The following is a 185,000-nucleotide window of genomic DNA, read 5'->3' on the forward strand; positions in this document are numbered from 1 at the left end:
GTAACGAAAAGATCTGTGAGAATCAGATCCGCCGAAAGCCTAAGGGTTCCTGAGGAAGGTTCGTCCGCTCAGGGTAAGTCGGGACCTAAGGCGAGGCCGATAGGCGTAGTCGAAGGACAACAGGTCGAAATTCCTGTACCACCGTAATCCGTTATGAGCGATGGGGTGACGCAGTAGGGTAGTGACGCGGACGGATGGATGTCCGTCTAAGCAGTGAGGCTGATGTGTAGGCAAATCCGCACATCGTAAGGCTGGGCTGTGATGGGGAGCGAAAATTATAGTAGCGAAGGTCATGATCTCAGACTGCCAAGAAAAGCCTCTAGCCAGGAGAAGGTGCCCGTACCGCAAACCGACACAGGTAGGCGAGAAGAGAATTCTAAGGCGCGCGGAAGAACTCTCGTTAAGGAACTCGGCAAAATGACCCCGTAACTTCGGGAGAAGGGGTGCCTCGGTAGGGTGAATAGCCCGAGGGGGCCGCAGTGAAAAGGCCCAAGCGACTGTTTAGCAAAAACACAGGTCTGTGCGAAGCCGCAAGGCGAAGTATACGGGCTGACGCCTGCCCGGTGCTGGAAGGTTAAGGGGAGTGGTAAGCCTTCGGGCGAAGCTATGAACCGAAGCCCCAGTAAACGGCGGCCGTAACTATAACGGTCCTAAGGTAGCGAAATTCCTTGTCAGGTAAATTCTGACCCGCACGAATGGCGTAACGACTTGGGCGCTGTCTCAACGAGAGATCCGGTGAAATTTTAATACCTGTGAAGATGCAGGTTACCCGCGACAAGACGGAAAGACCCCATGGAGCTTTACTGCAGCTTGATATTGAATTTGGGTACGATCTGTACAGGATAGGTGGGAGCCGTAGAACTTTGAGCGCCAGCTTGAAGGGAGGCATCCTTGGGATACCACCCTGATCGTATCTAGGTTCTAACTTGGTACCGTGAACCGGTGCGAGGACAGTGTCAGGTGGGCAGTTTGACTGGGGCGGTCGCCTCCTAAAGAGTAACGGAGGCGCCCCAAGGTTCCCTCAGAATGGTTGGAAATCATTCGAAGAGTGCAAAGGCAGAAGGGAGCTTGACTGCGAGACCTACAAGTCGAGCAGGGACGAAAGTCGGGCTTAGTGATCCGGTGGTACCGCATGGAAGGGCCATCGCTCAACGGATAAAAGCTACCCTGGGGATAACAGGCTTATCTCCCCCAAGAGTCCACATCGACGGGGAGGTTTGGCACCTCGATGTCGGCTCATCGCATCCTGGGGCTGAAGTAGGTCCCAAGGGTTGGGCTGTTCGCCCATTAAAGCGGTACGCGAGCTGGGTTCAGAACGTCGTGAGACAGTTCGGTCCCTATCTGTCGTGGGCGTAGGAAATTTGAGAGGAGCTGTCCTTAGTACGAGAGGACCGGGATGGACGTACCGCTGGTGTACCAGTTGTTCCGCCAGGAGCACCGCTGGGTAGCTATGTACGGAAGGGATAAGCGCTGAAAGCATCTAAGCGTGAAGCCCCCCTCAAGATGAGATTTCCCAGTATGTAAGACCCCTTGAAGACGACGAGGTAGATAGGTTGGGGGTGGAAGTGCAGTAATGCATGGAGCTGACCAATACTAATCGGTCGAGGGCTTATCCTAAGATAAGACGCAATAAGTTTCGGATCCAGTTTTCAGGGTGTAACCTTGAACGTATGTATAAGTGACATACAACAAGTGCATGGCTATTCATTCACACGATATGTGGTGAACCGAATAACCGTACGGAAGAATTTGCGTAGCAAATTCATGTTTGGTGGCGATAGCGGAGGGGTTCCACACGTACCCATCCCGAACACGACCGTTAAGCCCTCCAGCGCCGATGGTACTTGGACCGCAGGGTCCTGGGAGAGTAGGACGTCGCCAAGCACGATAAAAAAGAGCACAGCCTTAATGGGCTGTGCTCTTTTTGTATACCATAAGGCTTTCGCGTTTTGAAAAATATACAAGAAAACAATACATATAATCCATTCCACTAAATTAATAAGATTGGGGGATAACTATAATAAAGCTGTTTACAACACTCTGGATATCGACCGATAGTGAAGTCAAACTTAATGAATTTATAAGGCAGCAAGTCTCCAACAACAGGGACCTTACTGCTTGCCGTTACTGTTTTTTGAGAGGGTGAAAGATTAAAAGTAAGGCTATAAATTTCTAGAGAACAGGTACTTTTGAAACGAGATAGAAACGTTTTTATTAGAGTTTGAAAAGAAAATTCATAGATTTGGGAGAGAAAAACTTAATCCAAACTGGATTTTTTAGACGAAGAGTCAGAAAAAAATATGCAAAAAATGGTCCTTTAGGACTATGGAATAACAATATTTATTACAAAAATAAAGAGTTATTAATTTTGGCTTATGTGAGCTTGATACAAATCCAATCCAATATTTAGGTGATTGAAGAGAGCTGCGGTAAAAGTCGGAATTTGTCGGATGATATCAGGTTGAATTTGTTACATTTATGTTAATGGCATGTAAAGATAAAATTGTTGTAGGATAAGGGGTTGGGACCTCAATGTAAATCAAAATGAGTTTAGTTTTACAAAATTCGTGAAAACCTGAAATCTTGTTTTAAACTAAATTAACAGATCATGATTGACAGATAACTCATACAAAAAGTGAAATTGTTGCTTTTGAAGTTTGGAAACAAATAACATAATATGGATTTTATTTTATTTTTATGAGCTTCGTCAATTTAGCCCTTTTGTCCCATGCCAAGCGGTTTTAAAGTTTGTATATTTAAAAACAGTTAGAAAGTGTTGGAAGAAAAAAAGAGATATAAGGATTTACTGTAAAATTATGAACTGCATAGAGGATGGAGGAATTCTTATGACAACTCGATCACAATCTTGGTTCGCGAAAACAGAGGTCCAACCGACTACGAAGCTCCAACTATTTTGCTTTCCCTACGCCGGTGGTGGTGCTTATATATTTAACTCTTGGAAGTCCAGGTTTGCGCCTGACATTACCGTGTTGCCTATACAACTTCCAGGACGTGAAAGCCGCTCAACAGAAGCTCCAATGGATACTCTTCAAAACATCGTTCAATCGTTGGTTCCAGCTATGGCTCCATACATACATAAGCCGTTCGCTTTTTTTGGACACAGTATGGGAGCACTGATTGCATTTGAAACAGCACGGCAATTGTACAGCAAAACTGGAAAGCTACCTGTGCATATCATCATATCCGGTAAATCCGCACCACATATTCCATATTCCAAAAAACGACTCCATGATTTAGCAGACGATTCTTTCACCGAAGAGCTTCGTTTGATGCAGGGAACACCTGAAGAGGTGCTGCAAAATGCAGAATTGATGCAAATTATTATGCCTCGTCTGCGTGCAGATTTTAAGGTATGTGAAACTTATGTTTATCAGCCGGGAAATCCATTGATATGTCCGATGACTGTTTTAGGCGGAATGAAGGATTTTGAGGTTAGCACAGATTCACTCCATGCCTGGCAACAGCATACGACATCACCTATGGATGTTCAAATGTTCGAAGGTAATCACTTTTTCATCCATGAACAAGAACAAGAGGTTATGAGCGCAGTCGAGAACATTCTTTCTACATCCTCGCCGATGGCCCACGCGGCGGGAGCTCATACAGCTTACAACACAAGCACCCTACAACCACGATTCAGACAGAGTTAAATGTCCCACACATCACGATACACTTCGTTATTACCATCTCAGCAACAATCAACAACCAACCCACACCAAGATGCAAATTCCAGCATAGTTCAAAATCGCATTTTATTCTGCACGGATACTCATGCATCCAAACCCAGAGTTTATCTCAACGACGTCCACAGCCAATATAAAAAGTTCACACTGAAAAAGTGTGGGCAGCGAAAAGAGGGATGCCCTTGTTTCGATTTAATTCTGCTTTTCGGAGACTCGCACGTTATGTAAGGCCGTATAATCTATGGGTTTTCATAACGGTGATCACCTCCTTGTGTTTGGCAGCTATTGACATTATTTTGGGTAAGGCCATTGAGCAAATGGCACAGGGGACATTCTCCTCTACCCAGAACATGATCTATCTGGTTGTTGGTATGACGCTAATTGGAATGCCCTGTAAGTTTGTGATGAGGTACGCTTCAGCGCGATTTAGTGTTAGTGCTCTGCGCGACTTGAGAGGCGATCTCGTACATAAGTTTTGCGATTTACCGGTTTCCAGCGTGGAAAGGAAATTTACCGGAGATTTGGTATCCCGTCTAACCAATAATACGGCAGTATTACAGAACTTTTTTATCCAGCAGTTTGCCAATCTGTTCTATTTACCGCTTGTGTTTACGGCATCACTCATATTGCTTTTACTGACAAGCTGGAAACTGATATTGGCAAGTCTTGCGCTCATGCCAATAGGAATGATCATAACATCACTAATGAGCAAGCCAATTGAAAAATACTCCGCGGATCTTCAGGAGAAAATTGCTCATTTGAACGCTATGGGGCAAGATGCAATCGGAGGAATCCCTATCGTCAAGGCATTCAATATGCAAGCTGTGCTGTTGAAGAAGTATATGGTGATTATGGAGGAGGTCGTCAAGCGCGGCTTACGGCTAGAAAAGCGCTATGCAGCCATTACTCCGGTAGGTGTGATGATGCTAGCAACACCGATTATTTTGGTCATTGTATACGGAGGATACCTGATACAACATGGAGAGTTGAATGCTGGAGGCATTGTACTTTTTTTATACCTGATTTCGTTCATATTGCAGCCGATTGCCATGCTGCCGACGATCATTTCGCAAATGAAGGAAGCGGGTGGAGCCGCAAAGCATTTGTTTGAGGTGCTGGATTGGCAGAATGAACGTCAGGACGGCGAAATGACCTTGGTAGATCAGAAGCGAGAGAATAGGGCGCCTCATTTGAAAGACGATGCAGATGGGGAAGCCAACCGAATGAGTGAAGGCGGAGCAGAAAGTGATGATGACGTTGATAGTGTTGCTGTAGTCAGCTTTGAGCATTTGACCTTTGGCTACGATGAAGGGAACACAGTGCTGAAGGATATCAGCTTCCAGGCAGGGCAAGGGGATATGGTCGCGATTGTCGGTGCCAGCGGTGGGGGTAAAAGCACGATTTTCAAGCTGCTTTGCGGATTTAATGAACCTGGAGAGCATGCTGGAACCATTCAACTATTTGGAAAGAGTTTGACAGATTGGAATTTAACAAGCCTACGCAGTCATATTTCGATGGTATCTCAGGAGCCGTCGCTTTTTCCGGCCACCGTTGCAGAAAATATCGGATATGGATGTCTGGAGGCGACTCGGGAAGAAATTGTCGAGGCGGCGAAAGCGGCACATGCGCATGATTTTATTGTTCAACTTCCAGAGGGCTATGAAACCCTGTTGAGCGAGCGGGGAGGCGGATTGTCTGGCGGTCAAAAACAGCGTATTTCCATAGCAAGAGCATTACTTAAAAATACTCCGCTGCTTTTATTGGACGAGCCGACTTCAGCACTCGATAGTCAGTCGGAGGCTCAGGTGCAGAATGCGATGAATGCGGTAATGCAAAACCGGACGGTACTGGTCATTGCTCATCGACTGTCAACCGTACGTCAGGCGAATCGCATTATTGTACTCGACCAAGGGAGTATTGTGGAATCGGGTTCTCATGAGGAATTATTAGGTCGTGATGGTGTGTACCGAAAGCTGTATATGAAAAATTTTGAAGAAGAACAGCATACGGCGGAAAACGGTAATTCATTGCCTGAGGAAAGAGGTGAGCGTCGTGACCTTCAAGCAGGGGTTTTATGAATTTAAGCAGTTGATGTCCCTGATGAAGCCGCACCAAAAATGGTATTTTACTGGGCTGGTTGGCAATAGTCTGACCAATGCCAGCATCACGATTTTACTTTCTTTTGTGGTGCATTATTTGTTGAATTTCGCGGTTAATGGCGATGTACAGGAGCTATACCGTGCGGTCTATTTGGTCAGTGGTACATTTTTGGCATTAAGTCTTATTTCCCCCCTGTGCAGCTATATGTATAAACGGTGTGTAAAGCTGGCGATTGCCGATGTACGAATGAAACTATTTGGCCACATTGTCAAGCTATCGTACGAAAAAGCCGAAAAACACCATTCGGGTGATCTTGTATCCCGTATGACGAACGATGTACAGGCGCTAGAGCAGGCTTACACCGTTCATATCCGCTCGATTATACTGGAAATTTCGCTTTTCTTGGGCTCGTTGGTCATTTTGATGGCTCTGGATTGGCGATTTGGGATTATGGCGGTTTTACTTGGGCTGGCTTCAGCCTGGATAAATGCTCATTTCGCGAAGAAAATGCGAAAGACGAGTGAAGAGTTACAGGGACGGATGAGCAGGTTCACGGAACGATTGAGTGATTTGCTTTCCGGTTTGCAGACGGTGAAGTTGTTTGGGTTGAGGACAAAGGTAGGTGGACTATGTAACGATGCAAGCGAGGACATCAATCGCATCAGCATCCGGCAGGGACGTCATATGGGCTTGCAGGATATGTGCAATTTTGTCATAGAGTTCATTACGCTGGGCGGTGTGCTTGTCGCCGGATTGATTCTGGTATCGCAGAAGCAAATGGAACTGGGAGTATTGGGACAGATTGTACAACTGCAAACCGGTATTTCAACGGTATTTTTGGAGCTAGGGGCGGCTGTAACACTGTTACAAAACTCCTTGGCAGGCTTGGCGCGTATCCGCGAAATTCTGGATGAGTCGAAGGAAGAGGAACAGTTCCCCGCGGCTAAAAAGAAGGGACCGCTGACTAGGCTTAGCGATCCCGAGACGGCAGCTTTATCAGCCCGTGAATCTGGGGAATTCTATGGCGATGTTGAAACCTTACGTTCAGACCACGCCATTGAACAGACTCCGGCTGCGCTGGAGCTGCACGACATCACCTTTGGCTATCAGCCTGACCACCCAACGCTGCAAAGGTTAAACTTGGTCGTGCCGGAAGGGCAGGTCACTGCACTTGTCGGTCCGAGTGGTGGTGGCAAAAGCACAGTCATGAAGTTGTTGCTGGGATTTTACCCACCGGATGAAGGTGTGCTGCGGGTTCGTGGTCGCTTGGCAGAAGAATTTCCGTTGGATGAGGTCAGGGATTTGATGGCCTATGTACCACAGGAGGCTACGCTGTTCCACGGTACAGTAGCGGATAATATCCGTTTTGGCTCACCGACTGCCACGGATGAGGAAGTGGAGGCTGCAGCCAAAACAGCCTATGCCAGCGGCTTCATAGCCGAGTTGCCAGAGGGGTACGACACGATTGTCGGTGAACGCGGAGCCAATTTGTCCGGCGGTCAAAGACAGCGGATCGCAATTGCCCGTGCTTTGCTCAAAAATGCACCGATTTTGCTATTAGATGAAGCGACCTCGGCTTTGGATGCAGAATCGGAATATGAAGTCCAGCAGGGCTTAAATGAGTTGATGAAGGATCGTACGACATTAGTTATTGCCCATCGATTGTCTACGATTGAACGGGCGGATACGATCTGTGTCCTTGCCGATGGCGAACTGAAAGAGCAAGGTACCCATGATCAGCTCCTTGCCGAGGGCGGTCATTATGCAGAGCTATATGAGCTTCAATTTCGAAAGCATCCCGAGGAACAAACCGCATAAATATGCGAATTTCCTTTTTACCAATATCTATTTTGCGAGGAGAGAGACGGATGACACAGCAAGATGTTCAATTGTTTTCGCTAAGCCAGCCACAGCAACGGATTTGGTATACGGAGCTTCTGTATCCTAATAGGAACACATCGACAATTATTGCAACTGTAAAAATCAGGGGAACTGTTCGCATAGATGCCTTGCAGCAAGCAATGAATCGGGTAATTGCCCAAAATGATTCTTTTCGTATCAAAATTACTGCTCAGGATGGGATTCCATATCAATATGTAGAGCCGTTTACGGCAGAAAGTATAGAAACGATCCAAGTTACCCCGGAAGAAGCGAATGTATGGTTAAAGCGTCATAATCCACAGCCGTTCTCATTGTTGGATTCGCAGCTGTACCGATTTGTTATCTTGCAGCTCGGAACAGAAGAAACATGGTTTAATTTTAAAATGCATCATATTATTTCAGACGGCGTGTCCATGAATCAGGCCATTAATGAAATCACAGGACATTATATGGATATTGTGCATGGTACAGGCCAAGATGCGCCGACCAAAGGCAATCCCTATCTGGATTTTATCCAGGTAGAGCAAAGTTATGAGCAATCAGACCGTTATCAAAAGGACAAAACGTACTGGACGGAAAAGTTTGCCGATTTGCCAGAGACTACAGGTTTGAAATCATATAACCCGCTGACACTAAGCACAGCTGCACGCCGGGAGAGCTTTATACTGGAACATGAGTTGTATCGTGGTGTTACGGCTTTTTGCGAGGAACATAAAATTAGTATTTTTACGTTCTTCCTGGCGGCTCTGTATATTTATTTGCATAAAGTGACGGGAGAGCAGGACTTAACCGTGGGGACACTCTATGCCAACCGTACGTCTAAGAAGGAAAAGGATACCATCGGTATGTTCGTCAGCACTGTGGCTACGCGCTTGTTGGTCGAACCAGAATCCGAACTGCTGACCTTCCTGCATGGTGTAGGGAAGGAGCAGGCGTCTATTTTGCGGCATCAGCGTTACCCGTACAACAAAATTATTCAGGATTTGCGTGAACAGCAAAGCAGTCTGGACATTCAGCGTCTGTTTGGTGCTTCCATTCAGTACCGTACCTTGAGTTTCTCCCGGTTTGATGAAGCGATTCAGCAGGTTGATAACGATTTCTGCGGAGATACGGTGAACGACTTCGATATTCACATGGTTGAAATGCTGGATGATGATAGACTCGTGCTGTATCTGGATTATCGTACCGAGCTGTTTAGTGAACAGGAAATTGCTCGAATTATTCGGCAATTTTTGAGTGTGGCGGAGCATATGGTGCAGGGCCCACACAAGCGGATACAGGAATTGTCGCTGATCAGTGAGGAAGAACGGGCGCAAATCGTCGACGTATTCAATGCTACAGCGGTGGAATATCCACACGAAGCAGGCATTCATGAGTTGTTTGAGGAACAGGCTGAACATACACCGAATCAGACAGCAGTTGTGTTTGGAAATGCCCGTTTAACTTATGGCGAACTGAATGTAAAAGCAAATCAACTGGCTCACACGTTGCGCGGACACGGTGTTACCGCCGAGCAAACTGTAGGTATCGTTGCTGAGCGTTCCACGGATATGATCGTCGGCATGTTGGCGATTCTCAAAGCGGGCGGTGCATATGTACCCATTGACCCTGATTATCCGGCTGAACGTGTACGTTACCTGTTGGAAGATTCGGGAGCGAAGTTGTTGCTGGTGCAGCGTGCAGAACAGCAACCGGAGGAATACACCGGAATCGTGCTGGATCTAAGCGATGCTAAGGTGTACGCGGCAGAGGATGACCAAGGCTTGAATACCGTACATGGGGAGCAAAACGAGGCTTATCATGTGGATTATACCGATTATACAAATCTGAAAAATGAGATTTTGAATAAATCATCCTCGTCTGTCGTAGACAGCACTGGTGGAGAACAAGAACGTAAATTTGGAAACCGACTAGCTTATTTGATGTACACTTCGGGCACGACGGGACAGCCCAAAGGAGTTATGGTAGAACATCGCAATGTCGTGCGTTTGGTAAAACATACAAACTATGCGCAACTGGGTGCTGACACGCGCATTTTGCAAACTGGCGCCGTTGTCTTTGACGCGTCCACCTTCGAAATTTGGGGTGCGCTATTGAATGGTGGACAGCTCGTGCTGGTAAGTCAGGATGTCATTTTGGACGCTCCAAAGCTCAAGGAAGCCGTGCGCAACCATGGTATCACGACAATGTGGCTGACTGCCCCCCTCTTTAACCAGCTATCTCAGCAGGACTTGGAGCTGTTCGAGGGGGTACAAGAACTGCTGGTCGGTGGTGATGTGCTGTCCGTACCGCATATTAACCGGGTACTGGAGGCTCATCCGTCCCTGCGGATTATTAACGGTTATGGCCCGACAGAAAATACGACTTTTTCTACAACTCATACGATTGCCAGCGTGCAATTGGAAGCGGTGCCGATTGGGCGTCCGATCCACAACTCCACAGCGTATGTCGTAGACCGTTCCATGCAGCTTCAGCCTGTTGGAGCATGGGGTGAGCTGATCGTCGGCGGTGATGGGGTGGCACGTGGCTACCGGAACCGTCCTGATTTAACGGCTGAAAAGTTCGTAGATAGTCCGTTCCGTAGCGGAGAGCGCTGCTACCGTACAGGCGATTTGGTTCGCTGGAATGAGGATGGAACGCTGGAATACAAAGGACGGATCGACGCACAGGTGAAAATCCGGGGCTATCGGATTGAGCTGGGCGAGGTGGAAGCGCAGCTCTTGAAGCTAGATGCGGTACAAGAAGCTGTCGTCATTGCACGTGAGGATGAGCAGGGACAGAAACAACTCTGCGCATATGTAGTCACCCTTGTGGATATCGCGGCTAGTGAGTTGCGAAGCACCTTGAGCCAAGAATTGCCGGGTTATATGGTGCCGTCGTATTTTGTGCAGATGGAGCAATTGCCGTTAACACCAAATGGCAAAGTGGATCGTCGGGCGTTGCCGCAACCGGAGGGAAGCGTGGATTCCGGCGAGGATTATGTAGCAGCCCGTAATGAGGTAGAGCGGACATTGGTATCGGTATGGCAATCTGTACTGGGAATCGAACAGATTGGTGTTCTGGATAACTTTTTCCATTTGGGCGGCGACTCGATCAAGGCCATCCAAGTGTCTTCAAGGCTGCTGCAAAATGGTTACAAGCTGGAAATGAGGGAGTTGTTCCAGTATCCGACGATTGCTGAGCTGAATGGACGGGTGCAGCGGGTGACCCGCGTTTCCGATCAAGGAGAAGTTAGTGGAACCGTGACATTGACACCGATTCAACACTGGTTCATTGAACAGCAGCCATCCAATCCTGAGCACTATAACCAGGCTCTGATGCTGCATCGTGAGGATCGACTGGACGAAACGGCGCTTCGTCAGGCATTGCAAAGCATTGTTGAGCATCATGACGCTTTGCGCATCGTATTCCGCCCAAATGCGGACGGTGGGTATGAAGCATGGAACCGTGGCGTACAAGAAGGAGAACTGTACAGCCTTGAAGTGGTTGATTTTACAAATGAGTCTGACTTTGCTCATTTGTTGGAGAACAAAGCCAACGAAATCCAAAGCAGCATCCGTCTAGATGAAGGACCGCTGGTAAAGCTGGGTCTGTTTCGTTGCAACGATGGAGACCATTTGTTGGTAGCAATCCACCATTTGGTGGTTGATGGTGTGTCTTGGCGTATTTTGTTGGAGGATTTGGCAACAGGCTATGAACAGGCTTTACGGGGCGAGTCTGTCCGGTTGCCGAATAAGACGGATTCCTTCCGTCTGTGGGCAGACCAGCTATCCGCTTATGTGAGCAGTGCAGCGTTGGAGAAGGAGCGTGCGTATTGGGAGCAAATTGAGCAAGCAGGGAAAAGCCAGGCATCCTTGCCTAAGGATTACAATCGTAAATCTCAGGCCAAGCCACAGCTTCGCGATGATCGGACGCTTACAGTAGCGTGGACGGTAGAAGAAACGGAAAAATTCCTGAAACAAGCTCATCGGGCCTACAATACAGAAGCAAACGACCTGCTGCTGACAGCTCTGGGCACTGCGATTTATGAGTGGGCAGGCATCCGTCAGGTGCTTGTAAATCTGGAGGGTCACGGACGGGAAGCCATTTTGCCGGATATGGATATTACGCGCACGGTCGGTTGGTTTACCAGCCAATTCCCAGTTGTACTTGATATGGGCGAGGATCGGAATGTGGGACGACGTGTCAAGAGCGTCAAGGAAGGGCTGCGTCGTGTGCCGCATAAAGGGATTGGATACGGGATTTTAAGATATCTTGCTGGCTGGGAAGGAGAAGCAGCTTTAGTTGCCGAGCCGGAAATCAGTTTTAACTATCTCGGACAATTCGATCAGGATTTAAAGAATAATGCCTTTCGCATGTCTCCTTATTCCATCGGAGCTTCCATGAGTGACACGTTGACCAAGCGGTATGCTCTGGATATCAACGGCATGATCACGGACGGTGCACTGGAACTGACGATCAGCTACAGCAACAAAATGTTTATGAAAAAATCAATCAAAAAGCTGGCTGATCTGCTTCAGGAGAGCTTGCGTGAGGTATTGGCTCACTGTGTGGAAAAAGAGTTGCCGGAGCTGACACCAAGCGACTTGTCTTTCCAAGGACTGACGGCTGGAGAGCTGAATCATATTGTAGAGCAGACGGCTGCTGTGGGAGAACTGGAAAACATTTATTCGTTAACACCCATGCAAAAAGGCATTCTGTTCCACGGCTTAATGGAGCCGCAATCCGGGGCGTACTTTGAGCAGGCGACATTTGATCTGCAAGGCAGCTTTCAAGTGGAGGCTTTTGCCGAAAGCCTAAATCAGCTGGTGGATCGCCATCAAATATTCAGAACGAATTTTTATAGCGGCTGGAATGAGCAGCCTTTACAGGTAGTGTACCGTCACAAGCACGCCGGGTTCCGTTTTGAAGATGTACGTTCGATGGAACAAGGTGAGCAGGACGCATACATTGCTGATTTTGCTGAGCGCGACAAAGCCGAAGGCTTTCATTTCAGCTCAGGCGAGCTGATGCGGGTGTCTGTTTTGCGTACAGGCGAGGAGTCGTATCGTTTTGTGTGGAGCTTCCATCATATTTTGATGGACGGCTGGTGCTTGTTCCTTGTTGTAGGGGAAGCATTTAATACGTACTTTGCCATACTCGAAGACCGCAAACCGGAGCTCGCCCCGGTAACACCATACAGCGAATACATTGAATGGCTGGATCGGCAGGACAACGTGGAGGCTGAACGGTTCTGGCGTGATTATTTTGCTGGCTTTGAGCAGCAGACCGTATTGCCGCAGGTAAAACAGCTGGACAGTCACGCTAAAGAATATGAAGCGGACAAGCTTTCGTTTACACTGGGCCACGAAGTGACGGAACGGATGAACAAGCTGGTTAAGCAGAAGCAAGTAACGGTCAATACACTGCTGCAAGCGGCTTGGGGCGTTGTGCTGCAACGGTATAACAACAGTCGGGATGTTGTATTTGGCAGTGTCGTATCCGGCAGATCAGCGGATATTCCGGGCATCGATAAAATGATTGGTTTGTTCATTAATACGGTTCCTGTACGAGTTCACAGTGAGAAAGATATTACGTTTGCTGCGTTAATGAAGCAGTTACAGGAGCAGGCACTGGCTTCCCGTGCCTATGAAACCTATCCGTTGTATGAAATTCAGGCCCTAACAGAGCAGAAACAGGACCTGGTGAACCATATTATGGTGTTTGAAAACTACCCGGTGGAACAGCGCATGGAGCAAATGGGCAGTCGTGGCACGAATGGCTTTACGATTGCAAATGCTTCCGTGTCGGAGCAAACGAACTATGATTTCAACATTACGGTTGTGCCAGGTGATGAAATTCATGTCCATTTGGAGTACAACGCGCGAGTATTGGAACGCACGGCTGTAGAGCAAATCCGCGAGCATTTGTTGCATATGATTGAAGAAGCGATTAACAGACCAGATGCGCTGGTAGATGAGCTTGAGCTGGTGACTGCTGCGGAAAAAGCAAAAATCATCGATGGTTTTGGATCCGTGGGCGTATCCGCATGGAGTGATGAAAAGCAATCAGAAGGGTTGTTTCACGCCTATGTGGAAGAACAAGCGCAGCTTGTGCCGAATCATGTGGCAGTTGTATACGAGGAGCGGCAGCTTACGTACCGCGAGCTGAACGAGCGTGGGAATCAACTTGCTCGTAGGTTGCGGAATGAAGGTATTGGGCGCGAGTCCATTGTTGGTATTTTGAGCGAGCGCTCGGTGGACATGCTGGTCGGCGTATTAGCAGTATGGAAAGCCGGAGGTGCATATGTACCGTTAGATGCGGATTATCCGCCCGAACGAATTCGCTTTATGCTGGAGGACAGTGGTGCGACGGTGCTGCTAACGCAGATCGGTTTGCAGGAGCGTGCACAGGGTTGGTTGGAGGCAAGTCGGCAGGCCTTGGTCGGAGGGCAGACTGAGGGTGAATTGGAAACAGCGGCTGGCGCTGAAACGATGAAAAGAGACAGCCTGAGTGAAGGCGTAAGTTTGAAATTAGATTCGAATTCTGACAACGAAGAAGCATCCGAACCGGCAACAGGGCTGCGTCTGCGTACTGTATTGGCATTGGACGACGAGTCGCTGTACACCGGGGATGCCACGGATGTTGAACCTATCAATGAACCGCAGGATCTGGCGTATGTGATCTACACCTCCGGGACAACGGGACGTCCGAAGGGCGTCATGATCGAGCATCACAGTTTGGTAAACACAGCTGCGGCATACCACCGGGATTACCGTCTGAACCAGTTCCCAGTACGCCTGTTACAACTGGCAAGTTTCTCCTTCGACGTGTTCGTCGGCGATATCGCACGGGCGCTCTATAACGGTGGCACGATGGTCATCTGCCCGAAAGACGACCGGATTGATCCAAGCCGTCTGTATGGCTGGATTCACGATTATCAGATTACGGTGTTCGAATCCACACCGGCTTTAATCGTACCGTTTATGCAGCATGTGCATGAACAGGGCCTTGACATGAGCAGTCTGGAATTGCTGATCACCAGCTCGGACAGTTGTAGCGTGACGGATTATCGGGTGCTGCAAGAACGGTTTGGTGCGGATATCCGCATTATGAACAGCTATGGCGTCACGGAAGCGGCGATTGACTCCAGCTTCTACGACGAAGAACTGTCAAAGCTGCCAAGTAGCGGCAGTGTGCCGATTGGTCAGGCATGGCTGAACGCACGCTTCTACATCGTGGACAGCCAGCTGAATCCGGTGCCGATCGGTGTACTGGGTGAGCTGTGTATTGGCGGAGCCGGGGTAGCACGTGGGTACTTGAACCGTGCGGACCTGACGGCGGAAAAATTCGTAGCGAACCCATACGTACCGGGTGAACGACTGTATCGCACCGGCGATTTGGCGCGGTGGATGCCAGACGGCAATGTGGACTTTATCGGCCGGATGGATTATCAAGTGAAAATTCGGGGCTACCGGATCGAGCTGGGCGAGATTGAAACGGCAATCCAGCGGGTGCCGGGTGTGCGTCAAGCGGTAGTCATCGACCGGACGGATGAGCGTGGACACAAATACTTGTGCGGGTACATCACGGGAGAAGCCGAGCTGCGGATCGAGGAGGTACAGGCCGAGCTGGAAGCAGGGCTACCCGCGCACATGGTGCCAGCACGCTTGATGCGACTGGAGACGATTCCGCTGACCAGCAACGGCAAAATCGATCGCAAGGCCTTGCCGGAACCGGAGGGAAGCATCCATACGGGTGCAGCCTATGTGGCACCACGTACTACGGCAGAGCAAGTACTGGCTGCAGTGTGGGCCGGAGTACTCGGCGTGGAAGCGGTAGGCACGCAGGATAACTTCTTTGAACTGGGCGGCGATTCGATCAAAGCACTGCAAGTATCGTCCCGCTTGCTGCAAGCAGGCTATCGATTGAACATGAAGGATCTCTTCAGCAATCCGACGGTAGCGGCGCTCAGTCCTTTGCTTCGTACAGATGGCAAGATTGCCAGTCATGAAGAAGCAGTAGGCAAGGTAGATCTGACACCCATTCAGCGATGGTTCTTCGAGCAGCAGCCGGCTGACCTGCACCACAGCAACCAGGCGATGATGCTGTATCGAGCTGGGCGCTTTGACGTCGACGCGCTGCGCCGTACGATGGAACGTATGGTCCAGCATCATGACGCATTGCGCACGGTATTCCGTGAGACGGAGCAGGGCTATGCCGCTTGGAACCGCAGTGTGGAGGAAGGCGAGCTATACACGCTGGACATTGTAGATTTTAGTGGAGTTGAAGACGAATCCACCGCTGTAGAAGCTAAGGCGAGTGAAATTCAAGCCAGCATTCATTTGAGCGAGGGGCCGCTGGTGAAGCTCGGTCTGTTCCATTGCGCTGAGGGCGACCATTTATTAATGGTCATTCATCATTTGGTTGTGGACGGCGTATCGTGGCGTATTTTGCTGGAGGATTTGGCATCCGGTTATGAGCAGGCTATTGCAGGCAAAACAGGCACAGCTATCCGACTACCGCATAAAACAGATTCGTTCCAGACTTGGGCCGAGCAGCTGTCGGCCTATGCGAATAGCGCGACGATGGAGCGGGAGCTTGCTTACTGGCAGCATATCGAACAAGCAGAAGCCAGCCTGGCGAAGCCTTTGCCGAAGGATTTTGCGAATGACAATGCACTGCTTGGGGACAGTGAGGTTGTGACTGTCCGCTGGACGAAGCAGGAAACCGAGCAGTTGCTCAAACAAGCTCATCGCGCATACAACACGGAAATGAATGACCTGCTGCTGGCTGCGCTCGGAAAAGCCGTGTATGACTGGTCTGGTTCCGAACGAGTGCTGGTCAACCTGGAGGGCCATGGACGGGAAGCCATTGTACCGGATGTGGATATTACGCGGACGGTCGGCTGGTTTACGAGCCAGTTCCCGGTTGTACTGGATGGAAGTCTGGGACAGGGCGGAAATACCGCTCGTCTGATCAAACGGATCAAGGAAGGGCTGCGTCATATTCCGCAAAAGGGCATCGGCTATGGTATTTTACGCTACCTGTCGGATCTAAATGTGCTGGAGAAAGCAGGCGTGCAGTTACAGGCTCAGCCTGAGATCAGTTTTAACTATTTGGGCCAATTCGATCAGGATTATAAAGGCAACGATCTGGAGCCTTCCTCCTATTCCATTGGTGTGCCTGTCAGCACGAACGCGGCTATGGATTTTGCGCTGGATATCAATGGAGTAATCGAGGATGGCGAGTTGATGTTCACGATTCGCTACGGTACTACGCAATTCCACCAAGAAACGATTGCACGGCTGGGAGAGCTGCTGGCGTCCAGCTTGCGTGAAGTGATTAGCCATTGTGTTGCCCAAGAAAGAACGGTGTTGACCCCAAGTGATGTCCTGTTAAATCATGTAACGCTGGATGAGCTGGAGCAATTGGTGAAAGATACACAAGATATGGGCGAACTAGAAAATGTGTATGCCTTAACGCCGATGCAAAAGGGGATGCTCTTCTTCAGCCTGATGGATGAGAATTCGGCGGCTTATTTTGAGCAGGCATCCTTTGAATTGAACGGACGGTTTGATGTGGTTGCTTTCGGTAAAAGCTTTGACCTGCTCGTACAGCGTCATGAGGCCCTGCGGACGAACTTTATCAGTTCATGGAAGGATGAGCCTGTACAGGTCGTCTTCCGCAACCGTAGCGGAGAATTATATTATGAAGACTTGCGCGGACTGGAAAAAGAAGAACGTAAAGCTCGTGTTGAAGCTTTTACCCTTGCAGATAAAGCGAAAGGATTCCGTCTGGCGGAGGACGCACTCCTTCGTATCTCGATCCTACAAACCGGGGATGAAACGTATCACTTTATTTGGAGCTTCCATCACATTTTGATGGATGGCTGGTGTTTGGCCTTTATGACACAGGAGGTATTTGGTAGCTATCTGGCACTGCGCGCGGGTCATGAGCCAGCACTAGAGCCTGTCACGCCGTTCAGTCGATTTATTGAATGGCTGGAACGTCAAGACCGTGAGGCAGCCTTGCAATACTGGCGTGGGTATCTGGCGGACTATGAGCAGCAAATTACGCTTCCCCAGCAAAAAGCACAGCCGAAATCGATGCACACCGAGGAATATGTCGCTGAAGATCTGGATTGCGAATTCCAGCCAGAGTTGGTTGCGCAGATCGAACGGATGGCAAAACAAAATCAGGTAACGATCAATACGCTGATTCAAACCGTATGGGGCGTTCTGTTGCAAAAATATAACAACAGTACGGATGTCGTGTTCGGCAGCGTTGTGTCCGGTCGCCCGGGAGATATTCCAGGCGTGGAGCACATGATCGGGCTATTTATCAATACAATTCCAGTGCGTGTGCAGTCTGAACAAGGTGAAACCTTTGTCGAGCTGATGAAACGAACACAGCGGCAGGCGCTGGCTTCCAATGCCTACGATGCGTTCCCGCTGTATGAAATTCAAGCACTGACCGAGCAGAAGCAGGATTTAATCAATCATATTATGATTTTTGAAAATTATCCGGTGGAGCAGCAGGTAGAAAAGTTAGGCAGCAATGGGCAGGATAAATTTACGATTTCGAACGTGGTGTCTACAGAGGAAACCAACTACGATCTGAACGTCGTCGTGATGCCGGGAGAAGGCATCAAGATTCGTTTTATGTATAACACGCTCAGCTTTGATCAAGCAGGTATTGAGCGTCTGTATGGACATTTTGCACGTTTGCTGGAGCAAATTTCGCTCAACCCGCATGTTCGGGTGGAAGAGCTGGAACTACTCACAGCAGCAGAAAAACAACAGATTACAGCGGCCTTTAATGATACCGCTTGTGCATTCCCATGCAAACAGACGATCCATCAGCTGTTTGAGGAGCAGGTGGAGTGTACGCCGGATCAGGTGGCATTGGCGTTTGGACATCAGCGTCTGACGTATCGGGAGCTGAATGAACGGGCGAATTCATTGGCACGAATGCTTCGAGCCCAGGGAGTAGGACCAGACAAGCTGGTCGGTCTGATGGTACAGCGCTCCGTGGAAATGATCGTAGGTTTGCTGGCCGTGCTGAAAGCAGGCGGTGCTTATGTGCCGATTGATCCCGAATTTCCGTCCTCTCGTATTGCATACATGCTGGAAGACAGCGAGGCCGCAGTGCTTCTGACCCGTCGTGAGCTGGCAGAAGAGCACCATTGCCAAGCCAATACCCTGTTTCTTGAGGATGCCGCATTGTATCAGGGAGAAAGTAGCAACCTGGAGAAGATTGCCCACCCAGAGCATTTGGCTTACGTCATCTATACCTCGGGTTCGACTGGAAATCCGAAAGGAGTTATGCTCCAGCATCGCTCGGTCCTCAACTTTATTACAGGGATGCGCGAAGCCATTGATTTTGAAGCGAGCCAAACCATGTTGTCACTCACGACCATTTCATTCGATATTTTCGTATTGGAAACCATCCTGCCTCTGTTGGGTGGAATGACGGTTGTGCTTGGTGACAGCCAGCATCAGGTGAATCCTCAGGCGCTGGGTGAGTTGATTACTCAACATTCGATTGAGATGTTGCAAATGACCCCATCCCGGCTACAAATGCTGCTGGGTCATGAAGCAGGCTCGCGCGCGCTGCAAGGCGTGAAGGCAATAATGGTCGGGGGCGAAGCCCTTCCGTCCAAGCTGCTCGCGGCACTGCAAGCAATAAACGGTCCCCGTATTTATAACATGTACGGACCTACAGAAACGACGGTGTGGTCGGCCGTGCAGGAACTGACCCATGCTCGGCATATTAATATTGGACGTCCTATCGCGAATACACAAATATATATCACGAATGCGAATGGGGAATTGCAGCCCGTCGGCGTGCCGGGCGAGTTATGTATTGCCGGGGAAGGATTGGCCCGTGGGTATTGGAAACGTGAAGAACTGACGGCTGAGAAATTTGTGATTAATCCGTTTGCTGGGGGTAAGGCAGGCCATGAGCGGATGTACCATACAGGCGATTTGGCGAGATGGATGCCAGACGGCAACATTGAATATTTGGGGCGGATGGACCATCAGGTGAAAATCCGGGGCTACCGAATCGAACTGGGCGAGATCGAATCGCAGCTGTTGCAGGTGGAGTCGGTACAAGAAGCGGTCATCATGGCTCGTGGGGACGAAGCGGGTCAAACACAGCTCGTGGCGTACTATGTGGCGAGTCAAGAACTGGGAGCCGGTGAGCTGAGACATGAGCTGGGACAAGAACTGCCAAGCTATATGATGCCGTCGTATTTCATTCAGTTGGAGCAGATGCCGCTGACACCGAACGGTAAAATCGACCGCAAGTCCCTGCCAGCACCGGAAGGCAGTCTGCACAGCGGAGTGGATTATGTAGCGCCACGCACTGCACCGGAACGAGCGCTTGTAGCGGTCTGGCAGTCCGTCCTGGGCGTGCCAACCGTCGGTATGTTGGACAATTTTTTTGACCTGGGCGGCGATTCAATTAAGGCAATTCAGATTGTGTCCCGTGCGTTCCAGGCAGGCTACAAGCTGGACATGAAGGCTTTGTTCCGCTATCCCATCGTCGCAACGCTGGCACCGCATATGCATGAGGTCAGTTGTATGGTAGATCAGGGAGAAGTAAGCGGAGAAACGGCGTTGCTTCCGATCCAGCACGAGTTCTTTGCACAGGAGCAAGTGGATGCGTATCATTTTAATCAGGCGGTTATGCTGCACCGGGAGCAGGGGTTTGACGAGTCGGCTCTGCGTCAGGCGCTTGGCAAACTAACAGAGCATCATGATGCTCTGCGGATGGTGTTCAGCAAGACCGAGCAAGGCTATCAAGCATGGAATCGCGGAATACAGGAAGGTGAGCTGTATCATCTGGATGTGGTGGACTTTACGAACTTGACGGATAAAGCCACGCTCAGCGCAGCCATTGAGGCGAAAGCCAGTGAAATTCAAAGGAGTATCCAGCTTCAAGAAGGACCGCTGTTGAAGGCTGGTTTGTTCCACTGTGCAGATGGAGATCATTTGCTGATGGCGATTCACCATTTGGTGGTGGACGGGGTATCCTGGCGTATTTTGTTTGAGGATTTGACTACTGCCTATGAACAGGCCATCCATGAAGAGGTGCTTCAGTTACCGGACAAAACGGATTCCTTCCGTTCCTGGTCACAAAAACTTTCCGAGTATGCGAATAGCGCAGCCATGGACAGTGAATACGCCTACTGGGAACAATTGAATGGATCCGCTTTGTCTGACCAAGTATGTTTGCCTGAGGATCAAGCGCAGGCTGAGCCATTTACCCTAGCTGACACGGATTCAGTGGCCTTCCAGCTTACGGAAGAAGAGACAGAAAGATTATTGAAGCAAGCACACCGCGCATATAACACGGAAGTGAACGATCTGCTTCTGACGGCACTGGGCATGATGCTGTACACATGGACCGGCCATGAACGCAGTCTGATTAATTTAGAGGGACACGGGCGTGAGAACATTTTGCCGGATACGGACATTTCTCGTACGGTAGGTTGGTTTATGAGTCCATATCCGATATGGCTGGACATGGGCAGTGATCCTACTTTATCGGGACGCATCAAACAGGTCAAAGAGAGTCTGCGCCATATTCCGAATAAAGGAATGGGCTACGGAATTTGGAGATATTTGAGTGAATCTGGCCAAGCCATGGGTCAGCAAGCAGATGCACTGAATCTTGCTCAACATCAAGCTTTTGCTGAGCCGCAAGTGAGCTTTAACTATCTCGGACAGTTTGATCAGGACTTGCAAAACAACGATCTGCGTAGGTCTCCTTATTCGACTGGATCGGTCGTTAGTGACCGGACGAAAATGAAATTTGCTCTCGATGTGAGCGGAATCGTAACGAACGGCATCCTGGAACTGGATATTCGGTATAACAGCAAAGCCTACCGCAAGGACACCGTCCAAATGCTGGCTAATCTGTTGAAATCCAATCTGCTTGAAATGATTGAGCATTGTGTCACACGGGAGCGGACCGAATTGACTCCAAGTGATGTGCTGTTTAAAGGCCTGACAATGGAGCAATTAAATACGATTAAGGAGCAGACCCAGACGGTTGGGGAATTGGAAAATGTATATCCGTTAACCCCCATGCAAAAGGGTATGCTGTTCCATAGTCTGATGAATGCAGAAACAGGCGTGTATTTTGAGCAGGCGACCTTTGATCTGGAGGGCAACTTTGCGCCATCTATATTCGAGGAAAGCTTGAAGCTGCTGGTTAGCCGACATGCTATATTACGGACGAATTTCTATAGCGGCTGGCATGGTCAACCGTTGCAGATTGTCTATCGTCATAAAAATCCAAGCTTCCGCTATGAGGATGTCAGAGGGCGTGAACACGCTGTAGCTGAGTTTGTGGCCCAGGATAAAGCTCAAAACTTTGATTTAAGCAAGGATGCGCTCATGCGCGTAACCGTCTTCCGCACGGATGATAGCTCATACCGTTTTGTATGGAGCTTCCATCATATCGTAATGGACGGCTGGTGCCTGTCCCTGATGACGGACGAAGTATTTGGTGCATATGTTGCCTTGCTGGAGAACAAGCAGCCAGAGCTCGCACCTGTCAAGCCGTATAGTGACTATATCGAATGGTTGGAACATCAGGATGCACAGGAAGCGACCCATTATTGGAGTGACTATTTGGCAGGCTTTGAGCAGCAAACCTTGTTGCCTGGTGAGAACGCACAAGCTTCTGTAGTAGAACGCGATGAAGAACCAGACGGAAGCGGCGCGGGTTCCCATTCCGGCTATGTTTTAGAAAAGTTGCCATTTATGTTGGGTAAAGAACGAAGTGCCGCATTAAACCAAATGGCCAAGCAACAACATGTCACGATTAACACCTTGCTGCAAAGCGTGTGGGGCGTTATTTTACAGCAATACAATAACAATCAGGATGTTGTATTTGGTGGTGTGGTATCCGGTCGTCCGGCAGACATTCCAGGCGTGGAGAACATGATTGGATTGTTTATCAATACGATTCCGGTACGCATATGCAGTGCACCGGATGCTACATTTGCTGAAATATTGCAGCGCACACAGGAACAGGCTCTGACCTCCAGTGTCTATGACACGTTCCCGCTCTACGACATTCAGGCACGGACTGAACAAAAACAAGACCTGATCAATCACATCATGGTCTTTGAAAACTACCCCATCGGGCAGCAGATGAAGCAGATGGGCGGTTCCGGCGAGACCAAGGCACAAACTGGCTTCTCTATTGCCAATGTGGCACTTGCCGAGCAAACCAACTACGATTTTAACCTGATTGTCGTGCCTGATGAAGATATCTCTATCCTGCTTGAATACAATGCTCTGGTGTATAACCGGTCTGCTATGGAGCGTATCCAGGGTCATATCGACCACGTCATCGGACAAATCGTAGACAACCCAAATATCCGTGTGAATGAGCTGGAATTGGTGACCCCGCAAGAACAGGCACAGATCGTTCAGGTCTGGGGAGATACGGCGGCAGCCTATCCGCAGGATCAAACGCTAAGTACGCTGTTCGAGCGGCAGGCAGCGAACACGCCGGAGCAAGTGGCGGTGTTGTGTGGATCGGAATCGTTGACCTACCGTGAGCTGAATGAGCGAGCCAACCGTCTCGCACGCACCTTGCGTGCGGAAGGAGTTGAGCCGGATCAGCCCGTGGGCATTTTGGTTCGCCGTTCGCTGGACATGATTGTAGGCATTTATGCGATCCTCAAGGCAGGCGGAGCTTATGTACCCATCGATCCGGAATATCCGGCAGACCGCATCCGCTTTATGCTGGAGGACTCGGGCGCGAAGCTGGTGCTGACGCAATCGCATCTGGCGGAGCAAGCATCGCTGAGTTTCAACGGCCAGGTGCTGGTACTGGATCGTCAGGAGCAGGATGGCCAGGACATTTACCACGAAGACGGTTCGAATCTGGAGCCACTGGCTGGCCCGCACCATGTAGCCTATGTCATCTATACCTCCGGCTCCACCGGGAAACCGAAGGGCGTGATGGTGGAGCACCATTCCGTGCTGAACCGGATTTTGTGGATGCATGATCGCTACGGCTTGAGTGCGGAAGATACGATCTTGCAAAAGACCGCCTTCACGTTCGATGTGTCGGTGTGGGAGTTGTTCTGGTGGTCGCTGGTCGGCTCGAAGGTAAGCCTGCTGTCAGTGGGCGGGGAAAAGAACCCGGAAGAGATCGTCGACACGATTGCCCGCGATGGCGTAACCACGATGCACTTTGTGCCAGCTATGCTGCATGCGTTCCTAGAGTATGTGGAACAGCAGCCACGGGAAGTGATGCAAGCGAAACTGGCAACGCTGCGCCATGTCTTTGCCAGTGGTGAAGCATTGCCGCCACAGCATGTGGCCCGGTTCCAGTGGCTCGTGTCAAGCTTGGCTGGAGCGAAGCTGGTCAACCTGTATGGACCAACCGAAGCGACGGTGGACGTATCGTACTTCGATTGCGAGCCGAATGAAGCCTATGCGGTCATTCCCATCGGGAAACCGATTCAGAATATTCGTCTATACATTGTGAAGGAAGGCACGGAGCAAATGCAGCCGATTGGGGTTGCGGGTGAGCTGTGTATCGGCGGTGTCGGGGTAGCCCGAGGTTATCTGAACCGTCCAGAGCTGACGGCCGAGAAATTTGTGAAAGACCCGTTTGCCGGCGGGGAAGCCGGGTATGAACGGATGTACCGCACAGGAGATTTGGCGAGATGGATGCCGGACGGCAACATCGAATATCTGGGCCGGATCGACCATCAGGTGAAAATCCGGGGCTACCGAATTGAACTGGGCGAGGTCGAAACGCAGCTACTCCAAGTGGAATCGGTACGAGAAGCGGTGGTCATGGCTCGTACGGATGAAACGGGTCAAAAACAAATGGTCGCCTACTATGTCGCGGGGCAAGAGCTAGGAGCCAGCGAGCTGAGAAGTGAGCTGGGCCGGGAGCTGCCAAGCTATATGGTGCCATCGTACTTTGTACAGCTGGAGCAAATGCCGCTGAGTCCCAACGGCAAAATCGACCGCAAGGCCTTGCCGGCACCGGAAGGCAGCCTGCAAACTGGAGCCGATTATGCAGAGCCGCGTACGGCGCAAGAACGCGCTCTTGTAGCAGTCTGGCAGTCGGTACTGGGACTACAGACGGTCGGTATTTTGGACAATTTCTTTGATCTGGGTGGCGATTCCATCAAGGCCATCCAAATCGCATCTCGTGCGTTCCAGGCCGGTTATAAGCTGGACATGAAGGATTTGTTCCAATATCCGACGGTCGAAACGCTGGCACCGCATATGCACGAGGTCCGTCGTTTGGCAGACCAAGAAGAAGTGAGCGGGGAAACGGCGCTACTTCCGATCCAGCATTGGTTCTTTGCGCAGGAGCGCGAGCGTCCGCAGCACTTTAATCAAGCGGTCATGCTCTATCGCGCTGAGGGCTTTAACGAGGCAGTGGTTCGGCAAGTCATGGATCACCTTGTGAAGCATCATGATGCGCTTCGTACGGTTTTCCATCAGGCTCCCGCAGGTTATACGGCTTGGACACGCCCTGTAGAGGAAGGCACGCTGTATACGCTGGAAACGGTGGATTACCGTGAACAGGAAACCTATGCAGAAGCGCTGGAAGCGAAGGTAACGGAAATTCAAAGCAGCATGGACCTGTCCGAAGGACCGCTGGTGAAGCTGGGATGGTGCCGCACAGCCGAAGGCGACCATCTGCTAATCGCCATTCACCACTTGGTGGTGGACGGAGTGTCGTGGCGGATTCTGTTCGAAGATTTCTCGACAGGCTACGAGCAGGCGAGCAAGGGTGAGCCTGTACGATTGCCCTATAAAACAGATTCCTTCCAATCATGGGCACGGGAGCTGTTCTCTTACGCCAACCGTCCTGAGGCTGCCTCGGATGAAGTTTATTGGAAGCAGCTGGAACAGGCCAAAGCGGAAGCCGCGCCGCTGCCTAAGGATTTTGCCTACGAGGGCTCCTTAAACGCAGACAGCGAAGTGCTGACGGTAGAGTGGACCGAAGCTGAAACGCAGCAGCTGTTAAAGCAGGTCCATCGCGCCTATAACACCGAGGTCAATGATTTGCTGCTGACCGCGCTGGGACTGGCGGTGCACAATTGGACAGGCGCAGGCCAGGTACTGGTGAACCTGGAGGGCCATGGCCGGGAAGCGATCCTGCAAGAGGTGGATATTACACGTACCGTAGGTTGGTTTACGAGCTTGTATCCAGTGCTGCTGGAGACCGGCAAGGAAATGACACTGGCTCAGCGAATTAAAGAAACCAAGGAAGGCTTGCGCCGGATTCCGCATAAAGGGCTGACCTATGGAACTTGGCGCTACTTGTCCCCTACGTTCGGATCAGGTGAAGCGTGTGCGATTGCAGAACCGGAAATCAGCTTTAACTACTTGGGGCAGGTGGATCAGGATGTGAAAAACAGCGGAATCACATTGTCATCCTATAGTGCAGGGGAGACAGAGGATGCCCATTCACCGCTGCAATATACGCTGGATTTGAACGCAATGATCTCGGAAGGCACGCTGCGTTTGACAATTGCTTACAGCCGTAAGCAGTATCGTAAGGAGACGCTGGAACGTGTGGCGAGCCTGCTGCAATCCGCATTGCAAGAGGTGATTGCGCATTGCGCGGCTCAGGAGCAGCCGGAGTTGACCCCAAGTGATGTGTCCTTTAAAGGTCTGACGACTGGAGAACTGGAACAGATTGCGGAACAGGCCGCACGTATCGGTGAGCTGGAAAATGTATATGCGCTGACGCCGATGCAAAAGGGGATGCTCTTTTACAATCTGATGGATTCGCAATCGGGAGCATATTTTGAACAGGCCTCCTTTGATCTGCGAGGACATTTTAATATCGCTGCATTTGCGGCCAGTTTGAATGTATTGGTGCAGCGGCATACGGTACTGCGCACGAACTTCTACAGCGGCTGGAAGGATGAACCGCTACAGGTCGTGTACCGCAATAAGCATAGTGAACTGTATGTTGAAGACCTGCGGGACATGAAGGACGAGCAGCAAAACGAATACATGCTCGAATTTACGCGTAAAGACAAGCAAAGAGGCTTTGACCTAGCACAAGACGCCTTGATGCGTGTCGCTGTGTTGCGCACAGGTGAGGAGACGTACCGTTTTGTATGGAGCTTCCATCATATCGTCATGGACGGCTGGTGCTTGTCGCTGGTGACAAACGAAGTGTTTGCGAGTTATTTTGCGATACTGGCCCATAAGCAGCCTGAACTGGCACCTGTAACGCCGTACAGTCAATATATCGAATGGCTGGAACAGCAGGATCGTCAGGCCGCATCCGGTTACTGGAGCAAGGTTCTGGAAGGATACGAGGAACAGTCCCGCCTGCCACAGGCTAAAATTCAGGGTAAAACGGGGTATCAGTCGGAGCATTTAGATTTTGATTTGGGCGCGGATCTCACAGCTGGTATTCAGCGCATAGCCAAGCGTTACCAGGTGACGATCAATACGTTGATGCAGACCGTTTGGGGTATTTTGCTGCAAAAATATAATGGCACCGATGATGTCGTGTTTGGCAGCGTGGTATCTGGACGTCCGGCAGACATTCCGAATGTGGAGCATATCATTGGTCTGTTTATCAATACCATTCCTGTACGTATCCGCAGTCAAATGGGTAGTGTGTTCTCCGACGTGATGAGGCAAACCCAGGAGCAATCGATTGCTTCCCATGCCTATGATACGTACCCGTTGTATGAAATTCAGGGGCTGTCGGAGCTTAAGCAGGATTTGATCAATCATATTCTTATTTTTGAGAACTATCCGGTAGAGGAGCAATTGGAGCAATTAGGCAGCGGTGATGAGTCCAGCTTCACGATCACCGGAGCCGAGTCTGTCGAGCAGACCAACTATGACTTTAACCTGGTAGTGCTGCCAGGGAACACCATTCACATGAGCTTTGGGTATAATGCCTTGGCCTTTGAACGGGAAAGTGTAGAGCAAATCCGAGGTCATCTGGTACAGCTGCTGGAGCAGGTGACAGCGAATCCGGACATCCGTGTACATGAGCTGGATATGGTTACCATGCAGGAGCGTGAGCAAATCGTCGAGGCTTGGGGGAATACAGCGGCAGCATATCCAAGCGAGCAAACGATCCACGGCTTGTTCGAGGCGCAAACCGCGCAGACGCCGGAGCAGACAGCCTTGTTCTTTGAAGGAGAAACGCTGACTTATCGCGAGCTGAATGCACGCGCCAATCAATTAGCTCGTACCTTGCGCAGTCAAGGCGTGACGAAAGATCGTTTGGTGGGTCTGATGACCGAGCGGTCGGTGGATATGATCGTGGGCATCTTCGGGATTTTAAAAGCCGGAGGCGCATATGTCCCCATCGATCCAACCTATCCGGAGGAACGTATCCGCTATATGCTGGACGACTCGGGTGCGAAGCTGCTGTTGACACAAAGTCATCTGGTGGACAAAGCAGTTATCGATGGCCAAGTGCTGGTGCTGGATGGAGCACAAACGGTGTATCACGAGGATGGTTCCAACCTGGAGCCGTGGTCCGGTCCAAATGATTTGGCGTATGTGATTTATACGTCAGGTACAACCGGGCAGCCAAAGGGCGTTATGCTGGAGCATCACGGGCTGTGCAATCTGAAAACGTATTTTGATCAGACGCTTCGGATGAGCACATCGGATCATGCGCTGCTGTTTGCCAGCTATTCGTTTGACGCGGCTTGCTGGGAAATCTTCCAAGCGCTGTTCTGCGGCGCCACATTATACATGCCAACGACAGAGACGATTTTGAACTACGAGCGGTTTGAGCAATATATGGCGGATCACCAAATCACCGTGGCCGCTTTGCCGCCGACCTATGCGGTGTATCTGGGGCCAGAGCGGATGCCTAACCTGCGTATTCTGTTCACTGCGGGTTCAGCATCTTCCACCGAACTGGTATACAAGTGGAAGGATCAAGTGGCGTACTACAACGGCTACGGTCCAACTGAAAACTCAGTTGCAACGTCCATCTGGCCGGTGTCCGAGGATGCAAGGGCAGGACAACTCATTTCCATTGGACGTCCTGTGCCGAATCATCGGGTATACATGGTGGATGGGCATGGACATTTGGCTCCGGTCGGCGTAGCGGGTGAGCTGTGCGTGTCTGGTCCAGGTCTGGCCCGTGGTTATCTGGATCGTCCAGAGCTGACGGCGGAGAAATTTGTAGCGAACCCGTTTGCGGCTGGTGAAGCAGGCTATGAACGAATGTACCGTACGGGTGACTTGGCGAGATGGATGCCAGATGGCAACATCGAATATTTGGGCCGGATCGACCATCAGGTGAAAATCCGGGGTTACCGGATCGAACTGGGCGAGGTCGAGGCACAAATTTTGAAAGTGGAAGACGTGCAAGAGGTCATCGTACTGGCCCAGGTGGACGAGCAGGGACAAAACCAACTGGTGGCGTACTATGTCGCTGAAAGAGACGTAAGCGCTGGGGAGCTGCGCAGCTTACTGGGTGAGGAGCTGCCCAACTACATGATGCCTTCGTACTTCATCCAGCTGGAGCAGATGCCGCTGACACCCAACGGTAAAATCGACCGCAAGGCCCTGCCGGCACCGGAGGGCAGCCTGCAAAGCGGAGCGGATTATGTAGAACCACGTACAGCGCTGGAGCAGACGTTAGTGTCCATTTGGCAGGCTGTATTAGGAGCGAAGAAAGTCGGGATTTTGGATAATTTCTTTGATCTGGGTGGCGATTCGATCAAGGCAATCCAAGTATCGTCCCGCTTGCTGCAAGCGGGCTACAAGCTGGAGATGAAGGATTTGTTCCAATATCCGTCCATTTCGCTGCTGAGCAGTCATGTACACAAAGTTAGCCGAACAGCCGATCAGCGGGTGGTCTCGGGAGCAGTTAAATTGAGCCCAATACAGCAATGGTTCTTTGGACAATCCTCAGCAGAGCCACATTATTTCAACCAATCGGTGATGCTGTATAGAGCACAAGGATTCGATGAAGCCGCATTGCATCAAACGGTGGCCAAGGTAACTGAGCATCATGATGCGCTGCGTATGATCTTCCGTCAGACCGAACAGGGCTATGAAGCGTGGAATCGCGGTTTGAACGAAGGAGAGCTGTATAGTCTGGATGTTGTAGATCTGATGGGCGTCGAAGACGCGGCAGATGTTGCAGCAGCAATTGAAATGAAAGCCAATGCCATCCAAAGCTCCATTCGTCTGGACGAAGGACCGCTGGTGAAGCTGGGACTTTTCCGCTGCATGGATGGAGATCATTTACTGATTGCCATTCACCATTTGGTCGTAGACGGGATTTCATGGCGGATTGTGTTTGAGGATTTTGCGACTGGATATGAGCAGGCCGTGCGGGGAGAAGCGATTCGCTTACCATATAAAACGGATTCGTTCTCCGCTTGGGCAGAGCGTTTGTCTCGATATGCGAATAGTCCGGCTATCGAAAATGAACGCGAGTATTGGCAGCATCTTGCCCAAACGGAAGTTGCATCGCTACCTAAGGATCAAGAAAGAGCGGCAGGACAGCATTTTGTGGTCAGAGACAGTGAGACGGTGAGCGTGGTTTGGAGCGAACAGGAAACCCGGCTACTGCTGCAGGAATCGCATCGTGCGTACAACACCGAGGTCAATGATCTGCTGTTAACTGCACTCGGCACCGCATTGTACAACTGGAGTGGGCAGAAGCGTGTGCTGGTCAATCTGGAGGGGCATGGACGGGAAGCCATTGTTCCCGATATCGACATCACACGTACCGTGGGTTGGTTTACGAGTCAGTATCCAGTACTTCTGGACGTGGATGGAAAGGCGGAAGTAGGGCAGCGCATCAAGCGGGTAAAAGAGGACCTGCGTCATGTGCCGCATAAGGGCATTGGCTACGGCATTTTGAAATATATGTCTCAGCATGATGTCCACCCTTCCTTAACCTTGCAGCCTGAGATCAGCTTTAACTATTTGGGACAATTTGATCAGGACTTGGAAAATGGGGATATCACGCTGTCTTCACATCCAGGTGGAGAGCCGATGAGTGACCGCACCGTACTGGAGCAGCCGCTGAATGTGAACGGCATGATTACAGCAGGCGGGCTGACACTGGACATTCGCTATGACAGTAAGGTATATCAACAGCAAAATGTAGAGAAGTTTGCCCGGCTGCTGCAGGAAAGCTTGCAGGAAGTGATCGCGCATTGTGCCTCCCAAGAGCGGAGCGAACTAACCCCAAGCGATGTCTTGTTCAAAGGCTTGTCGTTGGAACAACTGGAGCAATTGACGGAGCAAACGGCTTCTGTGGGCGAACTGGAAAATGTGTATGCTCTTTCGCCAATGCAGAAGGGGATGCTGTTCCATAGCTTGATGGAGCCAGACTCAGCTGCATACTTCCAGCAAGCATCGTTTGATCAAAAAGGCAGCTTTGATGTTGTTATTTTCCGTAAGAGCCTGGATCTGCTGACACAGCGTCATGAAGCACTGCGGACGAATTTCCATCGGTTTGAGACAGGGCACAGTCAGGAGCCATTGCAGATCGTGTTCCGTCACAAAGATAGCGACCTTTCCTTCCAGGATGTACGCGGCATGCAGGAAGCGGAGCAACAGGCGTATATCCAGACGTTTAAGCAGGAGGACCAAGCTAGGGGCTTTAATCTGGGTACCGATGCACTTATGCGTGTACAGGTATTGCAGACCGATGAAGAAACGTATCACCTGGTCTGGAGCTTCCATCACATTATCATGGACGGCTGGTGCTTATCGCTCGTTACGGGTGAGGTGTTTGGTACGTACTTTGCGCTGCTGGAGCAGAAGCAGCCGGAGCTTGCTCCGATCACGCCGTATGGCCAATATATCGAATGGCTAGAGCGTCAGGATGAACGTGCGGCAAAAGAGTATTGGAGCAGCTATTTGGCGGGCTTTGAACAGCAGACGTTATTACCTGGACCGGATACTTCATCGAAAGACCACGTGGCGGACAGCAGGGATCATACGGTGTCCATTACAGCAAGTGAAACCAGCGAGTATGTTTCTGAAAAAATAACAGTAGATCTGGACCCAACGTGGAGCGAAGCCATACACCGAATTGCGAAGCAGCAGCAGGTCACGATTAATACGCTGATGCAGAGCGTGTGGGGCCTTATTTTGCAGAAATATAACAACAATGAGGATGTTGTATTCGGCAGTGTCGTATCTGGACGTCCGACGGATATTGCGGGTGTAGAGCATATGATCGGTCTGTTCATTAATACGATCCCGGTGCGGATTCAAAGCGAACAGAATGCCACGTTTGTGGACATCATGCGCAAAACGCAGGAGCAGGCACTGGCCTCAGGAGCCTATGACAGCTTCCCGCTGTATGAAATTCAGGCGCTGACCGAGCAGAAGCAAAATCTGATTAACCACATTATGGTATTTGAGAACTATCCGGTTGAGGAGCAAGTCGAGCAGTTGGGTGAAGTTCGTCCATCCGCTTTTGAAATTACGAATGTAGAGGTTGTTGAGCAAACGAATTATGATCTGGACTTGATTGTGATGCCAGATGAGCTTTTCCGCATCATGTTCAGATATAACGCCAATGTATACGATCGGTCTACGATCGAGCGGATGCAGGGACATGTACTGCATGTCATCGAGCAAATAATTGACAATCCGCATATCCGTGTGAATGAGCTGGAATTGGTGACACCGGAAGAGCGGGCACAGATCGTTCAGGTCTGGGGGGATACGGCGGCAGCCTATCCGCAGGATCAAACGCTAAGCGCACTGTTCGAGCAGCAGGCAGCGAATACACCGGATCAGGTGGCGGTGCTGTGTGGAGCGGAATCGTTGACCTATGCTGAGCTGAACAAGCGAGCCAACCGTTTGGCCCGGACGTTGCGTGCGGAAGGAGTTGAGCCGGATCAGCCTGTAGGCATACTGGCTCACCGTTCTCTGGACATGATCGTAGGTATTTATGCGATCCTCAAAGCAGGCGGAGCCTACGTGCCAATTGATCCAGAATATCCGGCCGACCGCATCCGCTTCATGCTGGAGGACTCGGGCGCGAAGCTGGTGCTGACGCAAGCGCATCTGGCGGAGCAAGCATCGCTGAGTTTCAACGGCCAGGTGCTGGTGTTGGATCGTCATGAGCAGGATGGCCAAGACATTTACCACGAAGACGGCTCGAATCTGGAGCCACTGGCCGGGCCGCATCATGTAGCCTATGTCATCTATACGTCCGGCTCCACGGGAAAACCGAAGGGCGTTATGGTTGAGCACCATTCCGTTCTGAACCGGATTTTGTGGATGCATGATCGGTACGGCTTGAGTGCGGAAGATACGATCCTGCAAAAGACGGCCTTCACCTTCGACGTGTCGGTGTGGGAGCTGTTCTGGTGGTCGATGGTCGGTTCAAAGGTAAGCCTGCTGTCGGTGGGCGGGGAAAAGAACCCGGAAGACATCGTCGACGCCATTGCCCGCGATGGCGTGAGCACGATGCACTTTGTACCTGCCATGCTGCATGCGTTCCTGGAGTATGTGGAGCAGCAGCCACGGGAAGTGATGCAAGTGAAACTGGCAACGCTGCGTCATGTCTTTGCCAGTGGTGAAGCGTTGCCGCCACAGCATGTGGCCCGGTTCCAGCGGCTCGTGTCGAGCCTGGCTGGAGCGAAGCTGGTCAACCTGTATGGACCAACCGAAGCGACGGTGGACGTATCGTACTTTGATTGCGAGCCGTCAGAGGAATATGCAGTGATTCCAATCGGAAAACCGATTCAAAACATTCGTCTGTACATCGTGAAGGAAGGCACGGAGCAATTACAGCCGATTGGGGTTGCAGGGGAGTTGTGCATCGGTGGTGTCGGTGTGGCACGTGGGTATCTGAACCGTCCGGAGCTGACGGCCGAGAAATTCGTATCCGATCCGTTTGCCGGCGGGGAAGCCGGGTATAAGCGGATGTACCGCACCGGCGATTTGGCGAGATGGATGCCGGACGGAAACATTGAATATCTGGGCCGGATCGACCATCAGGTGAAAATCCGGGGTTACCGGATTGAGCTGGGCGAGGTCGAATCGCAGCTGCTCCAAGTGGAATCGGTAAGAGAAGCGGTGGTCACGGCGCGTGCAGATGAAACGGGCCAAAAACAAATGGTGGCGTACTATGTCGCCGGACAAGAGATCGGTGCCAGTGAGCTGAGAAGTGAGTTGGGCCGGGAGCTGCCAAGCTACATGGTGCCATCGTACTTTGTACAGCTGGAGCAGATGCCGCTGAGTCCAAATGGCAAAATTGACCGTAAGGCCCTGCCAGCACCGGAAGGCAGCCTGCAAAGCGGAGCCGATTATGTCGCACCGCGGACGTGGGTGGAAGTGAAGCTGGCGCACATTTGGCAGGATGTGCTGGGCCTCACGCAGGTCGGCGTAAAGGAAAACTTCTTTGAGATTGGTGGACACTCGCTGCGGGCGACGACACTGGCCTCGAAGATTCACAAGGAGTTGAACAAGCCGCTTCCCCTTCGCAGCATTTTTGAAGCACCCACGATTGAACAACTGGCAGCCGTTCTGGAAGGTCTGGATCAAGTGGTGTACGCGTCCATTCCGGTAACAGAAGAACGCAGCTTCTACCCGTTATCTTCAGCACAAAAACGACTGTATGTACTGCATCAGTTTGATCCAAGTGATGTGAACTACAACATGCCGTCAGTGCTGCAAGTGAGCGGTCCGCTGGATGTGAAACGAGTAGAAGACGTGTTCCGTCAACTAATCGATCGTCATGCAACCTTGCGTACCCGCTTTGAGCTGGTAGACAATGAGCCGATGCAATGGATTGAGGATACCGTGCCATTCGAGGTGGAATATACGAAGGTACAGGTAGAGAGTGCGATTACGGATACGGATCAGGACACAGCTACAGGATTGGATACAACTACAGCTACGTACACGAGGATTAGCCAGGAAGCACAAGAACGGGTACGGCAGTTTATCCGTCCGTTTGATCTAAAAGCTGCACCGCTGCTACGGGTAGGCTTGGTGGATCTGGGTGTCCAAGGAGTAGAGCAAGAATCCCAGCATTTACTCATGCTCGACATGCACCATATCGTTTCCGATGGCGTGTCGATGGAGGTACTGACCGATGAGTTTGTCCGCTTGTATGGCGGTGAAGAACTGTCGCCATTGCGGATTCAGTACAAAGACTATGCCGTATGGCAGCAAAGCGAAACCCATCAGGAGTGGATGCAGCGTCAGGAAGCATACTGGCTGGGCACCTTCCGGGGCGGAGTGCCTGTACTGGATCTGTCAACCGACTTTGCCCGTCCGGCGGTGCAGAGTACGGCAGGGGATACGATCGAGTTTGCACTGGGGCGTGAGGTTAGTGAACGCCTGAAAGAACTGGCTTCGCAAACAGGCTCTACCCTGTATATGGTGCTGCTGGCGGCGTACACCACACTCTTGCACAAATATACAGGCCAAGAGGACATTGTCGTCGGCACGCCGATTGCAGGACGACCGCATGCGGAGCTCAGTAATCTGGTGGGTGTCTTCATCAACACACTGGCGATTCGCAATTATCCGTCCAGTGACAAAACGTTCCTGGATTATCTGCAAGAGGTGAAGGAGCATGCGCTCAGTGCTTATGAGCATCAGGACTATCCTTTTGAAGAACTGGTTGAAAAGCTGAATTTGACGCGGGATACGAGCCGAAATGCGCTGTTTGACACGATGTTTGAGTTGAAAACATTGGAGCAACAGGAGTTACTGCTGGAAGGTCTGACCTTGAGCTCCTATCCACTGGAAAATCATACGGCCAAGTTTGATCTGAGCTTGGAGGCAATAGAGCAGCCAGAAGGCATTCTGTGCAGTCTGGAATACAGCACGGCGCTGTATAAGGCTGAGACCATTGCGCGATTGGCACAGCATTTTGCGGAAATCGTTCGAGCTATTGCATATCATCCGCAGCAGCCCCTGGCAACTTTGAATATGGTAACCGTCAAGGAAAAAGAGCAACTCATCTACGGTTTTGGAGAAGTGGGAGTAACGGATGGTGCCGCAGTTGAAGCAGGAGCCCTGTTCCATACCTTTGTGGAAGAACAGGCTCAGCTTGTACCAGATCACGTGGCGGTGGTGTACGAGGAGCAACAGCTGACGTACCGGAAACTGAACGAGCGTGCGAACCAATTGGCGCGTAAATTGCGAAATGAAGGCATTGGACGCGAATCGATTGTCGGCATTTTGAGTGAACGTTCAGTAGACATGCTGGTCGGCGTATTGGCGGTGTGGAAAGCGGGAGGCGCCTATGTGCCGCTGGATGCAGACTATCCGTCCGAACGCATTCGTTTCATGCTGGAGGACAGTGGTGCGACGGTATTGTTGACCCAAATCGGCTTACAGGAGCAAGCACAGGCATGGCTTGGGGAAAGCCGACAGGCCTTGGCCGGAGGGCAGACTGAGGGTGAATTGGAGACAGCGGCTGGTGCTGAAACGATGGAAAGAGACAACCTGAATGAAGGATTAAGCTTGAAATCAAACTCGGTGTCTGACAGCGAAGCAGCATCTGAATCGGAAACAAAACTGTGTCTGCATACCGTACTGGCATTGGACGATGAGTCACTGTACACCGGGGATACGACAGACGTCGATCACATCAACGAACCGCACGATTTGGCGTATGTGATCTACACGTCTGGGACAACCGGACGTCCGAAAGGTGTCATGATCGAACATCGCAGTTTAGTCAATACGGCTGCGGCGTATCGCCGGGATTATCGTCTGAGCGAGTTCCCAGTCCGACTGCTGCAGCTGGCGAGCTTCTCGTTCGACGTGTTCGTCGGGGATATTGCACGGACGCTCTATAACGGCGGCACGATGGTCATTTGTCCGAAAGACGACCGGATTGATTTTAGCCGTTTGTATGGCTGGATTCGCGATGTCCAGATTACCGTGTTCGAATCGACTCCAGCCCTGATCGTACCGTTTATGCAGCATGTGCATGAACAGGGGCTGGACATGAGCAGCTTGGAACTACTAATCACGAGCTCGGATAGTTGCAGCGTGACGGACTACCGAGTGCTGCAAGAACGGTTTGGCGCAGATATCCGCATTATGAACAGCTATGGTGTCACCGAAGCGGCGATTGACTCCAGCTTCTATGACGAAGAGCTGTCGAAGCTGCCAAGCAGCGGCCATGTGCCGATTGGTCAGGCGTGGCTGAACGCACGCTTCTACATTGTGGACAGCCAGCTGAATCCGGTGCCGATCGGCGTACTGGGTGAGCTGTGCATTGGTGGAGCCGGGGTGGCACGGGGATATCTGAATCGTGCAGACCTGACGGCCGAAAAATTCGTAGCGAATCCATATGTAGCGGGTGAACGATTGTACCGTACAGGCGATTTGGCGCGGTGGATGCCGGATGGCAATGTGGACTTTATCGGCCGTATGGATGATCAGGTTAAAATCCGGGGCTTCCGGATTGAACTGGGCGAGGTGGAATCACAGCTGCTGACCGTAGATGGCATTGAGAAAGCCATCGTCACCGCCTGGGAAAACGAAGATGGAGACAAGGATTTATGTGCGTATGTCGTAGCCTCTGATGCGCTGAATTTGCCGGATCTGCGCAGCACACTCCAGCCCAAACTGCCGAGCTATATGATCCCGACGTATGTCGTACAACTGGATCATTTCCCGCTGACACCAAACGGGAAAATTGACCGCAAAGCGTTGCCTGCGCCGGAAGTGCGCCTCGAAGGAGGCACAGCGTACGTGGCACCGCGGACACCGCTGGAAGAGCAACTGGTACGTATTTGGCAAAGCGTTTTGAATCATCATCAAATAGGCATCCAGGATAACTTCTTTGAAGTGGGAGGACATTCTCTGCGCGCGACAACACTGATGGCGAAAATCCATCAGGAGCTGAATTACAAGCTGGCTCTGCGAGATATTTTCCAATATCCGACGATTGGGCAACTGGTGCAGGTGATGGGTGAAGATCAGACCCAGCAAACGTATGTATCTATTCCTGTGGCGGAGGAGTGCGAATATTATCCTGTTTCCTCGGCGCAAAAACGGATGTACGTGCTGAGTCACCTGGAAGGTGGAGAGGTTAGCTACAACATGCCAGGAGCGTTGATTATCGAAGGTTCCTTGGATAAAAAACGACTGGAACAAGCCTTCCGCCAGCTGATTGCCCGTCATGAAGCCCTGCGAACCCGATTCGAGATGGTGGATGGTGAGGTGATTCAACGGATTGAATCGGGCGTCGCATTCAGCGTGGAGCATGTGCAGGCAAGCGAAGAAGAGACCCAGCAGTATGCACTAGACTTTGTACGCGCATTTGATCTCGCACAAGCACCGTTGCTGCGGGTTCAGTTGGTAGAAAATGGACCGGGGCGTCACGTTATGCTCTATGACATGCACCATATTATTTCGGATGGCGTCACGGAAGGAATTATCGTGCAGGAGTTTTCTCAATTGTATGAAGGCAAGGAACTGCCGCCACTCCATATTCAGTACAAGGACTACGCCGTTTGGCAGCATGCAGATATGCAAAGTGAGCGTCTTCGTGAGCAGGAAAGCTACTGGCTGAACACGATGGCTGGTGACATTCCGGTGCTGGATATGCCTACGGATTTTGCAAGACCAGCCGTACAGCGTCTGGAAGGAGCGCGATTGGAATTTGCGATCAGCCTGGAGGACAGCGAACAGTTGAAACAGCTGGCCGCGCAAACCGGCTCCACCTTGTACATGGTATTGCTGGCCGCGTATAGCACGCTTTTGCATAAATATTCGGGACAGGAAGACATTATCGTCGGCACGCCGATTGCCGGAAGACCGCATGCGGAACTGGAGGGCTTGGTAGGCGTATTCCTCAACACGCTGGCGATCCGCAATTATCCGGCTGGCGACAAAACGTTCCTGGATTACTTGCAAGAGGTCAAAGAGCATGCGCTCAGTGCTTACGAACATCAGGAATATCCTTTTGAAGAACTGGTTGAAAAACTGAATTTAACGCGGGATACGAGCCGGAATGCGCTGTTTGACACGATGTTTGAGTTGAAAACATTTGAGCAGCAGGAGTTCGAGCTGGAAGGTCTGACCTTTAAAACGTATCCGACAGACAATCATACGGCCAAATTTGATCTGACCTTGGATGCCGTGGAGCAGCCAGAAGGCATTCTGTGCAGTCTGGAATACAGCACGGCGCTGTACAAGCCTGAGACCATTGGGCGCTTGGCACAGCATTTTACCGAACTTGTACGTGCGATTACTCTTCATCCGCAGCAATCACTGGCAGCTTTGGATATGGTAACTGTCGAGGAAAAAGCACAAATCATCTACGGTTTTGGAGATGTGGGAGTATCGGATGTTGCTGCTGTTGAAGTAGGAGCCTTGTTCCATACCTATGTGGAAGAACAAGCGCAGCTTGTACCAGATCACGTGGCGGTGGTGTACGAGGAGCAGCAGCTTACGTACCGTAAACTGAACGAGCGTGCGAACCAATTGGCGCGTAGATTGCGAAATGAAGGCATTGGCCGTGAATCGATTGTTGGCATCTTGAGTGAACGCTCGGTAGACATGCTGGTCGGCGTATTGGCGGTATGGAAAGCCGGAGGTGCATATGTACCGCTGGATGCAGACTATCCGTCTGAACGCATCCGCTTCATGCTGGAGGACAGTGGTGCTACGGTACTGTTGACCCAAACGGGCTTACAGGAGCGCGCGCAGGTCTGGCTGGATGAAAGCGAAGCAGTATCCGAACCCGCAACGGGACTGTGTCTGCATACTGTACTGGCGCTGGACGATGAGTCGCTGTACACCGGAGATACCACAGACGTCAATCACATCAACGAACCGCAGGATCTGGCGTATGTGATCTACACCTCCGGGACAACAGGACGTCCGAAGGGCGTCATGATCGAGCATCGCAGCTTGGTGAATACCGCCGCGGCGTATCGTCGGGATTATCGCCTGAACCAGTTCCCGGTACGACTGCTGCAACTGGCGAGCTTCTCCTTCGACGTGTTCGTCGGTGATATCGCGCGGACGCTTTATAACGGCGGCACGATGGTTATCTGTCCGAAAGACGACCGTATTGATCCGAGCCGTCTGTATGGCTGGATTCGCGACTATCAGATTACGGTGTTCGAATCCACACCGGCCTTGATCGTACCGTTTATGCAGCATGTATATGAGCAGGGACTGGACATGAGCAGTCTGGAATTGCTGATTACCAGCTCGGATAGCTGCAGCGTGACGGACTACCGGGTGCTGCAAGAACGTTTTGGCGCAGATATCCGCATTATGAACAGCTACGGCGTCACGGAAGCGGCGATCGACTCCAGCTTCTACGACGAAGGACGGTTGAAGCTGCCGGACAGTGGCAGTGTACCGATTGGACAGGCATGGCTGAACGCACGCTTCTACATCGTGGACAGCCAGCTGAATCCGGTGCCGATCGGCGTACTGGGCGAGTTGTGCATCGGTGGAATTGGGGTAGCACGGGGATACCTGAACCGTGCGGACCTGACGGCCGAGAAATTCGTAGCCAATCCGTTCGTGCCAGGTGAACGATTATACCGCACAGGTGACTTGGCGCGATGGATGCCGGACGGCAATGTGGACTTTATCGGCCGGATGGACTATCAAGTGAAAATCCGGGGCTATCGGATCGAGCTGGGCGAGATCGAAACGGCGATCCAGCGGGTGCCGGGTGTACGTCAAGCGGTAGTCATCGACCGGACGGATGAGCGTGGACACAAGTACTTGTGCGGATACATCACAGGAGAAGCTGAGCTGCGGATCGAGGAGGTACAGGCCGAACTGGAAGCCGGACTGCCAGCGCACATGGTGCCTGCACGTTTGATGCGACTGGAGACGATCCCCCTGACCATCAACGGCAAAATCGACCGCAAGGCCTTGCCGGAACCGGAAGGAAGCATCCATACGGGTGCAGCCTATGTGGCACCGCGTACCACGGTGGAGCAAGTACTGGCTGCGGTATGGGCCGGGGTGCTCGGCGTGGAAGCGGTAGGCACGCAGGATAACTTCTTCGAGCTGGGTGGCGATTCGATTAAGGCCTTGCAAGTATCCTCCCGATTGCTGCAAGCAGGTTATCGACTGGAGATGAAAGACCTGTTCAGTCATCCAACCGTGTCTGCCTTGGCACTGAAAGTCCAATCGGTGACCCGATTGGCGGATCAGAGCGAAGTGGTGGGCGCTGTGAAACTGACACCCGTTCAACACTGGTTCTTTAAGCAGAACCTGACGGATGCTCATCATCATAACCAGTCCATCATGCTGCATAGCAAGGATGGTTTTGATGAACCGGCCCTGCGCACGGCGATGAATCAAATCGTTAGCCATCACGACGCACTGCGTATCATTTTCCGTCCTACGGAGCACGGATATGAAGCTTGGAACCGTGCGGTTGGTGAGGGCGAGCTGTATACGCTGGATCGGGCCGACTTCAGAAATGGGTCTGAGGTGTCTGCGGCGATCGAGGCTAAAGTGAATGAAATTCAAGCGGGTATTCAGTTAAGCGAAGGACCGCTAGTGAAGCTGGGGCTGTTCCATTGCCCAGATGGAGATCATTTGCTGATTGCGATTCATCACTTAGTGGTGGATACCGTATCTTGGCGCATTTTGTTTGAGGATATTACGACCGCCTATGAGCAGGCATTGAACGGACAAACGGCTCGCCTTCCGCACAAAACGGATTCGTTCCGCACCTGGGCGGATGGGCAGTCTCAATATGCGAATAGTCCGGCCATGGCAGCAGAACTCGCATTCTGGCAGGAAATGGAACAGGGCGTATATCAGCCGCTTCCAAAAGACGAATCCCCTTCTCATTCCTTAAATAGGGACAGCGAGAACATTACAGTTACGTGGACAGCTCAGGAAACGGAGCAGCTGTTAAAACAGGCGCATCGTGCCTACAACACGGAGATGAATGATTTGCTGCTTACCGCCTTAGGACTGACTATTCATCGCTGGGCGGGCTTGGAACGAGTGCTCGTGAGCCTGGAAGGCCATGGACGGGAGTCCATTTTGCCAGAACTGGATATTACGCGCACCGTGGGCTGGTTTACGACCCAATTCCCGGTGGTGCTGGATATGAGCGTGGGGCAAGACCTTTCACAGCGCATCAAACAGGTGAAAGAAGGACTCCGCCGCATTCCGCAAAAGGGCATTGGCTACGGGATGTTGAGATACCTGTCCGCAGCACGTGAGCCAGAGCGTTTTGTGACCGAACCTGAAATCAGCTTTAACTATTTGGGACAATTTGATCAAGATATGCAAAGTCAGTCCATGGATGTATCTCCTTACTCTTCTTACTCTAGCGGTGCAGAGCTTAGCGCCCATGCAGCCAGATCGCACACGCTGGATATGAACGGACTGATTTCGGAAGGCAAGCTGCAATTGACAATCAGCTACAGCAAGCAGGAATATCGCCATGAAACGATGAAGCAGTTAGCTGAACAGTTCAGAACCAGCTTGCAGGAAATCATTACGCATTGCGTAGGCCGCAAACAGCAAGAACTGACGCCAAGCGATGTCATGCTTAAAAATGTAACGATGGCCGAGCTGGATCAATTGGTAGAACGGACTCGTGACATCGGGGAACTGGAAAATGTATATGCGTTGACGCCGATGCAAAAAGGCATGTTGTTCCATAGTCTGATGGATGCAGCGTCAGGAGCTTATTTTGAACAAACGACCTTTGATTTGCACGGACGCTTCCAAGCGGATATTTTCCAGGATAGCTTGAATCATTTGGCGCAGCGGCATGAGATCTTTAGAGCCAATTTCATCAGCGGTTGGCAGGATGAGCCTGTGCAGGTGATTTTCCGCCGCAAGGAGGTTGGTTTCAGATGCGAAGATTTGCGTCATCTGAATGAGCAGGAGCGTGACGCGTATGTGCAGGAATTTATTCGCAAGGACAAGGCAGCCGGATTCGATTTGTCCCGGGATGCGTTGATGCGCGTGGCGATTTTACGAACAGGTGCTGAGGATTATTATTTTGTGTGGAGCTCTCATCACATCTTGATGGATGGCTGGTGTGTGGCGTTAGTCACGGATGAGGTGTTTGAGGCTTATTTTGCAGCCGTGGAGCATAGACAGCCGAAGCTTGCCCCCGTGACTCCATACAGTCAGTATATTGAGTGGCTTGAAGCACAGGATGAAGAAGCAGCAGCTTCCTACTGGAAGGATTATTTGCTCGGCTATGATCAGCAAACTTCGATTCCGACCGGAAAAGTAGGCGTGAAAGCGGACGGTGCACAATTTGAGCATATCCTGTGTGATCTGGGCAAGGACTTGACCGGACGTATGGAAATGGTGGCCAAGCAGTACCACGTGACCCCGAATACATTGCTGCAAACAGCCTGGGGCTTACTGCTTCAAAAGTACAACGGTAGTGACGACGCTGTTTTTGGCGGTGTAGTGTCTGGTCGTCCAGCGGATATTTCGGGGATTGAAAATATGGTGGGCTTGTTCATTAACACCATTCCAATACGTATCCGCAGTGGGGCTGAGGACACCTTTGCCGACCTGATCAGAACGAATCAGAAGCAGGCGCTGACTTCTCAAGATTATGAAACGTATCCGCTGTATGAAATTCAAGCCTTGACCGAGCAAAAGCAAGACCTGATCAACCACATTATCGTGTTTGAAAACTATCCGGTGGAGGAGCAGGTCGAGCAACTTGGCGAAGGTGCAGCGTCGGATTTTGAAATTCGCAATGCCGGCATGATTGAACAAACCAACTATGATTTCAATCTGGTCGTTATGCCGCAGGAAGCGATGAAAATCCGATTTGAATACAATGCGAAGTTATATGATCGTGAATCTGTGAAGCGGACTCAGGGCCATCTGATACAGCTATTGGAGCAGGTGGTAGCGAAGCCCGACACTCGGGTGCAGGAGCTGGATATGGTAAGTGAGCAGGAGCGCGAGCAAATTCTCCGCGTATGGGGCAATACAGCCGCCGAGTATCCGAGCGAGCAAACGATCCATGGCCTGTTCGAGACACAAACGGCGCACACACCGGAACAGCCAGCATTGTTCTTTGAAGGAGAGCAGCTGACCTATCGCGAGCTGAATGAACGTGCGAATCGTCTGGCGCGCACCTTGCGTAGTCAAGGCGTGACGAAGGATCGTTTGGTGGGACTGATGACCGAGCGTTCGGTGGACATGATCGTGGGCATCTTCGGGATTTTAAAAGCCGGGGGCGCATATGTCCCCATCGATCCGACCTATCCAGAGGAGCGTATCCGCTACATGCTGGACGACTCGGGTGCGAAGCTGTTGTTAACGCAAAACCATCTGGTGGATAAAGTGGCTTTCGATGGTCACGTGCTGGTGCTGAATGGGACACAGGGTGTGTATCACGAGGATGGTTCCAATCTGGAGCCGTTGTCTGGTCCGAACGATCTGGCCTATGTCATTTATACGTCAGGTACGACGGGGCAGCCGAAGGGTGTTATGTTGGAGCATCGCGGTCTATGCAATCTGAAAACGTATTTTGATCAGACGCTCAAGATCCGCACGTCGGATCATACGTTGCTGTTTGCTAGCTATTCGTTTGATGCGGCTTGCTGGGAAATCTTCCAGGCGCTGTTCTGCGGAGCCACGTTGTATGTACCAACGTCAGAGACGATTTTGGACTATGAGCGATTCGAACATTATATGACAGAACATCAGATTACGGTGGCGACGTTGCCACCGACCTATGCGGTGTATCTGGAGCCGGGATGGATGCCAAACCTGCGTATTCTGTTTACGGCGGGTTCAGCATCCTCAACAGAATTGGTATACAAGTGGAAGGATCAGGTGGCGTATTACAACGGCTACGGTCCAACCGAAAACTCGGTGGCGACGTCGATCTGGCCGGTATCCGAGGATGAGAGAGCCGGACAACTGATTTCCATCGGACGCCCTATACCGAATCATCGGGTGTACATGGTGGATGTGCATGGACATTTGGCTCCGGTAGGTGTCGCGGGTGAACTGTGCGTGTCCGGTCCGGGTCTGGCCCGTGGTTATCTGGATCGCCCGGAGCTGACGGCTGAGAAATTTATACCAAATCCGTTTGCGGCTGGTGAAGCCGACTACGAACGAATGTACCGTACGGGTGACTTGGCCAGATGGATGCCAGACGGCAACATTGAATATTTGGGCCGGATCGACCATCAGGTGAAAATCCGGGGCTATCGGATCGAGCTGGGCGAAGTCGAGGCACAAATTTTGAAAGTGGAGGATGTACAAGAGGTCATCGTACTGGCCCAGGCGGACGAACAGGGGCAAAACCAACTGGTGGCGTACTATGTTGCTGAAAGGGAAGTGAGCGCTGGTGAGTTGCGCAGCTTACTGGGCGAGGAGCTTCCAAACTACATGGTGCCTTCGTATTTGGTACAGCTGGAGCAGATGCCGTTGACACCGAACGGTAAAATCGACCGCAAGGCACTGCCAACACCGGAAGGCAGCCTGCAAAGCGGAGCCGACTATGTCGCACCGCGGACATGGGTGGAAGTGAAGCTGGCGCAAATTTGGCAGGATGTGCTGGGTCTGGCGCAGGTCGGTGTGAAGGAAAACTTCTTTGAGATTGGCGGACACTCGCTGCGGGCGACGACGCTGGCCTCGAAAATTCACAAGGAGCTGAACAAGCCGCTTCCACTGCGCAGTATTTTTGAAGCGCCAACGATTGAACAACTGGCAGCGGTCATGGAAGGTCTGGATCAAGTGGCGTATGCGTCCATTCCGGTGACGGAAGAACGCAGCTTCTACCCGCTTTCCTCGGCGCAAAAACGATTGTATGTACTGCATCAGTTCGACCCGAATGATGTGAACTACAACATGCCGTCAGTGCTGCAAGTGAGTGGTCCGTTGGACGTGAAGCGAGTGGAGGACGTGTTCCGTCAACTGATTGCCCGTCATGCGACCTTGCGCACTCGCTTTGAGCTGGTGGACGGTGAGCCGATGCAGTGGATCGAGGATACTGTACCATTTGTGGTGGAATATACGAAGGTACAGGCCGAAGATAGGACTGCGCATACAGACATGGCCGCAGATATGGTAGTCAGCCCAGAAACGCAGGCATTGGTACGCCGCTTTGTCCGTCCGTTCGATCTGCAAGCTGCTCCGCTGCTGCGGGTAGGCTTGGTAGATTTGGGTGTACAAGGAACCGAGCAGGAATCGCAGCATTTACTCATGCTCGATATGCACCATATCGTCTCGGATGGTGTGTCCATGGGGGTACTGACCGATGAATTTGTCCGCTTATACGACGGTGAAGAGCTGCCGCCACTGCGGATACAGTACAAAGATTATGCGGTATGGCAGCAAAGCGAAGCCCATCAAGAGTGGATGCAACGTCAGGAAGCGTACTGGCTCGACACCTTCCGGGGTGAACTGCCTGTGCTGGATGTACCTACAGATTTTGCCCGTCCGTCGGTACGAAGTACGGCGGGCGATACGGTGGTGTTCGGGCTGGAACACGAAGCAAGCGAACGTCTGAAGGAACTGGCGGCGCACACAGGCTCCACGCTGTATATGGTGCTGCTGGCGGCGTACACCGCGCTCTTGTATCAATACAGCGGACAAGAAGACATCGTAGTCGGCACACCGATTGCCGGACGACCGCATGCGGATCTGGAGCCGATGATCGGGATGTTCGTCGGTACGTTGGCATTGCGGAACTATCCGACAGCGGAACATACCTTCCGCAGCTACGTGGAAGAAGTGAAAGTTTGTGCTCTGCAAGCCTATGAACATCAGGACTACCCATTTGAGGAACTGGTGGAAAAGCTAAATGTGAAGCGGGATATGAGCCGCCATCCGCTGTTCGATACGATGTTTACCCTGCAAACCACTGAGGAAGGCGAACTGCAACTGGCAGATCTGAGCTTCCGTCCATACGGCTTGGAACAAACGCCAGCGAAGTTTGATTTGACGCTGGAAGCCAGAGAGGACGAGGCAGGTATCCAGCTCGGATTGCAGTATGCAACTGCGTTGTACGAGCGCGAAACGGTAGAACGGATGACGCGTCACTTTGTTCGCTTGGTCGAAGCTGTGGCGGTGAATCCGGATGCGAAGCTGGGTGAGCTGGAGTTGATTACGGTAGAAGAAATCGAGCAGATTCTGAAGGTGTTCAATGATCCGAATGCGCACAGCCTGCTTGGAGCATTACAAGGCCGTACGCTCAGCGAACGCTTTGAAGAGCAAGCGAAGCGCAACCCTGAGCGGATAGCCGTTGTGTCTGGGGCCACCGCGCTGACCTACACTGAGCTGAATGAGCGTGCGAACCAATTGGCTCGTGTGTTACGAGCGGAAGGGGTCGAAGCAGATCAACCGGTTGGCGTATTGCTGGAACGTTCTGCGGATATTCTGGTGAGCATTCTGGGGGTACTTAAGGCCGGAGGTGCGTATGTGCCGATGGATACGATGTATCCACAGGAGCGCATCGACTACATGCTCCAAGACAGTGGGGCCAAGGTCGTGATTACAAGTAGAGTTGCCAATCTGTCGCTCGGCTTGCCATCCACAGTTCGAGCTGTAGTCTTGGATGACGAGGACGTTCAAGCTCAACTGGGAGCACAGGATGCGAGCAATCTAATCCCTGTCGCCCGCCCGCATAACCTGGCCTATATGATTTATACGTCAGGTACCACCGGTCAGCCGAAAGGGGTCATGATCGAGCAGGGCAGTGTTAGCAATCTGGTAGATGCTTTACGGGAGCGAGTATACAGCCGTTACGAACAGCCGCTTCATGTCGCATGGCTGTCAGCATTTGTATTTGACGCTTCGGTGAAGCAAATCTTTGCCAGCTTGCTGTTAGGCCACACTCTGCATGTGGTGTCCCGTGACGTCAGTCTGAGCGGAGAGCATTTGATCGCCTACTACCGCACGCACCGGATTGATCTGTCGGACGGCACACCTGCGCATCTGCATATTTTGAACGAAAGCGTCAGTGTGACGGAAGCGCCGGAAGTGAAGCATTACCTGATTGGTGGCGAAGCATTATCCGTGCAGCTGGTACAAGTGTTCCTGCACAAGTGGTCCGGGTATCGTCCGGTGATTACGAACGTGTACGGTCCGACCGAAACGACGGTAGATGCGACCGCTTATACGATTGAAGATGTGGAGTCCCTGAACGCACTGCTGGAAAAAGGGGAGCATACGGTATCTATCGGAACGCCGATCGCGAACCAGTCTGTGTACATCCTGAACAGCCAGCAACAGCTGGTACCGATCGGTATCGCAGGTGAACTCTATATCGGGGGTGCAGGTGTCGGACGAGGATACCTGAACCTGCCGGAGCTGACGGCAGAGAAGTTCATCCCGAATCCGTTCGCTGATGCAGCCGATCAAGCGGACAGCACTTACGCACACCGAATGTACCGAACGGGCGACCTGGCACGGTGGTTGCCAGACGGCAGCATTGAGTATTTGGGCCGGATTGACCACCAAGTGAAAATCCGGGGGTACCGGATCGAGCTGGGTGAGGTGGAAGCGCAGCTGCTGACCGTGGACGGCATTCAGAAAGCCGTGGTCACAGCATGGGAAAACGAAGACGGACACAAGGATCTGTGTGCCTACATCATAGCTTCAGCGTCCCTGAGTTTGCCGGAGCTACGGCATGCGCTGCAGCCGAAGCTGCCGGATTACATGATCCCGACGTATGTGGTACAACTGGATCGTTTCCCGCTGACCCCGAACGGGAAAATCGACCGCAAGGCGTTGCCTGCACCGGAAGCACGCCTCGAAGGAGGCCTGGAGTACGTTGCACCGCGGACGCCGCTGGAAGCCAAGCTAGCCCAAATCTGGCAGGATGTCTTGAAGTTGTCCAGCGTAGGAGTCACCGACTCATTCTTTGACGTGGGTGGACACTCCCTGCGGGCAACGACGCTGGTGGCCAAAATCCATCAGGAACTGGACAGTCGGATTACGCTGCGTGAGGTGTTCCAACACTTTACGATTGAGCAGCAAGCCCAGCTCATAGCTACGCACGGCACAGACACCTATACGGTGATCCCTGCGGCGGCGCAACAGGCGTACTACCCGGTTTCCTCGGCTCAAAAACGACTGTACATTTTGAGCCATCTGGAAGGTGGGGATCTCAGCTACAATATGCCGGGTGTATTAACCGTGGAGGGACCGCTTCAGGCCGATCGGCTGGAGGATGCGTTCCGTCAGTTAATAGCTCGCCATGAAACGCTGCGGACTTCCTTTGAAATGGTGAAAGGTGAGGTCGTTCAGCGGGTGTATGATCAAGTGGAGTTTGCAGTAGAGCACTTGCAGGCTAGGGAGTCTGAAGCCGAAGCCTATATCGAATCATTTGTACGCAGCTTTGATCTTCGTCAGGCACCACTGCTGCGTGTCCGTCTTATTCAAACCGGACCAGAGCGCCATCTCCTGATGTACGACATGCACCATATTATTTCAGACGGTGTATCGTCGAACAATATCGTGCAGGAGTTGGTACAACTGTACGAAGGACAGGCATTGGAGCCGTTGCAAATTCAGTACAAGGACTACGCCGTGTGGCAGCAGCAGGAGATGCAGCGTGAATCATACCAACGCCGGGAACACTTCTGGCTGGAGCATTTAGCCGGAGAATTGCCGGTACTGGATTTGCCAATTGCTTATCCTAGACCTGCTGTTCGCAGCTTCGAGGGTGCGATGTATGAATTTACAGTGGACGCGAATGTATCCGAGCAACTGCACCGAATTGCGGCACAGACCGGAAGTACACTGTACATGGTGCTGTTGAGCGCCTACACCGTTCTGCTGTCCAAATACAGCGGTCAGGACGATTTGATCATCGGTACGCCAGTAGCAGGCCGCTTGCTGCCTGAGCTGGAGCCACTGATCGGAATGTTCGTCAATACGCTAGCCATCCGGCATCAGCCGAAGGGCAACCAAACGTTCCACAGCTACTTGTTAGAAGCCAGAGATCGTACGCTGCAAGCCTTTGAGCATCAGGATTATCCACTGGAAGAGTTGGTGGAAAAGCTGGATGTAGCACGGGATGCAAGCCGTAACCCGTTGTTTGACACCATGTTTGTACTGCAAAATACAGAGTCGCAGGAAACGAAGCTTGAAACGCTGTCCTTCAGTCCATATGTTCAGGAGCACAGCATCTCCAAATTCGATTTGACCTTGTCTATGAGTGATGAAGACGGGGAAATCAAGGGTTCGTTTGAATATTGCACGAAGCTGTTTGGGGCCGACGCTATTGAGAGATTAACCAGAGATTTGATAGCGATCCTGTCCCAGATTGGAATCGATCCAGATTTGCTGTTAGGCGATATCCAGGTGAACTCGGACGAGCGGCCGGAAGGCTTCTCACCGGATTCCATCGACTTTGTTTTTTAAATCCGTTTTCTAAAATGCAATGAATTCACTTTGCGTGTGCAGAGGGCGGCGGCTTGTCCGACTGCCCTTGCCTGCAAAGTATTCTTTTTCCGACACAACGCTCATGTACGTAACAACGCACCATTCCAACCGGGGTAACAGACCCCATGAAGCAGGAGGGATGTCATTGAAAGCCTTATTTGAGAAGGAAAAAAATTACTGGAGTCATAAACTGGAATCTGAGGATCATATCATCTGCCTACCATACACTAACCATGTGTCCAGAAGTACAACTGTAACGAGTTTAAATTCCCATACGTACATGCTCACATTTCCAACTGAAATTTCCCAAAGAATATCATCTATAACAGGTGGCGCTTCATGGGCCGTATTTATGGTCCTGCTTGCTGGAGTAGAGAGCTTATTGCATAAATACACAGGTGAGGAACGTGTGCTGCTGGGCATTCCGGTAGCCAAGTCTAGCAACGGTGCTACAAAGCCGATCAACCATCTACTTTTATTGAAAAATACGCTGGATTCCAGCACAACCTTCAAAGCCTTGCTGTCTCAAATCAAAACCTCTGTCGGCGAAGCTATTGAACATCAAAACATCCCTTTTTGGAACTATTCTGAATTACTTGACATTCAACGTAATGAGGATGGAAAGCCTCTTATTCACACCACAGTATCCTTGCGAAATATTCATATTTCTGATTTTTTGGATCACGTACAATCTGAACTAGATTTCCAGTTTCAATGGGAACATGAAGCGGTCTCCCTAAACGTAAAGTATAGTAGCGACCGTTATAGCGAGACGACGATTGAGCACTTTGTTGAGCAGCTTCTGCGGCTGTACACTATTGTTTTGCAGCAGCCAGAGTTGGCGATTTCCACAGCACAAGTGCTGTCAGAGCAAGAAGTAGAGCAGCTGGTTCATACCTTCAACGATACCACTGTGGATTATCCACGGCATGCGTCTATTCATGAATTGTTCGAGAAACAGGCGAAGCAGGCACCACAGCAGGTGGCGGTAGTGTGTGGGCAAGAAAGCCTAACCTATGCAGAATTGAATGAAAAGGCCAACCGACTGGCTCATTCTTTACGTAAGCAGGGAATCCGCACCGAGCAGACGGTCGGCATTGTAGCTGAACGCTCGATTGAGATGATTGTCGGTATGCTCGGGATTCTCAAAGCAGGTGGAGCGTATGTGCCCATTGATTCTGATTACCCGGATGAGCGTGTACGCTATTTGCTGAAGGATTCCGGTGCGGACATACTGCTCGTGCAGCGAATGGAACATCGGCCCACTGATTTTAAGGGAATGGTGCTTGACCTTAGCGATGCCGCAATTTATGGAACGGATGATGCTGATCGTTACGATCCCATTTTGTCGAATGAGCACGGGACGAATACTGATTTGGGATACGTGGACTGCCTAGATCCGTTCTACTCCATTTCCGCCAGTCCCGAACTTGCTTCTACGACAACCATACAACCAGAAATCATGCAACCAAAAGCTACGCAATCAGAACAAGCAGAACCAGAACAAATACAGCAGACTTATGCAGCTGGAGAACAACCGAAGGCGAGCGCAGCTGGTCGCTTGGCCTATATTATGTACACCTCAGGGACTACAGGCCAGCCCAAAGGGGTTATGGTGGAGCACCGTAATGTCGTGCGTTTGGTGACAAACACAAACTATGCACGCTTGAATGCCGACACACGCATTTTGCAGACCGGGTCTGTTGTCTTTGACGCGTCCACCTTCGAAATTTGGGGTGCGCTATTGAACGGTGGACAGCTAGTGCTGGTGAGTCAGGATGTTATTTTGGACGCGCCCAAGCTCAAGGAAGTTGTCCGCAATCACGGCATTACCACGATGTGGCTAACCGCACCGCTCTTTAATCAGCTATCCCAGCAGGACTTGGAACTATTTGAGGGAATGCGGGAGCTGTTGGTCGGTGGTGATGTGCTGTCCGTACCGCATATTAATCGGGTATTGGAGGCCCATCCGAATCTACATATTATTAACGGCTACGGTCCGACGGAAAATACGACTTTTTCTACCACACAAGCCATTACTGGCGTTCAATCGGGATCTGTGCCCATTGGCAGCCCGATCCATAACTCGACGGCATATGTCGTGGACGGTTCGATGCAGCTCCAGCCTGTTGGAGCGTGGGGGGAACTGATTGTCGGCGGTGACGGGGTGGCTCGTGGATACCGCAACCGCCCAGACCTGACGACCGAAAAGTTCATTGACAGCCCGTTCCGTGGCGGCGAACGCTGCTATCGAACAGGGGACCTGGTGCGTTGGAATGCGGACGGGACGCTGGAATATAAGGGACGGATCGACGAGCAGGTGAAAATTCGAGGCTACCGGATTGAGCTGGGCGAGGTGGAAGCACAGCTGCTGAAGCTGGAGGCAGTCCGAGAAGCTGTTGTAATTGCACATGAAGATGAGCAGGGGCAAAAGCTGCTCTGCGCATATGTGGTCACCCAAACGGAAGTAGCGACAAGTGAGCTGCGTAGTGCTTTGAGCCAGGAGCTACCGGGTTACATGGTACCGTCGTATTTTGTACAGCTGGAGCAATTACCACTGACGCCCAATGGCAAGGTGGATCGCCGAGCGTTGCCACAGCCAGAGGGAGGTGTAGGCTCAGGCGCAGAATATGTACCTCCTCAAAATCAATTACAAGCACAACTGGCTAGCATCTGGAAAGATGTGCTTGAGCTTGAGCGCATTGGCATTAAGGATAACTTTTTTGAGGCAGGAGGACATTCCCTGCGGGCGACACATGTCATATCACTCATCTATAAGGAATTGCATAAAAATGTGCAGCTAAAGGATCTGTTCCAGCATCCGACCATTGAACAGCTGGCGCAAGTTATTGAAGCACTGGAGCAAACCACTTATGAATCCATCCCTGTTACGGAGAATAAGCCATTTTATGCGGTCTCTTCGGCTCAAAAACGGATGTATATCCTCAATCAGCTTGATGGAGCGGGAATTAGCTATAACATACCTGGTGTCCTAACTCTGACCGGTTCACTTGATCACAAGGCACTGGATAGTGCATTCCGTCAGCTTATTGATCGCCATGAAACATTGCGCACAAGTTTTGAGACCATGAACGGTGAACCTGTCCAGCGAGTACATGACGAGGTTCCTTTTTGCATGGAATTGACTAATGCTCACGGAGCTACCGCAAAGGAAACGGATGAGCTGGTACGTAACTTTGTCCAACCATTCGATCTGGGGCAGGCTCCGTTATTCCGAGTTGGTTTGATTGAAACAGACCCAGAGCATCATATTTTGCTCATGGATATGCATCATATCATTTCGGACGGCACCTCTATAAATGTACTAATTCAGGACTTCATTCATTTATATGCAGGCGACACGCTGCCCTCGTTACGCATTCAGTATAAAGACTACGCCGCTTGGCAACAGAAGCAGCAGCAAAGTGAACGCTACCAGGAACAGGAAAACTACTGGCTCAATACCTTCGCAGGAGAGCTACCTGTGCTTGATCTACCGACTGATTATCCACGCCCAGCGGTGAGAAGCTTTGAAGGAGATGTGCTGGAATTTACGCTTGACCAACGACAAAGCGAAGGCTTAAAAAGCATTGCGGTGCAGACGGAATCGACATTATATATGGTGCTGTTGGCAGCCTATTCGGCTTTGCTTAGCCACTATAGCGGGCAGGAGGATATTATTGTCGGTTCGCCAATTGCAGGGCGGCCCCATGCAGATCTGGGCAGTCTGATCGGGATGTTCGTGAATACACTGGCAATCCGTAATTATCCAGAAGGTGGGAAAACGTTCCGTGATTATGTGTTGGAGGTCAAGGATAACGCGTTAAAGGCTTTTGAACATCAGGAATATCCGTTTGAAGAGCTGGTGGAGAAGCTGGGCGTGGATCGAGATTTAAGCCGTAATCCGTTATTTGATACCATGTTTGCACTACAAAACATAGAGCAAAAAGAGCAGCAGCTGGCGGGGCTGCAATTGGCATCTTATCCAAGTGAGCAAACGACGGCCAAATTTGATTTGAGTCTGTTCGCAGTGGAGGATGGAGAACAAATTTCCTGTGCTCTTCAATACGGAACTCGGCTGTACAAACGAGAAACCATTGAACGACTGACTGAACATTTGCAGCAGCTTATCAATGCGGTTATTCAACAGCCGGATATCGCTCTTTCGGCTATAGAAATGGTTTCGGCCCAAGAAAAAGAGCTGCTTGTGCAGAGATTCAATGATACGGTAGCAGACTATCCGTATCCACGAGATCAAGCACTGCATGTGCTGTTCGAGGAACAGGTAGCGCAATCACCTGATCGGCTGGCCATCACCTTTGCGGACATGCAGCTTACCTACCGTGAGCTGAATGAACGTGCCGACCGTCTGGCACGCATTCTCGCTTCCCATGGGATACGGCGCGGGTCCGAGCCAGAGACACAGCGAGTAGCAATTATGGCTGAACGCTCCATTGAAATGGTCGTCGGTATGCTGGCGATCTTGAAGGTCGGAGGGGCTTACGTTCCCATTGATCCCGAATATCCTGAGGAGCGTATCCGTTATTTACTGGAGGATTCCGGTGCGGGGCTGTTACTGTTACAACGACGTGAGCAGATGCCTTTTGAACCCGGCATTCCGGTCATCGATTTGAGTGATGAACAACGATGGAGTAGCAAATCTGAATTTGACGCTCATACGGATGGAACCATTGCGATTACAACAGGGGGATCTTCCTCGGATCTTGCGTATGTGATCTACACCTCTGGTACGACAGGCAAGCCGAAGGGCGTGATGATTGAGCACCGTAATGTCGTGCGCCTAGTGAAAAACAAAAGCTATGCCACGCTTGATGAAAATACACGTATGCTGCAATTGGGCGCAGTTGTGTTCGATGCCTCTACATTTGAAATCTGGGGAACGCTGCTGAACGGGGGACAACTGTATGTGGTAAGTCATGACACTATTCTGGATGCCTCCAAGCTCAAACAGGCAATTGACAAGTATCGTGTTAACACGATGTTCATGACCACGGCTTTATTCAATCAGTATTCGCAGCAAGAAATCGGAGTGTTTGCGTCCTTGAAGGAGTTGCTCGTGGGTGGTGATGTGTTGTCTGTACCGCACGTCAATCGTGTGTTGAAGGAGTACCCGCAGCTTCGCCTAGCCAATATTTATGGGCCGACGGAGAACACCACCTTTTCCACCATCTATGACATTACAGAACCGCAAACCCAGGCTATTCCCATTGGCCGTCCAATTGATCACTCGACCGCTTATGTGGTCAATCGTTCGTTGAAGCTGCAACCTATCGGGGCCTGGGGGGAACTGATCGTCGGTGGTGATGGTGTTGGGCGTGGATATCTGAATCGGCCCGAGCTTACGGCGGAAAAATTTATTGAAAGTCCATTCCGGTCTGGAGAATATTGCTATCGTACAGGGGACTTAGTGCGTTGGCGTACTGATGGTGTACTGGAGTACAAGGGAAGAATGGATGAACAGGTCAAAATTCGCGGCTACCGCATTGAACTGGGTGAAATTGAAACCCGTTTGTCCACGATTCCAGGTGTGAAGGAATCGGTTGTTAACGTGCGGCAGGACGATCACGGACAAAAACAGCTATGTGCCTATTTTGTAACAGATAGCGAACTGAGCGCCAGCGACTTACGTAACATTTTGTCGCAGGATCTGCCTGGCTATATGGTGCCGTCCTACTTTGTGCAGCTCTCCAGACTGCCTTTGACGCTGAATGGCAAAGTAGACCGCAGGGCACTGCCCGCACCTGAGCACAATCTCGATACAGGTATGGACTATGTGGCACCCGAGACGGATGTCCAACAGGCACTGGCTACGGCTTGGGGAGCCATTCTTGGTATCCCGAAAGTCGGAATACAGGATAACTTTTTCCATTTGGGTGGTGACTCCATCAAGGCCATCCAAGTATCGTCCCGCTTGTTTCAGGCTGGATACAAGCTGGAAATGAAGGACTTGTTCAAATACCCGACAATTGCAGGACTAAACACATATATTCAGCCTGTTAACCGAATAGCCGAGCAGGGCGAGGTTACAGGAAATGTAGTGCTTACACCGATTCAGCGCTGGTTTTTTGAACAGCCAACGGGAGAACCACACTATTTTAACCAATCTGTCATGCTCTATCGTCAGGAAGGCTATGACGAACAGGCACTACGGCGGGCGCTCCATCAGATTACATCGCACCATGATGCACTGCGTATGGTTTTTAGTTTGTCGGAGAACGGATGTACAGCATGGAACCGCAGTGTAGAGGAAGGCGAACCGTACCATCTGGAGTGCTTTGATTATAATGACAGCGATGTAAACAAGCAAGATTTGGCGAAGATAATTGAAGCGAAGTGCAATGAAATTCAATCTGGTATTTCTCTAAGTGAAGGTCCGCTGATGAGACTGGGACTATTCCGTTGCCCGGATGGAGATCATCTGCTGGTCGTGATTCATCATTTGGCGGTGGATGGAGTTTCCTGGCGCATTTTATTCGAGGATTTGGCGACTGCCTATGATCAAGCTTCCAAGGGTGAACAGGTGATTCAGCTGCCTCATAAAACAGATTCGTTCCAAACATGGGCCGAGCAGCTGCACGCTTATGCCAACAGCCCAGCTATGGAACGTGAGCAAGCGTATTGGGGGAAACTTGCACAAGCGGAACGGGCTCCTTTGCCGCAGGATTACGGGTATAATGAGCACGAAAAGCCATTGATTGGCGATAGTGAGTCGGTTACTGCTTTGTGGACACACGCAGAGACAGAGCAGCTGCTCAAACAGGCCAATCGTGCCTACCGTACAGAAATTAATGACCTGTTGCTAACGGCGGTAGGAATGGCATTGCAAGGATGGAGTGGAAATGATCGGTTCCTGATTAATCTGGAGGGACATGGACGTGAAGCCATTTTACCTGAGGTGGACATTACCCGGACGATAGGGTGGTTTACAAGCCAATATCCTGTTTTGCTCGATATGCCGGAAGAACTGGCACTTTCGCAACGGATTAAGCGGGTGAAGGAAGGACTGCGCGGCATTCCGCAAAAAGGGATTGGCTACGGTGTACTGAAATATTTAGCCGACCGTCAGACACAGGCACCGGAAGCATCTCCAGCTATATTTACGACAGATCCCGAAATCAGCTTTAACTATTTGGGACAGTTCGATCAGGATATGAAAGGGAACGACTTGCAATCTTCCTCATATGAGGGTGGGATGCCGCTGAGCCCGAACATGGCTCGAACGTATACGCTTGATTTTGGCGGCATCATTTCGGGAGGCCAACTGGGTCTGACGATTAGCTATAGCCGTACCAGCTATAGACCGGAGACGATCGAGCGATTGGCGAAATTACTGGAATCGAGCCTGCGTGAAATTTTGGTGCACTGCATCCATAAAGAACACCCGGAGCTGACCCCGAGTGATATTTCCTATAAAGGAATGAGTGTGGAGGGTTTGGACAGCCTCTTATCTGAAATGGGTGCTGCAGGTGAGATCGACAATGTATATGCACTGACCCCGATGCAGAAAGGGATGCTGTTTCACAGCCAGCTAGATAGTCAAGCAGCCGCGAATGACGCGTATTTTGAGCAGGTTTCTTATGATATGCGAGGTCAGATGGACATTCGGGCTTTTGCAGAAAGCCTGAATATTCTGGTTCGGCGACATGAGGCGCTGCGTACACATTTTTATTTTGGCAGAGATACGGAACCGTTGCAGGTGGTGTATCGAAATCAGGATTGCGGCTTTCAATATGAAGATTTACACCATCTGGATGAGGATGAAATAGATACCCGGGTGAAAAATTTCAAGCTACAAGATAAAGCACGAGGCTTTGATCTGCGTAGGGATGTTCTGCTGCGTGTAGCGATTTTACGTACCGGAGAAGACAGCTATCATTTTGTATGGAGCTTCCATCATATCGTCATGGACGGCTGGTGTCTGTCCCTTATAAATAAAGAAGTGTTTGAAAGCTATGCAGCACTTCAGGAGGGCAGAGTACCAGAGCTGGCACCCGCAGTGCCGTACAGCCGCTTTATTGAATGGCTCGAAGCACAGGATCGCAAGGCGGCAACCGACTACTGGAGCAGCTATTTATCCGGATATGAGCAGCAAACAGCATTACCAGCTGTAAAATCCGGTCGCAAGAGTGGAGGCAACACGGCTAGTGATTGGGTGACGGTTTTGGAACGTGAGTTGACCCTCCGGGTGGAGGAGACGGCTAAGCGATATCAAGTGACCATGAATACGTTATTACAAACCGTCTGGGGGATTGTGCTGCAAAAATATAACAACCACAGTGACGTCGTATTTGGCAGTGTCGTCTCAGGCCGTCCATCGGATATTATCGGGGTAGAGGATATTATCGGCTTGTTCATTAATACCATTCCTGTTCGCATCCTTAGTGAGGCAGGGGAATCTTTTGCAGAAGTTATGAAGAAAACGCAGGAGCAGGCTCTGGCTTCTCATGCGTATGATACGTATCCACTGTTTGAGATTCAGGCATTGACCGATCAGAAACAGGATTTAATTAACCATATTATGGTGTTTGAAAATTATCCGGTAGATGAGCAGGTCGAAGAACTGGGAAGTGACGGGCAGGAACTATTCCCGATTTCCAACGTGGTGGCTGCAGAGCAGACTAACTATGATCTGAGCTTAGTCGTTATGCCAGGAGAATGCATCAAGATTCGTTTTATGTATAATGCGTTAAGTTATGATCAAACAGGCATTAAGCGTCTGCATGGACATTTTGTGAATCTGTTGGAGCAAGTTTTGCTTAACCCGAATGTTTGCATAGAAGAGCTGGAACTGGTTACAGCGGCGGAAAAACAACAAATTACAGGAGAGTTTAATAACACTGCCTCTGCATATCCAAGCAATCACACGATCCAAAAATTGTTTGAGGAGCAGGCAGAGCGTACGCCGGATCATATTGCCGTCGCTTTGGGTCATCAATCATTGACTTACCGGGAGCTCAATGAGACAGCCAACCGATTAGCGCATACGCTGTGTGATGCAGGGGTGAAACCCGATGAACCTGTTGGCATTTTGACGGAGCGCTCGCTGGATATGATTACGGGAACACTCGCTATTTTGAAGGCTGGTGGCGCGTATGTGCCGGTAGATCCACAATATCCGGAGGACCGTATCTGTTATATGCTGGAGGACTCGGGAGCCAAACTGCTGCTGGCTCAACAAGATTTGCTGGATCGTTGCTATTTTGACGGACAGATTGTTAATCTGAATGAGGATACGTCCTACAGTGCAGATGCTTCCAACCTGGGTATAGATGGAGCGGGTAATCATGCTGCTTATGTTATTTATACCTCAGGCTCAACAGGTAAGCCTAAGGGTGTCGTTGTTGAGCATCAAAGTGTCGTGCGCCTTGTCCGCAATACCGATTATGTGCCATTTGATGAATCGACTCGAATGCTGCAGACTTGCGCGTTTGTATTTGATGTATCTACGTTTGAAATTTGGGGCGCGCTGCTGAACGGCGGTCAGCTTGTTCTTGTGCATAAGGATGATCTATTGGACGCGGCCAAGCTTAAAGAGACGATACGGGATCGTCGCATCACCATGATGTGGCTGACCACACCGTTATTTAATCAGCTTTCACAGCAGGATAGTAAACTTTTCGGCGATGTGAAGTATTTGCTGGTTGGTGGTGATGTTTTGTCTGCACCCCATATTAACCGGGTTCTGCGTGATAATCCGGACATGAACATCATTAACGGCTATGGACCAACGGAAAATACAACCTTTTCGACGACGTATCACATTACGGAAGAACAGCTGGATTCTGTGCCGATCGGACGTCCCATCTGCAATTCGACGGCGTATGTTGTGGATTCGTCATTTAACCTGCAACCGGTCGGAGCCTGGGGTGAGCTGGTTGTCGGCGGAGACGGAGTTGCACGTGGTTATTTAAATCGTCCTGAGCTGACGGCTGAGAGATTTCTTGCTAACCCGTGGGTGGACGGAGATCGCCTGTACTGTACAGGCGATCTTGTTCGCTGGCGTGAAGACGGCATATTGGAATACGCCGGACGGATTGATCAACAGGTTAAAATTCGCGGTTACCGGATTGAGCTGGGCGAAGTGGAGGCGCGGCTGGCAAGTGTACCGTCCGTGCGGGATAGCGTCGTTATCGCTTTGCGGGATGGAACGGGTCAACAGCAATTATGTGCTTACTTCACTGCCGATGAACAGCTGACCGTCCGTGAGATTCGAGCTGCGATGTCGGCCAGTCTGCCGAGCTATATGATTCCATCCGCATTTGTACAACTGGATCGGCTTCCGCTGACGACAAACGGCAAAATCGATCGCAAAGCTTTACCTGTGCCGGACAAAGGGCTGCACACGGGTATAGAATATGTCGCCCCGCGAACCGATGTGGAGCAGTTGCTGGCATCCATTTGGCAGGAAGTGCTTGAAATTCCACAAGTGGGTATCCATGATGACTTTTTCACGTTGGGTGGACATTCCTTGAAAGTACTGGAGCTTATACGCAAAGTTCACCTTGCCACAGACATTGAGCTCCCCATCCGTAGTGTTATGGACTTCCCGACTATAGAAGAGCAGGCGCTCACATTATTGAAAGCGGATCTGGAATACAGGGCCGATAGTCCAATCATTCGGTTGAATGAACACGGTCCGATCTCCATCTTCTGCTTTCCTCCTATGCTTGGATACGGGCTGTCGTTCGCGGAGCTGGCCAAACAACTGGATCAGGACGCAGTAGTGTATGGATTGGAGTTCGTGGATGATGCTGCGGATGAGCAGGCCATGCTGGCACGTTACGTTGATTTGATCGTCAGCACGCAAGCGCAAGGTCCGTATGTGCTGCTTGGTTATTCCATAGGTGGTAATCTGGCGCATAAGGTTGCTGACACACTGGAACGTCAAGGTCATACCGTATCCGATATTTTTATGCTCGATTCGGTCAAAAGGGCGGAAGCCCTGCCCTTCACAGCTGAAGAAACAGAGCATGAAATTCATGACATGCTGGAACAGGTTCCCGACTCCTACCGTGAGCTGTTGAATGAAACGTACCAACGTAAAATGATCGCTTACGCGGTGTATGGCAACCAGCTTGTGAATAGAGAGAGCGTTCAGGCGAATATTCACGGCTTTGTCGCCGTTGGATCGGAAACGGTGAGGGGTACAGGAGATAATCGACTTTTATGGAAAGACGCTACACAAGGTAGCTATGAAGAGCATAGCTTGATTGGTAATCATTATGAACTACTGGAACCCGGATTTATCGAGAAAAATGTAAAAAGTATCCGTGCCGCAATACAAAAGATAACTCGGAACACGGACAAAGACATGACACAAGATTTAGCACATCATAAATCTTGAAAATCTACGGTTGATGATTTTAAGAACTGAATCACTAATTTTTTAATCTGTAACACATGAATCCTGATCGACAGGTAAGATGCCTTCTGCTTACACGACTCGATCAGGATTCGCTTTATTATGTGCACTCCCGCGATGGGAAGTGCGATGATTCCATAGCGCCATGCTGATGGCTTCCATACGGAGTATAAATATCTGCTCGCTATGCAATCACCGCACGGTTCAAATCATTAAATCAACTTCATACGTAAGGATGGTACTTCAATATGAAGAATAAAGGCATTTGCTACCTATCCACAATTTTAGCAGCGTTGTTTCTCTGGAATCTGCTCATTGCTCCGGCATGGGCAATAGACAGCATAACACCTAATTCATTGGAAAAAAAAGTGGACGATATCATGGTTACAAAATTGGAAAAATTGCATATTCCGGGGGCTGCGGTCGTCGTGACTCAGGGAAACCAAATTCTTTTTAGTAAAGGCTACGGATATGCAGATCTGGAGCGGAAAATGGCATTCGATCCAGCAAAGACCATTGTTCGTGTCGGCTCTCTAACCAAATCATTTAGTGCAAGCGCCACGATGCAGCTGGTTGAGCAAAACAAGCTTGATTTGAATGAAGACGTGAATAACTATCTCCACAGCTATAAAGCTACGCAATACCAGAATCAGCCTTTCAATTTGCATCAGCTTTTGACACATACCTCAGGATTGGATGAAGCGCTGTACGACATTAACAGCTCGACTCGGGCAGGCGTTTTACCCACAGAACAGTATCTCAGCACGTATTTTCAAAATCAGCCACCTATCCGCAAACCTGGAATTCAGTATGAATACAGTAATGTCGCCTTCGGTCTGATCGGTAATATCGTGGAGCAAGTAAGCGGTCAGGGACTGAATGATTACCTTCGCACACATCTGTTCCAGCCGATGAATATGCCCAGCGCGACGCTGGAATTGCCGTTAAATCATCCTGCACTGGCCCAGTCGTATCAGTGGAAGGATGGAGCGTATTTGAAACAGCCTTTGTCGTATATCAATCTGCCCGGAGCAGGAGCGTTGAACGTCACACCCAACGAGTTTTCCCATTACCTGATCACTCATTTAAACCAAGGCAAGTATGAGGGCAAAGTGGTGCTCCAGCCACATACGGTAAAAGTGATGCATGCGCAGCAATTTGCAGTCGATGCACGCCTGGATGGCGTGGGCTACGGATTTTTTCGTGGTCATTTGGAGACAGGAGTACCTATGCTGTGGGCTACCGGGGAAATTGATGATTTTATTTCCGAAATGGTACTGATTCCGTCACAAAAGATCGGTATTTTTATGATCATTAATTCAGCTGACACGGACACTCTGCTTCATGGAAAAGTCATCGATGCGATAGCCCAAATGCTGCCCGCAAATCCGCAGGCCGCTTCTCAGTCACTGGCTCGTTCTACCACGCAAGTGAAGCTTTCGCCAGAGATTGAGGGCGTATATCAGGTGGATTCTAATCCTGTTCATGGGTGGGGAAAATGGATTCGAATACTGGGAAACATTACATACACCGTGCGAATTCAAGATGATCATACGTTAATTGTTAAAGGAAAATACCCAAATGAGAATGAAGCAACAGACAAAGTTTTTCAAGCAGCAGGCGATGGATTGTTTGTGGAAAAGGAGGGCCAGCTTAAAATTTTGCTGTATCAGGAAAACGGTACGTGGATGATGGTTGCCCCGGATAGTAAAACCATGAAGCAAACGACACTTTGGCACCGCACCTGGACTCTGCTTGTCAGCTATGCAGCCGCCTCCTTATTTTTCATCACAACCTTGCTGATTTGGATCGTAAGATATGTGATCAAAGCTATCCGTAAAACGAATAATCACATTTCGTCCAACCTTGCATTCATTGCGTCACTAAACACGATTTTTCTCGGGGTGCAGGTCATCTATGGTAACAATCAGATCGTGTATGGCTATTCCGCGTGGTATATCTGGGGAATTTGCACACTGCCGCTCATTTCAGCACTCATTGCCGTGTGGGTATTGATCGTGAATGGCGCAAAGCTGATTACAGGGGAAAGAAGAACCCGGGCTGCCGGGAAAATCCTATTTGCGGTGCTCACATTGCTGCATACAGTGTATCTCTTTTATTGGAATTTCCTTCCTATCCATTATTCCTAAAGATTTACAAAACAATGCATATTCGAACATAAATGAATGCTAAAATTTGTATCTGATGCCCCCCAGAAGGGCTTTAAACCAACAAACAGGAGGGAAAGAATGGGAATCTTTCGTCGTTTTACATCCCGTAGCTTCAAATATGCAACTGCTATGGTTTTCGCTTTATCGTTGTATGCTGGTGTTGCGGGCAGCATACAACCGGCACGGGCAGAAGGTCCGGCGGACCCAGCCCCCTTCATTGCAGCGAAAGTGGTCAATGAGAACGCTGGTAAAAAAGTGCTGTTTGATAATACTCATGGACAGACAGCTGGCGCAGCAGATTGGGTGATTGATGGTGGATTTTCAGACTTCGGCCAAGCCCTCGCGAGCAATGGCTATGATGTACACGAGCTTCGCCAATCTACGCCCATTACTTACAATGATCTAAAGAATTATGATGTATTTGTTACAGCAGAGCCGAATATTCCTTTTAAACAGAGCGAACAGGCTGCAATGGAGCAGTATGTAAAAGCAGGCAATAGTATTTTTTTTATTGGAGATCATTATAACGCGGACCGCAACAAGAATCGCTGGGACGGATCGGAGAGCATTAATGGCTATCGTCGTGGTGCATGGGAAGACCCTGCGAAGGGAATGAGTGCGGAAGAAAAAAGCTCGGCAGCAATGCAGGGCGTAGTCAGCTCAGATTGGCTGGGCAGCCAGTTTGGTGTGCGCTTTCGCTACAATGCATTAGGCGATATCACGGCCAATCAGATTGTCGAGCCAGCGCAGGCGTTCGGCATTACAGCTGGAGTGAGCAATGTGGCAATGCATGCAGGATCAACACTCGCGATTATCGACCCAGCGAAAGCCAAGGGGATCGTATATCTTCCTAAAACCAATCAGGCTTGGGGCAACGCGGTAGATCAGGGCGTGTATAACGGAGGCGGCATTCCGGAAGGACCTTATGCAGCTGTATCGAAAGTAGGACTAGGCAAAGCTGCTTTCATTGGGGACTCGTCTCCTGTCGAAGATGCAACGCCAAAATATTTGCGCGAAGAGACAGGAACCAAGAAGACAACGTATGACGGCTTTAAGGAGCAGGATGACACCGAGTTACTGGTCAATATCGTAGACTGGTTGTCCAAGAAGGAGGAGTATACCAGCCTGACGGAAGTGAAAAGCTTACAGCTGGACCAGCCGACGGCATTACTGCCTTTTGAAGAGCCACAGGCTTCCACGGAACCACAAGCCGAGCCTTGGTCCGCTCCCGCAGCCGGCTACAAATGGTGGGATCAGCGAACCTTCAAAGCAGGGTCCTATGGCGGATCTACAGCCAGTGCGCAACCAGTGTACAGCATCGTTCGTCAAGAGCAGCTGCCCAATGCACAGCCTTTTCAAATTCGGATTACTGCCGACCAACTGGCTCCCAATAGTACGATTAGCGGATTCAGCACAGGTATTTATGTAGCGGGCGGCAATCAAGTAGCCCAAATTCAAAATCCGGATGGAAGCTGGCCAACCTCTTACGGCTATAGTGGAACATTTAGCCTGGATTCCAACGGCAAAGGGCATGCCTATAAGGACTTGACGGTGCGGATCAAGCCGGGAACCAGTGGTTCAGCTAATCTTAGACTGAGGCAAAACGGCAGCAATCTGCTGACTCAATCCGTCGTGTTGGCTGATGTCCCGGCCCAGCCGTTGCCTGAGGAAGGAAATACGGTCCCAGCTCGTATCAGTGTCGCAGAAGCACGGAGTCTCCCGGCTGGCAAAGTCGTGACCTTAGAAGGTGTTGTGACGACGGAACCAGGTGCATTCGGTGGTCAAGCCTTTTACATGCAGGATGAAAGTGGCGGTATTTATGTATATCAGAACCAAAGCGGCTTTCACCAAGGGGATCGAGTAAAGCTTACAGCAAGCTTGGCACTGTTTAATAGTGAGCTAGAGTTAACCGATCCAGTGGCAATTGAAAAAACGGGAGAAGGACAACTTCCGGAAGCTGTACAAGTCACCCAACTCAGTGATGCGAACCAAGGACAGTTGGTTGAGCTTCCTACGGCAATGATTCGTAATGTGATAGACGCGACTCCCGTAGGTTCGTTTGAATTTGATGCAGTATCAGGTGAAGTAAGTCACCATGTGCGTGTCGATGCACGTACAGGCTTAACACGGACAACTTTTCCATATCAAGAAGGACAGCACGTGAAGCTAAAAGGAATTTCGGCGATTTTCAAAGGGAATTATCAGTTGAAACCGCGTGGACTGGATGATTTTTCAGCTCAGGCAGGTGCAGAGTTGCAAGAAGTAGAGCTTTCACTGGATCAAACGACCCTCAACGTTGGGGATACGGCAGTGACACATCTCAAGGGTACGCTGACAGATGGCAGCGAAGCAGATTTAAACCGCGCTTCTGTTCAGTATGTCAGTAGTCATGAATCCGTTTCGCTGGATACGTATGGAGAACTTAAGGCCCTAAAAGAGGGGAGCGCGGAGATTACAGCCAGCGTTACCTTGGATGGTAAAACGGTCGTATCCAATCCTGTAACTGTTAGAGTCGAAAAGACTGCTGTAGGTGAAGTGCCGGGTAAACCTGTGCTGTCGCATGATAACGGACAGGACACCGGGCTGAAGGATGGCAATTACAATATTACCATGAATCTGTGGTGGGGTACGAATGGTGATGAACTCAAGTTGTATGAAAACGACAAGCTGATTGGCACCCAATCGTTGCAAGCTGCTTCTCCTGGAGAACAGCATGCAGTCATTCCTGTTGCAGGTAAGACCAACGGTACCTACACGTATACTGTAGAATTGATTAACGCTTCTGGTAAAACGACCAGCGACCCATTAACTGTCGAAGTGACTGATGCTTCCCCTGGCACTCCAGTGCTATCTCATGACAATTGGGACGGTGACGGTACCTATACCCTTACAATGAACATGTGGTGGGGTACGAACGGGACAAAATACAACTTATATGAAAATGGAGAACTGATCGACTCCCAGGATCTTCCAGGCCAAAGCCCGCAGGCCCAAAGTACAGTCACCAACATCCAAAATCAAAAGCCGGGTACATATGAGTATCGGGCCGAGTTAGTCAATGCTTCAGGAGAAGTTTCTAGTCAAACGATAAGTGTAGAAGTAAAGGGCCATTAAGTAGAAATGATGGGCCGTTAAAAAGTAAGAGCATCTATTGACCTCGTGAGAGTCTATAGATGCTTTTTTATTTTTTACGAAGCGGGAATTATCATTTTAGGATTGGGTTGGCGAAGCGGAAAGTCCCTCTATATCTGAGGAGCCATAGAAGAACATGGCAACTAGAATCACAATAATGACAACCTCTGCAAAATATTCTCCATCAAACTCACTCACCACATAAGTCTCCTTTCGCCACTTGTTAATTATTTATTTTCTGTGAAAAGGCTTGTATTACCTGGTCCAGTGTCATATTGCCGTTATCATTTAAAAATTTCACCATATTATCGACATTGGATGGAGTGGATGCTAGTGTCTTGTATTTTCCTGTGAGTCCTAAAAACAATGTTGCTTGTCTGTATAAAGTCACGGAATCGACGTTTAGTTTTCCTGTTAGTAGGAGGGCTGCCACGAGGACCTCCACATTTTTCCCTTGAAGCGCGGAAAAGATAGCCGAATTACTGTTTAATCCATTTTTCTTTTGACCGTTGGGGGGAGATTTGGATTTGCGATTCCCGTTCCCATTGCCATTACCATTCTTTCCTAAGGAAGCCATTGAATCTTCCTCCCGCCATATACTGCTCCTGTCTGGTTTCCTGAAATTTGGGACAAGGGCAGCGGCACTGCATGTGCTCATCAATATACGTTATGATCATACGATATGCGAATAAGAGAGCATTGGTTACTATAAGAATCACGTTGGCTGAGGTTAGTTGGCTACTATTATCCAGTAATTTATTTCGCATGTTGGTCCGATTTAGAGTAAACTACAATAAAGCAAGCCAAATGAGCATTTGCATACATCCCAAGAGCGTTTCCAATCAGCAATGTTTAGACCGAAACGGTTTAGTTCGTTTATTGTATTTTTGAGCGTTGAATTGGAATTAAGCAAAATGCTGAAATAGGAGTTGTAGATAAAATATGTCGAATGAAGAAGTATTGTTAACTAAAGAGGGATTGGCCAAGCTGGAGGATGAACTTAAGGAACTGAAGACCGTAAAACGCAAGGAGCTAGCCGAACGCCTTAAGTTGGCTATCAGCTACGGTGATTTGAAAGAAAATAGTGAGTATCACTCAGCCAAGGACGATCAAGCGTTTATGGAAACCCGCATTCTCATATTGGAGAAGATGCTGACCAAAGCCCGGGTCGTGGACGAGAGTAATTTAGACCTTAGAACCGTTAGTATCGGATCGACTGTCATTCTGAATGACATCGAATTTTCGGAGAAGATGGAATACAAAATTGTAAGTCCTGCTGAGGCGGACGTTCTTGATAACAAAATTTCCTATGAGAGTCCTTTAGGCAAGGCACTTTTGGGTAAAGAAGTGGGCAGTATCATTCATGTGGATGCACCCATGGCTGTAATTAAATATGAGCTGCTTGAAATTAAGCTCACATAATTTATTCCCGATTCCCTTATATGAGGGGGCCGGGATTTTTTATTCTCGCTGCTTACATCCCGTCCCTGTGGAGTGCAGTTGCACTCCACATACTGGACAGGATTTTCATAGCTCCATATAGCGTACTAAGTTAGTCCGTCATCAGGAAGCCTGCTTGCTCCAACGCAGCGCAGGCATCGTTAATTTTATCTTCATCTGAGGCATTCAAGGTATGCAGATGGATGCCTCCCGTCAGTTGGGACAAATAAGTGGCCTGGGTAGAGCTGATTTTACGGATAAAATCGTCCACTTCCTTGCGAGTTCCGACCCGTATCGGAGCAGTCAGATCCCCGTATACCGGATGCTCAACAATAACATCCTGCACACTTACGCCGTAGTCCACAATCAGCTTTAGTTCCTCTTCTGTCTGTTCAGGTCGATGTTTACACACAATAATACGTGAGGCTAAGGGAGTTGCCTGACTCGCAGGCTCCATATAAATGTATCCTTGACTCGTTGCAAGGATAGGCTCTTGGCTTGCCTTTAACAGGGAAATATCCTGTACAATTACTTGTCGGGAGACGGAGGATCTGCGCGCCAGTTCGCTCCCGGTCAGTGGTGATTCGCTCTTGAGCCACAACAGTAGCTGTTCGCGGCGATCCGTACCTGACCGTTTTAAAGATTCAGTCAACGGGATAAGCTCCTTTCTTTTCGATGCGTCAGGTCTGTCAAAATATCTACCAATACATTCAATTCCTCGATGGTGGTCGTTCTTCCGAAAGAAACACGGATAAATTGTAACGCTTCACGACCGGATGCTCCAAGCGCCTGTAAGGCAGGCGAAGGATCGTGGTGTCCGGCAGCACATGCGCTTCCAGTTGATATACAGACACCGCTGCGATTACATTCCAGCATAACATATTGTCCCTCGTAACCGTGAAAAAAACATCCTACTATATGATGAAGTACTGCTTTATTCTCGCTTTCCTGTACGACCCAACGTAACGGAATGGATCTTTCCTGAATTTTCATAATAAAGTGTCTTCTCAGGGTAGCATATTGCTCCTGATGCGACTCCATCTGTTCGGTCATCATTTCTGCCGCCGCGACAAAGGCTGTAATCCCGGGAACATTAACCGTTCCAGGACGAAATCCGTTTTCATGTAGTGTATCAGGGTACACGGGACGCCACGGCGTTCCGGGTTTGAGATATGCAGCACCGACACCTTTGGGGCCATACACTTTATGGCTCGATACAGAGAGTGCATCTACTCCCATGGCTTCTACATCTACGAGAATATTCCCAAATGTCTGTACCGCATCACTATGCAGCAAAATACCCCGTTCGCGTAGCAGGGGAGATAAGGCAGCAAGGTCCTGAACCAGTCCCGTTTCCGAATTGGCGTGTTGTACGGATACAAGTCCGGTGTTTTCTCTCAGGTGAGGTAAAAGAGCTTCACGAGTCACTCGTCCTTCCCGATCCGGTTGCACAATGGTCAGTTCATAGCCCTGACGTTCCAGCAAAGTGGCAAGGTTGTACATCGAGTGATGTTCCAAAGCGCTCATGATCCAATGCTTTTTATGCTGTGGCAACCCGTTCAGGATCGATTGCACGATCAACATATTGGATTCTGTTCCTCCTGTCGTAAAATAGATGCCTTCCTTTTGCCCGCCAATCATATTTGCTATTCGTTGCCTGCTGTAATCCAGCGTGTAGGCTGCTTGACCGCCCGCATCATGAAGGCTGCTGGCATTTCCGAACATTTCCTTATTTAATACGTTATACATATTTAAAGCTTCATCACACATAGGTGTAGAAGCGGCATAGTCGAGATATATCACACCAAATCCTCCCTGCTTAAAAATAATTCCATTCAAAAACTCTTGAGATTATTGTAGGCATGTGTAAATATAAGTGTCAAGACACTTGTAAATATGAATGTACACAAAGCGGTTATCTGTTCGCTGAGAGCGGAACGATCAGCCGCATCGATATGGAGGGATTCTAATGTCTATGCTTGACGTTTTACAAGGAAATCGAGGGCTTATGCCAGAGCATTATAAGACACTGACGGTTGCTGAAATGGAGCAGCGAGTGGCCGAACTGAAACAAAAATGGGGACCCAAGCTGCTCATACCGGGCCACCACTATCAGAAGGACGAGGTTATTCAGTTTGCTGATATAACAGGAGATTCTCTACAGCTTGCTCAAATGGCTGCACAAAATCAGGAAGCGGAGTTCATTGTATTTTGTGGGGTCCATTTTATGGCGGAGACAGCGGATATGCTGACTACCGATCGACAGACTGTTGTCCTGCCGGATATGCGTGCAGGTTGCTCGATGGCAGATATGGCGAATGTGGAACAGACAGAACGAGCATGGAAGCATTTACAGGAGTTGGTAGGAGATACGATCATTCCGTTAACGTATGTGAATTCCACAGCAGAGATCAAAGCCTTTGTAGGACGGCATGGTGGGGCTACCGTGACTTCTTCGAATGCTAAGCAAGTGCTGGAGTGGGCGCTGAAGCAAAAGGAACGTATTTTGTTTTTGCCGGATCAGCATTTAGGTCGCAATACAGCTTACGATCTTGGAATTCCGCTAAATGAAATGGCCGTGTGGAATCCAATGACAGATCAGCTTGAGGCTGAACAGGACCCAGCAACCGTAAAAATTATTTTATGGAAAGGGCATTGCTCCGTTCATGAAAAGTTTACAGTAGATCATATTCGCAACGTTCGCGAGCGTGATAAGAACGTCCGAGTCATCGTTCACCCCGAATGCTCTTATGAAGTCGTACAGCTCGCAGATTGCGCGGGCTCTACAAAATTCATCATCGATACCATTCGCGCGGCAGAGCCGGGAACCCAATGGGCTGTTGGCACAGAAATGAATCTCGTGCAACGAATCAAGCAGCAGTATCCTGAACAGCAGATTGAATCGCTCAATCCCGATATGTGTCCCTGCCTGACCATGAACCGGATCGATCTTCCCCATTTGCTGTGGGCAATGGAACAGTTTGACCGGGGTGAGCCTGTGGGTGTGATTCGTGTGGATGCTCAGATCAGACAGGATGCTGTACTAGCATTGAATCGTATGCTTGCTATCCGTTAAGTTTTTACCGTAATATAGAGCGTCCTTCCACCGGATTTGAGCATTAGACCGAAGGAGCAGAAATAATTATTTCAGTTGCTTGTGATCCAACCCGTATCTCTAATTAAAGATTAGTCGCTTGTCCGGTTTCGTGCTATAATTGTAGCAACAAACCGAAGGAGGTGAATCCCTTGTTTGAGCTTCAAGACCTACTCCCTTATTTATTTACAATCGGCTTGCTGTGCACAGTGACTTATACGTATCTCGCTCATTTGCACGGCAATGTACCCGAATGCTGGGTCGAAGGTGGGCCCGTGAGGTCTCATGCCTCTCCGCAGATGCCGATGTCTGCCCGTGGACAGGACATGCCTGTCCGGCTGGCCCGACATATCCGGCGTAAAGAAGCGCCGGATGAAGATGCATCCGATTGTTCTCCCTCGTTGAACGATGGCACAGCCAATCAACGAGGAGGAACATATGAAACGATTCAAGGGATTCACCTTTTGGGGTAAAAAAGAACGGATATTTGGATTAATGGTAGCGTTGGCGGTGGTCATGCTACTGTCTGGTTGTGGTGCGAATGCTGCGGAGATAAATGCACAGACACCCGGATTTTTTAATCATTACGTGGTGTTCCCGCTTTCTTGGCTTATTCAGCAATTGGCGCAATGGTTTGGTGGAAGCTTTGGGCTGGCGATTATGACATTGACATTCATTGTCCGTCTGGCCTTACTGCCTCTTATGATGCGTCAAACGCGTGCCCAGCAGGGTATGAAGCGCAAGATGAGCGCTATGCAGCCCGACTTGGACCGAATTAAGAAGAAGTATGAAAACAAGAAAGATACCACCAGCCAGCAGAGTATGCAGCAGGAAATGATGTCGCTTTACAAAGAACATCAATTCAATCCGCTTAATATCGGTTGTCTGCCTATTCTCATTCAGCTCCCGATCTTGAGCGGTATGTACACCGCAATCCGGCTAACCCCGGAGCTCGCATCTCACTCTTTCCTATGGTTCCGGCTCGGACAGCCGGACTGGATTTTGTCAATCGTCGTCGCAGTTGTATACTTGGCACAGGCCAAGCTTTCTCAGTTTCAGATGACGCCTGACCAGCGCAAGCAATTTGCGATCATGGGCTATCTTTCACCGATTATGATGGCGGTCTTTTCCTTCAATGCCCCTGCTGCCATGCCATTATATTGGACAGTAAGCGGCACCTTCTTGCTGCTTCAGTCGCTGTGGTTCCGCAGACGCTATCCAATAGAGGAAGCAGAGAGTAAGGTTAAACTTGGAGAAGTCACACCAACCTAATTAGTAGATGATGCTTGTTTAACTTGGGAATTACGTTTGTAGTATGCCACGTGTAATCATAGGATGTCATTCGAGCCGTTTATAAGGCTTGAATGGCGTCCTTTTTTGTTGCTGCTTTTTTCGCTACATTCCGCTTGCGATTTTGTAGTCAATATGAAATTCTTATATTATAAAATGATTCTGAAAGTGATATTTTTTTGAAAACGGGTTTCAATTATGTGGAGGATGCAACTAATTCTTTTATTGAAATGATAAGGGAAAAGTGGGCAAAGTAAGACCTATATGTAAGCCAATCTGCACTTTGTTTTATCACGCAATGAAATTATGGAGGAACTATAGAAAATGAAGCAAACATCAACAAAGCTGCCTATTTCCTTGGCTTTGCTCACATGTATAGTATGTGCATTCGGTTTTGGCTTAATCGCATTATGGGTGAGTGACCATCAAGTTCGGCATTTTGACCAGGAAATTATTTCGGTTATTGGACAACTGGAGTCGCCCTCCATGACCCGTGTAATGAAATTTTTCACCATGATCGGCAGCGGGATTCCAGTTGTGATCATCATTTTAATGGCCATGTTCGTGCTCTATAAAGTATTGGGACACCGCAGAGAACTGCTTTTTTTGGCGGCTGGTGTATTGGGATCGGTAATGCTGAATACGATACTGAAAGTACTTTTTCAGCGTGCGAGACCGGAGATTCACCGTATTATTGAAGAGAATGGATACAGCTTTCCAAGCGGACATTCCATGACAGCTTTCAGCATGTATGCGGCGCTGACATTTTTAGTGTGGAAGCATGTTCCTTCTAGGCTGGGGCGTATCCTTCTTATTGTACTCAGCAGCCTGCTGATTGTAGCAATCGGGACGAGCCGCATTTATTTGGGCGTACATTATCCTAGCGACGTTGTGGGTGGCTATTTTATGAGTGGCTGCTGGATGGCAGCTTGTATTTGGTTTTATCAGCGGTACGAAGAACGACGAATGCTGTCACTTCGCTCTAAATCGACAGCATAACGGGTTGCATAAATAAAGCAGACGCTTTAGCGTCTGCTTTTCATTTGGACAGAGGAAGTGTTTTCAGTCATCTTAGTTCTGGCCTGTTCACCAGGCTTGAGCCCCAGCTTCTGCTCCCATTTTTCATAAAATATAATAGCCGCCTGCATAAAGATGCCAGGAAGCTTCCGGCTTCGAATGAATCGATGAACACCGACGGCACAACCTACACCAATAAGTGCACCTGCCAAAATATCCGAGGGATAATGCACTCCGGTCCACACGCGGGATACTGCGATGAGTACAGCCAAGATAACCCAGAGAACACGAAATTTTTGATGATGAATCCATATAATGGCAGCCAGAGCAAACGCCCCAAGTGCATGGTTACTCGGGAATGAAGCATTGGGTTCATGATGAATAAGCTGAATGACTGAATATCCGACAAAAGGGCGATCTCTGTAAAACAAATGTCCAAGGCCCCAACTAATTACAAAACCGATACAAACCGTTATAACAGCTTCTAAAACCATCATTCGATGCGGCATTTTAAAGGTGAACCAGTAAATCAGCAAAGCCACTCCGAATAAATACGGTGCATATTGCGCTAAGAAACGCATGGTTCCATTCAAAAAGGCGAGGGAATTAGCCAGTTCATTGATCCAGTGAAATAAAGCATAGTCTACATTAATTAACATGAATAAATTACTCCTTAACATCAAAAAATTGAATAACAAAGTTATATTATAGAGCGACTACACGGATAAAAGCTTAAAATTAAATAAAAAATGAATGTCCTTTCCGTTACTCATTTGTTTTTTCTATAGAAATAGGTGGTTTTGCGATGGAAAAGTCGGTGCTGGTCATTGATGATGAAGAGAAGATATCCAGATTGCTTCAGTTGGAGTTATCCCATGAAGGATATGCAGTTGAAATCGCACAAACGGGCAGAGAAGGATTGGATAAAGCTCTAGCACGTACATGGGATATCATCATTCTGGATGTCATGCTGCCGGAGATGAACGGGGTCGAGGTGCTAAAGCAGATTCGAAAAGTGGACAATCATACACCAGTAATTATGGTCACTGCACGTAACACGACTCCTGATAAGGTTTCAGGTCTGGATGAAGGTGCCAATGATTACATTACGAAGCCTTTTGAGATCGAGGAGTTATTAGCGCGGATGCGGGCCAGTATGAGGCATCAAATGGAGTCAACAGCTACCGCTTCACAAAAAGAGGACAAGTTGTCGTCCAGGCTCCAAGTGGATAGTTTGGTGTTGGAACGCAAGACTAGGTCAGTGGTGCGGGAAGGAAACCGAATCGAACTGACGCCCAAAGAATATGATCTGCTTCTCTATCTGATGGAGCACAAAAATCAGGTATTGCAGCGGGATGAATTGATTCAGAACGTGTGGGGGTTTGATTTTGTTGGTGATACGAATGTCGTAGATGTGTATATCCGGTATGTTCGCAAAAAAATTGATCATGGATACAAAAAGAAATTAATTAAAACCGTACGTGGTGTGGGGTACTGCATCAGGGAGGAAGAACATTGAAGCTGCGGACCAAAATCACCCTGCTCAGTTCTATTTTAGTGATGATAATACTCCTGTTTGTGGATATCACGGTTCATTTGTTGTTCGTCAAAATCGCTACGCGAAATGAAAGAGAAGTACTGCAAAATAAGTGGACTGAAATCATTGCCGAAACCGGACACACCATGATTCTGAAGAATGCATGGAGTCCAAAACTGAAAGATGAGCTTTCCGGAGATACTATTCTGAGGGTGTTTGATCAGCAATCCCGACTTCTGTATGAAGTAAGTCGCCAGTCACGCTTTAAGCTGGGCGATATTCGTTTTAACACTTCTCAAAGCTCTCAATTGACTGATGTACAGGGTCATAAAATTCTGGTAATCCATCTCCCCGTGCTTTCTCCGGAGGGCAATCAGAAGGGAACGCTGGAGATCGTGGAAAAATGGGATGCACTCGAAACCAATCTCGATATTTTAAATACGATTCTCATCACTTCGACTGTAGGAGCAATGTTGCTAAGTTTGGTAGGGAGCACGATTTTGGCGAATGCCATATTGCTGCCGATTTCCAGTAGTATTCAAACGATGCAGGAAATTGAGAGAAGCTTAAAATTTAAAAAAATCCCCGCTGGCAGTCATAATCAAGATGAATTGTCCCAAATGACCGCTACTTTTAACCGAATGATGGAGAGATTAGAAGAAAGCTTTCAGAGCCAGCAGCAGTTTGTTTCAGATGCCTCACATGAGCTGAATACCACACTTATGATTATTGAGGGCTATGCCAACATGCTGCGGCGGTGGGGCACGCGTGATGAGGACATTCATAAGGAATCCATTGAATCGATCTATGAAGAAACTCAGCGAATGCGTACGATGACACAGCAGTTGCTGACTCTTGCCTCCTCACAGCAGAAAGACCCTGAGCCGCATGAGCGGATAGAAATGATCGGTTGTTGTCAACAGGTAGTAGCGCATCTTAAGCCTGTACATGATCGTCAAATTTCTATTTTAACCGAAGAGAAAGAAATTTGGCTGGATGCCAACCTGACAAAAATGAAGCAATTGCTAGTGATCCTACTGGATAATGCATTAAAATACAGCTCGGATGAGATTGAAATAGGGTTATCTACAGATGAAAAGGATGTCTATATCCGGGTTAAGGATTATGGGATCGGAATACCTGAGGGCGAGATCAAGCGGGTCTTCGAACGATTTTATCGGGTAGATAGCTCCAGGCATCGTAAAACTGGAGGGACCGGGCTGGGGTTGCCGATTGCCAAGGCAATTACAGATGCTCATCAGGGTACGATACGTATGGAGAGCGTAGAAGGAGAAGGAACGGTAGTCATCGTCACGCTGCCCCAAAGACAAAAGGAAAGGCTGTCCCTCCAGTAGAAATATCTACTCGCGGAACAGCCCTTTTTATTGTTATTTGTAAGTTAAGCATTCGGTGGATGGGAATCAACTAAAATTTATCCTAGAGGACACGACGTGCTGTTGTGTAATTGCGGCTCCACCATCCCGAATTTAGATCTGTAACCGTTACGCCGCCTTTACCATACGTATGCAGAATTTTGCCGTTCCCCATGTAAATGGCTACATGATGAATTGGCGCATAGAAAAAGACCAAATCGCCTTTTTTCAGCTGACTACGCGGTACGAAAGTGCCAACAGTTGATTGCTGTCTGGACGAACGTGGAAGCTTGATGCCATTTTGTGCAAATACATATTGAGTGAACGAAGAGCAGTCAAAAGATCTTGTATTGCCTGCTGGGGCTCCATGCTCATAACGCACACCCATAAACTGGGAGCCTTTAGAAATAATCCGATCAGCTTTACTTGCCGAAGCGGCATGAGTGGTGGCTGGTCCAACGACGAAGCTCCCTGCGCTCAATGCCAAAGTCATAGTAAAGCAAATACCCATCCACAATTTTTTAGAAGTACGTTTCATATATAAATTCCTCCGTTATTCGTATTGTGTTGATGTCCTGAAATGACAATAACACAAATAAAATGTCCGGAATTTACCACTCATGGTTACAAACCTGTTACCCCAACGCTTTGTCCTCATTTATTAGAAAACGATGAGAATTTTCTCCTTAATTTTGGCTTGACAAATTGTATAGACTCCCCTTATAGATAGGCTCGTATGGCAAAAAACGACTTGCAGACGATTGGCACAAGCAATCACGCAAAATATACATACCTATATACTACAATTTATAACTTGTACGGGAGTATGCTCTGATTCCCGTTGACATCGTAAGGATCACACCGTATTTCCGGTCAGGAAGGGGAATTCGTATGGCTTCAAAGCAGAATAAAGCACTCAAAAAACGGCGTCTAACCATTGTTCAGGTCATTTCCAACTATCCCGATGCACAGCCGGTACCCTCTAACAAAGGCGGAACGGAAAAGGTCGTGCATGAATTAACTGAGGAATTGGTGAGACGAGGGCATCATGTATCGCTGTTTGCCGCCCGTGGGAGCAGGAGCAGTGCGCGGTTGATTACCTATCCCAAGGGTTTGAAACATAGTCAGATCCCCCAATATGTACTCCGGCATATGCCTTCCAACACACATATCATTCATGATCATACTTTTCGTTCTTCTGTGGGGCGTAGGAAGCTGCCTTGTCCATCAGTATGCACCGTTCATCTTCCAGTAAAGAGACACGGTAAAAACCCGGTATATGTCAGTAAACGAGCACGTCAGCTGATGGGCAGGGGCAAAGGTTTTTATATCTATAATGGTATCAACACCCATGAATACGAGTTCAGCAGTGAGAAGCGTGGCTACTTGCTGTTCATGGGCAGAATCATACGAGATAAAGGTGTATTGCAGGCCATTCAGGTTGCAGAACGAACAGGAAAAAAACTGCTTATTGCAGGTCCTATCAAAGCTCCAGAATTTTTCCGTAAAGAGATTCAGAAACGAATTCAGCGCAATCCGAATATACGCTATGTAGGTGCAGTTGGAGGCGCTCAGAAACAGAAGCTGCTGAAACATGCAGAGTGTCTGCTGTTTCCGACACTGTGGGAAGAGCCGTTCGGACTCGTAATGGTCGAGGCCATGGCTTGTGGGACACCGGTGCTGGCATTAAAAAACGGCTCCGTTCCCGAGGTACTCTTGGGCTTTCCACAGTTGATTTGCAAATCAATTAGCCAAATGGCACGAAAGGCACAGCAAAAAAATTATCCGTCACCAGCGCAGCTTCGTTCATATGTCAACCAAAGATTTACCAACAAACAGATGACCAGTAACTACTTAAGACTATACCGTGAAATCATCCGTCGGCGAGAACAGAAGAGAGGACAACGACAGCCTATACGGAGGTGAAGGGGATGCAGGTCAAACGATATATGCTCGGAAATGGCTCTTGGGCAACTCCTTATTATATAGTCACAGGGGGGCAGAAAGGTCCGTGTGTGATGGTGGTCGCGGGGATACATGGTAATGAAATAGCTAGCATACGAGCTGCTGAGAAACTGGTGAAGCTTTTGAATCAGCAAAAACAGCGATTTAACCATGGTAAGCTTATAATTGTACCGATTGTAAACCAAAAGGCTTACCGCAAACGGATTAGAGGAATACCTGATCTTAATCGAACCTTTCCGCGCAAAAAAAAGCAGCTGGCAACACAACCACTTTCCGCTGCTCTATTCAAATTAACACAAAAGCATCAACCTGAATGGTATCTTGACTTGCATGAGGCCAATGGATTGTCACAAAAGGATGCCGAGGTGCTTGGTCAAACGCTAATCTCCAACAAGGCCAACCCGGTGGTTCCTGCGGTTCGTCGGGTTATTAAGCGAATGAATCGCTCCATACAGGTGAGCGACCGACATTTCAACCTTCGGCTGCATGAGCTTCCAGGTTCCTCCCGCACCGCTGTAGCCCGTATTTTAGGTGCACGCGCGGTTACCGTGGAAACGGGTTGGAGCCTGCCTAAGAAAGTACGCATACACTATCAGTTGGAGATCGTTCAGCATTTTTTAAAAGAAGCCGGAATAGTCAAAGGTAACTGCATCACAAAATAAAATCGCTTCTGGAGCAAGGACTTTTTCACCTTGCTCAGGAGCGATTTTTTATGTGCGACCTGCGACCTTCGTTCACAATCCGTAGCGTGCATTATATCTATGTGTTGTCAGGACTCGGATTTATAGAAGGCGTTCACCAAGCTGTTTCCCAGACGTACCTCAATCAGCTCCAGTGGTGTATCCAGATCGGCACGGATTGTGTGATGCGTATCGACCGGAATGCTAAATACAGAACCGCTTGCCGCAGCAAAACGTTCTCCGTTCAGCATGACCTCTCCCCGGCCGGACACGATCGTCCATACTTTAAGTCCACTGCCGTGAATACGGCCATTCAAGCATTGATCTGGCAGTACCGTCAGCCGTATGGCCAGTATATCGTTCAGACTCCGATGATCAAATTCGTCCAGCACTCGGTAACTGCCCCAAGAGGTTTCACCATGCATGGGGTGAAGTTGAAGTTTACCTAGCTGCTCCTTGATTACGTGGGCATGGCTCTTGGACGCAATGAGAATGCCATCGGGACTCGCGGCAGCAATAATACCTTCCACACCAATGACATGAAGTGGATAGGGCAGCTCATTAACGATATGCGTGCCATGAGTCTGCCCACTAATCTGTCCACGCCCGATTACTTGACTGCTTAGCTGCTCTGTTAGAGCCTGCCAGTTGCCGATGTCGTGCCATTCGCCATCGTAGGGCAGGACGATGGCATGTTCGGCACGCTCTGCAATCTCTTCGTCGAAACTGCGAACGGGGAGGCTATCATACATCGCGCATAATGCTTTATCGTTCAGCGGCAGATCACTTCGCTCCATACAGGACAGCATATACCGTAATGTAAAAGCGTAAACACCACAGTTCCAGAGCGCGCCCTGATGAATAAGCTGTTGTGCTCCGGGGAGATCCGGCTTTTCTGTGAAGCGAGCAACTTGCGCATAGGAAGTTTTCCCTTCCCGTATCATTTGCAGACCCGGAACGACGTAGCCGTATTGGTCGGAGGGATGAGTGGGCCTTGTCCCAAGCATAGCCAGATCGGCTCCGCTCTCAAACAATATGCCGGAGAGCGCTGCTATGCTATGGAAGAAATCCTCTCCTGCAAACATGTCCGCTGGGGCAATGCAGAGAACTTCATCCAGCCCTGTGCCTCTGGTGTGAAAATAAGCAGCTGCCAGTGCAGCAGCGGTGAAGGTTCCCCGTTTGGCAGGCTCGCCCAGAACGGGCAGACGACCTTCTGTATGGCGAAAGGCTAGATTTACCTGACTCCGATGAGCCAGAAGCAGGGCAGAGGAATCCAGCCCGGTTAAGGTAAGCTGACGGTACACCCGGCCGAGCATAGATTCCTTTCGCCCGTCAGGAGCGGACAACAACCGGAGAAACAGCTTCGACCGGATTTCGTTGGATAGTGGCCATAGCCGTTTTCCGGCACCACCGCATAATAATACGATGCGCACGGACGTTTCCTCCTTCAATGCAGATCTATTTTGGACTGCATCATTTTGCAGGATTTTAAAAACTATTTTAGCGATGATTCAATCTTTGTTTTTGGAGCAAGTTGGTACACCTTGCGTTGATGAAAAGATAAGGAGCGATAGTTCTCGGCCAAGACATCCAATTGTTTTTGCGACAGGGAAGAAGCCCGACTATGAAGCGCTTTATTCAATGACTTGCGCAAAATCATCCGAGAGGGCTGATGGCTGTATAAATAGTTGGCATACGTTTCATATTCGGAAAAACCAAACTGTTTTGTCCGGTCTACACTGTGAATAATTGCGTTGTACCAGGGTTTCCCATGTCGTGCCTCGATAACTTGCTTGAGCCGGGTAAGCTGTGCTTTTTCAAAAAGCATATAGTGAGTAACAAAGGACTTTGGTGAGGGAGCTTTAACGCCCATCAGCTTGTGATAGGTGCGAAAATACTCTGGCTGGCTCCAGTTGCGGTAGTAAAAAATCGTTTTTCCGTCTTTACGGAACGTATGTGGACGAATCAAAATCGTGTCTGCGTCAATGACGAGAAAAAAAGAGGCTTTACTGATTTTGTCGCCATTCATTTTGAGCAATTGTTGATACAGCCAGCCTGAGCGGTCCCAGCGTGTTGTCCCGTAATGAATATGTTTTTTGGTGATGGGTAGCACCGTTTTTTCGTCTATAAATGTACATTTCTTGTTTACGCACAGACGGCGAATCCCGGTGCTTTGTGGTGAAATGATATAGATAGTTCCAATTCGGTGCTGCACGTGACGGCGCAGACTGTCAATCACCAGCGGTAGTGTGACAATATCTTTATCAATTGCGGGGATCAGAACATCGATTGTAAGGGAACCCTTTCGTGGCCCATCCGATTGCGCTGACATGTTATTCACTCCCTATATGTGCAAATATACGCTCCCAGTGTCTCCTAATATTGTATGCTTGGACAGGCGCTTTCGACCGGGCAAGGTCAAACGTCCATTTCTATGCAGGACAGGGCTGATGAAGCTTCGAATGGGGAGTTAGCGCATACGATAGATTGATCTTTTTTAACAGGAGCGTTCTACCTGAGAGTAGAGAGGAGAGGGGCAAGTGAATTCTTCACAGGCGCAGGCGTTGCGCAGCAAATGGCATAAAACCCAATTGTTGCTCCAGCATGGCAGCATCAAACCTTATGTACCTGAAACTCGGAAATATAACAAAGCAAATTTGAAGTCAATGCTGGAGAAGTACGGTATGGTCTATGTAAAACCCGAGCGAGGTACCTTTGGTAAAGGTGTAATGAGAGTAGAGCAGGAGGCTGGCCAGCGTTTCGCCTATCAATTTGAGGAAACGCGTCAGGAATTCAAACATTTGGATGCACTATATACCAGCCTATCGAAACATACGGGGAAGAAAAGTTATCTTATTCAAAAGGGAATCCATTTGCTACGCCATCAAATGCGTTATTTTGATATTCGGGTCATGGTGCAGCGTAATGAAAAAGGGCTATGGGAGTCTACCGGAATTATTGGACGTCTGGGTCATCCCCGTAAAATCGTGACTAACTATCATAGTGGTGGTAAGCCGATGGCCTTGGAGCAGTTACTAAAATCCCATTTATCGCAAAGCAAACAGGCGGAGCTGGTCAAGAAACTAAATGAACTGGGTCTTACCATCGCCAAGCAACTGCAAAAAACATATCCAAATTTCCGGCAAATTGGTGTGGACATTGGACTGGATCATCGCTTTACCCCATGGATTATTGAGGTGAATACGAAGCCGGACCCATATATTTTTAACCAATTATCAGATAAGTCCATGTACCGTAAAGTATTAGGCTATTGGCGACTGGCTAATGAAAGAAGGAAGGTCAGGGTCCCAAGCAAAGACACAAATAAAGATAAGAACAAAGATAAGAACAAAGATAAGAACAAAGATAAGAATGTAATTAAGGACTCTAAAAAAGAAAAAGTATCTTGATTAGTGGATAGCTTCATTGCCAGCCCACTCCTATATGAACAATGGAGTGGGCTATTTAAAATTGAACAACCTGTGACCCTGTGCTATGCTTACATGAAAGAGAAGCTAGACGTACTAATGATGATCTTTACTATGCGTATAAACGTCTGATGATACGACGAATAGAAAGGATGTACAGCCATGAATTCTGTCATTGAACTTAACAATGTAAGCTGGAAGAGAGATAACCGCACCATACTAGATCAAATCAATTGGCAGGTAGCTGAGGGAGAGCACTGGGCTGTACTCGGCTTGAATGGGTCAGGTAAAACAACGATGCTCAATATGATTAACGGTTACATATGGCCAACCACAGGTAGTGTTGGTGTATTGGGCCATACCTTTGGGGATGTGGATCTGAGGGAGCTGCGCAAATCTATTGGTTGGGTCAGTTCCTCTTTACAGGAAAGAATTAATGGGAGTCAGCGTACGCAGGATGTTGTTATTAGTGGCAAATTTGCCTCCATTGGACTTTATGATCAGACGACGGATACAGATTATGAACAGGCCGTTCAGCTTATGACGCAACTGGGGTGTGCTCATCTCGTGGATCGGTTGTATCAGGGATGCTCACAGGGAGAAAAGCAGAAAGTGCTTATCGCCCGCGCATTAATGGCCTCGCCCAAGCTACTGATTTTGGACGAGGCGTGTAATGGTTTGGACTTTTTTTCCCGGGAAGCATTGCTGGATAGCATTCGCCAGTTATCGGAGTCGCCGGCTTCGCCGAATTTACTGTATGTTACACATCATATTGAAGAAATTCTACCGATGTACACGCATACGATTTTAATCCGCCGGGGCACGGTATTTGCCAAAGGTAAAACGACTGATATTCTAAGCAGTGAAACGCTTAGTGCTTTTTTTGAAACGCCTGTACAAGTAGAATGGAGACAGGATCGTGCATGGCTCTCTATGGTGTAGAGAGTCTTTTTTTCTCGCTAACCTGCTACCAACATAATCAGAATAGGCAATATCAGGAATGAGGCAAGCGTGCTCCACAGGATGCAGGTGGAAACCAGTTTTGGCGATGCATTAAATTTTTCTGCTAAAATGACAGCATTCACAGCAACAGGCATTGAGGCAAGAATGAAGAGAACGGAGAACAAAAGACCTGAAATTCCCAGTATCAGCATAGCAAGACAAGCCGCAAGCGGGGAGAGTAGAAGCCGAATTGTTAGTCCGGCGTAGCTGGCTTTTTTAATAGACGACTCCAACTTAAATATTTTTACATAAGCCATCTGGGTACCCAGAATCGCCAGCACGACCGGAGAATAGGCAGCAGCAATCATCGAGACGCCTGATTGAATCCCTGAGGGAAGATGCCAGTCCAGTAGCCGCAGTCCCATGGCGAGTAGAGCTGCATAGATCGCAGGAAGTGAAAACACCGACTTAACAGCACTTTGAACAGAAAATTCAGAGCGGGCTGCAAAGTAAACGCCAATGGTATTGACCATAATTATCTGGATGACGACATACACGGAGGCTTTATCCAGACCGAGCTGCCCAAAGGCAAGTAAAATTAGGGGCAGGCCATAATTTGCACTATTGGTGAGTGTGGAGATTAAGGTAAGTCCAGCCGTTTCCGGAGTGCTCAGTCTAAAGATTTTCCCTGCTAATTGTGCAATTCCCCACAACAGCAGCAGGTTTAATATTGAAAAAGCGGCAGTCTGCGCCACATCATGCCAGGTAAGCTGTGCTTTGAGTAGCGTGTCCAGAATCATTGCGGGGCTTAAAAAATATAAATACAAAGTCGAGAGCGGTTTCGTTTCCAGCTTCATGAATTTTCCAAGTAAAAATCCGGCGATCACCGGAATGGACAGCGGAACGATAACCGATAATAGAGTTGAAAGTACGATTTGAATCATGAATTCCACCCATCCTTTCTGTAATGACATTTTCCATTATAAGACGCTACTTTCGAGCCCGTCCAAGATGAAAATACAATCAAGGTCATAGGTATATACTATGAAGCCTTCGACACTTATTGTGAAAACAATAAAAGGGATGCCCACAGCCATGATGAACGGCTAATAGGGCATCCCTTTTATTATAATGAACCAATGATACTGCCAATTTATGCAGTAGCTACGGTTTCCGCTTTGGTTCGGCAATCGTCAGAGCAATAGTGCTGATGCTGTTCTTCGCAATCCGGACATGCAATATGCTGGAGATTGCACACTGGGCAGTTGATATAATGATCGCTCGGCGTTTCACAATGGAAGCACTTGCCGACAATGACGTCCTCATCCGTATGATTGATCGGAATCGAGATTCGTTCGTCAAATACGTAGCATTTACCGTCAAACAAACGTCCTTGTACTTCCGGGTCCTTGCTGTAAGTCACAATGCCGCCATCCAACTGGCCTACATCATTAAACCCTTCTTTGATCAGAAGACCGGACAACTTTTCGCAACGGATACCTCCGGTGCAGTACGTCAGGATTTTCTTGTCTTTGAACTGAGTCATATTGTCGCGAATCCATTGTGGAAATTCACGGAACGATTCGACTTCGGGGCGAATCGCCCCGCGGAAATGACCGATGTCATATTCATAGTCATTACGTCCGTCCAGAATAACTACATCTTCTTCTTGAAGCTGCTCATAAAACTCCTTTGGTGACAGACGCTTACCGCTAATTTCATTAGGGTCCAGCTCATCTTCATGACGCAGCGTAACAAGCTCCTGACGATGGCGTACAAATATTTTCTTGAACGCATGACCGTCAGACTCATCTATTTTAATAACGATATCGTGGAATTTCGGATTGGCGCGCAAATCACGCATATATTGCTCCGTTTGCTCTACTGTACCAGACAGTGTTCCGTTGATTCCTTCCGCAGCAATCAAGATTCTTCCCTTGACGCCCAGCTCCTTGCAGTAAGCCAGATGCTCTGCCGTAAAGGTGGCAGGATCTTCAATGTTGACATATTTGTAAAACAACAAAATTCGATAAGTATGTTCACACATGTAAAATCACCCTCTGATTCAAGTCAAAGTTTTTTAAAAGCAATTTTAAATGTACCACATTCTTTTAGTTAGTCAACTTAAATGTATAAAAAGTGGAAATGAAAAAGGAGACGAGCGACAAAAGTAAGGGTTTACATTATAATAGTTACGTACTGATGAGGGGATTTTTGGTAGCAGGATGAGATCTACTGGATGAAAGGATGAATGAAATGAAGCATCATTTGACAGCGCATACACCACCTATGGGGTGGAATAGCTGGGATTGCTACGGTGCAGCAGTACGGGAAGAGGAAGTACGGGGAAATGCTCAATATATGGCGGAGCATCTGAAGGAATACGGTTGGGAATATGTCGTGGTGGATATTCAGTGGTATGAGTCAGGAGCAGTATCTTCACAGTATCGCCCGTTTGTCCCATTGGAAATGGATTCATTTTCACGTCTTATTCCAGCGGTGAATCGGTTTCCTTCGGCAGCAGATGGACGAGGCTTCCAAGCTCTTGCGGAATATGTACACGGTCTGGGATTGAAATTTGGTATACATATTATGAGAGGCATATCCCGCCAAGCGGTGCATCAGGATACCCCGATTTTGGGAACCACAGCCACGGCGAGACAAATTGCGCATCCCAACTCTATTTGTCCTTGGAACACAGATATGTATGGGGTAGATGCATCCAAGGAAGGCGCACAGGAGTACTATAATTCGTTGTTTGATCTGTATGCGGAATGGGGTGTGGATTTTGTCAAAGTAGATGACATTGCTGCATCACGTCTCTATGGTATTCATTTGGCGGAAATTGAATTGATTAGGCGGGCTATCGCCCAATGCGGACGTCCGATGGTGTTGAGTCTATCGCCTGGTCCTGCACCGCTGGAGCATGCATCTGATTTAATCGCAAACGCGAATATGTGGCGTATGACTGATGACTTCTGGGATGTATGGCCTTTACTGTATGGTATGTTTGAGCGCTGCGAGAAATGGGCGGAACATGTAGGTCCAGGTCACTGGCCGGATTGCGACATGCTGCCACTGGGTCATCTGGGTATTCGTTCGGTAGATTCGGTAGATTCCGGCAGCCATGACAGATGGACACGCTTTACTAAGGATGAGCAGCTAACGATGATGACCTTGTGGAGCATTTTCCGGTCTCCCCTGATGTTCGGGGGCGAACTGCGGGATAATGATGCATGGACTCTTTCTTTGCTGACTAATGAAGAAGTGTTAAATGCTCATCGCAACGGTTTGAATGCACGGCAGGTGTATAGAAAGGATGAACATATCGTTTGGACTTCACATAACGGGAAAGGGCATGTATATGCAGCTTTGTTTAATGCTGGGGATGAATCTTCAAAGGTGCGTGTATCCTTAAAAGACCTTGGTATTGAAGGTCAGGCAAATGCCAGAGATTTATGGAACCATGTAGATTTAGGTGTTTTAGCACAAGAGCTGTCCACAGATTTACCTCCTCACGGAGCAGCTCTATTTATTTTGAAATAGAGGATTTTGCAAAAATCCCATAAGCGACTTCCAATGAACAAGATATAGATCGAAATGGTTTAGTTTGTCTATATTTTGCACTTCGGAGCGAATGGAATCGAATTTTGCAAGATCCTGAATAACATAATGTAAGGAAGAACTATGCTGTAGTTCCAACCCAATCACCCTATCGTAAAAGTGAAAGATATCTTTACAATAGGGTGTTTTTTTGCATGTGTAACTTTAGGATATTTTAACGAACTCGACATTATTCTTGGGAATATGACATTTGGAACGTGTTAATTTTATATAGTGCCTATTTCTGTACAAATTTAAATCATTTTAACGAATAGACTCGAGAAAGGAGTCAAATGATGAAATTAAAAAAAATCCACCAAAATGAACAGGACGAGCCTTGGCCCTCTAGCAAACCAATACTATGTATCGGGGGGGCTAATTTGGATCGTAAAATCATGATTAAAGGTACATTTCAGCTTCATACCTCCAATCCGAGCAGTACAAGACTGCAATCTTGCGGTGGGGTAGCACGAAATGTAGCCGAAAATTTAGGGAGGTTGAGCCAGCGGGTCAGCCTGCTGACCGCAGTTGGGGACGATGCGGAAGGTGAATTTATTATCGAACAGTCCAGCCGTTACATGCACGTGGTTCCTCTGCAAGTCAAAGGTGAACCGTCAACTGGGGTTTATACTGCCTTGCTGAACGAGCGTGGTGAACTGATTGTAGCGACAGCAGAAATGGAGATTTATGATCAGATTCGTCCTTCAGTAATTTTTGAAAATGCTCCTTTAATTGCCTCATCCCGACTCGTTCTGCTGGACACTAATTTCTCTATGAACGTAATTGCAGCCACCATACATGTCTGTCATGAGCATCGGGTTCCGATTGTCGTTTCTTCGGTATCGGCCTCCAAGATGAGAAAGCTTCCCCGAAATTTGCATGGGGTGGAGTGGCTGGTATGTAAACCGGTGGAGGCTGAAGCCTATTTGGAGCTAGAACTTACAGATGATCAGCATATGTTGGATGCCACCCGAATTTTTCACAAACTTGGAGTTCAGAATGTCATTTTTATCTGCGGTGCTGATCGTGTTTTGTACGCCTCTCAGGATGGAACTCATGGCCAAATTCCCATTCATCCTGTTCAAGAGGTCATTGATGTCACAGGCGCAGATGATGCTTTTATTGCCGGGATGATATATGGAATTACCCAAGGTTATCCTATGGAGCAAGTGTGCCAATTTGGAATTAGCTGTGTCGACTTGACCCTGCAAACGGATCGGACGGTCTCAGAGACTCTTTCTATGAATAAACTTCATTCTAGGTTTCAGGAGCTGTATGGCATACATACGCAAAATTTTGTGTTTTTCAAGGGCGTGTATTTTAAAAAGAATGATACATAAGTAATCAAGAGAACTCTAACCTACAACAGCGCATATTTGGAGCTTCACGTATGTAATGGCCTCAATTATTGAATTTGTAAAAGGAGCATGTTGTCTGATGGAAAGTGTGAAATTCGTAATTGTTTTTCTGCCACAGTGCCTCCTTTATCTGATTTTATTTAAAGGGAGGTTCTATGGTAGTAGGTTTACTCTATCGACTGATCTATTCTATGCGGCCCTTACAGGCAGAGCAGGGTAACGAGTTTCTTGCTGTGTAGCAGAAGATTATCTCCTTGACTAGAAATTACATTTCGTGTAAAGTGGTGAAAATTGTAATATATAGGAATAGTGTAGACCAAGGATCAAAGGTTCAATACTCGCTGTACAGAGAAGAAACTCATGGGCTGAAAGGTTTCTCGCCGCGAATGAACGTTTCCCTGCCTTGCGAGCTGTAGCGGTTTGTATGATAAACCGTTACCGGCTAGACGCCGTTATCTAATGAAGGACCGTTCCGTGTATGGCTACGGTCAAATGAAGGGTGGTACCACGACACATTCGTCCCTGACGGATGTGTCTTTTTGCGTACATTTTATCGTCCAACAAGGAGGAAGCTACACATGCGCCAAAGCCAATTATTACTGACAACCTTGCGTGAAGCACCCGCAGAAGCTGAAGTGATCAGTCATCAGCTTATGCTGCGGGGAGGATTTATCCGCCAACTGGCGGCTGGAATGTACACCTACATGCCTCTGGCAGACGGGTGCTCAGAAAAGTAGAGCAAATCGTACGGGATGAAATGGATCGCGTAGGGGCTGGGGAGCTGCTGATGCCTGTATTGCAGCCAACGGAGCTGTGGCAAGAATCAGGAAGATACGATGTTTACGGTCCTGAGTTGATGCGTTTGCAAGATCGGCATGATCGGGAGTTTGCTTTGGGGCCTACACATGAAGAGGTCATTACGTCTTTAATACGAAATGAAGTGAATTCTTATCGCAAATTGCCTGTAACGTTGTATCAAATTCAAACCAAATTTCGGGATGAACAACGTCCGCGATTTGGCCTGCTTCGCAGTAGAGAATTTTTGATGAAGGATGCATATTCGTTTGATGCACATTGGGAAGGACTAGATCATACCTATTCGACGATGTTCCAGGCATATCATCGCATTTTCACTCGCTGTGGTCTAAATTTTCGTGCAGTAGAAGCAGATGCGGGTGCCATTGGTGGCGAAGGTGAAACCCATGAATTTATGGCTCTAGCTGATATTGGAGAGGACACAATTGTAGCATGTACCTGCTGTGAATATGCAGCTAATCTTGAAAAAGCCGTGGCGCGGTCGACGGGAAAAATAGAAATAGCTCCAATCTCAGATAAAAATGAAAATGCCATCCCTCCTTCTTTTGATACAGCTAAAATGGAAAAATTCCATACTCCAGGCCTGCGTACAATAGATCAACTGGTTGAATCGGTTCACATAGAGCCCAAAGAAATCATCAAAACACTGATTTATATGGCTGACGATCAACCTATTGCTGTAGTTGTCAGGGGTGATCATGAGGTTAACGAAGTAAAAGTTAAACATATTTTAGGTAGTGAAAAATTCGAAATAGCAAGTACAGACATCGTGTCAAAGGCGACTGGAACCCCCTCGGGGTTCATAGGCCCATGCGGATTGACGATCCCTGTGTGGGTGGATTACGCCGTTGTCAAAATGTCCAGCGGTATCGCAGGCGCGAACGAGCTGGATTACCATTATCGACATGTGAACCCAAGGCGCGATATAGATCTTCGGCATGTGGCTGACTTGCGCAATGTCATAGAAGGGGATAGATGTCCTCGATGTGACGAAGGGGAATTGAAACTTCATCGTGGGATTGAGATCGGACACGTATTTAAATTGGGCACCAAATATAGTGAGAAGCTGGGTGCGACCTTTCTGGATGCGTCTGGAACTGAGCAAGCGATGATTATGGGCTGCTATGGCATTGGCGTATCCCGGATCCTTTCTGCCATTGTAGAGCAAAATCACGATCAGAACGGAATGATATGGCCTTATGCACTGGCCCCGTTTCAAGTTCATATTATTCCGATTTCTGTGAAAGACAGGCTTCAGATGCAAATAGCCGAGAAATTACACAACCAGCTGCAGGATCGCGGTGTGGAGGTGCTGCTGGATGATCGGGAGGAACGGCCTGGGGTTAAATTCAAAGACTCCGATTTAGTAGGTATTCCCGTGCGCATCATCGTAGGTAAAGATGCCGAACACGGGAAAGTAGAGTTAGTGGAACGAAAAAGCTGCAACAAAGAGACGATTCGTATTGAAGATGTAGAGAGACGAATATTGGAACTACACTAAGCATCTATATCCCGTAGAATATGGCCTTCTCCGAGTGTAATCTCATGAAAGTCCGCCATCTGACGTGCCTGAAACCGGATTGGCTTGTCCCGACCTATCATAATGATATTTTGAACGTCGGCAGCGCCTTCCGAGGGGAGCGAGAAAGTTGAGACATAGGCAAATTCTTCACGCAACGTTGTATGAATGGCATTGATCAAATGGTCGTGTTCACTTTTGCCCATTAAATTCATGATCAGGGAGCCTTCGGAATCCAGCTTTTCTTTGGCCATCTTGAAAAATTCCCAGGATACTAAATGCAAGGGCGTACCCAGCTCCGTGAAGGCGTCCAAAATAATATAGTCATAAGCATCCGGCGCTTCCTTCTCCAGAAGGCGACGCCCATCGCCAACAGTTACATTATCCTGATCGTATCCAAAGAATGTTCGGCTGAACTCTACAACTTGTGCATCCAACTCGGCAATCTTAAAACGTTTATCTGTAAAATGACCCGCTATTGTACCTATACCGTGCCCGATAACAAATACATCTTCAAATGATGGATCGTTCAGCTCCATGAGATGGATAATTGCTCTCGGATATTCGAACAAAATGCGCTGCGGATGATTCAAGTCTACCGCGCCTTGGATGGCTGTATTTGAAAACTGCATCACCCGAAATAATCCCTTTTCACCATACAGCTCGGTGGTTTCGTATACTGTGATTTCATGATTATGGCTCAACTTTTTGTACAAGACATCCAAGTGAATGATCTCCTTCAAGTCAGACTTCCTCCTCATCTTAGACATGGATAGGGGAATTGTCCATAGATGAGGAGAATTGAAAGTTCACATTTCCAAGCATCCCCAATTAGGTAGAATTGTTTATTTTTCCATAACAGAGTTGTTTAAACTTGTTCGTATGTCCTTTAGGAGATATAATATACAAGGATATAATGAAGTTCGTTGTGTATATTCATACAGGAAGAGAGCGGGATATTATGGGACGTAAGTGGAATAACATTAAAGAAAAGAAGGCATCCAAGGATGCTAATACGAGTCGTATATATGCTAAATTTGGCGTGGAAATTTATGTGGCAGCCAAACAGGGCGAACCTGATCCTGAATCCAATCGGGTACTAAGAGTAGTTCTAGAACGTGCAAAAACGTACAATGTACCCAAAGCAATCATTGACCGTGCTATTGAAAAAGCAAAAGGTGCTGGCGACGAAAACTACGTAGAGCTTCGTTATGAAGGTTTCGGACCGAACGGTTCCATGGTCATTGTAGATGCGTTGACCAATAACGTTAACCGTACAGCATCGGATGTGCGTTCTGCTTTTACTAAAAATGGTGGTAGCTTAGGCGTGAGCGGTTCTGTAGCCTACATGTTTGATTCAACAGCAGTTATTGGTCTGGTGGGTAAAACCGCAGATGAAGTGCTGGAGCTACTGATGGAGGCAGATGTAGAGGTACGTGACATCATTGAAGAAGATGAAGCTGTCATCGTATATGCAGAGCCTGATCAATTCCATGCTGTGCAGGAAGCTTTCAAGCAAGCAGGAGTGACTGAATTTACCGTTGCGGAGCTCACCATGCTTGCTCAAAATGATATTTCTCTTCCAGAAGATGCACAAGTTCAATTCGATAAATTGATTGATGCATTAGAAGAATTGGAGGATGTTCAGCAGGTTTACCACAATGTAGACTCTGAGGAATAATCGGATTGCATCATTTACATCTGAGCGTTTTGATAGAATAGATATCCCTAAACCATCGTATTTCGGTACGATGGTTTTTTTGTGAATCAACATCTACATAAGATCGCTTTAACCTTTTTGACTGATCGGTCTGTAAAAATTATAATCATAGGCAGGAAGGTGAAAATGAGGTTTGGAAAGAGCTAAAGAATTCGATACTGAAAGTTAAGGATGCAATAGCGATAATTTTTAATGAATCTGTTAGGATTTTGACGGATAAGAGGCTGTCCAAGGAATGCTTTATTATGAACAGTGCTATTGAACAGGTACCGCATCATCATGAAATCAAAGCTTTTATTTCTGAGAACACTGAAAAGCTTGAGCTAGCTTATTACAACGCCCTAGTCCGCGCCCAAAAAGAGGGGGAGATTTATTTTACGGAATCTGAGCTATTGTCAATCGCCAGATTTCTAAATCATGCCCGACTATCGTTGACATTTACTGCTAAGACAGGCGAAAGCACTGAGGTGCTTAGAGATATCGTGCGTACGACACTATCAATTTTGGATTGATCTTTATGAACGCTTAAGGCGTCTCAAACAGATCCTGATGGCCTGGTTGCGACGCCCTTGTCAGTTGGAGACAGACACTTACATAATGCTTGATGTTACCTTCCAGTTATTGAAATCATAGGTCCGTCTCTCTCTATCATGAACCAAATCGAGTTTATTTCCATTATAATCCTGATGCATCCACGGATCATCCAGCAGAGGCCAATTAGCATAATTGACTTCTGCACCCTGAATTTTACGTGAGGTGGCATATACGATTTCCATCTCTTTACCTGTTAATCCTTTGTAATAGACCCGGGGATTGGTATCGTTAACACCGCTGAAATCCACTACGGTTTTCGTCAGTACAGCCTCAGCAAAGCAGTCAAGCTCTCTAATACAAGTACCTCCTGCATAGTCCATAAGAGGTGCTGTTTCAACGATGACTGCATTTTTTGGCCCGTCACTCCGCAACGATCTCTGATAACCTCCATATTTCCACGATTCCGTGTCATAAGGCCAAACGTAAGGTTGTGCCGTCCTGACAGCCATCAGCATTTTACCTGTGTGAAAGAATACCCAGCCGTTCCTGTTGAATGGGTCCTGTTCGATCGTTGCTTTAATTCCGTTGTATGAAACTGGGCCGTCGATCCATGTATTTGAATTTGTGATATTGTATACTGCAATGAGTGCACCATCGTCCTGAAGTACTTCCTCCATATTCGTTCCGCCAATCCAATATTCCGAGTTGGACGGATTCAAGTTAATCGGCTCACTGAAGTGTTGCTTCATGAAAAACGTATTTGGTTCGTCACTGTATGTATCCCCCACCCATTTGATGCCCCAACGATGAAGCTGATTTTGTGCGAGCCGACTGTCCTTTTGACTGAATACGGCATAATTCGGGGTGATGTAGCTTGTCTTATACGGTTTGTTACTGTTTCTAGACATCCGTTCCTTATGTGTGTAAGTTGTAGAACGGGCTGTTGCTATACGCTTGAAAATGTCTGGTAACTCGTAGTCCGCAACCGCAAATGGAATCGTGGTAAATTTCAGATTGGTTTCATTGCCGAGATATATCGGCTTACGACTGTCTCCAAACAACATCCACAGCAGTACTACACTCTCATCAAGTGTATATCCCGGCTCTTGCTGCGCATTATATGTTCTGGCCTGACTGGTCACCCAGTACCCATGCAGCCACTCTCCTACAATACTGGAAAAATACCACTCCAACGTCAGTTTGGCCATATTCCGCAATGTCGCATCTTTCAAGTGTTCGGTAATGAACAATAGCGGTCCCACATGATGGATAAAATATGTCGGAGAGTCGTATTCAAAGTACCCCTGTTTTGTAATTGTGGGAAGTTCGGATAGCAGATAGCTTCTGGCGATGGTAGCATAATTCACCGGATATTCTGGCCATTCTTCCGCTCCGACAACCCCGACCGCTGCGTACATGAGCCGTTGATTTTCTGTATTTCCCGACAGAGCCGTCCCATCGGCATTCAAAATATTAAAACTGAGCATTTTTGCTTTTACTTTATTCTTTAACTCAGATGTGTAATACTCTTTAAACTTCATATAAGCTTCCATTACGTTAATTCCCCAGAACATGTCTTTGTTCCGATCCAAATGAATGTTGACGTAGGCAAGTCCAGTGCTGATATCTCCTTTTGAAAATTGGGCCATAGCCGCATAACCACCGACCTTTCGCCCCTGATCGTACTCATTGTAAGGATAGCCCAATGCTGCTACATCATCGATTACGATCTGTTTGCGCTCCTGTAGTGAGCTTGTTAAAATCTCATTTTTAAACATAATTACAGCCACATCCCTAATCATAGAATGATAACGCGAAAATAGTATGAATAATTGTTAGAAGAGATTGTTTTTGTAATTATAAGGCATTTGTCTATTAATTTCAGTAATTTACTATATTATATTATGAAAATATTGCATTAGATGGCGAAGCGTATCCATCCACATGTAGTGTTGATGGATATTCAAATGCCAGAAGGGGAGGGATTGAGTCTGCCCCAGTTATAATGCTACAAAAGATATAGGCTACTGGCTAAAGTGGGATGCCTATATCTTTGCATACAAATCCAATCCTTAAGGCCGGAACTATCCGCTAAAAAATTACCTAAAGCAGTAAGAAATGCGCATGAGATTATGTTTTTTTAATGAGAGTACGGACAAGACACACGTTCAGCGGATTCTTCAGAGCCCATCCTTTGGGTAAAAAGAATACCCGGGATACTTAACGACAGGCCATTTTACCTTTCGTAAATTAGAGATCACATCAGTACCTACATGTAAATTACTCTGAATCAGTTCTGTAGGCGTAAGGGCCATCCATTGATTCAAGGAAACATCTGCAAAACGGTCACTTTTAAACATTTCAAGAAACCAAAGTGTGCTGGAGCCTGTATTTTGAATGTAATGACCGTAAGCAAAAGGCACATATCCAACATCTCCGGCTCTAAAATCAAACGTACGGGCTGCACCATTACCGCCAAAGACAGTCATCCGTCCTTGCCCGGCAAGATAGTATTGCCATTCGTCATTATTAGGATGCCAGTGCATTTCCCGCATGGCACCGGGTTCAATCTCAACAAGAGCAGCTGCGATGGTTTTGGATATCGGAAAATTGGAGGAGTCGGCGATTCGTACGCTTCCGCCCGGCGTTTTGATTGGGGGCTGGGCTAGTAATTTATGTTTGAAGGACTGAGGTATCGTACCATAGGGAGAGGAAACTGCTTGGCTTTGGATTGAACCGGGAACGGAATCCTGATAGATATATACTTGGTCTTGAGGAATCGCTGCAAAATCAGCTTCTGGTACACCAAAATTTGCAGAAAGTACGTCTTTGGGAGTATGTGCGAACCAATCGGAGATGGATAGGGTGTTAAGATCGGAGAAACTGCCATCATCAAAAACCAGCAAAAATTCGCACCCATCCTCAAGCCCCTGTATAGAGTGCGGAATGCCAGGAGGAAAATACCAGAGATCTCCGGGACCCACATCAGCAATAAAATTACGTCCATTTTGGTCTACTGCCGTAATGCGAGCACTTCCCAACAGCATATATGACCATTCCGCTTGCTGATGCCAGTGAAGCTCACGTACACCACCCGGTGTCAAACTCATATTCACCCCGGCAAGGGTTGTAGCAATAGGTAATTCCCTTACCGTTACTTCTCTTGACCACCCACCATGATTAAGCTGCATATGGGCATCAGAAAAAGAAAATCTCATATTTGGAATGAGACCATTGTCCGTTACGGGGGGAACCAGCATATCGGGATTCTGTAGATCCCTCATCACATCACGTGGACCCTTGTCGATGCCCCCAGCACCATCACTTCTGATGGGTTGGGGGATTCTTGCATTTTTAGGGCAATCATTATGCATCATTAAATCTTCCTCTCCAGGTTGAAGCTTGATGAAGTATGGGATAAGAAAATACGCATAAAGATTTTATGATCATGTAGTGAGTTTTATGCTGTATGCGTTAGATCTGTAAACTGAGCCTGAATGATTTGAGCTAAATCGTGCGGACTTAATTCCAGTTGGGTCCCAATTTTCCCACCGCTTACAACGATGGCTTCCAGTTCCAATGCAGGCTGGTCGATAAAAGTGGGGTAGAGCTTTTTCATTCCAATGGGGGAGCAGCCACCGCGAATATATCCCGTAAACTTTTGCAAATCCTTAACTGGAAGCATTTCAATTTTTTTCTCTCCCGCGGATTTGGCTGCTTTTTTGAGATCAAGCTCTTTATGTACAGGAATTACAAAAACAAACAGATTTTGTTTGCTATGTGCAACCAAAGTTTTGAAAACTATCTCCGGGGCTCTATCGATTTTCTCAGCCACATTCATACCGTCTATTTTTCCATCTTGATGATCATAACTCAAAATATTGTATTGTATATGTTGCCCGTCCAATATGCGCATGGCGTTTGTTTTGCTGGCACTCATCTTATTTCTTCCTTTCTTTAGAGTTTTTCCAAGTGATCCACATAATCCTTTGCATCCTTAAGGGAAAGATCCTTAGCCGTTCTCAGTTCTTTTATGGCTTGAATCTTTTTTCCTTCCCTAATGAGCAGGAGCAACCTTTCATTGATATCTTCTGAAGCTCCTGCATCTAGAATATGTGGAGGAGTGGCAGGGATGGTGCCTGACAGCGATGTTCCTTGTATTCCTGAACGATTTTCAAGACGCTCCACGTCGGATTTCAAGTCATTAAGCCGAGATTGAAGGCTGTAGACCTTAATTAAAAGTATGACGGAGAGGAGCAATGCGATGATTGCTATATACTCAATAGCTGACAACAGAATTCCCCCCCTATTTAAGTGACTTTCAACGCAGAAATGCTGCACTAAAAATTTATTTCTTATTTATAGTATAGCATGATGATAGAGAAGAAGAGAAAGAGGCTCATTCCTCTTGAAGCGGTAACACGGTTTCGTCTTTGTCTATATCCAATTTAGATAATCGGCGTTGAAAACTTTCTTTCCAATTCGATTCAATCATGTCCGCGGCGGCTGCGAAATTTTTAGCTATAAGCTCACTGACTATTTTTTGGTGTTCTGCAACTGATGACTCTGCACCCAAAAAACCGTCAAAGTATGTCACCTCATAACGGCGCAGCTTTTTTTTTAATCCATCCAGCACATAAATCAATTCTTCATTTGCCGACAGATCAATAATAACCTGGTGGAACTGAGCATCATATTGTTGCGCAAGTATTGCATTTTCTTCCTTTAGCGCCCGTTTGAGCTCTCCATTTAATAATTCTAATTCGTTAATGTGCTTAGATTGAATATTTTCTTGAGCAAACGAGACAGCAAGCTTCTCAAGTGACCCGATGATGGGGTAGAGCCGATAGGCCTGTTTAATATCAACAGGTGCTACCTGCGTCCAGCTATTGGCTTTAGTCTGAACCATTCCTTCTTCTTCCAATCTTAAAATAGCTTCACGGATAGGTGTACGGCTGGCTCCTAGAACCTCCGCTAATTCTTGATCCTTTAACTTATCTCCAGGCTTTAAAACACCACTAATAATCCATTCTTGTAGCTGTAAGTATACTTGCTCACGTATAGATGAACGCTTAACTTTGGTTGCATGTTTGGATAGCAATGATTAGACCTCCTTCGAATTTTATTTGAATGTAATATATCACATACAATTCATGAGTATCAATGATTGCAGCCCGATTTCATACATATTTCATATCGCAAACCAAGTTGACAGTATATAGTCTGATGGGTAACATGTAATATATCACATGCGATATTTTATTTATAAAGCTAAGACATTTAGTATTTTAAGAATAGAAGGAGACATGTATGCAGGATATGACAGCTTTAAAATACATGACAAATGAGAAGGCACGTAAAGTAGAATTCAAGAAAATATCAGTGGAATTTATGGATAGGAATATGGCTCAAAAGGTTAGAAACTTCCATAAAAGCTTTCCTGAATATGAAGTCACTCCACTGCATAACTTGAAAAAGTTGTCACGCAAGCTGAATGTAGGGAGCATATGGATAAAAGATGAATCCTACAGATTCGGATTGGGTGCTTTTAAAGTATTAGGTGGGTCCTTTGCTGTCGGCAAGTATCTGGCAGATAGACTGAATATGGATATTTCAGAGCTTTCTTTTGAAAAGTTGAAAACCGAAGAGATCAAGGGACTATTGGGCGATATTACTTTTGTAACAGCTACAGATGGAAATCATGGTAGAGGGATTGCTTGGGCGGCTAGCCAGCTAGGACAGAAATCAGTCGTGTTTATGCCAAAAGGATCTTCTGAAGTTAGATTAAATCATATTAGAAATGAAGGGGCAGAAGCCTCTATTACGGAACTAAACTATGACGACACTGTTAGGTTGGCCAGCACCTATGCTACTGAGCATCGTGGGGTCTTGCTACAAGATAGTGCATGGGAAGGCTATGAAGAAATTCCAACTTGGATTATGCAAGGCTATGGGACGTTGATAGATGAGGCATTGGAACAGATCCGAGTGGCTGGTGATGATTATCCGACGCATGTATTTTTACAGGCAGGTGTTGGTTCATTTGCAGCAAGTATACTGGGATATTTGATATCTCATTTTGGTGAAAAAAGACCGACAACGGTTATTGTTGAGCCTAATGAAGCTGCGTGCATCTATAAATCAGCGGCGGAAAATGACGGAAAACCTCATGCTGTAACAGGTTTTATGCCCACGATTATGGCTGGACTTGCTTGCGGGGAACCTAGCACCGTGGCTTGGGAACTATTGAGAGATTATGCGGATATGTATATCACCTGTTCGGATTTTGTATCGGCAAAGGCAATGAGGATGCTTGGAAATCCATTACCTGGTGATCCCCAAATTATATCTGGTGAGTCTGGCGCTGTTGGCTTAGGTGTTTTGAGCTTGTTGCGGAAGCAAGAAAATTTAATTGAAGCTGCAGCTCAGCTTCAATTAAATGAAGACTCCAGAATCCTCATCATAAGCACGGAAGGGGATACAGATCCCGAGGCATACAGACAAATTGTATGGGAAGGCAAGTATCCATACTTTTTCATGAGTATGAGCAAAACTTTTAGAATGAAAAGGGGAATGCAAAATGGTATTTAAAAATTCCAACCTATGCATTGATGAAGCACGTTTACTGGATCGGATTCAATCGCTTGGCCAAAGGGGACGTGACCCTGAACAAAAGCTCACCAGACTGGCAGCTTCTGCTGCAGACAAGAGTGGTCGTGACACCTTGGTAGCCTGGATGAAGGAGGCTGGTTTGGAGGTTGTGGTCGACCGTATTGGAAACATCTTCGGCATATGGAAAGGTGCAAATGATACTCAATCAGCTCCGGTGCTGATTGGGTCGCATATTGACACAGTGATCAATGCCGGTGTGTACGATGGTTGTTATGGTGTGCTTTCCGGTCTTGAGGTCATTCAGACATTACAGGTTTCTGGCTTTGTTCCTGCTCGCTCTATTGTTGTGGGTGCTTTTACGAACGAGGAAGGGGTTCGTTATGCCCCTGATATGATGGGCTCGCTGGTATATGCAGGTGGACTCCCGCTTGAGGACGCATTGGCCTCTGTGGGAACAGACGGCACTATATTGGGAGAAGAGTTGGTGCGCATCGGGTATGAAGGAACAGAGGAGCCGGGTTTTATGCTGCCACATGCTTATGTGGAGCTTCATATTGAGCAGGGCCCGGTACTGGAAAGTGTCGGTGTTCCGATTGGTGCAGTTGAGAACCTTCAAGGAATATCCTGGCAGCGCGTTATTATTGAGGGGGTTGCCAATCATGCCGGGACTACACCAATGTCGATGCGCAGAGATGCGGGACAGGCAGCAGCCAGTGTCATCACATTTTTAAGGGACCGGGCGACAAGGTCGCAGACACCTACGGTGGCTACGGTTGGTTGTCTTAGCATGGAGCCTAACGCGATTAATGTTATTCCTTCACGCGCCACGTTTACTGTTGATTTGCGTGATCCTGATGAGCAGAGATTGCAGGCTGAAGAAGCGGCGCTGACCGAGTATCTTAGAGTACTTGCAGCTTCCGAAGGGGTAACGATCACGACCGAGCGAATGGCCCGTTTTGAGCCGGTTGCTTTCGATGCCAACATTGTGGAGTTGATAGAGGCTGCTGCCATGCAGCGCGAGCTGCGCTCCAAGCGAATGACATCCGGTGCTGGTCATGACGCTCAAATGATGGCTCGCATTTGTCCGGCAGCTATGATCTTTGTCCCAAGTATTGGCGGCATTAGTCATAACCCGCGCGAATACACGCCGCGACCGGATCTGGTAGCCGGAGCCAATGTACTATTAGACGTTATTAAACATCTTGCTGGAGATGTTTAATACGAGCTATTTAATCAGTTTAAAACAAATAAATCAAACGGGGTACCCATGGTTCAGAATCTGCGGTACTCCGTTTTTTCTTATCCAAATGAGTACAAATTGACTTTTTACAGGCAGAGCGTTATATTACAACTTATTATAAACCTTTTAATAAATACTGGAAAAGGAGTGTATTCAAATACAACCAGTCTCCAATAATACCATTCGGGTTAAACAAATTAATGTAGAGTTAGTTAAAAACACACTGAAATCCAAGGAATATGCAACCAAGTCATCGATAGCCAGTATCACAGGTCTTAGTGTGGCAACCTGCGGAAATATTCTGAATGAGCTTCTTCAAACCGGGGAAGTATTAGAGACGGAATTGGAAGAGTCGAACGGCGGACGTCCGGCTAGACGGTACAAATATAACGCTGATTATTCTTATATTATCTGTTTAAATGTGAAAACGGAAGGCGGTATACATTCTCTTACTTATGCTGTTGCTAATTTGCTTGGTGATACCATCATCGAGAATACTTCCATTGTGCCTCATATTGATTATGAGGTCATAGAAACCCAAATTGGAGAGCTGATTAATAACTATGGAAACGTCAAAGCCATTGGGATTGGCATCCCCGGGGTTGTTCATCAAGGAATTATCGATGTTTGTGATCTCGACCTGCTCATAGGAGTCCCTGTAGGTCCACAGCTTCAAGATAAATACGGATTAGAAGTTACCATTGAAAATGATATGCATTTAACAGTCTACGGATTTTATAACATGCAGAATTATGATGAGGATAAAACCTTTGCTATTGTTACGTTTCCAAAAGACAATTTCCCTGGAGCGGGTTTTATTGTCGATGGACATTTGTTAAAAGGAAATACCAAATTTGCGGGGGAAGTTTCCTTCTTACCTTTTGATTTAACAAGAGAGGAACAGCTTAAACAGTTAAATAGCACAGAGGGATTTGTTCCTCTGGCGATCCAAACGATAACTTCCATTATTGCGATTATAGACCCTGTATCTATCGCTTTGACTGGAGAGTTATCCAAGCCGAATCTGTTGGACGATATTTATAACGGCTGTCTAAAAGATGTACCCAAAGAACATATGCCCGAAATTTTTGTGAAAAACGATACTCATGATGAATACATGTTTGGGTTGATTTCGGTGACCCTTGAAAGTCTGACGTACAATTTGCAATTGGTGGAGAAAAGGAAATAGGGCATCGTTCAATAAAGCATGAGAGGATGAGATTAATGAATCAAAAATCGATTGCATGGACTACAGGGACATGGACTAATCATCCTGTATCATCCATAGAAGAAGACCAGTTCCTTAAAGTTGAAACCAGAGAAGGAAGCGACTACTGGGAAAAAACTTTGTATGGGTTTGAACGCAGTAGCGGACATTCCCTGCTTACAGACTGGGAAGAAGGCTCTGCCATCGAAGTCACGTTTCAATTAGGCTCATTTACGGAGCTTTACGATCAGGCCGGTATAATGCTGTATCAAGGACAACAAAAGTGGATTAAAGCCGGAATCGAATTAAATGACGGAATTCCTCAGCTGGCAGTCGTAGTCACAGATGGCTATTCCGATTGGTCATTAGCTCCTGTACCCGATTGGGTAGGGAAAAATGTCACGATCCGTGCTTCACAACTACAGGACGCGGTTATCATTAGAGCCCGAACCGAAAATCAAAGCTGGCGCACTGTACGTGTAGCACGTTTTCCTTATGAAACGGGACAACAGGCAGGTCCTTTTGCCTGCGCGCCGACTCGAGCCGGCTTTCAGGTTATCTTTACACGCTGGGTAAGTACTGAACCAGATAGAGATATTCATGTAGATCCGCCATTTGAAGAATAGTCATTTTACTCAATAATAGAAGAGTTATAAATATGGGGGTAATTATTGGAGATAATACTATGATAAGCTCTGGATGTTTTTAAAATAAAACTTGACATGAAACGCGTTACAAACCTTAAGATTCAATTAGAAGTACTTTATAACACATTTGCATAGGGGTAACGTGTTTCTATCCTAGTTAATAAAAAACATCAGCAAAGGCGGAGAAAATATGAGTACACAGTTTCCAAAAGATTTCCTGTGGGGCGGAGCAGTTGCTGCTAATCAGCTCGAAGGCGCTTATCAAGAAGATGGAAAAGGCTGGTCCATTCAGGATGTAACTCCTCGTGGTGGTTGGGGGCCCGTTACGGATGTACCCACAGAAGATAACATGAAATTGATCGGTATTGATTTTTATCATCATTATAAAGAAGATATCAAACTTTTCGCGGAAATGGGTTTCAAAGTATTCCGTACTTCTATCGCATGGTCACGTATTTTCCCTAAAGGTGACGAACTGGAGCCTAACGAAAAAGGCTTGCAATTTTATGATGATTTGTTTGATGAACTTCACAAATATGGAATTGAGCCACTCGTTACACTATCTCACTATGAAACACCTTTACATTTGTCCAGAGAATACGATGGTTGGGTAAACCGTAAGCTTGTTGATTTTTATGAGCGCTATGCTACAACTGTATTTAATCGCTACAAAGATAAAGTTAAATACTGGTTGACTTTCAATGAAATCAACTCCATTCTTGAAGCACCATTCATGAGTGGAGGAATTAGCACACCAAAAGATCAACTTAGTGAGCAAGATCTTTATCAAGCTATTCACCATGAGCTTGTAGCGAGTGCAAGAGCGGTAAAAATCGGTCATCAGATCAACCCTGATTTCAAAATTGGCTGTATGGTGCTGAGTATGCCTACTTATCCGCTGACACCAAATCCAGACGATGTCATTGCTGCAATGGAATTTGATCACAGAAACATGGCATTTGCGGATATTCACGCAAGAGGTCAATACCCAGGTTACATGAAACGTTTCTTTAAAGAAAACGGAATTACTATTCACTTTGAACCAAGTGATGCCGAAGATTTGAAGCATACCGTTGATTTTATCTCGTTCAGCTATTATATGAGTACTTGTGAGACAGCTGACGAAGCTAAAAAAGTCAAAGGTGAAGGTAATATCCTGGGTGGTGTCATCAATCCGCATCTTGAGGCAAGTGAGTGGGGCTGGCAAATTGATCCGCAAGGTTTACGTTATGTCCTGAATACGTTCTATGATCGCTTCCAAAAACCACTATTCATCGTTGAAAATGGTCTGGGCGCCGTTGATGAACTGATTACAAATGAAAAAGGCGAAAAAACGGTTGAAGATGACTACCGGATCAACTACCTGAATGATCATTTGGTTCAAGTTGGAGAAGCTATTGAGGACGGAGTAGAGGTTTTGGGCTATACGTCTTGGGGATGTATTGACCTTGTTAGCGCATCGACCGCTCAGCTTAAGAAACGTTATGGCTACATTTACGTAGATCGTCATGATGATGGCAGCGGTACACTTGAAAGATATCCGAAGAAATCGTTCCATTGGTATAAAGAAGTTATTGCTACGAACGGTGAAAGCTTGAAACGTTAATTTATAAATAATCCAGTGATTAATTATATATAAATGAAGGCTTATAGATAGCGACCGTTTTTTTCTTTTACGAAGCGGTCGCTAATTTTTTAGGGGTGTTAGAATTGGACAAAAATTAATTACTAATATATATTAAGACTTATTAAAACGTTAATAATAACTATACAGAAAATTGAGTCCAGTATAAATTAATGATTTTTAATGATGAGGCTACAGAAGGAGGAAAATAATGAAGATTGAGCATGTAGCGATCTGGGTGAGAGACTTAGAAAAGATGAAGAGTTTTTACGAGCAATACTTTAATGGGAAATCTAATGATAAATATTATAATGCGACAAAAGGGTTTGAGTCCTATTTTATCACTTTTGAGGATGGAGCAAGGTTAGAAGTTATGCGCAAAACGGGAGTAGATCATTCACCACAGATCAATATTACTGGATGGGCTCATGTGGCATTTTCCGTTGGAAGTAAAGCACTGGTGAATGAAAAGACAGAGCAGCTCATGCATGCAGGATATGAAGTAGTGGGTCAGCCAAGATTGACAGGTGACGGCTATTATGAAAGCGTAATTAAAGATCCAGAAGGTAATTTAGTGGAAATTTCAATGTGAGTAGCTTTCCAGTTCTGAAGAGTGAGCATGTGGAATCCTACAATGAAGCTTTAAAAGAAATCTGACTTCTGTATCTAAATAAGCGAAGCGAGGATGGATCGGTGGTAATGTGCCTTCTGGTGTGATTGCGGCTGGAAACCCTTGCAGGGTCATCCATAAAATCACCGAAGATGATAAGTACAAATATAAAAGGAATAACAATAAACTACAGCTCACTCGGAGCTGTAGTTTATTGTCTTAAAAAGAGTATGACCAAACGAAAGAACATTTTTGCACAGATTTGTTTAGGGAATAATGTAATAATGTGCTTAAGTGGAATATTTTTTAGCCTATTCAGAAAGGAAAGAATAATTATGAAATTGATGTTTATATCAGATATTCACGGCTCACTGCACTGGTTGCAATTGGCACTGGAAAAGTTCAGAGAGGAGAAAGCCGATCGTCTTGTCCTGCTCGGAGATTATATGTACCACGGACCACGTAATCCGTTACCAGAAGGGTATAATCCCGCAGAAGTGGCCGCACTGTTGAATAAGCACAAGTCCCACATTGCCGTTTCTGTGCGTGGGAATTGCGATGCAGAGGTGGATCAGATGCTACTGGAGTTTCCTATGATGGGTGATTATGCTTTGCTATACCATGAAGGACGGAGAATCTATGTCACGCACGGACATGGCTTTAGTATCGGAAATTTACCACCACTAGAAGCGGGAGATGTGTTTATCCAGGGACATACTCATATTCCGGTAGCGGATGTGGAAAATGGGATCTTTATACTGAACCCCGGTTCGATCTCGCTGCCAAAAGAAAACTATCCATCCTCTTACGGTGTGCTGGAGGGTGCACAATTCACTGTGAAGGATTTTGATGGGAATACAGTGAAAGCAATCACGTTTTCAAAGTAATTTACTCCAATGTGAATGTAAATTATTGAAAGTTTTCCGCTTCGATTGAGACAAAGATCATATTATTGTATGATAGGAGCGGAGTCTACATTATGAAAAAGAAAGAGAGCTTCAATACATGCAAATTAAGGATTCACATTATAAGATGCCGCCTGAATGGGCGCCACATGAACGCACGTATATTTCTTGGCCTGTAAAATCTTCAATGGTTTACCCGGATATGCATGCTGATGTATGCAAGGGCTATGCCGGAATTGTACGCGCCATGGCGGAATTTGAACCAGTTACTGTGGTCGTAAATCCGGAAGATTTGGAGAGCGTTAAGACGCTTGAACTTGGGGAACGGGTAGAACTGCTGCCGATTGAGCACAGCGATGCGTGGCTGCGTGATAACGGCCCTACTTTTCTCACAGACGAGCATGGTCAGTTGGCAGGTGTTAACTGGAAGTTTAACGCCTGGGGTGGCAAATACGCCCCATGGGACCTGGATGACCAGGTTGCACCGCAAATTTTGGACAAACTTGGAGTTCCACGGTTTGATGCACCGCTTGTGATGGAAGGCGGCTCACTGCACGTAGATGGCGAAGGCACACTGATTACAACCGAAGAGTGTTTGCTCAATTCCAACCGAAATCCGGAATTAAGCAGAGAAGAAATTGAACGGCATGTATGTGAGTATACAGGTGCCGAGAAAATAATATGGCTAAAACGTGGTCTTAGTGGCGACGAAACAGACGGTCATGTGGACAATATTGCTTGTTTTGCAGCTCCTGGGAAGGTCATTATGCAAGTGTGTGATGATCCTGAGGATGAAAATTACGAAATCACGCAGGAAAACCTGCGCATTCTGGAGCAAGCAACGGATGCCAAAGGCCGTAAGCTGGAAGTGATTCGAATCGGTCAGCCGCCGCGTGTGGATTATGAAGACAGCCGATTGACACTGAGTTATATTAACTTCTATTTTGTGAATGGCGGTATTATTTTGCCAGTGTTTGGCGGCACTGCCGCTGAGAGTGATCTTGCAGCTGAGCAAGTGCTGGCAAATGTATTTCCAGATCGCACCATTCGTACTGTAGACGGTATGGCGGTCATCCGTGAAGGCGGTAACGTGCACTGTACGACCCAGCAGATGCCTGCTGTAAAGCGTTGAACGATACAACATCTAAAAGGAGGACTAAAGTGAGAAAAGTAAAAGTTGCAGCAACTCAAATGAGCTGTTCTACCAATATCGAAGAAAATATTAGTAAAGCAGAGAAGTTAGTACGTGAAGCGGCTGCGCAGGGCGCACAAATTATTTTGCTACAGGAGTTGTTCGAGACTCCATATTTCTGCCAGAAGGAAAAGTCTGATTATTATTCATATGCCACTGAGCTGGAGCACAACAAAGCGGTTAACCATTTTAGGAAAATCGCCAATGAATTACAGGTTGTGCTGCCCATCAGCTTCTATGAAAAGAAAAACTACGCGCGCTACAACAGTCTTGCCGTCATTGACGCAGACGGTGAAGTGTTAGGTAAATACCGCAAAAGCCACATCCCGGACGGTCCTGGGTATGAGGAAAAATTTTATTTTAATCCGGGCGATACCGGTTTTAAAGTATGGAATACACGTTATGCCAAAATTGGGGTAGGCGTGTGCTGGGATCAATGGTATCCTGAGGCGGCCCGCTGTATGGCGCTCATGGGCGCAGAACTTTTGTTCTATCCGACAGCTATCGGCTCGGAACCGCAGGATTCTGCCATTGATTCCAAGGATCACTGGCAGACTTGCATGCTGGGTCATGCGGCTTCCAACCTGATTCCAGTCATAGCTTCCAATCGGATCGGAACTGAAACGGACGAAGATTCCAGTATTACATTCTACGGTTCATCTTTTATTGCCGGACATCAAGGTAACAAGATCGCAGAAGCGGGTCGTACCGATGAAGAAGTGCTTACTGCTGAATTTGACCTGGATGAGCTGGAAGTAGGACGGATTGAATGGGGCATTTTCCGTGACCGTCGCCCTGAACTGTACAATATGATTGCCACCTATGATGGTGATTTAAAAGTATAATCTTGATACGGATAGACAAGTCTCCCTTGACGTCAAGCCGGGGTGTTTCCTTTTATTGGACTCACCCGGCTTTTCGGGCAGGGGATTTTTGGTTTCTGAATGGAACACTTCTAGTGATGGATAGGAGGAAAGAAAACAGCAATGAGACATAAGGGGATAGACCAATCACTCGCACAGTTCCCAACTTCGACAGAAGAGGATCAAGAGTGGGAATACTCGAGTGAAAGAGATATGGCTATTCTGGGCTTGTGGGACGAATACACACTATCTGCTCAGCGTTTATGTGAACGAATGGCTACCGAAACCCACCAATTCAGACCTTCTGAGTTCGATCCGTTCCCAACTCAGTTTGAATGGCTGGAACAGAAAGAAACAGACTTGATTATTGATGGAATATGGTCAGCTGATTTGCATGGTGATCATTGTCTGTTTATGAATATTGGGGAGCATCACCCAGAACGGCATACATCTATTGAGGCTTATATTTACGATACCCAGGTCATCGACGAAGGATTTTTCCTTAAATATCTGAATACCTCTCCTAAAGCCTCAGCCTACGTACCTTTACTCAGAAAAAATGGATATGCCACAATGTGTGGATTGCTGGACAGATATGTTAGGGAAGGGATTTTGGAGCGTGTACCCAACGGTTTCAAAAGAACAGCTCGTTAGGTGGGTACCGGAATATAAGCATGATTTTTCCACACCAAAGGGACATTCCTCACAGGATTGTTCCTCTTTTATTTTATTTATAACTCCAGTTAATCTATAGATTGAAACTATGATTTAGTACATAAAATAGCATTAGAATTTATGGATTAGATGATATAAAATCAAGTCATAAGGAATGATCGTACTCAATAACATCTCGATATTCCCAAAAGTGAAAAAAATCACATACGAGAATGCTTTAATGGAAACTTGAACATGAAATTTGTACACTCGCAAGGAGGAAGAACAATGAACCACTATCCTGCTATCTTTGAACCTCTAACTATACGACGCATGACCTTGAAAAATCGGATTGTTATGCCCCCGATGGGAACTAACTTTGCTGCCATGGACGGAAGCTTTGTTCAGGATCATATTGACTATTACGTGCAACGGGCCAAAGGTGGTACCGGCTTGATAACAGTAGAAAATGTTTGTCTGGATTTCCCAATGGGTACAAACGGAACAACCCAGTTGCGTATGGATAACGATCAGTTTATTCCCGGACTGTTCAGATTAACAGAAGCCCTACACTCTTATGGAGCTTGTGTTTCTGTACAAATTAACCATGCGGGTGCTTCAGCTTATGCGGGACGACTGAACGGAATTCAGCCTGTATCTTCTTCCAATATTCCTTCTAAAAAGGGCGGAGCGATTCCAAGACCTTTGCAAAAAGAAGAAATTTACGCCATTGTGCGCAAATACGGAGAAGCAGCGGGAAGAGCGCAACGAGCAGGATTTGACTGTGTTGAAATTCATGCGGGACACTCCTACTTGCTGAGTCAGTTTCTTTCGCCGATGTATAATAAACGCACGGATGAATTTGGCGGCAGCGCAGAAAACCGTACCCGTTTTGCCAGATTAGTCATTGATGAAATTCGCTCAGTGGTGGGCCCATTTTTCCCTATTTGCTTACGTTTTAGCGCGGAAGAGTTCACAGAAGGTGGGAACACACTGGAAGATACACTCGAGTTATTGGAGTATCTTAATGATGAGGTAGATATTCTGAACGTTTCTGCTGCTCTGAATGATTCCATCCAGTTCCAGATTGACGGGATGAACTTGCCTGATGGTTGGCGCTCATATATGGCCAAAGCAGTAAAAGAAAAATTCAGGAAGGTCACGATGACCTCAGGTAATATTCGGAACCCACAGGTTGCGCAGGACATTTTGGAGAGAGGTGACGCGGATCTTCTGGCTATGGGTAGAGGCTTGATTGCAGAACCGAACTGGGTGCTTAAAGTGCAAAACGGCTACGAACATTTGCTTAGAAAATGTATCTCTTGCAACATTGGTTGTGCGGATCATCGTATCTCCAAAAGTAAACCGATTTGCTGTACGGTAAATCCGGATCTGTTCAAGGAAGCTGAATACCGGAAACAACGTGTAAAAAACAACGTTCAAGTTGTTGTGATCGGTGGGGGTACCGCTGGGATGGAAGCAGCATGTACGGCAGCTGAAGTAGGCTGCAAAGTAACCCTCTTTGAGGAGAAACCAGAGTTGGGCGGTTTGGCCCGTGATATTGCCCGCTTGCCAGACAAAACACGCATCAATGATTTCCCTGATTATCTGATTCAACGCACCAAACAGTTAACCAATCTGAACATTGTAACAGGGACCCGAGCCGATTTGGCGATGATAAGTGCCCTGAATCCTGATATTATTGTCAATGCGACGGGGGCCATACCACTTCTTCCGCCCATTGCAGGTTTGCATGAGCAACTGGGCAAACCGGGGACAAAAGTGTTCTCCATCTTTGATCTTTTGCACAACATGGAGAAATTCCAGGAGTATGAAGGTAAACGCATTGCTGTAGTTGGTGGCGGAGCTGTGGGACTGGATGTGGTCGAATATTACGCAGAGCGTGGAGCACAAGAGGTTTCCATTATTGAGATGATGCCGCTACTCGGTAAAGATCTGGATATGATTACCCGGATCTCCATGATGAAAATGGTAGAGGAGCGGGAAGTGAACGTCCATACGGAAACAGCTTTGACAGAAGTGTGTAGCGACCGTTTCAAAGTAAAGCATGGAGAACAGGAGTTTGAGATTCCTTTTGATCTTGGATTCGTATGCTTGGGTATGCGTTCATACAGTCCGCTGATGGACAGCTTGCTCGAATATGGTAAAAAACATCAAGTAGAAGTTATTAATATCGGGGATAGTAAACAAGCTCGCCGTATTATTGATGGTACACGTGAAGGTCGCAATATTCTCAAAACCATTCAACGGGTAGACGAATTTAAACATGAGTTTTCGTATTCTTACTGATTTTATAATATAAGTGATGGGTGTTCACGATGGCAACTCCGTGAATATTGAGGTTGAAGAGACAGCTTGTCTTTTCAGCCTTTTTTATTTGAATTTTTCCTGGAAGAAGATTGATTCCTCTGTCATTACGAAGGTAAACTATGGAAAGCATATATAGTAAGTTAGTAAGTAAGTAAGGCTATTTTAACGTGGGGGGATGAGCGTGAATCAACTCTTTAGTGAAATACCGGGTGCCAGCACGTGGAGCAACGTGGAAGAGATTCATAGAGGCTGGTCCAGTGACAAAAAATATTATATTCAAACCACTGATGGTAGAGACTTGCTGCTAAGAATGGCGGATATGGTTCATTATGATAAAAAGAAACGCGAGTTTGAAGCTGTAAAAAAGCTGAATCACGTGGAGAATCTGTTCATGTCCCGGCCGCTTGAATTTGGGCTTTGTAATGAGGGTCAATCTGTATATTCCTTGTTCACCTGGATCGAAGGGAAAGATGCTGAAGAGATGATCCCCACGTTAGCTGCAGCACAACAGTATCAACTTGGAGTTCAAGCAGGAGAGGCATTGAAAAAAATGCATGAGATTCATGCAGAGCCAGATCGAGTCCCATGGGCTGAACATTATAATGGCAAAATCAACAGGTATATTACAAACTATAAGTCATGTGGTATTTTCTTAAAGGGAGCAGATCAAGCCATAAGCTTTATTGAGCAAAACCGTCATCTATTAGAAAATCGTCCTCAAACATTTCAGCATGGGGATTATCATGTGGGCAATATGGTGGTTACCCCATCTGGTGAACTGGGTATCATCGATTTTAATAGAATGGACTATGGTGATCCTTGGGAAGAATTCAATAGAATTACCTGGTGTGCAGCATTAAGTCCTTTATTCGCTTCGGGCCGAATCCACGGTTATTTTAATAACAATGTACCTGATTTATTTTTTAGATTAATGGCTCTGTATATTGCAAGCAATCAGCTTTCATCGATCCACTGGGCCATTCCATTTGGCAAAGAAGAGGTAGACGATATGGTGCAACGAGCTGAAGAGGTATTGGAGGCATATGATGACTTTCAATCCTATATACCAAAATGGTACCTGCCCAGTTACCGGACTTATAAAATATGAAGACCGCTGCTCCTGGGAGTGACGGTCTATTTTTAGCATTCTATTATCGTCACTCTTAACTTAACGGTATAACCTTTGGCAGAAACGGAGGAGACCTTTACGCTGTTACCTTCACTAATGGATTGACCTGCCACCTGGACAGCAATGGCCCAATCGTTGCCTACGTGATCGTTGGATACCAAGGTTGCTTGTTGAAACGTAACGATAAACGTTGATGTTGCTGAAGCTGCGAGCGCGTACGTTCCATTGAACATCAGGGATACCACTACCCATAGAATAGCCGATGCTTTCGTCCATATGACTTGAATTTATTTAGTAGAGAGAGGGAAGGGAAAATCTGATGAAAAAAATATATAGCGAACAAGAACTCATAGATATGACGATTAAACTGCTTGAACAAACTTCAATATATGAAGAGCAGTATGAGCAATATGTAAGACGACCTTTCCGTACGGATTTTTATGATGATCTGAGTCCGTATGTGCAAGTGAGCAAGCGGGGTTATACGCTCCAAATGTATGAAAGAGGCATACAGATGCTGAACAAGCTTACGAAAGAGGAAGAGGATGTGATTTATTGGATCATCGAAGATACAATTCACATCATTGCCCATCTGAATCTGCTTCGCAAATATAAAGTGGATAACATAAATACTCATTTAAAATATACAAAGGAGATCATGAAGGAGCTGACAACTTCAATGAACAAAGCATTTTATGAAATTGGAGGAATCTATCAGGAATGGCATGAAGCGAATAGAAGAGCAACACTGGAGAACCCATTAAAGTAAAACAAAACAAGAAACAGTTGACAATCAGTGAGGTAAAATTTACAATTTTATATTAGTGATAATGATTATCAATATCATTAATTTTAAGTATGCTTGCACTTACTATATTTCAAAGGAGATTTACAACATGCATCGTATGATGAACAAGAAGTTTCACATGATTTTATGTGCACTATTCGTAGTGATTTTCGTTATTTCAGGTTGTGGGAATGCTGGCAGCTCCTCTGATTCATCTGCTAAATCCGCGTCGTCCACGAAGGAAGAGGTAAGCAGTGATTCTGATACACGTACAGTCTCTACGGTAAAAGGAGATGTGAAGGTGCCCGCTAATCCTCAACGGGTAGTCGTGAACTGGTATGTTGGCGATGTATTTACACTAGGGATTAAGCCGGCCGCAGTCATGGGGTGGAAACAAGAAACGATGCCTTTTTACGATAAGTTTAACGACGTCCCCAATATTGAAAAGTGGGAAACTGAGGAAATTATGAAGTATGATCCTGATCTTATCATTACATATGATACAAAGGATTATGATAAGCTGTCTAAAATTGCGCCTGTTCTTGTGATACCTGAGGATAAAATGACCTCCCTAGAACGTTTGAAATTTCTTGGTCAGGCCACAGGACATGAAGCAGAAGCGGACAAAGTGATTTCACTGTTTGAAAGCAAGCTGAGTCAGGCCAAAGAAAAACTAAATTCCGACATATTCAAGGACAAAACGTTTAGCATTTTCGAGGACTGGGGCAGTGGCTCCTACGGAATTTATTATGAAACAGGCTCACGCGGAGGAACGTTGCTTTACAATTATCTTGGACTTCACAAACCGGAAAAGCTCAACACATTGGTTAAAAACTCCGGAGAGAATCGTGGTTCTTTATCCTACGAGGTAGCTGCTGAATACTTTGGAGATTATGTCCTTTGGTTTAAGCAGGAAGGCAAGGAATCCGAATATGCGAAGACAAAAATCTGGAGCAGCATTCCAGCCGTTAAAAATGGACATATCATCGAAATTCCAGCGAAATATGCAGGACTGTTCTATTATTCGGACGTTGCTAGTATGACGGGACAGCTAGATTATATGATTAGCAAATTGCTGGAACAGACGAAGTAATGATGCATAATTGACCAACTAAGGGTGTAATCGATGTCTACTCACAAAGAACCAAATAAAAAAGGAATATTTCATTTTATAGGCTGCATGATCATGGGCGTGTTCCTGCTTCTGGTGGTTACCGCAGCATCCATTACCTTTGGTGCTGCGGAAATGAGCTTGAAGCTGGCGTGGGGGGCTATATTTCAGTTTGATCCTAACATGACGGAACATCAGATTATTCACACCTTGCGGTTTCCACGCACCGTGGCAGATATCATTGTAGGGTGTAGCTTGGCTGTGTGTGGGGCGATTATGCAGGGAACCACTCGTAATCCACTAGCGGATTCGGGACTCATTGGCATAAGTTCAGGCTCGACATTTGCTATTGCGTTATGTATGGCCTTTTTGCCTGGTCGCACCTACGGAGAAACCATGCTGTATTCTTGCCTAGGTGCAGCAATCACTACGGGCATTACGTATTACATCGCATCTATAGGCAAGCGAGGCATGACGCCTCAGCGACTGGTACTGGCAGGAATGTCCATCTCCATGCTTTTTGGTGCATTTAGTACGTTTATCGCTATTAAGTATGAGATTGGCCAAGCCCTTGATTACTGGTCTGCTGGTGGTACAGCCAGTGCCAAGTGGGGTGAACTAGCTTTCATTGCTCCACTGTTTGTAGTGGGTTTGGTCTGTGCCATCGCGCTTTCTCCCTCAATTACGATTTTGAGCTTCGGGGAGGATGTAGCATCAGGCTTGGGTATTCGTGCCAATAGGATTAAGTTGTTTTCAACCCTAATTGTATTAATTCTGACGGGGTTATCGGTTATTGTGGTCGGTCCTGTTGGCTTCGTGGGTTTGATCGTGCCACACATTATGCGCCATCTGGTCGGAACGGATTATCGGTATATTATCCCGGCCTCAGCTTTGTATGGAGCAGTCTTTCTGTTGGGGGCGGATTTACTTGGACGACTGATCAATCGTCCTCACGAAACACCCCTTGGCATTATTTTTGCCTTGGTGGGCGTACCCTATTTTCTCTACCTTGTGCGCAAGCAGAGGAGGGAGTTTAGTTGAAACTGTCCCGTAATACCAGGGGGATTAGCACTATTTTACTGTTAGTAGTGCTGACGCTGCTAGTGGCTGTAATCAGTATGAATGTTGGGAAAATGAACCTTTCTCCACTCGAAGTTTTCAAGGTCATCATGGGCGAAGGAACGAGCAAACAGAACCTGATCGTGTTTGACTTTCGACTGCCACGTATTGTGCTTTCTATATTGGTAGGTATTGGCATGGGGATATCAGGCTGTATCATGCAAAGCTTGCTCAAAAACGACATGGCCAGTCCGGGGACACTCGGCATCAGCTCAGGCTCGGGGCTATTTGTACTTATGTATATTACGTTGTTCGCTAGTGAAGGATTGCTATCGCCGATCCTTCTTCCAGGGTTAGCTTTTGCAGGCGGCCTCACGGCAGCTTTCTTGATTTTTATGTTTGCTTTCAGGCGGGGAAGAGACATCTCGCCTACAGGCCTAATTTTAACCGGTGTCGCTATGGGGAGTGGCTACAGCGCATTATCTCTGATGTTGACACTCCGGCTAGACAAGCAACAGTATGACTTTGCTCTGAGATGGCAGGCTGGAGACCTGTGGGGGGACGACTGGAGCTATATTATGGTGCTGCTCCCGTGGGTGTTTATCATCTGTTTTTACGTTTTTTACAGGTCTAACACACTCAATACGTTGAATTTGGGGAATCAGACAGCATCGGGCCTCGGTGTAGCAATTAAAAGGGAGTTTATCGGCTTGACGATTGCTGCCGTTGCGCTCGCTTCTGGTAGCGTGGCACTTGGAGGGAATTTCTTTTTTGTAGGCATGGTCAGTCCCCATCTAGCGCGCAAGCTAGTAGGGCCCAATCATAAGCTATTGCTACCTACGACAGCATTAGTTGGTGCACTCGTCATTTTGATTGCTGACACACTTACTCGGACGATCAGCTTTGGTGCAGATATTCCAACCGGAATTATTATCACCATACTGGTTACCCCTTATTTCCTTTACTTGCTGTCGAAAGCTAGTTAAATGCAGAATAATGAAAAGACGCTAACCCATGTCCATGCAAAATATGGCTGGGTTAATGTCTTTTTTCGCGTTACTACTTAGGTCTCCTTGCGGAAAGATAATTCTTTCTCGCATTCTGTTAGGATTTCCGGCCTTCGTGTCGGAGGGGATTGTAAATAAAGCCTAATCCTTACCATAATTCAAACCAAAGTGATAAGCTTGGTCCAGCAGCATTACAAAATGACCGGAATTTGAACTCAGGGTCTCATCTAAGAATTCAACCTTGGAATTGGAAACTCCGCAATAATCTGCAATTCCCACATTCAGCAAATGAGTAATCATTTCATCATAGTTACGCTTTTTCAACTGTTCTTTCGAAACGCCGGCCAAGCCAAGCCACAAGATATGCTGATGATGCAGGTGATTCGAACCGTACGCAAACCCATTGTTCCATACACGGTCAATATAACCCTTCAGCATAGCTGGCAAATTCCACCACCAAAGTGGAAAAATAAATGCCAATGCATCATGCTCCTTCATCCGCCTTATTTCCATTTCTACTTCAGGGGAAAAGGACTGTTCCGCAACTGTCAAATCCGGTTCATCTACTCCTTTTAAAATAGGATCAAAACCAATCCCATGCAAATCTAATATCTCATAATCGTGGCCTGCATCGGCAAGACCCTGTACGAAACGATCAGCAACCTTAAAGGTCAAGGAATCTTTTCTCGGGTGTGAAACAACGGTTAATACTTTCATGCTTCTTCACTACCTTTCTCAATAGCTTACTTCTAGGAATGCTCAATGCTTGATGCTATTATATACAGTAGGAAAATAATCTGGAAGTACGCACTTCTAAGTTCTATAGGATGATACAGGTGCCATAGGAACATGGAAGTGCCCTAGGTAGATTCCCTAGAAACTGATCTGAGTAATGAATTGAAGTGATGGGTTGTTCTGAGCAAACGAAGCCTTCTAAAGGAGGATTAAGAAATGACTGAACAGACAAAAAATAGGGTTCAAAAGAAGTATCAAGTTGGAGTGGAAGCCGCTTTAGAGGTGATGGGAGGGAAATGGAAGCCTTTAATTATCTACCATCTGATGACAGGACGGAAACGAACGTCTGAGTTTCGTCGGTTAATACCCGGCATTACACAAAAAATGCTGACCACTCAGCTCAGAGGCCTAGAAAAGGATGAGATCGTTACACGAAAGGTTTATAATGAAATCCCTCCTAAAGTAGAGTATGAGTTAACGGACTACGGCTGGGGATTAAAACCCGCGCTAGACCATTTATGCTACTGGGGAGAGGATCACCTGGATAAGATTCATGGAGACAAATTCAAGGTTTTGGAAGAATTCTAAGGCTGCTGTATAGAGTAACTTTAAGCTGATATTAAGCCCTCACAAAGTATTAGCTTGCGAGGGCTTCACTATCGCAGGGTAATATAACAGACTAACTGTCGGTCATTCCGTTGTCATAGCTCAATTGCCACTCAATTCCAAACTTATCTTTAAGGCTACCGTAACATTTGCTCCAGAATGTTTCTTGAAGTTCCATGTTTACGGTTCCTCCTTCTTTTAATTTATGAAAGTACGATCGAATTTTCTCTTCGTCCTTATTGACGATGGCGAGGCTGATGTTGTTTCCGGCTACGAATGGCATACCAGGAAAAACGTCTGAAAACATGACATTACTACCATCAATTTGAAGCCGCGTGTGCATGACCAGATTTTTGGCTTCTTCTGGTAGAGGATAATCGGGATTGGGCGGTGCTTCACCGAACGTCATAATTTGTGGTTTCTCAGTCCCAAATGCCTCTGCGTAAAACTCCGCTGCTTCACGACAGTTTCCATTAAAGTTAAGATAAACATCAACAGACATGTGTTTCACTCCTTTAAGGATCATTATTTTTCCATACTATATGGCCTTATTTCATTATTAACCTGCAAACTAACAAAAATACAGTAAGATCCGTTTTGCGAAAGTATTTGCGGCTTAACATGTTCAATTTTTAAAACAAATGGGCATTATATTCAAAGTAATGGTATGATAGCTTAGTTAAATCTGAACGACTAGTAATGGAGTGATCATATGGGTGGAAAAAGCAAGGGCGGCGGGACCGGCAGAGGCACAGGTAGTAAGGGATGGACACGCTGGAACAAAACTGCGAAGCCAGTAAGGACAAAAAGCGCTTCTACAAGCGCACCGGGAAGCAAAGCGGCAGGTGGCACAAAAGGCGGCACTGCCAAACCAACAAGGAATAAAAACGGCGGCAACAGTAGCAAATAAGCCGGGAAAGTATAAGTTGTCGTAAACGGCGAACATCTGATTAAGCAAGAACAATCAGGTGTTTTTTTAATTATTTTATTTAAACTCACATATTATAATCAGAAGCAGGTGAATCGTGAGAATTAACAAGTACATCAGTGAGACAGGATTCTGCTCACGTCGGGAAACCAACAGACTGATTGCAGCAGGACGAATTACGATTAATGGCATTGTCTGTGAAGCGGGCGCGGAAGTAGAGCCACAGGATATCGTGCTGATTGATGGGGAAGTTATTCCGCATAATTCCAGTGAACCTGTATATTTGGCTCTGAATAAGCCTATAGGCATTGTTTGTACTGCAGCAGAACAGGTTGCTGGTAATATTATTAGTTATGTTAACTACCCTTCGCGGATTTTTGCCATTGGCAGGCTGGACAAAGCGTCAGAGGGACTCATTCTATTAACCAACGATGGAAGCATTGTCAATCAAATGATGCGCTCCGAGCATGGTCATGAGAAGGAATATGTAGTAACTGTAGACAAACCTGTTACAAACGAGTTTACGCAGGCTATGTCTTGTGGCGTTGAAATATTGAACGTTATTACCAAACCGTGCAAGGTTGATCGTACAAGCGAATACGAGTTCCGCATTATTTTGACGCAGGGTCTGAACTTGCAAATTCGCAGAATGTGTAAGGCCTTGGGGTACAGGGTGCTAAAGTTGGAACGTGTTCGAATTATGAATATTAGCTTAGATCATCTGGAGCGTGGGCAATGGAGACATCTTGAGAGGGAGGAACTGGAGTTGCTTCTTGCTAAATTGCAATAATGAGTACAACAAAAGTTTATTTGAAGGACAGTATGTTCATACGGCCAACGCAACTTTAGTGATACTTTTTACGAAATTTTAGCGAGCCGCCTACCTTACCCACCAGCCATAGCACAATAGGAAACACGATACCGAAAATCATGGCGTAAAAAGGCCATACTGAAAAAAACTTGATTAAAAATTGCATATTTGGCCAAATAGAGTGAACCATTGCCAATGCGATTAGGATCAGAGGAACTAAGAGAGAGTTAGCGCTTCGAAGACGAAAAGCATCTGCAAGCCCTTGCGCTGAAACATATAAAAGTAGTGCGAGTCGAAAAAATATGGTGACAAACCAGAACACTGCAACAACAATTTCAAACCGTTGAAGAAACTCCCCGTTACTGATTGTTCGGCTAATAAAATAAGTGGGAAATGTCAAATTAGATACAACACCTTCACTCATCACGGCGATTATTTGTAGAACCATGAAAAAATACATGCCGCCGCTAATCAATGCAGAGGTAATCACTGTCTTTCTCCACTTTTTTGGATCGGGAATGTACTGTGCAAAAAAAAGATACAGAATTGCTTCAAGGTAGGGAAAGGCAAACAAATTAAACGAAGCGAGAACGATAGGGTTCAAACCATGCTCGAAAATAGGGAGCACATTATTTATGTTGGTATCAGGAAGGAGGGTAATCCTTACCAAAAGATACAGAGCAAGAAGGAAAAAAAACAGGATTTCCGCACAACGGCCAATTACAGCAGGGCCTGATCGAACGGCGAAATAAATGACTATTAGCATGATGAAATATATCGCTTCGGAGGGAGTTTCCGGCATAATAGCTATCGTGATAAAGTCGCCCAGATTTCGAAGTGTCATAATGAACACAAGAAAGGGAAAGAAAAAAATGAAAACGATGCTGATCGTCCCGCCCAAGGGACCGAAGAGGCAACGGAGATGCTCTACAAAAGATTTCCCCTGTATTTGCCTAGCGATGGAGGCATATAAAGGTATCAATAACAGATGGAAACCTAAGGAGACTGGGATGGAGAGCCAGGCATCTTGTTTAGCGACAACGGTAATTGCCGCTGGGAGCACCAGATATGCGCTTCCTATTTGATACAATGCAAACCACAAAATAGCTTGTCGAACCGTCAAGTTGAAATTCATTCCAATACCCCCCTTAAGATAACATTTCTGTAAGTAGCCGACTTATTGGTTGAAATAGGATTTGAATGCCCGTCAGTGGAGTCGGCAGTTTAATGTTGGCGATCCGTAGGATAATCAACATAACGCCTATAATCAACAATATCGAGCTGAATACAATTTCACGCACATATTGTTTCTCCTTAAATTTTTTAAACTCATACAAAGATGTTAAAATGGAAGTTACGAGAATCACATAAAGCATATGCATTCACTCCTGATTGTGTATTCCCATATCAATTGGACTGGTAATGTCTCCGAACCGGACTAAACGATAATTGAGCTGAATATCCACTTTAAGCGTTTGAAATTTTTGTGGCCAATCCTCTTTCCATTTATGCCATTCACGTGGGAACTTGCGGTGAAAAGCTTCTCCAAACCCGAATATATCGGAACCGATTTGTTGTGCGTACGAAATGCCTTCCTTCAAAGACTGTTCCAGATGCTCTTTAGCTGATTCTTGAAGATCTCTAAATGTCTTTTCATTCTTAAGGTTGGCATTGCACGAGACCGTTCCGATATTGGATTCTGTATCCACAATAAGAGAAATGTGCGGCTCATGGTCTATTATTTCTGGACGCATCTTTACTTTGGAACGGATTACTTCAACAACAAATTTACCTTTGGAATTCGGACAATCGATGGAAGCTACGGTGCTGGAAACACGGTTGGATATATATGTAAAGGCTTTACTTTGTGAATCATCCATCCAATTGATAAGTCGGTCGCCCTTGAAAACACCAACTCCAGTAAAAAAATATTTAACATGTTGGGGCGACTTTGTCACATTATCAATAGTTAGACCTTTTTCTACGTTTGTCAGTCGAATACCGGTGAGAACCGGTTCAATGCCATCCTCTGTAAATTTCTCTAAAATATCTTTCACATTGACCGCGGAAGTTGGAGCCCATGCTTTTTCAGAAAGCCTTAACGCCTTATACATATCCATTGCAGGCAAGATCTCGGTTGGAGCTACAAAAGTAACGGCCTCCTTTGCCGAGTTTCCTCTGACAACGGCCAAATAGAAATCAGGCCGAACTTCATGATCACGAAATAGAAAGTCCAGCGGCTCCTTTATTCCTTTTTTTGCTGTTTTCTCATCAAAAATGACAAACTTTAAGTGAGACATATACATTTTTCGGGACGATTCCGTTGTTAATTTTCGAATAGCTTCAAATATGGTATCGGCGCGTTTGGAAAAAACGATCGTTGGCGTCCGTTCCATGGGGGAATTCTGCGACATTTTCGATGGGTCAACCACTTGTAAACTGACTTCATATTGGTCATCAACTGCATCAATGCCCAGAGCCATCACGACGGAAATTGCACTCAATTCCTTACTGTTCCAGCAACCCGTAAGAAACACCATTAGCCAGATGCACATAAACAGTAATAAAATGGTGGATCGATACGAGTTCATGATGGTCTACTCCTTTAGTTTTTGCGATGTTTTTTAGTTCTATATGGAAGACGTAATATGGCGTCCCTCTGCTCCGACGATTTGTAATTGGCAAAGGGGCTCAAATACGGTACACCGAATGAATGAAGCCCATTCAGATGCACAAAGAGCATGAGAATACCAACAGTCAATCCGTACACACCAAACATAGCGGCTATGCCTATGAAAGCGAAACGTAATATCCGGATTGGAATGGCAAAGGTGTACGAGGGAATGACAAAGCTCGAAATGGCAGTTATTGCAACAACAATGACCATAACAGCCGAAACGATGTTTGCTTCTACAGCTGCCTGGCCGATCACTATTGACCCGACAATAGAAACGGCTTGACCGACCGTCCGTGGCATACGAAGACCTGCCTCCCTCAGAATTTCAAAAACCACTTCCATGATCATCGCCTCAATAAATGCTGGAAACGGTACTCCTTCACGTTGCGCGGATAAGCTTAATAACAAAACGGTTGGAATCATATCCTGATGGAATGTCGTTAATGCGACATAAATGGCCGGAGCCAACATGCAGATTGCCAGGCAGATGTACCTTAATATTCGAATGATACTGCTGTAAATAAAGGATTGATAATAATCTTCTGCGGATTGAAGGAAATCTGCAAACACGGCAGGTGCAAGGATGGCGAAGGGAGATCCATCCACAAATATCGCTATTTTCCCCTCCATAATTCCTGCTGCAATAGAGTCTGGGCGATCAGAATTATAAAAGAGCGGAAATATCGTGAATTGTTTATCTTCATGGAGACATTCTTCCAAATATTCGCTTTCAAGCACGCCTTCCACATGCATGTTCTTTAACTTGGATATCATGTCCTGCACCTTTTTTGGGTCAGCGACCCCATGTAAATACATGACCGATATATCGGTCTTAGTTTTTTCGCCAACTTTTAGGGTAGTTAGACGTACTCTTGTATCCTTCACCCTTCGACGAACCATAGTCGTATTCGTACGTAAAGTTTCTGTAAATGACTCTTGCGGACCTCTGACCACTGGCTGTGTCTTCGAGTCCGAAATGCTGCGTTCTTCCCATCCAGGCAAAGAAATGACCAATCCTTCATCCATGTCGTCCAGGAGTAGGAGAAGACCACCTGAGAGGATCTGTTCCAAAGCATCTTCAAAGTTTTGAGTAAAGCTTGCTTCACCAATGTCCAAAATTGCGTTTTTCAATAACGGTAAAGTGATCTCGTGAGAGGAGACACGATCATGTAACGGACGGATCACGTTGTCCTGTACCTTTTGCATGTCAGTCATTCCGTCCAAATAAAAAAGAGCGGCGTGTTTATGGCCAGTCGTGATCTCACGAACAACAAAATCCGAACTGTTTCCCATGAAGTCACAAATGAGCTCGATATTCCGGCATAATTGTCTTGAAAATTTGGTATGTAACTTCATTTTCACCCTCCTCAGATACGTAGTATTAACAATAACCAGAAATAATACCACAATAATCCATAATTGTGTTTGTTGTCGGTAAGGTCAATGACATCTTCAACGGTGAGGATTCACGCTAAGTAATTTTTGAACAGCTGCGAAGTGAAAGAGACCAATTGCGTGTCTATTCTCTTTTTTTGAAGGCTTTGTATGATGAGGAAAAGCAAAAATGGAGGGAGAAGGTGACTACGAAAGGCACAATACCTGCAATAATATACTATAGGCCATTTAACTTCAGATGTAATATTCATGAGAATACGTTAAAGGAGTTTTCCTCATGAATATTACATCTGTTTTAATTTACTGCTTTATTGCCACTTTTACATCAGGTCCTACCAATATCTTCATATTATCCACAGTGCATCATTTTGGAGCAAAAAAGGCAATGAAATATACGTTTGGACATTTGAGTATATGTCACATCTAAACTGAGGAGGAGGGAGTATGTTTAAATAGGCTACAGATGACTATCCTTTTTTGGAATAGTTTACTTGTGTAGTATAATATTTTTTGAAGGATATTCTTTTCTATAAATTCATTTAAACATCCAAATAGAGAGGTATTTGATCATGCTATTCATTACAAAAAAAACGATCAATAAGCTAGCAGAACCTTATAGAGAATCTGACATGCTTATCTGCTATTCAACTCCACAGAGCTTTTCGGCTTATACAAGTCGAGCCCTATTACTCTTAGATAATGATAGGATTATTATCCTTTTCCTCAATCTATTTTCCACAAAAGTAGTACAAAAAGTTGAATATGAAGTTGCTGATTTACAAGAACAAAAATATCATTCTGGACACCTGTCTTCTGCAATATGGTCATTTAAAATCAAAGGCCAGCATTGTAGGTTTAGGATAATCAAAAAAATTCTTACTCTTGGCTCTATGCAAAGAGATTTTCTGAATTTCTTGCAACAAAATATCTTAAACTAGTGAATCGAGTAGATCGGTAATTCCTGTCTGCCTAAGGCGGGGCACCGAAAGTACTTTATGGGGATAAGTGATGAAGGTAATATTCTGTGTTTTTTTGTTTTATATATCATTGAGGGGAGGAATTCTATATGAACGAACAACTCATAAAAAGCGATGGAATAGAAATTTGTACTGACAGTTTCGGAAAGCGAGTTAACCCGGCAATATTACTGATTATGGGGGCTCAATCCTCATTGGTCTGGTGGGAGCAAGAATTTTGTCAGCGTTTAGCTGAGACAGCTCGCTTTGTCATTCGATATGATAACCGAGATGTTGGACGTTCTACAACCTATGAACCTGGGCAACCGGACTATACCTTCGAAGACATGGCAGATGATGCTATTCGAGTATTGGATGCGTATAAGATTGAGCAAGCGCATATCGTAGGGATGTCCATGGGTGGAATGCTGACTCAAATGATAGCTCTGCGACATCCAGACAGAGTTCTAACCGTTACCCTCATATCAACGTCCAATTTTGCTCCCGATCTTCCACCGATGGAGGAAAAGGTTATGGACTATTTCTCGAATATGGAGGCAATAGATTGGACGAACGAACAATCGGTGGTCGATTTTGTGATAGGTAGATCAAGAATTTTAGTCGGTTCAAAGTATCCTTTCGATGAGAATAAAGTTTATAAATTAGTAAAAGAAGAATGGAAAAGAAGCAACAATATGGCCAGTATGAATAATCACGCTATGCTGTCAGGTGGAGAATCCTATCTGGTTAGGACTGGTGAGATAAACGTTCCCACTCTGGTGATTCACGGTACTGAAGACCCGATTATCCCTTATGAACACGGAATAAATCTTGCTAACACAATTCCGCGTGCGGTTTTACTGACATTGGAAGGTGCCGGGCATGAGCTTCACTATGACGACTGGGATTTAATAATCGATTCTATCTCAAAACACACTTCGATACTCAATTAGGTCAGCTGATGTGTAGGATAACTGAATAAAGCCGTTTATGAGAGAAGCAATCTTCCTGAATAAAAAGGCAATCTCCTTTTTTAAGGGGATTGCCTTTTGCTATTTGTATGCCCTTATTTTCATGAAGACTGGGGCAAGTCTCAGGCACAAGTATCCCAAAGCTCCATCAATTTAGTTATGGCTGCATCAATGTTGTCTAAGGACACACCATCTCTTGCTTCGGTAGATATACCTTCCAGAAAGGTAACGAATAGTGTGGTTAACATGCTAATATTTGTGGATTCTTGAAGTTCTCCGTTCTTGGTAGCTCGCTCAATACGAGCATAGAACTTGTTCCTAGTCACTGCTCTTTGCCTGATCAATAGTTCTCGAATATGAGTGTTTTCCGGAGAACAAGTATTCGCAGAGAATATGACTAAACAACCCAAGGGATGGGTCTGCTCAGTCTGCATGATTGCTGAACTTCTTAAGGCTAATTCAATAGCTGTGCGCGATGAAAGTGAATAGTTTGTAAGGCTTGTCGATACTTGTCCGTATGTAGCCAAATACCGGTCCAGCGCTTCTTTGAATAATGCGTCTTTTGATTCAAAAGCTGCATAAAAGCTGGCTGAGGAGATGCCGCCCATCGCCTTTTTGAGTTGAGCCAAAGAGGTTGATTCAAATCCATGCTCCCAAAACAACATCATAGCTTGGAAGATCGCTTCGTCGCGACAGAATTTACGTGGTCTTCCGGTTCTAACCATGGAGTCGCCTCCTTTTATCTTGTACTTATATACTAATTGATCCAAAAGTAATTGACAAGACAGAGAGGCATCTTTAAAATATGGATTGATCGATCCATAAGTGAAAAAAAAGGAGGGCAAATCATTGGCATATATGCTTGATTTTTCGCTTGAACTTGTTTTGAAATCGATTGTAAGGAGCTGCGCTAATGTCCAGCAATAACTCTTCTACTACTGTAAAGATTGCTTCTTCCGCCTCCTCTGAGCGCTTTCCCTGGCTTGGTCTGCTTGCTTTGGCTATGACAGGATTCATCTGTATTATGACGGAAACGATTCCGGCTGGTTTGCTTCCGCAAATAAGCAAGGGACTTTATATTTCAGAGGCAATGGCGGGCCAACTGGTCACTGTCTATGCCATCGGTTCCCTAGTGGCTGCCATCCCTATAGCTATAGTTACCCGCCAATGGCGGAGGCGTCCGCTGTTACTTCTGGCTATTTGCGGGTTCCTGGTTTTTAACAGTGTCACCGCAATTTCTTCCAGCTACATACTGACGCTGGCTGCCCGTCTACTGGCAGGAGTTTCGGCTGGAGTTCTATGGGGGATGATCGGCGGTTACGCTCTCCGCATGGTATCTGCTACATTGAAGGGGAGGGGGATGGCCGTTGCCATGGTTGGAACGCCGATCGCCTTGGCTATTGGTGTCCCAGCGGGAACGTTTCTGGGGAACCTCATGGGTTGGCGTTCTGTTTTTGGAATTATGTCACTACTGACTGTTGTACTGATCGCGTGGGTGCTTTGGAAGGTGCCGGACTATCCGGGACAGTCCTCCGATAAGCAAGCTTCGATCTATGCAGTCTTCCTTACGCCGGGGATTCGGCCCATACTATTGGTTGTTCTGACCTGGATGACAGCCCATAATATTCTCTATACTTATATTGCTCCATTTCTTGCCTCCAATGAGATGGGTGAGAGAGTGGGACAGGCGCTGGCTTTCTTTGGCATTGCTGCTCTCGTAGGTATATGGATAACTGGCGTATTCATCGACCGTTGGCTGCGTAAGCTTGTCTTGATTAGTCTTATTTCCTTCGTCTTAATTTCTATGGCCATGAGCTTTAGCAACTCCAATGTCCTTATGATCTATATCATTGTTACGGTATGGGGTTTAACTTTCGGTGGCGCAGCAACGCTGTTGCAAACGGCGCTTGCTCAGGCTGCAGGGGAGGGCAAAGTGGATATGGTTATGCCGATTAACACGACCGTATGGAATCTGGCTATCGCCGGCGGCGGGATGGCTGGGGGTATTTTACTCGAAACTTTTGGTGCGGGATCATTTTCATGGGCATTATTCATACTCTTATTCCTTGCGCTTCTCGTGGCTTGGGGTGGCAAAAAGTATTCGTTCCCTCCACACTAACCTAGTAATTAGTGAAGGTTTTTTTAAAAATTTTCTTGTTATGACTTCTAACTTTAATGCACAGAAGATGCTGTCCCAAGGGCAGTTGCTATAAAATAAAGCGCATTGTCCAAGCCGATGTTGTCGACAGGGCAATGCTCCTTGTGTTTGCATTCGAACATACGATAAAAATGAAGTGCATTCCGCACCAGACTGGTAGCCTGTAAGTTCGACTTCACCATCCTTCAGAACTAGGAGCAAATGATGCTCTGTGTCTGCGAACGGCTTGTCGCCTAAGGAAAGTTGGGTAGGTACATAGATATATTATGATGGTCCCTCCGCGCTCCTTCGTAAAGCCAATAAAATGACCCATACTCTTGGTGTAAAACTGATTACGGTGGATGGGAAATCTACAATAAAAGAGAATTTTACGTTGGTTGAAAAACATTTATTGAAATAATGCACAATTAGATTAAGACTAATATTTATTTCTTAGAAATGTTATCCCGCCGGGTAGGGCTTTATTTGGTTTGTTCTATTTAGTAAATAGTCTGTGCTTGTATGGTGGAAATTAGCTAGTCTAATTAAAATCTCCGTTGGAATGTCTATTTCCCCACGTTCATAATTGCTGTATATCCGCTGGCTACAATTCAGATAATCGGCCATTTGAGTTTGAGTCAAATCCTTATCTTCACGTAAATCTCGAATCCGTTGATACATCATATTCACCTCGAACTAAGAATATCTTAGCGAAATAATCGCTATTGATTTTTAGCGAATAATTCGCTAAAATTAGTCAGAGGGTTAATAATACATATCATGAAGGAGTAGAACATGAGTATCTTGGAGAACTTTTATTACGGAAAATGTAACCCAAGTGAACGAATCAAATCGAAAGACACTGAGTTTGAACTGGTCTCTCAGAGAATAGCCGATGCTGAGGAAGCCCTCAAAACAAAATTGCCAGAACAAGATTACAAATTAATTGAAGAGCTTTCGGATTTACAAGATGTTTTAATTTCCTTATTGTCCGCTTCGGCTTATATTGAGGGTTATAAAATGGGGGCACTAATAATGATTGAAGTATTTGACGGGAAAGAAGAGTTGAAATAGGTAGTTCAGAAGATTGTAGGGGGCGATTATAAAAAAATTTGAAAGGTAGCTCCTTTATGAGGAGTTACCTTTTTTATTTCTAAAAGTAGCTAGCCTGCGGGATAAGGTTTTTTTTGTTTCGTTCTGTTTAACAAGTAGTCTGTGCTTGTGTTATGGAAATCAGCTAGTTTGATTAGAATCCTTGTAGGAATATCAACATCGCCGCGTTCGTAATTGCTATAAATTCGTTGACTGCAATTCAAATATTCAGCCATTTGGGATTGAGTCAAATCTCTATCTTCACGCAAATCTCGGATCCTTTGGTACATCTTCTCACCTCCAAACCTAGAATATCCCAGCGAAATAATCGCTATTTATTTTTAGCGAATATTTCGCTATTTAGTCAGAGGATTTCATTTAGGTTTAGAGCATGAAGGGAACAAACGTATGTGCATCCATTTATTGTTTGAAGTATATGATTTTGAGACTCAATATTTTTACCAAATATGCGCACCCACCGTTTCTTACTGCGCTTGCTTCTGTAGACATGATTTATGTTCCCTAATTTGGTTTGTTGAAAAATCAAAAGGCCGGCACATTGGCCGACCTGGTTCACCGAGGCTCGAAAGCGGCGGGGTGTTCCTTATTTAATTTTCCATGATATAAATATATCATGCTAAAAGTCTAACGAACGGCCATCATTCGGTCAAAAGTTATTTAATAAACAGTCTCTTTTCACAGGTTATAATAACCATTTATTGTCCAAATACTATGAATAGATATTATTACAGGAAAAAACAACTACTATATCCCTCTATTTTACAAGTATATATAATTCATGTTAGTATATTGATGAAAATACCAAATATATGAAGAGAGGATTGATTTTATGCAAAAGTTTAAGCAATTGGGTATCGCGTCATTATCAGCTCTTATGTTATCATCGTTTACACTTCCTGCTTTCGCTAATGCTCAAGCTGTAAACAACGTAGAATCTTCTATAACTTCAGAGACTAAGATAGACTTGGAAAATGGAATTGTTGATGAAAGAGTAGAGCAAGAATTAAGACAAGTTGATTATGATGACCTTTTCAAAACTGTAGGCACTAATCTTGGAATGGTCGATACTCAACGTCCATCTGGGGAAGTAAGTACACAAGGCTGGAGATCAAAGTTCGCAAAGGAAGTAGCGTTAGAATTAATTTCTAAACTGAAAAATATTGGATCACGTGCTTGGAATGAACAGATAAAAATTTATGTAGATAAGATACCACTTTTGACCGACGGTGCAAAAGAAACTTTGAAATATTATCTTGGTTATCAAGTAATAATGCAAGCTTTGGATATCATGGTAGATTTCACAGGCACAGCAGAGGACGGTCTTGCTTACGCCTTAAAATATGTTGGGTTGCCTGCGTGGTTGGCCGAACCCGCATCCAGAGCTATTGTCTTCTTCTTGCTGTAAAATCGGAAAAAAGGGGGACTAAACGTGTACATACTCGCATTGATTATACTTATTACTACAGGTTTGGTATCCATAGCTGATATTTTGTTTGATATAAAAGATTCCGGTGAAGGAATCAGGTTGATGGTTAAAACTTCACAGGCTCTATTCTTTTTATCATTGTTGTTTTTTACAGTAAAAAGCGGTACCAAGAAAAGAGACTGAACTCGTCACACACAGAAAAAGGGTGGAGTTGATAAACTATATCAACTCCACCCTTTTTAGTTATTCGTCGTACGTGTTGATATAACCACTGCTTCTATTGGCTTAGCAAACAACTTCACTTCCATTGTTTGTTTGTTATTTAATCACTTCCAGTCTCAATGCAGCAGCTAAAATACTCAATACCTCGATCTTGATCCTCCTAAACGTGCCCTCGCTAATCCCCATTTCCCCGCAACTAATGTAATCAAACTCTCCTCATCATCCAAATAACTGCGCTGGATAACCTCTCGTTGTATACTGGACAATTTGCTCATTGCAAGCTCCAGCAGCCGATCTTTAGCCTGAAGCTTTGCCTCCCTGTTCACGTTGTATGTGGCGATGTTCTCCGTTTGCTTGGATATTTCATTTGTCGATTGATGCTCTCTATATGAATACGCCTAAGTAATTGCTGCTTCCCGACGTACAAAGCCAATCTGATGATTCTGACGAACTGTTTCCAAATATTCCTCCACCGCAAGGCTGGTTGCTTTTTCGTCGACTAAGTCCTCCTGGTAACCATATTCCAATAAAAATTTTCGATAACCCTTAGTCATAGCGTGCTGCTCCTTAGGGAGATTACCTTGATGTAAATTGACTAAAATAAGATATATATTTCGAATATTCTGCTGAAGATGAGGCATTAGAAAGGTACTTCTTTATAATGAGGAGGAGCTGTATTTAATAAATATAAGTCAGAGGTCATAGGGATTAAGTCTTCTAATTCATATAACAATTAGTAATAAAGATGGTTTTCCATAAATTTGAATAATGTTATTATGTCTTAATGAACTCAACCGAGGTAAATTATGACAACAATTAAAGTGACACCTGAACAACTTATAACTGTCTCTAAGAAATTTGAGCTTGCGCAGCAAACGGCGATGCAAATGAATAGTCAGTTATCGCAGCAAATTTCGTTTATGGAACGATTTTGGGAGGGGATAACAAAGGAGCAATTCTATTATAGTTTCCAAACATCTCAGAAGAATATGGCTGACTTTGTTACACTAACAGATTCGATTGCTAGAGAACTACGGCAGCATGCAAATAAATTTAGATTAGCAGATATGATGGAGGATGGGAATCTAGACCCAGGTTGCTTGCCACCTCCACCGAATACTTGCGCAGTTCCTGTTGCAGATACACGAAATGCGCTCCAGAAATCGGCGGATAGCTTAATGGAGCTTGGTCAGGATTTTGTAGCAGCTAATTCAGAACGATATGAGAAAAAATTTGATTCAGTATGGAGCTTCCTAGATTATATGTCGTACGGCATTCCGAAGGGAATGTATCAAGGGTACATGGAACGGGCAGCTAAACAAAACGATTCATGGAATGACATGCTCAATTTCGGTACATTTGGAGTATCGGGCATGATTCAGGGAGCATTTAATCCCACAAATGCATGGTCAAAAGAACACTGGGCTAATATGATCGGTACAGCAGGATTATTTGGAGGAGTTAGTTCAGTAATCAAACCTAAGATTAGTTTGAAATCATCGGTTAAGTATGAGGGCGCAGTGGACTTACGACAAATTTCTTCGGACGGTTTGCGTAATGAATTGCCATTAACAGATGTCCAGAAAACGGAGATTATTCAGTATACTAAATCGTTGGATTTTCCCGAAGATAATATAATAATGAGTAGACCTGGTTTTTATGATGATTGGAATACAGGTATGATGTACGATAGATTTATTATAAATACAGATGTATTACCAGCAGAGCATACAGGAGTTGGAACCTTAAGTGCTAACTCACGTGTGTCAGCCAAGGCAACGATTGCACATGAAATTGTGGGACACTATGAGGCATATAAGGCAGGGAGAGCATTTGAATTATATGATGTTGCTCCAGATGCATTTAAAAGAAATTTTGCTCTAGATGAAGCCCAAGCTAGTATAAGAGCTGCAAGGTTCGCTCCCGATTTAACATCAATAGAAAGGATGACGCTACTGAGGGATGCCATAACCCGATTAAAAAACGTTGATTTGCGTATACGTGATGTTAAGGGAGAACTTTATATTGAAGAACGATAAAGGGGCAGCGTTTAAAATGGAAAAAATAATGGATGTTAGTTTAACTTTTGAGTCAAAAGATGAAGGTACAATTATATTAGGAACAAACAAAGGATTAGACCATTTAACCTACCCAGAAATAAAAAAAATCATAGGTGATAAAATTCTTATTAAAAATGCAGATCAAATTGAGACGGTATTAAGCGTTAGCTCTGTTCAAATTTCAACCTCAATGGCTGAAAGGAAAAATATTGGAATATGCATTGGCAAGTTATCATCTCCTGATCTTGTTCAAGTTGGGGCGAGTATTTACAGTTTGGAACATTAATTAATATCTGTTTAAAGGTGGAATGTATGAATATATTAAAAAAATTGAAGAAGGAAAATGTTCAATAGATGAGTTAGAAAATTTGCTAGAAGAAAAGAACCCCATAGTTTTATATCATGCAATGACACATATCGGAAAAGAAGGTATTCGTACAGAGGAAATATTTAGAAAATTAAATGGATTATCTTTAAAAAGGGAACATCAAGATAAGCTGATAGGTCATTATAAAGTAGGAGACTTAGCAATAGCTACTATGATAAAACTTGGAGAAAAAGAAGATGAGATGACTGGGTTTAAGATATTAGACGAATTTGAAAAAAAGATGGTTTTCCGTTTATTTGAAGAAATCGAATGGTAATGCCTCCTGTTCGTCTGAATGCACTTAATTCAAAACTTATTTCACCTCGAACCATGAGGAGAAATAAGTTTTTTTCATATCTAATGGAGGTGGACCAAATGAATAGAATACTTATTCAAGCTGTAGAGCGTTTGTATTCAATTCATTTTGAAAGTTTAGGTGTGTTGTTGAGGTCCAGAAGGCAAAAAGCAAACATCGTAGGTTTAGACAGGTAAAGACAATCGTTATCGATGCTAGTGCGCTTGGACTCCGTAACAATCTGTTTAATATTAAACCCAATTTCATTGAACACCTAAATATCCTTGATCTAAAAATGTTAGTGAAAACAGTTTGGCTTGGATCGTTGAATATGGTTACTGTTACGCATATCCGCGACTAAAAGAAAAGGATCGGGCATTAATGAGAGGGGATAAATGTTATTTATAGATTGAAGTTTGAATTGTAAGATAACTCATGATTGATGGCTATTCTGGTTAGAACTAGTCGCATAAAATGGCATGAATATAAGCTTCGCAACAGCCTGGAATTATTAGCATACTCCACAAGTTGCAAAGCTGTCGCCCAATTTGAACGATCTGTTAAAGGACAGAAGCCGACACTTCTTGTTGTCGATCTTGGAACTTGTTCCAAAGTGGCGTTTATGGTATTATATTCCTGGATATCGTTTTCCCGACTGCGTAGCCTAAAATTCGCTTCCACGCTTACTAACGACATAATATTCCTTTGTAATTTTGTAAAAGCTTTCAAAGTTCAACTCTAAAGTTAAAGTTTTCAATCGGTACGTGTAATGAAAAAGAAGGGAGGGGAATTTGGGAATACGATCGGTAGTTCGTTAATATACAGGGTTGCCTATGAACCAGACACTATATTTGAGCACCTTGAACTTTGGGGATTGACATTTGAGCACAAACAGCTCGAAGAGCACCATCTTGCATGAAGACGACTGTTATGGCTTGCCATCGGTGAATTAAGGCGCTGATATCCAAAAGAATGCCTGGAACCCGTGCAACGCAGTTTGCTGTATGTACCGTAACCAAGGTAATTATAAAAAGCTATTAACTGAAATTTATTGGGCGAAAATAAAAATGATGAACTGGCTAATTCGGCTTGATTCGAGTCCCCACCGTAAAAATGAAAGCGGTTACAAATTTAGAGGGGAGGCTATAATATCTGCTGAAAATGTTACAAGTCCAAGTTTCGGAGCACCAACCTTCAAATAGGATACAAAATTACTAATTAAATCTATGCATAGGCAATTTGTAAACTTTTAATAGACATAATATATAAAAATGGAGGAATATGTTTATGATTAAAAAATTTTCGGTGTTTTTATTAGCTTTTACATTATTGCTGAGTTGTTTACCAATGGTACCTGTACATGCTGCTAACAATGCAATTGCAAAGCTTCCAGGGAATTCTAATCCTCTTATGGACCATAAATTGGGCGCTGATCCCTATGCGTTGGTCTATGATGGAAGAGTCTATATCTATATGTCCAGCGATACGTATGTGTATAACAATGATGGCTCGATTAAAGACAATGACTTCAGCGGACTGGATCGCATCCAGGTCATCTCTTCCGCGGACATGGTGAACTGGACGGATCACGGTGCCATTCCGGTTGCCGGTGCGAACAACAAGAACAACGGCAGAGGCATTGCCAAGTGGGCCGGCAACTCCTGGGCTCCGGCCATTGCGCAAAAAAAAATCAATGGCAAAGATAAATTCTTTCTCTATTTTGCCAATGGTGGAGCCGGCATTGGCGTTCTGACCGCAGACACGCCGATCGGCCCTTGGACAGACCCCCTGGGCAGAGCTCTTGTGACACATAATACGCCGGGAATGGCTGGTGTAACCTGGCTTTTTGATCCGGCTGTGCTGGTGGATGATGATGGCACAGGGTACTTGTATAGCGGCGGCGGCATTCCGAACGAATCCGATCCGGCCTCCATTGCGAATCCGAAAACTGCCAGAGTCATCAAATTGGGCGCAGATATGACCAGCGTTATTGGGAGCGCTACCACCATTGATGCCCCGTACCTGTTTGAAGATTCGGGCCTTCATAAGTATAACGGAAAGTACTACTATTCCTACTGTATCAACTTTGCCGGGACACACCCGCCACAGTACCCTGCAGGTGAAATTGGCTACATGGTCAGCGACAGCCCGGTGGGTCCCTTTACTTATAAAGGGCATTTCCTGAAAAATCCGTATACGTTCTTCGGTGTGGGCGGCAACAACCATCACGCTGTATTTAACTTTAAGAATGAATGGTATGTGGTGTACCATGCCCAGACGGTCAGCAAGGCTCAAATTGGAGCTGGGAAAGGCTATCGCTCCCCGCATATTAATAAGCTGACGCATAATGGAGATGGAAGTATCGCTGAAGTGCAGGGGAATATGACAGGAATCGCTCAGTTCTCCAATCTGAATCCGTATACCAGAGTGGAAGCAGAGACCATGGCGTGGCAAGCGGGAGTCACAACCGAGCCTACTCAAGCCAGCGGCGGTCCCATTAGTAATCTGAATGTGACAAACGTACACAATGGAGATTGGATCGCTGTAGGAAATGCCGACTTTGGTAGCGGTGGAGCCAAGACGTTTAAAGCAAACATAGCATCCAATGCAGGCGGTAAAATAGAAATACGTCTGGACAGTGCAACGGGTCCTCTGGTTGGAACTCTTAATGTCAGTTCTACTGGAGGAACACAGACCTGGAAGGAAGTCGAAACCACTGTAAGCAATGCAACAGGAGTCCACAAGGTTTTCTTAGTGTTTACCGGAACAGGGACTGGTAACTTATTTAATATTGATTACTGGCAGTTTACACCCAATACTACTGGAACAAGGGTTGAAGCTGAGGATATGACTCTCGGTGGGACTTACGCTGGGAAGATCAGTTCTCCTTTCAATGGGGTCGCTTTATACGCCAATGATGATTATAGTGCATACACTCAGTATTTTGCCAACTCTACTCATAGTATTTCAGTCAGGGGTGCTTCGAATAACTCCAGTACCGCCAGAGTAGACTTGCAAATAGGAGGAACCACAGTTGGCTCCTTTTATTTTACGGGAACTACGCCGACGGTCCAAACCTTGTCTAATATCACCCATGTAACCGGAAATCAAGAGGTCAGACTGATCGTAACCACCGATAACGGTACTTGGGATGCCTATGTGGATTATTTACAATTTAATTAACTAAAACTAAAAGCTTTTGAACCTATCAAAGATTAGGGGCGATTCTAATATGTATAGGAGGATAAGTGTGCTTTTATTAGTTTTACCATTATTCATGAGTATGATGTCCAATACTTCTGTATTTGCAGCTACTACTTTTACAAATCCGTTTATACATGCTGATTCTCCAGACAACGATGTTATCAGGGTAGGTAATACTTTTTATATGACTAGCACGACCATGCACATGAACCCTGGAGTTCCGATCATGAAATCTTATGACCTCGTCAATTGGGAAATCGTAAATTATGTTTACGATACGTATGCCAACAATGACGCACAAAATCTTAACAACGGGCAGAACGAATATGGAAAAGGTTCGTGGGCAAGCAGCCTTAGATATTATAACGGCATCTACTATGTGTCCTTTGGCTCCAATTCTACCGGCAAAACATACATCTATCAAACCAGCAATATAGAAACTGGTCCATGGACATCATCAGTGCTTGACAACTATTATCATGACGCATCGCTGCTGTTTGATAATGGACGTGTATTCTTGGTTTATGGCAGTGATAATATCAGCATTATTGAGCTTACTGCAGATGCAAAGGCTATCAAGCCAGGGGGACTTAATCAGGTGATTATTTCCGCTGCCAGTAATATTGCCGGTTCCAGCTTCATAGTCAAGGCTGAAGGCGCGCACATACAAAAGATCAAGGGAATGTACTATATATTTCTTATATGCTGGCCATCGGGAGGCAACCGCACACAATTAACCTATCGTGCAAGTAGCTTGACAGGACCCTATACAGGTCAGGTGTCATTGAATGATTCAGGTATTGCACAGGGGGGAATTGTTGATACTCCTTCTGGCTCCTGGTATGCTATGCTGTTTAAAGACAGCGGAGCAATTGGACGTATGCCGTATCTTGTTCCGGTTACATGGTTAAATAATTGGCCGGTATTCGGTGTTAACGGTAAGGTTCCTCTTACGATGGATGTTCCTGTTGAAGGTTATCCCGAAAAGAAGGTCTATGCGTCTGATGAGTTTTCATCTTCTCAAGCCTCCAGTCAGCTTATTGCAAACGGTGGATTTGAAAATGCCACCATAAGCCCGTGGACGAATAATAACACTGCAATTGTTGCAGCAACCACTACAGACTATTACATCGGCTCAAAAAGCTTGTTTGTCAGCGGTAGACAACAAACAGCTGCTGGTCCAAGACAAGTAATTACCGGAAAAGTAACAGCCGGCGGAATGTATAATTTTTCTGCAAAGGTTAAATACACTGAAGGTCCTGCCACTAAGCAATTTAATTTTGGTATTCAGAATGGTCCAAGTTACACAGGTATATCGATTCTTGGGTCCACCACGCTAACCAAGGGCCAATGGGGCACAATTCAAGGAACATATACACTTCCGGCAGATGCCGACCTCTCACAAACGTTTATTTTCATTGAGACACCCTACAGTTCAACCCCAGACCCAACAAGTGATTTGATGAATTTCTATGTGGACGATGTTTCGTTTACAGGAACCTCGTCTTCTGAAGCGACTCTTAAAAAGGAGTGGCAATGGAACCACAATCCTGACAATACTCATTGGTCCCTTACACAGCGTCCTGGATTTATGAGAATGACTACAGGGAAAGTGAGTAAAAGTATTCTGGATGCCAGAAATACGCTTACCCAAAGGACATTTGGACCGAAAAGTACAGGAATCATTGCAATGGAAACAAGCGGGATGAAGGACGGAGACTATTCCGGTCTTGCAGCTTTTCAGGCTAATTATGGATTTGTAGGCATAAAGATGAACGGGACCTCCAAATCCATTGTTATGGTGAATGCCAGCTCTGGAGCAATGACTGAAGTGGCAAGTGTCCCTTTCACCCAGAACAGAGTATATCTTAAGCTTATATGTGATTTTACAAATCAGATGGATAAAGCATATTTCTACTACAGTCTTAACGGCACAAATTGGACGGCTATAGGCAACACACTTCCGATGTCATATACAATCCCTCACTTTATGGGATACCGTTTTGCTTTGTTCAATTATGCTACTAAATCAACGGGTGGTTTTGTTGATTTTGATTATTTAAACTTGCAGTGACAAACAAGAGGGTTTGAAGCTGTGGACTTAACTCCCTGGATCTATCATATGTTAAATAATGGAAATTAAGGGCCGATAGACATCTAAGTTCGTTTCTTGCGTTCCTTCAAGGTTCTTCGGTTCGAAAATCTAACCATGCTAGGCCGCATGAATTGAAAAGCTCAGAGGAAATTACGGACTTCTCCATTGAGATAACAGGGGGAAATGAATGGACTAAACCGACTCCATAATTGGAGTCGGTTTTTACTTGCCAATGGGATAACAACGATTGAAGCTATGGAACTACGATTTTTTGATGGGCATGTTGCGTATAAAAAAATATATATATTTACAGTTGTTATAGGAACTTCTTCATTTCATTAAATGCTAACTCCCTGTGACCTGCTTGGCAGTGTTGCTCGCCACCTGTTTCTTTAGTAAATACTTTGGTTGTAATGGAAGCAGCATTGATTAATTCTTGTTGGATTTGAGCGAGTCGGCTAATAGGTACGTATTGATCATCTTCTCCAGCTAGTAAAAGAACATCTTGATTAATGAATGCCCCAATGCCGTGCATCGTGTGCTTTTCGAAATTTTTAATGAGATCAAAAGGCGTTGCTTCACCGGTGTTTTCCATCCCTTTGGTAATCTTCCAATGCAAATCAATATTGTGAGTCATCATCTGTTCGAATAATGAATTCACTTGATCTACTTCATTACGTTCGACTAGCTGCACTATGCTTTGGTAAGTTTCTTCTGGCATTCCCATTTTTAAGGCATCTAAACCACAATAGAAAATGTTAAAAGCAACTACTTTATCGATTCTCTTTTCGAAGGCTGCTGCACGCATAGCTAAATAACCTCCCCAAGAAGCGCCTATGAGACTTACACGATCTAATTTGAAATAATCAATCACCGTTGATATGGGCTTTTCCCAGTTGTGAATGAATTTTAGGCCGTTTTTTAATGCAGTTCCTTGGCCTGGACCATCAAATACAATAATATTGTAGTTAATTCCCTTCATGAATTTCATCATTTTAAGCATCTCTTCCATGTAAGAATCATACCCACCAAAGACAAGTAATGTCTTCGTAGCTCCAGGCGCTAACAATTTTACAGCAGGAAGATAGGAGTCTTCATAGGGAATCTTGTAGGATTCATAATCAAAATCATGAAAGCCTTTATAGAATGTTTCTCTATATTTTTGATACATTTTTTCTTTATTGAGGTCTGTGGTTGCAAGATAAAATTCTGCTGCTTGATAGTAGACTGAGGCTAAGTCATAGTCCTTGCTGTCTTCGCGTTTCTTTGCAAAATTGAGCCAAGCTTCATACCAGCTATGGGTGTCGTTTAATTTCGGAATCATTTTTTCCAAGTCAGCTTGTGCTCGATCATCTTCTTGATAATAATCATTGATAAAACGATTGATTTGAAGATTGAACTGTTCGTTATTGACATAGGATTTAAACATATATTGTCCTCCTTCAATTTGGGTATGTGCTTACTATAGAGTATAGTTACTACATAAAAAATAATTAGTATCGCATAATCTGTAAGATATCTTACATGTTATATATGAAGTGTTCGAAAACTTACACATAAGGAGCAAGTGGTTAAATGAATGAAGATATCAGAATTTATAAAACAAAAATAGCTATTGAGCGTGCTTTCATTGAATTACTCCAACAACATGATTTTAAAGATATTACGATCAAAAAAATCTGTGATCAATCTCTTATCGGACGTTCTACCTTTTATAGTCATTATTTGGATAAGTACGACTTGCTAGAAAAAATAGTTAAACGGTATGCTTCTGATTTTAAAGTTGAGGTTGAACATCGTTTTGAAGCAATGGAAGAGGGGAAGGTAGCAAATGCCATAGAACTTGTAACCGATCAAATGATTAGAAATAAGCTCGAAATTTCAACATTGTTAACCGCTCATGAAGTATCCGCTGATTTACGTAAAGAATTTGAACAAATTTTGTTTAGTACTTGCTTAGCTTATTTAAAGCAACAGAATTCTTCAACTTCGATCGCATTAGAGTATTTAGCTGAACTATATGCTGCTAACTCAATGACGTCTATTCAGTGGGTTTTAAAAAATGGCAAAGATGCTAATATCATTCTTCTTTTAGATCAAATGCAAGAATATATTTTTAATCAGTTAAAGTCTGATCTATATACAAGTTAGCACGCGTGGAGTGATTTTTTTATGACCGATAAATCATCAATGGGTTGCAGAAATAAACTTTAAAGAAGGGGTTGAAGGGAGGAAACAGTAGAAGAATTGAAGCATTGGTTCAATTCTTCTACGCTAACAACATCGTTTCACGAAAAGGTGGCTTGCTGGAACTTTAACTTTATAATCCTTTGGTAAGTCCTAATATCTGATCATTCACATGTACATTACTTAATCCCCCGTGATAACAAACTACGGATGCAATGTCGAGATCTAATGAGAGACGAGCTGCACCCATATCCGGTGTGGTCGGGACATGAATCCCCCACCAGAATCCCGTTTACACTGTACATCGAATCCCCGGCAATAAGAGTCTTACTTTGCCTTTCGAGGGATCCCAAGGTGACTATCTTTTAAAAGTGGGATCTCCCCTTGAATATACGGCTTATCCAGTTCGTGTGCATAGACTTTAATATGATTGCCACACTCCTGCAAAATCTCAGGAAGACTTCCTATAAGATCCACATCTTGATGCGTCAAAATCACAGCTTTTAGTTTGTCGAACGACACGTCTTAGCTAAAGCATTTCTACTCCCTGTGAAATTTCCATAATATCGGACTTCACGAACACGAATTTTTGTTACATTGCCGTGGACTGCATCACGTACATATTCCGTATATTGTGTTTGAGTCGCAGAAATTGGTTTCGAGACACCAACAAGTAAATGCAACGTTGCATCATAGGTGTACGTTGTTGGTACACCCAACACGTCAACAGCGCTTGTGATACTACCATAGTCGTTATAAGTCTGTGATGTATTAAGCACATACTTATTGGTATTTTCTGATTCATCCTTGGTTTTACGAGTCTTCCAATACCGCAAGATCGAATTACAAAATTGTTAGGTTGATGTAAGGCAAATCGATAGCTTAGGCCAGCCTGGCAGGATAAGATTAGAACAAACGAAAATAGAAATTTTTTGAAAGGAGAATCGAGATGAGGCTGTTTGAACTGTTGCTTTTATTGTCAAACATCGGCTTATTTGCATTAACCGTACTATTAAAAAAAGGACGGCGTAGAATTCCAGTATTCGTTGCAAGCGGGATTGCCACACTTTTACTGGTCATTCATTGGACGGTGGAAGGATACAGAGTTCAGCTATTTTTCCCATATTGCATAACGATCATTTTTTTAGCCATTTCAGGTTATAGCTATTTTAAGAAAACCGGCCCAAAAAAAATTCCACGATTCATGTTGGGTTCAGCTTATACCGCTATAGCAATAATGCTGGTCGCAACAGCGGGCCTCATGTATGCTTTTCCTGTATTTAAACTACCTGAACCGACAGGCGAATTTAAGGTAGGAACGCAAACTTTTCATTTCGTGGATACAAATAGGGAAGAGATTTTCGACGAAGCCAGAGAGGGGAAGAGAGAATTGATGGTTCAGGTCTGGTATCCGGCTCAAGCTAGCACCGGCAAGTACGCTCCCTTTATTCCCGATACCCAGATTTTACGTTATATGGCCGCAGACTATGGCCTTCCCGAGTTTACGTTTCAACACCTGAAGTACGTATCCAGTCATGCTTATTCGGGGGCCGAAGTCTCCTCGGTACAGACTTCATACCCGCTGATCCTTGCGAATCCCGGCAACGGCTCTTCCAGGTTCCTCCACACGTCGCAAGCCGAAAATCTCGCGAGTCATGGATATATCGTGGCAGTGATCGACCACACCTACAATACATTTGCAACCGAGTTTCCGGACGGTCGAATCACGACCAGCACAACCAACGACTTATTCTCGCCCGACCATGATTACCAGACGAGTAGAGGAAATCGCGACAAGTTGGGAAAAGTTTTAACCGGCGATGTGGCGTTTGCGTTGGACCAATTCGAGCTCATCCAATCGGGGTTGATTCCAAGTCATCTAAAAGGGAGGATTGATCTCGGTCATGTCGGGACGTTCGGTCATTCCATCGGCGGAGCGACGGCCTATGACGCTTCTTATGATCCGCGAATCACGGCTGGAATAGACCTTGATGGAGGGCTTTATCGACTGCGTGACAGAGAGGGTCTACGAAAGCCGTTTTTGTTCATCAACTCGGAAAGCTATTTCGAAAAATTGAAAATGGTGATGGATAACCGGGTCTACACGGATGCAGAGCTTAACCGTATGGGATCAACAAGAGAGTGGGAGGATCAAGTAACGGAAGATAAAAAGTTGGAGCTTGAACGGATGCGCGAAACGGTCGACGAAGGAGGACAAGTCCTCTATATCGAAAATACGGAGCATTTGAATTTTACCGACGTACAGTTCATTTCTCCGATTTTCAAAATGCTGGGCATTACAGGAAAGATTGCGCCCGAAAGAGCGAACTCCGTTATCAATGCCTATATGCTGGATTTCTTCGATAGGTATCTGAAAAATCAAGGCGGAATCTTAATGAAAGGACCGGATAACCGCTTTCCGGAGGTGAAGTTCGTAACCTCGCTATTATAAATTACGGAACAGAGTACCGATTTTGATATGCTCCCCTTCAAGTAGACAGGTTTAATAAATAAACCGCTGCTTGAAGGGGAGTTTTATTTTGTCTAAGAAAAACGAATACAATGCGATTGAGAAACTAGCCATCATACAGGAGTTAAAAGCAGGACAGAGCAGCCGTGTGGAAGTAGCAAAAAAACATAACACAGCGTTACCACCTTAGTGAAGTGGCGACATCGCTATGAGTTGTACGGAATTGAGGGGGAAGGTTTCCTCCGGATAAGAAGATTTGTGGATGCTCGCCGCCACGTGTCTTCTGGTAATCGTAGATGACCGCCAGCGCTACACCGTGTCCGGTGCGATACGTGCTACTACGTTTGTTTTAATGGCTGTTAAATTTCTTATTGATTTATAAAGACCGACTTTATCTAGATGGGGAAGTAAGTTTTGTGAAAAAAACTTAAATATAGGTTGAATATGGATTTTGTTTCCATTATACTCCTGTTTGAGCGGTATATTTTTTCAATCGTCTATCTACGATTCTAACTTATGAGCTGTCCAAGAAGAAAAATATAAAGAGAGGTGATCCCCGTTTCAATGGTCAATACCGCTTGAAGGCTTATTTTTCTGAAGTGTCTAAGAACCTGGATTATTATTATTGAGGAGGGAACTAATGCTAAGAAAAGGATTATGTGCGGTTGCGCTGCTCAGTCTCCTAACCGTTCTGCTTCCAGCAATGCATACAAGCGCAGCACCGAACTCGAATCTTGTGTGGAGCGACGAATTTAATGGAACTTCGTTAAACCGGTCCAATTGGACCCCTGAAATCGGTACTGGAAGCGGCGGATGGGGAAACAATGAACTGCAGTACTATACCAACCGTAAGCAGAATTTGCAGGTTACCGGAGGCAATCTGGTGATTACGGCACAAAAAGAAGCTTACGGCGGAATGAATTACACCTCAGCCCGGATCAAAACTCAAGACTTGAAAAAATTTACTTATGGGAAAGTGGAAGCGCGCATCAAGTTACCGTCCGGTCAAGGGATATGGCCGGCTTTCTGGATGTTAGGCAGCAACATCAGCTCGGTAGGTTGGCCGAAATGTGGAGAAATCGACATTATGGAACGTGTAAACAACAATCCTTCTGTGAACGGTACTGTGCATTGGGATGCGGGAGGCCACGCTGACTTTGGGCGGGTATCGGGCAATCTGGATTTTTCCCAATACCATGTGTACAGCATCGAGTGGGACTCCAAGTATATCCGCTGGTTTGTCGACGGACAGCAGTTCAATGAATTTTATATAGAGAATGGAACCGGGAACACCGAAGAATTTCAGCAGCCGTTCTTTATTCTCCTGAACCTAGCGGTCGGCGGAAACTGGCCTGGTGCTCCCAATAACTCGACGCAGTTCCCGTCCCAAATGCTAGTCGATTACGTGCGGGTCTATCAATGAAGTGTGGGTATTAGATACAATTCATATGAACATTATAAAAGCAACCCCGGTCATTTACGGGGTTGCTTCAATTCGCTATAAATTAACTTGCCACTAAGTCCTAATATCTGATCATTCACATGTACATTACTTAATCCCCCGTGATAACAAACTACGGATGCAATGTCGAGATCTAAATACTTTTTCAATGAGAGACGAGCTGCATCCATATCCGGTGTGGTCGGGACATGAATTCCCCCGAGAATCCCATTTACACTGTACATCGAATCCCCGGCAATAAGAGTCTTACTTTGCCTTAAATAAAGACTGATATGACCAGGAGTATGCCCAGGCGTATGGATGACGCGAATCCTGCCGCAAAACGGCAGCTCCTGACCATCTATTAAGGTATCGTCCACTTTGCCCTTCGGGGGATGCACAAGGTGACTATCTTTTAAAAGTGGGATCTCCCCCTGAATATACGGCTTATCCAGTTCGTGTGCATAGACTTTAATTTGATTGCCACACTCCTGCAAAATCTCAGGAAGACAACCTATATGATCCACATCTTGATGCGTCAAAATCACAGCTTTTAGTTTGTCGAACGATACGCCTGCCTTTTCCATTGCCACGCGTAAATCTTCCATTTGTCCGGGGAATCCTGTGTCTATTAAAACAGCCATTTCTGGATCCCACAAAAGAATGGGGTGAATCATATTCCCCTGAAAATCTAGCTGGAGCATTTCTACTCCCTGTGAAATTTCCATAATATTGGGCCTCCATAAAATGAAATTACCACCCATGTTAATATAGGTTCAAGGGGCGAATCCAACTCTGTGGCGTTGCCGTTCCTTAATGTCAATGGATACGGTGCGAATAGATGTGATAGGAATAACAAGCGTTTGATATTGCGTAAGATATTTAACGAACTTGTCGTCAATCTGATCCAATATCCCGTCGCATACATTTGCCCCATCTATAAAATGAATAGTTACTTCCTTACCTTGTAAACTTGCTAACATGATATCACCTCATATTTTCTTAAAGTTTCTTGCGGATCATTAGGGTTTGAGCATACTCTATAAAGAAGTGATCACCTGATCAATAACACCATATTTCAGTGCCTCCTGAGCGGACATGTAAAAATCCCGGTCCATATCTTTTTCGACTTTTTCAAAAGATTGTCCGGTCCGTTCAGCTGTGATACGGGTTGCCTTTTCACGAGTCCATAAAATTCGTTTTGCGCTGATCGCAATATCGCTGGCCTGACCTTGTGCGCCGCCGTGCGGCTGATGGATCATGATTTCACTGTTCGGCAACGCCGAACGTTTCCCCTTGGCGCCCGCTAGCAATAGGATCGCACCAAACGAAGCAGCGAATCCCGTACATATCGTGTGTACATCAGGTTTGATGTACTGCATCGTATCATAAATGGCAAATCCTGCGGAAGTAGAGCCACCCGGGCTGTTGATATACATGTAAATTTCTTTTTCCGGATCTTCTGCCGCCAGGAACAATAATTGAGCAATAATACTGTTAGCCAAATGATCATCGATGGCTGCCCCGACAAACACAATACGATCCTTTAATAGTCTGGAATAGATATCGTACGATCTTTCACCTTGAGCAGTTTGCTCAACAACATAAGGAACATAAACACTCATTTTGATACCCCCAATTTCCTGTTTTCAGTTGATTTCTCCTTGTAAACGAACCGAGACCGTAAAAAGATACGGAGGTTTCAATGGGAAAACGATTTGCGTAAATGGTGTAACTTTTACAACCACTTGTTCGTTTACATTGGAGGTAACAAAAGGCTTTGCTCTAGGAAAGGGCAGAATAAGACCGTGGAGGAGAGGACCTATGCGCATAGATGATTCTATACAAATGACAGATAATACAATAAACATCGAGAACTTGGAGGAATTACAGGCAGTCCTGAAGCGTTACTGTCTGTCGCTTACGAAATCAAATTGGGATGCGGAAGAATTGGCTCAGGATACTTGGGTAAAAGCATTAGGAAAGTTAAACAATTTCGAACATACAAATCCCAAAGCGCTTTTGCTGCGGATTGCGAAAAACACCTGGATTGATGAGATACGGAGAAAAGCAGTCTTTAATCGGATATTGAACAGGGAACAAGCGAAAGTGACTGAACCGGATCATGGATCTTTTGAAATCGAGATAGTGTTGCAGTCCTTAATGAATCATTTATCTCCGCTTCAGAGAACAGTTTTTTTGCTACGAGATGTGTTTGGATATTCGATTCGTGAGACATCCGACATGCTCAAAACAACGGAGGGAGCGGTAAAAGTTGCACTCCACCGGGCACGAAAATCGCTTGAAGCAGTTAAGGAGGATCTCCTCAAAGGAGAGTTATCCTTGCCGGAAAGTGAAAACTCGAAAACTTTTCTGAGAACGTTGACAGCGGCATATCATAGGGGGGATATTGCAACATTGGTTATGCTCTCCCATCAGGATGTAATGGAGCCGGACGTGGTAATCGGAATCGTTAATCATAAGCTGCACCGGAGTCTCGCTTCAGTAAAACAAACGGATTCCCATACCATGAGTATGATAGCGGCGTAGTTTGGTTTTTCTTACCATCGTAGTATCATAGGATATAGCACTCAATTAAAAATTCAGAATCGGGTGAAAGTAGGGTACTGATCATGAATTCTAACAAAATAAATTTGGAGCAGTGGAATCGCAAAGAACATTTTGATCAGGAAGACAAGGTACCATTGGCTGTTTTAAGCAAGGATAAAGTAATGATAAAGCAAGAATTGAAAATCGAGGGTATCCCGGCAATTTTGTGGGGTGGTGAATCAGATAAGATATTTGTAGCTATCCACGGTAATATGTCAAACAAGGCAGATGATGTGATCGTTATATTTGCAGAAGAAGCGACGGCACAAGGGTATCAAGTCATTAGTTTTGATTTGCCTGAACATGGTGATCGCAAAGAAGAAGCGTACGTCTGTAAAGTTCAAAATTGTGTTCATGATCTTGACATAATCATGCGTTACATACAAAAACAATGGGATGACATTAGTATTTTCGCTTGTAGCATGAGTGCGTATTTTAGTTTGCTTGCTTATCATCATCTCGCACTTAAACAATGTCTGTTTCTTTCTCCAGTGCTAGATATGGAGAGGATAATCAAAAATATGATGACATGGTTCAGTGTAAGTGAGGATAGATTAAAAGTTGAAAAAGAAATATCTACACCTATTGGGCAAATACTTTATTGGGATTATTACTGCTATGTTAAATCACATCCGGTTGATACATGGAATAAGCCAACTGCTATTCTTTATGGCTCTGAAGATGACTTATGTGAATATGATGTCATAGCTTCGTTTGCAAGCCGATTTCATTGCGATCTAAAAGTGATGGAACATGGAAAACATTATTTTCACACCAAAGAGCAACTGCTGTTTTATAGGCAGTGGTTGAAAGAACATTTATTCGCAAAATAAGCTTAAAGGGAAGCAAGGAGGTTATCTCACTGCTTCCCTTTATAATTGGTGAAAAGAAGACAGTTCGTGAGTTACTGCAAACTGTATTTCTATTGATAACGATGCAAGAAGCCATCAACTAGTTTGGCGTTTGTCATCTGAATTACAGACTGATCTTCGAGTTCCTCGGCCATATCATCATCCGTCATGGACACGAAAAAAATAATATCTTCTTTGGCTTGACCAAATTGATTGAAAAGCACGTCGTCTGTTTCCTTAACTACCTTGGCCATAATTTTTATCATTTCATCTTTATAATCAAACACATTTTCGGTTGCATATAGAAATTTGCTAATATGATTCAAGTGTGTTGCATCGCCATATTGATATTCGCAAAATCCCCATCTATAATAATTTTCATCTTCCTTGCTGTCGCACAGGCCTTCGGCTTTCATGTTTGTGATATGTCTAACAAGGGATTCCTCTGTATTAACAGCTAGAAACAAGGTGACAAAATCGCTGTCTGTGCCAAAAGCACAGGCGTAAACCTTCTCATTCTTCACTTCTTCCAGTATGCTTTTAAGATCATCCAAAAATCCTGCCCTAAATCTTTCCTCAAATTCATTCAAAAAATTGTTCATCTGGTTCATATGCTCCTTTATGAGTCTTATGCTTGATTATACATTATCAATATTGGCACGACTCGTGTAGCCTACCATGCTCAGCCAATAGCAAGATTTGCAATGAAAAAAATAAACGCAAGACAGGCTAGCCAAGCAGAAAGTGTAAATCCGTAACATCTAGAAGCCGCTCTTAGGATAACGGGGACTCCTGTTCAGCTGGATAAATGCACTTAATTTCAAATTTTTATTCGGAAGCTAAGTTAGAAAGTGTGTCTCACACTCTGGAAAAAGTATTGGGGAGTCGGTTATGGATGGTAAAAAATTTGTTCTTATGCTTTTACTTTTCTGCTTGTTGGGCATTGTAGGGCTAGTGGCATTAATCTACGGATTTATGTGGTTCGTATTCATTGTTAGTATTTAAAATCAGCTATCTAACAGCTCAATTTTTAATCGCTTGCTTTTTGCTGATATCATTTAGCTGGTCCCAGGTGAGCAGAAGTTATGCTATACTTGCGAGGTAAAAGGGGGTGCCTACTGATGGAGAATCTGTTAGGATTGTCTGTGACTTCTTACACTCATGCAAAGCCAATTATTAAGAAAGCGTTACTTTGTATGGGGCGAAACAATTTTTAACGCTGAATAAGCTTTTTAATATTTTTGGCTTTGCCCCTTATTTTAAAAAATCAAAATAAGGGGCGAGTAAAATTGAGATATACGAATGCTTCAAAAGTTTTACCACAAGAATTAATTATAGAAATCCAAAAATATGTTCAAGGAGAGACTCTGTATATTCCTAAACCAAAAACGGAATATATGGATTGTGGAAGTTTGAGTGGCGGGAGATGGTTGCTAGAACAGCGAAATGCCGCAATCAGAAATGCTTTTCAAAATAGAAGCAGTATCGAGCAATTAGCTAATGAGTTTTTCCTCTCTACCGAAACCATTAAGAAAATTGTTTATTCACATAAAAAGTAGATGGACATAACGTGATAAGCTTAAGACGCGACCGGATAATCGCTATGAACGACCAATCCGGTCGCGTCTTTTTGTTTGGTAAAAGGTTTGATGTGCCTTCGCATTCCCACAGCCAGATTCCGAAATACTTTTTTGGCATTCCATTTTTTTATAATTTTTATGTCAAGAATGATTCTAACTCGTTGTTTTCATTTATAAAGCTGATTTTAAACTTAAAATATAAATATAAACGACAACAACAATTGAAGGGAAATATGTATTGATTCATTGTCTTTAAAACAAGAAAGTGAGGAAAAGATTACTATGAGGGAGCAAAAAAGTAGAAGTAGACATCTGATTGATCCAGAAATTATCAGTGCAGTTGATTTAATACCAACAACCGATCTTACCGAATCTACACTAAGGGAAGCACGTAAAAATCAATCTCAAATGATGCAACAAATAGATGTAACGCAGATGTTCCCCATTACATTAGAAAAAAAGATTGTGCCAAGTTATTTTAATGGTCCAGATATTCAAATCGAAATCATTAAGCCCAAACAATCAAAGCATCATAAGATGCCTCTATATTATTCGATACACGGAGGCGGGATGGTATTAGGAAGTCCAGTCGTAGATCGTCCTGCTAATGCATCTCTTGCTGCACAACATGGTTTCTGTTGCGTATCCGTGTACTATCGCCTATCACCAGAGCATGTACAGCCAAGTCAGTTACAGGATTGTTATTCGGGCCTAAAATGGTGCATTGAACATGCGGAAGAGTTAGGGATAGATACTCAGAAAGTTGCCGTAGGGGGCAGCAGCGCTGGCGGCGGTTTGGCGGCTGGCCTAGCCTTGTACATTCGTGATCAGAAGGAATTCGAAATCCATCATCTAAGATTAATGAGGCCAATGCTAGATGATCGCACAAGTACCGCACCAGAGCACCCATACGCAGGAGAGTTTATTTGGACAAAACAAAGTAATTATTTTGGCTGGAAATCTGTATTGGGGGATGAACCGGGTCAGGAGGAGGTAAGTGAGTATTATGTGCCGGCTCGTGCTAAGTCATTGGCCGGATTACCACCGACTTATATAAATATAGGTACCATTGATTTATTCATTGATGAATCCTTGTTTTTTGCAAAACAATTGGCCTTTGATGGAGTCTTAGTGGAATTACATGTCTATCCCGGGTACCATCATATGTCGCCCGCGTTTCCGGATGCACATTTTTCAAAAGAAGGGGCCAGAACAAGTGAATACGCCTTACTGAAAGCTCTCGAGATCTTTGATATAAATTCTAATGAGTATAATGCTTGAGATTCATTATCTTTTTTCATCTCTTCCGACTTTTACCACCCATTTAGGGTAAAATAGTACCAAGTATAAAATTCAACTACGGAAGTGGTGATGTCCCATGACAACGAGCAGCAAACCGAATAGACTATCCAAGGAAAAATCACCGTATTTGCTACAGCATGCTCACAATCCGGTAAATTGGTTCCCTTGGTCAGATGAGGCTTTTGAAATGGCTAAACGTGATAACAAGCCTATTTTCCTATCTGTTGGCTATTCCACTTGCCATTGGTGCCATGTAATGGGGAGAGAATCTTTCGAGGATGAAGAAGTGGCTGAGGTATTAAACCGGGATTATGTATCCATTAAGGTGGATCGTGAAGAACGTCCAGATGTGGATCATATCTATATGTCCATCTGCCAGACGATGACGGGGCATGGAGGCTGGCCACTGACGATATTGATGACACCGGATCAGAAACCTTTTTTTGCGGGGACGTATTTGCCCAAGGAGCAGAAGTTTGGCCGTGTCGGACTGTTGGAGCTGCTTGGCAAGGTGGGTACCCGGTGGAAAGAACAGCCGGAAGAGCTGGTGGAGTTGAGTGAGCAGGTACTGATCGAGCATGAGCGGCAGGACTTGCTTGCGGGTTATCGGGGTGAACTGGATGAACAGAGCTTGACTAAAGCTTTCCATGAATACAGCCACACCTTCGATAAGGAATATGGCGGCTTCGGGGAAGCACCCAAGTTTCCTTCTCCGCATAACCTGTCTTTTTTGCTGCGATATGCACAGCATACGGGGAATCAACAGGCACTGGAAATGGCAGAGAAGACGCTGGATGCGATGTCCCGGGGCGGAATCTACGACCATATAGGCATGGGGTTCTCACGATACTCCGTGGATGAGAAGTGGTTGGTGCCGCATTTTGAAAAAATGCTATATGACAATGCTCTGTTGGCCATCGCGTATACAGAGGCTTGGCAGGTGACAGGCAAGGAACTGTACCGACGGATTACAGAACAAATCTTTACATATATCGCAAGGGACATGACGGATGCAGGTGGTGCCTTTTATTCGGCGGAGGATGCGGATTCCGAAGGAGAAGAGGGGAGATTCTATGTCTGGGACGACTCTGAGGTAAAGGCTGTACTAGGCGATAAGGATGCCGCCTTTTTCAACGATTTGTATGGGATTACACCTTACGGCAATTTTGAAGGTCACAACATTCCAAACCTGATTGATATCAATCTGGAAGCCTATAGGATCAAGCATGACTTGACTGAGCAGGAACTGGAGCAGCGGGTTAGTGAGCTACGGGCCAAGCTGTTTGCTGCCAGAGAACAACGGGTTCATCCTCACAAAGATGACAAGATTTTGACCTCGTGGAACGGATTGATGATTGCTGCACTGGCGAAGGCAGGACAAGCTTTTGGAGACACGAGATATACAGAGCAAGCTCAGAAAGCGGAGACGTTTTTGTGGAACCATTTGAGACAGGAGGACGGACGGCTGTTGGCGCGTTATCGGGACGGCGAGGCAGCTTATCCCGGTTATGTGGATGATTATGCTTTTTATGTGTGGGGCTTGATCGAGCTATATCAGGCGACCTTCGATGTACAATATCTGCAACGGGCATTGACGCTCAATCAAAATATGATCGATTTGTTCTGGGATGAGGAACGGGACGGATTATTCTTTTATGGGTCAGATAGTGAGCAGCTCATTGCCAAGCCTAAAGAAATTGATGACGGAGCCATTCCGTCAGGTAACAGCATTGCGGCCTATAATTTTGTGCGGCTTGCGCGGCTAACGGGTGAATCTGGATTGGAGAACTATGCAGCCAAGCAGTTTAAGGCTTTTGGCGGTATGGTTGCTCATTACCCGTCAGGCCACTCCGCGTTGCTCAGCGCGTTGTTGTATGCGACGGGAACGACGAAGGAGATTGTGATTGTGGGTCACAGGGATGATCCGCAGACCGTACAGTTCATTCAGGCGGTTCGAGCTGGGTTCAGGCCGAATACGGTCGTTATTTTGAAGGATGAAGGACAGTCGGAGATTGCAGAGACGGCTCCTTATATCCGTGATTATGATCTTGTGGAAGGCAAATCAGCCGTATATGTGTGTGAGCATTTTACCTGTCAGGCACCTGTTACCAGGCTCGAAGATCTGAAGGTGTTGTTGGATTAGAACTGAATAAAGCGATCGAACCTAATCCCCTTGGGAGTAGAAAATATATGGCGATTTTCAAAAATGACCCTATGTTTGCTACCTTCAGGGGGATTATTTTCATGTTAAGTGGTAGGTATAGTGAGATGAAACTAACATTTTCTTAACATCTATACTGCATTTTTTTTAATATTTTTTAGGTATATTATATCAAAGAACCGGTTCCGACCAGCCTTGCTGTTTTCGAAAATAAGTACATATACCTATGTAACTAGCGTGTTTATATCTTTTATGTCCAAGCGTTTTAGCAGCAGATGTGAAAAAGGTGAAAGAGAGTCTGTCGGGTGATTGTCATCATCGGCAAGACGAAGAGGTTCGCTATAGGTTGGGAAATCCAGGTAATGAAATGGAGATGTTTATTAATGAAGAAGTTATCGGGGAAAAAGTGGCTAGTCGCAAGGATGCTCAGCAAAAATTTTAAAACGAAGCTAATGGTCGCCTTTATTGCATTTTTGATTTTACCGTCCATGATCGTGGGGGCTTTGTCGTTTATAAGCGCGAGTCAGCAGATTCGAAACCAGATTGAAGAAAGTGCCGAGCAGGCTATTGTCCGCACTAATTTTATTATTGATAGTACTATTGAACCCAAGGTACATGACGCAGACTATTTTGCAGAAAGACTAAAAGGCAATCGGGTAGAGACGGAGGAACAAGCGGCGAATTTGGAAGAATTCTTTAAGCAATATATTGCACTCCATCCTGAAACAGAATCCATTTATTATGGTACGAAGGACGGCAAATTTACAACCTATCCACAGAAGCAATTACCAGATAATTATGATCCACGAGTCAGACCTTGGTACGATAAAGCGATAAAGGAACAAGTGAAGGCAGCAATTAGTTCTCCTTATCTTTCGGCAAGCTCGAAGCAAATGACGGTTACTGTGTCCAAGGCAACGTTAGATGGATCGGGTGTTATTGGCATTGACCTGAAAATGAGTGGTATTAAAGAGACGTTGAACAATATTAAAGTAGGTCATGAGGGTTATGCCATATTGCTGGACAACAACCATACTTACATTGTTCATCCGACGAAGGAACCAGGCACCAAAATTACAGATATTGAATCACGCATGTTTCAGAGTGATACTGGTGAATACGAGTATGAGTATGAGGGCCAGCTCAAATATATGAACTATGCGACTAACAAGCTGACTGGCTGGAAGATAGGCGGAACGCTGTATTTATCTGAAGTCGATGATGCAGCAGGACCGATTTTGATCAGCACTTTACTAACCATTGTCGGTTGTCTTGTGATTGGTATTATCATTGTTTATTTCCTGATCCGTTCCATCATCAAACCGATTTTAAAGTTAAAAGAACAAGCGGTAAATGTGAGCGCCGGAGATCTCACACAGGACATTCAAGTAAAGAGCGAGGACGAGATCGGAGAATTAGGAGTGGCTTTTCAAAATATGCAGAATAACTTGCGATCTGTCATTCAGAACGTAGGGAACAGTGCAGATCATGTCGCAATTTCTTCCAATGAACTGACAATAAGCGCGGAACAAACCAGTGCTGCAAGTGAGCAGGTGTCCCAGGCTGTACAAGAAATTGCCAGTGGTGCAGAGAAGCAGACTACAGGGCTGGAAAATAATTCGGTGGCCCTGGATGAAATTGCACAAGGGATCACCCAAATTGCTGAACGATCGATTTCGATAGCTGATTTGGCCAAACGATCTGCCTTGCAAGCCGAGGAAGGACGAAAGTCTGTTGAGCAGACAGGCGAGCAAATGAATTCCATTCATCAATCAGTAGAGCGTTCCAACCAGATGATTCAAACCTTGCAAGCCCGCTCTCATGAAATCGGTGAAATTACGAAGGTTATCGGCGATATCTCCAATCAGACAAACCTGCTGGCATTGAATGCAGCTATTGAGGCAGCCAGAGCGGGCGATCATGGAAAAGGCTTTGCCGTCGTTGCTGATGAGGTGCGTAAGCTGGCAGAGCAGTCTCAGACATCCGCCACACAAATTGCCACCTTGATTGCCGAAATTCAGCATGAAACCGAAACAACAGTGAAGACGATGGACAGGGTCACGACTGAGGTGCAGGATGGACTACAGATTTCCAAAGCAACCATTGTCAAGCTGGGTTATGCGATGGAAGGCATTCGAGAGACAACACCTCAGGTAGAGGAGGTCGCTGCGATTGCAGAGCAAATATCAGCCAGTGTACAAGAAATCGCAGCGACAGCCAACGAGCTGGCGACGATTGCAACCGGTAATGCCGCCACATCTGAGGAAGTTGCTGCCTCCTCACAAGAGCAACTGGCTTCCATGGAGGAAATATCAGCTTCAGCACAGTTGCTTTCGACGATGGCTGCTGATTTGAAGATGATGATCAGTCGTTTCAAATTTTAAAACGAGCTTGAACCTTATGGAATCTATAGTACAATGAATGCTCGGGACAGTTCTTTAAGCCTTATGGCATAAGGAATCTGTCCTGAGTTTTTTTTGTATTTTTGATATATTCTAAAAAAATGGAAGATTATAGGGGGTGAACACTTGGTTCGAGATTTAGTGCTATGTGCTATCGTGATTTTATTGTTAGTTTTGGTTTTTCAGCGTCAACTTGTTCGTCAGGCGATCACAGGTGTATTTTATGGAGGAGCGGGAATTTTGTTCTTATGTTTTGGCATAAGCGATAAAACACCGTTGACCTGCGTGCTAGAGTTAGGGATGGGTCTAATGTTCATGACTCTGTTTGTGCACACTTTAACCACCGCTAAGTATACATATGGACAACGTTTGTTAAACAAAGACCGTGATCTGCTGAATTTACTAGGTGTTCAACCTGGCTTTACCTTCAAGCTAGAGAAAAGCGGTAATGAATTTTATTATAGGCTGCTTGAAGGTGAATTGCTGGAGCGCGTGGGTCTGAATATGCAAGTCAACTACAATAAAAGGGAGCATGTGAAGCGTCTTGGGGACATTTTGGAGCTTTCCTCTGAAACGATGGAGCAGCTTTGCCAATACTACAAACAGGCCTGGTTCGGTGATCGGACCGTATTTGAATTGGAGTTTTGGGAATATTCGGCTCTCATTACCTTACATCCGGTTATGGAGGACGGGGTTACTAGCTCTGTTATCGGTCACGTATTGGATATTACGGAGTGTAAAGCCTCAGAGCAGAAGAGAAAGGAAGTGGACGAGGCTAACCGTGCGAAAAGCATTTTTTTGGCTCATATGAGTCACGAAATCCGCACCCCGCTGAATGGAATCATCGGTCTGTCAAAGCTGTTAAATAAGACTGAACTGACTGCCGTTCAAAGAGATTACCTCCACAAGCTTCTCGCTTCCTCTCGTACCCTTTCATCCATGCTCAGTAACGTATTGGACTTTTCCAAAATGGAAGCCGGCAGTCTGGAACTGGAAAAGGTAGAATTCGAGCCGGAAAAAATGCTTCGGCATCTCGCAGATACCGTTGGAACTTTACTTGAAGATAAGAAAATAGAGGTTCTATTTATAATGGACCCGGCGTTACCGAAAAGCTTTAAGGGAGACCCGCTTCGAATGGAGCAGGTGCTTTCAAATCTTCTGACCAACGCCATCAAGTTTACGGATCAGGGACATGTATTGTTACAGGTAAAAATGCTAAGTCAGCAGGAAGGGCGAGTAGGCGTTTCTTTTATGGTAGAAGATACGGGCATAGGAATTTCCGAGACTAGTATGGACAAGCTATTCGTCCCTTTTATCCAGGCGAGTACATCAACCAGCCGCAGATATGGGGGCTCTGGGCTGGGTTTGGCCATTAGCAAGCATTTGGCTGAAGCTATGGGGGGGAAAGTAGAGGTGAAAAGCCGATTAGGAGAGTACAGTCAATTTCACTTTAATGTCGAGCTGGAAACTGGGGAATTGAATGCAGGAAGCACACGAATAGAAAAACAAATCAAAGGCAAAGCCTTAATTGTTGCGCAGCATGAACTGGTGAGATACAGCTTGAACGAACTACTGCAAGACTTGGGATTAAAAACATTCACTATTTCATCCTTCCAAGAAAGTGTGGATGCTTTTCAAAAGGGTGAGCATTTTGATTATGTTATCATTGATATGGGGATGGAAGGTTTGAGAGAACTGGACTCCCGGAGGCAGTGGCTTCAAATGCTGGATAAGCAGATAACTCAGATCATTGGACTTACAACCGTGTTTCAGATGGAAAAAATAGCTGCAGGGGACATGGATCATAGTGTGGATGCCTTTTTGTCCAAGCCCGTTACCCGGAACGCTCTGCTGGAGGTTCTCTGCTGGAAGAAGGAACATTCAGTGCCTGCAGATGGTAATACTCTGGAGACTCATGCGACGATGAGTTCCCGCAATGAGATAGGGGATACAACACAAAAGTATCAAATTCTCATAGCAGAGGATAACGAAATTAACCAGGTGGTGATTACCGAGTTTTTAGCAGAGCGTAACTTTGAGGTAACGATGGTCACGAACGGAAGGGAACTAATAGCGTTACTTGAACTGCGTTACTGGGATATGGTGCTGCTTGATTTGCATATGCCAGAGATGGATGGTTTTGAGACGGCGAGACATATTCGGAGAAACAAAGCTTTTAACAGGCTTCCCATTATCGCTTTTACCGCTGATGCTGTGCAGCATGAACAGGAAGTTTGTCTTCGTGCCGGTATTAATGCCGTGTTGCTCAAGCCTGTCCATGAACTGACCGCTGCTAGAGTGTTAACTAGCTGGATTAATTTAGCGTGGCTGCAAGATTTACATGGTATTCACGCTGAGCAGTCGATAGCAGGTATGGATGGCAAGGTGTATATTTTTCAATTTGCCCTTTACAAATGGATACAGGAATACCAGTATCTCGATAAAAGAGTTGTGAGAAAAATGGACAATGGACAGTTATCTTCTGCTCTTCGATTAATCCACTCGCTTAAGGGAGGAACGGGGAACCTGTGCGCGCCTGAGTTGCTGGCAAAGGTTATAGAGCTGGAAAAGGCATTGAAGCGCAGCAATGAAACCTCAACAGGAGAACTGTATCCAGACTGGAAAGAGCATCTGAGCACGGTTCAGAAGGATATTAACCAAATCAAGTCATCACTTCCTTGGAGCTGACCGTGTTATTGCATAAATTTGTAGCCGATTCCCCAGATGGTCTTAATCAATTGCGGTTTCTTAGGGTCTTTTTCGATTTTTCTGCGTAAATGGTTAATATGTACGTCCACGGCCCTCTCGTTAATAAAGGAGTCTGTGCCACGGAGAGCCTGAATTAAAGCATACCTGCTGAATACAATTCCCCGGTTCAAATAAAAAAGCTTCATAAGCTCAAATTCTGAATATGTTGTCTCCACATTTTGTCCGTTAACGGTAATCATTCTTCTCGCTAGATCCAAAGTAATGCCCATTTCAGGTTCAGGTGCTCTGCCACTTCCTTGTAAGCGCGTGATTTCAATACGACGAAAAAGAGCCTCCATCCGTGCTTTTAGCTCTTGCATACTAAAAGGCTTGCAAATATAATCATCTGCTCCCAACGTAAGTGTACGAATGCGCTCTGATATGTTGTTTTCTGTAGAAATCACGATGATGGGGACGTCCGTATGCTTGCGTATCAGTGGGCAGGGATTCACGCCATCCAAATCTGGAAGCAGCAGATCCAGTAAAATAATATCGGGCTGTACGACCTTAAGCCTGGCAATACCCTCAGACGCTTGTTCCACTCGAGTAACGTTGTAGTCTTCTCCTGTTAAATACAAGGAAAGGGTATCTCCCAGCATATTGTCATCTTCAATAATCAAAACATTAGACATGATCATATTTCCTTATCTTTCTATCAAATTCGAGCCAAATAGTTAGGATAACTGCAATGTTTACAACAAGTTTTGACAGGTTCTGTTGATAGAGTAAACTCCTTTGGACAGTCTGTCAAAAGATCAGGTTTGTTGTGACAATCCTGTGGACAATTAGTCCAGATGTATATCTATTTGATATGGAAATATACTATTTTTGAGATTTATCACTATAATACGACATTTTTCGTTTTATTTTAACAATATACTACAAGCCGCTGATGATAAATTACAAAAATTTAACAAAACACCTCAGAAACATGCATTGACTTAAATGAAAATTATGGTATTTTATTACATAGGAGTTGACATCCTCTGATAGGCCTCTTAGAAAAACCCACTATTTAATCTTCTACTAATCTACTCTCATGTGCTATCTCTGTATTTAATTTTAGTACTTTAATTGTTCTTGTAATCGTACTCATGATTCTTTGGTGTGGATATCCCATTGTGAATTCAGACTGTCTTCTCATTTAGATTACATATTTACACTTTTTTGCTTTCCATGCTTGTATGTTTTTAAAATCAGGTCAGCGGGAGGACGAGAGATCATGAACACATTCGAAGCGCTGGAGTCCAATGTAAGATCCTATTGCAGAAGTTTTCCAGTTGTATTCAACAAAGCTAAAAACGATGTGATGTACACGGAGACAGGCAAGGGTTACATTGACTTTTTTGCCGGGGCAGGGGCTTTGAACTATGGGCATAATAATGATTTTATGAAAAACCGGTTATTGGATTATTTAACATCCGATCGGATTATGCATGGTCTGGATATGTACACGACGGCCAAGCAAGAGTTTATGGAGTCTTTTTCAGAGCGTATTCTCCAGCCCAAGGGCTTGAATTATAAGCTGCAATTTTGCGGACCGACCGGAACCAATGCGGTGGAAGCAGCACTGAAACTTGCACGCAAGGTGAAAAACAGAAATGGTATTTTTGCCTTTATGGGTGCGTTCCACGGAATGTCGCTGGGTAGTTTATCGATTACCAGCAACACCTCCATGCGAGAGAGCGCAGGGGTTCCCCTGAACAATGTTACCTTTATACCTTATAACAGCACATTTAACGGAATGGATACCATTTTGTATATGGAGCAGCTTTTAACAGACACCCATTCAGGTGTGGAAAAGCCTGCCGCGATCATTTTGGAAACGGTACAGGCTGAAGGCGGCATTCATATTGCAGATACCGAATGGCTGCGTGATTTGCGACAGTTGTGCGATGATCATGATATTTTGCTTATTGTGGACGATATTCAAGTCGGTTGCGGTCGAGTTGGTTCGTTCTTCTCATTCGAGCGGGCGGGAATCGTTCCTGATATGGTTGTTTTGTCCAAATCGATTAGTGGATACGGATTGCCAATGTCTCTGTTGCTACTCAAGCCAGAATTGGATATATGGAGTCCGGGTGAGCATAACGGCACTTTCCGTGGAAATCAGCTTGCTTTTGTCGGGGCAAAGGCTGCGCTGGAGTTCAGAGATACGGTAGAGCTGGAAGCACAAGTGAAGGAAAAAGAGGCTTTTGTTCAGCAGTTCTTGCGTGAACATATCCAATCGATAGATCCTCTTATTGAAATTCGTGGCTTGGGACTGATCTGGGGCATTGATGTATCCCATCTGGGAGAAGCGTTCGCCAAGGAGGTAGCGACTCTCTGCTTTAGTAGAGGACTCATTATTGAGCGTGCTGGACGTAACGATACGGTAATTAAAATTATGCCTGCGTTAACGATAAGTCTGGAAAACTTGCGTAAGGGCTGCGACATTATTAAAGAAAGCATGGCACAGGTAACCAGTACCTTGGTTACGATGTAATCAATCAGTAAAGCCCCTTGGTTGGAGCTGCCGTCTGCTGTAAAGCAGGTATGACAGGCGCCGTCCAAGGGGCTTTCTAGTAAAAAATTAAGAAATAACTGTTTGCGCGTATTTTTGTGCGGATTGGTCTAGTTGCTCATCGGTCAATACTGCAGCACCATATTGTACGAAATAAGGGAGCAATTTGACACCAATCATATGGCCTGTAGCTTCCAGAGGTCTCAGTAGCTCTTCGATCGTATACCTATTCCGTCCGTCATGTTGATAGTTTTCCTCAACACTGGCAGCAGACAAGGCAATCAACAACTCTTTGCCCTGTAGCTTGCCACCTTCGCTCCCATAAGCCCAGCCGTAGGTTAGAACCTTATCCAGCCATTTTTTCAGTAGGGAAGGAGTGCTGTACCAGTAAAAAGGAAATTGCAGAACGATACGGTCATGCTGCTCTAGCAGTTCCTGCTCCTGGGCGACATTGATTTGCTCATCCGGATATACTTCATACAGGTTGTGAACGGTCACGCCGGATTGTTTCTTGAGTTCTTGCACCCATCTTTTGTTAATGCGAGATTCCGCAAGATCAGGGTGAACGACAATAACGAGGGTTGACATACAAAAATCATCTCCTTAGACTTATTTTTAGTAAGTAAATAACCAATACATATGTAACTATTTTAGTTTCAACTTATGGAGTTGTCAACTCTATTAAATTTTGAGCTCTATATACAAGAAAACTCCGGCAAGCCGGAGTCTCATCAAATGAAGCGTTTTTACATTAAGCGGTATGATTAAGAGCAACAATTTTGTTTTTCCCGGAGCGCTTGGCTTGATACAAATAGTTGTCTGTCTCCTGGAAAAATATATCTTTGTCTTTGTTCATATCCTCGGTATAGCTTTTTAATCCAATGCTAACGGTTACGGAAACGATTTGCATTTTCTCCTGAAAGGTCATATTCTCTACTTCACGCCGGATATTCTCAACGATCTGATAGGCTTCCTCAGAAGTATGCTCAAACATCAAAATAGCAAATTCTTCACCGCCATAGCGGGCCGGAATGTCATTCGCTGTAATTTGCTCTGTAATGATTTGAGAGATGCCCTCCAAAATTTTATCACCGAACTGATGTCCGTAATTGTCATTGATTTTCTTGAAATTATCAATATCCACTAACGCCAGATGGATGATCGCTCCTTGTTCGGCATATTCGAGTGCTTTTTCATAAAAGTTTTGAAAGGACAAATGATTGTACAGCTTTGTCAAACCATCAGTCATTGACATTTTGCTGATAATCGCATTACTGATCATTAATTCCTGTTGGGCACGCTTTGTTTTATACAAATCCACTAACAAATCGCGGCCGCTGGCCTGAATAATGAGAGCAATAAAGGTGGACATAATCAAAAAGGTTGGAATCGCCACAATATCAAAGTCTGACAAATAGCTGCGGAATGATCCATCTGCTGCCAGCAACAGAAAAAAGACGACCACTTGCAATACAAAGGAAAGCCATATTAAGCGACGATTGAAGAACAGAATAGAAGAGAAAATAGGCAACAAACATAGCGCAGGAATAATCCGGATATCATAATTTAGGCGAATAATCATCCAGCAAATGACGGTGCTTGCCATAAACAGGATCGCAAAAGAATACCTGTTAAATTTAAAATGAGCCAACTCTGCCAGTAAGTTGGAACCACTCATGATTAGCGTAGGAACAATCAGGGTTCCGACGTAAAATTCATAAGGCGAAGCGGCGTAATCAAGAAATAAGTAGCTGCCCAGCTGGACGATAAAATGTACAGCTATAATCATCCAATACAGTAATAACATTTTGCGTACCCAGTGGGCTTGCTTTGTTTTGTAATCCATGGTTTGAGTAAGCCGTTTTGTCTTGTTCATGATGTCACCACACTTAATGTATCTTTAGCCATTCTCGTATTATAAGATACTATGTGATGAAGTTGAAGCTAATTTTTTTGAAGGCCATGAACTTGTTAGCCTAGTAACACTTTTACTTGGTGGATAGCCCCGTCCGCTGCAACCGGCAGAATATTATTCGTAAGGAGGGTACCGTCTACAGTAACTGTAGCTACACCCTTGGAGACATGCTGTGGATTCGTGATATGGATCACGTAGGTATCGCCACGGAAGACGCGGGTGACTATGAATTCGTCCCAGGCTGTAGGAATGCACGGGTCAATACGCAGACCGTCCCATTCCGGCTGGATACCGAGGATGGATTGAGTAATAGCTATAAAATTCCACGCCGCTGTACCCGTCAGCCAGGAATTTTTGGCTTCGCCTTCACGAACAGCATCCTTGCCCGCAATCATTTGAGCATACACATACGGCTCGGTGCGGTGAATGTCGCTGATGTCCTCCAGATAGGCAGGTGCAATTTTGCTATATAGCTCGAAAGCGCGATCCCCACGTCCTATTACGGCTTCCGCCATCATAATCCACGGGTTATTGTGGCAGAAAATACCGGCATTTTCCTTATACCCGGGAGGGTAAGATGAGATTTCGCCCAGATTGATGTAGTAACGGGAATAAGATGGATGTTGCAGCACGATGCCGTAGGGAGTTTCCAGTCGATCACGTGTAGAATCGAGAGCTTTATGTGCCAGGCCTTCTTCAACACCAATTCCTGCCATGACACAGAAACCTTGAGGTTCAATGAAAATTTGACCTTCCTCACAATCCTTGCTTCCGATTTTGTCTCCATAATGGTCATACGCACGTAAGAACCATTCCCCGTCAAAACCATGCTCCAATGTAGCTGCTCGCATACGATCCACATGGGCTTGAGCTGTGGACGCTTCTGCATCCAAACCTCTGCGCTTGCAGAGCTCAATAAAATCCGGTCCCGTATATACGAATAGTCCGGCGATAAACACGGATTCAGCTACTCGGCCCTCCAAATTCTGTGTTGTCTGATAGGACTCATCGGGTGTAGCGGAAAAACAATTGAGATTCAGACAATCGTTCCAGTCAGCTCGGCCAATGAGTGGAAGACCATGCGGACCAAGATTATCTATTACATGGTAAAATGAACGTTTCAAATGTTCAAACAGCGTAGCCGCACGCTCTACATTTCCGTCAAAGGGCACTTGTTCGTCCAGTATGCCAAAGTCTCCCGTTTCTTTGATATACGCTGCGGTACCGACAATAAGCCATAACGGATCGTCGTTAAAGCCACCGCCAACCTCGTGGTTTCCTTTTTTGGTTAACGGTTGGTACTGATGATAAGCTCCGCCGTTTTCAAATTGAGTAGAGGCAATGTCGATAATCCGTTCCCGTGCCCGCTCCGGTATTTGGTGGACGAAGCCGAGCAAATCTTGATTTGAATCCCGGAAGCCCATACCACGTCCGATACCAGATTCAAAATACGAAGCTGAACGTGACATATTGAATGTAACCATGCATTGATACGGGTTCCATATGTTTACCATTCGGTTCAGCTTGTCGTCGTGGCTTTGAAGGGTGTACTTGGACAGCAGATTGTTCCAATAGGCTCGGAGTTCACTCAAAGCTTGTTTTACATCGGCTTCATCCGCAAACTGCGCAATCATGGCATGTGCCTGTTTTTTATTAATTACACCGTGGGACTCCCATTTCTCTTCCTCGGGATTTTCCACATAACCGAGTATAAAGTTACAGCTTGTTTCTTTGCCTGGCTCCAGCGTGATCTCAATGCAATGTGATCCGACAGGGGACCATCCGCTGGCAATAGAGTTCGAGGCTTGCCCAGCGGCGACCGTTTGAGGCTGATCTAATCCATTGTAGAGTCCCAGAAAAGCTTCACGATCTGTATCATAACCCGCTAGCGGACGATTAGCAGAGAAAAAAGCATAGTGATTGCGGCGTTCACGGTATTCCGTTTTGTGATAAATGACAGAGTCCTGTATCTCAACCTCGCCCGTGTTCAAGTTGCGCTGGTAGTTGGTCATATCGTCATAGGCGTTCCACAGACAAAATTCCACGAACGAAAAGAGTTTGATCTTTTTGGTTTGTAACGATGTGTTCTGAAGCTTAACCTGATGGACTTCGCCGTCAAAGGATAGGGGTACAAAAGCCAGCTGCGTGGCTCGAATACCGTTGCGTTCTCCCATAATTGAGGTATAACCAAGTCCATGGCGGCATTCATACTGCTCCAGCTCCCGTTTAACCGGCATCCAGCTTGGAGTCCAATAATCCCCATCATCATAAATATAAAAATAACGACCACCGTTATCGACAGGAATATTATTGTAACGGTAACGTGTTAAGCGACGTAAGCGAGCATCCCGGTAAAATGCATAGCCGCCACTTGTATTGGAAATCAGTCCAAAAAATCGTTCATTACCTAAATAATTAATCCAAGGATAAGGGGTTTGAGGGGTGTGGATGACATATTCTTGATTGACATCATCGAAGAAACCATACTTCATGGCGCAGAACTCCTCTCGATTTGAAAAAATAAAAGGCCCAATACATGATTATATTCAAACATGAAGCCGTTCTTCCTTTAGGAAGACATTTCCCGCTTTATGTAAAATGCGCTTGATTTTCTTAACCTTTCTTCTGGGATTTGCAAAATATTTGAAATGGGTAAATATACCTTTTTATGCTAAAATGAAAAAGTTAGAACTTAGCAAGGCAGGAGGTTGCAAGAATGGCACCTATCACATTATTTTTCATCCCATATGCAGGCGGATCGGCGTCGGTCAGCTTCAAATGGAAAAAGTCGCTACTTCCGCAGATTAAGCTTGTTCCACTGGAATTAGCGGGCAGGGGTATTCGTTCTGGGGAACCGCTAAAGGAAAGCATTGAGGAGATGAGCGAGGATCTGTTGCACAAGATCAGCGAAGAGATAGCCCCCGGCAATCCTTATGCCATATACGGCCACAGTATGGGGACGATGATCTCATTCGAGCTGTACTACAAGCTGGTGGCCGGTGGATATGGCAAGCCTGCTCATCTGTTCGTTTCGGGTGGACGGGCACCGCATGTCCCAAGAAATTCCCCGTGGTTACACGATCTGCCCGCAGATCAGTTCAGGACGCATTTGCAGCGGTACGGTCAGCTTTCGGAAGCGATTTTTGACAATCAGGAATTATACGACTATTTTATGCCAGTGTTAAGAGCGGATTTTAAAGCTGTTGAGTTGTATAAGTACACGGCTAAAGCCGCACTTTTACATTGTCCTATCACCGCTTTAACGGGAATGACCGATAACACAGTGACCTTACAAGATGCGGAGGCATGGGCACAGCATACGGATCAGCAATTTCGTATGTTTACCTTTGAGGGAGGACACTTTTTTATTCATGATGAAGTGGAGCGGATTACGCACATCATCAATGAGACCTTGAAGCAGAGTACGGTAACAAGTAGCATACAAAAATAAAAATAAGAGGTGAATTTTAGTGACAGTAGGTGTATTGGCACATTTGTTTGGCAAGTTGCCTTATCGCGAATTGGCTGCAAAGGTAGGCGCAGCGGGCTTTACTCATGTTCAGCTGGCTCCGTGGAGAGCGATCAGTGATGTGGATTTTAATAAACCGGGTAAGTTCAATCCGGGATTGGCACTGTCTATCGCAGAAGAATTTCGTAAGCATGGTGTTTCCATATCGGTGCTCGGGTGCTATTTGCATTTTTTTGTACAGGATGAGGAATTGCTGCGTGAAAATGTAGAGCGCTTTAAAGAGCTGATCCGATATGCGGGTCTGTTAGGAGCACCCATGGTTGCAGCCGAAGTGGGACGTAATGAGGATGGTACCGCCTATACGGAACGTGACTGGAGAGTTGTAAGGGAAGTAGTGCGTGAATTAGCAGATGAAGCGGAGAAGTGGGGCGTATTCGTAGGATTGGAAGCTGCAAACGATCACTTGGTAGGAACTGCCGTAGAGTTGGCTACCTTTCTGGAGGAAGTGCCCTCTTCACACATCGGTGTTGTGATTGATCCTGGTAATCTGCTGAAAACGGAAAATATGGCGCAGCAGGATGAGATCATTCGGGAAGCTTTCCAACTGCTGGGCCCCCGGATTATCGCTGCGCATGCCAAAGACCGGCGTTTGTCATCGTCAGGTGAAATTGAGACGGTGCCGCCGGGTTTTGGAGACATGAACTATGGCCTCTACATGGAACTGCTGGAGCAGTACAAGCCGGAGGTTCATATTATTATGGAAGCTGCTCAGGAGCATGAGATGGCTGAATCCAAACGTTATATCGAAGGTCATCGGATAGCCGCTCAGAAAGCGCAACAAGTGCAGACGAAATAATGTATTCTTTCATAATACTCAGGAATGCTACGTTAATAATTCGAGAGACTTGGAAGCGCCTCCTTTTCCAAGTCTCTGTTTCTTTACCCTTGTTTAACCCTGCACAACCGCCACGATCACAATGACCCAGCTTGCCAAAAAAGCCAACCCGCCAATGGGGGTGATTGCTCCAAGCTTTTTCACACCGGATACACTAAGGGCATACAGACTGCCGGAAAACAGGAGAATACCCACCAGCATAACCCAGCCTGCGGTTACGATGAGAGAAGAATGGACAAGTCTGTCAGCAAGAACTCCAAGCAGCAGCAAACCCAGTCCATGAGCGATTTGATATTGAATTCCTGTCTGGAATATGCTCATCATGTCTGCGGAAAGTCTCTTTTTCAATGCGTGTGCGCCGAACGCTCCAAGCGCTACGGCTAAAAACATCACGATACAACCAAGCAATAGCAAAATTTTCATGTTTTAACGCCTCCCTGTGAAATAGTACCGATTCCAATCGATTTCGTCAATTTTCCTTGTGAAACTCTAAACATATATAATTTTTCGACTCTCCTTTGGCGCCTAGTGTGGTATATTTTTTCCAGGGCCAATGCGAAGCATTTGGAGCAATAGACAGCGTGTCCTCCACCTTTTTTATGGGAAAGTGAGTTGATGGTGCTGTCTTTTTGTGCTGTCGTTTTTCGGAATAAAATCTTGTGTAAAGTCAAAATTGATAATGGAGAGGATGAATGCAAAGTGATCAGCAGAAAATCCGTGTTCAGGAAATCTGTCTCTATGGTCATGTCAGCTATTTTGGTACTTCCGTTAACCTTGGGCTTATTTCAGGCAGAACCCGACCGTGCATCAGCTGCAACACCGGAATCGACACGCTTTCTACAATTGTATAAACAGCTGAAGGATCCGGCTAGCGGATACTTTTCAAAAGAAGGCATCCCTTATCATTCCGTTGAAACGCTCATGAGCGAGGCTCCGGATTACGGACACTTAACGACTTCGGAAGCGTACAGCTACTGGATGTGGCTGGAAGTACTGTATGGTCATTATACCGGGGATTGGGGGCATTTGGAATCCGCGTGGGACAACATGGAGAAATATATCATTCCTGTTAATGAAGGCGACGGTAAGGAAGAGCAACCGACAATGAGTAACTATAACCCGAACAGCCCCGCCACTTATGCAGCAGAATATTCGCAGCCGGATCAGTACCCGAGCCGCCTGAGTGGTCAGTATGGTGCTGGCAAGGATCCGCTGGACTCTGAGCTGAAGGCAACCTATGGCAACAACCAGACATATCTGATGCACTGGTTGCTGGACGTGGATAATTGGTACGGTTTCGGAAATCTTCTGAATCCGTCGCATACAGCAGCCTATGTAAACACCTTCCAGCGCGGGGAACAGGAATCGGTCTGGGAGGCTGTACCGCATCCATCACAAGATAATCATAAGTTTGGGAAGTCTAATGAAGGCTTTATGAGCCTGTTCACCAAGGAAAATAATGCCCCTGCACAGCAATGGCGCTACACGAATGCCACCGATGCGGATGCACGGGCGGTTCAAGCGATGTACTGGGCTAAGGAATTGGGATATGATAACTCCGTATATTTAAATAAAGCCAAAAAGATGGGAGACTTTTTGCGTTACGGTATGTACGATAAATACTTCCAGAAAACCGGAAGCGCTTCCAACGGTGCCCCTATTGCTGGTACGGGCAAGGATGCCAGCCTTTACCTGATGGCGTGGTATACGGCTTGGGGAGGCGGACTGGGCCAAAGCGGCAACTGGGCTTGGCGTATCGGCGCCAGTCATGCACATCAGGGCTACCAAAATGTCGTCGCAGCTTATGCGTTGTCCGATCAAGATGGTGGATTAATACCGAATTCTCCAACGGCGGGACAGGACTGGGCGACCTCGCTGAAGCGCCAACTGGAGTTTTATACTTGGCTGCAATCTGATGAGGGGGCCATTGCAGGCTGAGCGACGAATAGCTGGGATGGTGCCTACAAGGCTTATCCATCTGGCACGAGCACCTTTTATGGCATGGCTTATACAGGGGCTCCTGTATATAACGATCCACCGTCGAACAATTGGTTCGGGATGCAGGCTTGGCCTGTCGAGCGAGTTGCCGAGCTGTACTACATTTTAGCCAAGAAAGGGGATACTTCGTCCGAGCAGTTTAAAATGGCTAAACAAGTGACGGAAAACTGGATCGCATGGTCCAAGAACTATGTATTTGCCAACGAACGGCCTGTGACTGACGCGCAGGGATATTATTTGGATGCACAAGGCAAGCGTATTCTGGGTGGCAAAAATCCGAAAGTGGCTACTACAGCAGCTAAAGGCGAATTCTGGCTGCCGAGCAATCTGGAATGGAGTGGAAAGCCTGAAACCTGGAGCGGATTTGCCAATCATAAAGGGAATACCAATCTCCATGTGGTAACAAAGAATCCGGGGCAGGATGCCGGAGTACTGGGCAGCTATGTTAAAGCACTTACTTTCTTTGCTGCTGGAACGAAAGCTGAAAAAGGAGACTATTCCGAGTTAGGCAAGGAAGCTAAGGATCTGTCTAAAGCTTTGCTTGATGCTGCATGGGGTTATAACGATGGTATAGGTATTACAACGAAGGAAGCTCGCGAGGATTATTATCGTTATTTTACTAAAGAAGTGTATATCCCGAACGGCTGGAGTGGTAAGACTGGACAAGGCAACACGATCCCTGGCACAGACGCTACCGCTTCTGACCCGTCCAAGGGCGGCAATGGTACCTATTCCAGCTATAGCGATATCCGGCCTAATATCACTAAAGATCCGCAATGGTCCTATCTTAAAGATAAATACACGACTTCTTGGAACAATCAGACCAAAAAATGGGATAAAGGTGCTCCAGAATTTACGTATCACCGTTTCTGGTCCCAAGTCGATATGGCAACGGCTTATGCTGAGTATGACCGTCTCATTAACGGTAGTGGACCAACCGAGCCGACAGCTCCCAAAGCTCCGGCAAATGTGAAGGCAAACGCAGGGGATGCTCAGGTTACACTCACTTGGAGCAAAGCGACGGGTGCCGATAGCTATACGGCCAAGCGCTCGACAACCAGTGGTGGTCCTTATACCACAGTAGCAACGGTAACAGACAGCACTTACAAGGATACAGGAGTGCTGAATGAAACCACTTATTATTATGTAGCAAATGCAACAAATTCTTTAGGAACCAGCCCGGATTCTGTCGAGGTCAGTGCTAAGCCTACGGCAGCTCCCATTCCAGCAACGGGAGACGTGATTGCCCAATACCGCGTGGGCGACACTAATCCGGGAGATAACCAGATTCGGCCACTGTTCCGTGTTGTAAACAAGGGTAAAGAGGCTGTCGAACTGAAAAATGTTAAGCTGAGATACTACTATACCGTAGATGGCGACAAGTCACAGGAATTCCATTGTGACTATGCACAGTTGGGTAGTAGTAACGTTCAGGGACGTTTTGTGAAACTGGATAAGGCCGTTACAGGTGCAGATTATTATCTGGAGATCTCCTTTGGAGCTGGTGCGGGAAGTCTGGCAGCAGGGGAAAATACAGGAGATATTCAAATTCGCATGAACAAGACGGACTGGAGCGACTATAACGAAAGTGATGATTTTTCCTATGATTCTACCAAGACCTCTTATACGGATTGGGACAAAGCACCTTTGTATATAAACGACAAACGTGTCTGGGGCCTGGAGCCTTGATTGCGAACTGATTGTGGAAATCGCGGGCGGAATGTGAGAGCACTAAACTGAATTCATTTCCGTCCGTTTTTTTGTGATCGGATTCGTGGTACACTATGATCGTTACATCATTACATACATGACCGAGGTGACCTGAGACATGAATGACAATTTGGCACAGGCTCTGAATGAGCAAATGAACTTTGAATTTTACTCCGCTCACGTATATCTGGCGATGGCTGCTTATTGCTCCAGTGAAAGTCTGGATGGGTTTGCAAACTTCTTCCTAGTACAAGCTGAGGAGGAACGGTTTCATGCCATGAAACTGTATAAATACATTAATGACCGTAGAGGACGCGCTACATTGGCTGCATTACCAGAGCCCAAAAACAGCTACGATTCCATGCTGGACGTATTTGAGCATGGCTACAAGCATGAGCAGCAAAACACGCAAAAATTTTATCATTTGGCTGACTTGGCCCTCGATGCACGTGAGCATGCAACGATCCATTTCTTGAAATGGTTTATTGATGAGCAAGTCGAGGAGGAAGCGCTGTTCGACAGTGTTATTCAGAAGCTTAAACGCATTGAAAGAGACAGCAACGCCTTTTATATGCTGGACAGCGAGTTTGCCAAACGCAGCTTTACTGCCCCTGCGGAGTAACACTGCAAACATGTTGTGTTTGAAAATGCCTGAGGCATGGACAGCATTTTATTCGCCTAGAAATTAAAGGAGCCCGGCTTTCGGGCTTTTTTGCGTTGACTTTGATTTACCGAATGCCCCTCTTTCGAGGGGATATTGTTATTTTAAATGGAGTTATAGAAAAAATTAATTTGTCGCTGGATGGTTGAGCATGCTACAGTTATGTTAACTTTTATATCTGATTAAATAGATAGGAATAATTATATAGTGGTTCACGCGTTTTATAAAAACACTATAAGGAGGCGGGTTAGTATGAGTGAAATCTATCGTCTGGCACTCCAAGAGGACGCAGAAAGATTGCAGTATGTGACGTATGAGGCGTATGAAACAATTCGGCAGTTGGGGCTTCGATGGCCTGCCGCTCAGGCAGACGTTGCTCTCATTCAAGAAAATATTGAAAATAATGATTGCTATGTGCTGGAAGTAGACGGTGTCATTCAGGCTACCGTTAGCCATCTCAAAAATAGAGCCCTTAATTTTATAACCGATCTACCGTTTGTGATGTGGTTTGCTGTAGACCCGGCTACCCAGGGCAAAGGATATGGGAAAAAATTGTTGAATTGGGTAGAGCAAACGATTATACGTGATCAGGTGGGAGCTCCTGCAGTAACACTGGCGACTGCAGAAAAGCATCCCTATTTGCTATCCATGTACGAGCGTTGGGGATATGAACGTATCCATGCTTTTGACCATGGAACAGGGGACGGAACGATGCATTTACTGCGTAAAGTGGTGAATCCTGAATTATTCTACACTTACATTCGTGAAAAAAATGAAGCCGAGACAGCCAACCAAAATTAGACCCGATCACCCGGAACAGACGAAGCCGATTCGTTCGCTGAAAGGGGCTTGGAGCGAATGAATTTTCAGTTATGATTGATGAATAACGTTACCCTCTCTCATGAAAGCAACCGAAATAACGGTGTTTTCTGGTCGATAGCGACTGAGAGAGGGGCTTTTTAATTTTGGACAAATTGACAGAAATAAATTAAAAGAGTAACGTAATTGTATAATTATTATAATCACATAAAATTAATCGGATTAATTAAAATTTGAAAATGTGGAATCTGATGATATAAGGAGGGATTTTTTTGAGCGACTCGCAATTTAGCACGACCAAGCGCTGTATAACAGCCGAGGATTTATATCGACTTCACTGGGTTAGCGATCCAGCTATTCATCCTATTAGTGGTGAAATCGCTTACGTAGAACAGTATATTAATAAAGAGCGGACAGATTATAACTCAGGAATTTGGCTATTATCGTCCGATGGCGCTAGCGCATTACCCTTTACATACGGACCGAAAGATGAAACGCCTGTCTGGTCACCCGACGGATCACAACTAGCTTTTCTCCGTACAACAGACGGCAAGCGCCAGGTATGGATTATTCCAGAACGCGGGGGAGAGGCACGACAGCTTACATACGTAGAGAACAACGTTCGTTCATTAGCCTGGTCTCCTAATGGGACCTGCATATCGTTTGTAGCTAAAACGGCCGAGAACCCGTCAAGCCCGATATCCGATGAAGGAACTCAGGAGGCGCAACTTAAGGGACGAGTTGTTAATCGAACGAAAGCTAAATCCGACGGCTATGGACTGTGGGATGATACTCGTGATCATTTGTATGTAACGGATGTGACTTCGAGGCACACAGTTCAACTGACTTCCGGCGCTTATGATGTGGCAGAGCCTGTGTGGTCACCGGATGCTCAACGTATTTTATTCGTCGCCAGAATAGCAGAACATTCGAAAGAGGATACGGATTTACGTGAACTAAATGATTTGTTTACGATAACTCCTGCGATTTCAAATGATGATGCCGCAGCACCGCTTAAGCTGACCCATTCTGAACTGCACATCGAGAGTGCTGCTTATTCTCCCGACGGTTCAACGATTGCCTTTTACGGCCATGATCGACATGCCAAAGGCGCTACTCAGACCCGACTGTACACGGTTCCTTCCAGTGGGGGGAAGGCAGTATGCGTTAGTGAGACGCTTGACGCTCACCTTGGTAATGCGGGTATGAGCGACATGCGTTCACATCTTCATATAGGACCACCACGCTTTAGTGCCGACGGTCAATCCCTGTACACGCTGGTTACCCGTGAAGGAAATGTGCACGTATATCAGTTTGCGCTTGATGGAACTTTTAAAATTTTAACGCAAGGAGAACGAGAAATTTACCAATTCGAGCTTACAACGGATGAGCAGCATATCATTGCCGCTTCCACCGATGTAACTTTACCAGGCGATTTGTTCCGGATTGCGGTCCATTCAGGAACTGAGGTACGGCTGACACGAGTAAATGATTCTTTGCTTGATGAAATTGAGATCAGTGTGCCTGAGTGCTTTTGGACGGAGGTTGAGGATGGCCGACGGGTGCAGGGATGGATAATGAAGCCTGCTGGGTTTAAGGAGGGGGTATCTTATCCTGCTATTTTGGAGATTCACGGTGGTCCTCATGCCATGTATTCCAATTCTTTTTTTCATGAATTTCAGTTGCTGGCCGCTCAGGGATATACAGTCATCTACACGAATCCCGGAGGAAGCCGAGGGTACGGACAGTCTTTTACCAATGTCGTCCTTAGAGATTACGGCGGACGCGATTACACTGATCTACTGAGCGCAGTGTACGAGGCTATACGCCAGTTCCCATTCATTGATCCGGAAAAGCTGGGTGTAACAGGGGGCAGCTATGGTGGCTTTATGACAAACTGGATTGTTGGCCATACCGATCGTTTCCGCGCAGCTGTAACCCAGCGCTCCATATCTAATTGGCTGTCAATGTATGGAGTGAGTGACATAGGGTACTCGTTTACTGAAGATGAAGTCGGCGGGAATCCGTGGGAGGATTGCGAGCTCTTGTGGAGGCAATCTCCGCTGGCTTATGTGCAACAAATCAACACACCGCTGCTCATATTGCACGGGGAGCAGGATCTGCGATGCCCTATAGAGCAGGGAGAACAGCTGTTTACAGCATTGCGTCGCTTGGGGAAACCTACGCAATTTGTCCGTTTTCCAGCTTCAAGTCACGAGCTTTCACGAAAAGGGCACCCGCAGCTTCGCGTGGAACGACTGCAACGCATTACCAATTGGTTTGCCCAACACGAATTATAAGTTAAATCGATTTCTTGTGTTGATGTAAAAATGTCAGGTCCTCATCATAGGACTTGGCATTTTTAGTATGCCTTGCTACAATTCTCTCAACCTCATTCAAAAGGAGATATATAATGGCTGAGCCCTTAAAAAATATGTACACGGAGAATTTTCTTCAACAATTCGGTGAAAAAGTACAGTCTGCATACAGGCCGTTCGATACCATCGGATTTATCCATCAAGTGATGGATAAAAAATGGAATGAGCTGGAGCTGAAAGAACGAATACGGCGTATTTCGTTAACATTAGGGGCATTTTTGCCCAGTAATTATGAAGAAGCTCTGGGTATTCTTTTTACTATAGATGAGCATTGCAGTGGTTTTCCGTACTTGTTTTTCCCCGATTTTGTGGAGGTGTATGGGCAGGGAGAAGGGCATTGGGACCTGTCCATGAAGGCGCTGGAGCGATTCACATCTAGGTCCTCTGCGGAGTTCGCCGTAAGACCCTTCCTCCTGCGTGAACCGGAACGGATGATGCAGCAGATGACGACCTGGGCGGGACATCAAAGTGAGCACGTTCGCCGTCTTGCCAGCGAAGGCTGCCGTCCACGGCTACCCTGGGGACAGGCGTTGCCTGTGTTTAAGCGCGATCCTGCTCCAGTATTGGCTGTATTGGAATTACTGAAAGCCGATCCATCACTATATGTACGTAAAAGTGTAGCCAACAACCTGAACGATATTGCCAAGGATCATCCTGATGTGGTCATTGCTACGGCTCAACGGTGGAAAGGGACACATCCTGACACCGACTGGATTGTGCGTCATGCCTGCCGGACCCTGATTCGCAAATCCATCCCCGAAGTGATGGCAATGTTCGGCTATGCGGATGAAACAGACGGGGGACCGTTGGTCACGGGTGCCTCTTTCACCACAGACCCTGCCGTGCTAAAGCTTGGTGATAGCTGTGAGTTGAGCTACGCGCTTCAGCTTCGTGAAGGTGACCCGGTACGAGTCCGCATCGAGTACGGCATTGACTTTGTAAAGGCGAGAGGACAAGTCTCACGTAAACTGTTTTTGCTATCTGACAAAACGGTCCCCGGAGGAACCCATCTTACAGGTACACGGACACACCGTTTTGGAGACCTGACAACTCGTCGCCATTATGCGGGAACGCATCGGATTGCGTTGCTCGTAAATGGTCAGGAAGCGGCTTATACAGTGGTAGAACTCCAGTTGTAGATAAAGATTGCAGTGAAGAAAAAGAGCCTGAGATCAGGCTCTTTCTTTTTGTTGTTGGTTTTACCCAATTTATTTTTTCCAAAAAAATGATTAAAAAATGATTCTGGTATTAGAACCTGGTACTAAGACGTGTTATACTACAGTAAGAAAGTGGATCTCATCTTATGTATAAAGGGGAAGGTATAATTTGACAGATCAACAACAATGGCTTGCGCCTGAATATTACAATATGACTTCGGAAATGGAACACCATGAGGCTGATAAAACAGCACTTAAGTGGCTGAGTGAGACAGGAGAATACGAAGAAATCACCTATGGAGAGCTGTTGAAAAAGGCTAACCGACTGGCTGGAGGACTCGCAAGTCTGGGATTTAACAAAGGTGACAGAGTTCTGGTCGTAGTACCACGGCGTATTATTGCGTATGTAATTTATTTAGCCTGCTTGAAGCTGGGGCTTGCTGTCATTCCATCTTCAGAAATGCTGCGTGCCAAGGATATTGCATATCGTCTTCGCCATTCTGAAGCACGCGCAGTCATTGCCTGGACCGGAGTAACAGGTGAAGTGGACAAAATAAGCGATGATTTGCCTACTCTGGATTATCGTATCGTGGTCTCCGGGGACGACACGCCAGATGTATCTGGCTGGCTCGTGCTGAATGAGCTGATGGATGGACAGGAAGATACTTTTGAAGCTGTGAAGACGCACCGTGACGACATGGCCATTCTGGCCTATACTTCGGGCACCACGGGAAATCCTAAAGGTGTTGTACATAGTCATGGCTGGGGATATGCTCATCTGCGGATAACATCACCATGGTTGGATATTCGAGCTTCAGACGTAGTATGGGCTACAGCTGCACCAGGATGGCAAAAGTGGATTTGGAGTCCGTTTTTATCTGTACTGGGGAATGGAGCGACCGGATTCGTATATAATGGTCCGTTTCGTCCGGGTCGCTATTTGCAGTTCATGCAGCAGTACGGAATCCAAGTGTTGTGCTGTACGCCGACAGAATATCGGATTATGGCGAAAACGGATGGTTTGGATCAATATGATCTATCCCAATTGCGCAGCGCAGTTTCTGCGGGAGAGCCTCTCAATCAGGAGGTCATTAATAAGTTTCAGGAGCAGTTCAATATTACGATTCGTGACGGCTACGGTCAAACGGAGAGCACATTAATTATTGGTAATTTAAAGGATGCACCTCTGCGTACAGGCTCGATGGGCAAATCTATTGCATCGGGACTCGTTGAGGTCGTAGACGAGGATGGCATTCCGCTGGCTCCGGGGCAAGTGGGGGATATTGCGGTGCGTGCCGATCTGCCGGCATTATTCCAAACGTATTACCATGATCCAGAACGCAAATTAGCTAGTGTCCACGGAGATTATTTTGTTACGGGAGACCGGGCTCGCAAAGATGAGGATGGATATTTCTGGTTCGAAGGACGTGGGGATGATATCATTATCAGTTCTGGCTATACCATTGGTCCTTTTGAAGTAGAGGAAGCGCTTATGAAGCATGACTCCGTGCAGGAATGTGCTGCCGTAGCCAGCCCTGACGAAATCCGTGGACATGTTGTAAAGGCTTTTGTCGTACTCAAAGCTGGGGTAGAAGGATCACCGGCGTTAGTGAAGGAACTGCAACATCATGTGAAAACATGGACGGCGCCTTATAAATATCCACGAAAAATAGAGTTTATTCAAGAACTCCCTAAAACCAGCTCAGGCAAAATACGAAGAGTGGAGCTGCGTGAACTGGAGAAGCAATCCGTACTGTAGTGATGAAACCATTCAATATAATCAAAACGGAACAGGAGCGTGGAAAAATGAGTACATTTGAATCATTGTTGGAGCAATACGCAGAACTGGTTGTAAGAGTAGGGGTTAACATTCAGCCCGGACAGGTGTTTTTGGTAACTGCACCACTGGAAACTGTTGAGTTTACACGCCTGATTGTCAGCAAAGCCTATGAAGCAGGCGCTAAATATGTACAGGTAGAGTTTGAGGATGATTCCATTACACGTAGTCGTTTTGAACATGGTGACGAAGCCAGCTTTGATTACTACCCTGCTTGGAAGGCAGAAATGATGGAGAAATTTGCCGAAGAGGGTGGAGCCACACTAACGATTAAAGTGCCGAACCCCGATTTATATCAAGGCATTGATCCACAAAAGGTATCTCGTGCGACTAAGGCGGCAGCTACGGCGAGAGAAGGTTTTTCCAAATATACCCGAAATCATAAAATTAGCTGGTGTTTGATTAAAGCGCCGACGAAGGCTTGGGCCGATAAAGTATTTGCAGATGTAGCAGAAGAGGATCGTATACGTGTCATGTGGGATACAATCTTCCAAATGAACCGTGTAGATGGCTCTGATCCTATTCAGAATTGGCAGAAACATTTGAAAAACCTTGAACAGGTACAAGACAAGCTGAATCATAAAAAGTATAAAAGCCTCCACTATCGTGCACCAGGAACAGATTTGCGAATTGAACTGGCTGACGGGCATATTTGGCGCAGCGGCGGTGGGGAGAACGAGCGCGGAGATTACTTTGTCGCGAATATGCCGACAGAAGAAGTGTTCACGATGCCTAAGCGTACAGGTGTGAATGGTCATGTCACAAGTACCATGCCACTCAATTTAAATGGACAACTGGTGGATCGCATAACGTTTACCTTTAAGGACGGTAAAGTCACTGAATATACAGCAGAATCCGGCGAGCAGCATCTGACTCATTTGCTCGCTACGGATGAAGGGGCCAGCTATTTGGGAGAAGTTGCACTGGTGCCGCACGATTCACCGATCTCCAATCTCAATCGTATTTTTTACAATACAGGTATCGACGAAAATGCCTCCTGTCACTTGGCCCTAGGCAGTGCGTATCCATTTAATATGGAAAATGGGACACAAATGAACCAGGAGGAGCTGCTCCAGAACGGTGCCAATGTCAGTCTGACTCATGTTGACTTCATGATCGGCTCAGCTGAGCTGGATATTGATGGCGAACTGCAAGATGGAAGTAAAGAAGCCGTGTTCCGCAAAGGAAATTGGGCTATTTAGTCCTTTTCTCAACCTCAATTCAATCAACCCGCAAACGATCTCATTCGTATGCGGGTTTTTCTATTCCCTAAATCTCAAATCACTCCTTGATTTGTGAAATATAAAGTGCTAAACTGAGTTCAAACAACAATTTAAACAATGTTTAAATTGTTGTTTGAAAAGTTGCTTATATAAAGTTGCTTATATAAAGTTGCTTATATAAAGTTGTCCGTTTCATTTGTCCGTTATGATTGAACGAAACAGGAGGAGGAAAAACATGAATCACCCAGACAAAAAACAACAAACCAAAGAAAAAATCTTAGACGCTACGCTGGAATTTATTCAAAAGGAAGGTTTTGAGGCGGTTACAATCCGAAAAATTGCCGATCTGTCTGCTACTAATATTTCATTAGTTAATTATTATTTTGGCTCCAAGGAAAATTTGCTCAGTGAAGCAATTGAAGTGATTTTAAATGGCTTTCAGCACACCTTTTCTATTTTGGACAATACAGCGATGCCGCCCCAAGATAGACTGAAACAATTTTTACTTAACTATCTACAGGTCATTCGTCAATATCCAGAGCTTCTTTCGCGAATTATTGCCATGGGCAGCACGCCCTTTACATCTCAACAGGAATACGGAAGGTTTTTAAACATAATGGGATTTCCAAAGGTTCAGAACACGATCAAGGAGCTGACAGGCGAGCAACAGCCGGAGCGCTTGTTAGCGATGATGCTGCAAATATTCGGAGCTATTTTTCTGCCCGCACTGATGAGTCCGATTCTTGAATCAGGGGCAGTTGTGAAAATACCTTCAATAGAGGAACAATTAAATCTGCTGTTTGAAAGATATTTTGATCAAAAATAAAGCATAGGGGTGACTAATATGAATTATTTGAGAAAATATTGGCAAGATGCAGGGGCTATAATCGGTGTGGTCGTATGTGTTGTTTTGCTTATGAATCAAGCTATCCTTTCGGATATAACAGGCATGTTATGGTTGAGTTTTGTAGCTATATTGTTTCATCAATTTGAGGAGTACCGCTGGCCTGGATATTTTGCTGGTTTATTTAACAACGTTATGTTTAAAAGTGAAGCACCCGATCATTACCCCTTAAACACTCAATCAGCGATGATTATCAATGTTGCAATTGCCTATGTGTTTTACCTGCTCCCCGTATGGTTTCCGCAAGTAATCTGGCTTGGACTCGCACCCGTTTTTATGGGATTTTTTCAGGTCGTCTGGCACGGTATCGTCGTAAATATTAAAGCAAAAACCCTATATAATCCTGGCTTGTTTACGGCACTTCTCCTGCATGTTCCAGTCGGAATTTGGTATATACATGCAATAGTACAGCGAGACATCCCAACGGCAATAGACTGGATTGCGGGTACGATCTACTTTGTTTTTGCTGTATACATCTTCATCATTAAAGGGAATATATGGTTGAAGAGGAGTGACTCTCCTTACTCCTTTTCTAAACAACAGCTGGGATCTTATGGTCGTAAATAGTGTATATTAGAAAATCATTAATGTCCTTGTTTACAAGTTGGAAACAAGTAGAGGTATTCTGGAAACGAGGTTCGGTTACACTTGGTTTGTACCCATGAACAAGGAAAGAGTGATCTTATAATGAAGCATACACATCAATCTTATGATCGTAAAAAGTTGGCTTACAAGCTAATCACCACTAGTGCTTTATTGGCGATAGGTTTTGCTGTGATGACAGGATGCAGCAATAGCGGGGAAGCAAAATCAACTGCTCCTACTAAAGCAGAAACAGTCACATCGCCTGCTAGTTCTACAGATCAAAACACGGATCTCAATACTAATGGGCAAGGCTCAACCTCAACCTCGACCCATCAAGAACCTGCCAATAGTATAGCTACACCTCACAGTAAACACAGCCCTGCAGCCGCTATATTTAGCGCAGCCAAGCAGGGAACCTTACCGAATTTGCCTAAAGGTCTTGGCTTGGGAACTAGCAGCGATCTTTTATTTGAGCTGTGGGGGAAATCCGAGTCTGGTTCTACTGGTCCTATGAGAAGCTACGCTAAGTATCATACAGACATCATGCTGGATGGTAGCGATAAAGTTACAGAAATTACATCTTCCGATCCAGACTATAAAAAGTTGCTTATCAAACAAATTGTTGACGATTTAGGCCAACCTACGGAAACCGTTGATACCTCTAGAGACATACCTGACACAGCAGAAGCTAATTATACGATCAATAACACATCAGGACTTAGTTATAATTTAGTATTTTCCTATCAAACCAAAACGCAAAAGGTCAATTATATCCGATTATATTTTAACTCTAAAACTCCATAATTGGATGTATATAACAGAGTCGTTTCCGTTAGAATTGCGGAGGCGACTTTGTTCAAGCTTATTGCATTTTTAGGGTATGTCGTTTATACTATTTTGTAATTGATTAATCACTAATCAGAAAACTGTGTTAAATAAAAGGATGAAAAAAACATGACTAAAGCTACGTCAACATCTATAAATCGCCAAAAGGAAATCATATCTGCTGCCATTGAAGTGTTTGCTGAGATGGGCTACTACCGAGCTACAACAGCCAAAGTTGCAGAACGGGCCAATATTTCTCAACCCTATGTCTTTCGTTTTTTCGCTACCAAGGAAGCATTGCTTGTTGAAGCCCTGAAGGTTTCATTTACACGTATCATAGATTCTTTTCACAGCGTCATTCATTCGGCCTCATCTGAGCAGCTCGAGCAAGAGCTAATTGCAGCCTATTCGCAAATTATGACGGAATACCGTAATGAAACACTTTTGCAAATGCAGGCGCAGACGATCCGCGAGGATGAGGTTGTAAGCGTGATGCAGCAAGGGTTACGTGAAATTCATACGACGGTGTATGATGCTTTCCGACGGGCAGGTATTGAACAAGCAATGGAAAGAACGATGCTTTTTCTCGCTAGAGGTATGCTGTGTAATATTTCAATGTCGCTGGATTTGCCAGAACTGATGAAAAAAGACGATTAATTTTGGTTTATGTTTATGCATTAGAGTCGCGTTTTTGCGCGGCTTTTTTTGCTTTTAATTTTATTTGTTTAAGACATGATTTTGTTTGCTTCTGAGAAAAAACGGCCAAATAAGTTGACAAGAGAAGTGAGTATCATTATCCTAATACCTATAGGGGTATATGTATAAAAGATTTAACTAAGCTAAGCCCCCTCAAAAAACAGGCGGAGGTTATAGAATGTCATCAACTAACAATATCCAAGCAGATCATATTCTTGATTGTAAAGGGCTAGCTTGTCCTATGCCTATTGTAAAAGCAAGAAAGGCTATGAATGAGCTCGTTCCCGGAAAGATTATGGAGATTCAGGCGACTGACAAAGGTTCATTAGCCGATTTTCAGAGCTGGGCCAAAAACACCGGACATCAATATTTGGGCACTCTCCAAGAAGGAGATGTAATGCGACATTATCTACAAAAAGCAAATCTAGCTGAAGTGAAGAAGGAGCAAGTATTTTCTTCTACGATAAGCCATGAAGAGCTACAAGCAAAATATTCTGGCAAAGAGAACTTCATTTTACTCGATGTTCGTGAACCCGCTGAATTTACGCTTAAACATATCCCTGGATCTAAGCACATCCCTCTTGGCGAACTGGAGAACAGACTTTCTGAACTGAACTTGGAAGAAGAGATCGCAGTGATTTGCCAAGCTGGAGCACGCAGTGAAATGGCTTGTCAGTTATTAGTTGCCAAAGGCGCTAAAAAAGTCAAATCTGTGCTTTCAGGCATATCCGAATGGGCTGGAGAGACTAAGGGAAGCGAATCCATATGAGCACACCCAAAACAACGATTGTATTATTCAGCGGGGAGCTGGATAAGGCGATTGCTGCATTCATTATTGCGAATGGAGCAGCAGCATATGATCACGAAGTAACTATTTTCTTTACTTTTTGGGGGCTAAATACGTTACGCAAGGATGAAATCGTGAGCACTAATAAGGGAATACTCGAAAAAGCCTTTGGTTGGATCATGCCTCGTGGACCCAAAAAGCTGGCACTATCCAAAATGAATTTTGCCGGACTCGGTCCACAGATGATCAAGCATGTCATGAAAAAACACAATGCGCTTTCCTTGCCGCAGCTTATAGAGTTGGCACGAGAGCAGGGGATCAAGCTCGTCGCCTGTACCATGACCATGGATTTGTTAGGGCTGCAGCAAGAAGAGCTAATCGACGGTTTGGAATATGCTGGGGTAGCCGCCTACTTGGGGGATGCTTCCCAGGGCAAGGTGAATCTATTTATTTAGGGTATCCTATTTATTTTTTTGGTTTATAATATACCTATACGTGTATATGGTAAGTCAAAAAAGGAGTGCATTACTTATGGATTACAATTACAGTGATGAACTGAAAACGCGCCTGAGGAGGATTGAGGGACAGGTGCGTGGGGTACTTCGTTTAATGGATGAAGGAAAATCGTGCAAAGACGTCGTTAGCCAGTTATCTGCCGTACGTAACGCATCAGATAAAGCGATTGCCCAAATTGTAGCAGAGAATCTGCAACGATGTATATTGGAAGAGCAAGAGGCTGGAGGAGACACGGATAAGCTGGTTAAAGAAGCGATTCAGCTGCTTGTGAAAAGTAGATAATCATGACTCCAGAGTCCAAGCTAGCGGGCAATGATGTCACTATGCACAAAATTACGGGAGCTGGCATATTGCCTTTGATTAAGATTATATACTAGCCGTAATTAAAAAGTTCGCTGCCTCTAGTTGGTAGCGGACTTTTTTATTCGGACATTTCAGGAATAATCCTCTGTTTATGCTGAGGTAGGCCGGTGTAAATAACACATAACAAAACAACTTCTTCCGGGAGGCCTATTTATGGAGGTATTTGTTTCGATTGGTGTCAAATTGATCATCAGCTTTTTTGGCTTGTGGATCATTACTTTTATTACAGGTCGGAAAACACTCAGTCAGTTAACACCACTCGATTTCCTAACATCATTGGTGTTAAGCGAAATTGTGGGAAATACGTTATATGACGATAAGGTGACCATTGGGCAGCTTTTGTTTGCTTTGGCACTATGGTGCGCACTGGCCTACTTTTTTGAAAAAGCCACGACCCATTTTGTGAAATTTGGATATATGGCAGAAGGTCGAACAGTGCTGCTCGTGGATAAAGGGCAGGTTAATCAAGAAATGCTGGAGAAATATGATATAGAATTTACACAGCTACTCTCCATGCTACGCCAGCAAAATATTTTTTCTCTGCGTGAGGTCTGGTACGCTACGTTAGAGACGAACGGCTCCTTGTCAGTCATGCGCAAACCCGAATACGAGCCACCCGCCGCTCAGGATATGGGAATAGATGCACAGCCTGATCTTTTTACTGTTACTGTCATTGATAAGGGAAGGTTGCTAAATGAATCTATGCGTGGGAAAACAATTGATATTGAAGAGATTAAGGCTAAAGTGCGAGAGCAGGGATATGATAGTATCTATGAGATTGCCTATGCAGAGTTAAGCGAGGATGGAACACTTCATATCGTGCCAATGAGATAGAAAAAGCATTAAAAATAAGACCATTTTGATAATTAAGCAAGAAAGAGGAGCAAGGTGAACAGTCAGGGTTGTACTTCCCAGCTCAAACAATGAAATACAGATGATCAACTCTGATACCCTGAGTGTATTTTTACTCATTGCTTCCATTCACTGCTCCATATTTATTTCATGCATTTAATTATCATTTTTAGATCCCAGCAGTTCTTTAAAAGATTTTTGAAATAACCCTATAGAATATTTGAGTCCCGGATTGAGGAGACTACCTCATGAGTTTGAAATTTTTCAGAAAGTGGTGATCAGATTTGAGTTTCTCGGATGATCAGCTTATCTGTCTCCGATTTGAGGACGAACTAGGGTGTTTTGCTAAGGCTGCTGCTCCTCCTATTTATGAGACTGCTCCATTTTTCTTTGATACTTACGAAGATTATGCTGAAGCGGCTAATAATGAAAAGGAGCATTATGTCTATTCGAGGGGAACCAATCCTACCGTTCAGATTGCAGAGCAAATGATTGCTGCACTGGAAGGTGGGGCGGACTGCAAGTGCTTTGCTTCCGGAATGGCTGCTATCAGTGCGGCTTTAATGTGTAGTTTATCCGCCGGGGACCATCTGATTCTGGTCGGACACATATACGAAACCTCCGTCAGCCTAGCTAAATACTTATCGAAGTTCAATATAAATTATACAATTGTACATTCCACTTCTACGGAAGCAGTTGCTGATGCCATCAACCCGCTGACCCGTGCTATTCTTATGGAGTCTCCTACCTCATTCACATTCGATATGGTAAATATTCAGGAGGTAGCTTCGCTTTCCAAAGCGAAGGGCATCCGCACAATCATAGATAATTCATGGGCTACACCCCTTTTTCAAAAACCATTAGAATGGGGCGTAGATATCGTTGTTCACTCCGCATCCAAGTACTTGGGTGGTCATAATGATTTAATTGCAGGGGCAGTGATCGCTTCTAAAGAGATAATAAATCGTATGTATGCTGAAGAGTATGAGTTGATTGGCGGCTCGTTGGCCCCTTTTGAAGCCTGGCTACTCATTCGGGGGCTAAGAACACTCCCGCTCCGAATGGAAGCCCATCAGAGAAATGCTCTGTTGGTTGCACGTTTTCTATCAGATCATCCGGCCATTTCAAAAGTGAATCATCCCGGACTTCCTTCTCACCCACAACATGAG

General features: G+C 45.9%; 116 protein-coding genes, 2 rRNA genes and 5 pseudogenes (2 of these 123 only partly in view). 85 read left to right on the plus strand and 38 right to left on the minus strand.

Annotated elements, in window-relative coordinates; all coding sequences use genetic code 11:
- The 9 genes from MKY35_RS11315 to MKY35_RS11355 all read left to right on the plus strand — a co-directional run.
- Window positions 1-1,617: ribosomal RNA gene (locus MKY35_RS11315) — 23S ribosomal RNA — on the plus strand (it extends 1,309 nt beyond the left edge of the window).
- A 150-nt stretch (window positions 1,618-1,767) separates the two neighbouring features.
- A 5S ribosomal RNA gene (rrf, locus tag MKY35_RS11320) occupies window positions 1,768-1,884 on the plus strand.
- Window positions 1,885-2,846: 962 nt separating this feature from the next.
- Window positions 2,847-3,671, plus strand: a complete 825-nt coding sequence (locus tag MKY35_RS11325; protein ID WP_342446402.1) for an alpha/beta fold hydrolase — start codon at window positions 2,847-2,849, stop codon at window positions 3,669-3,671.
- A gap of 215 nt (window positions 3,672-3,886) precedes the next feature.
- A complete protein-coding gene (locus MKY35_RS11330) occupies window positions 3,887-5,782 on the plus strand; it encodes an ABC transporter ATP-binding protein (RefSeq protein ID WP_342446403.1) in 1,896 nt (631 codons plus the stop codon).
- Window positions 5,757-7,622 carry an ABC transporter ATP-binding protein gene (locus tag MKY35_RS11335; protein ID WP_342446404.1) on the plus strand — a complete coding sequence of 622 codons (1,866 nt, stop codon included), beginning with the start codon at window positions 5,757-5,759 and terminating at the stop codon, window positions 7,620-7,622. Before MKY35_RS11330 ends, MKY35_RS11335 begins: the two co-directional genes overlap by 26 nt.
- A 50-nt stretch (window positions 7,623-7,672) precedes the next feature.
- Window positions 7,673-49,987: a non-ribosomal peptide synthase/polyketide synthase gene (locus tag MKY35_RS11340; RefSeq protein WP_342446405.1), complete on the plus strand. Its 42,315-nt coding sequence runs from the start codon at window positions 7,673-7,675 to the stop codon at window positions 49,985-49,987.
- Between the two features lie 166 nt (window positions 49,988-50,153).
- Complete coding sequence (locus tag MKY35_RS11345; RefSeq protein WP_342446406.1) at window positions 50,154-61,373, plus strand: amino acid adenylation domain-containing protein; 11,220 nt, start codon at window positions 50,154-50,156, stop codon at window positions 61,371-61,373.
- Between the two features lie 266 nt (window positions 61,374-61,639).
- A complete protein-coding gene (locus MKY35_RS11350; RefSeq protein WP_342446407.1) occupies window positions 61,640-63,541 on the plus strand; it encodes a serine hydrolase domain-containing protein in 1,902 nt (633 codons plus the stop codon).
- Window positions 63,542-63,640: 99 nt separating this feature from the next.
- Window positions 63,641-66,676: a chitinase N-terminal domain-containing protein gene (locus MKY35_RS11355; RefSeq protein WP_342446408.1), complete on the plus strand. Its 3,036-nt coding sequence runs from the start codon at window positions 63,641-63,643 to the stop codon at window positions 66,674-66,676.
- Between the two features lie 241 nt (window positions 66,677-66,917).
- Here the strand turns inward: MKY35_RS11355 and MKY35_RS11360 are convergent, their stop codons facing one another.
- Window positions 66,918-67,271: a hypothetical protein gene (locus MKY35_RS11360; protein ID WP_272640611.1), complete on the minus strand. Its 354-nt coding sequence runs from the start codon at window positions 67,269-67,271 to the stop codon at window positions 66,918-66,920.
- Window positions 67,272-67,636: 365 nt separating this feature from the next.
- Here MKY35_RS11360 and greA point away from each other — a divergent pair, with 365 nt between their 5' ends.
- Entirely contained in the window at window positions 67,637-68,116 is a 480-nt protein-coding gene (gene greA / locus MKY35_RS11365; protein WP_013310174.1) for a transcription elongation factor GreA, read from the plus strand.
- Window positions 68,117-68,246: 130 nt separating this feature from the next.
- On the opposite strand, the gene MKY35_RS11370 is transcribed toward greA, so the two are convergent.
- Both MKY35_RS11370 and MKY35_RS11375 read right to left on the minus strand, forming a co-directional pair.
- Window positions 68,247-68,786, minus strand: coding sequence for a transcription repressor NadR (locus tag MKY35_RS11370; RefSeq protein ID WP_039274627.1), 540 nt, complete (start codon window positions 68,784-68,786; stop codon window positions 68,247-68,249).
- Window positions 68,783-69,937: an IscS subfamily cysteine desulfurase gene (locus MKY35_RS11375; protein WP_342446409.1), complete on the minus strand. Its 1,155-nt coding sequence runs from the start codon at window positions 69,935-69,937 to the stop codon at window positions 68,783-68,785. Before MKY35_RS11375 ends, MKY35_RS11370 begins: the two co-directional genes overlap by 4 nt.
- 166 nt (window positions 69,938-70,103) lie before the next feature.
- Between MKY35_RS11375 and nadA the strand changes: the two genes are divergently transcribed.
- From nadA to MKY35_RS11395, 4 genes are all read left to right on the plus strand, one after another.
- Window positions 70,104-71,210 carry a quinolinate synthase NadA gene (gene nadA, locus MKY35_RS11380; protein WP_342446410.1) on the plus strand — a complete coding sequence of 369 codons (1,107 nt, stop codon included), beginning with the start codon at window positions 70,104-70,106 and terminating at the stop codon, window positions 71,208-71,210.
- A gap of 161 nt (window positions 71,211-71,371) precedes the next feature.
- A complete protein-coding gene (locus MKY35_RS11385) occupies window positions 71,372-71,701 on the plus strand; it encodes a hypothetical protein (RefSeq protein ID WP_223830783.1) in 330 nt (109 codons plus the stop codon).
- Window positions 71,667-72,500: a membrane protein insertase YidC gene (gene yidC, locus MKY35_RS11390; protein ID WP_039274618.1), complete on the plus strand. Its 834-nt coding sequence runs from the start codon at window positions 71,667-71,669 to the stop codon at window positions 72,498-72,500. The genes MKY35_RS11385 and yidC overlap by 35 nt, the downstream gene beginning before the upstream one ends.
- Before the next feature lie 342 nt (window positions 72,501-72,842).
- Window positions 72,843-73,517: a phosphatase PAP2 family protein gene (locus MKY35_RS11395; RefSeq protein WP_342446411.1), complete on the plus strand. Its 675-nt coding sequence runs from the start codon at window positions 72,843-72,845 to the stop codon at window positions 73,515-73,517.
- 26 nt (window positions 73,518-73,543) lie between these two features.
- On the opposite strand, the gene MKY35_RS11400 is transcribed toward MKY35_RS11395, so the two are convergent.
- Window positions 73,544-74,194 carry an undecaprenyl-diphosphatase gene (locus tag MKY35_RS11400; RefSeq protein WP_342446412.1) on the minus strand — a complete coding sequence of 217 codons (651 nt, stop codon included), beginning with the start codon at window positions 74,192-74,194 and terminating at the stop codon, window positions 73,544-73,546.
- A 146-nt stretch (window positions 74,195-74,340) separates the two neighbouring features.
- On the opposite strand from MKY35_RS11400, the gene MKY35_RS11405 reads away from it, so the two are divergent.
- Together MKY35_RS11405 and MKY35_RS11410 are read left to right on the plus strand one after the other, a co-directional pair.
- Window positions 74,341-75,054, plus strand: a complete 714-nt coding sequence (locus MKY35_RS11405) for a response regulator transcription factor (RefSeq protein WP_342446413.1) — start codon at window positions 74,341-74,343, stop codon at window positions 75,052-75,054.
- Window positions 75,051-76,427, plus strand: coding sequence for an ATP-binding protein (locus tag MKY35_RS11410; RefSeq protein WP_342446414.1), 1,377 nt, complete (start codon window positions 75,051-75,053; stop codon window positions 76,425-76,427). Before MKY35_RS11405 ends, MKY35_RS11410 begins: the two co-directional genes overlap by 4 nt.
- A gap of 82 nt (window positions 76,428-76,509) precedes the next feature.
- On the opposite strand, the gene MKY35_RS11415 is transcribed toward MKY35_RS11410, so the two are convergent.
- Window positions 76,510-76,983 carry a C40 family peptidase gene (locus MKY35_RS11415; RefSeq protein ID WP_340957779.1) on the minus strand — a complete coding sequence of 158 codons (474 nt, stop codon included), beginning with the start codon at window positions 76,981-76,983 and terminating at the stop codon, window positions 76,510-76,512.
- A gap of 353 nt (window positions 76,984-77,336) precedes the next feature.
- Between MKY35_RS11415 and MKY35_RS11420 the strand changes: the two genes are divergently transcribed.
- A complete protein-coding gene (locus MKY35_RS11420) occupies window positions 77,337-78,371 on the plus strand; it encodes a glycosyltransferase family 4 protein (protein WP_342446415.1) in 1,035 nt (344 codons plus the stop codon).
- A 5-nt stretch (window positions 78,372-78,376) separates the two neighbouring features.
- Entirely contained in the window at window positions 78,377-79,072 is a 696-nt protein-coding gene (locus MKY35_RS11425; protein ID WP_342446416.1) for a succinylglutamate desuccinylase/aspartoacylase family protein, read from the plus strand.
- A 107-nt stretch (window positions 79,073-79,179) separates the two neighbouring features.
- Here the strand turns inward: MKY35_RS11425 and MKY35_RS11430 are convergent, their stop codons facing one another.
- Both MKY35_RS11430 and MKY35_RS11435 read right to left on the minus strand, forming a co-directional pair.
- On the minus strand, window positions 79,180-80,523 hold the full coding sequence (locus MKY35_RS11430; protein ID WP_342446417.1) for a sugar phosphate nucleotidyltransferase: 1,344 nt from the start codon (window positions 80,521-80,523) through the stop codon (window positions 79,180-79,182).
- A 62-nt stretch (window positions 80,524-80,585) separates the two neighbouring features.
- Window positions 80,586-81,422 (minus strand): DUF6492 family protein, encoded by an 837-nt coding sequence (locus MKY35_RS11435; protein ID WP_039274598.1) that lies wholly within the window; start codon window positions 81,420-81,422, stop codon window positions 80,586-80,588.
- 208 nt (window positions 81,423-81,630) lie between these two features.
- On the opposite strand from MKY35_RS11435, the gene MKY35_RS11440 reads away from it, so the two are divergent.
- Together MKY35_RS11440 and MKY35_RS11445 are read left to right on the plus strand one after the other, a co-directional pair.
- Window positions 81,631-82,500 (plus strand): YheC/YheD family protein, encoded by an 870-nt coding sequence (locus tag MKY35_RS11440; protein ID WP_342446418.1) that lies wholly within the window; start codon window positions 81,631-81,633, stop codon window positions 82,498-82,500.
- 180 nt (window positions 82,501-82,680) lie between these two features.
- On the plus strand, window positions 82,681-83,460 hold the full coding sequence (locus MKY35_RS11445; protein ID WP_342446419.1) for an ABC transporter ATP-binding protein: 780 nt from the start codon (window positions 82,681-82,683) through the stop codon (window positions 83,458-83,460).
- Between the two features lie 17 nt (window positions 83,461-83,477).
- On the opposite strand, the gene MKY35_RS11450 is transcribed toward MKY35_RS11445, so the two are convergent.
- Together MKY35_RS11450 and MKY35_RS11455 are read right to left on the minus strand one after the other, a co-directional pair.
- The gene (locus MKY35_RS11450; protein WP_039274593.1) at window positions 83,478-84,404 is read right to left on the minus strand and encodes an AEC family transporter; all 927 of its coding nucleotides are present in this window, start codon (window positions 84,402-84,404) and stop codon (window positions 83,478-83,480) included.
- Window positions 84,405-84,613: 209 nt separating this feature from the next.
- The gene (locus tag MKY35_RS11455) at window positions 84,614-85,507 is read right to left on the minus strand and encodes a rhodanese-related sulfurtransferase (RefSeq protein ID WP_342446420.1); all 894 of its coding nucleotides are present in this window, start codon (window positions 85,505-85,507) and stop codon (window positions 84,614-84,616) included.
- A gap of 209 nt (window positions 85,508-85,716) precedes the next feature.
- Between MKY35_RS11455 and MKY35_RS11460 the strand changes: the two genes are divergently transcribed.
- From MKY35_RS11460 to MKY35_RS11470, 3 genes and pseudogenes are all read left to right on the plus strand, one after another.
- Window positions 85,717-87,006 (plus strand): glycoside hydrolase family 27 protein, encoded by a 1,290-nt coding sequence (locus MKY35_RS11460; protein ID WP_342446421.1) that lies wholly within the window; start codon window positions 85,717-85,719, stop codon window positions 87,004-87,006.
- A 353-nt stretch (window positions 87,007-87,359) separates the two neighbouring features.
- Window positions 87,360-88,403 (plus strand): carbohydrate kinase family protein, encoded by a 1,044-nt coding sequence (locus MKY35_RS11465; RefSeq protein WP_342446640.1) that lies wholly within the window; start codon window positions 87,360-87,362, stop codon window positions 88,401-88,403.
- Window positions 88,404-88,999: 596 nt separating this feature from the next.
- Window positions 89,000-90,738, plus strand: a pseudogene (locus MKY35_RS11470) (proline--tRNA ligase).
- Here the strand turns inward: MKY35_RS11470 and MKY35_RS11475 are convergent.
- On the minus strand, window positions 90,735-91,499 hold the full coding sequence (locus tag MKY35_RS11475) for a fused MFS/spermidine synthase (RefSeq protein WP_342446422.1): 765 nt from the start codon (window positions 91,497-91,499) through the stop codon (window positions 90,735-90,737). The pseudogene MKY35_RS11470 and the gene MKY35_RS11475 sit on opposite strands and share 4 nt — an antisense overlap.
- A gap of 218 nt (window positions 91,500-91,717) precedes the next feature.
- Between MKY35_RS11475 and MKY35_RS11480 the strand changes: the two genes are divergently transcribed.
- On the plus strand, window positions 91,718-92,437 hold the full coding sequence (locus MKY35_RS11480) for a YebC/PmpR family DNA-binding transcriptional regulator (RefSeq protein ID WP_342446641.1): 720 nt from the start codon (window positions 91,718-91,720) through the stop codon (window positions 92,435-92,437).
- Window positions 92,438-92,721: 284 nt separating this feature from the next.
- Window positions 92,722-92,988, plus strand: coding sequence for a hypothetical protein (locus tag MKY35_RS11485; RefSeq protein ID WP_342446423.1), 267 nt, complete (start codon window positions 92,722-92,724; stop codon window positions 92,986-92,988).
- 78 nt (window positions 92,989-93,066) lie between these two features.
- Here the strand turns inward: MKY35_RS11485 and MKY35_RS11490 are convergent, their stop codons facing one another.
- The 5 genes from MKY35_RS11490 to MKY35_RS11510 form a co-directional block, all read right to left on the minus strand.
- Complete coding sequence (locus tag MKY35_RS11490; protein ID WP_342446424.1) at window positions 93,067-94,788, minus strand: hypothetical protein; 1,722 nt, start codon at window positions 94,786-94,788, stop codon at window positions 93,067-93,069.
- Window positions 94,789-95,190: 402 nt separating this feature from the next.
- Window positions 95,191-96,384 carry an oxalate decarboxylase family bicupin gene (locus tag MKY35_RS11495; RefSeq protein ID WP_342446642.1) on the minus strand — a complete coding sequence of 398 codons (1,194 nt, stop codon included), beginning with the start codon at window positions 96,382-96,384 and terminating at the stop codon, window positions 95,191-95,193.
- An 86-nt stretch (window positions 96,385-96,470) separates the two neighbouring features.
- A complete protein-coding gene (gene ybaK / locus MKY35_RS11500; RefSeq protein ID WP_069011189.1) occupies window positions 96,471-96,950 on the minus strand; it encodes a Cys-tRNA(Pro) deacylase in 480 nt (159 codons plus the stop codon).
- Between the two features lie 17 nt (window positions 96,951-96,967).
- Window positions 96,968-97,303 carry a ribosomal protein L7/L12 gene (locus tag MKY35_RS11505; RefSeq protein WP_039274580.1) on the minus strand — a complete coding sequence of 112 codons (336 nt, stop codon included), beginning with the start codon at window positions 97,301-97,303 and terminating at the stop codon, window positions 96,968-96,970.
- A 106-nt stretch (window positions 97,304-97,409) separates the two neighbouring features.
- Window positions 97,410-98,111, minus strand: coding sequence for a GntR family transcriptional regulator (locus MKY35_RS11510; protein WP_342446425.1), 702 nt, complete (start codon window positions 98,109-98,111; stop codon window positions 97,410-97,412).
- 209 nt (window positions 98,112-98,320) lie between these two features.
- On the opposite strand from MKY35_RS11510, the gene dpaL reads away from it, so the two are divergent.
- The 12 genes from dpaL to MKY35_RS11570 all read left to right on the plus strand — a co-directional run bounded on the left by dpaL (window position 98,321) and on the right by MKY35_RS11570 (window position 112,003).
- Window positions 98,321-99,601 (plus strand): diaminopropionate ammonia-lyase, encoded by a 1,281-nt coding sequence (gene dpaL / locus MKY35_RS11515; RefSeq protein ID WP_342446426.1) that lies wholly within the window; start codon window positions 98,321-98,323, stop codon window positions 99,599-99,601.
- On the plus strand, window positions 99,591-100,841 hold the full coding sequence (locus MKY35_RS11520; RefSeq protein WP_342446427.1) for a Zn-dependent hydrolase: 1,251 nt from the start codon (window positions 99,591-99,593) through the stop codon (window positions 100,839-100,841). Before dpaL ends, MKY35_RS11520 begins: the two co-directional genes overlap by 11 nt.
- 301 nt (window positions 100,842-101,142) lie before the next feature.
- A complete protein-coding gene (locus MKY35_RS11525; RefSeq protein WP_342446428.1) occupies window positions 101,143-102,051 on the plus strand; it encodes an ROK family protein in 909 nt (302 codons plus the stop codon).
- 35 nt (window positions 102,052-102,086) lie between these two features.
- Complete coding sequence (locus MKY35_RS11530) at window positions 102,087-102,695, plus strand: DUF1349 domain-containing protein (protein WP_029515109.1); 609 nt, start codon at window positions 102,087-102,089, stop codon at window positions 102,693-102,695.
- A gap of 211 nt (window positions 102,696-102,906) precedes the next feature.
- Complete coding sequence (locus MKY35_RS11535; protein ID WP_029515108.1) at window positions 102,907-104,322, plus strand: glycoside hydrolase family 1 protein; 1,416 nt, start codon at window positions 102,907-102,909, stop codon at window positions 104,320-104,322.
- A gap of 229 nt (window positions 104,323-104,551) precedes the next feature.
- The gene (locus MKY35_RS11540) at window positions 104,552-104,932 is read left to right on the plus strand and encodes a VOC family protein (protein ID WP_342446429.1); all 381 of its coding nucleotides are present in this window, start codon (window positions 104,552-104,554) and stop codon (window positions 104,930-104,932) included.
- Between the two features lie 353 nt (window positions 104,933-105,285).
- Window positions 105,286-105,837, plus strand: coding sequence for a phosphodiesterase (yfcE, locus tag MKY35_RS11545; protein ID WP_029515104.1), 552 nt, complete (start codon window positions 105,286-105,288; stop codon window positions 105,835-105,837).
- Window positions 105,838-105,955: 118 nt separating this feature from the next.
- Window positions 105,956-106,987 carry an agmatine deiminase family protein gene (locus tag MKY35_RS11550; protein WP_342446430.1) on the plus strand — a complete coding sequence of 344 codons (1,032 nt, stop codon included), beginning with the start codon at window positions 105,956-105,958 and terminating at the stop codon, window positions 106,985-106,987.
- Window positions 106,988-107,016: 29 nt separating this feature from the next.
- A complete protein-coding gene (gene aguB, locus MKY35_RS11555) occupies window positions 107,017-107,892 on the plus strand; it encodes an N-carbamoylputrescine amidase (RefSeq protein ID WP_342446431.1) in 876 nt (291 codons plus the stop codon).
- Between the two features lie 141 nt (window positions 107,893-108,033).
- Window positions 108,034-108,564 carry a hypothetical protein gene (locus MKY35_RS11560; RefSeq protein WP_342446432.1) on the plus strand — a complete coding sequence of 177 codons (531 nt, stop codon included), beginning with the start codon at window positions 108,034-108,036 and terminating at the stop codon, window positions 108,562-108,564.
- A 288-nt stretch (window positions 108,565-108,852) separates the two neighbouring features.
- Entirely contained in the window at window positions 108,853-110,874 is a 2,022-nt protein-coding gene (locus MKY35_RS11565; protein WP_342446433.1) for an NAD(P)/FAD-dependent oxidoreductase, read from the plus strand.
- 202 nt (window positions 110,875-111,076) lie between these two features.
- Entirely contained in the window at window positions 111,077-112,003 is a 927-nt protein-coding gene (locus MKY35_RS11570; RefSeq protein WP_342446434.1) for a phosphotransferase family protein, read from the plus strand.
- Window positions 112,004-112,035: 32 nt separating this feature from the next.
- Here MKY35_RS11570 and MKY35_RS11575 read toward each other — a convergent pair whose 3' ends face one another.
- On the minus strand, window positions 112,036-112,257 hold the full coding sequence (locus MKY35_RS11575; RefSeq protein ID WP_342446435.1) for a hypothetical protein: 222 nt from the start codon (window positions 112,255-112,257) through the stop codon (window positions 112,036-112,038).
- A gap of 86 nt (window positions 112,258-112,343) precedes the next feature.
- Here MKY35_RS11575 and MKY35_RS11580 point away from each other — a divergent pair, with 86 nt between their 5' ends.
- From MKY35_RS11580 to MKY35_RS11595, 4 genes are all read left to right on the plus strand, one after another.
- On the plus strand, window positions 112,344-112,793 hold the full coding sequence (locus MKY35_RS11580; protein ID WP_342446436.1) for an Imm63 family immunity protein: 450 nt from the start codon (window positions 112,344-112,346) through the stop codon (window positions 112,791-112,793).
- Between the two features lie 127 nt (window positions 112,794-112,920).
- The gene (locus MKY35_RS11585; protein WP_029515092.1) at window positions 112,921-113,904 is read left to right on the plus strand and encodes an ABC transporter substrate-binding protein; all 984 of its coding nucleotides are present in this window, start codon (window positions 112,921-112,923) and stop codon (window positions 113,902-113,904) included.
- A 33-nt stretch (window positions 113,905-113,937) separates the two neighbouring features.
- Complete coding sequence (locus MKY35_RS11590; RefSeq protein WP_342446437.1) at window positions 113,938-114,963, plus strand: iron ABC transporter permease; 1,026 nt, start codon at window positions 113,938-113,940, stop codon at window positions 114,961-114,963.
- Window positions 114,960-115,967, plus strand: a complete 1,008-nt coding sequence (locus tag MKY35_RS11595) for an iron ABC transporter permease (RefSeq protein ID WP_342446438.1) — start codon at window positions 114,960-114,962, stop codon at window positions 115,965-115,967. Before MKY35_RS11590 ends, MKY35_RS11595 begins: the two co-directional genes overlap by 4 nt.
- Window positions 115,968-116,129: 162 nt before the next feature.
- Here the strand turns inward: MKY35_RS11595 and MKY35_RS11600 are convergent, their stop codons facing one another.
- Window positions 116,130-116,705: an NAD(P)H oxidoreductase gene (locus MKY35_RS11600; protein ID WP_029515088.1), complete on the minus strand. Its 576-nt coding sequence runs from the start codon at window positions 116,703-116,705 to the stop codon at window positions 116,130-116,132.
- Between the two features lie 234 nt (window positions 116,706-116,939).
- Here MKY35_RS11600 and MKY35_RS11605 point away from each other — a divergent pair, with 234 nt between their 5' ends.
- Complete coding sequence (locus tag MKY35_RS11605) at window positions 116,940-117,311, plus strand: helix-turn-helix domain-containing protein (RefSeq protein ID WP_029515086.1); 372 nt, start codon at window positions 116,940-116,942, stop codon at window positions 117,309-117,311.
- A gap of 91 nt (window positions 117,312-117,402) precedes the next feature.
- Here the strand turns inward: MKY35_RS11605 and MKY35_RS11610 are convergent, their stop codons facing one another.
- Window positions 117,403-117,831, minus strand: coding sequence for a VOC family protein (locus tag MKY35_RS11610; RefSeq protein WP_039274565.1), 429 nt, complete (start codon window positions 117,829-117,831; stop codon window positions 117,403-117,405).
- 210 nt (window positions 117,832-118,041) lie between these two features.
- Between MKY35_RS11610 and MKY35_RS11615 the strand changes: the two genes are divergently transcribed.
- Together MKY35_RS11615 and MKY35_RS11620 are read left to right on the plus strand one after the other, a co-directional pair.
- Window positions 118,042-118,239: a DUF3934 family protein gene (locus MKY35_RS11615; protein ID WP_029515083.1), complete on the plus strand. Its 198-nt coding sequence runs from the start codon at window positions 118,042-118,044 to the stop codon at window positions 118,237-118,239.
- 115 nt (window positions 118,240-118,354) lie between these two features.
- Window positions 118,355-119,047 (plus strand): pseudouridine synthase, encoded by a 693-nt coding sequence (locus tag MKY35_RS11620; RefSeq protein ID WP_342446439.1) that lies wholly within the window; start codon window positions 118,355-118,357, stop codon window positions 119,045-119,047.
- A gap of 55 nt (window positions 119,048-119,102) precedes the next feature.
- Here the strand turns inward: MKY35_RS11620 and MKY35_RS11625 are convergent, their stop codons facing one another.
- The 4 genes from MKY35_RS11625 to MKY35_RS11640 are packed head-to-tail and all read right to left on the minus strand — an operon-like array spanning window position 119,103 to window position 123,101.
- The gene (locus MKY35_RS11625; RefSeq protein ID WP_342446440.1) at window positions 119,103-120,203 is read right to left on the minus strand and encodes an endospore germination permease; all 1,101 of its coding nucleotides are present in this window, start codon (window positions 120,201-120,203) and stop codon (window positions 119,103-119,105) included.
- Between the two features lie 13 nt (window positions 120,204-120,216).
- Window positions 120,217-120,444 (minus strand): hypothetical protein, encoded by a 228-nt coding sequence (locus MKY35_RS11630; RefSeq protein WP_342446441.1) that lies wholly within the window; start codon window positions 120,442-120,444, stop codon window positions 120,217-120,219.
- Between the two features lie 6 nt (window positions 120,445-120,450).
- On the minus strand, window positions 120,451-121,659 hold the full coding sequence (locus MKY35_RS11635; RefSeq protein ID WP_342446442.1) for a Ger(x)C family spore germination protein: 1,209 nt from the start codon (window positions 121,657-121,659) through the stop codon (window positions 120,451-120,453).
- A 14-nt stretch (window positions 121,660-121,673) separates the two neighbouring features.
- Entirely contained in the window at window positions 121,674-123,101 is a 1,428-nt protein-coding gene (locus tag MKY35_RS11640) for a spore germination protein (RefSeq protein WP_342446443.1), read from the minus strand.
- A 316-nt stretch (window positions 123,102-123,417) separates the two neighbouring features.
- Here MKY35_RS11640 and MKY35_RS11645 point away from each other — a divergent pair.
- From MKY35_RS11645 to MKY35_RS11655, 3 genes and pseudogenes are all read left to right on the plus strand, one after another.
- A pseudogene (locus MKY35_RS11645) lies at window positions 123,418-123,543 on the plus strand (LysE family translocator); the annotation flags it as partial.
- Window positions 123,544-123,709: 166 nt separating this feature from the next.
- Window positions 123,710-124,078, plus strand: coding sequence for a hypothetical protein (locus MKY35_RS11650; RefSeq protein ID WP_342446444.1), 369 nt, complete (start codon window positions 123,710-123,712; stop codon window positions 124,076-124,078).
- Window positions 124,079-124,206: 128 nt separating this feature from the next.
- Window positions 124,207-125,049 (plus strand): alpha/beta hydrolase, encoded by an 843-nt coding sequence (locus tag MKY35_RS11655; RefSeq protein WP_342446445.1) that lies wholly within the window; start codon window positions 124,207-124,209, stop codon window positions 125,047-125,049.
- Window positions 125,050-125,189: 140 nt separating this feature from the next.
- Here MKY35_RS11655 and MKY35_RS11660 read toward each other — a convergent pair whose 3' ends face one another.
- On the minus strand, window positions 125,190-125,792 hold the full coding sequence (locus tag MKY35_RS11660) for a TetR/AcrR family transcriptional regulator (protein ID WP_342446446.1): 603 nt from the start codon (window positions 125,790-125,792) through the stop codon (window positions 125,190-125,192).
- 188 nt (window positions 125,793-125,980) lie between these two features.
- On the opposite strand from MKY35_RS11660, the gene MKY35_RS11665 reads away from it, so the two are divergent.
- Window positions 125,981-127,186 carry an MFS transporter gene (locus MKY35_RS11665; protein ID WP_342446447.1) on the plus strand — a complete coding sequence of 402 codons (1,206 nt, stop codon included), beginning with the start codon at window positions 125,981-125,983 and terminating at the stop codon, window positions 127,184-127,186.
- A gap of 480 nt (window positions 127,187-127,666) precedes the next feature.
- Here the strand turns inward: MKY35_RS11665 and MKY35_RS11670 are convergent, their stop codons facing one another.
- Entirely contained in the window at window positions 127,667-127,888 is a 222-nt protein-coding gene (locus tag MKY35_RS11670; RefSeq protein WP_305954128.1) for a helix-turn-helix transcriptional regulator, read from the minus strand.
- 111 nt (window positions 127,889-127,999) lie between these two features.
- Here MKY35_RS11670 and MKY35_RS11675 point away from each other — a divergent pair, with 111 nt between their 5' ends.
- Complete coding sequence (locus tag MKY35_RS11675) at window positions 128,000-128,278, plus strand: DUF6809 family protein (protein WP_029515068.1); 279 nt, start codon at window positions 128,000-128,002, stop codon at window positions 128,276-128,278.
- Window positions 128,279-128,367: 89 nt separating this feature from the next.
- Here the strand turns inward: MKY35_RS11675 and MKY35_RS11680 are convergent, their stop codons facing one another.
- Window positions 128,368-128,586 carry a helix-turn-helix transcriptional regulator gene (locus MKY35_RS11680; protein WP_029515066.1) on the minus strand — a complete coding sequence of 73 codons (219 nt, stop codon included), beginning with the start codon at window positions 128,584-128,586 and terminating at the stop codon, window positions 128,368-128,370.
- A gap of 560 nt (window positions 128,587-129,146) precedes the next feature.
- On the opposite strand from MKY35_RS11680, the gene MKY35_RS11685 reads away from it, so the two are divergent.
- A complete protein-coding gene (locus MKY35_RS11685; RefSeq protein WP_322252602.1) occupies window positions 129,147-129,722 on the plus strand; it encodes a hypothetical protein in 576 nt (191 codons plus the stop codon).
- Between the two features lie 380 nt (window positions 129,723-130,102).
- Here MKY35_RS11685 and MKY35_RS11690 read toward each other — a convergent pair whose 3' ends face one another.
- Together MKY35_RS11690 and MKY35_RS11695 are read right to left on the minus strand one after the other, a co-directional pair.
- On the minus strand, window positions 130,103-130,291 hold the full coding sequence (locus tag MKY35_RS11690) for a hypothetical protein (RefSeq protein ID WP_230585205.1): 189 nt from the start codon (window positions 130,289-130,291) through the stop codon (window positions 130,103-130,105).
- Window positions 130,292-130,363: 72 nt separating this feature from the next.
- A complete protein-coding gene (locus MKY35_RS11695) occupies window positions 130,364-130,519 on the minus strand; it encodes a hypothetical protein (protein WP_342446448.1) in 156 nt (51 codons plus the stop codon).
- Window positions 130,520-130,771: 252 nt separating this feature from the next.
- On the opposite strand from MKY35_RS11695, the gene MKY35_RS11700 reads away from it, so the two are divergent.
- The 5 genes from MKY35_RS11700 to MKY35_RS11720 all read left to right on the plus strand — a co-directional run bounded on the left by MKY35_RS11700 (window position 130,772) and on the right by MKY35_RS11720 (window position 137,965).
- Complete coding sequence (locus MKY35_RS11700; protein ID WP_342446449.1) at window positions 130,772-132,004, plus strand: WXG100 family type VII secretion target; 1,233 nt, start codon at window positions 130,772-130,774, stop codon at window positions 132,002-132,004.
- Window positions 131,991-132,311 (plus strand): hypothetical protein, encoded by a 321-nt coding sequence (locus MKY35_RS11705; protein WP_342446450.1) that lies wholly within the window; start codon window positions 131,991-131,993, stop codon window positions 132,309-132,311. The genes MKY35_RS11700 and MKY35_RS11705 overlap by 14 nt, the downstream gene beginning before the upstream one ends.
- Before the next feature lie 22 nt (window positions 132,312-132,333).
- Window positions 132,334-132,669 carry a hypothetical protein gene (locus tag MKY35_RS11710; protein ID WP_342446451.1) on the plus strand — a complete coding sequence of 112 codons (336 nt, stop codon included), beginning with the start codon at window positions 132,334-132,336 and terminating at the stop codon, window positions 132,667-132,669.
- A 1,305-nt stretch (window positions 132,670-133,974) separates the two neighbouring features.
- Window positions 133,975-135,870, plus strand: coding sequence for a carbohydrate-binding protein (locus MKY35_RS11715; protein WP_069011167.1), 1,896 nt, complete (start codon window positions 133,975-133,977; stop codon window positions 135,868-135,870).
- A 67-nt stretch (window positions 135,871-135,937) separates the two neighbouring features.
- A complete protein-coding gene (locus tag MKY35_RS11720) occupies window positions 135,938-137,965 on the plus strand; it encodes a family 43 glycosylhydrolase (RefSeq protein ID WP_318628360.1) in 2,028 nt (675 codons plus the stop codon).
- A gap of 337 nt (window positions 137,966-138,302) precedes the next feature.
- On the opposite strand, the gene MKY35_RS11725 is transcribed toward MKY35_RS11720, so the two are convergent.
- On the minus strand, window positions 138,303-139,415 hold the full coding sequence (locus MKY35_RS11725) for an alpha/beta hydrolase (protein WP_342446452.1): 1,113 nt from the start codon (window positions 139,413-139,415) through the stop codon (window positions 138,303-138,305).
- 146 nt (window positions 139,416-139,561) lie between these two features.
- Between MKY35_RS11725 and MKY35_RS11730 the strand changes: the two genes are divergently transcribed.
- Window positions 139,562-140,137: a TetR/AcrR family transcriptional regulator gene (locus MKY35_RS11730; RefSeq protein WP_342446453.1), complete on the plus strand. Its 576-nt coding sequence runs from the start codon at window positions 139,562-139,564 to the stop codon at window positions 140,135-140,137.
- Window positions 140,138-140,306: 169 nt separating this feature from the next.
- On the opposite strand, the pseudogene MKY35_RS11735 reads toward MKY35_RS11730, so the two are convergent.
- Window positions 140,307-140,735, minus strand: a pseudogene (locus tag MKY35_RS11735) (hypothetical protein).
- 387 nt (window positions 140,736-141,122) lie between these two features.
- On the opposite strand from MKY35_RS11735, the gene MKY35_RS11740 reads away from it, so the two are divergent.
- Window positions 141,123-142,625, plus strand: coding sequence for a dienelactone hydrolase (locus MKY35_RS11740; protein ID WP_322252606.1), 1,503 nt, complete (start codon window positions 141,123-141,125; stop codon window positions 142,623-142,625).
- Between the two features lie 658 nt (window positions 142,626-143,283).
- Window positions 143,284-144,063 (plus strand): annotated as a pseudogene (locus MKY35_RS11745) (glycoside hydrolase family 16 protein); the annotation flags it as partial.
- Window positions 144,064-144,116: 53 nt separating this feature from the next.
- On the opposite strand, the gene MKY35_RS11750 reads toward MKY35_RS11745, so the two are convergent.
- From MKY35_RS11750 to clpP, 3 genes are read right to left on the minus strand one after another with little or no spacing between them, the layout of a single operon-like run.
- Window positions 144,117-144,812 carry an MBL fold metallo-hydrolase gene (locus MKY35_RS11750; protein WP_342446454.1) on the minus strand — a complete coding sequence of 232 codons (696 nt, stop codon included), beginning with the start codon at window positions 144,810-144,812 and terminating at the stop codon, window positions 144,117-144,119.
- A 48-nt stretch (window positions 144,813-144,860) separates the two neighbouring features.
- On the minus strand, window positions 144,861-145,067 hold the full coding sequence (locus tag MKY35_RS11755) for a hypothetical protein (RefSeq protein ID WP_039275041.1): 207 nt from the start codon (window positions 145,065-145,067) through the stop codon (window positions 144,861-144,863).
- A gap of 57 nt (window positions 145,068-145,124) precedes the next feature.
- Window positions 145,125-145,709 (minus strand): ATP-dependent Clp endopeptidase proteolytic subunit ClpP, encoded by a 585-nt coding sequence (clpP, locus tag MKY35_RS11760; protein WP_307354106.1) that lies wholly within the window; start codon window positions 145,707-145,709, stop codon window positions 145,125-145,127.
- A gap of 199 nt (window positions 145,710-145,908) precedes the next feature.
- Here clpP and MKY35_RS11765 point away from each other — a divergent pair, with 199 nt between their 5' ends.
- Together MKY35_RS11765 and MKY35_RS11770 are read left to right on the plus strand one after the other, a co-directional pair.
- On the plus strand, window positions 145,909-146,634 hold the full coding sequence (locus tag MKY35_RS11765) for an RNA polymerase sigma factor (protein ID WP_342446455.1): 726 nt from the start codon (window positions 145,909-145,911) through the stop codon (window positions 146,632-146,634).
- Window positions 146,635-146,816: 182 nt separating this feature from the next.
- Complete coding sequence (locus MKY35_RS11770; RefSeq protein WP_318628372.1) at window positions 146,817-147,527, plus strand: alpha/beta hydrolase; 711 nt, start codon at window positions 146,817-146,819, stop codon at window positions 147,525-147,527.
- An 89-nt stretch (window positions 147,528-147,616) separates the two neighbouring features.
- Here MKY35_RS11770 and MKY35_RS11775 read toward each other — a convergent pair whose 3' ends face one another.
- Window positions 147,617-148,147 (minus strand): DUF4303 domain-containing protein, encoded by a 531-nt coding sequence (locus MKY35_RS11775; protein WP_342426055.1) that lies wholly within the window; start codon window positions 148,145-148,147, stop codon window positions 147,617-147,619.
- A 687-nt stretch (window positions 148,148-148,834) separates the two neighbouring features.
- On the opposite strand from MKY35_RS11775, the gene MKY35_RS11780 reads away from it, so the two are divergent.
- The 6 genes from MKY35_RS11780 (at window position 148,835) to MKY35_RS11805 (ending at window position 157,678) form a co-directional block, all read left to right on the plus strand.
- Window positions 148,835-149,104 (plus strand): CD3324 family protein, encoded by a 270-nt coding sequence (locus MKY35_RS11780; protein WP_342446456.1) that lies wholly within the window; start codon window positions 148,835-148,837, stop codon window positions 149,102-149,104.
- Window positions 149,105-149,407: 303 nt separating this feature from the next.
- On the plus strand, window positions 149,408-150,406 hold the full coding sequence (locus tag MKY35_RS11785; RefSeq protein ID WP_039275053.1) for an alpha/beta hydrolase: 999 nt from the start codon (window positions 149,408-149,410) through the stop codon (window positions 150,404-150,406).
- A gap of 97 nt (window positions 150,407-150,503) precedes the next feature.
- Complete coding sequence (locus MKY35_RS11790; RefSeq protein WP_039275054.1) at window positions 150,504-152,570, plus strand: thioredoxin domain-containing protein; 2,067 nt, start codon at window positions 150,504-150,506, stop codon at window positions 152,568-152,570.
- 304 nt (window positions 152,571-152,874) lie between these two features.
- The gene (locus MKY35_RS11795) at window positions 152,875-153,030 is read left to right on the plus strand and encodes a hypothetical protein (protein ID WP_342446719.1); all 156 of its coding nucleotides are present in this window, start codon (window positions 152,875-152,877) and stop codon (window positions 153,028-153,030) included.
- The gene (locus MKY35_RS11800) at window positions 152,972-154,972 is read left to right on the plus strand and encodes a methyl-accepting chemotaxis protein (RefSeq protein WP_342446457.1); all 2,001 of its coding nucleotides are present in this window, start codon (window positions 152,972-152,974) and stop codon (window positions 154,970-154,972) included. The genes MKY35_RS11795 and MKY35_RS11800 overlap by 59 nt, the downstream gene beginning before the upstream one ends.
- A gap of 144 nt (window positions 154,973-155,116) precedes the next feature.
- Window positions 155,117-157,678 (plus strand): response regulator, encoded by a 2,562-nt coding sequence (locus MKY35_RS11805; protein ID WP_342446458.1) that lies wholly within the window; start codon window positions 155,117-155,119, stop codon window positions 157,676-157,678.
- 5 nt (window positions 157,679-157,683) lie between these two features.
- Here MKY35_RS11805 and MKY35_RS11810 read toward each other — a convergent pair whose 3' ends face one another.
- A complete protein-coding gene (locus tag MKY35_RS11810; RefSeq protein ID WP_342446459.1) occupies window positions 157,684-158,370 on the minus strand; it encodes a response regulator transcription factor in 687 nt (228 codons plus the stop codon).
- A 590-nt stretch (window positions 158,371-158,960) separates the two neighbouring features.
- Here MKY35_RS11810 and ectB point away from each other — a divergent pair.
- Window positions 158,961-160,223 (plus strand): diaminobutyrate--2-oxoglutarate transaminase, encoded by a 1,263-nt coding sequence (gene ectB / locus MKY35_RS11815; protein ID WP_342446460.1) that lies wholly within the window; start codon window positions 158,961-158,963, stop codon window positions 160,221-160,223.
- An 87-nt stretch (window positions 160,224-160,310) separates the two neighbouring features.
- On the opposite strand, the gene MKY35_RS11820 is transcribed toward ectB, so the two are convergent.
- The 3 genes from MKY35_RS11820 to MKY35_RS11830 all read right to left on the minus strand — a co-directional run bounded on the left by MKY35_RS11820 (window position 160,311) and on the right by MKY35_RS11830 (window position 164,648).
- Window positions 160,311-160,829, minus strand: a complete 519-nt coding sequence (locus tag MKY35_RS11820) for an NAD(P)H-dependent oxidoreductase (RefSeq protein ID WP_039275063.1) — start codon at window positions 160,827-160,829, stop codon at window positions 160,311-160,313.
- A gap of 163 nt (window positions 160,830-160,992) precedes the next feature.
- On the minus strand, window positions 160,993-162,117 hold the full coding sequence (locus tag MKY35_RS11825; protein ID WP_307354081.1) for a GGDEF domain-containing protein: 1,125 nt from the start codon (window positions 162,115-162,117) through the stop codon (window positions 160,993-160,995).
- A 95-nt stretch (window positions 162,118-162,212) separates the two neighbouring features.
- The gene (locus MKY35_RS11830; protein WP_342446461.1) at window positions 162,213-164,648 is read right to left on the minus strand and encodes a glycosyl transferase; all 2,436 of its coding nucleotides are present in this window, start codon (window positions 164,646-164,648) and stop codon (window positions 162,213-162,215) included.
- Window positions 164,649-164,872: 224 nt separating this feature from the next.
- Here MKY35_RS11830 and MKY35_RS11835 point away from each other — a divergent pair, with 224 nt between their 5' ends.
- Together MKY35_RS11835 and MKY35_RS11840 are read left to right on the plus strand one after the other, a co-directional pair.
- Complete coding sequence (locus tag MKY35_RS11835) at window positions 164,873-165,607, plus strand: alpha/beta fold hydrolase (RefSeq protein ID WP_342446462.1); 735 nt, start codon at window positions 164,873-164,875, stop codon at window positions 165,605-165,607.
- Between the two features lie 19 nt (window positions 165,608-165,626).
- On the plus strand, window positions 165,627-166,481 hold the full coding sequence (locus tag MKY35_RS11840; protein WP_165150190.1) for a sugar phosphate isomerase/epimerase: 855 nt from the start codon (window positions 165,627-165,629) through the stop codon (window positions 166,479-166,481).
- A 93-nt stretch (window positions 166,482-166,574) separates the two neighbouring features.
- Here MKY35_RS11840 and MKY35_RS11845 read toward each other — a convergent pair whose 3' ends face one another.
- Window positions 166,575-166,943: a DUF423 domain-containing protein gene (locus MKY35_RS11845; RefSeq protein ID WP_342446463.1), complete on the minus strand. Its 369-nt coding sequence runs from the start codon at window positions 166,941-166,943 to the stop codon at window positions 166,575-166,577.
- A gap of 315 nt (window positions 166,944-167,258) precedes the next feature.
- Here MKY35_RS11845 and MKY35_RS11850 point away from each other — a divergent pair.
- The 16 genes and pseudogenes from MKY35_RS11850 to MKY35_RS11925 all read left to right on the plus strand — a co-directional run.
- Window positions 167,259-170,207: pseudogene (locus MKY35_RS11850) on the plus strand (glycoside hydrolase family 48 protein).
- Between the two features lie 139 nt (window positions 170,208-170,346).
- Window positions 170,347-170,850 carry a ferritin gene (locus MKY35_RS11855; protein WP_039275069.1) on the plus strand — a complete coding sequence of 168 codons (504 nt, stop codon included), beginning with the start codon at window positions 170,347-170,349 and terminating at the stop codon, window positions 170,848-170,850.
- 291 nt (window positions 170,851-171,141) lie between these two features.
- Window positions 171,142-171,690, plus strand: a complete 549-nt coding sequence (locus MKY35_RS11860; protein WP_342446464.1) for a GNAT family N-acetyltransferase — start codon at window positions 171,142-171,144, stop codon at window positions 171,688-171,690.
- A gap of 290 nt (window positions 171,691-171,980) precedes the next feature.
- Entirely contained in the window at window positions 171,981-174,008 is a 2,028-nt protein-coding gene (locus tag MKY35_RS11865) for a S9 family peptidase (protein WP_342446465.1), read from the plus strand.
- Window positions 174,009-174,121: 113 nt separating this feature from the next.
- Window positions 174,122-175,225 (plus strand): DNA alkylation repair protein, encoded by a 1,104-nt coding sequence (locus MKY35_RS11870; RefSeq protein ID WP_342446466.1) that lies wholly within the window; start codon window positions 174,122-174,124, stop codon window positions 175,223-175,225.
- Between the two features lie 187 nt (window positions 175,226-175,412).
- Window positions 175,413-177,002: an acyl--CoA ligase gene (locus MKY35_RS11875; protein ID WP_342446467.1), complete on the plus strand. Its 1,590-nt coding sequence runs from the start codon at window positions 175,413-175,415 to the stop codon at window positions 177,000-177,002.
- A gap of 47 nt (window positions 177,003-177,049) precedes the next feature.
- Window positions 177,050-178,282, plus strand: coding sequence for an aminopeptidase (locus MKY35_RS11880; protein ID WP_342446468.1), 1,233 nt, complete (start codon window positions 177,050-177,052; stop codon window positions 178,280-178,282).
- A 256-nt stretch (window positions 178,283-178,538) separates the two neighbouring features.
- Window positions 178,539-179,129, plus strand: a complete 591-nt coding sequence (locus tag MKY35_RS11885) for a TetR/AcrR family transcriptional regulator (RefSeq protein ID WP_342446469.1) — start codon at window positions 178,539-178,541, stop codon at window positions 179,127-179,129.
- Window positions 179,130-179,147: 18 nt separating this feature from the next.
- Window positions 179,148-179,774 (plus strand): HXXEE domain-containing protein, encoded by a 627-nt coding sequence (locus MKY35_RS11890; RefSeq protein ID WP_342446470.1) that lies wholly within the window; start codon window positions 179,148-179,150, stop codon window positions 179,772-179,774.
- Between the two features lie 120 nt (window positions 179,775-179,894).
- Complete coding sequence (locus MKY35_RS11895) at window positions 179,895-180,596, plus strand: DUF4309 domain-containing protein (RefSeq protein WP_342446471.1); 702 nt, start codon at window positions 179,895-179,897, stop codon at window positions 180,594-180,596.
- Between the two features lie 150 nt (window positions 180,597-180,746).
- Window positions 180,747-181,274: a TetR/AcrR family transcriptional regulator gene (locus MKY35_RS11900; protein ID WP_029516793.1), complete on the plus strand. Its 528-nt coding sequence runs from the start codon at window positions 180,747-180,749 to the stop codon at window positions 181,272-181,274.
- A gap of 217 nt (window positions 181,275-181,491) precedes the next feature.
- Window positions 181,492-182,082, plus strand: coding sequence for a sulfurtransferase TusA family protein (locus MKY35_RS11905; protein ID WP_340885334.1), 591 nt, complete (start codon window positions 181,492-181,494; stop codon window positions 182,080-182,082).
- Window positions 182,079-182,555 carry a DsrE/DsrF/DrsH-like family protein gene (locus MKY35_RS11910; RefSeq protein ID WP_039275080.1) on the plus strand — a complete coding sequence of 159 codons (477 nt, stop codon included), beginning with the start codon at window positions 182,079-182,081 and terminating at the stop codon, window positions 182,553-182,555. The genes MKY35_RS11905 and MKY35_RS11910 overlap by 4 nt, the downstream gene beginning before the upstream one ends.
- 76 nt (window positions 182,556-182,631) lie before the next feature.
- Window positions 182,632-182,898 carry a metal-sensitive transcriptional regulator gene (locus MKY35_RS11915; protein WP_013310304.1) on the plus strand — a complete coding sequence of 89 codons (267 nt, stop codon included), beginning with the start codon at window positions 182,632-182,634 and terminating at the stop codon, window positions 182,896-182,898.
- A gap of 234 nt (window positions 182,899-183,132) precedes the next feature.
- Window positions 183,133-183,813, plus strand: a complete 681-nt coding sequence (locus MKY35_RS11920) for a DUF421 domain-containing protein (protein WP_342446472.1) — start codon at window positions 183,133-183,135, stop codon at window positions 183,811-183,813.
- Between the two features lie 302 nt (window positions 183,814-184,115).
- Window positions 184,116-185,000, plus strand: the 5' portion of a protein-coding gene (locus MKY35_RS11925) for an aminotransferase class I/II-fold pyridoxal phosphate-dependent enzyme (protein WP_342446473.1). It continues 276 nt past the right edge of the window; 885 of the gene's 1,161 nt are visible here — the first part of the coding sequence; the start codon lies at window positions 184,116-184,118; its stop codon lies beyond the right edge, outside the window.

It is taken from the genome of Paenibacillus sp. FSL L8-0638, from assembly GCF_038593075.1.
Taxonomy (GTDB): domain Bacteria; phylum Bacillota; class Bacilli; order Paenibacillales; family Paenibacillaceae; genus Paenibacillus; species Paenibacillus polymyxa_D.

What these genes read in the sequence shown, in the direction of transcription:
- MKY35_RS11820 (WP_039275063.1), bottom strand. Translation starts at nt 160,829, where the DNA reads ATGTCAACCCTCGTTATTGTCGTTCACCCTGATCTTGCGGAATCTCGC.
- MKY35_RS11400 (WP_342446412.1), bottom strand. Translation starts at nt 74,194, where the DNA reads ATGTTAATTAATGTAGACTATGCTTTATTTCACTGGATCAATGAACTG.
- MKY35_RS11650 (WP_342446444.1), top strand. Translation starts at nt 123,710, where the DNA reads ATGCTATTCATTACAAAAAAAACGATCAATAAGCTAGCAGAACCTTAT.
- greA (WP_013310174.1), top strand. Translation starts at nt 67,637, where the DNA reads ATGTCGAATGAAGAAGTATTGTTAACTAAAGAGGGATTGGCCAAGCTG.
- MKY35_RS11420 (WP_342446415.1), top strand. Translation starts at nt 77,337, where the DNA reads ATGGCTTCAAAGCAGAATAAAGCACTCAAAAAACGGCGTCTAACCATT.
- MKY35_RS11915 (WP_013310304.1), top strand. Translation starts at nt 182,632, where the DNA reads ATGGATTACAATTACAGTGATGAACTGAAAACGCGCCTGAGGAGGATT.
- nadA (WP_342446410.1), top strand. Translation starts at nt 70,104, where the DNA reads ATGTCTATGCTTGACGTTTTACAAGGAAATCGAGGGCTTATGCCAGAG.
- MKY35_RS11670 (WP_305954128.1), bottom strand. Translation starts at nt 127,888, where the DNA reads ATGATGTATCAACGGATTCGAGATTTACGTGAAGATAAGGATTTGACT.
- MKY35_RS11485 (WP_342446423.1), top strand. Translation starts at nt 92,722, where the DNA reads ATGAACAGTGCTATTGAACAGGTACCGCATCATCATGAAATCAAAGCT.
- MKY35_RS11415 (WP_340957779.1), bottom strand. Translation starts at nt 76,983, where the DNA reads ATGAAACGTACTTCTAAAAAATTGTGGATGGGTATTTGCTTTACTATG.
- MKY35_RS11740 (WP_322252606.1), top strand. Translation starts at nt 141,123, where the DNA reads ATGAGGCTGTTTGAACTGTTGCTTTTATTGTCAAACATCGGCTTATTT.
- MKY35_RS11675 (WP_029515068.1), top strand. Translation starts at nt 128,000, where the DNA reads ATGAGTATCTTGGAGAACTTTTATTACGGAAAATGTAACCCAAGTGAA.
- MKY35_RS11770 (WP_318628372.1), top strand. Translation starts at nt 146,817, where the DNA reads ATGATAAAGCAAGAATTGAAAATCGAGGGTATCCCGGCAATTTTGTGG.
- MKY35_RS11495 (WP_342446642.1), bottom strand. Translation starts at nt 96,384, where the DNA reads ATGCATAATGATTGCCCTAAAAATGCAAGAATCCCCCAACCCATCAGA.
- MKY35_RS11730 (WP_342446453.1), top strand. Translation starts at nt 139,562, where the DNA reads ATGAATGAAGATATCAGAATTTATAAAACAAAAATAGCTATTGAGCGT.
- MKY35_RS11565 (WP_342446433.1), top strand. Translation starts at nt 108,853, where the DNA reads ATGAACCACTATCCTGCTATCTTTGAACCTCTAACTATACGACGCATG.
- MKY35_RS11830 (WP_342446461.1), bottom strand. Translation starts at nt 164,648, where the DNA reads ATGAAGTATGGTTTCTTCGATGATGTCAATCAAGAATATGTCATCCAC.
- MKY35_RS11395 (WP_342446411.1), top strand. Translation starts at nt 72,843, where the DNA reads ATGAAGCAAACATCAACAAAGCTGCCTATTTCCTTGGCTTTGCTCACA.
- MKY35_RS11360 (WP_272640611.1), bottom strand. Translation starts at nt 67,271, where the DNA reads ATGGCTTCCTTAGGAAAGAATGGTAATGGCAATGGGAACGGGAATCGC.
- MKY35_RS11775 (WP_342426055.1), bottom strand. Translation starts at nt 148,147, where the DNA reads ATGAACAATTTTTTGAATGAATTTGAGGAAAGATTTAGGGCAGGATTT.
- MKY35_RS11895 (WP_342446471.1), top strand. Translation starts at nt 179,895, where the DNA reads ATGAAGCATACACATCAATCTTATGATCGTAAAAAGTTGGCTTACAAG.
- MKY35_RS11825 (WP_307354081.1), bottom strand. Translation starts at nt 162,117, where the DNA reads ATGAACAAGACAAAACGGCTTACTCAAACCATGGATTACAAAACAAAG.
- MKY35_RS11490 (WP_342446424.1), bottom strand. Translation starts at nt 94,788, where the DNA reads ATGTTTAAAAATGAGATTTTAACAAGCTCACTACAGGAGCGCAAACAG.
- MKY35_RS11635 (WP_342446442.1), bottom strand. Translation starts at nt 121,659, where the DNA reads ATGAACTCGTATCGATCCACCATTTTATTACTGTTTATGTGCATCTGG.
- MKY35_RS11405 (WP_342446413.1), top strand. Translation starts at nt 74,341, where the DNA reads ATGGAAAAGTCGGTGCTGGTCATTGATGATGAAGAGAAGATATCCAGA.
- MKY35_RS11765 (WP_342446455.1), top strand. Translation starts at nt 145,909, where the DNA reads ATGCGCATAGATGATTCTATACAAATGACAGATAATACAATAAACATC.
- MKY35_RS11715 (WP_069011167.1), top strand. Translation starts at nt 133,975, where the DNA reads ATGATTAAAAAATTTTCGGTGTTTTTATTAGCTTTTACATTATTGCTG.
- yidC (WP_039274618.1), top strand. Translation starts at nt 71,667, where the DNA reads ATGAAACGATTCAAGGGATTCACCTTTTGGGGTAAAAAAGAACGGATA.
- MKY35_RS11480 (WP_342446641.1), top strand. Translation starts at nt 91,718, where the DNA reads ATGGGACGTAAGTGGAATAACATTAAAGAAAAGAAGGCATCCAAGGAT.
- MKY35_RS11755 (WP_039275041.1), bottom strand. Translation starts at nt 145,067, where the DNA reads ATGTTAGCAAGTTTACAAGGTAAGGAAGTAACTATTCATTTTATAGAT.
- MKY35_RS11350 (WP_342446407.1), top strand. Translation starts at nt 61,640, where the DNA reads ATGAAGAATAAAGGCATTTGCTACCTATCCACAATTTTAGCAGCGTTG.
- MKY35_RS11885 (WP_342446469.1), top strand. Translation starts at nt 178,539, where the DNA reads ATGAATCACCCAGACAAAAAACAACAAACCAAAGAAAAAATCTTAGAC.
- MKY35_RS11700 (WP_342446449.1), top strand. Translation starts at nt 130,772, where the DNA reads ATGACAACAATTAAAGTGACACCTGAACAACTTATAACTGTCTCTAAG.
- MKY35_RS11535 (WP_029515108.1), top strand. Translation starts at nt 102,907, where the DNA reads ATGAGTACACAGTTTCCAAAAGATTTCCTGTGGGGCGGAGCAGTTGCT.
- MKY35_RS11575 (WP_342446435.1), bottom strand. Translation starts at nt 112,257, where the DNA reads ATGTTCAATGGAACGTACGCGCTCGCAGCTTCAGCAACATCAACGTTT.
- MKY35_RS11910 (WP_039275080.1), top strand. Translation starts at nt 182,079, where the DNA reads ATGAGCACACCCAAAACAACGATTGTATTATTCAGCGGGGAGCTGGAT.
- MKY35_RS11530 (WP_029515109.1), top strand. Translation starts at nt 102,087, where the DNA reads ATGAATCAAAAATCGATTGCATGGACTACAGGGACATGGACTAATCAT.
- MKY35_RS11890 (WP_342446470.1), top strand. Translation starts at nt 179,148, where the DNA reads ATGAATTATTTGAGAAAATATTGGCAAGATGCAGGGGCTATAATCGGT.
- MKY35_RS11455 (WP_342446420.1), bottom strand. Translation starts at nt 85,507, where the DNA reads ATGTGTGAACATACTTATCGAATTTTGTTGTTTTACAAATATGTCAAC.
- MKY35_RS11725 (WP_342446452.1), bottom strand. Translation starts at nt 139,415, where the DNA reads ATGTTTAAATCCTATGTCAATAACGAACAGTTCAATCTTCAAATCAAT.
- MKY35_RS11465 (WP_342446640.1), top strand. Translation starts at nt 87,360, where the DNA reads ATGAAATTAAAAAAAATCCACCAAAATGAACAGGACGAGCCTTGGCCC.
- MKY35_RS11450 (WP_039274593.1), bottom strand. Translation starts at nt 84,404, where the DNA reads ATGATTCAAATCGTACTTTCAACTCTATTATCGGTTATCGTTCCGCTG.
- MKY35_RS11325 (WP_342446402.1), top strand. Translation starts at nt 2,847, where the DNA reads ATGACAACTCGATCACAATCTTGGTTCGCGAAAACAGAGGTCCAACCG.
- MKY35_RS11630 (WP_342446441.1), bottom strand. Translation starts at nt 120,444, where the DNA reads ATGCTTTATGTGATTCTCGTAACTTCCATTTTAACATCTTTGTATGAG.
- MKY35_RS11710 (WP_342446451.1), top strand. Translation starts at nt 132,334, where the DNA reads ATGTATGAATATATTAAAAAAATTGAAGAAGGAAAATGTTCAATAGAT.
- MKY35_RS11590 (WP_342446437.1), top strand. Translation starts at nt 113,938, where the DNA reads ATGTCTACTCACAAAGAACCAAATAAAAAAGGAATATTTCATTTTATA.
- MKY35_RS11905 (WP_340885334.1), top strand. Translation starts at nt 181,492, where the DNA reads ATGTCATCAACTAACAATATCCAAGCAGATCATATTCTTGATTGTAAA.
- MKY35_RS11835 (WP_342446462.1), top strand. Translation starts at nt 164,873, where the DNA reads ATGGCACCTATCACATTATTTTTCATCCCATATGCAGGCGGATCGGCG.
- MKY35_RS11785 (WP_039275053.1), top strand. Translation starts at nt 149,408, where the DNA reads ATGAGGGAGCAAAAAAGTAGAAGTAGACATCTGATTGATCCAGAAATT.
- MKY35_RS11845 (WP_342446463.1), bottom strand. Translation starts at nt 166,943, where the DNA reads ATGAAAATTTTGCTATTGCTTGGTTGTATCGTGATGTTTTTAGCCGTA.
- MKY35_RS11695 (WP_342446448.1), bottom strand. Translation starts at nt 130,519, where the DNA reads ATGACTAAGGGTTATCGAAAATTTTTATTGGAATATGGTTACCAGGAG.
- MKY35_RS11445 (WP_342446419.1), top strand. Translation starts at nt 82,681, where the DNA reads ATGAATTCTGTCATTGAACTTAACAATGTAAGCTGGAAGAGAGATAAC.
- MKY35_RS11560 (WP_342446432.1), top strand. Translation starts at nt 108,034, where the DNA reads ATGAGACATAAGGGGATAGACCAATCACTCGCACAGTTCCCAACTTCG.
- MKY35_RS11425 (WP_342446416.1), top strand. Translation starts at nt 78,377, where the DNA reads ATGCAGGTCAAACGATATATGCTCGGAAATGGCTCTTGGGCAACTCCT.
- MKY35_RS11900 (WP_029516793.1), top strand. Translation starts at nt 180,747, where the DNA reads ATGACTAAAGCTACGTCAACATCTATAAATCGCCAAAAGGAAATCATA.
- MKY35_RS11355 (WP_342446408.1), top strand. Translation starts at nt 63,641, where the DNA reads ATGGGAATCTTTCGTCGTTTTACATCCCGTAGCTTCAAATATGCAACT.
- ectB (WP_342446460.1), top strand. Translation starts at nt 158,961, where the DNA reads ATGAACACATTCGAAGCGCTGGAGTCCAATGTAAGATCCTATTGCAGA.
- MKY35_RS11685 (WP_322252602.1), top strand. Translation starts at nt 129,147, where the DNA reads ATGCAAAAGTTTAAGCAATTGGGTATCGCGTCATTATCAGCTCTTATG.
- clpP (WP_307354106.1), bottom strand. Translation starts at nt 145,709, where the DNA reads ATGAGTGTTTATGTTCCTTATGTTGTTGAGCAAACTGCTCAAGGTGAA.
- MKY35_RS11340 (WP_342446405.1), top strand. Translation starts at nt 7,673, where the DNA reads ATGACACAGCAAGATGTTCAATTGTTTTCGCTAAGCCAGCCACAGCAA.
- MKY35_RS11520 (WP_342446427.1), top strand. Translation starts at nt 99,591, where the DNA reads ATGGTATTTAAAAATTCCAACCTATGCATTGATGAAGCACGTTTACTG.
- MKY35_RS11810 (WP_342446459.1), bottom strand. Translation starts at nt 158,370, where the DNA reads ATGTCTAATGTTTTGATTATTGAAGATGACAATATGCTGGGAGATACC.
- MKY35_RS11605 (WP_029515086.1), top strand. Translation starts at nt 116,940, where the DNA reads ATGACTGAACAGACAAAAAATAGGGTTCAAAAGAAGTATCAAGTTGGA.
- dpaL (WP_342446426.1), top strand. Translation starts at nt 98,321, where the DNA reads ATGCAGGATATGACAGCTTTAAAATACATGACAAATGAGAAGGCACGT.
- MKY35_RS11460 (WP_342446421.1), top strand. Translation starts at nt 85,717, where the DNA reads ATGAAGCATCATTTGACAGCGCATACACCACCTATGGGGTGGAATAGC.
- MKY35_RS11550 (WP_342446430.1), top strand. Translation starts at nt 105,956, where the DNA reads ATGCAAATTAAGGATTCACATTATAAGATGCCGCCTGAATGGGCGCCA.
- MKY35_RS11660 (WP_342446446.1), bottom strand. Translation starts at nt 125,792, where the DNA reads ATGGTTAGAACCGGAAGACCACGTAAATTCTGTCGCGACGAAGCGATC.
- MKY35_RS11665 (WP_342446447.1), top strand. Translation starts at nt 125,981, where the DNA reads ATGTCCAGCAATAACTCTTCTACTACTGTAAAGATTGCTTCTTCCGCC.
- MKY35_RS11600 (WP_029515088.1), bottom strand. Translation starts at nt 116,705, where the DNA reads ATGAAAGTATTAACCGTTGTTTCACACCCGAGAAAAGATTCCTTGACC.
- MKY35_RS11585 (WP_029515092.1), top strand. Translation starts at nt 112,921, where the DNA reads ATGCATCGTATGATGAACAAGAAGTTTCACATGATTTTATGTGCACTA.
- MKY35_RS11870 (WP_342446466.1), top strand. Translation starts at nt 174,122, where the DNA reads ATGGCTGAGCCCTTAAAAAATATGTACACGGAGAATTTTCTTCAACAA.
- MKY35_RS11540 (WP_342446429.1), top strand. Translation starts at nt 104,552, where the DNA reads ATGAAGATTGAGCATGTAGCGATCTGGGTGAGAGACTTAGAAAAGATG.
- MKY35_RS11800 (WP_342446457.1), top strand. Translation starts at nt 152,972, where the DNA reads ATGAAGAAGTTATCGGGGAAAAAGTGGCTAGTCGCAAGGATGCTCAGC.
- MKY35_RS11580 (WP_342446436.1), top strand. Translation starts at nt 112,344, where the DNA reads ATGAAAAAAATATATAGCGAACAAGAACTCATAGATATGACGATTAAA.
- MKY35_RS11920 (WP_342446472.1), top strand. Translation starts at nt 183,133, where the DNA reads ATGGAGGTATTTGTTTCGATTGGTGTCAAATTGATCATCAGCTTTTTT.
- MKY35_RS11860 (WP_342446464.1), top strand. Translation starts at nt 171,142, where the DNA reads ATGAGTGAAATCTATCGTCTGGCACTCCAAGAGGACGCAGAAAGATTG.
- MKY35_RS11790 (WP_039275054.1), top strand. Translation starts at nt 150,504, where the DNA reads ATGACAACGAGCAGCAAACCGAATAGACTATCCAAGGAAAAATCACCG.
- MKY35_RS11435 (WP_039274598.1), bottom strand. Translation starts at nt 81,422, where the DNA reads ATGTCAGCGCAATCGGATGGGCCACGAAAGGGTTCCCTTACAATCGAT.
- MKY35_RS11625 (WP_342446440.1), bottom strand. Translation starts at nt 120,203, where the DNA reads ATGAATTTCAACTTGACGGTTCGACAAGCTATTTTGTGGTTTGCATTG.
- MKY35_RS11855 (WP_039275069.1), top strand. Translation starts at nt 170,347, where the DNA reads ATGAATGACAATTTGGCACAGGCTCTGAATGAGCAAATGAACTTTGAA.
- ybaK (WP_069011189.1), bottom strand. Translation starts at nt 96,950, where the DNA reads ATGAGTGCCAGCAAAACAAACGCCATGCGCATATTGGACGGGCAACAT.
- MKY35_RS11750 (WP_342446454.1), bottom strand. Translation starts at nt 144,812, where the DNA reads ATGGAAATTTCACAGGGAGTAGAAATGCTCCAGCTAGATTTTCAGGGG.
- MKY35_RS11680 (WP_029515066.1), bottom strand. Translation starts at nt 128,586, where the DNA reads ATGTACCAAAGGATCCGAGATTTGCGTGAAGATAGAGATTTGACTCAA.
- MKY35_RS11655 (WP_342446445.1), top strand. Translation starts at nt 124,207, where the DNA reads ATGAACGAACAACTCATAAAAAGCGATGGAATAGAAATTTGTACTGAC.
- MKY35_RS11615 (WP_029515083.1), top strand. Translation starts at nt 118,042, where the DNA reads ATGGGTGGAAAAAGCAAGGGCGGCGGGACCGGCAGAGGCACAGGTAGT.
- MKY35_RS11640 (WP_342446443.1), bottom strand. Translation starts at nt 123,101, where the DNA reads ATGAAGTTACATACCAAATTTTCAAGACAATTATGCCGGAATATCGAG.
- yfcE (WP_029515104.1), top strand. Translation starts at nt 105,286, where the DNA reads ATGAAATTGATGTTTATATCAGATATTCACGGCTCACTGCACTGGTTG.
- MKY35_RS11610 (WP_039274565.1), bottom strand. Translation starts at nt 117,831, where the DNA reads ATGTCTGTTGATGTTTATCTTAACTTTAATGGAAACTGTCGTGAAGCA.
- MKY35_RS11880 (WP_342446468.1), top strand. Translation starts at nt 177,050, where the DNA reads ATGAGTACATTTGAATCATTGTTGGAGCAATACGCAGAACTGGTTGTA.